At 60.5% G+C, this 228,676-nt stretch carries 205 protein-coding genes and 2 pseudogenes (1 of these 207 running past the window's edge); 100 read left to right on the top strand and 107 right to left on the bottom strand.

The window, feature by feature from the left end:
* Positions 1-2,809 carry the 5' portion of a PAS domain-containing protein gene (locus tag K0B93_RS10765; protein WP_219867208.1) on the bottom strand. The gene continues 20 nt to the left of window position 1, outside the view, so 2,809 of the gene's 2,829 nt are visible here — the first part of the coding sequence; it begins with the start codon at positions 2,807-2,809; the stop codon falls past the left edge of the window.
* Between the two features lie 7 nt (positions 2,810-2,816).
* The gene (locus K0B93_RS10760) at positions 2,817-4,592 is read right to left on the bottom strand and encodes an ATP-binding protein (protein ID WP_219867207.1); all 1,776 of its coding nucleotides are present in this window, start codon (positions 4,590-4,592) and stop codon (positions 2,817-2,819) included.
* A gap of 95 nt (positions 4,593-4,687) precedes the next feature.
* On the opposite strand from K0B93_RS10760, the gene K0B93_RS10755 reads away from it, so the two are divergent.
* The 8 genes from K0B93_RS10755 to K0B93_RS10720 all read left to right on the top strand — a co-directional run bounded on the left by K0B93_RS10755 (position 4,688) and on the right by K0B93_RS10720 (position 12,031).
* Complete coding sequence (locus K0B93_RS10755; protein ID WP_219867206.1) at positions 4,688-6,376, top strand: diguanylate cyclase; 1,689 nt, start codon at positions 4,688-4,690, stop codon at positions 6,374-6,376.
* A gap of 3 nt (positions 6,377-6,379) precedes the next feature.
* Positions 6,380-6,547, top strand: a complete 168-nt coding sequence (locus K0B93_RS10750; RefSeq protein WP_219867205.1) for a hypothetical protein — start codon at positions 6,380-6,382, stop codon at positions 6,545-6,547.
* A complete protein-coding gene (locus K0B93_RS10745) occupies positions 6,534-6,962 on the top strand; it encodes a response regulator (RefSeq protein WP_228743349.1) in 429 nt (142 codons plus the stop codon). The genes K0B93_RS10750 and K0B93_RS10745 overlap by 14 nt, the downstream gene beginning before the upstream one ends.
* An 87-nt stretch (positions 6,963-7,049) precedes the next feature.
* A complete protein-coding gene (locus K0B93_RS10740; protein ID WP_219867204.1) occupies positions 7,050-7,370 on the top strand; it encodes a DUF2288 domain-containing protein in 321 nt (106 codons plus the stop codon).
* An 18-nt stretch (positions 7,371-7,388) separates the two neighbouring features.
* The gene (locus tag K0B93_RS10735; RefSeq protein WP_219867203.1) at positions 7,389-7,760 is read left to right on the top strand and encodes a hypothetical protein; all 372 of its coding nucleotides are present in this window, start codon (positions 7,389-7,391) and stop codon (positions 7,758-7,760) included.
* Positions 7,761-7,795: 35 nt separating this feature from the next.
* Complete coding sequence (locus K0B93_RS10730; protein ID WP_219867202.1) at positions 7,796-8,704, top strand: lysine exporter LysO family protein; 909 nt, start codon at positions 7,796-7,798, stop codon at positions 8,702-8,704.
* A gap of 91 nt (positions 8,705-8,795) precedes the next feature.
* Positions 8,796-9,755 carry an ABC transporter substrate-binding protein gene (locus K0B93_RS10725; protein WP_219867201.1) on the top strand — a complete coding sequence of 320 codons (960 nt, stop codon included), beginning with the start codon at positions 8,796-8,798 and terminating at the stop codon, positions 9,753-9,755.
* A 26-nt stretch (positions 9,756-9,781) separates the two neighbouring features.
* Positions 9,782-12,031 carry a diguanylate cyclase domain-containing protein gene (locus tag K0B93_RS10720; RefSeq protein ID WP_219867200.1) on the top strand — a complete coding sequence of 750 codons (2,250 nt, stop codon included), beginning with the start codon at positions 9,782-9,784 and terminating at the stop codon, positions 12,029-12,031.
* Here the strand turns inward: K0B93_RS10720 and K0B93_RS10715 are convergent.
* The 3 genes from K0B93_RS10715 to K0B93_RS10705 form a co-directional block, all read right to left on the bottom strand.
* The gene (locus tag K0B93_RS10715; protein ID WP_219867199.1) at positions 12,001-13,617 is read right to left on the bottom strand and encodes a Na/Pi cotransporter family protein; all 1,617 of its coding nucleotides are present in this window, start codon (positions 13,615-13,617) and stop codon (positions 12,001-12,003) included. The genes K0B93_RS10720 and K0B93_RS10715 overlap by 31 nt on opposite strands.
* 68 nt (positions 13,618-13,685) lie before the next feature.
* Positions 13,686-14,894: an HD-GYP domain-containing protein gene (locus K0B93_RS10710; protein ID WP_219867198.1), complete on the bottom strand. Its 1,209-nt coding sequence runs from the start codon at positions 14,892-14,894 to the stop codon at positions 13,686-13,688.
* Positions 14,894-15,700 carry a TatD family hydrolase gene (locus K0B93_RS10705; protein ID WP_219867197.1) on the bottom strand — a complete coding sequence of 269 codons (807 nt, stop codon included), beginning with the start codon at positions 15,698-15,700 and terminating at the stop codon, positions 14,894-14,896. The genes K0B93_RS10710 and K0B93_RS10705 overlap by 1 nt, the downstream gene beginning before the upstream one ends.
* Before the next feature lie 120 nt (positions 15,701-15,820).
* Between K0B93_RS10705 and K0B93_RS10700 the strand changes: the two genes are divergently transcribed.
* The gene (locus tag K0B93_RS10700; RefSeq protein ID WP_219867196.1) at positions 15,821-16,651 is read left to right on the top strand and encodes a polyphosphate kinase 2 family protein; all 831 of its coding nucleotides are present in this window, start codon (positions 15,821-15,823) and stop codon (positions 16,649-16,651) included.
* A 17-nt stretch (positions 16,652-16,668) separates the two neighbouring features.
* Positions 16,669-17,943: pseudogene (locus K0B93_RS10695) on the top strand (D-amino acid dehydrogenase); the annotation flags it as partial.
* A 12-nt stretch (positions 17,944-17,955) separates the two neighbouring features.
* Here the strand turns inward: K0B93_RS10695 and K0B93_RS10690 are convergent.
* Positions 17,956-18,645, bottom strand: a complete 690-nt coding sequence (locus K0B93_RS10690; RefSeq protein ID WP_219867194.1) for a tRNA/rRNA methyltransferase — start codon at positions 18,643-18,645, stop codon at positions 17,956-17,958.
* Here K0B93_RS10690 and K0B93_RS10685 point away from each other — a divergent pair.
* A complete protein-coding gene (locus K0B93_RS10685; RefSeq protein ID WP_219867193.1) occupies positions 18,644-19,918 on the top strand; it encodes a methyltransferase in 1,275 nt (424 codons plus the stop codon). The two genes, K0B93_RS10690 and K0B93_RS10685, sit on opposite strands and share 2 nt — an antisense overlap.
* Here K0B93_RS10685 and K0B93_RS10680 read toward each other — a convergent pair.
* The 3 genes from K0B93_RS10680 to K0B93_RS10670 all read right to left on the bottom strand — a co-directional run bounded on the left by K0B93_RS10680 (position 19,875) and on the right by K0B93_RS10670 (position 24,107).
* Complete coding sequence (locus tag K0B93_RS10680; protein WP_219867192.1) at positions 19,875-20,366, bottom strand: hypothetical protein; 492 nt, start codon at positions 20,364-20,366, stop codon at positions 19,875-19,877. The two genes, K0B93_RS10685 and K0B93_RS10680, sit on opposite strands and share 44 nt — an antisense overlap.
* Positions 20,367-20,434: 68 nt before the next feature.
* On the bottom strand, positions 20,435-21,625 hold the full coding sequence (locus K0B93_RS10675) for an OmpA family protein (RefSeq protein WP_219867191.1): 1,191 nt from the start codon (positions 21,623-21,625) through the stop codon (positions 20,435-20,437).
* A gap of 151 nt (positions 21,626-21,776) precedes the next feature.
* Positions 21,777-24,107 carry an ATP-dependent helicase gene (locus tag K0B93_RS10670; protein WP_219868092.1) on the bottom strand — a complete coding sequence of 777 codons (2,331 nt, stop codon included), beginning with the start codon at positions 24,105-24,107 and terminating at the stop codon, positions 21,777-21,779.
* Positions 24,108-24,180: 73 nt separating this feature from the next.
* Here K0B93_RS10670 and K0B93_RS10665 point away from each other — a divergent pair, with 73 nt between their 5' ends.
* From K0B93_RS10665 to K0B93_RS10655, 3 genes are all read left to right on the top strand, one after another.
* Positions 24,181-24,558, top strand: coding sequence for a DUF2237 family protein (locus K0B93_RS10665; protein ID WP_219867190.1), 378 nt, complete (start codon positions 24,181-24,183; stop codon positions 24,556-24,558).
* Positions 24,558-26,711, top strand: a complete 2,154-nt coding sequence (locus K0B93_RS10660) for a tRNA(Met) cytidine acetyltransferase TmcA (protein WP_219867189.1) — start codon at positions 24,558-24,560, stop codon at positions 26,709-26,711. Before K0B93_RS10665 ends, K0B93_RS10660 begins: the two co-directional genes overlap by 1 nt.
* A gap of 71 nt (positions 26,712-26,782) precedes the next feature.
* Entirely contained in the window at positions 26,783-27,478 is a 696-nt protein-coding gene (locus K0B93_RS10655; RefSeq protein ID WP_219867188.1) for an ankyrin repeat domain-containing protein, read from the top strand.
* Between the two features lie 3 nt (positions 27,479-27,481).
* On the opposite strand, the gene K0B93_RS10650 is transcribed toward K0B93_RS10655, so the two are convergent.
* Complete coding sequence (locus K0B93_RS10650) at positions 27,482-28,585, bottom strand: enoyl-CoA hydratase/isomerase family protein (RefSeq protein WP_219867187.1); 1,104 nt, start codon at positions 28,583-28,585, stop codon at positions 27,482-27,484.
* 220 nt (positions 28,586-28,805) lie between these two features.
* Here K0B93_RS10650 and K0B93_RS10645 point away from each other — a divergent pair, with 220 nt between their 5' ends.
* Positions 28,806-29,141, top strand: a complete 336-nt coding sequence (locus K0B93_RS10645) for a c-type cytochrome (RefSeq protein ID WP_219867186.1) — start codon at positions 28,806-28,808, stop codon at positions 29,139-29,141.
* 31 nt (positions 29,142-29,172) lie between these two features.
* Here the strand turns inward: K0B93_RS10645 and ppnN are convergent, their stop codons facing one another.
* Positions 29,173-30,555 (bottom strand): nucleotide 5'-monophosphate nucleosidase PpnN, encoded by a 1,383-nt coding sequence (ppnN, locus tag K0B93_RS10640; RefSeq protein WP_228743348.1) that lies wholly within the window; start codon positions 30,553-30,555, stop codon positions 29,173-29,175.
* A 149-nt stretch (positions 30,556-30,704) separates the two neighbouring features.
* Between ppnN and thiI the strand changes: the two genes are divergently transcribed.
* Entirely contained in the window at positions 30,705-32,159 is a 1,455-nt protein-coding gene (thiI, locus tag K0B93_RS10635; protein WP_219867185.1) for a tRNA uracil 4-sulfurtransferase ThiI, read from the top strand.
* Between the two features lie 4 nt (positions 32,160-32,163).
* On the opposite strand, the gene K0B93_RS10630 is transcribed toward thiI, so the two are convergent.
* Entirely contained in the window at positions 32,164-33,177 is a 1,014-nt protein-coding gene (locus K0B93_RS10630; protein ID WP_219867184.1) for a histone deacetylase family protein, read from the bottom strand.
* Between the two features lie 175 nt (positions 33,178-33,352).
* On the opposite strand from K0B93_RS10630, the gene K0B93_RS10625 reads away from it, so the two are divergent.
* Both K0B93_RS10625 and uvrD read left to right on the top strand, forming a co-directional pair.
* On the top strand, positions 33,353-34,804 hold the full coding sequence (locus K0B93_RS10625; RefSeq protein WP_219867183.1) for an NAD-dependent succinate-semialdehyde dehydrogenase: 1,452 nt from the start codon (positions 33,353-33,355) through the stop codon (positions 34,802-34,804).
* 211 nt (positions 34,805-35,015) lie between these two features.
* Positions 35,016-37,181, top strand: coding sequence for a DNA helicase II (gene uvrD / locus K0B93_RS10620; RefSeq protein WP_219867182.1), 2,166 nt, complete (start codon positions 35,016-35,018; stop codon positions 37,179-37,181).
* Positions 37,182-37,213: 32 nt separating this feature from the next.
* Here uvrD and K0B93_RS10615 read toward each other — a convergent pair whose 3' ends face one another.
* Positions 37,214-38,011, bottom strand: coding sequence for an undecaprenyl-diphosphate phosphatase (locus K0B93_RS10615; protein ID WP_219867181.1), 798 nt, complete (start codon positions 38,009-38,011; stop codon positions 37,214-37,216).
* A 112-nt stretch (positions 38,012-38,123) separates the two neighbouring features.
* Positions 38,124-38,750: a hypothetical protein gene (locus tag K0B93_RS10610; protein WP_219867180.1), complete on the bottom strand. Its 627-nt coding sequence runs from the start codon at positions 38,748-38,750 to the stop codon at positions 38,124-38,126.
* 177 nt (positions 38,751-38,927) lie between these two features.
* Here K0B93_RS10610 and K0B93_RS10605 point away from each other — a divergent pair, with 177 nt between their 5' ends.
* Entirely contained in the window at positions 38,928-40,112 is a 1,185-nt protein-coding gene (locus K0B93_RS10605; protein WP_219867179.1) for an MFS transporter, read from the top strand.
* Positions 40,113-40,151: 39 nt separating this feature from the next.
* Here K0B93_RS10605 and K0B93_RS10600 read toward each other — a convergent pair whose 3' ends face one another.
* A complete protein-coding gene (locus K0B93_RS10600; protein WP_219867178.1) occupies positions 40,152-40,556 on the bottom strand; it encodes an acyl-CoA thioesterase in 405 nt (134 codons plus the stop codon).
* A 194-nt stretch (positions 40,557-40,750) separates the two neighbouring features.
* Between K0B93_RS10600 and K0B93_RS10595 the strand changes: the two genes are divergently transcribed.
* The 5 genes from K0B93_RS10595 to phoU all read left to right on the top strand — a co-directional run bounded on the left by K0B93_RS10595 (position 40,751) and on the right by phoU (position 46,246).
* Entirely contained in the window at positions 40,751-41,794 is a 1,044-nt protein-coding gene (locus tag K0B93_RS10595; protein WP_219867177.1) for a substrate-binding domain-containing protein, read from the top strand.
* Between the two features lie 141 nt (positions 41,795-41,935).
* Entirely contained in the window at positions 41,936-43,324 is a 1,389-nt protein-coding gene (gene pstC, locus K0B93_RS10590) for a phosphate ABC transporter permease subunit PstC (protein WP_219867176.1), read from the top strand.
* Positions 43,317-44,591: a phosphate ABC transporter permease PstA gene (pstA, locus tag K0B93_RS10585; RefSeq protein ID WP_219867175.1), complete on the top strand. Its 1,275-nt coding sequence runs from the start codon at positions 43,317-43,319 to the stop codon at positions 44,589-44,591. Before pstC ends, pstA begins: the two co-directional genes overlap by 8 nt.
* 11 nt (positions 44,592-44,602) lie before the next feature.
* Positions 44,603-45,490 carry a phosphate ABC transporter ATP-binding protein PstB gene (pstB, locus tag K0B93_RS10580; protein ID WP_219867174.1) on the top strand — a complete coding sequence of 296 codons (888 nt, stop codon included), beginning with the start codon at positions 44,603-44,605 and terminating at the stop codon, positions 45,488-45,490.
* Positions 45,491-45,523: 33 nt separating this feature from the next.
* On the top strand, positions 45,524-46,246 hold the full coding sequence (gene phoU / locus K0B93_RS10575; RefSeq protein WP_219867173.1) for a phosphate signaling complex protein PhoU: 723 nt from the start codon (positions 45,524-45,526) through the stop codon (positions 46,244-46,246).
* Positions 46,247-46,271: 25 nt separating this feature from the next.
* On the opposite strand, the gene K0B93_RS10570 is transcribed toward phoU, so the two are convergent.
* The 5 genes from K0B93_RS10570 to mnmH form a co-directional block, all read right to left on the bottom strand.
* Positions 46,272-46,637, bottom strand: coding sequence for a histidine triad nucleotide-binding protein (locus K0B93_RS10570; RefSeq protein ID WP_219867172.1), 366 nt, complete (start codon positions 46,635-46,637; stop codon positions 46,272-46,274).
* A gap of 48 nt (positions 46,638-46,685) precedes the next feature.
* Positions 46,686-47,981, bottom strand: a complete 1,296-nt coding sequence (locus K0B93_RS10565; RefSeq protein ID WP_219867171.1) for an FAD-dependent monooxygenase — start codon at positions 47,979-47,981, stop codon at positions 46,686-46,688.
* An 82-nt stretch (positions 47,982-48,063) separates the two neighbouring features.
* Positions 48,064-48,618 (bottom strand): aminoacyl-tRNA deacylase, encoded by a 555-nt coding sequence (locus tag K0B93_RS10560; RefSeq protein ID WP_219867170.1) that lies wholly within the window; start codon positions 48,616-48,618, stop codon positions 48,064-48,066.
* Between the two features lie 169 nt (positions 48,619-48,787).
* Entirely contained in the window at positions 48,788-49,621 is an 834-nt protein-coding gene (locus K0B93_RS10555; protein ID WP_219867169.1) for a mechanosensitive ion channel family protein, read from the bottom strand.
* A gap of 137 nt (positions 49,622-49,758) precedes the next feature.
* The gene (mnmH, locus tag K0B93_RS10550; protein WP_219867168.1) at positions 49,759-50,862 is read right to left on the bottom strand and encodes a tRNA 2-selenouridine(34) synthase MnmH; all 1,104 of its coding nucleotides are present in this window, start codon (positions 50,860-50,862) and stop codon (positions 49,759-49,761) included.
* Positions 50,863-51,000: 138 nt separating this feature from the next.
* Between mnmH and K0B93_RS10545 the strand changes: the two genes are divergently transcribed.
* Positions 51,001-51,657: a class I SAM-dependent methyltransferase gene (locus K0B93_RS10545; protein WP_219867167.1), complete on the top strand. Its 657-nt coding sequence runs from the start codon at positions 51,001-51,003 to the stop codon at positions 51,655-51,657.
* Between the two features lie 449 nt (positions 51,658-52,106).
* Here K0B93_RS10545 and K0B93_RS10540 read toward each other — a convergent pair whose 3' ends face one another.
* Complete coding sequence (locus K0B93_RS10540; protein ID WP_219867166.1) at positions 52,107-52,490, bottom strand: VanZ family protein; 384 nt, start codon at positions 52,488-52,490, stop codon at positions 52,107-52,109.
* A 97-nt stretch (positions 52,491-52,587) separates the two neighbouring features.
* Here K0B93_RS10540 and cysZ point away from each other — a divergent pair, with 97 nt between their 5' ends.
* From cysZ to K0B93_RS10510, 6 genes are all read left to right on the top strand, one after another.
* Positions 52,588-53,337 (top strand): sulfate transporter CysZ, encoded by a 750-nt coding sequence (cysZ, locus tag K0B93_RS10535; RefSeq protein WP_219867165.1) that lies wholly within the window; start codon positions 52,588-52,590, stop codon positions 53,335-53,337.
* A 17-nt stretch (positions 53,338-53,354) separates the two neighbouring features.
* Positions 53,355-56,216 (top strand): RNA polymerase-associated protein RapA, encoded by a 2,862-nt coding sequence (gene rapA / locus K0B93_RS10530; protein ID WP_219867164.1) that lies wholly within the window; start codon positions 53,355-53,357, stop codon positions 56,214-56,216.
* A 125-nt stretch (positions 56,217-56,341) separates the two neighbouring features.
* A complete protein-coding gene (locus K0B93_RS10525) occupies positions 56,342-58,792 on the top strand; it encodes an acyl-CoA dehydrogenase (protein WP_228743347.1) in 2,451 nt (816 codons plus the stop codon).
* Positions 58,793-58,952: 160 nt separating this feature from the next.
* Positions 58,953-59,333, top strand: a complete 381-nt coding sequence (gene crcB / locus K0B93_RS10520) for a fluoride efflux transporter CrcB (protein WP_219867163.1) — start codon at positions 58,953-58,955, stop codon at positions 59,331-59,333.
* Positions 59,334-59,592: 259 nt separating this feature from the next.
* Positions 59,593-59,799: a cold-shock protein gene (locus tag K0B93_RS10515; RefSeq protein WP_008172950.1), complete on the top strand. Its 207-nt coding sequence runs from the start codon at positions 59,593-59,595 to the stop codon at positions 59,797-59,799.
* A gap of 157 nt (positions 59,800-59,956) precedes the next feature.
* On the top strand, positions 59,957-60,652 hold the full coding sequence (locus K0B93_RS10510; RefSeq protein ID WP_219867162.1) for a lysophospholipid acyltransferase family protein: 696 nt from the start codon (positions 59,957-59,959) through the stop codon (positions 60,650-60,652).
* Between the two features lie 28 nt (positions 60,653-60,680).
* On the opposite strand, the gene K0B93_RS10505 is transcribed toward K0B93_RS10510, so the two are convergent.
* Entirely contained in the window at positions 60,681-61,484 is an 804-nt protein-coding gene (locus tag K0B93_RS10505; RefSeq protein ID WP_219867161.1) for a dienelactone hydrolase family protein, read from the bottom strand.
* A gap of 118 nt (positions 61,485-61,602) precedes the next feature.
* On the opposite strand from K0B93_RS10505, the gene ald reads away from it, so the two are divergent.
* The 3 genes from ald to K0B93_RS10490 all read left to right on the top strand — a co-directional run bounded on the left by ald (position 61,603) and on the right by K0B93_RS10490 (position 64,124).
* Positions 61,603-62,721 (top strand): alanine dehydrogenase, encoded by a 1,119-nt coding sequence (ald, locus tag K0B93_RS10500; protein ID WP_219867160.1) that lies wholly within the window; start codon positions 61,603-61,605, stop codon positions 62,719-62,721.
* A gap of 23 nt (positions 62,722-62,744) precedes the next feature.
* Complete coding sequence (locus K0B93_RS10495) at positions 62,745-63,317, top strand: glutathione S-transferase N-terminal domain-containing protein (RefSeq protein WP_219867159.1); 573 nt, start codon at positions 62,745-62,747, stop codon at positions 63,315-63,317.
* 195 nt (positions 63,318-63,512) lie between these two features.
* Positions 63,513-64,124 (top strand): Yip1 family protein, encoded by a 612-nt coding sequence (locus tag K0B93_RS10490; protein WP_219867158.1) that lies wholly within the window; start codon positions 63,513-63,515, stop codon positions 64,122-64,124.
* A 78-nt stretch (positions 64,125-64,202) separates the two neighbouring features.
* Here the strand turns inward: K0B93_RS10490 and K0B93_RS10485 are convergent, their stop codons facing one another.
* Positions 64,203-66,623, bottom strand: coding sequence for a xylulose 5-phosphate 3-epimerase (locus K0B93_RS10485; protein ID WP_219867157.1), 2,421 nt, complete (start codon positions 66,621-66,623; stop codon positions 64,203-64,205).
* A gap of 232 nt (positions 66,624-66,855) precedes the next feature.
* On the opposite strand from K0B93_RS10485, the gene ilvD reads away from it, so the two are divergent.
* Complete coding sequence (gene ilvD / locus K0B93_RS10480; RefSeq protein ID WP_219867156.1) at positions 66,856-68,532, top strand: dihydroxy-acid dehydratase; 1,677 nt, start codon at positions 66,856-66,858, stop codon at positions 68,530-68,532.
* Here the strand turns inward: ilvD and K0B93_RS10475 are convergent.
* A complete protein-coding gene (locus K0B93_RS10475; RefSeq protein ID WP_219867155.1) occupies positions 68,492-71,137 on the bottom strand; it encodes an EAL domain-containing protein in 2,646 nt (881 codons plus the stop codon). The genes ilvD and K0B93_RS10475 overlap by 41 nt on opposite strands.
* A gap of 271 nt (positions 71,138-71,408) precedes the next feature.
* Here K0B93_RS10475 and pbpG point away from each other — a divergent pair, with 271 nt between their 5' ends.
* Positions 71,409-72,356, top strand: coding sequence for a D-alanyl-D-alanine endopeptidase (gene pbpG, locus K0B93_RS10470; protein WP_219867154.1), 948 nt, complete (start codon positions 71,409-71,411; stop codon positions 72,354-72,356).
* 22 nt (positions 72,357-72,378) lie between these two features.
* A complete protein-coding gene (locus tag K0B93_RS10465; protein WP_219867153.1) occupies positions 72,379-72,858 on the top strand; it encodes an asparaginase domain-containing protein in 480 nt (159 codons plus the stop codon).
* Here K0B93_RS10465 and K0B93_RS10460 read toward each other — a convergent pair.
* Genes K0B93_RS10460 through K0B93_RS10450 form a run of 3 tightly spaced genes read right to left on the bottom strand, consistent with a single transcriptional unit; the run spans position 72,830 to position 75,834 of the window.
* Complete coding sequence (locus K0B93_RS10460; protein ID WP_219867152.1) at positions 72,830-73,561, bottom strand: pseudouridine synthase; 732 nt, start codon at positions 73,559-73,561, stop codon at positions 72,830-72,832. The two genes, K0B93_RS10465 and K0B93_RS10460, sit on opposite strands and share 29 nt — an antisense overlap.
* An 8-nt stretch (positions 73,562-73,569) precedes the next feature.
* Entirely contained in the window at positions 73,570-74,598 is a 1,029-nt protein-coding gene (locus tag K0B93_RS10455; protein WP_219867151.1) for a metal-dependent hydrolase, read from the bottom strand.
* 6 nt (positions 74,599-74,604) lie between these two features.
* On the bottom strand, positions 74,605-75,834 hold the full coding sequence (locus K0B93_RS10450) for a lytic murein transglycosylase (protein ID WP_416383207.1): 1,230 nt from the start codon (positions 75,832-75,834) through the stop codon (positions 74,605-74,607).
* Between the two features lie 312 nt (positions 75,835-76,146).
* Here K0B93_RS10450 and K0B93_RS10445 point away from each other — a divergent pair.
* Positions 76,147-76,377, top strand: a pseudogene (locus K0B93_RS10445) (response regulator); the annotation flags it as partial.
* A 10-nt stretch (positions 76,378-76,387) separates the two neighbouring features.
* Here the strand turns inward: K0B93_RS10445 and phoR are convergent.
* The 5 genes from phoR to K0B93_RS10420 all read right to left on the bottom strand — a co-directional run bounded on the left by phoR (position 76,388) and on the right by K0B93_RS10420 (position 80,611).
* Positions 76,388-77,704, bottom strand: coding sequence for a phosphate regulon sensor histidine kinase PhoR (gene phoR / locus K0B93_RS10440; protein WP_219867149.1), 1,317 nt, complete (start codon positions 77,702-77,704; stop codon positions 76,388-76,390).
* Positions 77,705-77,756: 52 nt separating this feature from the next.
* A complete protein-coding gene (gene phoB / locus K0B93_RS10435; RefSeq protein WP_219867148.1) occupies positions 77,757-78,449 on the bottom strand; it encodes a phosphate regulon transcriptional regulator PhoB in 693 nt (230 codons plus the stop codon).
* Between the two features lie 75 nt (positions 78,450-78,524).
* Positions 78,525-79,412 (bottom strand): 4-hydroxybenzoate octaprenyltransferase, encoded by an 888-nt coding sequence (gene ubiA, locus K0B93_RS10430; protein WP_219867147.1) that lies wholly within the window; start codon positions 79,410-79,412, stop codon positions 78,525-78,527.
* Positions 79,413-79,491: 79 nt separating this feature from the next.
* Positions 79,492-80,073, bottom strand: a complete 582-nt coding sequence (locus tag K0B93_RS10425; RefSeq protein WP_219867146.1) for a chorismate--pyruvate lyase family protein — start codon at positions 80,071-80,073, stop codon at positions 79,492-79,494.
* Positions 80,054-80,611 carry a hypoxanthine-guanine phosphoribosyltransferase gene (locus tag K0B93_RS10420; RefSeq protein ID WP_219867145.1) on the bottom strand — a complete coding sequence of 186 codons (558 nt, stop codon included), beginning with the start codon at positions 80,609-80,611 and terminating at the stop codon, positions 80,054-80,056. The genes K0B93_RS10425 and K0B93_RS10420 overlap by 20 nt, the downstream gene beginning before the upstream one ends.
* 284 nt (positions 80,612-80,895) lie before the next feature.
* Here K0B93_RS10420 and K0B93_RS10415 point away from each other — a divergent pair, with 284 nt between their 5' ends.
* From K0B93_RS10415 to K0B93_RS10405, 3 genes are all read left to right on the top strand, one after another.
* Positions 80,896-81,063, top strand: coding sequence for a rubredoxin (locus tag K0B93_RS10415; protein ID WP_008173532.1), 168 nt, complete (start codon positions 80,896-80,898; stop codon positions 81,061-81,063).
* Positions 81,064-81,081: 18 nt separating this feature from the next.
* Positions 81,082-82,236, top strand: a complete 1,155-nt coding sequence (locus K0B93_RS10410) for an NAD(P)/FAD-dependent oxidoreductase (RefSeq protein ID WP_219867144.1) — start codon at positions 81,082-81,084, stop codon at positions 82,234-82,236.
* 137 nt (positions 82,237-82,373) lie between these two features.
* On the top strand, positions 82,374-83,228 hold the full coding sequence (locus tag K0B93_RS10405; RefSeq protein ID WP_219867143.1) for an acyl-CoA thioesterase: 855 nt from the start codon (positions 82,374-82,376) through the stop codon (positions 83,226-83,228).
* A gap of 7 nt (positions 83,229-83,235) precedes the next feature.
* Here the strand turns inward: K0B93_RS10405 and K0B93_RS10400 are convergent, their stop codons facing one another.
* The 3 genes from K0B93_RS10400 to K0B93_RS10390 all read right to left on the bottom strand — a co-directional run bounded on the left by K0B93_RS10400 (position 83,236) and on the right by K0B93_RS10390 (position 87,523).
* Positions 83,236-85,800, bottom strand: coding sequence for an EAL domain-containing protein (locus tag K0B93_RS10400; protein ID WP_219867142.1), 2,565 nt, complete (start codon positions 85,798-85,800; stop codon positions 83,236-83,238).
* 90 nt (positions 85,801-85,890) lie between these two features.
* Positions 85,891-86,337 (bottom strand): flavodoxin, encoded by a 447-nt coding sequence (locus K0B93_RS10395; protein WP_219867141.1) that lies wholly within the window; start codon positions 86,335-86,337, stop codon positions 85,891-85,893.
* Positions 86,338-86,425: 88 nt separating this feature from the next.
* Complete coding sequence (locus K0B93_RS10390) at positions 86,426-87,523, bottom strand: GGDEF domain-containing protein (protein WP_219867140.1); 1,098 nt, start codon at positions 87,521-87,523, stop codon at positions 86,426-86,428.
* A 208-nt stretch (positions 87,524-87,731) separates the two neighbouring features.
* Here K0B93_RS10390 and K0B93_RS10385 point away from each other — a divergent pair, with 208 nt between their 5' ends.
* Both K0B93_RS10385 and K0B93_RS10380 read left to right on the top strand, forming a co-directional pair.
* A complete protein-coding gene (locus tag K0B93_RS10385; protein WP_219867139.1) occupies positions 87,732-89,291 on the top strand; it encodes an inorganic phosphate transporter in 1,560 nt (519 codons plus the stop codon).
* Between the two features lie 99 nt (positions 89,292-89,390).
* Positions 89,391-89,657 carry a hypothetical protein gene (locus K0B93_RS10380; RefSeq protein ID WP_219867138.1) on the top strand — a complete coding sequence of 89 codons (267 nt, stop codon included), beginning with the start codon at positions 89,391-89,393 and terminating at the stop codon, positions 89,655-89,657.
* 148 nt (positions 89,658-89,805) lie between these two features.
* Here K0B93_RS10380 and panP read toward each other — a convergent pair whose 3' ends face one another.
* The 4 genes from panP to K0B93_RS10360 all read right to left on the bottom strand — a co-directional run bounded on the left by panP (position 89,806) and on the right by K0B93_RS10360 (position 94,377).
* Entirely contained in the window at positions 89,806-91,482 is a 1,677-nt protein-coding gene (panP, locus tag K0B93_RS10375; protein WP_219867137.1) for a pyridoxal-dependent aspartate 1-decarboxylase PanP, read from the bottom strand.
* Positions 91,483-91,674: 192 nt separating this feature from the next.
* Complete coding sequence (locus tag K0B93_RS10370) at positions 91,675-92,013, bottom strand: DUF503 domain-containing protein (protein ID WP_219867136.1); 339 nt, start codon at positions 92,011-92,013, stop codon at positions 91,675-91,677.
* 28 nt (positions 92,014-92,041) lie between these two features.
* A complete protein-coding gene (locus K0B93_RS10365) occupies positions 92,042-93,742 on the bottom strand; it encodes an isovaleryl-CoA dehydrogenase (protein WP_219867135.1) in 1,701 nt (566 codons plus the stop codon).
* A gap of 2 nt (positions 93,743-93,744) precedes the next feature.
* A complete protein-coding gene (locus K0B93_RS10360; RefSeq protein WP_219867134.1) occupies positions 93,745-94,377 on the bottom strand; it encodes a TetR/AcrR family transcriptional regulator in 633 nt (210 codons plus the stop codon).
* A gap of 275 nt (positions 94,378-94,652) precedes the next feature.
* On the opposite strand from K0B93_RS10360, the gene K0B93_RS10355 reads away from it, so the two are divergent.
* From K0B93_RS10355 to K0B93_RS10335, 5 genes are all read left to right on the top strand, one after another.
* Positions 94,653-94,874, top strand: coding sequence for a hypothetical protein (locus K0B93_RS10355; RefSeq protein ID WP_219867133.1), 222 nt, complete (start codon positions 94,653-94,655; stop codon positions 94,872-94,874).
* Positions 94,875-95,032: 158 nt separating this feature from the next.
* Complete coding sequence (locus K0B93_RS10350; RefSeq protein WP_228743346.1) at positions 95,033-96,058, top strand: lipase secretion chaperone; 1,026 nt, start codon at positions 95,033-95,035, stop codon at positions 96,056-96,058.
* A gap of 137 nt (positions 96,059-96,195) precedes the next feature.
* Positions 96,196-97,212: a porphobilinogen synthase gene (hemB, locus tag K0B93_RS10345; RefSeq protein WP_219867132.1), complete on the top strand. Its 1,017-nt coding sequence runs from the start codon at positions 96,196-96,198 to the stop codon at positions 97,210-97,212.
* 68 nt (positions 97,213-97,280) lie between these two features.
* Entirely contained in the window at positions 97,281-99,422 is a 2,142-nt protein-coding gene (gene ppk1 / locus K0B93_RS10340; protein WP_219867131.1) for a polyphosphate kinase 1, read from the top strand.
* A gap of 14 nt (positions 99,423-99,436) precedes the next feature.
* Positions 99,437-100,726 carry a DUF945 family protein gene (locus K0B93_RS10335; RefSeq protein ID WP_219867130.1) on the top strand — a complete coding sequence of 430 codons (1,290 nt, stop codon included), beginning with the start codon at positions 99,437-99,439 and terminating at the stop codon, positions 100,724-100,726.
* Positions 100,727-100,774: 48 nt separating this feature from the next.
* Here the strand turns inward: K0B93_RS10335 and K0B93_RS10330 are convergent, their stop codons facing one another.
* The 5 genes from K0B93_RS10330 to K0B93_RS10310 all read right to left on the bottom strand — a co-directional run bounded on the left by K0B93_RS10330 (position 100,775) and on the right by K0B93_RS10310 (position 105,349).
* A complete protein-coding gene (locus K0B93_RS10330; RefSeq protein WP_219867129.1) occupies positions 100,775-101,023 on the bottom strand; it encodes a YfhL family 4Fe-4S dicluster ferredoxin in 249 nt (82 codons plus the stop codon).
* Positions 101,024-101,033: 10 nt separating this feature from the next.
* A complete protein-coding gene (gene coaD / locus K0B93_RS10325) occupies positions 101,034-101,516 on the bottom strand; it encodes a pantetheine-phosphate adenylyltransferase (RefSeq protein ID WP_219867128.1) in 483 nt (160 codons plus the stop codon).
* A 65-nt stretch (positions 101,517-101,581) separates the two neighbouring features.
* On the bottom strand, positions 101,582-103,174 hold the full coding sequence (locus tag K0B93_RS10320) for a GMC family oxidoreductase (RefSeq protein ID WP_219867127.1): 1,593 nt from the start codon (positions 103,172-103,174) through the stop codon (positions 101,582-101,584).
* 26 nt (positions 103,175-103,200) lie between these two features.
* A complete protein-coding gene (locus K0B93_RS10315; RefSeq protein ID WP_219867126.1) occupies positions 103,201-103,839 on the bottom strand; it encodes a hypothetical protein in 639 nt (212 codons plus the stop codon).
* Positions 103,840-103,903: 64 nt separating this feature from the next.
* Positions 103,904-105,349 carry a coniferyl aldehyde dehydrogenase gene (locus tag K0B93_RS10310; RefSeq protein WP_219867125.1) on the bottom strand — a complete coding sequence of 482 codons (1,446 nt, stop codon included), beginning with the start codon at positions 105,347-105,349 and terminating at the stop codon, positions 103,904-103,906.
* 182 nt (positions 105,350-105,531) lie between these two features.
* On the opposite strand from K0B93_RS10310, the gene K0B93_RS10305 reads away from it, so the two are divergent.
* Complete coding sequence (locus tag K0B93_RS10305) at positions 105,532-106,206, top strand: TetR/AcrR family transcriptional regulator (RefSeq protein ID WP_219867124.1); 675 nt, start codon at positions 105,532-105,534, stop codon at positions 106,204-106,206.
* A 197-nt stretch (positions 106,207-106,403) separates the two neighbouring features.
* Here the strand turns inward: K0B93_RS10305 and yihA are convergent, their stop codons facing one another.
* Complete coding sequence (gene yihA / locus K0B93_RS10300) at positions 106,404-107,045, bottom strand: ribosome biogenesis GTP-binding protein YihA/YsxC (protein WP_219867123.1); 642 nt, start codon at positions 107,043-107,045, stop codon at positions 106,404-106,406.
* A gap of 174 nt (positions 107,046-107,219) precedes the next feature.
* Here yihA and K0B93_RS10295 point away from each other — a divergent pair, with 174 nt between their 5' ends.
* The 3 genes from K0B93_RS10295 (at position 107,220) to K0B93_RS10285 (ending at position 109,553) form a co-directional block, all read left to right on the top strand.
* Positions 107,220-107,828 (top strand): c-type cytochrome, encoded by a 609-nt coding sequence (locus K0B93_RS10295; protein WP_219867122.1) that lies wholly within the window; start codon positions 107,220-107,222, stop codon positions 107,826-107,828.
* Between the two features lie 165 nt (positions 107,829-107,993).
* A complete protein-coding gene (locus K0B93_RS10290; protein ID WP_219867121.1) occupies positions 107,994-108,632 on the top strand; it encodes a thiol:disulfide interchange protein DsbA/DsbL in 639 nt (212 codons plus the stop codon).
* A gap of 60 nt (positions 108,633-108,692) precedes the next feature.
* Complete coding sequence (locus K0B93_RS10285) at positions 108,693-109,553, top strand: endonuclease/exonuclease/phosphatase family protein (RefSeq protein ID WP_219867120.1); 861 nt, start codon at positions 108,693-108,695, stop codon at positions 109,551-109,553.
* A 68-nt stretch (positions 109,554-109,621) separates the two neighbouring features.
* Here the strand turns inward: K0B93_RS10285 and rpmG are convergent, their stop codons facing one another.
* The 3 genes from rpmG to radC form a co-directional block, all read right to left on the bottom strand.
* The gene (gene rpmG, locus K0B93_RS10280; protein ID WP_008173465.1) at positions 109,622-109,777 is read right to left on the bottom strand and encodes a 50S ribosomal protein L33; all 156 of its coding nucleotides are present in this window, start codon (positions 109,775-109,777) and stop codon (positions 109,622-109,624) included.
* Positions 109,778-109,788: 11 nt separating this feature from the next.
* The gene (gene rpmB, locus K0B93_RS10275; RefSeq protein WP_008173462.1) at positions 109,789-110,025 is read right to left on the bottom strand and encodes a 50S ribosomal protein L28; all 237 of its coding nucleotides are present in this window, start codon (positions 110,023-110,025) and stop codon (positions 109,789-109,791) included.
* Positions 110,026-110,241: 216 nt separating this feature from the next.
* Positions 110,242-110,916, bottom strand: coding sequence for a RadC family protein (gene radC / locus K0B93_RS10270; RefSeq protein ID WP_219867119.1), 675 nt, complete (start codon positions 110,914-110,916; stop codon positions 110,242-110,244).
* 188 nt (positions 110,917-111,104) lie between these two features.
* Between radC and coaBC the strand changes: the two genes are divergently transcribed.
* The 7 genes from coaBC to argA all read left to right on the top strand — a co-directional run bounded on the left by coaBC (position 111,105) and on the right by argA (position 120,276).
* The gene (coaBC, locus tag K0B93_RS10265) at positions 111,105-112,307 is read left to right on the top strand and encodes a bifunctional phosphopantothenoylcysteine decarboxylase/phosphopantothenate--cysteine ligase CoaBC (protein WP_219867118.1); all 1,203 of its coding nucleotides are present in this window, start codon (positions 111,105-111,107) and stop codon (positions 112,305-112,307) included.
* A gap of 39 nt (positions 112,308-112,346) precedes the next feature.
* Positions 112,347-112,808, top strand: a complete 462-nt coding sequence (gene dut / locus K0B93_RS10260) for a dUTP diphosphatase (protein ID WP_219867117.1) — start codon at positions 112,347-112,349, stop codon at positions 112,806-112,808.
* An 80-nt stretch (positions 112,809-112,888) separates the two neighbouring features.
* A complete protein-coding gene (locus K0B93_RS19415; RefSeq protein WP_324124674.1) occupies positions 112,889-115,525 on the top strand; it encodes a phosphomannomutase/phosphoglucomutase in 2,637 nt (878 codons plus the stop codon).
* Between the two features lie 44 nt (positions 115,526-115,569).
* Positions 115,570-116,466, top strand: a complete 897-nt coding sequence (gene argB, locus K0B93_RS10250) for an acetylglutamate kinase (RefSeq protein ID WP_219867116.1) — start codon at positions 115,570-115,572, stop codon at positions 116,464-116,466.
* A 24-nt stretch (positions 116,467-116,490) separates the two neighbouring features.
* Entirely contained in the window at positions 116,491-117,738 is a 1,248-nt protein-coding gene (locus tag K0B93_RS10245; RefSeq protein WP_219867115.1) for an acetylornithine deacetylase, read from the top strand.
* 29 nt (positions 117,739-117,767) lie between these two features.
* A complete protein-coding gene (gene argE, locus K0B93_RS10240) occupies positions 117,768-118,937 on the top strand; it encodes an acetylornithine deacetylase (RefSeq protein WP_219867114.1) in 1,170 nt (389 codons plus the stop codon).
* Between the two features lie 31 nt (positions 118,938-118,968).
* Positions 118,969-120,276 (top strand): amino-acid N-acetyltransferase, encoded by a 1,308-nt coding sequence (argA, locus tag K0B93_RS10235; protein ID WP_219867113.1) that lies wholly within the window; start codon positions 118,969-118,971, stop codon positions 120,274-120,276.
* On the opposite strand, the gene K0B93_RS10230 is transcribed toward argA, so the two are convergent.
* On the bottom strand, positions 120,250-121,320 hold the full coding sequence (locus tag K0B93_RS10230) for an aminopeptidase (protein ID WP_219867112.1): 1,071 nt from the start codon (positions 121,318-121,320) through the stop codon (positions 120,250-120,252). The two genes, argA and K0B93_RS10230, sit on opposite strands and share 27 nt — an antisense overlap.
* Positions 121,321-121,492: 172 nt before the next feature.
* On the opposite strand from K0B93_RS10230, the gene K0B93_RS10225 reads away from it, so the two are divergent.
* Entirely contained in the window at positions 121,493-125,251 is a 3,759-nt protein-coding gene (locus K0B93_RS10225; RefSeq protein WP_219867111.1) for a DUF1631 family protein, read from the top strand.
* Between the two features lie 18 nt (positions 125,252-125,269).
* Complete coding sequence (locus tag K0B93_RS10220; RefSeq protein WP_219867110.1) at positions 125,270-126,136, top strand: phosphoribulokinase; 867 nt, start codon at positions 125,270-125,272, stop codon at positions 126,134-126,136.
* A gap of 6 nt (positions 126,137-126,142) precedes the next feature.
* Here the strand turns inward: K0B93_RS10220 and K0B93_RS10215 are convergent, their stop codons facing one another.
* From K0B93_RS10215 to K0B93_RS10200, 4 genes are all read right to left on the bottom strand, one after another.
* The gene (locus tag K0B93_RS10215) at positions 126,143-126,988 is read right to left on the bottom strand and encodes a pirin family protein (protein WP_219867109.1); all 846 of its coding nucleotides are present in this window, start codon (positions 126,986-126,988) and stop codon (positions 126,143-126,145) included.
* 35 nt (positions 126,989-127,023) lie between these two features.
* Positions 127,024-127,626 carry an FMN-dependent NADH-azoreductase gene (locus K0B93_RS10210; protein WP_219867108.1) on the bottom strand — a complete coding sequence of 201 codons (603 nt, stop codon included), beginning with the start codon at positions 127,624-127,626 and terminating at the stop codon, positions 127,024-127,026.
* A gap of 154 nt (positions 127,627-127,780) precedes the next feature.
* Positions 127,781-128,575, bottom strand: coding sequence for an adenosylmethionine decarboxylase (gene speD, locus K0B93_RS10205; protein WP_219867107.1), 795 nt, complete (start codon positions 128,573-128,575; stop codon positions 127,781-127,783).
* A 260-nt stretch (positions 128,576-128,835) separates the two neighbouring features.
* Positions 128,836-129,258, bottom strand: a complete 423-nt coding sequence (locus K0B93_RS10200; RefSeq protein WP_219867106.1) for an OsmC family protein — start codon at positions 129,256-129,258, stop codon at positions 128,836-128,838.
* 273 nt (positions 129,259-129,531) lie between these two features.
* Here K0B93_RS10200 and crp point away from each other — a divergent pair, with 273 nt between their 5' ends.
* Complete coding sequence (gene crp / locus K0B93_RS10195) at positions 129,532-130,173, top strand: cAMP-activated global transcriptional regulator CRP (RefSeq protein WP_007153756.1); 642 nt, start codon at positions 129,532-129,534, stop codon at positions 130,171-130,173.
* Positions 130,174-130,339: 166 nt separating this feature from the next.
* Here crp and modC read toward each other — a convergent pair whose 3' ends face one another.
* The 6 genes from modC to K0B93_RS10165 all read right to left on the bottom strand — a co-directional run bounded on the left by modC (position 130,340) and on the right by K0B93_RS10165 (position 135,669).
* Entirely contained in the window at positions 130,340-131,422 is a 1,083-nt protein-coding gene (modC, locus tag K0B93_RS10190) for a molybdenum ABC transporter ATP-binding protein (protein WP_219867105.1), read from the bottom strand.
* Positions 131,419-132,096 carry a molybdate ABC transporter permease subunit gene (modB, locus tag K0B93_RS10185; RefSeq protein ID WP_219867104.1) on the bottom strand — a complete coding sequence of 226 codons (678 nt, stop codon included), beginning with the start codon at positions 132,094-132,096 and terminating at the stop codon, positions 131,419-131,421. Before modB ends, modC begins: the two co-directional genes overlap by 4 nt.
* Positions 132,097-132,116: 20 nt before the next feature.
* Positions 132,117-132,884, bottom strand: coding sequence for a molybdate ABC transporter substrate-binding protein (modA, locus tag K0B93_RS10180; protein WP_219867103.1), 768 nt, complete (start codon positions 132,882-132,884; stop codon positions 132,117-132,119).
* A 27-nt stretch (positions 132,885-132,911) separates the two neighbouring features.
* The gene (locus K0B93_RS10175) at positions 132,912-133,865 is read right to left on the bottom strand and encodes an alpha/beta fold hydrolase (protein WP_219867102.1); all 954 of its coding nucleotides are present in this window, start codon (positions 133,863-133,865) and stop codon (positions 132,912-132,914) included.
* On the bottom strand, positions 133,828-134,805 hold the full coding sequence (locus K0B93_RS10170) for a sterol desaturase family protein (protein WP_219867101.1): 978 nt from the start codon (positions 134,803-134,805) through the stop codon (positions 133,828-133,830). The genes K0B93_RS10175 and K0B93_RS10170 overlap by 38 nt, the downstream gene beginning before the upstream one ends.
* A gap of 114 nt (positions 134,806-134,919) precedes the next feature.
* Positions 134,920-135,669 carry a glutathione S-transferase family protein gene (locus K0B93_RS10165; RefSeq protein ID WP_219867100.1) on the bottom strand — a complete coding sequence of 250 codons (750 nt, stop codon included), beginning with the start codon at positions 135,667-135,669 and terminating at the stop codon, positions 134,920-134,922.
* 138 nt (positions 135,670-135,807) lie between these two features.
* On the opposite strand from K0B93_RS10165, the gene K0B93_RS10160 reads away from it, so the two are divergent.
* Positions 135,808-136,782 (top strand): META domain-containing protein, encoded by a 975-nt coding sequence (locus K0B93_RS10160; RefSeq protein WP_228743344.1) that lies wholly within the window; start codon positions 135,808-135,810, stop codon positions 136,780-136,782.
* On the opposite strand, the gene K0B93_RS10155 is transcribed toward K0B93_RS10160, so the two are convergent.
* The 4 genes from K0B93_RS10155 to K0B93_RS10140 form a co-directional block, all read right to left on the bottom strand.
* A complete protein-coding gene (locus tag K0B93_RS10155; protein WP_219867099.1) occupies positions 136,758-137,597 on the bottom strand; it encodes a substrate-binding periplasmic protein in 840 nt (279 codons plus the stop codon). The two genes, K0B93_RS10160 and K0B93_RS10155, sit on opposite strands and share 25 nt — an antisense overlap.
* 75 nt (positions 137,598-137,672) lie before the next feature.
* Entirely contained in the window at positions 137,673-138,731 is a 1,059-nt protein-coding gene (locus K0B93_RS10150) for a quaternary amine ABC transporter ATP-binding protein (RefSeq protein WP_219867098.1), read from the bottom strand.
* A gap of 10 nt (positions 138,732-138,741) precedes the next feature.
* Positions 138,742-139,776 carry an ABC transporter permease gene (locus K0B93_RS10145; protein ID WP_219867097.1) on the bottom strand — a complete coding sequence of 345 codons (1,035 nt, stop codon included), beginning with the start codon at positions 139,774-139,776 and terminating at the stop codon, positions 138,742-138,744.
* A 105-nt stretch (positions 139,777-139,881) separates the two neighbouring features.
* Positions 139,882-140,853 carry an ABC transporter substrate-binding protein gene (locus tag K0B93_RS10140; RefSeq protein ID WP_219867096.1) on the bottom strand — a complete coding sequence of 324 codons (972 nt, stop codon included), beginning with the start codon at positions 140,851-140,853 and terminating at the stop codon, positions 139,882-139,884.
* A 301-nt stretch (positions 140,854-141,154) separates the two neighbouring features.
* On the opposite strand from K0B93_RS10140, the gene K0B93_RS10135 reads away from it, so the two are divergent.
* From K0B93_RS10135 to K0B93_RS10115, 5 genes are all read left to right on the top strand, one after another.
* Complete coding sequence (locus tag K0B93_RS10135; protein ID WP_219867095.1) at positions 141,155-142,255, top strand: M14 family zinc carboxypeptidase; 1,101 nt, start codon at positions 141,155-141,157, stop codon at positions 142,253-142,255.
* 1 nt (position 142,256) lies between these two features.
* On the top strand, positions 142,257-142,991 hold the full coding sequence (locus K0B93_RS10130; RefSeq protein WP_219867094.1) for an alpha/beta fold hydrolase: 735 nt from the start codon (positions 142,257-142,259) through the stop codon (positions 142,989-142,991).
* Between the two features lie 97 nt (positions 142,992-143,088).
* Positions 143,089-143,706: a glutathione S-transferase family protein gene (locus tag K0B93_RS10125; protein WP_219867093.1), complete on the top strand. Its 618-nt coding sequence runs from the start codon at positions 143,089-143,091 to the stop codon at positions 143,704-143,706.
* Positions 143,707-143,742: 36 nt separating this feature from the next.
* Positions 143,743-144,408, top strand: coding sequence for a glutathione S-transferase family protein (locus K0B93_RS10120; RefSeq protein WP_219867092.1), 666 nt, complete (start codon positions 143,743-143,745; stop codon positions 144,406-144,408).
* A gap of 44 nt (positions 144,409-144,452) precedes the next feature.
* The gene (locus K0B93_RS10115; RefSeq protein WP_219867091.1) at positions 144,453-145,067 is read left to right on the top strand and encodes a DUF4202 domain-containing protein; all 615 of its coding nucleotides are present in this window, start codon (positions 144,453-144,455) and stop codon (positions 145,065-145,067) included.
* A 28-nt stretch (positions 145,068-145,095) separates the two neighbouring features.
* On the opposite strand, the gene trpC is transcribed toward K0B93_RS10115, so the two are convergent.
* From trpC to rpe, 6 genes are all read right to left on the bottom strand, one after another.
* Complete coding sequence (trpC, locus tag K0B93_RS10110) at positions 145,096-145,917, bottom strand: indole-3-glycerol phosphate synthase TrpC (RefSeq protein ID WP_219867090.1); 822 nt, start codon at positions 145,915-145,917, stop codon at positions 145,096-145,098.
* A gap of 12 nt (positions 145,918-145,929) precedes the next feature.
* A complete protein-coding gene (gene trpD, locus K0B93_RS10105; RefSeq protein ID WP_219867089.1) occupies positions 145,930-146,958 on the bottom strand; it encodes an anthranilate phosphoribosyltransferase in 1,029 nt (342 codons plus the stop codon).
* A gap of 32 nt (positions 146,959-146,990) precedes the next feature.
* Positions 146,991-147,569, bottom strand: a complete 579-nt coding sequence (locus tag K0B93_RS10100) for an aminodeoxychorismate/anthranilate synthase component II (RefSeq protein ID WP_219867088.1) — start codon at positions 147,567-147,569, stop codon at positions 146,991-146,993.
* Between the two features lie 15 nt (positions 147,570-147,584).
* A complete protein-coding gene (trpE, locus tag K0B93_RS10095; RefSeq protein WP_219867087.1) occupies positions 147,585-149,072 on the bottom strand; it encodes an anthranilate synthase component I in 1,488 nt (495 codons plus the stop codon).
* A 236-nt stretch (positions 149,073-149,308) separates the two neighbouring features.
* Positions 149,309-149,998, bottom strand: a complete 690-nt coding sequence (locus K0B93_RS10090) for a phosphoglycolate phosphatase (protein WP_219867086.1) — start codon at positions 149,996-149,998, stop codon at positions 149,309-149,311.
* Complete coding sequence (rpe, locus tag K0B93_RS10085) at positions 149,995-150,681, bottom strand: ribulose-phosphate 3-epimerase (RefSeq protein WP_219867085.1); 687 nt, start codon at positions 150,679-150,681, stop codon at positions 149,995-149,997. The genes K0B93_RS10090 and rpe overlap by 4 nt, the downstream gene beginning before the upstream one ends.
* 174 nt (positions 150,682-150,855) lie before the next feature.
* On the opposite strand from rpe, the gene K0B93_RS10080 reads away from it, so the two are divergent.
* Positions 150,856-151,725 carry a DUF3530 family protein gene (locus K0B93_RS10080; protein ID WP_219867084.1) on the top strand — a complete coding sequence of 290 codons (870 nt, stop codon included), beginning with the start codon at positions 150,856-150,858 and terminating at the stop codon, positions 151,723-151,725.
* Between the two features lie 9 nt (positions 151,726-151,734).
* Here the strand turns inward: K0B93_RS10080 and K0B93_RS10075 are convergent, their stop codons facing one another.
* From K0B93_RS10075 to K0B93_RS10065, 3 genes are read right to left on the bottom strand one after another with little or no spacing between them, the layout of a single operon-like run.
* Positions 151,735-152,496: a molecular chaperone DjlA gene (locus tag K0B93_RS10075; RefSeq protein WP_219867083.1), complete on the bottom strand. Its 762-nt coding sequence runs from the start codon at positions 152,494-152,496 to the stop codon at positions 151,735-151,737.
* A 4-nt stretch (positions 152,497-152,500) separates the two neighbouring features.
* Complete coding sequence (murU, locus tag K0B93_RS10070; protein ID WP_219867082.1) at positions 152,501-153,181, bottom strand: N-acetylmuramate alpha-1-phosphate uridylyltransferase MurU; 681 nt, start codon at positions 153,179-153,181, stop codon at positions 152,501-152,503.
* Positions 153,178-154,224: an aminoglycoside phosphotransferase family protein gene (locus K0B93_RS10065; protein WP_219867081.1), complete on the bottom strand. Its 1,047-nt coding sequence runs from the start codon at positions 154,222-154,224 to the stop codon at positions 153,178-153,180. The genes murU and K0B93_RS10065 overlap by 4 nt, the downstream gene beginning before the upstream one ends.
* 183 nt (positions 154,225-154,407) lie before the next feature.
* Between K0B93_RS10065 and K0B93_RS10060 the strand changes: the two genes are divergently transcribed.
* The 9 genes from K0B93_RS10060 (at position 154,408) to slmA (ending at position 162,978) form a co-directional block, all read left to right on the top strand.
* A complete protein-coding gene (locus K0B93_RS10060; protein ID WP_416383201.1) occupies positions 154,408-156,780 on the top strand; it encodes an LPS-assembly protein LptD in 2,373 nt (790 codons plus the stop codon).
* Positions 156,781-156,841: 61 nt separating this feature from the next.
* On the top strand, positions 156,842-158,185 hold the full coding sequence (locus tag K0B93_RS10055; protein ID WP_219867080.1) for a peptidylprolyl isomerase: 1,344 nt from the start codon (positions 156,842-156,844) through the stop codon (positions 158,183-158,185).
* Positions 158,182-159,192 (top strand): 4-hydroxythreonine-4-phosphate dehydrogenase PdxA, encoded by a 1,011-nt coding sequence (pdxA, locus tag K0B93_RS10050; RefSeq protein WP_219867079.1) that lies wholly within the window; start codon positions 158,182-158,184, stop codon positions 159,190-159,192. Before K0B93_RS10055 ends, pdxA begins: the two co-directional genes overlap by 4 nt.
* Entirely contained in the window at positions 159,189-160,022 is an 834-nt protein-coding gene (rsmA, locus tag K0B93_RS10045; protein ID WP_219867078.1) for a 16S rRNA (adenine(1518)-N(6)/adenine(1519)-N(6))-dimethyltransferase RsmA, read from the top strand. Before pdxA ends, rsmA begins: the two co-directional genes overlap by 4 nt.
* The gene (locus tag K0B93_RS10040; RefSeq protein WP_219867077.1) at positions 160,015-160,815 is read left to right on the top strand and encodes a symmetrical bis(5'-nucleosyl)-tetraphosphatase; all 801 of its coding nucleotides are present in this window, start codon (positions 160,015-160,017) and stop codon (positions 160,813-160,815) included. The genes rsmA and K0B93_RS10040 overlap by 8 nt, the downstream gene beginning before the upstream one ends.
* Positions 160,816-160,843: 28 nt before the next feature.
* Positions 160,844-161,242, top strand: a complete 399-nt coding sequence (locus K0B93_RS10035; protein ID WP_219868085.1) for a DUF423 domain-containing protein — start codon at positions 160,844-160,846, stop codon at positions 161,240-161,242.
* 8 nt (positions 161,243-161,250) lie between these two features.
* On the top strand, positions 161,251-161,451 hold the full coding sequence (thiS, locus tag K0B93_RS10030; RefSeq protein ID WP_219867076.1) for a sulfur carrier protein ThiS: 201 nt from the start codon (positions 161,251-161,253) through the stop codon (positions 161,449-161,451).
* A 39-nt stretch (positions 161,452-161,490) separates the two neighbouring features.
* Complete coding sequence (locus K0B93_RS10025; protein WP_219867075.1) at positions 161,491-162,300, top strand: thiazole synthase; 810 nt, start codon at positions 161,491-161,493, stop codon at positions 162,298-162,300.
* Positions 162,301-162,390: 90 nt separating this feature from the next.
* Entirely contained in the window at positions 162,391-162,978 is a 588-nt protein-coding gene (gene slmA / locus K0B93_RS10020; protein WP_219867074.1) for a nucleoid occlusion factor SlmA, read from the top strand.
* 4 nt (positions 162,979-162,982) lie between these two features.
* Here the strand turns inward: slmA and K0B93_RS10015 are convergent, their stop codons facing one another.
* The 4 genes from K0B93_RS10015 to K0B93_RS10000 all read right to left on the bottom strand — a co-directional run bounded on the left by K0B93_RS10015 (position 162,983) and on the right by K0B93_RS10000 (position 167,416).
* The gene (locus K0B93_RS10015) at positions 162,983-163,807 is read right to left on the bottom strand and encodes an inositol monophosphatase family protein (RefSeq protein WP_219867073.1); all 825 of its coding nucleotides are present in this window, start codon (positions 163,805-163,807) and stop codon (positions 162,983-162,985) included.
* 53 nt (positions 163,808-163,860) lie between these two features.
* Entirely contained in the window at positions 163,861-165,156 is a 1,296-nt protein-coding gene (locus K0B93_RS10010; RefSeq protein WP_219867072.1) for a pyridoxal phosphate-dependent aminotransferase, read from the bottom strand.
* 103 nt (positions 165,157-165,259) lie between these two features.
* A complete protein-coding gene (locus K0B93_RS10005; protein ID WP_219867071.1) occupies positions 165,260-166,003 on the bottom strand; it encodes a substrate-binding periplasmic protein in 744 nt (247 codons plus the stop codon).
* 75 nt (positions 166,004-166,078) lie between these two features.
* Positions 166,079-167,416 carry a substrate-binding domain-containing protein gene (locus K0B93_RS10000; protein ID WP_228743343.1) on the bottom strand — a complete coding sequence of 446 codons (1,338 nt, stop codon included), beginning with the start codon at positions 167,414-167,416 and terminating at the stop codon, positions 166,079-166,081.
* Positions 167,417-167,621: 205 nt separating this feature from the next.
* On the opposite strand from K0B93_RS10000, the gene K0B93_RS09995 reads away from it, so the two are divergent.
* Positions 167,622-168,284 carry a response regulator transcription factor gene (locus K0B93_RS09995; RefSeq protein WP_219867070.1) on the top strand — a complete coding sequence of 221 codons (663 nt, stop codon included), beginning with the start codon at positions 167,622-167,624 and terminating at the stop codon, positions 168,282-168,284.
* Here K0B93_RS09995 and K0B93_RS09990 read toward each other — a convergent pair.
* The 6 genes from K0B93_RS09990 to K0B93_RS09965 all read right to left on the bottom strand — a co-directional run bounded on the left by K0B93_RS09990 (position 168,253) and on the right by K0B93_RS09965 (position 176,481).
* Positions 168,253-169,665 (bottom strand): sensor histidine kinase, encoded by a 1,413-nt coding sequence (locus tag K0B93_RS09990; protein WP_219867069.1) that lies wholly within the window; start codon positions 169,663-169,665, stop codon positions 168,253-168,255. The genes K0B93_RS09995 and K0B93_RS09990 overlap by 32 nt on opposite strands.
* Positions 169,666-169,739: 74 nt before the next feature.
* Positions 169,740-170,858 (bottom strand): lipase secretion chaperone, encoded by a 1,119-nt coding sequence (locus tag K0B93_RS09985; protein ID WP_219867068.1) that lies wholly within the window; start codon positions 170,856-170,858, stop codon positions 169,740-169,742.
* A 7-nt stretch (positions 170,859-170,865) separates the two neighbouring features.
* Positions 170,866-171,792 (bottom strand): esterase/lipase family protein, encoded by a 927-nt coding sequence (locus tag K0B93_RS09980; RefSeq protein ID WP_219867067.1) that lies wholly within the window; start codon positions 171,790-171,792, stop codon positions 170,866-170,868.
* A 117-nt stretch (positions 171,793-171,909) separates the two neighbouring features.
* On the bottom strand, positions 171,910-172,224 hold the full coding sequence (locus tag K0B93_RS09975; protein WP_219867066.1) for a DUF3301 domain-containing protein: 315 nt from the start codon (positions 172,222-172,224) through the stop codon (positions 171,910-171,912).
* A 115-nt stretch (positions 172,225-172,339) separates the two neighbouring features.
* Entirely contained in the window at positions 172,340-175,378 is a 3,039-nt protein-coding gene (locus tag K0B93_RS09970) for an efflux RND transporter permease subunit (RefSeq protein ID WP_219867065.1), read from the bottom strand.
* Positions 175,378-176,481, bottom strand: coding sequence for an efflux RND transporter periplasmic adaptor subunit (locus tag K0B93_RS09965; RefSeq protein ID WP_219867064.1), 1,104 nt, complete (start codon positions 176,479-176,481; stop codon positions 175,378-175,380). Before K0B93_RS09965 ends, K0B93_RS09970 begins: the two co-directional genes overlap by 1 nt.
* Positions 176,482-176,700: 219 nt before the next feature.
* On the opposite strand from K0B93_RS09965, the gene K0B93_RS09960 reads away from it, so the two are divergent.
* Positions 176,701-177,195 (top strand): DnaJ domain-containing protein, encoded by a 495-nt coding sequence (locus K0B93_RS09960; protein WP_219867063.1) that lies wholly within the window; start codon positions 176,701-176,703, stop codon positions 177,193-177,195.
* A gap of 3 nt (positions 177,196-177,198) precedes the next feature.
* Here K0B93_RS09960 and K0B93_RS09955 read toward each other — a convergent pair whose 3' ends face one another.
* Positions 177,199-178,011 (bottom strand): secretin N-terminal domain-containing protein, encoded by an 813-nt coding sequence (locus tag K0B93_RS09955; RefSeq protein ID WP_228743342.1) that lies wholly within the window; start codon positions 178,009-178,011, stop codon positions 177,199-177,201.
* A 355-nt stretch (positions 178,012-178,366) separates the two neighbouring features.
* Here K0B93_RS09955 and K0B93_RS09950 point away from each other — a divergent pair, with 355 nt between their 5' ends.
* Positions 178,367-179,440: a 3-deoxy-7-phosphoheptulonate synthase gene (locus K0B93_RS09950; protein ID WP_416383200.1), complete on the top strand. Its 1,074-nt coding sequence runs from the start codon at positions 178,367-178,369 to the stop codon at positions 179,438-179,440.
* On the opposite strand, the gene K0B93_RS09945 is transcribed toward K0B93_RS09950, so the two are convergent.
* Positions 179,385-180,056: a LysE family translocator gene (locus tag K0B93_RS09945; RefSeq protein WP_219867062.1), complete on the bottom strand. Its 672-nt coding sequence runs from the start codon at positions 180,054-180,056 to the stop codon at positions 179,385-179,387. The genes K0B93_RS09950 and K0B93_RS09945 overlap by 56 nt on opposite strands.
* 181 nt (positions 180,057-180,237) lie before the next feature.
* Here K0B93_RS09945 and K0B93_RS09940 point away from each other — a divergent pair, with 181 nt between their 5' ends.
* A complete protein-coding gene (locus K0B93_RS09940) occupies positions 180,238-181,692 on the top strand; it encodes a dihydrolipoyl dehydrogenase (protein ID WP_219867061.1) in 1,455 nt (484 codons plus the stop codon).
* 223 nt (positions 181,693-181,915) lie between these two features.
* Positions 181,916-182,389, top strand: a complete 474-nt coding sequence (locus K0B93_RS09935) for a Dps family protein (RefSeq protein WP_219867060.1) — start codon at positions 181,916-181,918, stop codon at positions 182,387-182,389.
* A gap of 78 nt (positions 182,390-182,467) precedes the next feature.
* On the opposite strand, the gene K0B93_RS09930 is transcribed toward K0B93_RS09935, so the two are convergent.
* The 7 genes from K0B93_RS09930 to K0B93_RS09900 all read right to left on the bottom strand — a co-directional run bounded on the left by K0B93_RS09930 (position 182,468) and on the right by K0B93_RS09900 (position 189,945).
* Entirely contained in the window at positions 182,468-183,628 is a 1,161-nt protein-coding gene (locus K0B93_RS09930) for an NAD(P)/FAD-dependent oxidoreductase (RefSeq protein WP_219867059.1), read from the bottom strand.
* Positions 183,628-184,941, bottom strand: a complete 1,314-nt coding sequence (locus K0B93_RS09925; RefSeq protein ID WP_219867058.1) for an SAM-dependent methyltransferase — start codon at positions 184,939-184,941, stop codon at positions 183,628-183,630. The genes K0B93_RS09930 and K0B93_RS09925 overlap by 1 nt, the downstream gene beginning before the upstream one ends.
* Positions 184,942-185,171: 230 nt before the next feature.
* On the bottom strand, positions 185,172-186,467 hold the full coding sequence (locus tag K0B93_RS09920) for a TRAP transporter large permease (RefSeq protein ID WP_219867057.1): 1,296 nt from the start codon (positions 186,465-186,467) through the stop codon (positions 185,172-185,174).
* Complete coding sequence (locus K0B93_RS09915) at positions 186,464-187,009, bottom strand: TRAP transporter small permease subunit (protein WP_219867056.1); 546 nt, start codon at positions 187,007-187,009, stop codon at positions 186,464-186,466. The genes K0B93_RS09920 and K0B93_RS09915 overlap by 4 nt, the downstream gene beginning before the upstream one ends.
* 101 nt (positions 187,010-187,110) lie before the next feature.
* Positions 187,111-188,187 (bottom strand): TRAP transporter substrate-binding protein, encoded by a 1,077-nt coding sequence (locus K0B93_RS09910; RefSeq protein ID WP_219867055.1) that lies wholly within the window; start codon positions 188,185-188,187, stop codon positions 187,111-187,113.
* A 143-nt stretch (positions 188,188-188,330) separates the two neighbouring features.
* Entirely contained in the window at positions 188,331-188,789 is a 459-nt protein-coding gene (locus K0B93_RS09905; RefSeq protein ID WP_219867054.1) for an ATPase, read from the bottom strand.
* Positions 188,790-188,844: 55 nt separating this feature from the next.
* Positions 188,845-189,945, bottom strand: a complete 1,101-nt coding sequence (locus K0B93_RS09900; RefSeq protein ID WP_219867053.1) for an acyltransferase family protein — start codon at positions 189,943-189,945, stop codon at positions 188,845-188,847.
* A gap of 151 nt (positions 189,946-190,096) precedes the next feature.
* On the opposite strand from K0B93_RS09900, the gene K0B93_RS09895 reads away from it, so the two are divergent.
* Positions 190,097-191,164: a beta-N-acetylglucosaminidase domain-containing protein gene (locus K0B93_RS09895; RefSeq protein WP_219867052.1), complete on the top strand. Its 1,068-nt coding sequence runs from the start codon at positions 190,097-190,099 to the stop codon at positions 191,162-191,164.
* 9 nt (positions 191,165-191,173) lie between these two features.
* On the opposite strand, the gene K0B93_RS09890 is transcribed toward K0B93_RS09895, so the two are convergent.
* Complete coding sequence (locus tag K0B93_RS09890) at positions 191,174-191,884, bottom strand: SIMPL domain-containing protein (protein WP_219867051.1); 711 nt, start codon at positions 191,882-191,884, stop codon at positions 191,174-191,176.
* A gap of 104 nt (positions 191,885-191,988) precedes the next feature.
* On the opposite strand from K0B93_RS09890, the gene K0B93_RS09885 reads away from it, so the two are divergent.
* The gene (locus K0B93_RS09885; protein WP_324124628.1) at positions 191,989-192,516 is read left to right on the top strand and encodes a macro domain-containing protein; all 528 of its coding nucleotides are present in this window, start codon (positions 191,989-191,991) and stop codon (positions 192,514-192,516) included.
* On the opposite strand, the gene K0B93_RS09880 is transcribed toward K0B93_RS09885, so the two are convergent.
* Entirely contained in the window at positions 192,485-193,465 is a 981-nt protein-coding gene (locus tag K0B93_RS09880; protein WP_228743340.1) for a ChaN family lipoprotein, read from the bottom strand. The two genes, K0B93_RS09885 and K0B93_RS09880, sit on opposite strands and share 32 nt — an antisense overlap.
* Positions 193,466-193,595: 130 nt before the next feature.
* Here K0B93_RS09880 and dauA point away from each other — a divergent pair, with 130 nt between their 5' ends.
* The 3 genes from dauA to K0B93_RS09865 all read left to right on the top strand — a co-directional run bounded on the left by dauA (position 193,596) and on the right by K0B93_RS09865 (position 199,177).
* Entirely contained in the window at positions 193,596-195,320 is a 1,725-nt protein-coding gene (dauA, locus tag K0B93_RS09875) for a C4-dicarboxylic acid transporter DauA (protein WP_219867049.1), read from the top strand.
* A gap of 77 nt (positions 195,321-195,397) precedes the next feature.
* Positions 195,398-197,347 (top strand): CASTOR/POLLUX-related putative ion channel, encoded by a 1,950-nt coding sequence (locus K0B93_RS09870; RefSeq protein ID WP_219868080.1) that lies wholly within the window; start codon positions 195,398-195,400, stop codon positions 197,345-197,347.
* Between the two features lie 237 nt (positions 197,348-197,584).
* Entirely contained in the window at positions 197,585-199,177 is a 1,593-nt protein-coding gene (locus K0B93_RS09865) for an isocitrate lyase (protein ID WP_219867048.1), read from the top strand.
* Positions 199,178-199,266: 89 nt separating this feature from the next.
* Here the strand turns inward: K0B93_RS09865 and K0B93_RS09860 are convergent, their stop codons facing one another.
* Together K0B93_RS09860 and K0B93_RS09855 are read right to left on the bottom strand one after the other, a co-directional pair.
* On the bottom strand, positions 199,267-200,349 hold the full coding sequence (locus tag K0B93_RS09860) for a M48 family metallopeptidase (protein ID WP_228743339.1): 1,083 nt from the start codon (positions 200,347-200,349) through the stop codon (positions 199,267-199,269).
* A complete protein-coding gene (locus tag K0B93_RS09855) occupies positions 200,327-201,640 on the bottom strand; it encodes a YjgN family protein (protein WP_219867046.1) in 1,314 nt (437 codons plus the stop codon). The genes K0B93_RS09860 and K0B93_RS09855 overlap by 23 nt, the downstream gene beginning before the upstream one ends.
* 510 nt (positions 201,641-202,150) lie before the next feature.
* Between K0B93_RS09855 and K0B93_RS09850 the strand changes: the two genes are divergently transcribed.
* Complete coding sequence (locus K0B93_RS09850; RefSeq protein WP_219867045.1) at positions 202,151-202,606, top strand: hypothetical protein; 456 nt, start codon at positions 202,151-202,153, stop codon at positions 202,604-202,606.
* An 8-nt stretch (positions 202,607-202,614) separates the two neighbouring features.
* Here the strand turns inward: K0B93_RS09850 and K0B93_RS09845 are convergent, their stop codons facing one another.
* Positions 202,615-204,012, bottom strand: a complete 1,398-nt coding sequence (locus tag K0B93_RS09845; RefSeq protein WP_219867044.1) for a sigma-54-dependent transcriptional regulator — start codon at positions 204,010-204,012, stop codon at positions 202,615-202,617.
* 311 nt (positions 204,013-204,323) lie between these two features.
* Here K0B93_RS09845 and senA point away from each other — a divergent pair, with 311 nt between their 5' ends.
* The gene (gene senA / locus K0B93_RS09840; RefSeq protein ID WP_228743338.1) at positions 204,324-205,691 is read left to right on the top strand and encodes a selenoneine synthase SenA; all 1,368 of its coding nucleotides are present in this window, start codon (positions 204,324-204,326) and stop codon (positions 205,689-205,691) included.
* Between the two features lie 13 nt (positions 205,692-205,704).
* On the opposite strand, the gene K0B93_RS09835 is transcribed toward senA, so the two are convergent.
* Positions 205,705-207,258: a cation:proton antiporter family protein gene (locus K0B93_RS09835; protein WP_219867043.1), complete on the bottom strand. Its 1,554-nt coding sequence runs from the start codon at positions 207,256-207,258 to the stop codon at positions 205,705-205,707.
* A gap of 113 nt (positions 207,259-207,371) precedes the next feature.
* Positions 207,372-208,307, bottom strand: coding sequence for an alpha/beta fold hydrolase (locus K0B93_RS09830; RefSeq protein WP_219867042.1), 936 nt, complete (start codon positions 208,305-208,307; stop codon positions 207,372-207,374).
* Between the two features lie 194 nt (positions 208,308-208,501).
* Here K0B93_RS09830 and K0B93_RS09825 point away from each other — a divergent pair, with 194 nt between their 5' ends.
* The 10 genes from K0B93_RS09825 (at position 208,502) to K0B93_RS09780 (ending at position 219,549) form a co-directional block, all read left to right on the top strand.
* A complete protein-coding gene (locus K0B93_RS09825) occupies positions 208,502-210,205 on the top strand; it encodes a sensor histidine kinase (protein ID WP_219867041.1) in 1,704 nt (567 codons plus the stop codon).
* Between the two features lie 24 nt (positions 210,206-210,229).
* Positions 210,230-211,585 (top strand): sigma-54-dependent transcriptional regulator, encoded by a 1,356-nt coding sequence (locus K0B93_RS09820; RefSeq protein WP_219867040.1) that lies wholly within the window; start codon positions 210,230-210,232, stop codon positions 211,583-211,585.
* A gap of 214 nt (positions 211,586-211,799) precedes the next feature.
* On the top strand, positions 211,800-213,170 hold the full coding sequence (locus K0B93_RS09815; RefSeq protein WP_219867039.1) for an ABC transporter substrate-binding protein: 1,371 nt from the start codon (positions 211,800-211,802) through the stop codon (positions 213,168-213,170).
* 86 nt (positions 213,171-213,256) lie between these two features.
* Positions 213,257-214,576, top strand: a complete 1,320-nt coding sequence (locus tag K0B93_RS09810; protein ID WP_219867038.1) for an ABC transporter substrate-binding protein — start codon at positions 213,257-213,259, stop codon at positions 214,574-214,576.
* A 63-nt stretch (positions 214,577-214,639) separates the two neighbouring features.
* Positions 214,640-215,539 carry a branched-chain amino acid ABC transporter permease gene (locus K0B93_RS09805; RefSeq protein ID WP_219867037.1) on the top strand — a complete coding sequence of 300 codons (900 nt, stop codon included), beginning with the start codon at positions 214,640-214,642 and terminating at the stop codon, positions 215,537-215,539.
* Positions 215,539-216,483 carry a branched-chain amino acid ABC transporter permease gene (locus K0B93_RS09800; protein ID WP_219867036.1) on the top strand — a complete coding sequence of 315 codons (945 nt, stop codon included), beginning with the start codon at positions 215,539-215,541 and terminating at the stop codon, positions 216,481-216,483. Before K0B93_RS09805 ends, K0B93_RS09800 begins: the two co-directional genes overlap by 1 nt.
* The gene (locus K0B93_RS09795; protein ID WP_219867035.1) at positions 216,480-217,253 is read left to right on the top strand and encodes an ABC transporter ATP-binding protein; all 774 of its coding nucleotides are present in this window, start codon (positions 216,480-216,482) and stop codon (positions 217,251-217,253) included. Before K0B93_RS09800 ends, K0B93_RS09795 begins: the two co-directional genes overlap by 4 nt.
* A gap of 1 nt (position 217,254) precedes the next feature.
* Positions 217,255-217,929, top strand: coding sequence for an ABC transporter ATP-binding protein (locus tag K0B93_RS09790; RefSeq protein ID WP_219867034.1), 675 nt, complete (start codon positions 217,255-217,257; stop codon positions 217,927-217,929).
* A 33-nt stretch (positions 217,930-217,962) separates the two neighbouring features.
* Positions 217,963-219,093, top strand: a complete 1,131-nt coding sequence (locus K0B93_RS09785; protein ID WP_219867033.1) for a zinc-dependent alcohol dehydrogenase family protein — start codon at positions 217,963-217,965, stop codon at positions 219,091-219,093.
* An 84-nt stretch (positions 219,094-219,177) separates the two neighbouring features.
* The gene (locus tag K0B93_RS09780) at positions 219,178-219,549 is read left to right on the top strand and encodes an acyl-CoA thioesterase (protein ID WP_219868078.1); all 372 of its coding nucleotides are present in this window, start codon (positions 219,178-219,180) and stop codon (positions 219,547-219,549) included.
* 55 nt (positions 219,550-219,604) lie between these two features.
* On the opposite strand, the gene purD is transcribed toward K0B93_RS09780, so the two are convergent.
* From purD to aroQ, 9 genes are all read right to left on the bottom strand, one after another.
* Positions 219,605-220,888 (bottom strand): phosphoribosylamine--glycine ligase, encoded by a 1,284-nt coding sequence (gene purD, locus K0B93_RS09775; RefSeq protein WP_219867032.1) that lies wholly within the window; start codon positions 220,886-220,888, stop codon positions 219,605-219,607.
* Between the two features lie 27 nt (positions 220,889-220,915).
* Complete coding sequence (gene purH / locus K0B93_RS09770) at positions 220,916-222,496, bottom strand: bifunctional phosphoribosylaminoimidazolecarboxamide formyltransferase/IMP cyclohydrolase (protein WP_219867031.1); 1,581 nt, start codon at positions 222,494-222,496, stop codon at positions 220,916-220,918.
* Positions 222,497-222,580: 84 nt separating this feature from the next.
* A complete protein-coding gene (gene fis, locus K0B93_RS09765) occupies positions 222,581-222,898 on the bottom strand; it encodes a DNA-binding transcriptional regulator Fis (RefSeq protein WP_219867030.1) in 318 nt (105 codons plus the stop codon).
* On the bottom strand, positions 222,895-223,893 hold the full coding sequence (gene dusB / locus K0B93_RS09760) for a tRNA dihydrouridine synthase DusB (RefSeq protein WP_219867029.1): 999 nt from the start codon (positions 223,891-223,893) through the stop codon (positions 222,895-222,897). The genes fis and dusB overlap by 4 nt, the downstream gene beginning before the upstream one ends.
* A gap of 225 nt (positions 223,894-224,118) precedes the next feature.
* On the bottom strand, positions 224,119-225,381 hold the full coding sequence (locus tag K0B93_RS09755) for a DUF3426 domain-containing protein (protein ID WP_219867028.1): 1,263 nt from the start codon (positions 225,379-225,381) through the stop codon (positions 224,119-224,121).
* A gap of 61 nt (positions 225,382-225,442) precedes the next feature.
* The gene (gene prmA / locus K0B93_RS09750; protein WP_219867027.1) at positions 225,443-226,339 is read right to left on the bottom strand and encodes a 50S ribosomal protein L11 methyltransferase; all 897 of its coding nucleotides are present in this window, start codon (positions 226,337-226,339) and stop codon (positions 225,443-225,445) included.
* A gap of 29 nt (positions 226,340-226,368) precedes the next feature.
* A complete protein-coding gene (accC, locus tag K0B93_RS09745) occupies positions 226,369-227,715 on the bottom strand; it encodes an acetyl-CoA carboxylase biotin carboxylase subunit (RefSeq protein WP_219867026.1) in 1,347 nt (448 codons plus the stop codon).
* Positions 227,716-227,733: 18 nt separating this feature from the next.
* On the bottom strand, positions 227,734-228,195 hold the full coding sequence (gene accB, locus K0B93_RS09740; RefSeq protein ID WP_219867025.1) for an acetyl-CoA carboxylase biotin carboxyl carrier protein: 462 nt from the start codon (positions 228,193-228,195) through the stop codon (positions 227,734-227,736).
* Between the two features lie 27 nt (positions 228,196-228,222).
* Complete coding sequence (gene aroQ, locus K0B93_RS09735) at positions 228,223-228,663, bottom strand: type II 3-dehydroquinate dehydratase (protein WP_218635672.1); 441 nt, start codon at positions 228,661-228,663, stop codon at positions 228,223-228,225.
* Positions 228,664-228,676: the final 13 nt, after the last annotated feature.

Here is a 228,676-nt window from a genome sequence, read left to right as displayed (position 1 = left end):
GCCAGAAGCTTGCGCCCCGACCCTCGGTCGACTCGAAACCAACCCCGCCGCCCATCTGGGTCATGATCTCCCGTGTGATCGCCAGGCCGAGACCGGTGCCGCCCCTGCCTCGGGTGTTCGAACTGTCGGCCTGGGCAAATTTCTGGAAAATCCGGTGCCGGAAATTGTTCGGTATGCCCGGCCCCTGGTCCGAAACCTGAATGCGGAACTCCCCCCGGTCCAATCGGGTTCCCACGATCACTTCGCTGTGTGCCGGGGAAAACTTGATGGCGTTGGACAGCAGATTGGCCAGGGCCTGGTCAAGGCGGTGGCTGTCAACGGGGAGTTCCTGGTCCGGATGATGGTCGTCAAAGCGGACGGTGATGACCCGGTCAACGGCATAGGTGCGCATGCGATCAATGCAGTCCTCAATCAGGGGACTGACGGTTTGACGTTGCAGGCGAATTTTCATTTTGCCGGAGACCAGTTTTTCCATGTCCAGCAGATCGTCAATCAGTTGCTTCAGCTGGTCGCTGTTACGGGCCGCGATGGCGATCATTCGATCCACCTGTTCCGGCAACGCTCCCAATGCGCCACCGGCAATGAGACCCAGGGAGCCGGCAATGGACGTCAGCGGTGTCCGCAACTCATGGCTGACGGTGGAAATGAACTCGTTCTTCATCTGTTCCACCTTCTTGCGTTCGGATATGTCCTCAATCAGCGACCAGACCAGCGTACGACCCGATGCGTTGGTAATCAGGAGGCCCTGGATAACCGCGGGATAGGTGGAGTTATCCTTGCGCACGATGTCCTGTTCAAAAGGACCGAAACGGCCGGATTCCTCAAGTTCCGATAAGGCGCGACCGCGTAATCCGGTGAATTCGCCCTCGGGCAACAGTTGCTGGAAATCGAGCACCATGAACTCTTCCCGGGTGTAGCCCGTGGGCTCAAGCAAGGCCTGATTCACATCCAGGAAACTGACCTGATGGAAGTCGTTCAGGGCAATGCCGATGGGCGATAACTCGAACAGTCGCCGCAGTTCGTCCTCACTCTCTTGCAGGGCGAGCTGGATTCGTTTTTTGTCATCAATATCAGCAATGTAGCCGTGCCACATAATGCTCTTGTCTGCCAGGAGTTCCGGAGTTGCACGGCCCTCGACCCAGCGCCACTCACCGTCGCCACGGCGCGTACGGTATTGCTGCTGCCACACGGAAAGCTGCTGGGCCGATGCGGTGATACTGGCGCCAACGGTTGCAAGATCGTCCGGGTGTATGCGGGAGAAGACCGGCGATGCATCGTCAGAAACCTCCTCACTCTCGACGCCGTAGATTTCCCGTATGCCCGGTCCTGAAAACGGAAACGCCGACGAGCCGTCTGGCCACAGCCGGTACTGGTAAAGCATGCCCGGCGTCTGCTCTACCAGTTTGGTCAGGGTCTGAACGCTGATACGCCGTTCGAGGACGCCGGCCACCCAGCGTGCCAGCAGGGTGACAAACGTGACTTCCGTTTCGGAGAATCCCTGTTCTCGAGGCTCCGGCGAGGAAAAGTTGAGCGTGCCGAACAGTCGGTCATGGAGGTAGATGGGCGCGGCGACGTAGCTTTCGAGACCGAACAGCTCGTAACAGGGATGATCCCGGTAAGGCGAGCGTGCCATGTGCTCAATAGCCAGGCTGTCGTCCTGCTCCACCATGATCGAGCAGTAGGTATCGGGAAGCGAAAAACTGAGCCCTTCCTCAAGCCCGGCGTCCTCCGGCGCATTGAACCACAGAACGGTGTAAACGCTGCTGGTGATCTCGCTGACAATGGCAAGGGGCATGTCCAGGTACTCGGCTCCGAGACGCAACGCCTTGCGGATGCGTGCGTCGTCGTCCGTTTCCGGGTCCAGTGCAAGGTCGTTCAGAATGCTCAGGGCGGTGTTCTGCTGCTGCATCTTCTGCAGATTGGCCATCTCCGCGGAGACATCTGCATGGGTGCCGTACATTCGCAAGGGTTGGCCATCTTCGGTCCATTCGAAGACCCGGCCCCGATCATGAACCCACACCCAGTGCCCATTCTTGTGCTGCATCCGGCAGCGGCAGTCGTATTCGTCGAGGTCGCCAGCGAAATGGGCCATCAACAGTCGCTCTGATTCCCGTAAGTCCTCGGGATGGGCAAGGTTGAGCCAGGTCTGGATGCTGACCGGTTCCAGTTCCTCGAGCCGATATCCGCAGATTTGAGCCCAGCGTTCATTAAAGACAGTTTCGCCCGTCTGGATGTTCCATTCCCAGGTTCCGACCCGGGTGCCATCAATCACCGCCCGGGCCCGCCGCTCGCTCTGCTTGAGATTCTGGTAGAACTCCGAGGCAGCCTGCAGATTGATTTCCCGCTCGACACAATCGGCAAGCTCCCGAAGCAGGATGCGGTCGTCTCCGGAAAGGCGGCGTGGAGCTTGATCGATGATGCACAGCGTACCCAAGCGGAAGCCGTCGGCGCTGTGCAGGGGCGCGCCCGCGTAGAAGCGAATATGAGGGACCTTGGTGACCAGCGGATTGTCGTGGAAACGCTCGTCGTTGAGGGCATCTTCAATGACCAGAAGGTCCGAATGCAGGATCGCGTGGCCACAGAACGAAATGTCACGAGGCGTCTGGGGAACGTCCAGGCCCTGGCAGGATTTGAACCATTGCCGGTTACGGTCAACCAGGGTGACCAGCGCAATGGGAACACCGAAGATCCTGCGGGCCATGCGAGTGAGGCGATCAAACCGTTCCTCGGGGCTGGTGTCCAGTAACCCGGAACGGACCAGGGCGGCCTGTCGCCCCAGTTCGTTGGATGTGAATTCCGGCGCTTTCATGGTGTTTTCAGGCCTTTTGTGCGGCAGTGGGGAGCTCTATCCAGAAACTGGCCCCCTGATCGTAGTAGTACCCGATTCGGCCGTGCATCAGTGCGATCAGTTCCCGGCAGATGGCCAGCCCAAGCCCGGTGCCGGTGTTTGATCTGGTGCTTCCGGCTTCCGCCTGGGAAAAACGCTCGAACAGGCGTTCTACGAAACTCTCCGGCACGCCGTCACCATTGTCCTGAACAACGATGCGCAGTGACTGGTCGCCGCCCGGTTGAACCCGGATTTTCACATTGCCACGGGCGGGTGAGAACTTGATGGCATTGCTGACGAAGTTGTCGAGGATCTGGCGTAAGCGGTGAGGATCGGCGACGACGGTATGTCCGGGGTCGCACTCGGCTGTCAGAGTCACCTGGTGGTCGTTTGCCATGGCCTGATTGCCCGACACTGCTGCTTCGATAATCGGGGTTAACGGTTCCTGCCCCAGGGTGACGGCCATCTGGCCCGCAGACAGTTTGCTGAAGTCCAGCAAATCCGAAATCAGAAGTTGCAGTCGCTCACCGTTTCGAAGCGCCAACGTGTTCATCTGTTGGGCCCGTTCAGGCAGGTCTCCGGCGGCACCCGACTGGATCAGTCGCAGCGCACCATTAATCGAGGTCAGGGGCGTGCGCAGTTCGTGGCTCACGTTGGAGACAAAGTGCTCCTTCATCTGAGCAATGGAATCCCGTTCATCCATCAGGCGATTGAACGCCAGGGCGAGGTTCCGGACTTCACCCGGGCCGACGGGGTCCAGCCGGGCTGCCTCCGACGTATTCCGGACCATGTTCTCGATCTTGCGGGTCATGCGATCCAGAGGGGTGGTGGCTGACCGGCTGAGCAGATAGCTGACCACAGCAATCATCATCGCGATGCCCAGGCTGATCCCCAAAAATCGGCCGAACGAGGCCTCCGCCGGTGCTGTGGCCCAGTCGAAGGGGACCGCACGAACAAACTGCCAGCCAAGTTTCTGCAGATGACTGGTGGCGTATATCAGGACCTCGCCATCTGGCCCCTGGGTCTGGCCAAAGCTGATGCCGGACAACGCGGCATCGATCAGAGGGTTTGTGCCGGGGGGCGGCAAGGACTGGATACCTTTTTCGGGTGTCGGTCCACCTTCAATGTAGAGAAAGTTGTTGGTATCGATGACCTTGAATCTGGCGTCGTCGTTGGAAATTTCGCTCAGCATTTCCGCAGGAATGATGCTGGTTTCGCCCAGATTGATGGTGCCGCCAAGGAACCCGAGAAGGTCGCCGTCGTCGGTTTCAATGGGGGCGACGAAGGAAATCAGCGGGACGCCGGTTGTGCGGCCCATGATGGGCCGGCTGATGACCGGTTGCCGGGTTTCTATAGCCTCTTTGATATGTTGCCGGTCGGCATAATTCGTTCCGATTCGGCCGGGCACAGAGATCGTCTCTGCAATGGCCGTGGCCTTGTCATCGAACACCAGGATGCCGTCCGGGAACAGGGACTGCAGCAGTCGCTGTCTCTCAAGTTGTTCGCCAATGTCCTCAAGGCTGTGCAACCGGTCGCCATGGCTCAGCATACTGGCGGATTCCGCCAGAACATCCAGTTTCAACTGCAACCGCTGGTCAACTTCTGCTGAAATCCGGCGGGTTTCATACAGCTGCTGTTCGGTCAGGATGGTCTCAAAATCATCAACCAGGGCACTGTAGGCAATCAGCAGCACGGACCCGACAGTCGCAATGGTTCCGACGAGAATAATCAGGGCAATACGGGTGCCCAGTGAAAATGAGCGCAAACCGACTTCCTTCTGGTACTTTGCTGGAATTACTGCTTTGATGTCTCTCGGAGTCTGGCACATTCGAATAGTGGAGCAGATTACACTGAAGAGCCATGTCTGAAGAGAAAAAATCTGAAGTTGCAAGGAAGCTGGAACTTCTGAAGCTGCGGTTCAAGGAAAAAGCAACGACAGAGATTGGTCTCCTGCAGGGAGCCGTGGAACGCTTTCGTGCAGGTGATTATTGCGCCAGTGACATCACTTCGGTCTACCATTCCCTCCATCGACTATCCGGGTCCGCGGGCACCTTTGGATTTGCAGCCCTTGGTGAGGAAGCCCGATCGCTGGAAAGGCTGGTAAAGCCGCTGGCCGATACCGATGATGGTCTGCCGGAGCGGGGCCTGACAACGGCGCAGGTCCGTGAGGTCGTCAATGAGGCCTTCGTATCCCGGGTTGCGAATCTGGCAAGCCTTGTGTCCCAGGAGCAGGGGGCGCCCAAGCCCCATGACCCTTCCTCCCCGCTTATCTTCGGCAATAAAACAGAAGATTCGGTCGTGCTTATCGTGGACCCGGAGCCGGATTCGGCCCGTGACCTGACCTGCGGACTGGAGCACTACGGTTTCCTGGTCAACGTCTTTTCCTCGATCGAGAGCGCGCTGGCAAACGGGGCGGCGGGCGTTTCCGCCCTGGTCGTCAGGGATGAACTTGTGATCCGCGAGAGTGGGATCCTCGATGCGTTGGCGGTCAAACCCCCGATCATCTGTATTGGCGCCGAGGATTCCTTTACCGGGCGGTATGCGCTGGCAGAGCGCGGTGTCGACGGCTTTGTCTGTGAGCCAGTGGATATCCCGGTGCTGGCGGACTACATGGAACGGCTCATTACAGAACGCGATGAGGGCCGGTCCGGCCGAGTCATGATCGTGGATGATGACCCTGAATTGCTGGAACATTATGGACTGGTACTGGAGAACGGCGGGATGGAAGTCCGACGGGTGAACAATCCGGCCCAGATTCTGAGTGTCCTGTCGGAGTTCAGGCCCGACATCATGCTGATGGATGTGCAAATGGGGCAGTTCAGTGGCCTCAACCTGGCCCGGATGCTTCGATTCGATCCGGAATGGCTGGGTCTCCCGATCATTTATCTTTCCTCCGAGGAAGACCGGGAATTCCAGGTTGAGGCCCTGTCCCAGGGCGGTGATGATTTTCTTACCAAGCCGGTATCCGATAGGTTCCTGCTGCGAGCCGTTGCAGTGCGCTGTTACCGCGCGAGGCAACGGGACAAATTGGCCTCAAGGGACAGTCTGACCGGGCTGCTCAAGCATTCGTTGGCCAAATCGGAAATCCACAAGGAGCATGCCCGGTGCACGCGCCTGGGGCAGACGTCTGTCGTCGCAATGCTCGACCTCGATCACTTCAAACAGGTCAATGACCGGTATGGGCACCGAACCGGTGACCTGGTCATCAAGGGGCTGGCAAACCTGCTGCGGCACAGGCTCAGGAAGTCGGACATGATTGGCCGATACGGCGGCGAGGAATTCGTGGTCGCGCTGCCGGACTGTTCTGTCGAAGACGCTCAACGAGTCCTTCAGTCCGTGTGCGACCACATGTCCGGGATCGTATTCAGTGGCGGTGGCCGGGAATTTTCCGTGACTCTGAGCGTCGGGATGGCGCCGCTCGGAGATTTCCGGACCAGTGATGACGCCCTGGAAGCTGCGGATCAGGCCCTTTACCGGCGCAAGCAGAGCGGTCGCAACGGCGTCACAGTCAGTGGTGACGAACCGGAAACGGTCGGGACGGTCAGCTGATTTATGGATGCTCTGGTCGTTGAAGATGACGATCTGATGGCACTGAATCAGGCGCTGGTGACCAGTGAAGCGGCGCCGGCCAAAGAACGCAGCAAGCTGCTGCGACAACTCGGACTGGAAGACTGGCAGTCAACAGGGGACGACGAGGGACAGGACTATGCAGGAGGATGAGATGGCGGGTGCAGGTATCGAGCTTGAGAAAATCATGCTGGTTGAGGACGAGGAAGACATCCGCGCGGTGGCGGAACTGGCGCTCGAAGCCGTTGGTGGGTTTACCCTGAAAACCTGTGCCTCCGGCCAAAGCGCACTGGCGACCATTGCGGCGTTCCAGCCACAACTGATTGTGCTGGATGTGATGATGCCCGGCATGGATGGTCCGACCACCCTGAACGCGATCCGCCAGCAGCCGGGATTTGCCCGGACCCCCGCCGTTTTCATGACCGCAAAGGTGCAGCCCGATGAGGTCAGTGGTTATCTCTCCCAGGGCGCTGCCGCAGTGATTCCCAAGCCTTTCGATCCAATGGCATTGTCGGACCGGATTCGCGAGATATGGGACAGCCTGGCCCCGGATACCCACCCCGATTGACTTCATCTGGCGGCTCGCACTGGTGTCGCGGCCGGCGATTCGGTTACCCTGTGGGAATGAATCCCTGGCATCACCGAGGCCCCTGTCATGTCGTCTGAACCCTCCCAGAATGAGCTGAAAGCCAAGCTGAATCTGGAAACTTCCCGCATTCACTGGCACGACCTGCAAACCTATTTTGCCCGGGGGCAGGTGGTTCGGGTTGCGCCGGAACTCGACCTGCTGGAGGTGGCGACCGAGCTGGCAGCCGACAACAAATCCCGGTTCCAGCAATGGATGTCCGATGGCAAGGTGGGGGATATCCCTCCGGACCTGGCCCAAGCCTGGTACGACAACAACACCGAGCTGTGGGCGGTGGTGATTGCCCCGTGGGTACTGGTTCAGGATCGGTCTGGCCATGTCCTGCACTGACTTCACCGTTATTTCCGTATGAAACTGCACTATTTCCACGGTCGTAGCCCCCTGAAGGCACTGGTGATGGTTCGGCGCGAACACCGTCTCGAACTGTTTATCAAGCCGGTCGGTGAAGGGGCCTGGGCCCTGGTTGCCCTGACCGGCCCCGACCGTGGGCAGCCGGAGCGTCAGCATTGCCAGGGCCCCTGGCGGACCTTGGCGCGGGCCGAGTCGGTCCTGCGCAGTACCGCCGGGGCCTTGATGGGAAACGGCTATGAGCCGTGCCCGTCGGATTATGTGGTGTGGTCGGTGACTGCCCAGCGCCTGGCCCGTAATATACGCACTGACCAGGGTGCCGGCGCTGCCCGGACGACACTGGATCCCGACCAGTTCGAACCCATTGCCTGACTGAAAATCCCTTCTTTACCCTGCTTGAGGACACCATGCTGACCGGTGCATTGCTGATTCTTGCTCCCCTGTTCCTGGGGTTTGCCCTGCCATTGACGAGCCGTCGTGCGATGACAGTGATTCACTACCTGGTGGAGACGCTGGTTTATTTTATCCTGGGTCTGCTGGGCGTGGGTTTAGGACAGATGGAGGGTCTTGCCACTCAGTTGGGCGGCATGGCGGTTCAGGTATTGGTGCTGGTGGTTGTCCTGTTCGTAGCTAACATGGCCGGGCTCTGGCTGTTTCATCGCTGGCAGCCAATGACACCGGTCCATGGCACCGAAGGCGAGGGCCCCGGGTACCGTCGACTCTTCATGGCGGGGCTCAAGCCTTTGTTGGCGGTGACAGTCGGACTGCTGGCCGGATTCTTCCTGTTGCCCAGGTTGCCGTTGATCGAGGACGTCGCCACCTGGTCTCTGATGCTACTGTTATTCCTGATCGGGCTACAGCTCCGGAATGCTGGCCTCTCACTGCGAAAGTTGCTGATGAACCGTCAGGGCCTGGGCATTGCCCTTGCACTGACCCTCAGTTCTCTGGTGGCAGGCGCCCTGCTGATCCCGGTGCTGGCATTGCCCTGGCATGATGTGCTGGCACTGGCTTCCGGGTTTGGCTGGTACTCACTGTCCGGGATTGTGGTCGGAGAGGCGTTGGGACCAGCCTGGGGCGGGGTCGCCTTCCTGAATGACGTGCTGCGGGAGATCATTGCGCTGGCCATCATTCCCCTGCTGATTTCGACCCGTCCGGCCATGGCCATCGGTTACGGCGGTGCCACGGCGATGGATTTTACCCTGCCTGTGATACGCAGCAGCGGCGGCCTGGCGTGTGTGCCCGTGGCGATTGCGTCGGGCTTCCTGTTGTCGTTTCTGTCACCGGTCCTGATGGGTATTTTCCTGTCCCTGGGCTAATTTGGCGCTCTGCAGGACCGGTAAGGGTTTTACCCGTAACTCCCACACAGTAAGATTAAAAGAAGTTAACTTCTTCTCCGTGGAATGACCCATGCACCGTCGCCACTTTCTAGGATTTTCCGTTGCCGCCGTCATGGCGGCAACGGGCATTTCCGGATGTGGCCGATCGCAGCCGCTCCGAATGGGTATTCATCCATGGATTGGCTATGAACCCCTGTATCTGGCCGAGGAGTTTGGCTGGCTGTCCGAGTCGGTAACCCTGTTCAAGGGTGAGGCTGCGGCGGATTCTATGGCCGGCCTGCTCTCCGGAGCGCTTGATGGCGCCGCCCTTACCCTGGATGAGATGCTTAGGGTGAAGGACCAGGGCGGTGATCCGGTGGTTGTCGGAGTGACGGATGTTTCCGCCGGTGCCGATGCGCTGATCGTGCAGCCGTCCATCAGGGAACTGCCTGAACTCAAGGGGAAACGGGTTGCAGCCGAACTTGCCGGTGTCTCCGGGATCCTGTTGATCAAGATCCTGGAACGGGCAGGGCTGAGCCGTGACGATATCGTTCAGGTCGATCTTCCGGTCAATGAGCATGTCGATGCCTGGCGGCGAGGACAAGTGGATGCTTCCGTGTGCTATGAACCTGTTGCCTCGATTCTCCAACGTCAGGGTGGCGTCCGGTTGTTTGACAGTGGCGATCTGCCAGAGACCATTTTCGATGTGCTGGTGGTGAACCGCGAAACAGCCGAGAACAACCCCAGGGCGGTCCGGGATCTTCTGAACGCGCATTTTGCCGGGCTGCGGCACCTGGTCCGCAACCTGCACGATTCGGTTTACCGCGTCGCCAGTCGTCAGAACACCTCACCGGCGGCAATCAGACAGGCGCTCGCGACCGTGATGCTGCCTGACCTGGCCGCGAACCAGCGGTATATGGCGTCGACCGGTCGGATTGAATATATTGCGCGTAGCCTGGGTCATATCATGACGAGCGAGGGCATGATCAGCCGGATGCCCGATTCGCGACGACTTTGTGATCCATCCTTCCTGCCCCGGAGTGTCATTTGAGGGCTCTGATTCTGGGTGTGTCACTTATGCTTCTGCAGGTCGCGGTTCTGCTGCCACCAGCAGCCTGGGCGACCGGCCCGACGCTGACATTCGGTGTGTTTGCCTCGCGGCCCGAGGCCATTCTGAGAGACCGGTATGAACCTCTGACCGGATACCTGTCGGAGGCTATCGGAAAACCCGTTGAGCTGAAACTGCTGAACCAGCGCCAGATAAATCGTGCACTGGCGTCCAACCGGCTGGATTTCATCGTAACCAATCCGAGTCATTTTCTGATGATTCGCAGTGAGCGCAGCCTGACAGGCGTGCTCGCCACCGTGATGCGAACCTGGCAGGGTACGTCCACGACGAGCCTCGGCGGTGTCATCATCACCAGTGCCCGCCGCACGGATATCAATAGCCTGACGGATATCCGGGGCAAAAGTATTGCCACGCCGGGTGAGCACTTCCTGGGTGGGTACCAGGCCCAGGTGCTGGAGCTGATGGAGGTCGGGCTGGATGTCCGTCGCGAAAACCGGATCAAGCTGGTCGATAGTCACGACCGGGTGATTCGTGCGGTCCTGGCGGGCGATGCCGATGTCGGCTTTGTCCGCTCCGGACTGCTGGAAGAACTGACCGTAAGCCAGCCAGCCCTGATGGACCAGTTGCAGGTGGTGAACGAGCAGCAGCTCACGGGATTTCCGTTCCGGGTATCCACCCGCCTGTATCCGGAATGGCCCCTGGTCGCGCTCCCCCATGTTGACAGCCGGATTATCCGCCGGACCGCCTCCGCCCTCTTTGCCCTGGAGGAGAATGCCCCGGTTGCCCGAGCGGCGGGTATTGCAGGTTTCTCGCCACCGGCGGATTACCAGTCAGTGGAATATCTGGCCCGTGAGCTTCGCATTGCGCCCTACGATCAGGTGCCCGAACTCACCTGGATCGATGCCCTGCACCAGTACCGGATCTGGGTGTTCACGGTCCTGATCCTGGTGATGCTGCTGGTTACCAGCACACTCTGGCTGGCCAAACGGACGCGCCAGCTGTCTGTCGAGCAGGGACGGCTGCGTCGGCTCATCGTAAGTTGGCCTCAACCCATGCTGATGATCCAGGACGGGCTGTTTGTGGATACCAACCGGTCCGCGGTGGAGTTGTTCGGGTATGCTTCCCGACAATCGCTGCTGGGCAAGGACATCGCCAGCTTCTCTCCCGAACTGCAGCCGGATGGCACATTATCCCGCCAGAAAATGAAGGTGCTTGTCACCCGGGTCAGCGAAGGCGAGGTGAGCCAGGGCGAATGGGTATTTCAGCGGGCCGACGGGACCCGTGTCTGGGTCGATATGACCATCGCCCCCGCCCACGACTCGGTTGAGAGGAAACCCTTGCTGCTATGCTCGCTGTACGACATTACCGGGCGTAAACAGGCAGAGCAAAAACAGCGGCTTGCGGCCAGTGTCTTTGATTACGCCCGGGAAGCCATTTTCATCACCGATCGCCACGGCATGGTGGTGGACGTGAACGATGCCTTCGTTTCGATCACCCGAAGCCCGCGCAGTTACGCCATAGGCGCGTCGCCGCCACTGCCCATCGATGAAGGCAGCAGCGTGTTCCAGAGTGCCCGAGCCCAGGGGTTCTGGCACGGTGAGTTCACCGCTAAGCGGGGAGACGGTGAACCCATGGCACTGGCGGTGACGATCAGTTCCGTTCGCGACGAAAATGGAAATATCACCCATTTTGTCGGTATTTTCAGTGACGTTACGCGCCTGAAAGAGCAGGAGCAAAAGTTGCTGACCCTGGCCCATTACGATGCCCTGACCGGCCTGCCGAACCGTGTGCTGTTTGCCGACCGGCTGCAACAGGCCATGGCCCAGGCCCGGCGGCAGGACTACCGGTTGGCGGTCGTCTACATTGATCTGGACGAGTTCAAGCCCATCAATGACGCCTTTGGCCACCAGGCCGGTGACAGGTTGTTGGTGCAGGTCGCCGAACGGATGCGTCTGGCCTTGCGCGAGGAAGATACACTGGCACGCCTGGGGGGCGACGAGTTCGCTGCGCTTGTCATCAACATGAGTGACGAAGGCAACCTTGAAGGCTTGCTGTCCCGGATACTGAGCGCAGTATCTGAACCGGTCTGGGTGTCCGGCCACCGTGTGGAGGTGTCCGCCAGTATCGGCTACACCTTGTTCCCCCAGTACCCTGATCTTGATGGCGACCAGTTACTTCGCCAGGCGGATCAGGCCATGTATCGTGCCAAGCAGAGGGGTAAAAACCGTTACTGCCGTTTTGTTCCGGACAGTTTCTGATCCGAGCTTGTTACGGTTTCCGTCGTCGGTGCCCAATTCAGGGACTTGCTCCATTGATCGGATAACCGGCGTACCGTGCTGAGGTTGTCCAGTGACTGCTCCCCGAGGCTGGTGGCCAGTTCCCGCCGGACGATCATTTCCAGCAGGGCCGATTTCAGCTCGTGGTAGGTCTGCTCCGCTTCGTTGACTCGGCCGGGCGATGGTTCATCCGCTGCAATCAAACCCCGGAGTTCTTCCAGATACCGCTCCAGTACCGGTTGCAGGGGCGCGAACTCCGGTTGGTCGCAGGCATCGCGCAGATGCAGCAGCCTTGGCGCCAGTGTGGTCGCCTCCGCCAGGTAGCGGCAGGTCCGGATGCTACGGGTGAGGGCGTCGACGTTGCTGGGATGCAGCTTTTCGGCGCGGAGTCTGGAAATGTACTCGTTGATGGCCGTGTTCAGGCTGAGCACGGCCTCGGATTTCGGTTGGATCTGCGCGGGTTTTAATGCCTCCCGGTCGATGCAGACCCGAAGCAGGCCGCGGGTCAGTTCGATCAGCCGCCTCATTTCCTGGTCAACAGCACCCATCGCCAGCTCCGGCGTCGATATCAGGGTGTCATCCAGATAACGGGGTTTGGCATTGTCCTCCTCTTTGCTCCGGAACAGGCGGCCCAGAAATCGGGCTAATCGCGCCGCGAACGGCAGCATGATGAGGGCGCCCAGAACGTTGAACAGCGTGTGAAACAGCGCCAGCAGAACCGCCGGATGAGCATCGTGCTCGAACCACCGGGCCAGGGCGACAACCAGCCACAGCATCGCAGGCAGGATGATCACCGCGATGCCGGCGGTAACCAGATTGAAGATGACGTGTCCGAGCGCAAGCCGCCGCGCACTGGCTGTGGCACCGAGGGCTGCAATGGCAGCGGTGGACGTGGTGCCGAGATTTGCGCCAATAACCGCCGCCGCAGCGTGCTCAAGCATCAGAAGCTGGCCCGCGGCAGCGCTCAGAATGATGGCAAGGGCAGCGCTCGACGATTGCGTCAGTAGTGTGGTCAGAAAGCCGATCAGCACGAACACCGGCAGTCCGTAGCCCTGGCCAGAGATGTCTGCGCCATGGAAGCCGTTGGTCAGCCCCCCGAGGGACTCTTTCAGCAGCGACAGCGCCAGGAAAAACAGCGCAAAGCCGGCGAGGGCCTGGCCCACGGCCTTGATGCGGTGCGCTGTTCCCAGCAGCCGAAGTGCCATGCCAATGGCGAGCAACGGCATGGCGAAGGCTTCGATGTTGATACCAAAGCCCACCAGACTGACCAGCCAGCCGGTTATCGTGGTGCCAACGTTGGCGCCGAAGACCACCCCCAGCGACTGCCCAAGGTTGAGCAGGCCGGCGTTGACGAAACCGATGGTGGCAACGGTGACAGCGCTGGACGATTGAACCAGACCGGTAATCAGTACGCCGGTGGCAAACCCCTTCAGCGGCGTCTTGGTCCAGGTCCCGAGCAGGTGGCGCAGCTGATGCCCTGCGGCCTGTTTCAGGCCATCCGTCATCATCTCCATGGCCAGCAGGAAAAGCGCCAGTCCGCCGAGAATCTCGAATATGGATGCGGTCATCGAGGTGTCGTGCTTTCCAATGGGAGGATTCTGGAAGCTTAGCAGACGAGAGGGTGGGCTCTACCGACTCAGATCAGGAACTTGCGGACATCAATCCGGTAATCATCCGGATCCACGGACTGGAGGATATGGTCCTGGGTGCCGGGTTTGGCCAGATCAATGGTGTCTACGGTAATCGGAATCCGGAACCTGGTGTGGTACATCACTCGCACCACCGGCAGGCGCTGATCGTGTTCATTGGCTTCCACCACCACGCCCAGACGGCCGCTGGCCAGAAGCACCAGGGCCCCAACCGGGTACAGGCCGATGCAGCGGATAAACTCCATGACCAGGGAAGGATCCAGGTGGTCGCCACTCCATTCCAGCAGCTTCTTCAGGCCCTGGGTTGGGGTCATGCCCTTGTGATAGACCCGGTCGGAGGTGATGGCATCATAGACGTCCGTGATCGCGACCATCCGGCCATAGATCGATATTTCCTCGCCCCTGAGGCCGTCCGGATAGCCGGTACCGTCCAGACGTTCGTGGTGCTGGGCGGCGGTAATTACGGACAGTTCGCCGATACCTTCCGTGGTTGCCAGGATATCCCGGGAATGTCGGGCGTGCAGCTTCATGACCTCGAACTCTTCCGCGGACAGGCGCCCGGGTTTGTTCAGGATTTCATCCGGTGTCAGGATCTTGCCCAGATCGTGGAGCAGGGCGCCAACGACGGTCTGGTGCAGCGTATCGGCGGGTAACGACCGGTAGTTGCCGAACAGCGACATCAGGACACTCAGATTGACGGAGTGCTCCAGCAGGTAGTTGTCCTTTTCCCGAATGCGTCCGAGACAGCTGAGCGCATTGGCGTTGCGCAGTACCGAGTACTGCAACTCGTCGGCGAGTTTGTGGATCGGGGCAATGTCGATGGCGCCGCCGATCTTCACGTTGTTCATGAAGTTGCCCACCAGCCCCTGGGCCTGGCGGTGAATCTTCTGGGCGATGACCAGCTCTTCGGCCACAGGCACCTGCGGTCGGAGCCCGGGGGATTGTTCCCCCGCGCTCTGCAGAGCGGCCTCATTGCGCCGATCCACCTCGGCGGCGGTTTCGGCATCCTGGGTGTCCAGTCCTTTCGAGGCATCGATGTAGACGAACGCGACCCCCATCTGGCGGATTTTCTCGATGGTTTCCTCTTTCTTGATGACGCCCCGCTTGCGCTGGCTGTTGTGAGGAATCCAGTCGTTGTTGAGGTCGGCGATGTACATGCCGACCTTCAGGGCCGAAATGGGAATGCGCTTGATCATTAACCGGGGAAGAACGTCCGCAGGCTATTCTGGTAGGTTTTGCGCAAGACCTCGTCCAGCGCCAGCCCCTTCACCTCGGCAATCTTTTCCGCCACGAACGGCAGGTAGAACGGGGCATTTTCGCGACCGCGATAGGGCACCGGTGTGAGAAAGGGGGCGTCAGTTTCCAGCAGGATCTGTTCAATGGGCGCCATCCGCACGATGTCGCGTACGTTTTCCGCCTTGTTAAACGTGGTGATGCCGTTGAAACCCAGGCACCAGCCCTGGTCCAGTGCGTATCTGGCCAGTCCCGGTCCCGAGGTGAAACTATGAATCACGCCCCGGCGGGTCAGGGTGTCCTCGAACTCCCGGAGAATCGCGATGGTGTCGTCGTCCGCCTCGCGGCTGTGGATGACCACCGGCTGGTCATGGTCGCAGGCGATCTGAAGCTGGCGGCGGAAAACCTCCCGCTGCACGTCCCGGTCAGCGTTGTCGTAGAAGTAATCCAGCCCGATCTCGCCCACCGCGACAATTTTGTTGTCGCTGGCGTGGGCCCGAATCTCCGCCTCGGCGGCGTCGGAATAGCTTTCCGCGTCGTGGGGATGGATCCCCTGGGTGCCGTAGACCCACGGTGCCACCTGGCTGAGCTCGCGGACCCGGGCCAGATTGTCCGGGGACACGGCAATGGTGATCACCTTCTCGATGTTGACACGCTGGCTCTGATCCAGGGTCTCCTCCAGAGGGCGGTCCTTGAGGTAGTCCAGATGGCAGTGGGTTTCGATAATGGGATGATCGAAAACGGGAATCTCGCGACGTTTTTTGCTCATTGCCGTGCGTTCAACTCCATCGCAGTCTCGGTGAGACTGCTATCCTGAGAATTTGGTTGGCCCAAGTTTACCAGCTTGTACGATTGTTGACGCCCATTACAGCGATAGGGAGTTCCCGGCATGCGTGTTTCCAAGTTTGCAAAGAGCTGGTTTTACGACCCTGACAGACCCCGGTTCCATGACTACCCGTATCTGCTGGAGGATGACGACACGCTACTGGCACTGGAATCCAGCCTGGAGGAGATCGGGGAATACCAGCGCCGGCTGTGGGCCAACCGGAACCGGGCACTGCTGGTGGTGATTCACGGTCCGGACACCAGTGGTAAGGACAGCCTGATCCGTACACTTGCCACCTACGCAGACCCGGCAGGCTTTCATGCCTGGTCGTTCAGTCGTCCTCAAGGGGCGGAAACCCGCCATGATTTCCTGTGGCGCGTGGTGCCATTCCTGCCCGGGTTTGGCGAGATGGTTGCCTTTAACCGAAGTCATCATGAGGCGGTAATCAGTGAACGGATCTGGCCGGTTCATGCCCCCGAAAGTTATAACTGGCATAACCGGTACCACGCCATCCGGAACTTCGAATCGAATCTGGTGGAGGAGGGCACCACGGTCGTCAAAATCTGGCTGAACCTGTCGGAAGACGAGCATCGCCGTCGGCTGCTGCAGCGACTGGACAAACCCCGCAAGCGTTGGAAATTCGACCGGTCCGATATTGATGGCTGGGAAAAACGCGATCAGTATGAGGCCTTTGCTGAAGAAGCCATGGCCCAGACCCATTCCCGGGAGGCGCCCTGGTTTGTGGTGCCGGGCGATCGGAAGCCCCAGGCCCGGACGATTGTCGCGGCTATCCTGGCGGAACAGTTGCAGCGGCTGGCTCCGGACTACCCGAGCGAGGACAGGGAAGTACTGGATGAGTACCGTCGACTGCTGGCCAGCAAGGGCGTGAAGTAAACCGACACAGGGAGGCGCAGATGCGCATAGTTGTAGTGGGCGGGGGCGTTGTGGGGGTAACCACGGCGTACGAACTGAATCGCCGCGGTCATCAGGTAACGGTGCTGGAACGGCACGAGGTGGCGGGCAACGAGACTAGCAAGGGCAACGCCGCCCAGCGTTCGTACGGGGCGGTATATCCCTGGGCAGACCCTGGCATGGTGTTCAAGGCCGTACCCTGGCTGCTGAAACAGGACGGCCCGTTGAAAATGCGGATGCCGCCTTCCGTCGAGGCCGTCAGATTCCTGTTTGCCACCCTGCGCTATGCCTGGTCGCCGGGCCTGTTCGGACTGAACCGCCGCGCCATGCTGCGCCTGGCTATGCACAGTCGCGAGCGGTTTCTGGCCCTGGAAAAGGAGCTCGACCTGGCTTTTGACGGCGACCACCGGGGTCTGCTGCACCTTGCCAGCACTCCGGAAGCCCTCGCCGGCTACCGTAACGTTCACACGCTGTTGAATGAACTGGGAATCCCGTCGCGTCTGCTGACGCCGGAACAGGTGCGCGAGGCCGAACCGGGGATGGTCGGCCCGGGACCGCTTTACGGCGCGTTGAGCTATGACAACGATGGCACTGGCGATTGCCATCTGTTCTCACAGGCCCTGGCGAAGGCCTGTGAAGCCAAGGGCGTCCGGTTCCGCTATCGGGTGGAGGCGGAAAACCTGGTTGGCGACGACCACAACGTGGAGGCCATTGCCATCACGACCGCGGGGGGCGAGCGGGAGCTCGTCCACGCCGACGCCTTTGTGATCAGTGCCGGTTGCTGGTCCGATCACCTGATCCGCCCCCTGGGCCTGACCCTGCCATTATACCCGGTCAAGGGGTACAGCATCACGGTGCCATTAAGCGATCCCGACCGGGCTCCGGTGTCAACGGTTCATGACGACAACTACAAGGTGGTTTCCACTCGTCTGGGCAATCGTCTGCGGGCGACCGGTTTCGTGGAACTTGCTGACTTCAATCGCGATATTCCCGAGGCGCGCCTGGCGACGATCCGAAAGTCGGTCACCTCCCGCTTTCCCGGTTGTGCCGAACTGGAGGCGGCGGAAACCTGGACCGGCTTTCGCCCGATGACGCCTGACGGCCCTGCCATCATTGGTCGGGGCCCGAGGGATAACCTGTTCCTCAATACCGGACACGGCACCTTCGGCTGGACCCTGTCCGCCGGCAGTGCCGACGTGATTGCCCAGTTGGTGGACGGCGAGCCCCCGGCGGTGTGCCTGGACGCCTTCCGGCCCGGCCGCTTCAGCGAATAGCCAGCCGCAACGTCAGTCCCGTTTCAGGCGTCGTTCGATGTTGCCACACAGGGTATGAACGAACCCGATGTCGCGCTCCTGCAGCAGCGGCAGCCGTTGGAAAACCCACTGGGACAGCTTGCCCCCGGCAGGGGCATCCAGGGTTGGCAACAGTTGTTCGAGCCGGCTGCGGAGGGCGCCGAGGCGCCCGGGGTCTGAATTCACAGGGTCGGCGGCGGCTGTGGACAGCCCGGACAGCTCCCATGCATACAGCATCACGGACTGGGCGAGGTTCAGGGAAGGGTAGGAAACTTTCATGGGAATGCCGGTCAGCAGATCGCACAGAGCCAGTTCCTCATTGGCCAGCCCGCGGTCTTCGCGGCCGAAGACCAGCGCCGCGTTGGCCACTGATTCGCCTTTGCCTGCCAGCACAACATCGCGCAGGTCTGAGGGCGCGAGCCAGTCCTGTCGATGGTGTCGCGGTTTGGCCGAGGTGCCCATCAGCAGGTCTACGGAGTTTCTAACCGAGGCCAGATCAGGGAAAATGCGCGCGTTATCGAGGATGTGATCGCTGCCATGGGCGAGCCAGTGCGCTTCAGGCCGGGTATGCAGATCGGAATTGACCAGCCACAGCTCGCCGAACCCCATGGTACAAAGGGCACGAGCGGCAGCGCCGACATTTTCAGGAACCTTGGGTTCAACGAGTACAAAGGCCAGTTGCATGACGATACCTCCGGCCGCGAGTTTACACGACCCCGCCGAATCTTTTTACAGCCGTTGGCAAGCCCTGAATGACTGGCTTGTCCGCCACCGCCCCCTTTGGCAGCAGGCGCCCTTCACGGAGCCGGTTCCCGAGTGGACCTTGCAGCATCCCGAACTGGCGGCCCGGGTCGCTGGGCTCGACGACGAGCGGTGCCGGGTGCTGGATGACGATCCCGCGAGGCTGGCGGGCCTGCTGTGTGACGCTTTGCCATCATTGGCCGCCTACCCGGATCTTGTCAGCCTGCCGGACCTCTCGCCGCCGGGCGGGAGGGTGCACCGGGCAACCCTGCCGGAGGTGAGGGCAGTCGACATGCCCGGGCGAAAGCGACTGCAGTCCGGGGCGTTCGCGGCGGCGCTCGAACCCCTTCGCGAACCGGTCATGGACTGGTGTTGTGGCAAGGGCCATCTGTCGCGAACCCTGGCGGCGGTCTGTCCGGAACCGGTCCGGGGCTATGAATGGAACGCGGAACTGGTGCGCGACGGCAACCGGTTGGCCGCACAGTTCGATGATGCGGTTGCGGTGCAGTGTCAGGACGTGATGGCGCCGGATTTTGTCTTTCCGACCGATGCTCACGGGGTCGCCCTACACGCGTGTGGTGACCTGCACCGGCAACTGATCCGGCGGGCCAGTGAGGTTCGCCTGCCCCGCCTGAGTTTTTCCCCCTGCTGCTACCACCTGACGGACGCCAGCCCTTATCGCCTGTTGTCCGCTCGTGCCAGGCGCCATGATGCTGCCCTGCAGTTGTCCCGGAACGAGATTCGTCTGGCCGTGCAGGAAACCGTGACCGCGCCGGCCCGGGTTCAGGAGCAGACCCGGAAGGTGAGCCAGTGGCGCCTGGGCTTCGACGCGCTCCAGCGTCAGCTCAGGAGCTGTGATGAGTATCTGCCGGTGCCTTCGCATCCGTCCCGTCTGATCCAGGAGGGGTTTGAGGCTTTCTGCCAGTGGGCGGCCCGGAAGAAAGGCCTGGTGTTACCGGCCACGACCGATTTTGAACACTGGTCCCGTGTTGGCGACCGGCGGTACAGTCAGGTTCGGCGTCACGAACTGGTACGGCACCTGTTCCGGCGACCGCTGGAACTCTGGATGGTGCTGGATTATGCGATTTTCCTGGAAGAACAGGGTTACCGGGTCAGGCTCGGAGCCTTCTGCGACCGGACACTGACCCCGCGCAACCTGTTGCTGGATGCGGTCAGGGTTTCCGGTACTCCACCCGTTGTACGCAGCCGTCCTTGAAGTACACATAGGTCAGTTCATAGAGCGCCCCGTAATAGCGGGTTTGATAGATCCAGACTTCCTGCGGGCTGGTGTAGGTTTCCGGTGGGTTGCCAAAGGCCCGGCGCACGTGGTCCCGGGTCATGCCCCGAACAATTTCCTCCCGGACGATATGGCGCCTCAGGTCGGTGGAATTGATGAAGCGGCAGGCTGTTGGTGCTTCGCGGGTCGTTTCGTCGTCGCTCCCGTCTGCCTCCTCAGCCCTCGGAGCGTCGGGCGCGGGCGGGGGCAGGTTGCTGTCCAGACGGCCGCCGATGCGGTTGTCCGGAATGGTGATCGCTTCCCCGTTGCCCTCGCAGGGCTCATCCGTATACATCACTCCGTTGGCGGTGTCACACCGGAACACCCCGGCAAGCGGGTGGTTGAGGTTGCACAACAGGAGAGCCAACGCGGAAACGGCTCTGATCATGGGGCCTCCGAGAAAAAAGGCGCCCATGTGGGCGCCTTGACTGCATCAGTCGGCCAGTACCGACGATTTCACCGTTCGACCTGAATCAGCGCCTCAACCCGACGGTTGGCGGCGCGGCCCTCGGCGGTATCGTTGCGGGCAATCGGCCTCTCCTCCCCATACCCGGAAGCTTTCACCCGACTCGGATCGACACCGAGGGAGTCGACCAGGCGCGCGGCCACGGCCTCGGCCCGACGCTGGGACAGGAACTGGTTGTAGTCCGCATCGCCAACGCTGTCGGTATGGCCGGCAACCTCCACAAAGGTTCTTGGGTTTTCCTCGAGGAAGTCCGCGACGCGTCGGAGGTCCTCATCGTAGGCCTTATTGATCACCGAACTGTTGTTGGCGAACTGGACGTCCACTTCAAAGGTCTGGATGACTTCGGTGACCCCTTCGCAGCCCCGCTCGTCGACGGTGGCACCCGGAGTTGTGCTCGGACACTGATCGACACCGTCAATGACGCCATCGTTGTCGCTGTCCGGCTCGCAACCTCGGCTATCCACTTCGGCACCGAGTGTGGAGTCCGGGCAGGCATCCCGTGCGTCGGCGACGCCATCCCGGTCGCCGTCCGGCTCACACCCTGTGCTGTCGACGGTGGCGCCGGCCGGGGTGCCCGGGCACTCGTCTGACTCGTCGGGAACACCGTCGTTGTCGGAATCCGCAGGTGCTGCGACCGAGCGATAGAACGCGAAGCTCAGACCCAGGGACACCTGGGTGTCAAAGGTACTCTCGTCAATACCGTGGAACTCGCGCAGGTCGGCTCGCAGGGAGAAGGAATCGGTGAAGTTGTAGCGAATACCGGTACCCACGTTAACCCGGGTTTCGTCGTGATTGCTGCCAGACGTCAGAGGGGCGCTGGCATCCTCACCGAAATCGGCGTGACCGCCACCGAAAGACACGTAAGGGTTCACGGCCTCGGTCGGATTGGCAAAATAGTAGATGATGTCCATGCGAATTTCATCAAAATCGGATTCGCCGGGGGCGCCTTTGCGATCCACATTGGCGCGGGAGTACACAGGCTCCACCGCCCAGCGGTCCGTAAATCGGTACTCCAGGCCACCGCCATAGGTATCGGCTTCACTCAGGTCGCGTTTGTCGTCGAAATACTGGTACGCCGCGAAAGGATTGATGTAGACGGTGTCCTTCCGTTCGGCGGCAACCGCCGGGAATACCAGGGTAGATGCGATGGCAGCCATCGCGCACGAACGCAAAAAATTCATGCGGAACCTCCTGTTCATCATTCGTTTTTGAGAGTGCGTCAACGGGAAACTGCGGGAATACCCGGTGTCTATCGGCCGAGGGGCTGGGCAATAAAAATATAGACACGAACGACGTTTACAGCAATGTTACGCGCCGGGAATCGGTTTGGTTTCAGTCGTTTTGGGCCAGAGGGGTGAAATACAGGTGCGCGCTCTTTTTGCTGAAGTTCAGGGTGTCGCCATTGTCGAACCGGACCTCGAAGGAGCCCTCGTCTTCGGCCACGACCTGTCCCGCGCCGAAAATGGCGTGACTCAGGCGCTTGTGGTGCCAGAGTGCCTCTGTGGTATCGGACACGGTGGCCATGGTCCCTTCCAGCACAATGCCTTCGCGTTCGGCGTAGCGCCGGCCGACCGGCGTAATGGGCGCCTCCAGTGCCAGCGACTGCCCCGGTTCCTCGATGCGCTCGTCCAGCCAGGTGCCCAGTTCGCTGGACAGGTTGAAACTGCATTCACCGACAAAACGGCTGGGCCCCTGGTCACCGTCCAGGTGCGGCTGGGAACTGGCCGGGCGACTGATCAGATGGAGTTGCTGGCGGGTGCGGGTCATGGCCACGTACAACAGGCGCCGTTCGCTCTCGAGAAAGGCGCGGGCATCATCATGGGGCCGGGGGCTGTAGGGGAGATATTTTTCCTGCAGGCCGGGGATGATCACCCGGGGCCACTCGAGCCCCTTGGTGCGATGGATGGTCGACAGCAGCACGCCGCCCTGCCGTTTTTCCCCTGCCTGCTGCTTGAGGGTTTTCAGGTGGTCAACGGCGCCGTGGGCGTCGACATCCAGGCTTTTCAGGTACTGCCGGAAGCCCTGGATGGTGTCGATGCGTTCCTCGGCACTCTCGTGGGTCAGGGCCAGGCTCCGGATGCCCTCATGCAGGTCGGTGTGCTCGGCGTACACGCTGATCAGCCCGGCGACCGGGCCCTTGTAACCGCGCAGCTGGCCCAGGACTTCGCCCAATTTGCGCAGTTTACGGCCGGCCATGGGCGACAGGGCGTCAAAATCCATCGCCAGCAGCCGCTCGTGCCAGTCGCCGGAGAAGCCCGCCAGGAAACGGGCCAGTTGCTCCAGTTCCGGCTCCTTCATACCCACATGAGGAAAGCGCAGCAGCTGGCGCGCCACTTCCAGCCTGTCTTCGTCCGGCAGGTTGGCCAAGCGGCCTGTAACCACCATCAGCAGCGAGACGATCGCCTGGACTTCGCGGCTGAACAGCGCACCCTTGCCGGCATCGATGCGATAGGGGATTTGCCGGGCCAGCAGTTTTAGTTCGATCGGCACGCTCTGGCTCCAGACCCGGAACAGGATGGCTGTGCCGGCCAGTGCTGTTCCGGAGCCTTGCTGCAAAATCTGGACGATGGTGTCGCTGTCATTATCGACCCGATGCAGGACGACCTCCGTGGCCGGTGTCGACGGGTGCGAATGGCACAGCACGTCCTTGCGCCCGGTGTTGTGGCAGATCAGGTGATTGGCCAGCAGAGCAACCCGATGGCCATAGCGGAAGGTGTAGCTGAGGGTCTGCTCCAGCGGGCTCTCGAACTCGTCGCTGAAGCGTTTGAGGATGAACTCGGGCTTGGCGCCCCGGAATTCGTAGATGGTCTGGTCCGGATCGCCCACCACGGTTACCCGGGCCCGGTCGCCGGCCACGTACCTCAGCAGCAGGTGCTGGATCTCGTTGGTGTCCTGGTACTCGTCCACCAGGATCAGATCCATCTTGTTGCCCACCAGCCGCTGCAGGGGCTGGTTCTGGTGAATCGCCATCACTGGCTCGTAGAGCATGTCGGCGTAACTGATCCGGCCCTGGCCCTTGCGCCACTGTTCAAAGCTGTGGAACAGGTCGATCAGGTAGCGGTGTTTGTCGGTGTAACCCAGTTCCTCGAAGACGATCTCCGCTGGCGACAGGGTGGTCTTGACCAGATCGATGAAGCCGGTGGCCGTCTCCACGAAATCCTTTTTGTTGCGCCGGATCTCGTCCGCCAGATCCTCCGGCGCCAACCGCCGGGTCAGCTGCCAGGCCTGAAAGCTGATCTCCTGCTCGGTCAGGATTTTGTCGGAAAATCCCGGCAGGTAGCCTTCCCGCACGAACCGTTTGTACAGCCGCAGGCCCATGGCGTGATAGGTCCGAATTTCCGGCAGTGCCAGCCCGCTCTGGTGGCAGACCTCCTGAAGCTTGCGCTCGAAATCCACCCGGGCGCTGCGGTTGAACATCAGCACCAGCATACGATCGGGGTCGTGCCCCTGTAGCAGCAGGTAGCGGATCCGCCAGGCCAGGGTGGAGGTCTTGCCACTGCCGGCCACGGCGGTGATCACCGAGTGTTCGTAACCGGCGGTGATGATGGCCCGCTGCTCATCGGTAAGAAAATCCGGCAGATCGAGGGGGGGAGACTGTTGGGGTTTGGTTGGCATAGCGCGTATTGTACTGGCCAACTGGCAGTGCGGGTACCGGTCCCGCATAATCGAAACCAGAAATTCAGAGCCATTTGACCAACTCAATGGCGGCTCAGCTCCGGAGTAAGAGGATGAACCTATGCAGATATCGGACCCCGTAAACGTACTGGGCGAACACCTGGAGACTTGTGGTACCGATCCAAAAACCGGGTTTTACCGCGATGGTTGCTGCAATACCGGTCCCGATGACCTCGGCTTCCACACCGTGTGCACGGTGGTCACCGACGAGTTTCTCGAATTCTCGAAAAGTCGCGGCAACGATCTGAGCACCCCGAGGCCGGATTTCGGATTCCCGGGCCTGAAAGCCGGCGACAGCTGGTGCCTGTGTGCGGCGCGCTGGCAAGAAGCTCTGGCTGCGGGGTCGGCCCCGAGGGTTCGCTTGCGGGCAACCCACCAGGCGACGCTGGAGATGTGTGACCTGAACGACCTCAAACGCCATTCGGTAGATCTCAGTTAATGCCACCGGGTCTGCTCGGGGGAGGGGAGCCTGATGCCTGGCGGCGGCTCCAGCGCCGGCTTCAGCAGCGAGGGGAGCGGCGCCTGGTGCTGCTCGAAGGCGAACGTTCAAAGGCTCTCCGCTGGTTGAAGGCATTGTTGCCGGCGCTGGCTCTGGAGCCCGGTGTCTGGACCGGACCCGAGGCAGAGAGCCCGAGTGGAACCCTGGCATCCCTGGCACCGAGGCACGCCCGGCAGTGGCTGGGCCGGGAACTGTCGGTGGTGGTCTGGGATGGCTGGCAGGGTAACCCGCCCGACAGCTTTGCCGCACTGTCAGGGACCCTGCAGGCGGGCGGCCTGCTGTTCTGGCTGATGCCGCCAATGGAGCAGTGGTCAGATTTTGAGGATCCGGATTACGCCAGGACCGGCCTGGACCAGTTGCCCCGGCATCCTTTTGCAGCCCGCATGGCGAACATCCTCGCGACCGAACCGTCGCTCATCCGCATCGACCTCGGCAGCACCGTGCCCACGTCGTTGCCGGATCTTGCGGAGCGGGACGCCGGATTCGTCGTCCAGACCACCGGCGATCAGCAGGAACTGATCGAACGGTTGGTGCAGTTCGGTCTGGGCCGACGGCGCCGCCCCGTTGTCGTTACCGCGGATCGTGGCCGGGGTAAGTCTGCGGCGCTGGGATTGGCGGCGGCCGAGTTGCTGCAGCGAGGCCGGCGACAGGTTCTGGTGTCGGCCCCCTCCCGCGACAACGTTGAGGCCCTGTTTCGTCACGCCCGGGAAGCGCTGGGCGATGACCTCCTCAAGGCCTCGGAATCCTCCCTGCAGACCCGCGCGGGCGGTTGCCTGCGGTTCGTCGCGATCCGGGAGCTTCTGGCGGAGCGACCCGAGGCTGAAGTGGTGCTGGTGGACGAGGCGGCGGCGATCCCGGCCCCGTTGCTCAAGCAGGTGCTGTTGGGCTGGCCCAGAGTCGGTTTCTCCTCTACCGTTCACGGCTATGAGGGCGCCGGACGGGGCTTCGCCATCCGCTTCCGGCAGATCCTGAATCGCGAGACACCGCATTGGCAATCGATCACGCTGGCTGCGCCGGTTCGCTGGTCCGCCAGCGATCCCCTCGAACCCCTGGTGTCGCGACTGTTCCTTCTGGCCGCGGAGAACCGGGAACCGGTCTCCGAACGCGTCAGTCCCGGTGACGTGACCATCGAGCCTTTTGATCCCGTTGACGCAACCGATTCCGAGTTGTCGGACGCGTTCGGCCTGCTGGTGGACGCCCACTACCGAACAACGCCTGCGGACCTCAGGCAGTGGATGGACGCGCCGTCGGCCAGGAGCTGGCGGGCGCGGACAGGTAACATCACCGTTGGCATACTCTGGGGGGCCGTGGAGGGCGGCTTGTCACCGGATTTGGCCGAGCAGGTGACCCTGGGGCAACGCCGCATCCGGGGACACCTGCTGCCGCAGTCGCTGGCCAGTCACAGCGGTTTTCCGGAAGCCGCATCCCAGGGTTGCTTGCGCGTGGTCCGGATTGCCGTATCGGATTCGGTCAGGCGACATGGCATCGGTCGCCTGCTGGTGGCAAAGGCGAGGGAGGCTGCCAGCCAAGAGGGTCTGGACACGCTGGGTACCAGCTTCGGCGGCAGTCCGGAACTGCTTGCCTTCTGGCGCTCCTGTGCATTGAGGGTGGTGCGCCTGGGCCTGAATCAGGAGGCCACCAGCGGCGAATACCCCCTGCAGATGCTATCTGGTATCAGCAAGGCGGGAGAACGCCTGGTGAGTCAGCTCAGCGAACGCCAGGCGGACCATTGGCTGGCGCTGTTGCCGCTGGCCTGGCCGGCCCTGGAACCTGGCCTGCTGGCCGACATAGGCGCGGGTCTGCCGGCAACCGAACGGCTCGACGACCAGGACCGGCGGGATCTGCACAGCTTTGGTCATGGCCATCGCGGGTTCCTGCTCAGTCTGCCGGTGCTCCGGAAAACGAGCATGGTTCGCCACGTCGGAGCCTGGTTACGGACACAGGAGGATCTCGCGCTCTGGGTCGGCGCCGTCATGCAGCAGCGGGACTGGCCGGCTCTGCAGGCGGATGGTCTGTGTCTCGGGCAGCGCGAGGGAGAGGATCGGCTGCGCGCGCTGATCCGTCAACTTCTGCAAAAGGGGCCAGAGTTGTGACTCGCTCGATTTAATTCTCATTCCCCGCTGCCCAGAATAGGCCAAACATCATCTGATCGAGATCGTCTGTTATGGCCAAGGGAACCGGCTCCTCCCGTTATCTGTTGTTTGTCCTGATTGTGCTACTGCCCTGGTTGTCCGGGTGCGCGTCCCGTTCAGAACCGTCCAACCTGGAGCACGAAACCGCCACCGGGGCAGCTACGCCCATGATTGAGGCGGCAGGGCAGGGAGACCTGGATCGGGTGATGGCGCTTTCGGAGGCAGGGGAATCGCTCAACACCCTGACCGAAAAGGGCTCTCCACTGATGGCCGCGGTGGCCGCCGGCGAGGACCGTGTGGCCTGGTTCCTGTTGTCTGAAGGCGCGTCTCCGGACCTGGCCAACGCCGATGGTGAGACACCGCTGATGGTGGCATCGGCTCAAGGCAGTCGCCGTCTGGTCCAATTGCTGTTGTCGGCGGGTGCGCGGGTGAATGCCCGGGATGCCGACGGCTACTCGCCGGTTATCCGGGCTGCCGAACAGGGTCACCTGTCGGTGGTCAAGGTGCTGCTGGCCGCCGGTGCCAACGTGAATGTCAGTCAGGGCGGCGAATCGCTGCTGATGAAGATTGTCGGTGGTGGCGATCTGCTGACGGCGGAGATGCTGCTGGCCGCCGGTGCTGACGTGAATTATCGCACCGCCGATGGGCGCACCGCACTGGACATGGCCCGGGCCAACAACAACCGCGATCTGGAGATGCTGCTGGTCCAGGCCGGCGCCGAGCTCTAGGGCTCAGCCGAGCTGCATGGGATCGCTTTCATCATCCCATTCGGGCTGGAAGTGGGCCTGAACCACGTCCGCTGGCACCTCAGCGACACTGTTGAACGACCAGGTCGGTCTCTGGTCCTTGTCCACCAGCCGGGCCCGGACGCCCTCCGGCAGGTCCGGACGGCGGGTACACTCCATGGCCATGGCCAGCTCCATGCGGAACACATCCTTGAGTGACATCTGCTGGGCCTTTTGCAGCTGGGTCCAGACCAGCCACGCCGATACCGGGCAGCCGCCCCTGAGGTTGCTCATGCAGGCATTCCACCATTCGCTGTCGATCTCGGCGGAGAGCAGTTGATCGACAATTTCTGGCAGCTCATCCCCGGCACTGAGCCGGGCGATGTCCTGTTCGTGCTGTTCGAGGTTACTGCGCTCAAGGGAGCGATAGTCGGGGGCGTGCATCTGGTTGAGCAGCCGGAACAGGCGGTTGTCGTCCGCCGCCGGCTCGCCTGTCCATCGCTGGTCCTGCAGCTGCCCGAGCAGGGGCTCCCGGTCCTCCGGCAGTAACACCATGTCGGCCAGGCCGATGCGAATGGTGTCGGTGATGTTCAGCCGGGCTCCGGTCAGACCCATGAACAGGCCAATTCGTCCGGGCAGACGGTTCAGGAACCAGCTGGCGCCCACATCCGGAAACAGCCCGATGGAGATTTCCGGCATCGCGACGGTAACGTCCGGCGTTGCCATGCGGTAACGGCAAGCCGTGAGCAGCCCCAGGCCGCCGCCCATCACGACCCCGTGGGCGATACCGACCACGGGCTTGGGGAAACGGTGGAGGCTGTAGTCCAGCCGGTACTCCCGGGTGAAGAAGCGAGCGGCGGTGTCGTGTTCCGCCTCGTCCTTGATGGCGCTGTAGAGGTCGCGAATATTGCCGCCGGCACAGAAGGCCCGTTCGCCCTTGCCCTGAAGCACAACAAGACAGATGCGGTCATCCACGGCCCAGCGGTCCAGAGTGATCTGCAGTTCATCGATCATGGGCTCCGTAAGCGCGTTGAGCGTGCCCGGGGCATTCAGGGTAAGCAGGCCGATGTGGCCCTCCAGGCATTCAATTTCCTGAACCTCTATGGACATTGAGGGGGTCTCCGATCGTTAAAAATAATCTGGGCCACGTCACTCTCCGTACTGTCTTGTCAAAGCGCGGTTATGAAAAGAGGACCAATGTCGAACAAAGCCATTGATATAAGGCATTTGGCTACGGCAGGCTCTTTGGTATATAAAGTCAGACAGTTTACAGTCCGGTGCGGACTGCCAGTAGGCAAACACCAAAAACGATGATAAGAGGGTAAAGACAATGACACTGAAACACTACGCCGTTGCGGGAATTCTTGCGTTCAGCACCGCCATTCCGACCGTCGCTTCTGCTGCCGACGTCGAAGCGGGTAAGGCAAAAGCGGCTGTTTGCGCCGCGTGCCATGGCCAGAACGGCCTGGCCCAGATCCCGACCTATCCGAATCTGGCGGGTCAGAACGAGCAATACCTGGTCTCCGCGATCAAGGCCTACAAAAACAAGCAGCGCACTGGCGGCCAGGCGGCCATCATGCAGGGCCAGGCCGCGGCGCTGAGCGATACCGATATCGCCAATCTGGCAGCCTATTTTGCCAGCCTGCCGGCTGACGGCGGCAAATAAGCGATTCGTTTTGGTTCGTCAGTGAGGCGGCTCAGGCCGCCCCGCTGACGATGCGATAGCTGGGCCGGTAAGCCGACGAGCCGGGCAACTTCATCCGGTTCTGGGCGACGAACTGTGCCAGCATCGCTTCCAACGGTTTGATTAGCGTCGGGTCTCCGGCGATCTCAAACGGTCCCTTCGACTGCACCTGGCGAATGCCATCCTCCTTTACATTTCCCGCGACTATACCACTGAACGCCTTGCGCAGATTGGCCGCAAGCAGGTGCACCGGCTGGTCACGATGCAGTTCCAGCGCCCGCATGTTGTCGTGGTTCGGATGGAACGGAAGCTGGAACACCGGATCAATTTTCAGCATCCAGTTGAAGTAGTAAGCGTCCTGCATCGCCCGGCGGAACGTTTCCACTTCCTTCATCCCCTTCTTCATGGTCTGTGCCACTCGGACCGGGTCGTCGATGATGATTTCGTACTTGCTCGCCGCCTCGTCCCCCAGGGCGTTTCGGATGAACTTGTCGATCATCTCGAAATACTCGGCATTTTCCTTTTCCCCGGTAAAGACCACAGGGAAGGGCAGGTCAGCGTTGTCCGGGTGCAGCAGAATGCCCAGCAGGTAGAGTATCTCCTCCGCAGTCCCAACGCCGCCGGGAAACACGATGACGCCATGACCACAGCGAATAAAGGCTTCCAGCCGCTTTTCGATATCCGGCATGATGACCAGTTCGTTGACGATCGGGTTTGGCGCCTCGGCACCGATGATGCCTGGTTCGGTGATCCCGATATAGCGCCCGTTTTTCACTCGCTGTTTGGCATGGGCGATGGTTGCACCTTTCATCGGGCCCTTCATGGCGCCGGGGCCGCAGCCGGTGATGATGCTCAGGGAACGCAGGCCAAGCTGGTGCCCGACTTCCTTGCTGTACTGGTATTCGTCCTGGCTGATGGAATGGCCGCCCCAGCACACCACCAGATCCGGCTGCCGACCGGGCTCAAGCACCCGGGCATTGCGCAGCACGTGGAACACCAGGTTGGTGAGATCTTCCGGATCGTCACGACGAAAGCCAGCGGCGCTCTGGGGAATGGAATGGGAGTAGATAATATCCCGCAGCACGGAGAACAGGTGCTCCCGGATGCCGCGCAGCATCTCCCCGTCCACGAACGCGTGTGCGGGTGCGTTGATCAGTTCCAGTTTCAGTCCCCGGGGTTGCGGTACCAGCCGGACATCGAAATCGGCATGGCACTCCATCAGCGCTTTACAGTCGTCGGTCTCGACACCGGTGTTGAGGACCGCCAGGGCACATTGGCGAAAAAGCCGGTACAGGCCGCCCTGGCTTCGGTCCTTGAGTCGGCTTACCTCATGGTTGGAGAGGATTTCGAGACTGCCCTCCGGTGACACCAGGGCATTGATGGTGGGTTCTTGCATGAACGAAAAAACTCCTGAATGGTTCCGGCAACGAGGGCCGGTGACGGCACCCGGGCCGGTGTTTCGGCTATGCCTGATTTTGAGGCATGGCCCTAAAAAGGTAGACTAAGTGCTTTCCGCGTTCTACGCCACTCGACAATACTCCGATTATGAAACTACTTATTCGTCCGGCTCCCGAAGTCGCCATCAAGAGCAAACCCGTCCGCCGCCAGCAAATGCGCCATCTGCGGCAGAATATCCGTAAGCTGCTGGCCAGGCTGGATCACGACATTGTCGTGGAAGGTAGCTGGGACCGGGTGGATGTGGCCGTTCCGGAAGGCCGTGGGCTCTCTGGGGCTGTTGTCGAGGAGTTGCTGCGCATTCCCGGTATTTCCACCATCCAGGAAATCGGTGTATTTCCGTTTACCGGTCTGGATGACGTTGCGGAGAAAGCCGTGGACGCCTTTGCGGCCCGACTGGCCGATAAAACCTTCGCCGTTCGCGCCCGCCGCCATGGCGAACATGGCTTCCGGTCGATTGATCTCGAGCGCACCGTGGGAGCGGCCCTGATGCAGGCTTCCAGTGCCACCGGCGTGAACCTCAAGTTCCCCGATGTTGAGGTGCGAATTGAAGTCCGGGACGACCAGTTTCACATTGCCCACCGCAAACATCGCGGGCTGGGCGGCTACCCGTTGGGCAGCGTCGAGAACGTGATGACGCTGATTTCCGGAGGGTACGATTCGTCGGTGGCGGCCTACCTTATGATGCGCCGCGGGCTCCGGAATCATTTCCTGTTCTTCAATCTTGGCGGAACCGCGCACGAGGTTGGCGTTCGCCAGGTGGTGCATTACCTGTGGGATCGCTACGGCGCTTCCCATAACGCCAAGTTTATTTCGGTGCCTTTCGATGGCGTCGTCGCCGAAATCATGCGCTCGGTCAACCACCGTCACTGGGGTGTGGTGCTGAAGCGCCAGATGCTCAGGGCCGGCGCGGAAATCGCCAAGAAAAACAACGCCGTGGGCCTGGTCACCGGCGACGCGGTGGCACAGGTGTCCAGCCAGACCCTGAGCAACCTTAATGTAGTGGATCGGGCCAGTGACGAAGTGGTTTTGCGCCCGCTCATTTCCATGGACAAGGAAACCATCATCAACATTGCCCGGGAGATCGGTACCGAATCCTATGCCCGTAACATGCCCGAGTACTGTGGCGTGATCTCCCAGAAACCAGCCACGCGCGCGAAATTGCATCGGGTCGAAGCGGACGAGGCCGAGATGGACCCGTCGGTGCTGGCCGGCGCGGTGGAAGCCCGCGAGGAAACCGCGATCAGCCGTTTGCTGGAAACGACCCGCACCCCCGAGGAGGTGGAGCTGGTTCAGACGCCGGGGGTGGATGATGTGATTATCGATGTCCGTCACCCCAGCGAGGGTGAACAGTCACCGCTGAGGCTGACCAACAACGAGGTGGTGCAGATCCCGTTCTACGAACTGAATCAGCAGATTGGCGAACTGCCGGGGGACCGGCAGTATCTGCTGTATTGCGATCGTGGGTCGATGAGCCGGATGCACGCCGGTCATCTCAAGGCAGAAGGGCACGACAACATCAAGGTATACGCGCCCGCTTCCTGATCGGTCAGCCGGCCAGACCTTTGAAAAACTGCTGGACGTTCTCGCTCAGGGTGTCCAGATCATACCCGCCCTCCTGGACCACCAGCGTTGGCAAGCCGAGTTGGCTAATGTGGGAGCTGAGCCGGCAGAATCCTTCCGACGTCACCGAAACCTTGGCCTGGGGATCGTTCTTGTAGATGTCGAAACCCAGGGCCAGGATCAGCGCATCGGGCTGGTACAGCTTGATGGCCGCCATTGATTCGTCCAGTTTCTCGAAGAAATCGTCTTCCGAGGCACCATGGGGCATCGGCATGTTGATGTTGTAGCCAAAGCCTTCGCCTTCGCCCCGCTCATTCTCGAAACCGGTGACCACCGGGTAGAAGTTGGTCGGGTCGCCGTGGATCGAAACGTACAGCACGTCACTGCGGTCGTAGAAAATCTCCTGGATGCCCTGGCCGTGATGCATGTCGGTATCCAGGATCGCAATGCGCGGAAACCGGCTCTTCATGTGTTCAGCGGCGATGGCGGCGTTATTCAGGTAACAGAAACCGCCAGCGGCGTCTTTCCGGGCGTGGTGGCCGGGTGGCCGGCACACCGCGTAGGACGTGCGATCACCGGCGATCAGGGCATCCGCCGCACCAAGGGCGCTTTGCGCGGACCAGTAGGCGGCGTGCCAGGTATTTTCACCAATCGGACAGCTGCCATCGGCCTGATAACGGGCAGCCTCGGCCAGGATCCCGGTCAGGTGGTTGGGTGAGCGCACGAAGATATTGGAAATCACCTCGTCGCCCCAGTCATCCATCTTCACCCAGCGCCGGTGAGCCGACTCCAGAAAGCGGAGGTAGCCCAGATCATGAACCTTCGCTATGGCCGCTGCGCCCTGGTCGGAGGGCTGCAAAACCGGTACACCCATCTCTCTCAGGCCTTCCAGCATCTGACCGGTACGGTCCGGGACCTCTTGCGGCTGTCGCATCTGCCCACGGGTAAAGTAGGTCCTGGGAAGATGCTGGTCCTGAGCTGGATGGAAAAACGCTTTCATTATCCGACCTCCGTGGTTTCCGATTCTCCGAGTATAGGCACAGTCGGAGGGTGATCAAAAGCCTGGCTGTCGACTTTACAGCCAGTGGATCAGCATCCACTATGGAAGACATATCCAACCGACGCAACCGTGTCCCTCCGGGGGCATATCGACACTAAGAGATAGAGGAGCCGTGATGATCGAGTCACCACTGCTGGAAAAGATGACTGGCTACATTGGCGGTCGCTGGACTGACAATGCACAGGGTAAAACCTTCGACGTCTACAACCCGGCAACGGGCAAGGTGATCGCCCAGGCGCCCTCAATGACCGAGGATGAGGTAAAGGCGGCGGTTGCCGCCGGTAAATCCGCGCTTCGGCTCACCAGTCCCTACTCCATTGAGACCCGCAGGAAGTGGCTGGAAGATATTCGCGACGCGCTCAAGGCCAACAAGGAGGAGGTCGGTCGTATCCTCTGCATGGAACACGGCAAGCCGCTCCAGGAGGCCCAGGGCGAGGTCGATTACGCCGCCGGTTTCTTCGATTACTGCTCCAAGCACATCCAGGCGCTGGATGCGCACACGATTCCGGAGAAGCCGAAGGACTGCACCTGGACCGTCCACTATCGGCCGATCGGCGTTGCCGGTCTCATTACGCCCTGGAACTTTCCGATCGGCATGATCGCCAAGAAGCTGTCGGCCGCATTGGCTGCCGGCTGCCCGTCGGTTATCAAACCGGCCAGTGAAACACCGCTGACCATGATTGCCCTGTTCAGCCTGATGGACAAGCACACGGACATGCCCGACGGCATGGTCAACCTGGTGATGGGTAAGGCCAGCGTGATCGGCAAGGTGCTGTGCGAAAGCCCGGATGTACCCATGCTGAGTTTCACCGGTTCCACCGAAGTGGGCCGAAAGCTGATCCTCGATACGGCCGAGCAGGTCAAGAAGCTGGCCCTGGAACTGGGCGGCAACGCGCCCTTCATTGTCTTTGACGATGCCGATCTGGACGCCGCGGCGGATAACCTTATTGCCAACAAATTCCGGGGTGGCGGCCAGACCTGTGTCTGTGCCAACCGGATTTTCGTGCATGAGAAAGTCGCCGATGTCTTCGGCCAGAAGCTTGCCGAACGAGTGAACAGAATGACGGTGGGTGACGGCATCAACGGCGACGTGGATCTCGGTCCGCTGATCAATCAGGCCGGGTTCGATAAGGTCAAACGTCACCTCGAGGACGCGCTGGAAAAAGGTGCCGGACTCGTGGCCGGCAAAAAGCCGGAGGACCTCGGTGACAACCTGTTCTTCCCGCCCACCGTGATCACCGACGTCGACCGGGACATGTGCTGCTACCGGGAGGAAACCTTTGGCCCGCTGGTGCCGATGGCGCTGTTCCGGACTGAAGAGGAAGTCATCGAGGCCGGGAATGACACCGAATTCGGCCTGGCATCCTACGTCTTTACCGGCGATGCTGAGCGGGCCCAACGTGTTGCTGCTGGCTTGCGATTCGGTCATTGCGGCTGGAACACCGGCACCGGGCCCACGCCCGAAGCGCCGTTTGGCGGCATGAAAGCCTCCGGCATCGGCCGCGAGGGCGGTCTGGAAGGCCTGTTTGAGTTTGTTGAGGCCCAGACGGTGCCCAGAGGCTTTTAAGAGAAACCGGAAACCGACAGCCCTCGATTTTAGGGGTGTCACACGGGGGGCGATCCCCTTCAGGACACGCACAGTCCTGAAGGGGATCATCCTCCGCGCTTTTTCTAACTTTTGCTGACGGCTTTTCCGATATCCCTTCCGCGCGGAAATCCCTTTTTTCTCCTGTTATACTTCCACTCCTGTTTATTTAACCAGTAGCGAACGATTCCCTATGGATGTCTCCCACATTATCGATCCTCTCAACGATGCCCAGCGCGAGGCCGTCACCGCCCAGAACGATCACCTGCTGGTGCTGGCGGGTGCCGGCAGTGGCAAGACGCGGGTGCTGGTGCATCGGATTGCGTGGTTGATGACGGTCGACCGGGTGCCACCTACGGGTATCCTGGCGGTAACCTTCACCAACAAGGCCGCCAAGGAAATGCGTTACCGGATCGAGCAGATGATGAACATTCCGGCCCGCGGGCTGTGGTTCGGCACCTTTCACGGTATTGCCCACCGCCTGTTGCGCTCGCACTGGCAGGATGCCGGCCTGCCGGAGAATTTTCAGGTGCTGGACAGCGACGACCAGCTTCGGCTGATCAAGCGGGTGATGCGGGAAAATCAGATTGACGAGAGCAAGTGGCCGCCCAAGCAGGCCCAGTGGTTTATCAACAGTCAGAAAGACGAGGGACTTCGCGCCGACCACATCCAGGAAAACCCGGGTGACCATTTCACCTCGATCATGCTGAAGATCTATCGCCAGTACGAGAAGCTCTGTCAGCAGGGTGGGCTGGTGGATTTCGGCGAATTGCTGCTGCGTTCCCACGAACTCTGGCTACACCGGCCCGAGCTGCTGGCTCATTATCAGCAGCGGTTCCAGCACATTCTGGTGGACGAGTTTCAGGACACCAACACGATCCAGTACGCCTGGCTGCAGGTACTGGCCAGCAATCGCGTGCCGTTGACCGTTGTGGGTGATGACGATCAGTCTATTTACGGCTGGCGCGGCGCCAAGATCGAGAACATACAGCAGTACCAGCGGGACTTTCCCAATGCCCGGCTGGTGCGGTTGGAACAGAATTATCGCTCCACCCAGATGATCCTGAAGGCGGCCAACGCTGTTATTGCCAATAACCAGGGGCGTCTGGGCAAGGAACTCTGGACCGACGGGCCGGACGGTGAGCCCATCAGCCTGTACGCCGCGTTCAACGAACAGGACGAGGCGAACTACATCGCCGACAGCATCTCGGCCTGGGTTCAGGACGGCAACCTGCGCAGTGAGTCCGCGATTCTTTACCGATCCAACGCCCAGTCGCGGGTGCTCGAGGAAGCGCTGATGCGCCAGGGTATTCCGTATCGGGTCTACGGAGGATTGCGGTTCTATGACCGGCAGGAGATCCGCAACGCCCTGGCGTACCTGAGGCTGGTCCAGTACCGCCGGGACGACGCCGCGTTTGAGCGGGTGGTGAACGTGCCGCCCCGGGGTATCGGCGCCAAGAGCCTGGCGGAGCTGCGGGAATACGCCACCGAGCAGAGTATCTCGCTCTGGGAGTCGGCCGAGCGTCTGCTGGAAGCCGGTCAGGTAAAGGGCCGGGCCAAGACCGGCCTGCAGTCGTTCATTGCCATCATCGAGGGGCTATCGGAGATGGTGGGCGACGCCTCGCTCCATGGCCTGATGAAACAGACCATCGAAGCCAGTGGTCTGAAGGATTACCACGCCAGTGAGAAAGGCGAGAAAGGCCAGGCCCGGGTCGAGAACCTCGAGGAACTGGTGAACGCGCTGTCCGATTTCGAGGTGGAAGAGGGTGTCGACCCGTTGGCCGAATTCATCGCCCAGGCCGCGCTGGATGCCGGCGAGTCCCAGGCCGAGGCCCACGAGGACAGCGTGCAGCTGATGACCCTGCACTCCGCCAAGGGGCTGGAATTCCCCCTGGTCTTCCTGGCCGGCGTGGAAGAGGGCTTGTTTCCACACGGCATGTCGCTGGAGGAGCCGGGCCGGATGGAAGAAGAGCGCCGGTTGGCCTACGTGGGCATCACCCGGGCAATGAAGAAGCTTGTGCTTACTTACGCCGAATCCCGCCGTTTGTATGGCCAGGAGAAGTTTAACGCCCTGTCGCGGTTTGTCCGGGAAATTCCCGGTGACTGCCTGCAGGAAGTGCGGTTACGCAATACGGTGACGCGTCCGGCGATGGTCGCCCGGCCTAACGAGAGCATGTTCAGCCAGGACTCGGCTCAGCAATCCGGGTTCAGTCTCGGGCAGCGGGTGCGGCATCCCAAGTTTGGCGAGGGCATCGTGATGAACTCTGAGGGGACCGGCCACCATACCCGGGTGCAGGTGAACTTCGACGACGGTGCCAAGTGGCTGGTACTCGCGTATGCGCCGTTGGACGCTTGCTAGTCTCCGCTGCCTCAAACCCTGTGCCGGCCCGATTACATCAGAACTGCGTAGATCACACCGGCCAGAACAATCCGATAGACCACATAGGGCCACATGCCCACGGTGTTCAGCCATTTCAGGAAGAAATGGATGGCGGTGATGGCCATGATAAACGAGGTGATGCCGCCCAGCAGGAAACCGCTCCAATCGACGATGACATCGGATGTCGCCACCTCCAGCAATTTTACCGCAGAGGCCAGCACGATGATGGGAATGGCCAGCAGGAAGGAAAACCGGGAGGCGGTTTCGCGGGTCATGCCCAGGAACAGGCCGGCGGTGATGGTGACGCCGGAGCGGGACGTGCCCGGTACCAGCGCCATGGCCTGGGCAATGCCGACCAGCGCCGCATCCTTCCAGTTCAGTTGGTCCAGGGTACGCTGGCGTTTCGGGAGCCAGTCGGCGATGCCGAGCAAGATGCCGAATGCCAGGGTGGTCGCGAAGATCACTTCCACCGCCCGCAGCTCGTTGTCGATCAGATCCAGCAAGGCCAGCCCTGCCAGTCCCGCCGGAATCGTGCCGATCACCAGATACAGGGCCAACGCGCCCTGGCCGACAATCCTGCGCCGGGCCATGGAAAATAGGCCGTCCCGGGCAATGCTGAAGACATCGTGCCGGAAGTAGAGCACCACGGCCAGCAGGGTGCCCAGATGCACAGACAGATCAAACCCCACACCCTGATCGGTCCAGCCAAAGAAGGCCGGGGTCAGAATCAGGTGGGCGGAGCTGGAAATGGGCAGGAACTCGGTCAGCCCCTGAAGAAGGCCAAGGAAAAGGGCCTGGAAAAAGTCCATTGCGTAGATTCCGTTAAATTCAATGGGTCAGAAACGTGGGCGCGATAGTAGCAGGGTGGCGATAGGCTGAACAGATGACGCGGTTAGTGCCGGTCGTGGGCAGGAGTCGGCGTCAGAAACGAATGACCAACCCGGCGCCAGCTTCCACCTGCAAGTAGCCGCTACTGTCGAACCTGAGCTCGCATCCGCCGGAGCAGAACGCTGAGCCCCCCGAGTTTAGTGCGGTGTAAATACCGCGAAGATCCAGCCTCAGGCGAAGCTGTTCGGTCAGGAAAAACTGGTACCCACCACCGAGGGACAGCGCTGCCCGGTGGTGGGTTTCGTACCCGGAATCTTCCGGTTCGAGGCGGGTAACGCCCAGCACGCCGGAGACAAATCCGCCGTGGCTTTTGCCAGCCGGGAAATAAAGCCCACCGAACTGGAGCTGGTAAATTGTCAGGTCGATTGACGCGACGCCTGAGGCGAACAGGCCGTTGTCCAGCCTGGCCGAGGTGCTCTGCCGGCTGAAATACAGTTCACCCTGTTTGCCGGGTTCCGCCAGATCAAAATTGAGCGCCAGACCCTGGCTTACGGAATCCCGGAAGTCGATCTGATCCTCGGTGCTGGCACCGGCGGTCTGGATATTCACCGAACTGCTCATGCGAAACCCTGCGAACGGCGACAGGCCAATGTCAGCAACCACGGGTGGCGCAGTCAGGGTCAGGGCGAACAGGGCAGTTGTGAGAATGTGGCGATTCATACATGCATCCCCATCCCGGGCTTGGGTCGCTGGTGGTTGGAGGGATTCCGTGCAACGATATTACCATTGCAGATTCCGCGAGCCTTGCCAACGGTTTACCAGACACCAAAGTAGCATGGTCGAAGCAGGTCTCCCGAGGCTAGGCTTGCCCCATCGCTCGTTTAAAAGATAACAACAATGATCGACCTGCTAAGACGTTACCCCTTGCCTGTCATTGTGCTGGCTCAGCTCTTCGGCACGTCGCTCTGGTTCAGTATCAATGGCGTCTGGCTGTCGCTATCGGCGGAGTTGGGGCTGACGGAAACCGACTTGGGCCGGCTGACACTGGCGGTTCAGGCGGGTTTCATCGCCGGTACCCTGACCATCGCAGTGACTGGCCTGGCTGACCGGTTCGGCGCCAGCCGGATATTTGCGTTGTCGAGCTTGCTGGGCGCGCTGGTCAACGGCGGGTTTATTTTCGCCGCAGGTATGCCGCCGCTTGATTTCCTCCTTCGATTCGCTACCGGCCTGTGTCTGGCTGGCATCTACCCCCTGGGCATGAAAATGGTGATTGCCTGGACCCCGAAATACGCCGGTGCGGCGCTGGCCTGGCTGGTAGGCATGCTCACCCTGGGCACGGCCCTGCCGCATCTGATGCGGGGTGCCACCTTCGGAATGCCCTGGGAGTGGCCGCTTTTGGCGGCATCTTTGCTGGCTCTAGTGGGGGGCACCATGGTGTTTATGCTGGGTGACGGGCCGCACCTGCCCAAAAGCAGTGGCGCATTGCCTCTGAGCCAGGGCCTGGCGGCGCTGCGCATACCCAGATTCCGGGCGGTCGCCGGTGGCTATTTTGGCCATATGTGGGAACTCTACGCATTCTGGACACTCACGCCCTTGTTGATTGGTCGCGAACTGGCCCGAATGGGGGTGGGCGCTAGTCTGATTCCCTGGTTTGCGTTTGCTGTGATCGGAATTGGCGCGGCCGGTTGTATTGGTGGTGGTAGACTCAGCCGCACCAAAGGCAGTGAATGGGTAGCCTGGCGTGCTCTCATGCTGTCCGGGGGTGTCTGCTTGCTGTACCCGTGGCTGAGCGGGCTGTCGCCGGCAGTTCTGATGACACTTCTGTTTATATGGGGGGTTGCGGTGATTGCCGATTCGCCGCAGTTTTCTGCACTGGCCGCTGCCACGGCACCGCGGGAATCCGTGGGGTCGTCTCTTGCGGTTATGAACGCGGTCGGATTTGGCTTGACCTTGCCGGCCATCTGGCTGACCAGTGGCCTGTGGGCCCAGCTTGGCGTCTGGGTCGTGCTGTTGCTGGTGCCCGGGCCGGTGTTTGGTTTGTGGTCCCTGGCCCGGGCGCGTCCGTCTTCGACCGGTTCGTAAGCAGCCGGTCTGTGGATTCCGGCGCTGCACCGCCTGAGTTCACCGGGTTTGTTCGGGAACCTCCCGGATACGCCCGTGTTCATCAATGGCCACGTACACGAACAGGCCTTCGGTCACCTTGCGCGGGTTTTTCGCGGTCCGGTCCAGCGTCCATACCTCGACACTGATCTTCATGGAACTGCGGCCAATGTCCACCAGCTCGCAGTAACAGCCGACCTGGGAGCCGACGCGCAGGGGTGACAGAAATTCCATCCGATCCATGGCGACCGTGGCATTGCGTCCCAGTGAAATCCGTCCGGCCATGGTGGCGGCCGCTATGTCCATCTGCTTGACCAGCCAGCCGGCGAAAACATCGCCATTGGGGTTGGTGTCGGAGGGAAGGGGAACGACCTGGAGCGTCAGCTCGCCCCGGGGGGTCGGTTTATCATCGTCTAGTGCCGTCATGGAGCCTGCCTTGTTCGAAAGTCTGGAATTGTTTTATCCCGCATGTTAACGGGCTTTGGCGTTGCTGCAAGCAGATTTACCCTATGACGGCTATATTTCAGAAGCTGTAACAAAGTTGTCACAGAGTCCGATTACTCTGCACTCATCGGTAAAACAGATCCACATAAAGTCCAACCGATTAATGGAGACTCAACGTGATTAAACTGAACAAAGCACTCGCAACTGTTGCACTGGCCGGCTCCGTCGCCGCCATGTCTGTACCGGCCATGGCCCGCGATACCATCAGCATCGTGGGCTCCTCCACCGTTTACCCGTTTGCAACCGTGGTGGCCGAACGCTTCGGCACCAAAACCGATTACAACACCCCGAAGCTCGAATCCACGGGTTCCGGCGGTGGTATGAAGCTGTTCTGTCAGGGAATCGGCACCCAGCACCCGGACATCACCAATGCTTCCCGTCGGATGAAGGCCTCTGAATACGAGCTGTGTCAGAAGAATGGCGTAACCGACATCACAGAATTCCGTATCGGTTCTGACGGCATTGTGATTGCCAGTTCCAAGGACGCTGAGAACCTGGACATCACTCTCAAGCAGCTGTTCCTGGCGCTGGGTTCCAAGGTGCCCGTCGATGGCGAATGGGTAGCCAACCCGAACAAGAACTGGAGCGATGTTGATTCCAGCCTGCCGAACAAGCCGATCCTCGTAATGGGGCCACCGCCGACCTCCGGCACCCGTGATTCCTTCAACGAGCTGGCCCTGGCCGCCGGTTGTGACGAGCTGCCGGAAGCGGCAAGCCTGGGCGAAGACGAGCACGGTGCAATCTGCGAAAGCGTGCGTGAAGACGGCGCCTTCATCGAAGCGGGCGAGAACGACAACCTTATCGTTCAGAAGCTGATCGGTGACAAGGATATGTACGGTGTGTTCGGTTACAGCTTCCTGGAAGAAAACTCGGATCGCCTGCAGGCCGCAACCCTGAATGGCATGGTTCCGACCGCCGAAGGCATCGCCGCGGATCAGTACCCGGTGGCACGTTCCCTGTTCTTCTATGTGAAGAAGGCACACGTTGGCGTGATTCCCGGGATCCAGGAGTACGTGGACGAGTTCACCAGCAACGCAGCCATGGGCCAGAACGGCTACCTGAAGAACGTTGGTCTGATCGTGCCGCCGCGCGAGCAGCTGATGAACCTGATGGACAAGGCTGAGAACATGCCGAACCTGGCTCTGGAAGAGCTGAAGTAACCCGAAGGAATCGGGACAAACAAGGGTGCGGGCCCTCACTGGGCCCGCACCCTTTCGCACGTTCAGGAGTCCCATCCGGTGCCATGGAATGTTTGAATCTGTAAACTGGGCGCCTACTTGAAGTCGTAGACAGGATTATTCATGCAACCGGCTAATTTGTTTTTGCTCACCCTAGTGCTCGCCGTATTGGCTTACGGCTTTGGGTATGCACGGTCCCGGTCCCTGGCCATGCCGCTGGGGGGCATCCGTCACCTCAAGTCCCTGCCATTCTACTACGGCGCCCGAGCGGCTCTGTGGAGCGGCATCCCGGCGCTCCTCGTGCTGGGGCTTTGGGCTGCCTTCCAGGGCAAGGTTATCCAGCTCATCGTGGTCGGGGGATTGCCTCCGGAGCTCGTACCCAACACTGAAGGACAGGCCAGCCTGTTGCTCAGTAAAATCAGTAATGTGGCCAGCGGTGCGTTACCGGTGGGATTCGTTGAAGCGCCTATCGCCGAAGCGGCCGAGCGTCTGCAGGCCCTTCGGGCCCAGAGTCGAATGTTGATGTCTGTGCTGGTGGTCGCCGTGGCCGTCCTTGCGGGCTTTCTCGGCTGGTTGCGGATACGGCCCCGGCTGAATGCCCGGTCACAGGTCGAGTCCATTCTGAAATGGCTGTTCTTCGCCTGTGCCGCCCTCGCCATCCTGACCACCGTCGGCATTATCTTCTCGGTCGCTTTCGAGACCGTCCGATTCTTTGGGAAGGTGCCGTTTACCGAATTTATCTTCGGTTCCCAGTGGAGTCCCCAGACAGCACTGCGCGCGGATCAGGTCGCTGCCGAGGGCGCCTTCGGTATGATCCCGCTGTTCACCGGTACCCTGCTGATCTCGGCCATTGCCATGATCGTGGCGGTGCCGGTCGGGCTGCTCTCCGCCATCTATCTGTCGGAGTACGCCAACCGGAAAGTGCGTGGGGTGGTAAAGCCATTGCTGGAAATGCTGGCCGGGATCCCGACCGTGGTTTACGGCTTCTTTGCGGCGCTGACCGTGGCGCCGTTCATCAGCGATGTGGCTGACTCACTGGGCATTAATGCCTCGTCGCAAAGTGCCCTGGCCGCCGGCGGTGTCATGGGCATCATGATCATTCCGTTTGTGTCCTCCCTTTCGGACGACGTGATCAACGCGGTTCCGCAGTCACTTCGCGATGGCTCGCTCGCCCTTGGGGCCACCCAGTCGGAGACCATGAAGAAGGTCATCTTCCCGGCTGCGTTGCCGGGCATCATGGGCGGCGTTCTGCTGGCGGTCTCCCGCGCGATCGGCGAAACCATGATTGTGGTCATGGCGGCCGGCCTGGCGGCGAATCTGACCGCCAACCCGCTGGAGACGGTCACCACCGTTACCGTGCAGATCGTGACCCTGTTGACCGGGGATCAGGAGTTTGACAGCGCCAAGACCCTGGCAGCCTTTGCCCTGGGCGCCATGCTCTTCCTGTCCACCCTGTTGCTCAACGTAATTGCCCTGAAAATTGTGCGTAAATATCGGGAACAGTATGACTGATCAACCTTCACAGGCGGAGCTTGTCCGCCAGTCGCTCAAACGCCGGTATCGCAAGGAGCGCCGCTTCCGGGCCTACGGGATCCTGGCCATTGCCATCGCGCTGTCAGCGTTGGTGATCCTGTTTGCCGATATCATCGGTAAGGGCTACACCGGGTTCATGAAGACGTCCATCACCATGGAGGTGAATCTGGACGGGGAGATGATGTATCTGGACGATCCCACCGACAAACGCCAGCTCAAGATGGCGGACTTTGTCGAGCCGTTGGTCCAGGCCCTGATTCGGGAAATCCCGGGGGCCACCGAGGAAGATCGTGACGAGATCCGTGGCCTGATCAATCCCTATGCGTCGGTCACTTTGCGTGACGCCCTGAAGGAAAACCCGGACTGGCTGAACACCACCCGGACGATGACCTTCCTGTCCCACACCGATGTGGATGTGTACGTGAAGCATGCCGGCGATGCCGGATACTCGATCAAGCTGGATGAACAGCAGAAAGCCTGGGTGGATGAATTGCTTGAACGGGGCGTGATTGAAACTTCGTTCAACGATGTGTTCTTTAGCGGTGGCGATTCCCGGGATCCCTCGAAAGCGGGGATCCTCGGTGCCATTGTTGGCTCGCTGTTGACGATGTTCGTCACCCTGATCCTGTCGTTCCCGATTGGCGTGGCGGCTGCGATCTATCTGGAGGAGTTTGCGCCCCAGAACAAGTTCACCGATTTCATTGAAGTGAACATCAACAACCTGGCAGCGGTGCCGTCGATTATCTTCGGTCTGCTGGGCCTGGCGGTTTTCATCAACCTGTTCGGCATGCCGCGCTCGGTGCCGGTCGTCGGTGGTCTGGTACTGACCCTGATGACCCTGCCGACCATCATCATTTCCAGCCGGGCCGCCATCAAGAGTGTGCCGCCGTCGATCCGGGAAGCGGCCGAGGGTATTGGCGCGTCCAAGATGCAGGTGGTGCTGCACCATGTGCTGCCCCTGGCCATGCCGGGCATGCTGACCGGTTCGATCATCGGTATGGCCCAGGCCCTGGGTGAGACTGCGCCGCTGCTGCTGATCGGTATGGTGGCGTTCATCGTCGATGTGCCGGATGGCTTCTTTGATTCGGCGACCGTGCTGCCGGTACAGGTCTTCCTGTGGGCGGGCAGCCCCGAGCTGGCCTTTATCGAACGTGCGTCAGCCGCCATTATGGTGCTGCTGGCCTTCCTGATCAGTATGAATGCATTGGCCATCTGGATGCGTAAACGCCTCGAGCGCCGGTGGTAAGGAGAATCAAGATGAATACCATGAATTCAAGCATTACCAGTGAAGCGTCCCCGCAGGATGAGGCGACCGTGCCGGTTCCGGAGAGTAAACCGACCGATACCGTTATCGAGGAAGGCAAGACTGTCGGCAAACCGTATTCCGACGACGCCAAGTTCAAGCTCCGTGACGTCGAGGTGTTCTACGGCGAGAGCCGGGCGATCAAGAAGATCAGTCTGGACATTGCCCGAAACGAGGTGATTGCCTTCATCGGTCCCTCCGGCTGCGGCAAGTCCACGTTTCTGCGCTGCCTGAACCGGATGAACGACAGCATCGACATCTGCCGGGTGAAGGGCTCCCTGCAGCTGGACGACCAGGACATCTACGACTCCAAGCGGGACGTGGTGGAGCTGCGTGCCCGGGTGGGTATGGTGTTCCAGAAGCCCAACCCGTTCCCGAAGTCGATCTACGACAACGTGGCCTACGGTCCGCGCATCCACGGCCTCGCCAACCGCAAGTCCGATCTGGATGAGATCGTCGAGAACAGCCTTCGCAAGGCCGGCTTGTGGGAAGAGGTGAAAGATCGCCTGGACGCCACAGCCACCGGCATGTCCGGTGGCCAGCAGCAGCGCCTGTGCATCGCCCGCGCCATTGCCGTGAGCCCGGAAGTGGTGCTGATGGATGAGCCCTGTTCAGCGCTGGACCCGATCGCCACCGCCAAGGTGGAAGAGCTGATTGCCGAGCTGTCCGAGAGCTATACCATCGTGATCGTGACCCACTCGATGCAGCAGGCGGCTCGGGTATCCCACCGCACGGCTTACTTCCACCTCGGGCACCTGGTGGAAGTCAACGAAACCAACAAAGTATTCACCTCGCCGGAACACGAATTGACCGAATCCTACATTACCGGTCGTTTCGGCTGATTCCGTTGCCGGGGAACATTGGAGAAGCAGAGTATGCCTACAAAGAAGGACGATGTTTACGGGGATCATATTTCCCACAAGTTCAATGATGAACTGATGGATCTCAAGACCGAGTTCCTGAAAATGGGCGGGATGGTTGAGGCCCAGGTAGAAAACGCGATCCAGGCGCTCATGGACGGTGATGGTCACCTGGCGGAGGAAACCCGGGCCAAGGACAAGCGCGTCGACCAGATGGAAATGGATATCGACGAGGAAGCGACACTGATCATCGCCCGTCGTCAGCCGACTGCGCGGGATCTGCGTCTGGTGATTTCCGTGATAAAAATGGTTGCCGACCTGGAGCGGGTGGGCGATGAGGCCAAGAAAATTGCCAAGCTGGCCATCAAGCTGGCGGAAGAGGGCCAGGCGCCGAGAGGCTACGTGGAGGTGCGACACATCGGTACCCACGTGTTGAGCATGCTGCACGATGCCCTCGACGCCTTTGCCCGGCTGGATTCCGAGCAGGCGCTGCGCATCATGAAGGAAGACAAACGGGTGGATGAGGAGTATCAGGCAGCCGCCCGAACCCTGCTCACCTTCATGATGGAAGATACCCGGAACATTTCACGGTGCATGTCCGTGATGTGGGTTCTGCGCGCCCTGGAGCGGGTCGGTGATCACGCCTGCAACATTGCCGAGAACGTGATCTTCATGGTGAAGGGTGAGGATGTGCGCCACACACCCGTTGAAGAAGCCGAACGCGTGGTGGGGCGCTAGACCCCACTCCGACAGGCCTGAATGCTCAGGCCTGTTTCATCCGGTCGGTGTACGGCGGCCAGCCGAAAGGCTTGCCGGCCAGCAGGTGCAGATGGATGTGAAACACCGTCTGCCCCGCATTTTCTCCGCAGTTCATCACGGTGCGATAGCCATCCTCGGCAAAGCCCATTTCCTTCGCCAGCTTGCTTGCCACCCAATACAGATGCCCGACCAGCTCCCGGTCGCCTTCCTCAATCTCGTTGATGCTGGCAATCTCTTTTTTCGGAATGACCAGCAGGTGCACCGGTGCCTGGGGATTGATGTCGCGAAACGCCAGGCTGACCTCGTCTTCGTAGACGATGTCCGCGGGGATTTCCCGGTTAATGATCTTGGTGAATATGGTTTCTGACATGGTGGCTCCTGGTTCGTGGTCGAAAAGTGTTGTTGTGTCCGGGCCCTGTTACAACTGCCTGAGTCCGGGAATCCGGTCGGTTAGCCGTGAGAGAACCGCGGGCAACTGGTCATCAATGCCCATGGCGTAGCGGGCCACCTGGTTTCGGGCGAAGGGCAAAGCCCGGGCGGCGCCCAGTCCGAGATTACGCAACAGGTGCAGCGGCGGCGTGCGGTTACTGAACAGATGATAGAACAGGTCCATGGTCATCATCATGCGCCGGTTGGCTGGGCGACGCTGATGTTCGTACTGGCTCAGCCACTGGGGATCGGCCAGATCGACGTTGGCGCGTCTGGCTTCCTTGAGCATGGCTTGCAGGCATTGGGCATCCTGAAACCCCAGATTGACACCCTGTCCGGCGAGCGGGTTGATGGTGTGGGCCGAGTCGCCGGCCAGAACCACGCGACCTGAAAAATAGTGCTTGGCATGCTGGCGGGCGATGGGGAAGCTGGCTCGTGCCTCGATGTGCGTGAGCTGGGGTAACTCGGACGGAAAGGCTTGCTGGATTTCCTGCATCAGCGCTTCGTCGGACAGACCCTTGAGTCGGGCCAGTTCGTCGGGGGCGTCATACCACACCAGCGACGCCCAGCTTTCGCCCGGATGGGCGGCCCCGGCGCCGTGCAGAGGCAGGAATGCCCGCGGACCGGTGGGATAGAATCCCTGCCAGGTAATGTCTTCCACCGGTCCCTGGTACCGCACCGAAATAACCATGGCTTGCTGATCGTACTGGTTGCGGTTGACGCCGATTCCGGCCATGTCGCGGACTCTGGATTGCGCCCCATCGGCACCGATTACCAGTTGCGCGTTCAGGGTGCGGCCATCGTCCAGGGTGACGGTGATCGAGTCGGGCTGCGGTTCCAGCGTGGCGACGCCGTATCCGGCGAGCACGCGAACGCTAGGCTCGGCGTCGGCGGTCTGCCAGAGCGCCTGTTGCGTCACCGAGTTTTCAGCAATGTGGCCCAGATGGGACGTTTTCAGGCTCGCGGCATCGAACTCCACTTCGGTCAGTGTCCGGGGGAGCAGGTGCGATAGCGGGTGGCGGGTTTCGTCCCAGACCGAGAGACGCTGATACGGAGTGGCGCGCATCGCCAGAATCGGGTGCCAGGCCCCCAGGCCTTGCAGGTACCGCTCGCTACCGGCGCTGAGGGCGGACACGCGGATGTCCGGAGCCGAGTCCGGATCGAAGGCTGGTGCGGGCGAACGGTCAACCACGGCCACCTTGAAGCCATCCTGGCCCAGGCCCGTGGCGAGGGCGGCACCAACCATGCCGGCGCCGATCACAACAATATCAAATGCTTGTGTCATATCGGGTTCCTGTCTGATGCCCACAGTTTACGCGATGGCGCAGATCAGACAAGCGACCCGGGTCAAGTGAAGCCGTACCAATTCAGTAACCGGCCGCGCCGGAAACCCTCGCTTTGGCGTCGTCTGGCTGACGTCGCCCTTTCGCCAGCCAGGCGGGTTTTTGCGCGCCCGGCTTGGTGAACCCCTGATTCAGCACCATGGGCTGCACCAGGGTCAGGAAATCGGCCGTCTTCATGTGCACCGATTCGGTGTGGCTGCCGGCTGCGAAGGCCAGTTCTGGCTGTTCGGTCAGCACCTCGCTGCAGTAGACGGACATACCGAACAGGTTGCCAAACGGGGGCATGGCGCCCACCTCACAGTCCGGGAAACGGTCCTGAAATTCCTGTTCATCGGCGAGGTCAATAAAGTCGGTGTCAAGAATCCGGGAAAGCCTGTCCCAGCGGATACGCCAGGTCGCCGGCATGACCAGCATCGCCATTTTGCCGTCCAGTTCGATGATTACGGTTTTGACGACCCGGTCGCCGGCAATCTTTACGTGGTGGGCCAGTTCCTGGGCGGTGAAGGCAGGCGGGTGTGAGAGGCACATGTATTCCACAGCGGCCTCGTCGAGAAACTCTTTCAACTGCTGTACCGGCATAGTGACAACCTCCTACCAGTAATGACAGCGTTCCGGAGCCGCTCGTTGTTGGTGTGCTTGGCTCCGACGGCCGGCGAGGTCCGTTGGCCCCGCCTTTAACCGTCAGCTTAGTCGACGTTACGCAGTTTGCGAGTAACCGGTTGTATCAATGCGAAACCGTTCGCGCCGATCACTCGGTTTGATACAGATGCACATCACGCTGCGGGAACGGAATCGTGATGCCCTCGGCGTCAAAGGCTTTCTTCACCTTCTCCTGCATCTCCCAGTAGTAGGGCCACAGGTCGTCGGTGGGCACCCATACCCGGAACATCAGGTTGACGGAACTGTCCCCCAGACCGGCGACGCAGATGCGTGGCGCGGGATCCACCAGGCTGCGTTCGTCCTCTTCCATCAACCGTTTCAGGATTGCCTTGGCCTTATCGATGTCGTCGCCGTAACCGATACCGAAGGTCATGTCGCAACGGCGCTTGTCGTAGATGCTGACGTTGACCAGCGTGGCATTGGACAGGCTGCCGTTGGGGATCACGATTCGACGGTTGTCGAACGTGTTGACGATGGTATAGAGGATGCTGATTTCATCCACTGCACCGAGGAAGCCCTGCGCTTCGATGGTGTCGCCAACCTTGAACGGTTTGAAGATCAGGATCAGTACGCCACCCGCGAAGTTGGACAGGCTGCCCTGCAGGGCAAAACCGATGGCCAGGCCTGCGGCACCAATGATCGCTATGAAGGATGTGGTGGCAATGCCCACCATGGAAGCGACGGAAATGAGCAGCAGGATCTTGAGTACAACGCCAATCAGGCCGCACAGGAACTTGTTCAGGGTGGGGTCTTTCTTGCCAAGCTTGGCGTCGAGAACCCCGACAAGGCGATTGATCAGCCAAAGGCCAACGATCAATGTGATGATGGCCAACAAGACTTTCGGGGCGTAGGCCATGGTCAGCGAAATAGCCTGGTCCAGAAGTTCTGAAGCGTTCCCTTCAGCTCCAAAAAGATCTTCCATTAGAGGGACTCCTTGCTCGTTAGTTGTTTGATCAGTGTGGTGTTTCTAACCCGAGGGTGAACATCGGTTTGTACGCGATGGTTATAGCAGACAAAAGAGTCGCGCGAATGATTCAGGCGCACCTCATCAGAGGTGATCTACGCAGTCGTGGTCTGTTTGGTCCAGTCCCGGATCACATCGGGGCCCCCTCGGACAAGGATCCTGCCCTCTTTCTGACCGAGCTGATAGTCGTACATCGGATCGTAATAGTCCTCCAGCAACGCCTGGATCCAGGCATCGTGGCCACTGAGGTCCTCTTGGCGTTCCTGACGTTCCAGCGCCGCTTCCATCAGACTTCTCAACTGCTTGTGGCGTTCCCCGCCCAGACGTTTACGGATGCGGTCGAGGGCGCTCAACAGATAATCCCGGAAATTGAGCCAGCCGGCTTCCTCACCATCCCGCCGCGTATAGTCGGCACACATGCCTTCAACATAGTCTTCCCGGATAATTGCAATGCGTTGCGCCAGCGGCTGCTCCAGCACCATCAGTGGGGCCGAGGCCATGCGTTCCCGGAGACTTTCCGGCAGGGCACACCGCCCGACCAGTCGGCTTTCATCCTCCAGATACACCGGCCCGCCCTTGTGGTGATGGGCCTTCAGCATGGCAACCGCCAGCCGGTTCTCGAAATCGATCTGTGATGGCTGGGGGCTGACCTGACGGCCAAAGCTGGAACCCCGGTGGTTGGCTAACCCTTCCAGATCCACCGGATTGGGCAACTGCTGCAGAACCCGGGTTTTACCGGTACCGGTCCGGCCGCTGAGAATCCGGAACTCGCTGTTCTTGATCCGGTCCTCGAGACTGTCGATCAGGAAACGCCGGAGCGCCTTGTACCCCCCCTTGACCAGCGGGTAGTCGATGCCGGACTCCCTGATCCATTGCTGGGTAAGGCGGGAGCGAAGACCGCCACGGAAACAGAACAGGTAGCCGTTGGGGTGTTGTGCGACGAACCGCTTCCAGGCCTCGATCCGCCGGGCCTTGATGTCGCCTGAAACCAGCTGGTGCCCCAGTTCGATGGCCCGATCCTGGCCTTGTTCCTTGTAACAGATACCCACCCGGTGCCGCTCGTCATCATTCATCAGCGGGGCGTTCTCTGCGCTCGGGAAGCTCCCTTTGTCGAATTCCACAGGCGCCCGTACATCCATCAGCGGGACGTCGTTGAGGAACAGTGCCAAGTAGTCGTCGGTGTCGGGTCTGGTTGCCATTTCAGCGAATAACCGGTCAGTAAAAGTAAGGCGGCAGTATAGCCGAATTGACGTTTTTCTGCGCGTCGGGCGCTGTTTTGGCGGGGTGAGGCCGCTACAATGTCTGCCTTCCGGAAACCGGTCCATTGAGGAGATCTGATGTCGACCAACCGTCTAGACCAGAATCTGCGCAGTACCCTGAGTCGGGGCCGGGTCGCGGTTTCACGGCCGGCCGGCTGCCCGCAAATTGCCCTCCATCTGTTTGACCCGTCCGTGCTTGAGGGGCCACTGAGCCACGACGAAGCCCAGTCGGTGGTGGCGGAGCCAGCCTACTGGTCATTCTGCTGGGCCAGCGGTCAGGTCCTGGCGAGCTGGATTCTGGCCAACCCCCGTTGGGTGATGAACAAGCGAGTACTGGATTTTGGCTCAGGCTCGGGGGTGGTCGCCGTTGCCGCCGCCCTGGCGGGTGCCCGGGAGGTCATTGCCTGCGACATAGACCCTGCCGCACTGGATGCCGTGTCGGCCAATGCGGCCCTGAACGGCGTATCGTTAACTTTGTGTGACGACTGGGATGTACGCCCGGCGGGCATTGACGTCGTCACGGCGGCGGACGTCCTCTACGATCCGGAAAATCGGCCACTGCTGAAAGTGTTCCGTGAGTCGGCATCAAGGGTGCTGCTGGCGGATTCGCGAGTTCGGGAATTGGGTGATCCGGTTTACGACCTGCAGACGGTCATTGAGGCAAGAACCTGGCCTGACCTCCACGAATTCGAGGAGTTCAACCGGGTGCGGATCTACGTCGCGGCGGATATGTAACTGCTGACTGCATAAAAGAAAAGGGCAACCACTGGGGTTGCCCTTGTCGAAACAGGTCGGCGCGTCCTTGCGCATGGGGCAACAGCCTTGTTGCGAGTCCCTGAGCCGCTCCTTGGTGCCGGCATCCTAGCCGGCGTTCCGAATAATTATCCTTTAAGCGAGGCGTCCCTGTGTCCTTGCCTCTCCCTGCATTCCATGCCGGGGTGCGTCCGGTGCGTCGTCCTTTTCCCTGTCATCCTTGATGTAAACACTATAGCAACTGGCGCTTTACAATCGTGTGAACGGATTCCGTCGATGGGTGCGGATTTTCCCCGTCTCAACGGGGTTTCTATTCCGTAACAGTGTGTTAGCGGCCATCCAGTTTGAGTTGCACAATGTTACGTACGCAACATAGCTGCAAGATCTCACGCCCTTGTAGGAAATCTCTCACATGAAGTTGGGCGAATTTCTCAAATCTCTGCCTTCCGCAGGCTGCGGAGTCCCGGCCAGGGCATCATTCCGATGACAATGCCCGCGCCGTCGGCAGCCAGGTCGGCCATCGAGAAGTCCCGGTAGGGAAGGGTGGCCTGGATGGCTTCAATGGCAAAGCCGAAGGCGAGCAACAGCGGGAGATACCACAACGCTCTGACTTCGGGCCAGGACAGCCGGGTGAGGAGGGTCAGCTCCAGGAAGGCAATCAGGTGGTTGAGCTTGTCGTTTGGTGAGGACGGCACCGGGTAGGGGGTACTGGTGGTTGCCAGGAATACAATGGCCAGCACGGAAATCAACAGGGCAATGCGCCAAAGCGGACGACAGTGCAGGAAGCGCAAAACGCAGTTTTTCAGTAGTGCCATGGGGGAATTTCCCTAGGAGGCCTCGGGCTGTGGGAATGATTCCAACATGATATGCTTTGCGCCCCGTCAATGTCATTGAAACGGAGGGCCGGCCGGAATGCTCAAGGGTAACTTTTTTCGTGGACTGGGCTACCTTGGGGAGGGCTTCCGTCTGATTCGGCAACCCGGCCTGCGGTTGTTCGTGGTAATCCCCCTGGTCATCAACATTCTGTTGTTCGGGCTTCTTTTCTATTTCCTTGCCGAGCTGTTCGCCGGGCTGATTGCCGCAGCCATGGGCTGGTTGCCGGATTGGGCCTGGCTGCAGGCGCTGGACTGGCTGTTCTGGATTCTCTATGGCGCGGTGATCCTGCTGATGCTCGCCTACGGTTTCGTGATTGTGGCCAACCTCATTGGCTCGCCCTTCTACGGTTACCTGTCGGAATTGACCGAAAAACACCTCACCGGTCAGGAAGTGAGCACGGAAGATAGCTGGAGTGCGATTATCAAGGATATCCCCCGGGCACTCTGGCGCGAGGTTCAGAAGATTCTCTATTACCTGCCCCGGGCCATCGGCCTGTTCGTGATTGGCCTGATTCCGGTGGTCAACCTGGTGGCGGCCGTGCTCTGGTTCCTGTTCAACAGCTGGATGATGGCCCTGCAGTATGTCGATTACCCCGCGGACAACCACAAGGTCAGTTTCAAATCCCTGCGTGGTTTGTTGGGTGACACCCGGCTTTCGGCATTCGGATTTGGCTTGCCGGTTGCGCTGGCAGCCATGGTCCCTGTTCTCAATCTTGTGGTTGTGCCCGCGGCGGTCTGCGGTGCCACGGCTTATTGGGTGCGTGAGAACGGCGCCACCCGAAATTAATTCTGTCTGGAGGTTACTTGGATAAATCGGAATTTGTCATTGGTCAGCGCTGGGTCAGCCACAGCGATACCGCACTGGGCCTGGGCATTGTCACGGACATCTCCGGTCGTCGCGTTACGCTGGGCTTTCCCGCGGCCGATGAAGAGCGCACCTACGCCATAGACAATGCGCCGCTTTCCCGGATCATTTACCAGTTGGGTGAGGAGATCCAGACCTTTGACGGAGCGCACTACGTGGTCCGTGCGGTGGAGGACAAGGGTGGTGTGCTGATGTACCACGCCGACGATGGCGAGGACATTCACCAGATTTCCGAAGTCAAACTCAGCGGCTCAGTGAACTTTTCTGCCCCGCACCAGCGCCTGTTCGCGGGTCAGTTTGACCGCAATGGTGCTTTTCGTCTGCGGGTGGCCACCCTGCAGCACCTGGACCGGTTACGGGCGTCCCCGGTCGGTGGCTTGATCGGTGCGCGCACCCAGCATTTGCCACATCAGATCTACATCGCCCATGAGGTTGCCAAGCGGCACGCGCCCCGGGTTCTGCTGGCCGATGAGGTGGGCCTTGGCAAAACCATTGAGGCGGGCCTGATCCTGCATTACCAGCTGCACACGGGTCGGGCCCGGCGTGCCCTGATTGTGGTGCCGGATTCCCTGATTCACCAGTGGCTGGTGGAGATGCTTCGTCGCTTCAATCTGCGGTTTTCCATCATTGACCAGGGGCGCTACGACGCCCTGAAAGAGGAAGAGAATGATGTGGATTCGCTGGTGAACCACATCTTTGGGGACGACGACGCGGTCAATCCATTTGAAACCGAACAGTTGGTGCTCTGTAGCCTGGATTTCCTGGCCAGCAGCGAACAGGCGCAGCAGGATGCCCTGGCAGCGGGCTGGGATTTGATGGTGGTGGATGAAGCCCACCATCTGGCCTGGAGCCCCGAAGCGGTCAGCACTGAATATCGGGTTGTTGAGGAATTGTCGGCAGCAAGTCGGGGGCTGCTCCTGCTGACGGCGACACCGGAACAGGTTGGAGTGGCCAGCCATTTCGCCCGCCTGAGGCTTCTGGATCCTGCGCGTTTTCACGACCTGGAAACCTTCCGCAAGGAGGAGCAGCAGTACGAAGCGATCAACGAGGTGGTGCGACGGCTGGAGAGCAACGATGCCGGCATCAGTAGCGATGATCGCAAGGCCCTCAAGGCCTGGCTCGGTGATGAACTGGATGAGCTGCTGACGGGGGAGGACCCGCATCAGGCCATTATTGATGCGTTACTGGATCGCCATGGCACCGGTCGGGTGCTATTCCGTAACACCCGGGCCGCCATTCAGGGCTTTCCTGAACGACGGCCGATGCCGGATGCGTTGCCCTGTCCGGCCATATACGAGGGCCATGCCTGGGGGCTGGCCGGGCTTTCGCCGGAACAATCGGTGGCGGAAGAGCAGTGGCTGGCAGATGATCCACGTGTTGCCTGGCTTGAGAAGAAGCTGGCCAGCTTGCGCCCGGCCAAGGTCGTGGTCATCTGCGCCCAGGCGCAAACCGCCATGGCGCTCGAGCATTACTTGCAGTTGCGGGCCGGTATTCGCAGCGCGGCCTTTCACGAACACCTCAGTCTGGTGGAGCGGGACCGGGCAGCCGCCTATTTTGCCGACAGCGAGCAGGGCGCCCAGGCGCTGATCTGTTCAGAGATTGGCAGTGAGGGCCGCAACTTCCAGTTTTCCCATCACCTGGTGCTGTTTGACCTGCCGGCCAATCCGGATCTGCTGGAGCAGAGAATCGGGCGCCTGGATCGTATTGGCCAGACCGAGACCATCGATATTCACATCCCCTACCTGCAGGGAACCGCCCAGGAAGTGCAGTACCGGTGGTTCCAGGATGGCCTGAATGCCTTCGCCGAGAGCTGTGCAGTGGGGGTTGCCGTTCAGGACAAGGTACAGGATCAGTGGCAGCGGGCCATCGAGGGTGACACCGGGGTCGTCGACAACCTGGTTGCCCACTCCGCCGAAGAGGCCGCACGCCTCAGGACCCTGCTTCAGAATGGCCGCGATGCCCTGATTGAACTCAATTCCTGCCGCCGCGACGTGGCTGATCGGTTGATTGACGGTATCGAGGCTGAGGAAGGTTCTGCCCAGGTGCGGGATTACATGATCGAGGCCTTTGATATTCTGGGTGTGGATGTGGAAGACCACAGCGATCACTCGGATGTGTTGCGTCCCGGCGAGCACTATCATGCCGGCCATGTGGCAGAGTTACCGGAAGACGGCGTTACCGTGACCTGGAGTCGGCAGCAGGCCCTGGAGCGCGAGGACCTGTCCTTCATGAGCTGGGAACATCCGATGGTGACCGGGGTGATGGACTCCGTAACCAGTTCCGGCCTGGGCAAGGCGGCCCTGGCCAGCCTCTCGGTCAAGGCGCTGCCACCGGGGACACTGCTGATGGAAGCGCTGTTCACCGTGCACTGTCCGGCGCCGGAGTCGCTGCAGTTGACCCGTTACCTGCCAGTATCCCCGTTGCGCCTGCTGGTGGACGTGAATGGCAAGGAGTTGTCGGCGGCATTGCCCCATGACCGGCTGAACGAATTGTGCTCCAACATCCGGCGCAAGACCGCTCAGGCAATCGTGCCCCAGATACGACCCCAGGTGGAAACCATGGTGGATCATGTTGAACGCCTGTCGGAACCTCACCTGGAGCCGTTAAAAGAGCAGGCACTGGCTCGGGTCGATGCCAGCTTTGGCCCCGAAATCCGCCGATTGGAGGCTCTCCAGGTCGTGAATCCGGCCATCCGCAACGAAGAAATCGATTTTTTCCGGAATCAGCTGGATGCGGCGAGGGACGCCATTGGGCGGGCCAGTCTCGCGCTCGAAGGGATCCGGGTTATCGTAACCGCGTAAGTCCGTATGTGACCGGCATTACTGACTCCGTGGCGACCGCTGTTATGCTTTCATCTGATGCGGTAATGTGGGCGTACCTACTTTAGTCTAATAATTTCCCGAACCATGGATGACTGAGAGAACCTATGATGACTTTTCTTCTGTTTGTTGTGGCGCTGGCCGGTCTCTTGATCGTGATGCGTCGTGAATCCGGTGCCATGCCGGCGATTGGCGTGATGGCAGTGGTCGGTCTTGTGTCCCTGATCTTTGCCTCCGGATGGCTCGCCCTGATTCTGTTTGTCGGTGCCGGTGTCACCGCCGCCGCGGGCTTGCCCGGTTTCCGTCAGAGCTGGCTGACACCGAAGATTTTCGCCACCTTCAAGAAGGTGGCGCCCAAGGTTTCCGATACGGAAAAGGTTGCCCTTGAGGCCGGCACCGTCGGCTGGGACGGCGAGCTGTTCACCGGCCAGCCGGACTGGCACAACCTGCTGATCAACCGCTACACCGGCCTGACTGAGGAAGAGCAGGCGTTTGTGGACAACCAGTGCACCCAGGCCATCGCCATGTGCAACGCCTGGGATCTCGCCGTCGAGCGCGCAGACCTGCCCAAGGAACTCTGGGATTTCCTGAAGAAAGAAGGTTTCTTCGGTATGATCATCCCGAAGGAATACGGTGGTCTCGAGTTTTCCGCCAAGGCCCAGACCGCGGTGCTGCAGAAACTGGCCGCCAACGAGATGCTGATGGTCTCGGTCGGGGTGCCCAATTCCCTCGGTCCGGGCGAGCTGCTGGTCAAATACGGTACCGAGGAACAGAAGAAGCATTACCTGCCCCGTCTGGCCGACGGCCGCGAAATTCCCTGTTTCGGCCTGACCGGTCCACGGGCCGGCTCAGACGCCACCTCGCTCCCGGATACCGGCATCGTCTGCAAGCGCAAGATTGATGGTAAGGAAGTGGTGGGCATTGAGCTCAACTTCGAGAAGCGCTGGATCACGCTGGCGCCGATTGCCACCGTGGTCGGCCTGGCCTTCCGTATGTTCGACCCCGACGGCCTGCTGGGGGACGAGAAAGACTACGGCATCACCTGCGCCCTGATCCCCCGTGACACCAAGGGTATGGAAATCGGTCGTCGCCATTGTCCGATTGGCACGCCGTTCCTGAACGGGCCGATCAAGGGCAAGAACGTGTTCATTCCGCTGGACTACATCATCGGTGGTCAGGAGATGGCCGGCCAGGGCTGGCGTATGCTGGTTGAATGTCTGTCGGTCGGCCGCTGCATCACCCTGCCTTCCGGCGCAGCCGGGGCTGCGGCCTATGCGGCCGGTACGGCCGGTGGCTTTACCCGAGTCCGTCGCCAGTTCAATACCCCGGTCGCGGATATGGAAGGTGTGCAGGAGCCGCTGGCCCGAATCGTGGGCAAGACCTACATTGCCCAGTCGGCCGTGAACCACACCGCCAACATGATCGACCGCGGCGAGAAGCCGGCCGTACCCTCGGCCATTCTCAAATACCACCTGACCGAATTCCAGCGCGGCGTGCTCACTGACGCCATGGACGTCCACGGCGGCAAGACCGTGACCCTCGGCCCCCGCAACTACCTGGGAATAGGCTTCAGCGGTGCTGCAGTGTCCATCACCGTGGAGGGCGCCAACATCATGACCCGCAGCCTGATGATCTTCGGTCAGGGCGCGATCCGCTGCCATCCCTACGTTTTGAAGGAGCTGGCGGCCAAGGACAATGATGACATCCAGGCCTTTGATAAGGCTTTCTTCGGGCACGCTGGCCTGATTTTTGGTAACGCCGCCCGAGCCTTCACCCAGGCGCTGGGTCTTGGCCGTGCCGATGTACCGTTCGACAGCGCCAGCCGCCGGTACGCGCAGGCGGTAGCTCGCTTCAGTGCCGCATTCGGTCTGTGTGCGGACGCCGCCATGACGACGCTGGGCAGTGAGCTGAAAATGCGCGAGCTGATCTCCGCTCGCCTGGGCGATATGTTGTCCAACCTCTACCTGGCCTCCATGGTGTTGAAGAACTGGCACGAAGGCCAGCCGGTGGAAGGTGAGAAAGAAGTGATGGAATACAGCCTGGGCCTATTGCTTTACCGTACTGAAAACGCCCTTGACGAGTTCCTCCAGAATCTGCCGAACCGGGTCGTGGCTATGGCGCTCCGGGGCATCACCATGCCTCTGGGCCGTCGCTGGGATGCGCCTCATGATGACCTGTCCCGCAAGCTGGCCAGGGCCATTTCCACCGACACGCCCATCCGTAACAAGCTGATTTCCGGCGTCTGGACCACCGATGGCGAAGGCACGGTAGAGAACCCGCTGGCGCGATACAATGGTTTGCTGAAGGACTACGACAAGGCCGAGCAGCTGTACCGGAAGGTGACCAAGGCCTACGCCAAGGGCGAGCTGCCCATGACCGCCTTGCATCCGGAGGAGCGCTTCGAGGCGGCCCTGGAAGCGGGGGTTTACACCAAAGAGGAGGCAGACTTCATGCGGCAGTATGAAGCCGTCGTGCTGGAAATGCTCACGGTCGACGACTTTCCGTTTGACGAGTTTGCCAGCAACAAGGATACGGTAATCGATCATAACCCGGCCTGATGGGGCCAACCGTTTCCGACTAAACAAGGGGTGCCGGCGGGCGCCCCTTTTTTGTGCCCGGTTATAAGGCCTTAACTTGATTGCGCTTTAACGGCATACTCGAAGAATGCGTGCCGAATAAGGTACGGGCCAAGTCAGCAGAGGAGGGGAGTCAAACCCGATGTGGCTTTCAGTATTGGCAGTAAGCGCCGGAGCCGTCATTGGCGCCAATCTGAGGTGGGTTCTGGGCCTTTGGTTGAACAGCACCTACCATGCAGTGCCGTACGGGACACTGGTGGCCAACCTGAGTGGTGGCTGGCTCATCGGTCTGCTGATCGGTTACTTCAGTCACGGTAGCACGCTGGCACCGGAGTGGCGCCTGTTTGCCATTACCGGGCTGTGCGGTGCGCTGACCACCTTCTCCACGTTCTCGCTGGAAATGTTCGCTGCTATCCAGGAAGGCAAATGGGCCATGGCGGTCACCGGTATCCTCGCTCACGTTGTGGGGTCATTGATGATGACGGCACTCGGGATTTATACCTTTGGATTGGTTCGTGGCTAGGTCCGGTTTCGGCGCCTATGGGTGGGTAACACTACCTACTTAAATTATTGAAAATCCACTTGGCAATCCTGAAATTCAGGAGTAGAGTTCTGTGGGTAGGAAAGATTCAGTTAAGCATTTCATGAATGAGACGTACCTCCGCAGTTAGTAGTGACCGTCCTGTTTTTGATTCCGCGAGTTCTGTATTTCCGTAAACGCCAGCCTGCATCAAGAAGGTGCGAGGCGGCAGATTAAATGATTGATTTCAGGAAGTTTAAGTATGTCTACTACTACCGGTACTGTTAAGTTCTTCAACGAAGCTAAAGGCTTTGGCTTTATCACTCGTGAAGGCGGCCCGGACGTATTCGTTCACTACAGCGCAATTCAGGGCAGCGGTTTCAAGACCCTGGCAGAAGGCCAGCAGGTTGAGTTCACCGTTACCCAGGGCCAGAAAGGTCCGCAGGCGGAGAACGTTGTTGCTCTTTAATCCCTGAGGGATTAAGCGACAAACGTGAAAAAGGCAGCTTCGGCTGCCTTTTTTCATGCCTGATCCGCTTGCTCGCTTTGTGATTTTCTCCCCGGCGTGTAATCTTTATGCCCCTGTTGCTCGTTTAAATGGTTGTCGAGACGTTCAGGACCCGTTCATGCTCAATACCCTCAAGGCCATCTGGATTCTTTTCTGGGCCTCCCTGCTGACCTTAATCCTGTTTCTGCCCATTGTGGTAGCAGCCCTGCTGGGCAAACGCGGCGATGCCGCTTTTCATGGCACGCAGGTGTACGCCTGGGCCATTCTCAAGCTCTGTGGCATTCGTCTGATCGTCAGGGGCAGGGAGCACATCCAGCCCCGGCAGCGCTACGTGATTCTGAGCAATCACGCCTCCTATTTTGATCCGCCGGCACTGGTTCTGGCGCTGGGGCTGCAGTATCGCTGGGTCATCAAGAAGGAGCTGCGCAAGGTGCCCCTGTTCGGGCTGGCCCTGGAGACCTCGCGCAACCTGTTTATCGACCGCTCCCGTGGCAGTGACGCCCTGGAGAGTATCAAGCGCGGGGTGGGGCAGTTACCGGAAGGCACCGGAATCCTGATTTTCCCCGAAGGCACCCGGTCATGGGACGGCAAACTGCTGCCCTTCAAGAAAGGCGGATTCGTCATTGCCAAAGACGGCCAGTTGCCCATCCTGCCCATCACCATTCGTGGTTCCCATGATCGGCTGCCCAAGGGCCAGGCCGCCTTTTCGCCGGGCGAAATCGAGATCTTGATCCATCCACCGGTTGCCACCGAAGGCCAGTCGGTCGAATCCCTGATGGATGGAGTTCGAGGCACCATCGAGTCCGGCCTGTAGTGAACAGATTCGCGGCCGGACCGGCAAACTAGCGGGCGAAAATTTCCTCATAGAAACGCATGGTGCCCTGCCAGGAGCGCGAAGCCGCTTCCTCGTCGTACCCCACCGGCAAGCCAAAGTTTTCAGCAAACCTGTCTGCCCCCGGATTGGTGAATGAGTGCAGGACGCCCGGGAAGCTAACCAGGGTCAGATCCACACCGGCATCCTGCATTTCCTGAACCAGGCCGGCGACCTGCTCGGATGGAACCATGTCATCCGCTCCGCCGGTGTACACCTGAACCCGCGCTTTGACCATTCCAGGCTGGGCCTTGATCGGGCTGCCAAGGGCACCGTGGAAACTCACCACGCCGCTGAGGTCGACGCCCAGCCGTGCCATGTTCAGTACGACGGCTCCCCCGAAGCAGTAGCCCTGAGCCGCAATGCGGGTGCTGTCCACGCTCTCGTGGTTTTCCAGTAGTGACTTGGCCTTCATGAAGCGGGCCTTGACCTGGTCAATGTCCCGGGTCGCTTCCTGCATGAACTTCTGGGCGGTATCCGGGTGTTCGGCGAGCTTGCCGCTGCCGTACATGTCGAGGGCGAACGCCGTGTAGCCGGAGGCGGCAAGCTTCTCTGCCTGCTCACGGGCAAACTCGTTGTGGCCCCACCACTCATGAACCACAAGTACGCCGGGCCGTTTGCCCTCCAGCTCGTCGTCCCAGGCCATGTAGCCGGTGAACGTTTGATCGTCGATCTGGTATTCCACGGTTTGGGTCTGCATTTCTGCCATCACCTGCGAGGTTGCAAGGGAGAATGAAAGTGCTACGACTGATGTGGCTGTTTGCAATGTAGTCATGATGGGACTGCTCCTTGTAATACACGCTATTGCTTCCGTCGGACAATCACCTTTTTACTACACTTCAGACACAGACACACGAATTGGCGTAACCTTCGCGGAACCGAGGAGATGATCGATGAAGATTGGCGTGCCCAAGGAAATCAAGAATAACGAATACCGGGTGGGGATGACGCCGGCTGCGGTCCATGAACTCTGTGGCCACGGCCACGACGTGTTCGTCGAGACCCAGGCGGGGGCGGCCATTGGGTTTACCGATGAGGATTACCAGAGTGCGGGCGCCCAGATTCTGGCGGATGCCAAGGCGGTTTTCGGGGCGGCGACACTCATCGTCAAGGTCAAGGAGCCTCAGCCGGAAGAGCGAGCCCTGCTGAACCGGGAGCATACCCTGTTTACCTATCTGCACCTGGCGCCGGATCAGGCCCAGACCGACGATCTGGTGGCGTCCGGTGCCATCTGCATTGCCTATGAGACGGTGACTGACCGTAGTGGTCGTCTGCCGTTGCTGGCGCCCATGTCTGAAGTGGCTGGACGTATGTCGATCCAGGCCGGCGCCCACTGTCTGGAGAAATCGGTTGGTGGTCGCGGAGTGCTTCTGGGCGGAGTGCCCGGTGTCAGCCCCGCCCGGGTGACCGTGGTCGGAGGTGGCGTCGTCGGACAGAATGCTGTTGCCATGGCCATCGGCATGGGGGCCCAGGTGACCGTCCTGGATCGCAACATGGATGTCCTGCGCAATCTTGATCACCTGTACGGCAACCGGATCACAACACTGTTTTCCACCGTCCATACCCTCGATCAGGCGATGGTGGAGTCTGACCTGGTGGTCGGCAGCGTTCTCATACCCGGAGCGTCCGCGCCCAAACTGATTACCCGGGATATGATCCGCCGGATGCCCGAGGGCAGTGTGCTGGTGGACGTCGCCATTGATCAGGGCGGGTGTGCGGAAACCTCAAAACCGACCACCCACGATGACCCCACGTATATTGTTGATGGTGTGGTACATTACTGCGTGGCCAATATGCCCGGCGCCGTGGCGCGCACCTCGACGCTGGCTCTGAACAACGTAACGCTGCCCTTCGTGGCGGCCCTGGCCAACAAGGGGCCGATTCGGGCAATGAAGGAAGACCCGCACCTGATGGCCGGACTGAATATAGCCGATGGCAAGGTGACGTACAGGGAGGTGGCAGAAGCCACTGGGCATTCATACACAGACCCGGAATCCCTGCTGGGATCCTGAGCCGTGACACACTCGGAGAAATCATGAAACTGATCGGATCGACCACTTCACCCTACGTTCGGCGCATTCGCATCCTGCTGGATGAAGAACCGTATGAATTCGTTAACCTTAATATCTATGGTGAAGGCCGGGATGAGCTGCGGAAGAACAACCCAACCCTGAAAATTCCGGTACTGGAAGACGACGGCCAGGAAATTTATGACTCACGGATCATTGCCCGCTACGTCAGCGCCAAGCAGGGCCGCGATCCCCTGACGTGGGACCAGCAAAACCAGCTGACCATGATTGATGGTGCCAATGACTCGGCAGTCACCCTGCTGCTTTCGGAAAAGTCCGGCATCGACACCAGCCAGGACCTGATGTTCTACAACCTCCAGCGTGAACGCATCATGACCACGCTGCGCACCCTGGCAGCCATGGTCGATGACGGTCAGTTCGAGGCCTGGAACTACCCGGCTATCTGCCTGTACTGCCTCGTTGACTGGCTGGAGTTTCGCGATCTGGTGGACTGGACCGGCGTCGAGAGCCTGCTGTCATTCCGGGACAGTCACCGGACCAAGCCCTGGGTCGCCGAGACCGATCCTCGCCAGGCCTGAGCATTTGCGGCTGCCTGGTGAGCCCCGGCGGGCGGCCGCAGGCACCGGAGTGCGAAGCGGAACAAATTTTCACCAGATGGCCTTCCCCATTTGTCGTTCTTGACTATAGTTAAGGGCAGGAACGGTCGCTGATCCGACCCGATCAGACGCCCGTACTTGACTGTACTTACAACGACTAATAAAAGGGGGTCATCCATGCTCCTGTCTCATGCCTTCGGTCTCTTCACCCACCCGGATGATGAGTGGGCTTCCATTCGAAAAGAACACGAAACGCCTCGTCGGCTCTACGTCGCCTACGTTGTCATTCTGGCCGCCATCGGTCCGATCTGCGCGTACATTTCGACGGCTTATTTTGGCTGGACGGTCGGTAATGATCGGTTGATCAAACTGACGGAAATCAGTGCCCTGCAACTGAGTGTACTCACATACCTGGCAATGCTGGTGGGGGTTTTCGCGCTCGGTTATGCGGTTAACTGGATGGCCAAGACCTATGGCGCCCGGGAGGAGCACGTGCCGTCCAATGGCATTGCCCTGGCGGCCTATTCTTGCACGCCGCTGTTCCTGGCCGGATTCGCGCTCTTGTATCCGGTGCCCTGGTTCAATGCCGTGGTTTTCCTGATTGCCGCCTGCTATGGGGCTTGGTTGATGTATGACGGGCTGCCCATTGTCATGGGGATCGAGAAAGACCGTGCCGTATTCTACGGCGGCGCTCTGCTCACCGTCGCCCTGGTCATTCTGGTTGCGACCCGGGTCGGTTCCGTCATCATCTGGAACTTCGGCGTCGGTCCGGTCTTCGTCAGCGGATGACCGCCGCCGGCATTGTTCAGAATTAAGGGAGGCAGCAGCCTCCCTTTTTTGTGCCCGGTTTTGGCGTCCGGAAGGCCGTCAGGTGGGCAGGCCCCGGGTGATCACCGAAGGATCCCCCCGCCCCTCGACCGCTGCCAGTTCCGCAGCAGAAAGCCACTCTCCGGGCGGCTGGTCCATCGCCAGTGCGCAGGCGGCCAGCGCGTGCGCCCAGGAACAGTGATTGGCGAACAGCATGCCGGCCTCGTTCAGGGTGCCCCCGCGGTTGATATAACCCAGGACCCGGGAGCGAACCGGATCAGGAAACAGGCTGTGCAGGTGTCCGCGAAAAACCTCCGGACGCATGTGGGTGAGTGCGACCCTGCGATGGATGCGGCGCGGGAACAGCCGTTCGCGCTCAAATTCGGACAGGCAGGTTTCGGCTTCCAGGGTATCCCTGGGCTGACGGAAGCGGCCCGGCTCCTGGAGATAGACGAGGCGGAAGGGTGTGCCGGTCTCCCGCAGCCGTTCACTGGTCCGAATCGCCTCGGATAACTGGTAGGCGCCATTGGCAATCAGAAGGATGGGTTCGCCCTCGGAGGTGTCTTCATCGACCACCAGTGCGCCGTGCCGTGCCAGTGTCTCGGCTTCGCCCGCGTCGAACACGCAGGGGCGCTCCCGCTTCGGAATGACCATGCAGCTGATTCGTCCCCGGTCGGTGTAAACCCCCGGCAAGGCAGCCAGGGTGCTGTTGTAGTCAGCGGGAAACAGAACCCGGGAAACGTCGTTCATTTCACCGAGCAGTGCTTCGCAGAAGGTTGTGTCCTGGTGCGACTGTTCGTTCTTGCCGTTCTCCCAGGTGTGGGAGGTGGCGATAACCGGAAATCCCAGCCAGCGGGCCGGACGCCCGACCTCCCTCTGGTGCCGGGCAAAGATCAGTTCCTGACGGATGGCGCCGAGCATCTTGACGCAGAAGGCCTCGTAACTGGCGACCAGGTTCAGGCCGGCCTTGTTCGCAAGGCACGCGGACACCACCGCTTCCTCGTTGAGGGCGGTGATAATCTGGCCCTGCACCGACTCCTGATCGTTTTCCGGCTGCGTTACCCGGTGTTTCAGGTCCGCCAATACACCACCAAGCCGGTTGCTGGCCATTTCATCCGGGTTGCCGACGCGGGCACGCAGATGGAGGTTTTCCGCAACCAGTGCCCGGAAAAAAGTGTCCACGGCGCTCATCGGTGAAGTCAGGCTGTTGCTCCAGGGAAGACGTGGCAGGGTCGGCTCCGGCGGGTTACGCCGGGCCAGCGGGTGGTCTCGTTCAAGGGCGCGCCCCTGCAGGGAGTGCTCATTAAGCAACGCGGTACTCCGGCTCAGATCGGTCGGATCAACCCACAGTTTGCTGGTATGTTCCAGAAACAGCTCACGGGCCCGGGCATCCATGCGGGGGTTGCCGGGCAACGGCAGGTTGTGGGCCGCGTTGCTGCCGGCCCCGTAAAAGCCGAAGCCCTTCGTGGTTTCGGCGATGCCGTAGGGAATGCGCACCGGGTAGCCGCTTTCCCCCCGGAACGCGCTGTCAGCCTGGTACCGGAGGGATTGTTCCATCTCGAACAGGGCACACACGAACGCTGCCGGATCGCGGCCGTCGAAGCGGTAGGGATCGAAGCTCCGTTCTGCCAGATGCGACTCGAAACGCTCCAGACCCGCCCGGGTCCCGAGTTCGGTCCGCTGCTCGATGCGTCGACCGTTGGCGATCATCACTGGCAGCACGAGCCCACAGTCATCGGCCCGCCACCAGCGAGGGATCCAGTCACTGCCGCGCTGCTCCTCGGCGGCGCCGTCGGAGAGAAACGTCACCAGAGTCTCGCCGGGTAAGGGCATGTGGCCGTACTGAAGTTCGGCAAAACCAAGGTATCCGCCTTCCAGAATGCCGCCGGCGGTGTGGGGGTTGATGTGGCTTCCAAGAGGCGCGCTCATGCTGCCGTCCGGTTTTTGCCGGTAGCTGTAGAAATCGGCGGCCAGCCGTGACAGCCCATCCGGCTTCCGATAGCGTTCCGCCTGTTCCGGGTGCAGGTTGCCGGTCAGCACGTTGAGAGCATCCACGGCGGCCGCACAGTGGCCCTGACCCATCAGCCAGCTGCGGGTCCGGCCGGTCAGATTGTTGAGCGCCAGGTAGGCGGCGTAGGCCGGTACCATGTTCAGTGCGCCGCCGGTGTGGCCTTCCGGGCTGACCTTGAAATCCTGCGGCGCAAGAGGTTGGCCACCGGCGTCGACCCGGTTGGCGTAAGTCATGTGAACCACCAGCCAGAGTCCGGCGCTGGCCAGCCTGTCCAGCGCCGCCAGTTTGCGAAAGACGGTTTCGGTGTCGGGTTGCAACCCGGCCTCGACCAGGCGATTGGCGAGGCTGCAGGCGTGGGCACAGGTGACATCAGTATGCTGGATGACGCCATAACCCTGGCGCCAGATATTGTAGGACTGGGACGCCGGGGTGTCGGCTGCGTCCGACCCGGTTGTGGTTGGCGAGGGCATGGCACGCCTCCATTTCTCCATTGGTAGCACTGATTGTAAAAGGCACCCACTCCTTATCCCTTGATGCAAGTCAGTCGGAACAGCATCTTGTCCAGCGTGGCGGAAGCGGTGCATCGTATCGCCGGACCATTGCTGCCGGGTCGCCACGGGATAATGCTGAATATCGTTGCCCGCCGGCGCCGATTCTGCCAGCCTGAAGACACTACTAAAAAGCGCAACAGGAGAGACAGCGATGGCTCAGGATAAACGGCGCCGTTATTCATCGCCTGTGGTCGACGGCATCGGCAAGTCCGCCAGCCGGGCGATGTTACGGGCGGTTGGCTTCGGTGATGATGACTTCAGGAAACCCCAGGTGGGTATCGCATCCACCTGGAGCAATCTCACCCCCTGCAACATGCACATCAACCGCCTGGCTGAAGAGTCCGCCGTCGGGGCCGATGAGGCGGGCGGCAAGTCACTGATTTTCAACACTATTACCGTTTCTGATGGCATTGCGAATGGCACCGAAGGCATGAAGTATTCGCTGGTGTCCCGGGAGGTCATTGCCGATTCCATTGAAACGGTGGCCGGCTGTGAAGGCTTTGACGGATTGGTGGCCATCGGCGGCTGCGACAAGAACATGCCCGGTTGCTTGATGGGGCTGGCCCGGCTCAATCGCCCGTCGGTGTTTGTCTACGGTGGAACCATCATGCCGGGGGAGAACCACACCGACATCATCTCCGTGTTTGAGGCGGTTGGGGCGCACGCCCGTGGTGACCTGGATCTCATCGAGGTCAAGCAGATTGAGGAAACTGCCATACCCGGGCCGGGTTCCTGCGGCGGCATGTACACTGCCAACACCATGGCCTCGGCGATCGAAGCCATGGGCATGAGCCTGCCGGGAAGCTCGGCACAGAATGCAGTGTCTGAGACCAAGGCCGAGGACTGCCGTGCCGCCGGCGCAGCCGTCCTCAATCTTCTGGAGCGGGAGATCAAGCCCTCGGACATCATGACCCGGGAGGCCTTCGAAAACGCGATCACCGTGGTCATCGCTCTGGGTGGGTCGACCAATGCCGTTCTGCATCTGTTGGCGATGGCCAGCACCGTGGGCGTAGAGCTCGATCTGGAGGATTTCGTCGAGATCGGCAAGCGGGTGCCCGTGCTGGCGGATCTGCGTCCCAGCGGCCATTACATGATGTCGGAACTGGTGGCGATCGGCGGTATCCAGCCGCTGATGAAAATGCTGCTGGAGCGTGGGCTGTTGCATGGCAACTGCATGACTGTGACCGGGCAGACCCTGGCGGAAAATCTTGCCGATGTGGCGCCGTACCCGGAAGGTCAGGACATCATCCACGCCTTCGACAGTCCGATTAAAGCCGACAGTCACCTGCGCATTCTCTACGGGAATCTTGCCCCGACCGGTGCGGTGGCCAAGATCACCGGCAAGGAAGGCACCCACTTTACCGGGCGGGCCCGGGTGTTTCACTCCGAGGAGGAAGCCCAGGAACGGATTCTCGACGGCACGGTCGTGGCCGGCGACGTCCTGGTTATCCGCTACGAAGGGCCCAAAGGTGGGCCGGGCATGCGGGAGATGCTCAGCCCAACCTCTGCGATCATGGGCAAAGGGCTGGGCAGCGATGTTGCGCTGATCACCGATGGTCGCTTCTCTGGAGGTAGCCACGGTTTTGTGGTGGGGCATATTACCCCGGAAGCTGCCGAGGGTGGGCCGATTGCGTTGGTTGAGGACGGCGACACAGTCACCATTGATGCGGTCGGCAACCGGATCGAGCTGGATGTGACCGACCAGGAGCTGGAGCGGCGCCGCCAGAACTGGCGGGAACCGGCACCCCGCTTTGAGCGGGGCGTGTTAGCCAAATACGCCCGCACCGTCAGTTCGGCCTCGAAAGGGGCGGTGACCGATCTGCCGTGAGGGTCCGGGGCTGGGGGGCGAGCCGTTCGGGCCGGGCCCAGTAGTAACCCTGGCCATACAGGCCAGGGAACTGTTGCAGCCAGATGGCAATCGACTCGTCCTCTACGCCTTCGACCACCACATCCAGATCCAGTGCATCGCCCAGTTCCAGAGCCGCCCGGAAAATGCGCTGGCGGGTGGGATGCTGGAGGATGTCCTTGAGGAAACTCCGGTCGATCTTCAGTTCGTCCAGGTCAAAGGTGGCCAGCGTGCCGAGGGAGGAGTGGCCGGTGCCGAAGTCGTCCAGAGCGATCCGGAAACCGGCCTGACTCAGGGTCCGGATCATTGTTCGGGCAGCCGTGGCGTCCACCATCATGGCCGTTTCGGTGATTTCCAGAATCAGGTTCTCTGGTCGGGTGCCATGGTGCCGGGTAATGGCGATGACCTCCTCATGGAAATCCGGATGCGACAAGTCCTTCGCTGACACGTTGACGGCGACGCTAACGTGTTCTCCGTGGCGATCTTTCAGCTGGCCATGGTCCTGGCAGGCCCGGTCCATCACCCAGAGCGTTACCGGGTGAATCATGCCAACCTGTTCTGCCAGGGGAACCCAGTGCGCGGGAGGCACCGGGCCAAACTCCGGATGCTGCCATCGGATCAGAGCTTCCAGTGACTCGGTGCGTTTGTCCCGGATACACACCTTGGGCTGGTATTCCAGCCACATCTCACCGTTTCGCAGGGCTCCTTCCACATCCAGCATTAACACCTGTTGCCGGTACTGCCATTCGGCGATGGCCGGGTCATAAACGGTCAGGGTCTGACGTCGGTCCAGAGCGGCAAAGCCGGCAGACGACAGGGCACTGGCGACGTCGTCACCGTGTTCGGGAGCGTGAGCAATGCCCACGGAGGCGCTCCAGGAAAATGCAAACCGACCTTCCCGGAAATTCTCTTCGAGCCAGTTGGTGAGTTCCCCGAGTATCTCTCCTGTCGCTCCGGATGCCTCATCGCGATGCAGGGCAAAGGCATGGGTGGCGGTGTCTATACTGGCGATGGCGTAACCATTGATCATCACCAGGCGGTCGCCGAGGAGCTGTTTCAGGAAACTGTTGAGGTGCCTGAGGTAGCTTTTAAGCAGTTCTTCGGTAGTTCGGTAACCCAGAGCCTGCTCGATCTCGTTGAACCGCTCCAGCCGGATCAGGCCAAGGGTGTAGGGCTGTTTCCGGCTGTCCAGCGCATCAAGGCTTTCCTCCAGCATGGCCCGGTTGGGTTTGCCGGTGATCCGGTGGGTCTTGAGCAGACGATCATAGTCCTGCTCCACCAGGGTTCTCAGCCGTTGTTCCTGTTGGGCCCGGATATCCGACTTCATGCGCCGTTTGCGTTCTTCGAACATCTGCCGGCCGACAGCGCTGGTCAGGATCAGTGACCCGGCCGCCGCCCCGAGGAAGAAGGCCGAATCCGTCAGGCTGTTGATGGGCACCCAGCCAATGGTGCGCAGGGAGGAAATCAGCGAGCCGGCCAGGATGGCCAGAATGGAGAGGGCGTAGTAGCGGGCATAGACGTGACTGCGGAACTGCCTGAGAACCAGTCCGAGAATCATGGTGCCCCCGGCCATGGCGAGCAGCAGGAACGAGCCCTGACCAAGCAGCGGCAGGCCCAGGGGGATTGCCAGCAGGTGCACGAAGGCCAGGACACTGATGCCAAAAAGAATCCGGACGGCGTTCCGGGGCACCGGCATAAAGTGCGGGGTAAACTGGCACAGCGCAATCAGGCACAGGGGCAGAGTGATGTTCAGGAGTCGGTTCATTTCCGGCAGGTTGGGCCAAAGGTACCAGAGCCCGAAACCTTCCATCACCAGCTGGCTGTAGACCAGGCTGAACATCAGGACGCTGAGCCAGGCGAGCCCCGGGCGTTTCATCTTGACCACGATGCTGAGGTTGAACAGCAGGGCAAAGACCAGCAGGCCGGTGATCGATGCCTTCCAGGCCAGGGTGCCGGCACTTTCGCTGATGACGGTATCCGGTTCCAGTATCGACAGCGGCAGCATGGTTGGACCGGCATTACGGACTTCGAACAGCAGAATGGAGGAGCCTGGTGGCAGGGTTATCGGCCAGACCCATTGTGGGAGCGCAATCGTTCGGTGGTCGAACGGATACAGGTCGCCCATGGCTGGCAGTAACGAGGCCGAGCCGTCTTCGCCGATAACCGCCGGCTGGATGTAATCCAGGGATGGCGCCGAAACCACGGCCCACTTGCGCAGGGGCTGATCACCGGGGTTATTGAGGGTCACCCTGAAGGTGACGGGTACAGAGAAGTAACCCAGGCCGGAGCGATTCTCCGGAATCGGCTGCCAGTTATCGTCTAGCCAGCGTTGCTGGTCGAGGACCTCGGTCAGGGATTTTGTCAGATAATGCGTCTGGGGAGATTCCACGGCTATCGGCGGAGGCCTGGAAGACGTGGCTTCAGGTTTCAGGAGGCCGGTATTCAGAATGGTGGTGGCCAGCAGGCCGTAGCCAAACGCGAGAATCAACAGCAGAAACGGAGACCAGCGCCGAAGAAAGAGGCGGGTGCGACGGGGCTGTTGCACCCTCGCGTCCTTGTCCTCAGTGTGTCCTGCGCTTGAGTCCATGCAATCGAAGTCCCTGTCGCCACCGCGGCGGATTCGCCATCTTGTTACAGTCTAATTACATTTTGAAAAATATTGTAACGCTATGAATTTTCGGCAATTTTAATACATTTTAAGGTATTTTGCATTTCCTGTTTAAAACGAGTGACTTAAAATTGTGACCTGATCGTGTTCCTCGTTGCCTGTTATAGTGGTGTCATTGACGGCTGTAGCCCGGCGGAGACCGCCCCCGAGGTGCAGGAACAAACATGTGTTTAAGACAGGATTGGTTTGAATGAGAGTGCGCGGCTTTGCCCCGATGGTGTTTTTTCTCCTGATTTGTCTGCCGGCTTCAATCGCGGCGCATCAGTCGTCGGAATCGACCAGTCAGGAAGCTCAGGCATCGGGCCCTAACCTTGCTTCCGTCAATGCTGCGGTCGCCGTGATCGACGAAGACTCGCTGGTTTTTGGCAAACACGCCGATCGGCCCGTGCCAATCGCCTCACTCACCAAGGTGATGACGGCACTGGTGGTGCTGGATTCCGGCGAACCGCTAGACGAGTGGCTCACCTTCACCGAGCGCCACACACCGGCGGCGGCCAACGCTTACACCAGGATCCGTGTTGACTCCGAGCTTCGCCGGGGCGAGGCGTTGCGCATCGCCCTGATGTCGTCAGAGAACTTTGCGGCCTACACCCTGGCCCGGAGTCATCCCGGCGGCTTCGACGCCTTTATTGAGGCAATGAACGCCAAGGCCAGGGAATTGGGCATGGACGGAACCCGTTTCGTTGATCCGACCGGTCTGTCCGCCGACAATATCTCGACCGCCGCTGACCTCGTGCAACTCGTGAAGGCCGCTGCAAAGCACCCGGAGATTCGCGAGTATTCGACCACCGGTTACCACCGCGCGCATTTCCGCAACCCCCGCTACAGCCTGTCCTTTGGCAATACCAACGCCCTGGTGCACCGGCAAAGCTGGGGCGTGGAGCTGAGCAAAACCGGCTACCTGAGTGAGGCAGGTCGGTGTCTGGTGATGATCTCCGAGATGAATGGCAAGCAGGTGGTGACCGTGCTGCTGGATTCTCTGGGTACCCGATCCCCCATGGGGGATGCCGGTCGCATCAAGCGCTGGCTGGACACCGGGGCACCGGGGCAGGTCGCCAAGGCAGCCCGGCGATACGAACAGCAGAAAAACGCGGCGTACGCGGCCGCCAAAACCAACACGGTCAGTGCGACGAACTGACACCGAAGGGAAACGACCGGTCATGATCCAGATCTTTACCACGGGTGGCACCATCGACAAGGTGTATTTCGACGCCAATAGCGCATTTGAAGTGGGTGATTCCCTGCTCCCGGAGCTGCTGTCGGAATCGAACATTCATGAGGGCTACCGTTTGCGCGAGTTGATGCGCAAGGACAGTCTGGAGATGAACGACACCGATCGAGCGGCCGTTCTCCAGGCGGCAACCGAGAGTGACTGTGATCGGATTCTGGTAACCCATGGTACGGACACCATGGCCGATACTGCGGCGGTCCTGGCCGCCCTGAAGGACAAGACCATTGTCCTCACTGGCGCCATGCAACCGGCCCGTATGCGGCGATCCGACGCGCTGTTCAATATCGGGTTCGCCTGGGCCGCGGTGCAGCTGTTACCCCCCGGTGTCTATCTCGCCATGAATGGTGAGGTGTTCGAGGCAGGCGCGGTCCGAAAGAACCTTAAGGCCCAGCGCTTCGAGCGGACCTGACTGAAACCTGGCCCACGCTGTCGACTTCCTCCGGCGTCAACATCCGGAACTGACCCGGTTCCAGCCCCGGATCCAGCCTGATGGCACCGATGCGCAGGCGATGAAGAGCGTCCACGTGGTTGCCGACGGCGGCCAGCATGCGTTTGACCTGATGGTACCGGCCCTCGGAAATGGTCAGCTCAATCAACCGTGGTTGCCTGACCCGTACCCGCGCCGGTCGCGTGGGTTGCGGGTCGTTGCGCAGGGCTACGCCCTCCTCCAGGAGCTGGATTGCGGATTCAGAGAGGTCATCGCTCAGGGAGACCAGGTAGGTCTTCGGGCATTCCACCCTGGGTGAGGTAATCCGGTGGGACCACTGGCCATCCGTGGTCAGCAACAACAGCCCGGTGGTGTCGGCATCAAGGCGACCGGCGATGTGAAGGCCAACGGCAAGCTCAGCCGGCAGCAGATCCAGAGCGATCGGGTGTTCGCTGTCCCGGGTGGCGCTCACGACGCCCGCAGGCTTATTCAGCATCAGGTACCGCTCCCCGGGAACGGCGCAGGCCTGTCCATCCAGGGTGACGGTCACATCGGCACGCAGCTTGGTGTTGGCCAGTTTGCACGGCACGCCGTTGACCCGTACGCGCCCGGCGCCGATGGCGCGCTTGGCATCCTTTCGTGATAGCGGTGTGCTGGCGGCAATAAATTGATCCAGTCGTACCATGGCTAACACTAACAGGTTTGCTCGGGCGCTGGTGTCGCCAGGTCGGCCAGGCAGAGCACGGGTGTCTCGCCGGTGAGTCGTGCCCAGAGTATCCCCAGCGCCTTCGGATCAAGCTCCGGTCTTGGGGTGCGGACGCTGCGTACGGGCTGAACGCCGTCGGCACCCTGACGGGCCAGCACGAAGGTAAACGGGTGGGCGCCGGGTATTCCGAGCCGGATATCGGTGGCGGTTATCCGGTCACCGTCGCGGTTGTAGTCGAGCAGGCCCCGGGTGAACCACTCCAGACGCTGCGCCTCGGGGAAATCTGCAACCGCCCGGGCAAGCTCCGGTTCCCGCGCAAAATATTGAAGTTTCAGTGGCGCATCGCCATCGAAAAAGCCGGTCACGATTTCCACATGCTGGCGCTCGGTAAGGGCTGTGGCCCGCCATAACACGGTGTTGAAGGGCATGGGCTGGATCAGCAGTGTCGGGTCATGCAGTCCGGCGCGGGCCAGTGCAGGCCGGATTCGCTCTGTAATGACCTGCTGTGCCGTCAGTGTCCAGCCGAGGTACAGGCTGGACAGCACCAGCCCGGCGACCACCGCCGAACGGGCCGGTGGCCGGATCAGGAAGGCGAGACAGCCCACCAGAAGGGGCAGGGTGTAGAGCGGATCGATGATGAAGATACTGCTTAGCGCCACCGGTGGGCCAAGGGGCCAGAACAGCTGGGTCCCGTAGGTGGTAAAGCAGTCCAGCAGCGGATGGGTGATCAGCACCAGCCCGGTGAGCGTCAGCCAGCGCTGGAAACTCTGCTCGGGTCGCCAGCGCCAGAGCAACCACGCCAGTAGCACTGCGAGGGGCGCCAGCACGAACACCGAATGACTGAACCCCCGGTGCTGAGTGAAATTGCTGACGGCGGAGCCATAGTCAATAACCACGTCCAAATCCGGCAGGGTGCCGAGCATGGCGCCCACGACCAGGGCGGTCCGGCCCAGGGTCTTGCCTGCAACGGCACCGGCTATTGATGCGCCCAGTGCCACTTGGGTGATGGAATCCATGTCGGGTTATCGCTCTACGCTGACCCCCAGTTTCTCCAACACAGTTTCGCCCGGATAGCCATCGGCAACCAGCCCTGAGGATGCCTGGAATTGACGGATGGCGGAGCGGGTTCCCGGCCCCATGATGCCATCCGGCTTGCCGCTGTCGTAGCCGCGTTGATTGAGGGTTTCCTGCAACTCAAGAATGGATGTCCGTGACAGCGATGGCACATCTTCCGGTGGCGGATTCTGCAGCCCGCCGGCTCCGGCGACCCGGTCGGCCAGATGGCCAACCGCGATGGCGTAGAATTCGGACCGGTTCCAGCCCATGATTACGCGGAAGTTGTGGTACGCCAGGAATGCCGGCCCCTCATGGCCGGCCGGCACCACCAGCGAGGCTTTGATCGGTTCGTCGGCCAGGGCGTTGCCAAAGGCGTCGGTGATGCCCAGTTCCCGCCATTTGGAGAGCGGAAGCTTGCGGCCGTCCGCCAGCGCGTAGTCGAAGTTGTCCGGCAGAATGACTTCCCGGCCCCAGCGGTAGTCCGGGTCCCAGCCCATGGACTCCAGAAACTTTCCAGCGGACATCATGGCATCCGGCAAGCTGTTCCACAGATCGCGGCGGCCGTCACCGTCGGCGTCCACGGCGTGTTTCAGGAACACCGTGGGCATGAACTGCACGTGCCCCATGGCGCCCGCCCAGGAGCCCTCCATCTGCTCGGCGGCGATCGCCCCCTCATCAATAATGCGCAGGGCGGCTATCAACTGCTGGGTAAAGAAACTGCTGCGTCTGGCATCGCAGGCCAGTGTGGTGAGTGAACTGGGTACCGACATCTTGCCGAAATAGCTGCCGAAGTTGGTTTCCAGGCCCCAGAAGGCGACGAGGTAAGGTGCAGGTACGCCGGTTTCCGCGGATACACGCTCCAGGAGATCGGCATGTTCTTCCAGCATTTCGCGACCTTTGCCGATGCGATCCTCGTTGACGCGTCGGTTCAGGTAGTCGGCGAAGGTGGTGGTGAATTCTGGCTGGCGCCGGTCCAGTTCAATGACCCGATCCAGGTGCTCGACACTGGCCATTACAGTGCTGGCTGTCTCGCGGCTGACTCCGGCAGCCATGGCGCGGTCCTGCAGGCGCGCCTTGCACTCACTGAAGGCCTCGGTGTTGGCGGTTGATGTGGGTTCCTCGCTCAGCGCTGGCAGGGCGAGGGTGGCCAGGAGGCCGGCGATTGACAGGCGGCTCAGGGCGCCCCGGCTGGGCAGATTCCTTACGAATGTGTTCAGCACACAAAACCTCGGCATGGTAACAATGGTGTGAAAATTCTGAGGCCCATGGTAGCGCGTTTTGGAAGGACAGAAATACCGACTTGGGCCCTTGGTAGTGACAATTGTTTAACCTCCGGGTTCCAGTGTGTCGCATTAGTACGTCTGTTTGTCGTCTTTTTGTAGCGGCAGGGTTTCCGGTCCGGGCCGGGCCGATGTTCCATAGTGAGGCGATAACATCTGGGTCGCGGTTAACGGAAGGTAGTACAGATGCCAATGCTGAAAGCGCTGGTGGCGGACGATGCCAGCTTCGTGAGGGATCTGGCCAAGCGGGACCAGGAGTTTCCGGGCATTCTCGATCAGGCCGTGATTGATATCGAGATCGGTGAGGGGCAGATGGCCCGCCTGAACGGTTTCGTTAACCAGTTGCAGGCGGTCGACAAGCGTCAGGACACGGATTTCGTCAGCGTTACGATCCGCTTTGTGGATGAGGACCCGAAGAAACTTGAGGACCTGTCGCGCTTTATCGCCCGCAACCGTTAACCGGAGAGGGCTATTCCGTACTTTCCGGCACTCGCTCGACCAGCCGCTCCCGGGGGAAGTGACAGATGAATTCGCTGCCCTCGCCAAGGTGGCTGCGGATTTCCAGGTTGCCGTCGTGATTGATCAGGACATGCTTGACGATGGCCAGACCCAGGCCGGTACCGCCGGTATCCTTGTGACGACTGGGGTCGGCCCGGTAGAAGCGCTCGGTCAGGCGGGGAATGTGGATCGGGTCGATGCCAATGCCGGTATCCCGGACGCTCAGGTGGGCTCCTTCCCGGTTGGTGGTCCAGGTGACGGTGATGTGGCCGTGGGGAGGGGTGTATTTCACCGCATTGAAGATGAGGTTGGAAAACGCGCTGCGCAACTGGCTTTCATCGCCCCGTAGCAGCCGATGGTCGGCGACCGTTACGCTGATCTCATGCTGTTTCTCGCCACTCAGCGCCCGGGCATCGTGACAGATCTGGCCCAGCAGCCCTTCCACGTCGGTGAGACTGTCGTTTACCGTCTGCTCCCCGGTTTCAATCTTGGACAGCAGTATCAGGTCGGTGATCAGGGCTTCCATCCGGGATGACTGTGCCGCCATGGTGTTGATCGCCCGTCGCCATTTCGGTGGCAGGTCGTCGGCATTGTCCACCAGGGTTTCCAGGTAGCCGCTGATCACCGTCAGTGGTGTCCGCATCTCGTGGGATACGTTACCGACAAAGTCCCGGCGCATCTGTTCCAGCTGGTAGAGACGGGTCACGTCCTTGGCGACAATCAGGCGATCGTCGTCGCCGAACAGGCTGATCTGGATTTGCAGGTGAATGTGGGGTCTGGCGGGCGAGTGGATTTCCAGCGGCTCCCGGTAGTCACGGGAATCGAAATAGCTTTTGAAGGCCGGGGTCCGAATCAGGTTGTGAATGTACTGGCCCTGGTCGGTGTTGCGCCGGAATCCCAGCAGGTACTCGGCAGAACCGTTCCACCACTCCATCGCACCCTGGTGGTCGGTCATGATGACCCCGTCACGCATGGCGTTGGTCGATTCCTGGACCCGATTGATCTGGGCCCTGAGCCGGTCCCGGGCTCTCAGGTGACTCTGGTGCAGTTTGTGAAGGTTGTCGAAAATGTCGCCCCACAGGCCAACGCTCTGGGGCGCGTCATCTGAGGCGCTGGGATTGGCGAGCCACTGGTACAGGCGTCGGGCCTGAACCAGGGTCCACCACAGGTAAACGATCAGGCCAACGGTCAGTCCGTAGAGTGGCTCACCAAAATACAGGCCGACCACTGTCGAGCCAATGAGGCCGCCAATGATATAGCGGAGGTACCGCGACCAGTTGTGCTGCATCAAACGCTGCCTTGTGTCGTGTGCGGAGTTGATGCCCTGCCGCCGGCGCCGGTCAGGCGGCCCTGGTTGAGAACCGGTACCCCGTTCCCCGAACCGTCTGGATCAGGTGGTCATACCTGTCACCCAGTGCCTTACGCAGCCGGCGAATGTGGACATCAACGGTACGCTCTTCTACGTAAACGTTACCACCCCAGACCTGATCCAGGAGTTGGGATCGAGTATAAACCCGTTCCTGATGCGTCATGAAGAACTGGAGCAGCCGGTATTCCGTCGGCCCCATGTTCAGCGCGCCATCGTTTGTGGTGACTCGGTGGCCAATCGGGTCCAGCGTGAGTCCCTCGACTTCGATCGGGGTGTCGACCCCGGGAGGCGTGGCTCGCCGAAGAACCGCCTTGAGTCGTGCCACCAGCTCTCTTGGGCTGAAGGGCTTGGTAATGTAGTCATCCGCTCCCACCTCAAGCCCCTGGATCTTGTTGTCCTCTTCCACCTTGGCGGTGAGCATGATGATGGGGATGTCGGCGGTCGATTCCTCTTTTTTCAGGCGACGCGCGAGTTCGACGCCGCTGGTTCCCGGGAGCATCCAGTCGAGCAGGACCAGATCCGGTTGTTTGTCGACAATCAGGGCATGGGCTTCCCGGGCATCCGCTGCCTCTAGGTAGTCGTAATCCGCCATTTCGAGGGCCACGGCAATCATTTCCCGGATGGGCGCCTCGTCATCGACGATCAGGACGGTTTTTCCAGACATAAGCTAAACCTGTGTCAGACCTTGATTTGTTGCTGACTCATTACAACGCTCAAGTATTACAAGTATATGACAGGTTCAGGCAATCATCAGATCGATCACCAGCCCCGCAAACACGGCAAACCCGGCCCAGTTATTATTCAGGAACGCCTTGAAACAGCCTTCCCGGGACCGTTGCCGGGCCAGGTACTGCTGGTAGACAAACAGACCGGCCATGCCCGCCAGGCCCAGATAATAGAAAGCCCCCAGTTCAGCCCGTTGACCCACCATCAACAGGACGACGACCACCATGGTCTGAAGCATCGCAATGATGGCGCGGTCGGCATCCCCGAACAGGATGGCGGTGGACTTGATGCCCACTTTGAGGTCATCGTCACGGTCGACCATCGCGTAGAAGGTGTCGTACGCCACCGTCCAGAGCACGTTGGCGGTAAACAGCAGCCAGGTGATCTGGCTGAGTGCGTCTGCCTGTGCCGCCCAGGCCATGGGAATGGCCCAGGAAAATGCTGCCCCCAGGAACAGCTGGGGCAGGTGTGTGTAGCGTTTCATGAAGGGGTAGATGAACGCCAGCAGGGCCCCGCCAAACGACAGGTAGAACGTCAGGGTGTTGGTGAACAGCACCACCATCAGAAAGGAGGCCAGGCACAGGCCGGCAAAGAGTGCAACGGCCTCCCAGGCCTTGATCCGTCCGGCCGTCAGTGGCCGGTCCTGGGTGCGCTTGACGTGGCGGTCCCAGTCGCGGTCAGCAAAGTCATTGATGGCACAGCCGGCCGCGCGCATGAAGAACACGCCCAGTGTGAACACAATGATGTTGCCAATGTCCGGGCTGCCCTCACCGGCGAGCCAGAGTGCCCAGTAGGTCGGCCAGAGCAATAGCAGGCTGCCGATGGGGCGATCGATGCGCAGTAGGCGGGCGTAGTCGGCAAGCCGGTTCTGGACGTGATCGGGCATGGCGTTGAGCAGCATAGGGCAGATCCGTTTGGTGGCGCGGTGAACGGGATGCAGGGATTATAGCCAGCCGGAGGTGACGGATTAAAGGCTGGCGTCAGCGATACAGGCCGGGGAGAAAGTATTCGCCCACCAGCAGGGCCCGGTCATTGTGATGAAACAGCGATCGCCGCGCGACTTCCGGCTGGCCGTCCAGGGACCGATTGCAAAGACCGGTTTCCAGGGGGCCGCGCTGCCAGTCCGGGCTGCTGAACAGGTAGGCGCCAAGGGGCCGGTTGCCGAGATGGCGAAGACGTCGGCCGCGACCCTCCAGGCAGGCAAGCGGAATGATGGTGCGAGCCAGGACCCAGGGTACCCCATCACCACACAGCCGGACCTCGCGAATCCAGGCGCGCTGTCGCGCCGGGATGTTGAGATGACGGGCTTCTTCCAGCGTTGGCACGGCAAACCCTTCCCCCTGGACCTCGACATGGAAGGAGTGCAGGCACTGGTGTTGCAGCGCCCGGGTGAACGAACCCTCCACCTGCAACCAGTAGCGGGCGGGACCGTGAACGTCCGGATTTCGAAGCCCTGCGGCGGCAAGCGAGCTGTACCAGTCGGTCGGCGGAATGGTCAGGCAGCACTCGTCGGCGCGTCCGGCAGGTTGGGTAGTGATAGTGTCAAAGTCCTTTGACGGCATAAATTCCGGGCGCGTTGCGCCAGTAGCCCTTGTAATCCATCCCGAACCCGAACAGGAAGCGGTCTTCCACTTCGAGGCCGGTGAAGTCGGCCTTCAGGCCGGGCTGGGCCTTGCGATCGTGCTGTTTGTCGACGAGAACCGCGGTCAGGACCTCCTTGGCACCGTGGGCCCGGCAGTAGTCCGCTATGGCACACAGGGTCGTACCTTCATCAAGGATGTCGTCAACGATCAGGATGGTACGGCCGTTCATGTCCGCGTCCGGGCGCAGCTTCCATTCAAGGATGCCACCAGTGGTTTCCTGCCGGTAGCGGGTAGCATGCAGGTACTCGGCTTGCACCGGAAACTTCAACTGGGTCAGCAGTTGGCCGGTCAGAATGAGACCGCCGTTCATGACGCAGAAAAGCAGCGGATTGCTGTCCCGAAGGCGGTCGGTGATGTCGTCAGCCAGGTTGCGAATGGCGGCTTGTACCTGCTGTTCGTTGACCAGGCAGTCGGCTTCTTCCATAACCTGGTTCATTTCGGCGACGGTATCGGTCATAACGGTCGGTCCTGTCGTAAAACGGCCGATTATACCGGAGAGGGCAGGTGGAAGGGAGGGGCAGTGCCGTGCCCCGGGATCTGTATTTATGGCTATTGGCAGAAATCTCCGGGGCTATCCGTCGGCACTGGCATTGGTCCGGGACGAGGGGATGGGTATGATGGCTGCCTGACGTGTTCAGCGGCCCGATCTGCCCGGTTCGGGCTCTGTCGCCAAGACAAAACAGTTGCGCGCGCGATTGTAGGACAATTAGTATTGCGCCCAACGGAATCAGGAGAGTGAGCATGAAAAAGTGGCAGTGTGTGGTGTGCGGTCTGATCTACGACGAAGCCGAAGGCTGGCCGGAAGACGGTATCGAGCCGGGCACCAAGTGGGAAGACGTGCCGGAAGACTGGGTCTGTCCGGATTGTGGCGTCGGTAAGGAAGACTTTGAAATGATCGAGATTGGCTGACCCCCTCGGAGCAAAGTTATGACTGAACAGGCCCCCATCGTTATCGTCGGCACCGGGCTGTCGGGTTACTCGCTGGCTCGCGAGATGCGCAAGCTGGACAAGGAAACGCCCATCGTCATGGTGACGGCGGATGACGGCGTGAGTTATTCCAAGCCCATGCTGTCCACCGGGTTTACCAAGGACAAGGATGCGGATGGCCTGGCTCAGGCGGCGCCTGAGCCCATGGCAGAGCAACTGAACCTCCAGCTGCGCACCTTCACAACCGTGACCGGGATTGACACCCAGGCCCATGAGCTGGTGCTTGGCGACGAACGGCTGGCGTACAGCAAACTGGTGCTGGCCTGGGGCGCAGACGTTATTCGGCTCTCGATTGATGGGGATGGCCTGGAGCACGTATTTTCCATCAACGACCTGATGGACTACCGGGCATTTCGCAAGGCTCTGTCAGGTGGTAAGCGGGTCGCCATCATGGGCGCCGGGCTGATTGGCTGTGAGTTTGCCAATGATTTGCGTAACGGCGGTTACGACGTGGACGTGATTGCGCCGTCCGATGTTGTGATGCCGGGCCTGCTGCCGGAGCCGGCCGCCGATGCGGTGCAGCAGGAGCTGGAAAATCTGGGGGTCCGATTCCATCTGGAAACCGTGGTGGATCGCATTGACCGTGACGGCCAGGGGGTAAAGCTCACGCTTGCCAACGGTGAGGCATTGAATGCCGACATAGTGATCTCCGCCGTCGGTCTGCGCCCCCGGACCGAACTGGCCCACGCGGCGGGAATCGAGGCCGGCCGCGGCATAATCGTCAACCGGGCCCTGGAGACCTCCGCTCCGGATGTCTACGCCCTGGGAGATTGTGCCGAGGTCGACGGGCATGTCCTGCTGTACGTCCTGCCGCTGATGGCGTGCGCCCGGGCACTGGCGAAAACCCTGGCCGGGGAACGCACGGAGGTGCGTTACGGCACCATGCCGGTCATGATCAAGACTCCGTGTTGTCCTACCGCGGTCTGTCCACCGTCACCGGATGCCGCAGGGGAGTGGCACGTGGAACGGGACGGTTCCGACGTCAAGGCCCTGTTCCGGAGCCCCGAGGGTGAGATTCTCGGTTTCGCCGTAACGGGACGATTTGCAGTGGAAAAGCAGGCGCTGTCCAAGGAAACGCCGCCCATCCACGGTTGATGCCCAGCCGTTCCATCCGGCCCCCAGAGCCTCTGGGGGCCACGATTTTGTCCCCGGCGGCCATGCTTTTCATTGCGAAATGCGCCGGCTTGGGGTAGAAAACTTCTTCGTGTGCTAACGAATTAACAGGAGCAGGCATGCTTGAAGTAACTAAAAGGCTGGTGGATCTGCTGGATCTTTCTCCCATCGGCGACGACCACTTTCAGGGTGACAGCGAGGATCTCGGCTTCCCCAATGTCTTCGGCGGACAGGTGCTCGGTCAGGCGCTGATGGCTGCCAGCCGCACCGTCGAGAACCGCCTGTGCCATTCCCTGCACGCCTACTTCCTGCGCCCCGGCAACCACAGCATGCCAATCGATTACGAAGTGCAGCGGGTCCGGGATGGAGGCAGCTTTTCCGTTCGCCGGGTAATCGCCCGTCAGGGTGGAAAGGAGATCCTGACCGGCTCCATGTCGTTCCAGGTCGCCGAGCAGGGCTTTGAGCACCAGCTTGATATGCCCGAGGCACCGGATCCGGACACGCTGAAGTCCGAACATGAGTGGGGCAAGCTGATTGCCCCTCACGCTCCGGAGAAAATGCGGGATTCGCTGACCCGCGACCGGCCGATCGAAATCCGCCCGGTGGATCCGGTTAACCCGTTCAAGCCGGAAAAGCGCCCGCCCCACAAACAGAGTTGGTTCCGGGCCCAGGGGCACCTGCCGGACGATCCGGTGCTGCACCGGTGCCTGCTGACCTACGCCTCGGATTTCCAGTTTCTCGGAACGTCACTCAATCCCCACGGCGTGACGTTCATGAGCAAGAACCTGCAGGTGGCAAGCCTTGATCATGCGATCTGGTTTCACCGGGATTTCCGCATGGACGAATGGCTGCTTTACGACAAGGACAGCCCGAGTGCGTGTGCCGGACGCGGATTTAACCGCGGCAATTTCTTCAACCGGGAAGGGGTGCTGGTGGCATCAACGACCCAGGAAGCGTTGATTCGCCAACGCTGAGTCGGCGCTAGCCCAGTTTCTGTTGCTGGCTGTCCGAGTGGCTCAGCCAGTCCAGCATGTCATCGAACGGCAGGGGTGGTGTGAGCAGGAAGCCCTGGATCATGTCGCAGCCCATGCCCCGCAGGAGTCCCGCGGTGGTCTCGTCCTCCACGCCTTCGGCGACCACCTTGTACCCCAGGCTGTGGCACATATCGATGGTGGTCTGGACGATGACCCGGTCTTCGGCCCGGGTGACCAGGTCCGAGATCAGCGAACGGTCAATCTTGATCTCACTGGCCGGCAGTTGCTTGATGTAGGACAGTGACGAGTACCCGGAGCCAAAGTCGTCTATGGACACCGGAATGCCGCTGTCATTGAGCAGTTTCAGGGCGGTCAGGGAGTTGGCGGGGTCCTGCATCATGGACGTTTCCGTGACCTCGAATGTGATGCTGTCCCGGTGCTGCTGAAAGCTGCTCATCAGCCGCTGCACGTGCAGTGGGAAATCGGGCTCCCGAAGGTTGTTGGGGGAGATGTTGACCGACAGGTCCAGGGGCCAGCCGTGCTCGAGCAGCCGGCTGCGCATGGTGAGGGCCTGCTCCAGAACCCAGCGGGTCAGGGGCTTGATCAGGCCGGTCTGCTCTGCCAGCACCACGATTTCATCCGGACGAATCTGGCTCTGTTTTTCGGGCCAGCGGATCAGGGCCTCCAGGCCTACCACCGCACCGGTTGCCAGTGACACCTTGGGCTGCAGATACAGCGCCAGTCGGTTGTCGATCAGGGCCTGGCGCAATTCGGAGACGATGGTCAGCCGGTCGGCGCTGAAGGAGTCCCGGGACGGCTTGTAATAGGCCATGCCCCGCTCCAGCGCCCGCTCAGTGCCTTCGGCGATGACCGCACGACGAATCAGGGTATTGGCATCCATTCCGTGGTCCGGAAAGATCGCCACGCCCAGGCGGGCATCCATGGGCACCTGCATCCCCAGGTAATCAACCGGGTAGCGGATATCCTCCAGGGCGTTGACGACGGACCGTGCCGCGGCTTCGGCGACGTCCGCATCGACCACAAACGCGAAGGTCTGTGGGTCCAGGGAGGCCAGGAAATAGCTGCGTTCGTCGGTCTGTTCGACGGCAATGGCCCCGGGCAGGTCGCGTAAAACGGCGTTGTAGTGCTTCGAGGCCAGTTCAAGAATCTGGTCGCTGTTGCGGTGGCCCAGGGTCTTGGTGACCGAATCCAGGTTGTTCAGATGAATGACGACGATGCCGAACCGCTTTTCCGGACTGCGCATCATCAGATCGTTCAGGGTCATCTCAAAGCCGCTGCGATTGGGCAACCCGGTGAGCGGGTTGTGAAGGGCGTGGTCCATCAGTTTGAGCTCGGCGGACCGGCGGGCGGTCATTGCACGCAACTCGGCTTCCCGCGCTTCCACCTTGTCCTGGCGCTCCTGGAGCATCCGGACGGCCATGGCCATGGCCAGTAACACGGCCTGCAGCGCAGAACCGATCTGCATGGCATAGACCGTGAGAAAACTGTTGGGCAGGAATCCGTACTTGTTGGCCGCGGTAATGGCACTGCCGAGGGTTAATGCGCCCCACGCCAGGGTGTAGTAGGCCGCCTGACGGTTACCCCGAAGCCACTGCTGGGGGCCGAGCAGAGTCAGCAACAGGCTGCTGGGTATGGAGAGTGCAACCACCAGGCGGATTGACGTGCTGTAGTCCAATATGAAGGTGGCCAGCGCCGCCGCTGAGTTTATGGCAATGGCGAGGATAACCGTGCGTTCCAGGGCCGGGCTGGCCCGGTCAAGGTTCAGGAACGAGCGCGAGAACCAGAGCGTGAAGATCAGTGCCATCGGGATGCTCAGCAGCATCGCCCGGTTCTGGATCTCCGGGCTGGTGGGCCAGAGCGCCTGAAAGGTCATGCCATTCAGGGTGCCGATCAGCAGGAGGTAGCCCAGGGTCGAGAGCACATACAGCAGGTAGACCCGCTCCCGTAGAGCCAGGAAAACAAAGAGGTTCAGGAAGATGGCGGTAATCAGGATACCGTAGTAGACCGCGTGTACCTGATCCTCGATAAACGAGCTCTCGAAGAATGACTTGTCATTCCAGAGTGTCAGGGGAACCTGCATAGCTCCGCTGGTCTGGACTTCGAGCAGGATGTCGTAGCGGCCCTCACCGGAACGCTCGAACGGAAACAGAAAGTGCCGGTGAAGGATCGGACGCTGCTTGAACGGGAAGGCATCGCCGGTGGTCACGCTGCGAACGATCTTGCCGTCCTCGACCAGAAAAAACCGGACCCGATCCAGGTGGGCGTAGCTGATTTCCAGGAGATTCAGGGATTGCTGGTCCGGGACCGGAAATCTCAGCCAGAGCGTGTCTTCGATGTAGCCGAAGTTCGGGCTCCGGCCCCGAAGTGACTGCCAGTTTTCGGATTCGAGCAGATTTTCAGGCAGGGCATCCGTGCCGGCCGGGACAGTCAGATAACTGGCATGGGGCACATAGTAACCCTCCGCCCCGTGGGACGGCGAGGCGAACGCAAGCAGCAGAAGCAGCGTCGCAAGTAGTCTTGGCCAGTCAATAAATGTCACGAAGTGTCGCATTCAGTCTCGTTGTAAGCGCGAGTATGGCCGTTCACCGGAAACGGCTCAAGCGTCAGCGACTGCAATTGTGATGCTCTCGCCAGCCGGGGTTCATAGCTGGGTGAGCCACTGCCTCACCCACGGCAGCGCTTCGGCCTCAGGCTCCATGGTTTCCAGGGCATCAATGCGCAAGGTGTCGCCGACTTTGCGGGCAGCGGTCTCGCTGAGGGCTTCTTCCATAAGGTCGCCGGCGCCGCAGAAGGTATCTCCGTAGGAGCTGTCGCCCAGGACAATGACCCCGAAGGGGCGACCCGGTTGCTGGGGCAGCCGGTCGCGAAGATCGACATAAAATGGCAGCAGGTTGGCGGGCACCTCGCCCTGGCCGGTGGTCGATGTGCACACCAGCAGGGCGTCCTCGTTTCCGGTGATGTCCTCCAGAACCGGGTGCTCCAGCACCGTTACCCGATGCCCCTCGGTCTCCAGGCTCTCTTTGATTGCCCGCGCGGTCAACAAGGCACCGCCGTAGACGCTGCCCACCAGAATTCGCATGCTTGTCATTTCTTTTCCTGTCAGTTCGGTATTTCCCCGGGGTTTACGGGGCGGAGTAGGCGTCCGATCATAATCGCAGCAGGTTTACCGCTCAAGATCAGGCCGTTCCGGCAGTGCTCGCATCCCGGCTGCGAACCCTGGGCGCTATGCGGTTCCGGCCGGCTTCCTTGGCATTGTAGAGATGCACATCTACCTGCTTGAGCAACTCGTCGATTGAGCCGGCCTTGGCGATGGAACAGACGCCGGCGCTGATGGTGACCGGCAGGTCGGCACCGCGGAACTGGAACCGGGTGCTGGCCACTTCCGAGCGAAGTCGCTCAGCCAGGGTCAGCGCCTGGAGCAGCGAGGTGTCGGGCAACAGCAGCAGAAACTCCTCGCCACCCCAGCGCGCCGCCACGTCGGTCTGGCGAATGATGGCTTTCATCAGAGTGGAAAATTCCCTCAACACCGCGTCGCCGGCGTCGTGGCCAAAGCGATCGTTGATGGCCTTGAACAGGTCCAGGTCGATCAACGCAATCGAGAAATGATGACCGGAGCGCCGGTACCGGGAAAATTCAGCGCCCAGCCGGTTCTGCATGTCCCGGCGGTTGGACAGACCGGTGAGTTCGTCGGTCTTGGCAGCATGCTCATGGGTTTCTGCCAGTGCCACCAGTTCGTTGCGGGCTTTCAGGCGGCTGGCCTCGAGCACGAAGCAGAGAATGGATTCGAAGGTCAGGGTGGCAAAGAACCGGATCTTAAAGTCGGTACTGTATTCAGTTGAAACCAGGGGCATTCCGGGGAACTGGAAGACAATGACCGCAACCAGGTAACAGAACAGCAGCACAGCGGTTCCGGTCTTGAGGTTGGTCAGATAGAACAGCAACGGTGGGAACACATAGAACCACAGCGGGCCGGTATTGCTCTCGCCACCCGAGGCAATCAGGTAGGTAAACAACAGGCCGACAACCAGGAGCAGGCCACCTTTCTGGGCGGTGCGGTCGCCGGTGTGGGCAAACCAGGCCATGTTGGCGGCGACCACCAGCACAAACGACCAGAGTACCCAAGCGTGGGTGTTGTGGCCCGCATACCACGCCTTGGCGCCGATACCGATCAGGAACGCAATGGCCATTACCGACAACCAGGTGATCAGTCGCGATACCTGGGCGTCCTCGCGCTCGCCGACGGCCCGTTGGCCGGATGAAGTTTGGTCGGTCATGTGAGCCTTAACTGGAGTTATTATAGTTTTGACGCTTTTTCCCGGAATTATGGGGCAGTTCCCGTAAAGAATGCATCCTTTGGCTACTCATTGTGTGATCTGGGTGAGCTATACCCCCGTTTATTTCAATTTGATGTCAAAAAATTTATAGTTGCGGCGCGTAACTGTCGCAGTTTCCCCATTCAGACCAAACGAGACCCAATCTGTTATGGCCCGTTCAACCGGATTTCTGGATACTCTTCTCACCAGCCCTTCCACGGAACGATACAGGGTCGGATTCAGCCTGCTGTTTCTACTCGGCATATGGCTGACCGTTGGTTCTTTCAGCCAGGGAATGCCTAACAGCATGCTGTTAATGGCGGCTGCCGTTATCGGTGGCTACATGGCAATCAACATCGGCGCCAACGACGTTGCCAATAACGTGGGGCCTGCAGTTGGCTCCGGGGCGCTGACCCTTGGGGGTGCAATCGTTATCGCCGCCATCTTCGAGGCCAGCGGCGCCCTGATTGCCGGTGGCGAAGTGGTGTCGACCATCAAGGGCGGCATCATCGACCCGACGTCCCTGGCTGACAGTCAGGCCTTCGTCTGGCTGATGACCGCTGCGCTCCTGGCCGGGGCGCTGTGGCTCAATCTGGCGACCTGGATGGGGGCGCCGGTCTCGACCACGCACTCCATTGTTGGCGGCGTCCTGGGTGCAGGCATTGCCGCCGGCGGCTGGGGCATCGCAGATTGGGCGGTAATGAGCAAGATCGCCGCCAGCTGGGTCATCTCACCGGTTCTCGGGGGCGCGCTGGCCGCGCTGTTCCTGTTCGCGATCAAGAAAACGGTGCTGTATCGCAAGGATGTCGTTCCTGCGGCGCGCACCTTTGTGCCCCTGCTGGTGGCCATTATGGCGTGGGCCTTCGGGACCTACCTGATGATCAAGGGCGTCAAGAAGGTCGTGAAGGTCGACTTCCTGGAGGCGTCACTGATTGGTCTGGTGGCGGCAGCCCTGGCCTATGTGCTGGTCCGCACCATGGTGAATCGCCGGGCGGCCACCATGGAAAACAGCGCCGTGGGCGTAAGCTCACTGTTTACCTGGCCCCTGATCTTTGCCGCTGCCCTGCTGAGCTTTGCGCACGGTGCTAACGACGTTGCCAACGCGATTGGCCCGCTGGCGGCGATCAACGATGCCCTGGCCTCGGGTGGGGTGGTAACGGCAGCCAGTATCCCGCTGTGGGTGATGCTGGTCGGCGCGCTGGGTATCGCCGTCGGCCTGATGCTGTTCGGTCCGCGCCTGATCAAGACCGTGGGCAGCGAAATCACCGAACTGGACAAGACCCGCGCGTTCTGTGTCGCCCTGTCGGCGGCACTGACGGTGATTCTGGCTTCTCAGCTCGGTCTGCCGGTCAGTTCCACCCACATCGCGCTTGGCGGGGTATTCGGCGTCGGTTTCCTGCGCGAGTATCTGAAGTCCAACTACGCGACCCAGCTGCACAAGATCATGGAACATCATGATCCGGAGGAGCAGGAGCGCCTGAAACCCTTCCTGGATGATTTCCGCAATGCCTCGGTCGAGGAAATGGAAAAGCTGCTGAAGCAGGCCAAGAAGAATAAGCAGGTACCGCTGGTGAAATCCGAGCGCAAGCGTCTGAAAAAGATCTATCGGGAAGAAATGGTCAAGCGTTCACATCTGATGAAGATTGCGGCGGCCTGGATCATCACCGTGCCGGCCTCGGCCATCATGGCGGCGATCCTGTTCTTCACCCTGCGCGGGTTGCTGATCTGATCGACCGGGCTGGTTGCAGCCCGTCAGTTTGGTCATACTATTTGAAGGTAAGGGGCGAGCACGCCCCTCTGGCATCCATATTTGTCCGTGGAGTGAAGTATGAGTTCATCTGTAGAGAGCCGGCAGGCCAAGACCATTGATGAGCTGCGAGTGTTCATCAAGAAAGTGCTGAGTGAGCCGACCATCGCCGTCAAGTCCATGGAGATTGCCCGCAAGCATCGCAATGAGCCGAATGCGAACGAGATCATTGCCCGGGAGATCAGCGCCAATACCACGATCCGGATCCCTGAGAGCTGGAGCGATGCGGATCACATGTTCCTGGAGATCATTCACGAAGTGCTGGATGACGAAGAGGCGCTTTACTGAAGTCAGCCTTGATCCTCAGTGAGGGAGGCGGATAACCGACCACAACCGTGCGGAGCCATGGATGACGGAGCCGAGCGCACAGGGATGTGTTCACAGCGTGTTGTGGTCAGTTACCCGACTTCTTTGCGGTTTCCGCGCCAGTGAGGCCTCAGGCCTGTCTGGCACCAAGTTGGCCCTGTTTCAGCACTGCATCGGCCATCTGATGCAGAATGCTCATCTCGTCCTGAATCCCCTCATCCGTCGACAGTTCCCGCTGTTCAGCCAGAATATCCGTCAGAATCTCCCGCGTGGTCAGCGGGTTCGCCAGCACCACCCGGAACACGATGCACGGGAAGTGATAGTAGCGTGATGGTTCCAGTCGGGTTCGTGAGACAAACGCCTTGCCCCGCTCCCGCTGGGTTTTCTGGATAAACTTGGTGATGCGGTTAAGGCAGGTGTTGAGCTTCTCCGCCTGCAGTGGGTCCGCCATTGCCAGGGCCTTCTGGACATTTTCCGGGCAGTAGCGGTAGGTGAGGATGTTCAGCTCCGGTCGGGTGACCAGTTCAAAGTCCGGTTCGTCCTCTATCATCCCGGCAAACGTCTTGGCCTTGTCGATGCCCTGATCGATCAGAATCTCGTAGCCTTCCCGCGCCAGGATCTTCAGGCCGGAATGGATCAGCATCGACATGCCTGGGCGTGAACCCTCCAGGGTGGTGCTGCCCAGGTCCCGGGAACCCTTCCGGATGATGTACTGGGCATGGTGTTCTACGGCGCTGGCCAGGCTCGGGTCCTTGAAGACCACCAGACCGACGCCCATGGGCACGTAAAGCTGTTTGTGGGCATCGAAGGTGACTGAGTCGGCCTTCTCAATGCCCCGGAGCAAGTGCTTGTGGGTTCGTGAGAACAGGGTTGGGCCTCCCCAGGCCGCATCCACATGGAAATGGGCGCCGAATTCCCGGGCGATGTCCGCCATTCCGTCGAGCGGATCGACGTTGCCGGTCTCGGTGGTGCCTGCTACCCCACAGATGGCCATGACCTTGATCTTCTGGCGCTGAAGTTCCAGGCATTTGTCGCGCAGAGCGTCGGTCTGGATGCGGTTTTCATCGTCTGTATCCACCGGCACCAGCGACTCCCGGCCCAGGCCCAGCACATCGGCGGCCTTGCGCAGTGAGTAGTGGCCCCGGCGGGATACCACGATTGCCGCTCCTTCATAGCCGTAGTATTTCAGGGCCCGGAACAGACCTTCCTGATGCAGACCACGGAAGTTGCCTTCGGCCGGGAAGGCACGGTTGCGGGCCACCCAGAGTGCTGTCAGGTTGGCAATGGTGCCGCCGGAGCACATGGCGCCCAGGGCATAGCGGGGGTTGTGCATCCACTTGCGATAGAAAGCGCCGTCCTCTTCGTACACCAGGCGGTGAATCATGCCGAGGACCTGACGTTCCATGGGTGTGAACGCCTTGGAAGTCTCGGTTTTCACCAGATTCTGGTTCAGCGCAATCATGATCTTGGACAGCGGCAGCATGAAATACGGCAGCGCTGAGGTCATGTGGCCAATGAAGGCCGGGGAGGCGGTATGAACGGAATTGGCCACCAGTTTATCGAGCAGGAACTGGGCCTGCTCGGATACGAACACGGGTTTTTCGGGGATCGCGTAGTCGGAGAAATTCTTCTCTACTTCCGATAGGTCCCGTTCAACCGCAACGATATGCTCCTGCAGGAAGCCTGCAAGATTTCTGGAGATGTTCTGGTCGATCCGGCTCAGCGTGGATTCCGGGGCCTCGGGCACCGTGAACACGCGATACATGGCCTCAACCGAGGCCTGGGCGGATTTTTTCTTTCCGGTCATAGGTACCACACGTAATCAGTGGTCATCCGCAGGGCCGGTTCCGGATGCCCGACGGATATTGCCGAAGTGTTGATCCGGCGTTGGTAACTCGCCGCCTGTAGCAGGCAGGCGCACTGGCATCCCTGAGGGGGCGTAGTATACGGCGTGAGAAGACGTTACGCCACAAGGCCCCGTTCCAGTGCGCGCGGCAGGTCAGAGAATTTCCCGGTGGATATCCAGTATGGCAGCATCCACCCGTTCCTCGATGGCTTTTTCAACCTGGTCGAGGCGCTGGGTAATCTGCTGGGACGAGGTGCCGAGTGCCGCAATGGTCCAGGTTGCACAGTCCAGAGCGTCCTGGTCCGCGGTTTCGGACACCGCCAGATCCGGCTCTCTGCCCCAGACCGCGCGCAGGGCTGTAAATACCTTGCGTTTGGCCTTGAGATCTTCGCAGCCGTACAGCTGGAAGTGCAGGGTGAGGACGCCCACGTGGGGCGTGATCACCGGTTGCGGGCCAGGCTGGCTCAGCAGTTTTCGGAGGGCTTCAGACATAGTGATCCGTGCTCAGAATGGGATCGGACTAGCCTACTACAGGTGTTGCACGTTTGATAATGGCGGCGGCGTCCGTCCCTGAGGGCAGGTTGCCGTAGTTGAGCCCGCCGCCGGCTTCCAGGCGGGTGGCGCAAAAGGCATCGGCGACCGCCGGGTCCGAATGCTGCAACAGCAGGGCGGCCTGCAGCGCCAGGGCCATGCGATCGACCAGATTGCGGGCCCGGTACTGGAAGTCGCTGATGTCGGCAAAGTCGTTCTGCAACTGGGCCAGGAACCGGTCAAAACGGGCGTCGGCTCCCCGCGCCAGGGCCGCTTCGCGGAAGAAGGCGTCCAGCGTGTCCGGTTCTTTCTGCAGGGCGCGCAGGGTGTCCAGGCACTGGATATTGCCACTGCCTTCCCAGATCGCATTGACCGGAGACTCCCGGAACAGCCGGGGCATGATGCAGTCCTCCATCACGCCGCTGCCACCAATGCACTCCATGGCTTCGTAGGCGTGATTCGGAGACCGCTTGCAGATCCAGTATTTGCCCACCGGGGTCGCCAGGCGAGCCAGCAGGCGTTCGTGTTCCTGACCTTGACTGTCCAGCGCCCGGCCAATGCGCATGGTGTAGGCCAGCGCCGCTTCGCTTTCGAGGGCCAGATCGGCCAGTACATTCTGCATCAGGGGCTGATCGATCAGGCGATTGCCGAAAGCGCTGCGATGGCGGCAGTGGTGAGTGGCCTGGGCCACGGCCTGGCGCATGCCGGCGGAACTGCCGATCATGCAGTCAAAGCGGGTCATGGCCACCATCTCGATGATCGTGGGTACGCCCCGGCCCTCTTCGCCGACCATCCAGCCCAGGGCGCCTCGCAACTCGGCCTCGCTGGAGGCGTTGGCCACATTGCCCATCTTGTTCTTGAGGCGTTGAATCTGCCACGGGTTCTTGCTGCCATCCGGCCGCCAGCGGGGCATGAGAAAGCAGGACAGGCCGCCGCGGGACTGCGCCAGCACCAGGAAAGCGTCGCACATCGGGGCCGAGACAAACCATTTGTGGCCGACCAGTTCGTAGGCCTGGCCCGGACCCTCAAGACCTACCGGGTAGGCTTTGGTGCTATTGGCGCGAACGTCACTGCCGCCCTGTTTCTCGGTCATCGCCATACCGATGGTCACCGAGGCTTTCTGGCCGTCGGGAAGGTTGCGGGGGTCGTAGCTGTTGGCGAGGATCCTCTGTTCCCAGTCCCGGGCAAGGTTCGGCTGTTTCCGGATTGAGGGTATGGCAGCGAACGTCATTGTGATCGGGCAACAGTGGGCCGCTTCCACCTGGGAATGCATGTAGTACTTGGCGGCCCGGGCAACGTGCGCTCCCGTGCCCGGATGGGTCCAGGGGCTGCTGTGCAGGCCATGCTCCATGGCGATAGCCATCAGCTCATGATAGGCCGGATGGAAATCCACCTCGTCGATGCGATGCCCGAACCGATCATGGGTGTTGAACACCGGCTTGTTGTTGTTGGCACGGAACCCAAGATCGATAGTGTTCGCGGCACCCGCCAGAGCGCCAAACCGTTTCAGGTCATCCTCGGCCCAGCTGGCCCCTTCCCGAGTGGCCGCTTCCTGCAGGGCCATGTCCTGCTCGAAGAGGTTGTAGTCCTCAAGTGCTGGCGGTTGGTTCACCACGTCGTGGGTGCTGGCCAGATACCGGTCTTCGGTATTGCCGGTCTGACTCTCGGGATGGGGCTGCCGTGCGTTCATGGCTATCTCCTGGTGCCGGTCAACCCCTGCATGCAGAAGCGAATAATGGTGTTGACCAGCATATCGTTGTTGTCAGTTGTAGCCGCGGGCTTCGTTCCGGCCTGGGTTGGAGACAGCGGGCCGACAAGACTCTCCGCGATTGCGCCCACAAGGCAGGTACTGCTCTGGCAGGCGTCCTGGTCCGGAATGCATCCTTCTTCGATGCCGTCTCGGATCGCTGTTTCGAATAGGCTTGCGTAAGCCTTCCGGTATTTCAGCCGTTCCTCTTCAACCTTGGGGTCCACTGGCTCGGCAATCAGTGACCACGCCATCGTCGGCCCTCTCAGCGCCCGTTCGGCGAACTGCCGCAATGCCTTTTCCAGACGCACATCGGCCTCGTCGCTGGTTGCCAATGCCTCGGCGACCTTGTCCACTTCACGCTGGGTCGCCAGGCGGAATACTTCTGCGAACAGGTCTTCCCTGGAGTCAAAGTGCCGATAAATAGTGCCGGTTGCTACGCCGGCGAGGCCTGCGATCCGGGTGATCCGGGCACTCCGGAAACCGCCCCTGGCGACGCATTCATAAGTGCAGTCGATGATGCGCTGCCGTGCCTCGGCCTTGCGTTGGCGCATTTTCTCCGTTTCACGATAAGCCATACCGGCTCCCTACAAGTAGTGAATCATTATTCATTCTTTTAGTCAATCTGTCAGGGTTCTGATATTGGTCCATTTTGTCACATAAAATCAGCGTGTTATTTTTGGTTACAAAAAGTTACAAAAAAGGCATTGTTCAGAAATAGCGCAGTCACAAAAACCGGATTATAAAGACGCCAAGACGATGCCCCCGTTGGCAGTTCGTCGAGACTGAGTGTAGTCGCCCTGAGTGGGCTGCCGGCACTCGACCATCTGTTTTCGTTGATGGAGAAAATATCATGAGTGAATTCGACGAAAGCAATCTGGAGTCGTCCGGAAACTGGGGCGGCGACAGTGACGACAGCCATACCATTGCAGGCCGTGCGCGGGTTCGTGCCCAGTTGCAGGCAGACATCGAAGCCTACCTGAGCCAGGGAGGGAAAATTCAGGAGGTTGATACGTACTTCCGATCTGATTCCCCCCGCAAGGTGGACGTGGGTTTCAATAACCGCTCCCTGTGATTCCTTGTCAGGACAGGCCGGGATAATCCTTCCCGGTCCTGTTTTTGACGTCGTTCTCGGTACGCCTGGTCGACCTGGTTTATGCTCGTGCAATCCCATCGTGTCCGGAGTTAATCCGGTGCGGTAGCCAATTCCCGGGAACACGGACAGCCCTGACCATGAATGCCTTCGCCCGCCCTCCGGTTCTCGTACCGCTGGTCCTGATCGGTCTGACCGCAATCGTTTGGCTATGGCCCGGGACGATGGGCGGGGAAACCCAGGGCGTCATAACACCGCAGGAACCCTCATCATTGATCCCGGGTAAGGCGCCGTCGGTGCAAGAATCCACGCCCCCCTCGCAACTGGTGGGTCGGCCCCGGGATGTGCCGGTGCCGGAGCAAATGCCCGCCTCCCTGGCCGGCACCTCCGTTCCGGGCGGATGGGCGCGGGTGGATGCCTTCGGTGGGCTTATCCCGACGTTGGCTCTGCGGCAGATGTTCGAATACTACCTGTCTGCGCTCGGGGAGGAGTCCCTTTCGCAGCTGGTTGCCCGAATCGAACAAACCCTGTCGGTTCTGGAAGAGCCGGCTCGAAGCCAGGCCCTGGAAACCCTGGGCGCCTACCTTGACTACAAGCTGGCGGTTTCCGACCTTGAAGCCGGCTACGGGGACGGATTGGATGCCCTGGAAATGCAGCGGCGGATGGCAGAAATCCATGCCCTGCGACGGACCTGGCTGGACAGTGCGACGGCGGAGGCGTTTTTTGCCCAGGATGAAGCGATAGATCGTTTCCAGGTCGAAAAACTTCGCATAGCCCGGGATCCGGAACTGACCCCTCAGCAAAGGCAGGCGGCTCTGGAAGACGCCGAGGCATCGTTACCGGAGTCCCTGCGCCGGGCGCGGAGAGATACCCGACGCTTTGCCGACTACGAACGGGCGCGCCAGGAGCTGGCGGACGATCCGGTGGCCCTTCGGGCGTGGCGGCAAGAGGCATTTGGTGCCGAAACCGCGGCACGGCTGGAGACGCTGGAGCAGGAACAGGCGGACTGGACCCGGCGCTGGCAGGCCTACTCGACGGAGCGGGAGAGGCTGATGGCATCCGGGTTGGCAGGCCCCGAGTTGCAGGTCGCCCTTGATCGCCTGCGAAACCAGCGCTTCGATGAACGGGAGCGCATTCGAGCCCAGGCGCTGGATTCGATTCGGTAACCCGATTGTCACGCGTCGTTCCTATCCTGATGCGGGAGTCTGCAACTGCTGGCCGAGGCCGTGTATGATGGGCGCAGAGCGTCATTCCGGCGTTGTCGTCAGCCATTGAGTTCCCGTCATCAATCAGGAGGTTATTCGTGCCGAGTCCCACCCCCCGTGCGTTTCCCGCCACCCGCTTACGTCGCAACCGCGCGAGTGATTTTTCCCGGCGCCTCGTGAGGGAGAACCAGTTGGCTCCCGACAACCTGATTTACCCTGTGTTTGTCCTTGAAGGCGAGGGCCAGCGGGAGTCGGTGCCGTCAATGCCCGGCGTTGAGCGGTTGAGCGTGGACCTGTTGGTGGAGCAGGCAGCGGAGTTGGTGGAACTGGGCATCCCGGCAATCGCTCTGTTCCCGGTGGTGGCCGCCGAAAAAAAGAATCTGTCCGGCTCTGGCGCCTGGGATTCGGACGGCCTGGCCCAGCGCGCGGTTCGCGCCCTGAAACAGGCCTTCCCGGAACTGGGTGTGATAACCGATGTGGCACTGGATCCGTTCACCACCCACGGGCAGGACGGAATCATCGACAATGACGGGTACGTAATGAACGACGTCACCGTGGAGGCGCTGGTTAACCAAGCGCTTTCCCACGCCGACGCCGGCGCAGATGTGGTCGCTCCCTCGGACATGATGGACGGCCGTGTCGCCGCCATCCGGGAGGCGCTGGAAGCCGCCGGGCATGTTAATACCCGGATTCTGGCCTATTCTGCCAAGTATGCCTCGAGTTATTACGGGCCGTTCCGGGATGCGGTCGGCTCTGCGGGCAATCTTGGCAAGGGCAACAAGTCGACTTACCAGATGGATCCTGCCAATGCCGACGAGGCAATACACGAAGTGGCCATGGACCTGGCAGAAGGGGCCGACATGGTGATGATCAAGCCCGGTATGCCCTACCTCGATATCGTGCACCGGGTGAAGTCCGAGCTGCAGGTGCCCACGTTCGTCTATCAGGTCAGTGGCGAATACGCCATGCACATGGCGGCGGCAGAGAACGGCTGGCTTGATGGTGATGCCGTGATGATGGAGAGCCTGATGGCAATGCGCCGGGCCGGCGCCGATGGCATTCTGACCTATTTCGCCGTACGCGCGGCGCGGCTGATGCGCGAGCAGCGACGCTGAATCGGCAAACGATACGACAGCATGGCCGGCGCGAGGCCGGTGGTGCATCCAACTGGAATTGAGGGATTATGACGACGGAAACGGCGAAGCAACCCAAGTCGGACAGTGGCCAGGGCGCGCCCGAAGCTATGGATGTGCCTGCGGTCGACGACGGCATCAACCTGGATGCCAGCGAGAATTACTTCAACCGGGAAATCAGCCAGCTGCAGTTCAATTACCGGGTTCTCAAGCAGGCTCTGGACACCACCCACCCTCTGATCAACCGTCTGATCTTCTGCTGTATTTTCAGCAGCAACATGGACGAGTTCTTCGAGATCCGTGTTGCCGGTCTGCGCCAGCAGATGAAATATGGCCGGGAGACCGTGGGTATGGACGGCATGATGCCCGAGCAGGTGCTGTCGGAAATCAGCCGGGTGGCCCACGACCATATCCACGAACAGTACGACATCCTGAATAACGTCCTGATCCCGGAAATGGAACGCGAGAATATCCATTTCGTCCGCCGCCGGGAGTGGACACCGGCTCAGGCCGAATGGGTGCGTAACTACTTCGAGGAGGAAATCCTTCCGGTGGTCAGTCCGATCGGACTGGATCCGTCCCATCCGTTCCCGCGCCTGGTCAACAAGAGCCTCAACTTCATTGTCGAGCTTGATGGCAAGGACGCTTTTGGCCGTGAGACCGGCATGGCCATTGTGCCGGCGCCAAGGTCTTTGCCGCGCCTCGTGCGTTTGCCCGACGACGTGTGTAACGGAGGTGAGAATCTGGTGTTCCTGTCGTCGATGATTCACGCCCACGCCGACGAGCTGTTCCCGGGTATGGAGGTGAAGGGCTGTTACCAGTTCCGCCTGACCCGCAACGCCGACCTGGAGCTGGAAGACGACCTGGAAGACCTGGCGTCGGCCCTGCGGGGTGAGTTGCTCAGTCGCAGGTTTGGTGACGGGGTCCGGTTGGAGGTGGCGGATAACTGTCCCGAGGAGCTGATGCAGTTCCTGCTGACCGAGTTCGGGCTGACGGAACGCGATCTCTATCAGGTGCACGGACCGGTGAACCTGACCCGACTGATGGCCGTCAGTGGTCTGGTGGATCGGCCCGACCTGACCTACTCCGGGTTCTCCCCCTCGATTCCGAAGCTGATCCGCAGCAAGGACTCGATGTTCGACAGTATCCGCAAGCAGCCGATTCTGCTGCTCCACCCCTTTGAGAACTTCAGTCCGGTGGTGGACCTGTTGCGCCAGGCGGCCAAGGATCCCCAGGTACTGGCGATTCGCCAGACCCTGTATCGCACCGGCGCCGATTCCGAGATTGTCGAGGCGCTGGCCGATGCGGCCCGGCGTGGCAAGGAGGTGACTGCCGTTATCGAATTGCGGGCCCGTTTCAGCGAAGCGGAAAACCTCGAGCTGGCCAGTCGTCTTCAGGAGGCTGGAGTGATCGTGGTGTATGGCGTGGTCGGTTACAAAACCCATGCCAAGATGATTCTTATCGTCCGTCGTGAGGAGGGCCGGTTACGCCGTTACGTACACTTGGGTACCGGTAACTACCACGCTGGCAATGCCCGCCTGTATACCGACTACAGCTTCATGACCTGCGATGAGTCCATCGGCGATGACGTCAACAAACTGTTCCAGCAGTTAACCGGCATGGGCAAGGCCCTGAAGATCAAGAAGCTGTTTCACGCGCCGTTTACCCTGCATACCCGCCTGCTCAGCCTGATCGATCGCGAGGCGAGCTTTGGTGACAAGGGGCGGATTATCATCAAGTTCAACGCGCTGACCGAACCGGAGATGATCAAGGCACTGTACCGGGCGTCCCAGGCAGGCGTGAAGATTGATCTGATCATCCGCGGCATCTGCTGCCTCCGGCCCGAGGTACCGGGGCTGTCCGAAAACATTCGGGTGCGATCCATCGTGGGTCGATTCCTGGAGCATACCCGGGTGTATTATTTTGGCAATAACCGGCGGCCTGATGTCTACTGTTCCAGTGCCGATGGCATGGAGCGAAACCTGCTCAGCCGGGTGGAAACCGCTTTCCCCATTGAAGACCCGGCGCTGGTGGCGCGCGTCCGCGAGGACCTCGACACGTACCTGGCGGATAATTGCCAGTCCTGGGTGCTGCAATCGGATGGCAGCTATATTCAGAATCAGCCTGCCGAGGGCGAGGAGCGACTGGCGTCGCAACTGGTGTTGCTTGAGCGGCTGACCAGCAAACCCTGAGACGGAGAGATTTCTTGCAGAAAAAATGGATGATTGCCGGCGCTTCGGTGCTGGTCGTGGCCGGGGCCATGCCCTGGATCGTCGGGTTTGTCACCGAGCAGCAGTGGCAGCAGGCGACCGAGGAAGTCAATCGCTCCCAGCCGTTTGTGCGGATGGAAACCGGAAACTACCGTCGCGGTGTGCTGGGCTCGGAGCTGACCGGATCGTTGGTGCTCCAGAACCCGGATACTGGGGAATCCCACCATCTCGATTACAAGGCCAGCGTGAGTCATGGGGTCACCGGCAGCCTGCTGGACTTCCAGCCGGTGGGTGGTTGGTCGCCAGAGGGCACGGACTGGTTCCCGGATACCGAACCGCGCCTGACGCTTGAAACCCGTCTCTGGGGAACCGCAACGGTGGAGTTGGAAGCGCCCACGATGACCATGACCAATGAGGTCACCGGCGAGTCGCTGAACACCAGCGGTGGCCTGGCCCGCGTTGAAATCAGCGAGGCCGGGTCCCGGGCTGAGGCGCTGATGGTGTGGCCGGCCGTGAGTCTGTCCGGCCCGGAAGTCGACATCCGAATTGCCGACATCCATCTGGAGCAGAGCATGGAGCATCTGGTTGGTGATGTCTGGACCGGGGCCGGCGAATTGGATATCGGATCCATGGTGGTGACCCCGAAGACCGAGGCGCCCGTTAACTTCCGGGATTTCAGCCTGACGTCTGCCACCGAGGCGAATGCCGACGAGACCCGGATCGATTCGACGGTCACGATCGAGCTGGAAGAGATCGTACGAGCCGATCGGGGCTACGGTCCTCATCGCATCGAGTTTGCCCTCAAAGACCTGGATGTGGCGAGCTGGAGCTCCCTGACCGGCGGGATGTCCGACCTGCAGGCCATGGTCGTGGCGGCGGGCCCGAACGGTGGACCGGAGCCGGAGCGGCAGATGGCGGCCATGGAGCAGGTAAACCAGGCATTGCGGGATCTGGCGGCGTCCGGCTTCTCGCTGGGCTTCCCCGAACTGAGTCTGTCGACGCCTGAAGGCACGGTGACCGGCCACGCCATGATTGGTCACCCTGAGCTGAGCGCCGACGAACGGGCGGGGATGCTGATGGTGATGCAAAGACTGACTGGTGACATGAGTCTGAACGTGCCGACGGTGCTGGTGGAGAAATACCCGGAGGTGCGTCTGCAGCTTGCGCCGTTGATCAAGCAGGGTCTGCTGATCGAGGATGGCGACCAGTTGGTTATGCAGGCGGTCATGAAGGACCTGATGGTGGACGTGAACGGCAGGGAAATTCCGCTGCCGCCGCTGCTCTGAGCCATCGGTGGCGCCTGAAAAAAAGCCCCTTGCGGGGCTTTTTTCGTTTCAGTTCCCGGTGAGCTTCCGGTACTTGTCCATCAGTTGCGCCTCGGATTCCCGATGGGCCGGATCCAGGGGAATACAGTCCACCGGGCACACCAGCTGGCACTGGGGTTCATCGAAGTGGCCGACGCACTCCGTGCACTTGTTCGGATCGATGACGTAGATTTCGTCTCCCGGCGAGATCGCCTCGTTCGGGCATTCCGGCTCACAGACGTCGCAATTGATGCATTCGTCGGTAATGATCAGGGCCATCTGTGTTACCTCAGGCTGATTCAAACTTCTTTTTCATGGCCGCCTCGACGGCGGGATCGACGAATTCCGAGACATCACCGCCCAGGGAGGCAATTTCCCGAATGAGGGTCGAAGAGATGTAGGACAGATGGTTGGCCGGGGTCAGGAACACACTTTCCACTTCCGGTGCCAGACGACGGTTCATGTCCGCCAGCTGAAATTCATACTCGAAGTCAGAAACCGCACGCAGCCCCCGCAGGATTACCGTGGCGCCCTGCTCACGGACAAAATCGGCCAACAGGTTGCTGAAACCCGTGACACTGACATTCGGAAGGTGGTCAGTTGCCTGACGCACCAGTTCGCAACGTTCTTCCAGGTTCAGAAGCGGTTGTTTCTTGGGGTTGTAGGCAACCGCTACAACAATCTCATCGAACATGCGGCCGGCACGCTCTATCAGATCGGTGTGGCCATTGGTGATGGGGTCGAAGGTGCCCGGGTAGATAACTTTCGGCATGCACAGCTCCTTTTTCAGAAGTGCCTAGAATACCAGTTTGCCGACCATCCCAAAACGGCTGGCGGTTACCCCGCGAGTTTACCTGCCAGCCGGGTACTGTTCCTGGCGGCCAGGGCATAGACCGACAATTGCGGATTGGCACCGATGCTGGTCGGAAAGATCGAGGCATCGTGCACGCTGAGGTTGCTCACATGGTGGTGCTCGCCGAAGCCGTTGACCACCGACTCCTGCGGTTTTGCGCCCATGCCGCAGCCGCCCATCTGGTGAGCGGTGAAGAGTCTGGTCCGGTGCGGTGCCATGGCAATGGTCTCGATGGCGGCCTTGGCGTCAGCCCAGCTGCTGTACCAGTCAGAATCCAGGTGCACGGGCCGGACCCGCTTGGCGCCAGCGGCAAACTGGATTTCGGCCATGGTCAGGTAAGCCTGCCGCAGCCCTTTCCATAGATAATCGGAAATCGGATAGTCCAGAACCGGGCTGCCGTCGTCCCGGAGCGACACCGTGCCGCCGGGACTCTCCGGATGAAATCCGTCCCGGACCAGGGCGATGACCGATTGGGTCCGGGTCAGGTCAGCCATGGCATCGATCTGGGGCCGCCCGTGGCCGGGAATGACGCCGGCGGACAACGCAGGGTGCAACGGTGGCACTTCCAGCTTGAAGCCGGCGGGGCCATCCACCCCGTGTTTGAAATTGAATTCGTCGGAATAGATGGACTGCGGAGCCCCATAGAATGGGTCAACCTTCTCGGGCATCTGGGCCATGGTGGCGTTGACGGGGTGCAGGAACGAGCGCTTGCCAACCCGATCATGGGGGTCGGGAACATCGGAGCGCAGCAACAACCCCGGTGAGCCAATGGCGCTGGCGGCCACGACAAAATGGCGGGCTTTCAGGGTCACCGTTACGCCTGACGGGGTAACGCTGTCGGCATTCATGGCCGAGGCCTGCAGGTGGTCGATGCGGTCCTGATTCATCACCAGCCGATCGGCCCGAAGGCCGTGGAACAGTCGGGCCTGGTGATCCAGCGCACCGGGCACGGTGGTCATCAGCGCTCCCTGCTTGGCGTTGGTGGGGCAGCCGACCCCGCAATAGCCCAGGTTCCAGCAGCCCTTCACGTTTCTTGGGATAATCTGCCACTGGTAGCCCAGTTTCTCACAGCCCTGCCGCAGGATGTCGTTGTTGACGTTGGGGTCCATGTGCCAGGGGGCCATGGAGTGCCGTTCTTCACGACCGTCAAACCAGGGGGCCATGGCGTCCGGAGTCAAATGATCCAGGCCGAATTGGCGGGACCAGTAGGTCAGGGTCTGCTCCGGAGTGCGAAAGCTGGAGGTCCAGTTGACGGTGGTGGAACCTCCGACACAGCGGCCCTGAAGGATGGCAATGGCACCGTCGCGGGTCACCCGACTCATGCCCTCCTGATACAGGTTGGCGTAGGAGGTGAGTTCGTCCATCTTGAAGTCTTTCCGGTAATACAGCCGGCCCTCTTCCACCAGAATCACCGACAGCCCACTCTTGGCCAGGATCTCGGCGGTGGTGCCGCCACCGGCACCGGTCCCGACCACCACCACATCGGCTTCGTGGGTCTGGTTTTTAACCAGAGTGGCGCCATCGGTGACGTTCCAGCCGGCCTCAAGGCCCCGGGCAATGCGATCGGTTAACGACATGGTTGGCTCCGTAATTCGGTGGTGAATCAGGCGTTTTTGATATGGGGCAGGGCGTCGACGGCCCACTGGGGCGGTCCAGGGTAGCCGGATAGATGCCAGTGATCCTGGTGGCCGTAGAAGGCGACATTGCTGATCTTGGTCAGGGCGATGTAGCCGTTATTGAACAGGCCAATGCCGCTGGTACGCCAGCGTTCAAGAAATGCATCGGCCTCGGCGGTGGTTACATTGGGCCAACTTGACCAGACCCGGGCCGCGGTGACGCGGGTAACACCGAAATTGAGCAGGTCAAACAGGCGGCGCAACTCACGCTGGTTGGCGGGCCCGAATTTGTAAATCCCCGCGTCAATGCGTTCGATGGTTGAGGTCATGGCGACGCGGCGGGCCCGCGGCTCTTCCGTCAGGGCAGGCCCGATCATGGCAGGCAACAGGGCTTCGAACAGCTGGATGTCGTCCCGGGTCAGAAACCGGAATTGGTAGCCTGCGCCGGTGCGGGCGCCGACGTCGTCCTGAGAACCGGCGGGCGCCGTGGCGCATCCGCCAAGACCTGCCGCGACACTCGCGGTGCCAAGTAACAGGGTGCCGCCCACGCCGGTTTTAAGGAAGCTTCGGCGGTCGAGATGGGCAAGGTCGTGGGCGGGCGATCGGGCTTGCGGCTGATCGTTCATGGATCCTGTTCTCTTATTATTTTTGGAGCGGGTGGGAGCCCTGAACGGACTCCCACGTTGGGCGTTAGCGGATAAAGAACTTGTATACCATCTTGTGGCCGGCAGTGCCGTGCGGTGCGTACACAAATTTGCCGCTGTTGAATTTCTGTTTGGAGAAGATGGCCCGGTGGTGGGAGAAGGTCAGGAAACCTTCCTTGCCGTGGTAATGGCCCATGCCCGAGTCACCGATGCCGCCGAACGGCAGATCATCCTGGGCGACGTGCATGAGCGCATCATTGATGCACATGCCACCGGAGTGGGTGTTTTCCACCACGTGCGTCTGCTCATCCTTGTCGTAGCCAAAGAAATACAGGGCCAGGGGCCGCGGGCGATCATTGACGTAATGCAGGGCCTCGTCCAAGCCGTTGTAGCTCACGATTGGCAGTAACGGACCAAAGATCTCGTCCTGCATCACTTTCATGTCCGGCGTGGTATTGAGGATCAGCGTCAAGGGGATTTTCCGGGTGCCGTCACCAAGGTTTTCCCGGGCCGGATTGATCTCGATAACCTCGGCGCCCTTGGCGCGGGCATCCTCAAGGTAGCCCTGCAGGCGGTCGTACTGGCGCTCATTGATGATGGCGGTGAAATCGTCGTTATCCCGCAGGCTCGGGTACATTTCCGAAAACCGGGTGCGGAATTCGTCCACAAAGGCCTGTACCCGGTCGGCGGGACACAGGACATAGTCCGGTGCCACGCAGGTCTGACCCGCATTGAACGCCTTGCCGAAGGCAATGCGCTGGGCGGCATCCTCCATGGGAACGTCCGGAGAGACAATGGCCGGTGATTTGCCGCCCAGCTCCAGGGTCACCGGCGTGAGGTTCTCGGCCGCCGCCCGCATCACCAGCTTGCCGACGGAGGTAGAGCCGGTGAACAGCAGATGGTCGAAGGGCCGGGACGAGAAATCGGCGGCGACATCGGCTTCACCGGTAATCACCGAGATCAGATCCTCCGGGAACGACGCCTCGATGATCTCCTTGAACAGGGCCGCGGTATGGGGAGTGAACTCGGACATCTTGATCATGGTCCGGTTGCCGGCGGCAAGGGAGGCGACCAGGGGGCCAACGGCCAGGTACAACGGGTAGTTCCAGGGCACGATGACACCGACCACGCCCTTGGGCTGGTAGTGAACCTTGTTGCTGGCCGGCTGGAACAGCACCGACACATGGCGTTTCGAGGGCTTCATCCAGCCACTCAGGTTTTTCAGGGTGTAGTTGATGCCCTGGATCGAGGGCATCACCTCGGCGATCAGGGATTCGTCCCGCGAGCGGCAGCTGAAGTCTCGGTCAATGGCTTCCAGCAGGCGATCCTGGTTGGTCAGCAAGGCTCGCTTCAGGCGTTTGAGGTTTTCCTGGCGCTCGGTCTGTGAGGGCATGGGGTTGTTGCGGAACGCTTTTTTCTGATCCTCGAAAACCCGATGGGTGTGCTGGATCTGCTTCTTGCTTTCAGTAAGCTGGACGACAGTGGCTCCCATGGCGTACTCCCCAATAATGACGCCGCTGCGATCGCGCGGCCGTCTGTTGTTGTGTGGTGGCGAAAAAATGCTCAATTTGCGCTTGGGGGTATTATTAGAGTATATACTCTAGGGAGTCAAGCAGGGGGCGATGGCCTATCAGGCCATCCGTGAGCGATATAACAACAACCGCCGACATGTTTATGAAAACCAGAGACAAGATACTGCTTTCCAGCCTCGAGCTGTTCAACGAGCGGGGCGAACGCAACGTCACCACCAACCATATAGCGGCGCACCTGGCGATCTCTCCGGGCAATCTGTATTACCACTTCCGCAACAAGTCGGACATCATTTACGAGATCTTCCTCGAGTACGAGAAGCTGGTGGATTACTACCTGGATATTCCGGAAGACCGGGCCATGACCCTGGATGATATGACGTTCTACCTGGAGTCGGTTTTTGATGGTCTCTGGAGTTATCGGTTCTTCCATCGGGATCTGGAGTATCTCCTGGACAGCGATTCCCGGTTGCGTAAGGACTATCGGGAGTTCACCAACCGCTGCCTGAGTGCCATCAGCCGGATTTTCGAGAAGTTGTCGGAGGCCGGTATCATCGAGGAGCAGCCCGACAATCTGCGGGCGGCGATGTCACTGAATGTCTGGCTGGTAATCACCAACTGGATGGCGTTCCTGAAAACTGCCCACGCCGAGGAAACCTATGCCGCCCTGACCCTGACGGAACTCAAGCAGGGAATCTATCAGGTGCTGACCCTCGAGATTCCCTACCTCACGCCGGCCTATCGTGATCGGGTGATGGCGTTGCGCGAGAACTATCGACCGTCCCTGCCCGAGCGCAGGCTCGAGGGCGTTCCGGTATGAGGTGTAAGTAGAAATCGAAAGTCTGGTTAAAAAATAATCGGGATTGGAACTTTTGCGCGAAATCCCCGTCACAGATTGTGACGTGGGAAATCCGGACATTTCTTGCGTCTCCTGAGTGAGTTCTCAGGTTTTAGCACGTCGCAAACCCTGACGTTTTACCGGTCTGTCGTTTGGCAGACCGGTTTTTTCTTTTTGGCTCAGGGTTCTTCGTCCGCCTCCGGTGCTTCCAGCCAGTCGATCAGTGCCTCACGGCAGTCATCTACGCCCCGTTTCGATGTTGCCGAGAACATGATCAGGTGCTGTACGCAGGAAAACGCCTTGAGCTTGTTCGCGATGCCGATCATGGCGGTTTTCGCCTGCCCGAATTTCAGCTTGTCGGCCTTGGTGGCAAGAATCATCAGCGGAAGGTTGTTATGTTCACACCATTCCACCATCATTTGATCGAAGTCCGTGAGCGGGTGGCGGATGTCCATCACCAGAACCAGGCCGCGCAGGCAGCGCCGATCGTTCAGGTAATGGCCGAGGTGCTTTTGCCAATCGTCCTTCATGTCCCGTGAGACTTTGGCATAGCCGTAGCCGGGGAGATCGACCAGGCGGCAGCCTTCCCTGTTCAGGGTGAAAAAATTGATCAGGCGGGTGCGGCCCGGGGTTTTACTGGTGCGGGCCAGTTTGCCGTTGGCGGTGATGGCATTGAGTGCGCTGGACTTGCCGGCATTGGAGCGCCCGGCAAAGGCCACTTCAGCGCCGAAGTCCGGCGGACACTCATCCAGCCGGGAGGCGCTGATCAAGAAGCGGGCACTGTTAAAAGATAGGGATTTTTGAGTCAGATCAGGGTCCACAGCGGTCGGCTTTCCTTTGGATTTCAGTTATCAGGGATTAATGTATAATGCTACACCAATTCCGGGCGGCGCGCTGAGCGCGACCGCTGTCAGCCCCGGTTTTGAGCCTGACTGATCAGTGCCTGCCGGCTGCACAACGAAGAATACCTTTAAGATGAGAGAAGCGGAGCGAGCATGAAAAAACTGATCGCAGGAGTTGTTCTCGGTGTTAGCCTCACAGCGATGGCTCACGGGGCAGGAGATCCTCAAGCGGGCGAACAGAGCGCGGCGGTATGTGCCAGTTGTCACGGCCAGGGTGGCCAGAAACCCATTATGGGGGCGTACCCGAAGCTGTCAGGGTTGGGCGAAAACTACTTGCACGACCAGCTGGTTGCCATCCAGTCGGGTGATCGCGTTATCGCAGAAATGACCGGATTGCTGGACGGCAAGTCGGATCAGGAGCTGCAGGATCTGGCGGCTTACTTTGACAGTCAGGAGATGATTGTCAGCCAGGCCAATCCGGATCTGATCGAACAGGGCGCCGCCCTGTACCGCGGCGGTAATATGGCCTCGGGCGTTCCGGCCTGTGCCGGTTGTCACAGCCCGCAGGGCAAGGGCAATGAGCCCGGCGGCTATCCGCGCCTGGGCGGCCAGAACGCCGAGTACGTGACCAAGCAACTGAAGGCCTACCGCAGCGGCGATCGGGCGACCGGTTCCAACGCTGCGATCATGATGGACGTGGCCGCAAGGCTGACCGACGCAGAGATCGAGGCCGTGGCCAACTACGTGTCCGGCCTGCACTGATTGCCTGACCGTCGCCTGGCCTGAAACCGGAAAACCCCGCCTGATGCGGGGTTTTTTGTTGCTTACGGCTCTGTAACCTGCGGTTTTCACTCGCCTGTGGAACTTTTCAGGTTGCCTGGGTCATAATTCCTCACACTTACGAATCCCTAAGATCGGAGATGCCTAATGATAAGAACACTCGGAACGGCGGCTTTCCTGGCTGCAGTGTTTGCTTTCGGTGCACCTGTCAGTGCAGAAACCTGGGAGGAAGGAACGCACTATCAGAAGTTGGACACACCGGTGCGCACAGACAGTGATGGCAAGATCGAGGTGGCCGAGGTGTTCTGGTATGGATGCCCCCACTGCTACAACTTCAAGCCGGTGGTCGAAGCCTGGGAACAGGATCTGCCCGCTGACGTGGACTTCGAAATGCTGCCGGCCGCCCTGGGGCGTTCCTGGGAGCCCCACGCCCGCGCTTACTATGCCCTCGAGGCCATGGGTGAACTCGACAAGGTTCACGATGCCCTGTTCGATGCCCTGGCCGGCGAACGGCGTCCGTTGAATACCCCGGAGGCGCTGGCGGACTTTGTGGCCGGATACGGTGTGGACGCGCAAGCGTTCCTCAAGAACTACGAGAGTTTCGGCGTGAATGCCCGAATGCAACAGGCTCAGGCCAAGATCCGCGGCGCGCGAATCACCGGTGTTCCGACTATGCTGGTAAATGGTAAGTACAAGGTGAGTGCGTCCATGGCTGGCAGCCATGAAGCGGCACTGGAAGTGGTCGACTATCTGGTGGCCCGGGAGCGTGAAGCTGGCGCGGAATAATCCGGCGTGCCCGCGGCTTCCGGGTTGCGGGCTTTCCAGATGCATAGTGGGGCTGGGGTAATGTACAAGCGAATCCGCAAGCAACTGAACGGGAATAACAAGGCGGTCCATAAGCCTCGCGGCAGTTGCTCAGGAGTTGACCATGTGCCCGAGTTTGAAGCCCACCGCCATATCCGGTTGCTGACCTTCAATATACAGGTGGGCATCAACACGTCGTCCTATCAACATTACCTGACCCGAAGTTGGCAGCACATCCTCCCGCATCGCAAGCGGATCCAGACTCTGGACCGGATTGCCCACCTGATCAGTAATTACGACGTCGTCGCGCTGCAGGAATGCGATGGCGGTAGTCTGCGCAGTAACTATATCAACCAGGTTCAGTACTTGGCGGAAGCCTCAGGCATCCCGTATTGGTATCAGCAACTGAACCGTAATCTGGGGCAGATTGCCCAGCACAGTAACGGTCTGTTGAGTCGCTTCCGGCCCCTGGACGTCACCGAGCACAAGTTGCCCGGGCTCATCCCCGGACGGGGCGCAATCATCGCCCGTTACGGTTCCGCGGAGGATCCCCTGGTGCTGGTGCTCATGCACCTGTCCCTCAGCAAGACCGCGCAGCAGCGCCAGCTTGGCTACATTCGCGAGCAGATTGCCGACTACCGCCACGTGGTCTTGATGGGGGATATGAACAATCACGCGGAAGAACTGCTGACTCAGACGCCGTTGAAGGATACGGACCTGGTGCCGTTGCCGGATTCGGCGCACAGCTTCCCAAGCTGGCGACCGGAGAAGGCGCTTGATCACATTCTGGTGAGTCCGTCGCTGGAGATCCGCCGCTCCGAGGTGGTCAGTTACCCGGTCTCGGATCATTTGCCGATCGCCATGGACGTGGCCTTGCCCAAGGGCTATCTGGAAACCTTTTAACTCGCCGGGTAGTCAGGCACAAAAAAACCCGGCGCCTGGCCGGGTTTTTCTGGATGCCGGATCAATGATTACTTGATCTTGGCTTCCTTGTACGCAACGTGCTTGCGGACAACCGGATCGTACTTTTTGATCTCGATTTTTTCCGGAGTGTTACGCTTGTTCTTTTTGGTCGTGTAGAAGTGACCAGTGCCTGCGGATGATACCAGCTTGATTTTCTCGCGCATGATGCGGCTCCTTAAAATTTCTCGCCGCGGGCACGAAGGTCTGCCAGCACAGCGTCAATGCCTTTTTTGTCGATGATGCGCATACCCTTGGTGGAAACGCGCAGCTTCACGAAACGCTTCTCGGACTCAACCCAGAAACGGTGGTTCTGCAGATTCGGCAGAAAACGACGACGAGTGTGGTTCATCGCGTGGGAAACGTTGTTACCGGATACCGGACGCTTACCGGTAACCTGACAAACTCTGGACATACTTGCCTCCGACCTGAGCAATGGTCTCAATAATACGAATTCGTTTTTAATGCGTCTCTGGTTGCTGAGGAGCGCTTGCGCCCCTGTTCGAGCCTCTAAACTGAAGGCTGCTCGCCAGACGCCGCCAGAAAGGGACGCTTTTATACCAGAACTCGCCCCCCAACGCAAAAAATTGTTGGGAAATTGGCCAGTTTTCCGGAGGCCACGTTCCGGCAGTCACATCAATCCCCGTTCAGCGAGCGATATTACCTCACCGTGGCCAACAACCATATGGTCAAGAACCCTGATATCGACCAAATCAAGCGCTTCCTTGAGTCTTCGGGTCAGCGCGATGTCGGCCTGGCTGGGTTCGGCCACCCCGGACGGGTGATTGTGGGCGAAGATCACCGCGGCCGCGTTATCGTCCAGTGCTTGGCGGACCACCTCGCGCGGATAGACGGCGGCACCGTCGATGGTACCGCGAAACAATTCCCGGTACTGGATGATCCGGTGCCGGTTATCAAGGAACAGGCCCGCAAACACTTCGTGAGGGTAAGTGGCAAGACGGCTGGTCAGAAAACGCCGGGTGTCTTCCGGTGAGCGCAGCGGGTCGCCCTGGCGTAGCGGTTCGTCCATCACGCGCCTTGCCATTTCCATGGCGGCCTGGACCTGTGCGTACTTGGCGGTTCCAAGCCCTTTCACACCGCAGAACTGAGTACGTGAGGCTGTGATCAAGCCGCGCAGACTGCCGAACTCGGAGATCAGGGCGCGGGCCATCGTCATCACCGGGGTGCCGGCTGTGCCGGTGCGGAGAAAGATCGCCAGTAACTCGGCATCGGAAAGTGATGGAGCGCCGTGAGTGAGCAGGCGTTCCCGGGGACGTTCGTCCATGGGCCAGGCGGGATTGGGCATGGTTGCTTCCTTGCAGATCGGGTGGTGTCGTGGCGGGCGCGTCCGGCGCCGGGATGTAAGTCTCAGGGTTACAAAGGTTACTTGAAAAAGTAACAATCGGTAAACGTCAGGATGGGTAAGCAGGCTGCCTGTAATGGCAGAGCGTGCTATCTTATAAGCCTTTATTTTTACGAGGATACGGAGCCCGTATGGCTGCCAAACGAATTCTGCTCGGCATCACCGGTGGCATTGCCGCTTATAAAAGTGCAGAACTGGTTCGTCTGTTGAAAAAGGCCGGTCATAGCGTGCGGGTGGTGATGACCCGGGGCGCGGAGGCCTTTGTGACGCCACTGACGTTCCAGGCGCTCAGCGGCGAGCCGGTGCGCACCTCCTTGCTGGATCCGGAGGCCGAAGCGGGTATGGGGCACATTGAGCTGGCGAAATGGGCCGATCAGGTGGTCATTGCGCCGGCCTCCGCCGATTTCATTGCCCGCCTTGCCCAGGGCATGGCCGATGATCTTCTCACAACCCTGTGCTGTGCCACCGAGGCGCCGATTGCCGTGGCCCCGGCGATGAATCAGGCGATGTGGGGCAATCACCGCACCCGGCGGAACATCCGGCTGCTGCAGGAGGACCCTCAGATCACTCTGTGGGGGCCGGATCAGGGCGAGCAGGCCTGTGGTGATACCGGCCCGGGCAGAATGCTGGAGCCCCTGGTGCTGGCCGGACTCATAAACAGCGACGGGCGCGATGGTCCACTGGCGGGAAAGCGGGTGGTGATCACCGCCGGCCCGACCCGCGAGCCGATCGACCCGGTGCGTTACATCAGCAATCACAGTTCTGGCCGGATGGGCTACGCCCTGGCTGCAGCGGCCCGGGATGCCGGCGCTGCGGTGGTGCTGGTCAGCGGGCCGGTGACAATTCCGGTACCGCCGGGTATTCAGGTTCGCAACGTGGTCACGGCCGAGGACATGTTGCGTGAATCCTCTGCCGCCGTTGATGAGGGTTGCGACGTGTTTATCGCCAGTGCGGCGGTGGCTGACTATCGCCCGGAAACCTGTGCCGGCGACAAGATCAAGAAGTCCAGTGACCAGATGGTGTTGCCCCTGGTGCGCAACCCCGACACGCTGGCGACGATTGCCGCGCGGACGGACGCGCCTTTCGCCGTTGGTTTTGCCGCGGAAACGACCGATGTGGCCCGGTACGCGCGAGATAAAATGCAGCGTAAGAAGCTCCGAATGATCGTGGCCAATGACGTGTCGGTCCCGGGACTGGGTTTCAACAGCGAAAATAATGCGGTCACCGTATTCTGGCCGGAAGGCCAGACATCGATCGGGCCGGAAAGCAAGCAACAGATCGCCGATCGCCTGGTGGCGTTGATCGGTGAGCATCTCAACAGGGCGGCGGACTGACCGATGTTCGCGGCCCGCCTATGCGATAAAGGATGATTCATGACCAGAAAAAAACTGCAGGTGCGGGTCCTTGATGACCGCATCGGACAACAGATTGCGTTTCCGGAATACGCCACCGATGGCTCTGCCGGTCTGGATCTCCGGGCCTGCCTGGACGAGCCACTGACCCTGGAGCCGGGCCAGACGCAACTGATCCGGACCGGACTGTCCATTCACATTGGCGATCCTGGTCTGGCGGCCATGATTCTTCCGCGCAGCGGCCTGGGCCATAAACACGGCATCGTCCTTGGAAACCTGGTCGGGCTCATCGACTCGGATTATCAGGGCGAACTGATGGTGTCCTGCTGGAATCGAGGGCAAACCACCTTCACCGTGGAGGTCGGAGAACGCATCGCCCAGCTGGTGCTGGTGCCGGTTGTGCAGGCTGACCTCGAAGTGGTCTCCGAGTTTGATAGCAGCGACCGTGGCGAAGGCGGTTTTGGTTCAACGGGCACCCACTGAGCCGGCTCTGGCCGAGACGACGGCTATACTTTGCAAAAAATCCTTGTCCAGGATGAAAAAATACAACTGCAGGATGGACTATGAAGCTGGGTAAGAAGAAGACGTCCGACGCGTCCGGTGATGAAAAGCCAACGAAAAAGAAGGCCGCGAAAACTGGCAGGAAAAAGGCGTTGGGCGGGTCAGGGCTCAAGCGCCTCGATTCTGTTGCGACGACCCAGGCTCTGGTTGTCATCCTCGCCGGCGTTGTTGCGGCGGCCCTGATCCACTTCTTCGCCGTTCAGCCTGCGGCAACGGAACGGTTCGCAGCCCAGAAAGCCGTGGAAGCCGATGCGGCGGCGCTGCGGCTGAACCAGTATCTGGAACTGATGCAGGCCAGTGTCAATGGTCTCGCCACCCGGCCGGATGTTCTTGCCGCGTTGACCGGACCCGGTGGCAATGCTGAAGCCGAAGCGAGCCTGGCCGCGGCCCTGCCCGGTATTCAGGCCGTGCATCTGTTCCCCTACGGTGACATACCCCGGACCGCCAGCAACGAAGGCTTGCTGGGGTTCGCCGGACTGGAACTGGCCCGACGGGCGGAAACCGGCAAGCCGCTTCATCCGGATGCCTTTCCCCGCGACAACCGCTGGTTGCTCCAGATGGCCACGCCGGTCCGAAATCTGGCCAATAACGCGGTGGTCGGCAGCCTGCTGGTGATTTTTGAGGCTACCCGACTGCAACCTCTGCTGACGGTCGTCAATTCAGACCTCGGCGGTCAGCTGGCACTCACCCAGAGTGTGGGCGGTGCGGCTCGGACTGTGGTCAGTCAGGGCAGTGCCTCGGGCCCAGCGGAAACCCGGTCGCTGAACAATCCGGACTGGTCGGTGGCCTACACACCGGCGAGGGGCGCGACTGCGCCGGTGGACCTGGTGATGGTGGCCGCGCTGGTGGGGGGGCCTGTACTGGTTGCGGCTATTCTGGTCTGGCTTCTGCTCGGCGGCGCCCAACGCGGGCTCCGGCAGGACATTGCTGCCCTGATCCAGTGGGCGCACAAGGTGTTCGGGGGCGAACGGGTTAAGTTGCCTGCCTTCAAGTGGGACATGGTGGCGTCCACCGGCGAGGTCCTGTTCCGGTTGTCTCAGCTCGTCGACCGGCGCATTGTCAAAGCGGTGGAAGCGGCCCGGCCGAAGAAGACAGCCGGCCAGAAACCGGCGAAGGCACCGGCGGACGAGCCGTTATTTCAGGACAAGGACATGCCGGATATCGACATGTTGGATGGGGACGAAGATGTTCTCGGTTTTGGCAGTGGCGACGACACCGTGTTTGGCTCCAATGCGCCGGAGGTGGAAGAAACTGCGGGGCCGGCCTTGGAGCTTTCACCGGATATTTTCCGGGCTTACGACATCCGGGGCATTGTCGGTGACACCCTGACGGCCGACGGTGTTCAGGTGATCGGCCGGGCCATCGGTTCGGAAGCCAGCGAGCGCGGAATCAATGCCATCTGCGTCGGTTACGATGGCCGCCATTCCAGTACCGAGCTTGCGGATGCCCTGGCACGCGGGATCATGGCAAGCGGCTGCGACGTGATCCACGTCGGGGCGGTGCCGACTCCGGTGCTCTACTTCGCCACCCACGAGCTCCAGACCGGCTCCGGCGTAATGGTTACCGGCAGCCACAATCCCGCCAATTACAATGGCCTGAAGATCATGCTCGGTGGCGAAACCCTGTCGGGTGAAGCGATTCAGAAACTGTATCAGCGTATCCGGACGGGGAATTTCGCCAGTGGTCAGGGTGGCCAGTCCACTGAGGACGTCCGCCGGGCCTATCTCGACCGGATCGTCGGTGACATCGCCGTGGCTGCTCCGCTCAAGGTGGTGGTGGATGCCGGCAACGGCATCGCCGGTGAGTTGGCGCCGATGCTGGTAGAGGAGCTGGGGTGTGAGGTGACCCCGCTCTATTGTGAGGTGGACGGTGATTTCCCGAATCATCATCCTGATCCGGGCAAACCGGCCAACCTGGCGGACCTGATTGCCCGGGTGAAGCAGGAAGGGGCGGACATTGGCCTGGCTTTCGACGGCGACGGCGACCGTCTCGGCGTGGTCACCAACTCCGGCAAGATCATCTGGCCGGACCGCCTGCTCATGCTGTTCGCCCGGGACGTGGTGTCCCGCAACCCCGGGGCCGATGTGCTTTACGACGTCAAGTGCAGCCGGCGCCTCGCCGGTGTGATCTCGGAGGCGGGTGGTCGTCCGATCATGTGGAAAACCGGCCATTCCCTGATGAAGGCCAAGATGAAGGAGACCGGTGCCCTGCTGGCCGGAGAGATGAGCGGTCACATCTTCTTCGGTGAACGCTGGTACGGTTTCGATGACGGTCTGTACTCGGCGGCCCGCTTACTGGAGATCTTGGGCATTGAAGACCGGCACAGCGATGAGGTGTTCGAGGATTTCCCGGAAGATATCAGCACGCCGGAGCTGAATGTCGAGGTGACCGAAAGCAGCAAATTCGCGATCATTGAACGTCTTGGTCAGGAAGGCGACTTCGGCGACGGAAACATCAGTACCATAGACGGTATCCGTGTCGATTACGCCGACGGCTGGGGGTTGTGCCGGGCCTCCAACACGACACCGGTACTGGTTCTGCGATTTGAAGCGGAAACCGAACAGGGTCTGGAGCGGATCAAGGGGATTTTCCGGGAGCAGCTGCACAAGGCGGCCCCGGACGTCACAGCGGATTTCTGAACGCTGCCCAGACAACGTTTAACTAAGGATCAATAGGCAACAAGATGGCGTTGGATCGTGATACAGCAATGCAAGTGGCGTCGGTTCTGAGTCGGGGCCTGCCGTATATTCAACGGTTTACCGGAAAAACCGTGGTGATCAAGTACGGCGGTAACGCCATGGAGAATGAGGAACTGAAAAGCAGCTTTGCCCGGGATGTGGTGCTGATGAAGCTGGTCGGAATCAACCCCATCGTTGTCCACGGCGGCGGGCCCCAGATTGGTGAACTGCTGGAGCGCCTGAATATCAAGTCCCGCTTCGTGAATGGCATGCGGGTCACCGATGCTGAAACCATGGATGTCGTGGAGATGGTCCTCGGTGGCCAGGTCAACAAGGAAATTGTGTCGCTGATCAACGCCCAGGGAGGCACTGCCGTGGGTCTGACCGGAAAGGACGCCAACCTGATCCGCGCCCGGAAACTGGAGGTGGTCGACCGTTCTCCCGAACTGGAACGTCCGGAAATCATTGATATCGGGCACGTGGGCGAGGTCGCCAGCGTCAACGTCGATGTCATCGACATGCTCACCCGCAGTAACGTGATCCCGGTGATCGCGCCGATCGGGGTTGGCCCGGACGGTGCCTCCTACAACATCAATGCCGACCTGGTTGCCGGCAAGGTTGCCGAGGCGATGAAGGCGGAGAAGCTGATCCTCCTGACTAACGTGTCCGGACTGAAGAGCAAGGAAGACAAGGTGTTGACCGGCCTGACCGCTCAACAGGTCAATGACCTGATTGAAGACGGCACCATTCATGGTGGCATGTTGCCAAAAATCCGCTGCGCCCTGAACGCGGTCGAGAACGGCGTTCGAACCTCACACATCATCGACGGCCGTGTTGCCCACGCGTGTCTGCTGGAAATCTTCACCGACGAGGGTGTCGGTACCCTGATTTCCCGCAACTGATGCCATTGCCTTAGGAGTCTTGGGATGAAGCGCCTGTTCACGTTGCTGGTCCTTGTGGGCCTGGTTGGTTTTGTGGCCTTCAAGGGCGCGGTCTGGTGGTTGGCAGATCAGCGCCTGGCTGAGATGCGAACCGCACTGGAATCCTACGGGGTGCTTGAGCGGGGAACCATGAGCTCGGGGGTGGACGGGCGCCTGGTGCTTTCCGGCAGCAGCTGGCAGGACTTCCGCCTGACCCGTGCCCTGGAGATCGGTCGGGTGGAGCTGGATGCGGGCTCACCGGTCGATCTCCTCATGGCGCTGGCGGATCCCGCGTCGTTATCCGGGAGCTGGTCGTTGCAGGCCGAAGGGATCGGTCTCGTGCTTGAGGCGACCATGTTCCGCAACTGGGTAACCGCCGAGGGTGAGAACAGCGCCGGTGAGCCGGCCCTGTTCGTCCTGTCCTGTGCGCCGGATCCCCGTCAGCGACTGGGCAGCGGGGATCTCATGCGCATGGGCATTACCGGTCTGGGGGGCGAGTTCCTGCTCCAGCAGCGCGCCAGAGGGCTGTCTATAGAGTTGAATACGGCGGGTACCGGCAGTGTGGAGCTGGACTGGCCCGGTGCCCGGATCAACCTTCTTGATCTCGAAAGTCTGCCAGAGAGCAGCGCCGAGCCGATGACGGTCACGCTTCGCGACGGTGGCCTGATGCGACGGGTCGCGGCCTATTGCGCCCGTGAAGCCGGCCTTGAGCCGCCGGAATGGGCCGGTCGGGTGCTGGCGGCGTTCCGCGAGGGCCTGCAAGCCCGGGGATTGGTCGCCAGTGATCAGTTGCTGGCGCTGTACCGCCAGTGGTTGCTTGAAGGCGGCGAGTTGACGGCAACGCTGGATCCGGCGGCTGAGACCATGGGCATTCCGGTCTACCCGGCCAATGGCGGGGATGACGGCACCGACTGGCAGGTGGCCTACAATGGCGCCAGGGTACCGGATGTGTTTCTCCGTGAAGCGCCCTTGATTGCCGAGGCGCCGGCTGACGAGGGAGCCGGGGCGGCCGCCTCGGAAGAGAATCCCGATGTGGAAGGGTGGTATGCTGGCTCCATCAAGACCGCCGGGCAGTGGATTGATCGCAGGGTCCGGGTGACGCTTTCCAACAACAACGTGGTGGAGGGGCGTCTGGTCAGTGTCAGCGACCGTGAGCTGGAAGTTGCCCGGGTGGTCGCCGGAGGAGAAGTGGCCTACCCGATGCTGGTTCGCGCTATCACGGACCTCGAGGTCTGGCGCCGCGGCCGCAAGTAACGACCCTTAAACGGGTCTGAGGAACACCTATGTCTCAGTCTGCAGTCAATACCGCGTCGGTGCCCGGCATTAAGGACATGCTGGCGCGCCTCATATCCCTGCCGTCCATCAGCAGCGCTTCCGCCAACTGGGATCACAGTAACGAGCCGGTGGTCCGGACACTGGCCGAGTGGCTGGAGCCGCTCGGCTTTGCCGTCGAGATCCTGGAAGTGCCGGGTATGCCGGGCAAGTTCAATCTGATCGCGACCCTCGGGAGCGGGCCGGGTGGCCTCGTACTCTCCGGCCACACCGACACTGTGCCGTACGATGACAAGCGCTGGCAGAGTGACCCCTTTACCCTGACCGAACGGGACGACCGCTGGTACGGCCTGGGCACCTGTGACATGAAGGGGTTTTTCGCACTGGCCATTGAGGCCGCCCGGGAGTACGCCGGAATGACCTTGAAGGAGCCGCTGATCATTCTGGCGACCGCCGACGAGGAGAGTTCCATGAACGGCGCCCGGGCGCTTGCCGAGGCTGGCAAGCCCAAGGCCCGCTATGCGGTGATTGGTGAGCCCACCAGCCTGAAACCGGTGCGCATGCACAAGGGCATCATGATGGAGCGCCTGAAGTTCGAAGGCCAGTCCGGCCATTCCTCGAACCCGGCTCTGGGCCGCAATGCCCTCGAAGGCATGCATGAGGCCCTGACCGAGTTACTGGCCCTGCGCAGCCAATGGCAGCAGCAGTACCACAACCCGAACTTTGAAGTTCAGGTGCCAACGCTGAACCTGGGGTGCATCCACGGAGGAGATAATCCCAACCGTATCTGTGCCCAGTGTGAGCTGCACTTTGACCTCCGGCCCTTGCCGGGCATGGACATGGAGGCCCTGAGGCAGGCGATCCTGAACCGGGTTCAGCCGGTTGCCGAACGCCGCGAGCTGGGGATGGTTTTCGAGCCCCTGTTCGACGGCGTGCCTCCCTTTGAAACACCGGCCGATGCGGCCTTGGTGAAGGCCTGTGAAAAACTGACCGGACACACTGCCCATGCCGTGGCGTTCGCAACCGAGGCACCCTGGCTGCAGAAGCTGGCGCTGGAGACGCTGGTTTTGGGGCCGGGATCCATCGACCAGGCTCACCAGCCCGATGAGTTTCTGGAACTGTCCCAGCTGGAGCCGACAGTCCGGATCCTGAAGGGGCTGATCAGACAATTCTGTCTTTAGACTGCCTGTAACGACTGATTTGGAGAGCGGGTTGAAATCGAACGACTGGCTGCACGGGTTCCGCCACTCATCGCCCTACATCAATGCCCACCGGGGTCGGACGGTGGTGTTGACCATTCCGGGTGATGCCATTGAGCACGGCAATTTCATCAACATCATCCATGACATCGTATTGCTGAGCAGTCTGGGTGTGAAACTGGTGGTGGCCTTCGGCGCCCGTCCCCAGATCCAGGCCCGACTTGACGGCGCTGGCGTGGAGTCGACCTTCGCACGGGGGCTGCGGATTACGCCTGAGCAGCACTTGCCCATGGTGATGGAGGCCATCGGCGGCCTCCGGGCCTATCTGGAGAGCCAGCTGTCCATGGGGTTGGTGAATTCGCCCATGCACAACGCCCGGATCCGGGTCAGCAGTGGCAACTACGTTGCAGCCCGACCGGTTGGCGTGCTCGACGGTATTGATTTCGGCCATACCGGCAAAGTCAGGCGGATCGACGTGGCGGGCATTGAAAAACTTCTGGAACTGGGGAACATCGTGCTGCTGCTGCCGCTGGGCTATTCCCCCACCGGCGATGTTTTCAACCTGTCCTACGAAGATGTGGGCAGTCAGGTCGCGGCCGCATTGCAGGCCGAAAAGCTGATCGTCTTCATCGACGATCAGGGCCTGCTCGAGGAAGACGGTTCCCTGATCCGCGAACTTTCGGCACGGCAGGCATCGGAACGCCTCGCCGCCGGCGCCGTGACCGGTCATGATGCGTCGCTGTTGCGGGCGGCCTGTGATGCCTGTGTCAAAGGTGTTCGCCGGGCCCATATCATCAGCTATGTTGATGACGGCGCACTGCTGGAGGAAATGTTCACCCGGGATGGCTCAGGAACCCTGGTCAGCGGAGACAACTACGAGCAGATCCGGCAGGCCCGGGTTGAGGATATCGGCGGTATCCTGGAGCTGATTCAGCCGCTGGAGGAGCAGGGCATTCTGGTCCGCCGGTCCCGGGAAATGCTGGAGACCGAGATCGACCGGTTTGTGGTGGCTGAACGGGACGGCACGATCGTCGGTTGCGCCGCCCTGTACAGCTACCCTGAGGAAGAGAGCGGAGAGCTGTCCTGTTTTGCCGTGGATCCATCCTACCGCCGGGCGGGCCGGGGTGATGAGATTCTGGCCATGGTTGAAAAACTGGCGAGGACGCAGGGCCTCCGTAAACTGTTCGTGCTGACTACCCAAACCGAGCACTGGTTTCGGGAGCGGGGTTTTCAGACATCCACCGTGCAATCCCTGCCGGGACCCAAGCTGGCCTCCTACAACACCCAGCGCAACTCAAAAGTCTTCTACAAACCGCTCTGACAGCGCGGACAGTCGACGTGAGCGCTCGGTTTCCGGGCGCTTGGACAGCGCTTCCACCGCCCGATAGAACGCCTCGAAGTCATGGTTCTGGTCTCTGAGCAACTGACGAAACCCCGGGACATGCTGATTGTATTGCCTGAACAGCGCGAGGTTGGCGTTGTTCAGGCTGGTCGGGTTTTCGCCGAACGGACCGGGCTGGGTCCATTGACTGGATAATTCCAGATAGTCCTGAAGCAGCTGTGCCAGCAACTCGGCTTTTTGTTCGCGCAGGGTCTCCACCGGAAGACGGTCCCGCTGTTGGTAAAGTGACTCCAGTCGTGTGGTGGTCGTTTCCACCAGCGCCAGGGTCTGGTTGCGCTGCTGCAAGCGCTCGAATGCCCGCTGGAACGAGTCGGGATTGCCCTGACGATCAGACCACAGCTTCAGACCCTCGAGTTCGACGGCAGTCGCAAAGCTTTCGTTAAAGGCGGTGTCGTCACCGATGTAAACGACCCGGTGTGCCAGTTCGTGGAACATCAGGGCGACCATCCGGTCGTCGGACATACGGGTAAAGCCGGAATGCAGCGGGTCGTCGAACCAGCCCAGGGTCGAATAGGCCGTCACCCCGCCGATGAAGGTATCGTAGCCGGTTTCCCTGAAGTCGGCCTGTTCTGCCACCGCGTCGTCGAGCTCGAAATAGCCCCGGTAGGCCTGGCATCCAAGCACCGGATAACACCAGCGGTGGGGCTCCAGGGAGAACTCGGGCACCGCCACCAGATTAACCACCACCCATGGACGGTCCAGGGCAACGTAGTCGGTGAAAGCGTCGCCCACCGGCAAGCTAAGGGCATCGCGGGCAAACCGCCGGGCCTGCTGGCTGGTGGTCAGTTTCTGTTTCAGGTCATCGGGTGTGGTGCCGCGGGCAATGAGCCCGTCCACCGAATCCCCGTTCATCATCAGGGACAGGTGACCGCTCACCGCCTGGCTGTAGTAGCCAATGGTCGTACAACCGGTAACGCCGGTCACCAGTAGCAAAAGAAGATATATCTGACTAAGCTGTTTCATGGGTCAGGATATTATAGTGGCATGGGTTACCTGCGGGGGACCAAGCCGATATATTACAGACATGGTTCCCATAGTTGCAGGTGGCATTTGCCACTGAGTCCAGGGATGAAGGCCTGATTCGGTGGCGGCGAGCGCCGGCGAGTGATGGCCATTGCGAATGATCAGGTAGTTCATGGATCCGAGAGAACGTCGTAGTAGTCCCCGTAAACCCATCAAGCTGGCGGCCCAAATTGATCTGGGGAATGGCGAAACCTGGCCCTGTCAGATAGCGGATTTTTGCCCGGAAGGGCTGTTCGTTCGCTATTCGGGCGATACCTCCCGCAAGCTTGATCGGGCGTTGATGTCCGGCAACCCGCCGGAATTGGTCGTGCGTTTCCGGGGTCTCGACGGTCTTCGCCGACACGAGCTGCACGTCAGTATCGTCCGGCGAATCGATGGTGCCATGGGCGTCAACTTCACCCGCTCGAACCCCGCCGCCGTCGATGCCATGCTGCAGCAGTGCGGCAGCTCCCGCAACCAGGACCGAGCCTCGCTCAGAGCCCCCAGTGATCGCGTCCAATATGTCCTGCACCAGTCGGCCAAGGCGGTCATCCAGTTCATTGAACCGCTAATGGACAACTGTTTCGTGCAAATGGTGGCCGGACTCAAGGAGGCGGCCCAGAAAGCTACGAATGACCAGCAGGCTAACGAGTTCATGGATGCCTCCGGGCAACTGCAGGCCCGGCAGCGAGTGATTTGGCACCAGATGGCCCGGACCCTGGAGTCGCCCTTGAAGCCTGCGCCGAAGGGCTTTCCCGGTTCCGAGCTATCCGTGGTGGACAAGGGTGAGTTCGAAGACTGGCTGACCATCCGGGTGATGGTGACCAAGGCCGACACCCAGTATCGCGGCGACCTGCTTCAACTCAAGCTGCGCCTGGACAAGCTGGGCATTGCCAATGCCACTGGCCATCACAATCCGCTCGGGCCCTCGCTGGTCTGTGAGTCGTTCCACGCCGGGCTGAGTCAGCTGAAAGCGACCCGGGAGGTGGAGAAGGTCTGCCTGAAGGTGTTTGAGCAAATCGTGTTGCAGCAACTGGGACCCCTGTATGAGGAGCTCAACAATATCCTGATCCGACAGGGTGTGTTGCCGGACCTCGACCTGAGCAAGTACCTGAGCGACCAAGCCGCCACCCGGCCGGAGTCCAAGCCCGCCGAGGCCCCGGCGCCGAAACCGGAGCAGAAGCAGAAGGTGCAGGTCCCGGAGCAGTCCCGGCCGAAGAAACCGACACCCGGCTCCATCCGCCCCAAGGCCTCCCGCGCCGGCGGCGAGTTCCGCGGCTACGCCCAGGCGGCGCAGACCGCCTTTGCCACAGTCCGCAATCTGCTTAATACCCTGAGCGCCAGCCGGGTTGCCCAGGGCGATGCCGAACCAGTGGCCTTTCCGCCGAATGCCCGGCCACTTTCGACCGGGGAGCTGCACCGGGAGCTGCAGCAGTTGCAGGTGCAGGCCGCCGCTCCCGATGCCGACACGGTGACACTCAAGGAACGGGTGGTGGAAAAGGTGCGGGCCAGTGGCGACAACAGGCTTGATGAGGAGCAGCAGGGCACACTGGATGTGGTCGACCGGTTTTTCCGGTCGGTGGTCGAGAGCCCGAAACTGAGCGAGTACGCCCAGGAACGCATGCGCCAGCTGGAAGTGCCGGTACTCAAGGTGGTGATGCGGGATCCCGCGTTTTTCGACGACCAGGACAGCCCGGTCCGGGGCGTGATGAACCGGTTGGCACAACTCGGTGTGAAAGGTGGCCGGATCAATCCGGTCGTGCAGCGCAGGGTGGATGAGCTGATCCAGCGTATCGCCACGGATTTCGAACAGGATACGGGGGTGTTCGAGCAGACCATGCAGGAGCTCGATGCCCTCATTGATCGCCAGAACCTGGTCTATAGGCGCAATGTCGAACGGGTGACGGCGGCCGCCGAAGGCGCGCAGAAGGTGGCCGAGTCAAAACAGGCCGTTGCCGATGTGCTGAACGAGAAACTGGCCGGTCGCAAGGTCCCCAAGGCCGTCCTCAGCCTACTGGACGGCGGCTGGCGCGACCTGCTTTCACTGACCTGGATCCGTCAGGGGCCGGACAGCCAGCTCTGGCAGGACTATCTGTCGGTTATCGATTCGCTGCTGGCCTTTGCCGTCGACCCCCGCAGCACCATCAACCTCCCGGAGCTGTTGCGGGTGATCCAGGACGGGCTGGCGTCAATCTCCAGCAACCACATGCCGTCGTCCCAGATTCGGGATGAATTGAAGCAGTTTCTGGTGCGCAGCCCCGACAAAGTCCCCGACCTGGTGGAGGTGCCACCGGTACAGCCCGATAAGAAAGACACAAAGGTATTGTCAGAGCGTGAGCAGCGCAGCCTGCAGCGCTGGGTCAACCGGGCTCAGCAGTTACGCACCGGTGACTGGCTCCGGGATCAGGAAAAGCCCGACGAGCCCCAATACATTCGTCTGGTGTGGATTGCCCGGGGATTCAGTCGCTTCGTGTTTGTGAATCACCAGGGCATGCGCGTGGTCGAGTTGGAACTGGACGCGCTGGCCCGCCAGATGCGCAAGGGCATTATCGTTCCGGACAATCAGTATGAGCGGCCCCTGGTGGATGAAAGCATCGACCGGATGGTGCGCAAGGTCTACGACCAGCTGTCCTGGGCTTCCACCCACGACGAGCTGACGGGGTTGCTGGGGCGCCGCGAGTTCGAGCGCATGCTGGATCAGCAACTGGCCCGGCGGGAAGACGAGCGGACGCTGGTCCGGCTGGACCTGCGCCGGTTCCGTTTGCTCAATGATACCGCCGGCTATCAGGCGGGCGACGCGACCCTGAAAATGGTGGCGGATCTCCTGGGGCGGGCCGTGGAAGATGGTATGCCCCTGGCACGCCTGGCGGGCAATGAGTTCGCCCTTCTGGTGCCCGCTGAAAACGCCTTGCAGATGGCTCGTGACCTGGTCAGCTCGATCGAAGCCGCAGAGTTCAGCTTTGATGGCCGTACCTACCGTTTGTCGGCGAGTGCGGGTGTGGTTCCGGAGTTGCCTGCACTGGCCAGCGCCGAGCGCTGGCTGAGGGCGTCGGAGCAGGCGCTGGCGGCAGCCAAGCAAGGAGGGCACGGCAAGGTTGCGGAATATTCGCTGGATGCCGGCGATCAGGCCCGTCAGGAGCAGATCGCCGCCAAGGTGGCGGGTCTGAGTGATCTCAACGAGGAGCGTATGCTGTTGCGCTGCCAGAAGATCATACCCCTGCATGCCCAGGCGTCGATGTCGCCCCAGTACGAAGTACTGATCAGCATGTACGACGATGCCGGCACCCTGATTACCGGCCGCGATTTCGTGCGCATGGCGGAACGGTATGACCGCATGCAGGCGGTGGATCGCTGGGTGGTCGGGCACATGCTGGACTGGTTGCAGGCGAAAGCCCCGGATCCCCGGCACATGGGAGGGATTTGCATCAACCTGTCCGGCTACTCCCTCAATGACCAGTCGTTGCTGGAGTTCATTTACGAGAAACTGAGCCAGAAGGACGCGCCCATCGAGCGGCTCTGGTTCGAGCTCACCGAGGCGTCAGCCATCAACGATGTCGAGGCGGTGGCGGATTTCATGCTGGAGATGAAGGAGCTGGGGTGCCGCTTCTGCCTGGGCAATTTCGGCAGTGGCCCGAGTTCGTTCCAGTTCATGCGCTCGCTGCCGGTGGACCTGATCAAGATCGACAGCACCTTTACCGGCCAGCTCAACTCGAGTGAGACCGATCGGGCGATGGTGCAGTCGATGGTTGAAATGGCGCATTACATGAAGCGGGAAGTTATTGCCTCCCAGGTTGAATCCCGTGACATTCTGGATATGCTGGCACAGCTGGGCGTCGATTACGCTCAGGGCTTCGTCGTCGAGAAACCCCGTCTGCTCGACAGTCTCATCTGATTTCCGGACCCAATCTGTATGTCCAAGCGCCACCCGATTATTGCTGTTACCGGTTCTTCCGGTGCCGGAACCACCACAACCGGCCAGATCTTCAATCGCATGTTTGCCAGCGAGGGACTGAGTGCGGCGATGGTCAGTGGCGACAGCTTTCACCGGTATAACCGGGAGCAGATGGCCCGGCTCGCCGCCAAGGGCCAGTTTGGCGAGCGCAACCACTTCGCGCTGGCGGCCAATCACATCGACAAACTCGAAGCCCTGTTTTATGACTACGCCCACACCGGCAATGGCCGGTATCGTCAGTATGTGCACGATGAAGACCGGGAGCTGATGGCCGCCGGTCACAAGCCGGGCACGTTCACTCCCTGGGGGCCGCTGCCCGCCGACACCGATCTGTTGTTCTACGAGGGGTTGCACGGAGGCGTGGTCAGCGATGCCTACAACATCGCCCAGTACGTGGACCTGTTGATTGGCGTGGTGCCGATTGTGAACCTGGAGTGGATCCAGAAGATTCGCCGGGACACCAACAAGCGGGGCTATAGCCAGGAAGCGGTGGTGGAGACCATCATCAACCGGATGGACGACTACGTTCACGACATCGTGCCGCAGTTTTCCCAGACCCACATCAACTTCCAGCGGATTCCGCTGGTGGACACCTCCAATCCCTTTGTCGTGCGGGATGTGCCGACCGAGGACGAAAGCATGCTGGTGATCCGGTTCCGGGATCCGTCCGAGGTGGATTTTCCGTACCTGCTGCAGGTCATCGCCAACAGCAGCCTGTCCCGTCACGACACCCTGGTGATACCGGGAACAAAAATGGCGCTGGCCATGGATCTGCTGGTGCGACCCATGGTTCAGCGCCTGATGGCCCGTAAGCCCTTCGCCTGAGGCTCGTCAGGCCGTCAGTCGGCCGTCCCGGAAGTCCTGCAGCGCCTGTTCGATCTCCTCGCGCGTGTTCATCACAAACGGGCCATACTGCACTACCGGCTCACCGATGGGCTTACCGGCAATCAGCAGCAGCCTGGCGCCGTGTGTGCCCCCGGCGATGGAAATCCGGTCACCGTCCCCGAGCACACTGGCTGCGTTGCGTTGCAGGCTCTCACTGCCCAGGCTGGCCTCGCCGTCGTAAAGGTACAGCAGGCCGTTGTGGGTTGCCGGCACCGGCAGGGTTACACGGGCGTTGCTATCCAGGTGAATGTCCGCGTAGACCGGCTGGGTGCTTCGCCCTGTCACGGCACCGTGCCGGGTGGCACCTCCAATCTCCATCGTTCCGGCAATGAGTTTCAGTCGGCCACCGTCAAAGTCAATGTCGGGAATGTCCTCGGGCTGGATGTCACGGTAGCCGGCTTCGATCATCTTTTCCGACGCCGGCAGGTTCAGCCAGAGCTGGAAGCCGCGCATCACGCCTTCCTCCTGCTGAGGCATTTCCGAGTGGATGATGCCGCGCCCGGCGGTCATCCATTGCACGCCGCCATTGCGCAAATCGCCTCGGTTGCCCAGATGGTCCTCGTGCAGCATGTGACCCTCGATCATGTAGGTCACCGTTTCGAAGCCGCGGTGCGGGTGCGACGGAAACCCGGCAATGTAATCCGCGGCCTCCGCAGATCCGAATTCGTCCAGCATCAGGAAGGGATCCAGACGCAACGAGGGCTGTTGGCCCAGTGAGCGCTTGATCCGAACCCCGGCGCCATCGGATGTCTCGGCGCCCGGTATGATCTGCCTGAGAGTGCGTTCAGTCATGACTGACCTCCTCCGATTATGGAATAGTTGCCGGTTCAGGCGGTCAGGGTCTCGATAGCCCGACTGGCCTGGTTCAGGGCCGTCTTTTTCTGGTCATCACCCATGTTCAGACCTTCAGCGTAAACAAAGTGCAGATCCTTCAGGCCAAGAAAACCGAGGAACGAACGCAGGTAAGGCGTCTGCGAGTCATTCGGCGTGCCGGCATAGATGCCACCGCGGGCTGCCAGGATATAAACCGGGCGATCCTCAAGCAGACCAACCGGGCCATTCTCAGTGTAGCGGAAGGTAACGCCGGCACGGGCAATGTGATCAAAATAGGCCTTCAGGACGGACGGAATGCCGAAGTTGTACATGGGCACCCCCATGACCACCACGTCGGCCTGGTTGAGCTCATTGATCAGTGAATCTGAATAATTGACCACCCGCTGCTGGTTGTCGCTGCGGTCGTCCTGTCCGGTCAGGAATGCGCCGAACCGGGAGGCATCCAGATGCGGAACCGGCTCTTGGGCCAGATCGCGATGGGTGGTGCGGATCTCGCCATGGGTCTGTTTCAGCTGTTGCAGAGTATGCTCTACCAGCTGGGAGGACTGACCGTCCTGGCCGAAGATGCTTGCGGTGATGACAAGTACGTTTTTCATGTTCAATCCCTCCGAGGGTGATCCGAATGGTATGGAGGTATTGAACTGCGTCGGGGGCAAAGATGAAATCGGAGAATCTTGGAAGGTTTGTTCAGAAATTTTGACGATTGGACCGCGCGCCCTTGAGGGCGCGCCCGGCCCGGTATGAGGCGCGTTATTCCACGTTCCGGGAGTAAAAGATCTCCAGCATTTCCCGGCGCAGCCGGTCTTCGATGGATTGCGCTTCTCCTGGCTCAAGATCGCTGGCGTTAACGCCGAACACGTAGTTATCGAGCTTGAAGTTCTTGAGCATCATCTTGGTGTGGAACAGGTTTTCCTGGTACACGTTGACATCAATCATCTGGTAGGCGTTCTGGGTGTCTTCCGTCAGATAATTCTGGATCGAGTTGATGTCATGGTCGATGTAGTGCTTGGTGCCATCAACGTCGCGGGTAAAGCCGCGAACCCGGTAATCCACGGTGACCACGTCAGAGTCGAAGCTGTGGATCAGGTAGTTCAGCACCTTGAGCGGGGAAATCAGGCCGCAGGTGGACACGTCGATGTCGGCCCGAAAGGTGCTCACGCCATCGTGGGGGTGACTCTCCGGGTAGGTGTGCACCGTCACGTGGCTCTTGTCCAGGTGGGCGACAATGGCGTCCGGCAGCGGACCGGGCGATTCTTCGTTATCCGGTTCTTCCCCGTTGGTCAGCTCGTGCTCGGCAATCAGCATGGTAACCGAGGCGCCATGGGGCTCATAGTCCTGACGGGCTATGTTGAGCACATTGGCGCCGATGATCTTGACGACGTCGGTCAGGATCTGGGTCAGCCGTTCAGCGTTGTACATCTCGTCGATGTAATCTATGTACGCCGCGCGCTGTTCTTCGGTCTGCGCATAACAGATATCGTAGATGTTAAAGCTCAAGGATTTGGTCAGGTTGTTGAAACCGTGCAGCTGGAGTTTGGTTTCCATGCTCAGCCCCTCCGTAGAATGGAGATGAATGACTGCAGAAATGCTTTAGTGCGTTCTGCCGAGGCCGCCACCGACTACTGACCCGGTTGTATACCTTTTGCGCAGACCGGCGGAGAGGGTGCGTATTATGCACACCGCGAGTGACGTTGAATAGTCTTGGTGCATCATTTTAGCATCCGTGATTGCCGATGCATCCGGACCGGTGCGCAATGCCCGCGGCCGGTCCTCTGGCAGCCGGTCAGGGGGATTCCCGAACCGGGTTATTCGGCCTCGCGGATTTCATGACTGTGAGTGATTTCAACACCGGCCTGCTCGAGCATGATCGAAGCGGAACAGTACTTTTCAGCGGACAGGCTGACGGCGCGTTTTACCAGGTTTTCCTTCAGGCCGTGCCCGGTGACGACGAAGTGCAGGTGGATCTTCGTGAAGACAGCGGGGACGGCGTCAGCGCGCTCGGCGTCGAGCTCGGCGTGACAGGCCGTCACATCCTGCCGGCTTTTCTGCAGAATGCTCATGACGTCAAAGGACGAGCACCCTCCGAGGCCCATCAGCAGCATTTCCATCGGGCGCGGGCCGAGGTTTTCGCCGCCATGATCAGGCGGACCATCCAGCTGAACACTGTGGCCGCTGCCACTGGTGACTTTGAAGCTGGCATTTCCGGTCCAGTCAACGCTTGCTTTCATTGCGGGTACTCTCCGTTCCATCAGGCTGGTGTGCCGGTCGGCCCGGCAGTCAAAGTTGGTATAGTTGGCCGGATGCTAGCATAGTCCCAGGTTCGGGGCAGCCGGGTAGAAATTGACCGAATACAACTTGTGGACGGTTTCCGGTTGCCCAAATCAGGCCTTCTTGTTATAAGTTGCGCTGTTTTTGAATAAAAATGAACGAACCCGCAGGGAAAGCCGGGTGCATAACAAACATCGGGACCCGCCAGTTTTTGAGGAGGCACGACTCGCATTATGGCCACTATCGTCAAGCCGGTTGAGCAGAAAACCAAACATCTCGACTATTTCCTTTCGCAGTGCCACCGCCGCCGTTACCCAGCCAAGAGCACGATTATCTATGCGGGTGACAAGAGCGACTCCCTGTTTTACATCGTCAAGGGTTCCGTGACAGTCATCATCGAGGACGATGACGGCCGGGAAATGATCATGGCCTACCTCAATGCCGGTGACTTTTTTGGCGAAATGGGTCTGTTCGACAACATGGATTCGCGCAGTGCCTGGGTGAAGGCCAAGACCGAGTGCGAAGTGGCGGAGATCTCCTACACCAAGTTCCGGGAAATCGCCCAGCAGGATCCCCGGGTGCTGTACTTCATTGGCGAACAGATGGCGTCACGCCTGCGTCAGACCACGCGTAAGGTCGGCGATCTGGCGTTCCTGGATGTGACCGGTCGGGTGGCGCGCACGCTGCTGGACCTGTGTAAGGAACCGGACGCCATGACCCATCCGGACGGCATGCAGATCAAGATCACCCGTCAGGAGATTGGTCGCATCGTGGGGTGTTCCCGGGAAATGGTGGGCCGGGTCCTGAAGACCCTGGAAGATCAGGGACTGGTGCGGGTCAAGGGCAAAACCATGGTGGTTTACGGTACCCGCTGATCGGCGAGTGCATGCCCTGTAAGGCCGGGTTCCGTTCTGGGTTGCCCGGCCAGCGACCGACCTCCCGAGTGGTAGCTGACAAGCTCCCGCACCGCGTCAGCTTCCCCTCCCTTGCACCAACTGATCGAACAGCTCACCGCCCCCATAATTGTCCCGGTCCGGCGCGTCAGTCGACGATGGCCACGGACTTGACCTGCATCCAGACGCTCTGACCGGTTTCAAGTTTGAGGGTGTGCACGGCCCGGCTGGTCAGGCGGGCCAGGAAAGGTGTTTGACCGGCCAGAAGCCGAATCATGGTGGTGCCCGGAGTCAATTCCGAGGCAACCTCGTCAATGACCGCCGGAACGAGATTCTGGATGCTCTGCTCGGTCTGTTCGGCAAGCGCCAGGCTGATATCCCGCGCCAACACCTGAAGCCGAATGGCCTGGCCAATAACCAGGTTGTCTTCGGCCCGGAGCCACAGGCGTCCACCCGGGAAGTCGGCGCGGCACAGGTGCCATTGCTCGTCCCGGGCCCCGATGTGGGCATCGATAATGACCCCGGCGTCCTGTTCCAGGCCAAACGGCTGGTCGGTTCGCGCCAGTGTTTCCTGCAAAGGGCCCTGGGCAATGATCCGGCCCCGGTCCATCATCACGATGTGGTCCGCAAGCCGCGCCACTTCGGCGGTGGAATGGGAAACGTAGAGGATGGGGATGGCCAGTTTGTCCCTCAGGGCTTCGAGGTAGGGCATGATGTCCTGTTTGCTGGGTCGGTCCAGCGCCGACAGAGGTTCGTCCATCAGCAGCAGCTCAGGGCTGGTCAGAAGCGCGCGGGCAATGGCCACCCGCTGGCGTTCGCCGCCGGACAGGCCCTCCGGCATCCGGTCCAGCAGGTGTGACAGCCCCAGCCACTCGGTCGCCTCCTCAAAGCTGATCCGTCGCTGCGCCGCGGGTATGCGCCGGTAACCGTATCCAAGGTTGCGACGTACGTTGAGGTGTGGGAACAGGGACGTATCCTGGAATACGTAAGCCAGCGGGCGTTGGTGAACCGGGCGCAAGCCAGTCCGGCTTTGCCATTGATCACCGTTGACAATCACGCTGCCGTCGGCGGGCTGTAGGCCCGCAATACAGCGCAAAAGCGTGGTTTTGCCGCACCCCGAGTGTCCAAAAAGTGCGGTAAGGCCGGTCCCGGGCAGGTCCAGGTCGACTTCCAGCTCGAAGCCTTCCAGCCGGCACTGCAATTGCACCTGAATGCCTTTGCCAGACGTCATTTCACCACTCCCGGCTGCAACCGCCCGTTCAGGGAATACAACGCCACCAGAACCACGAAGGAGAAGGCAACCATGCCAGCGGCGAGCCAATGGGCCTGGGTGTATTCCAGGGCTTCGACATGATCGTAGATGGCGACAGAGAGTACCTTGGTCTCCCCCGGAATATTACCGCCAATCATCAGCACCACGCCGAACTCGCCGATGGTGTGGGCAAACGTGAGCACGCCGGCCGTCAGGAATCCCGGCCTGGCCAGGGGAAGCGCCACCGAGAAAAAGCGGTCCATGGGTGAAGCCCGGAGTGTTCCGGCAACATCCAGCAGTTGCTGGTTGACCGCCTGGAAGGCGTTCTGGAGCGGCTGCACGGTAAATGGCAGGGAATAGATCATGGACGCAACAACCAGACCCTCGAAGGTGAAAGGCAGGAGCCCCAGCCCAAGCTCCCCGGTCAGCTTGCCTACGATGCCCTCCGGTCCCATCAGGATCAGCAGGTAAAACCCGAGGACCGTGGGGGGCAACACCAGAGGCAGCGCGACAATGGCGGCAACCGGCTGTCTCGCCCAGTGACGGCTTCGGGCCAGCCACCAGGCAATGGGGGTCCCGGCCACCAGGAGAAGCAGGGTGGTCAGGCTGGCCAGTTTCAGTGTGAGCCACACAGGCTCCCAATATGTGTCCATGTTGTTGACCGGGTTACTGCTCAGTTGCGGGTGTCATAGCCATAGCGTTCGATGATGCTCCGGGCTGTCTCGCTGCGGAGGAATTCGAGCCACTGACGTGCAGCGGGATTCCGCTCGCCGCGGGTCAGAAGGATAGCCTGTTGATTGATGGGGGAATAGTAGGCCGACGGGATCCGCCACAGCGAACCTTCATTTTCGTTCCATGCGCGGATCTGGGAGAGCGCGACGAAGCCCGCCTGGGCGTTGGCGGTGGCAACAAACTGGAAAGTCTGGGCAATGGAGTCGCCACGAACCAGGCGTTGTTGCAAGGGCGCCCAGAGGTCGAGCCTGATCAGCACTTCCCTGGCTGCCATCCCGTAGGGCGCGGTTTTGGGATTGGCGATGGCCAGGCGGGTAAAGTCTTTCGATGCCAGCCAGGTTTCCGGCGCCTCAAGCAGGCCGGATTGAGGGCTCCACAACACCAGTTGGCCCCGGGCATAGGTAAACCGGGTTCCCTTCACACCGAGGCCGTTGTCCTCAAGCAGTTCCGGGCGGCGGCGATCGGCCGCCATGAAAACGTCGAACGGTGCACCGTGGCGGATCTGGGCATAAAGCTTGCCGGTGGAACCGTAACTAGCGGATGCCTGCCGGCCAGTGGCTTCGGCGAATGCCGCAATCAGTTCATTGCCGGTATCGGTGAAGTTCGCGGCAACCGCCAGGCGCACGTCCGCGCCCCGGGCTGTGCCGCACAGGGCCAGCCACAGGGCCAGCCCGGCGATGACGGCAAATCGTTGGTTCTGGCCTGGCACTCGCCAACTCCCCGGTCGTGAGGTGGATCAAATGGGTTCCGGCAGGGTGTCTCCGGCTGACGCCTTATCATGCCGGTCAGGCACCGGGCGACACAAGGACAGAATGTAGTCGCGGACCTCTTCTGCATTGATTTCATTCAGCATCTCATGGCGGCCGCGATCGAACAGGCGGAGGGTTACCCGGTGAATGCCCTCATTGCGGATGGCCTGGAAGTGACGGGTGATGCCCTTGCCCATTTCCCCGACCGGGTCGTCGGTGCCGGCAAAGAGGTGCACCGGGAGGTCCTTGCGCCAGTTCGCCGGTGAAATCGCCAGCATGCCCCGGATGAAGTCGGACCAGAGGCCGGCAGTGCACTCGAAACCGCACAGTGGGTCGGCAACGTAGGCGTCGACCTGGGCGGCGTCACGACTGAGCCAGTCGCTGCTTGTGCGGTTGGGGCGGAACTGGCGGTTGAACTTGCCAAAGGTCATCCTGGCAATGCTTGGGCTGCGATGGCGGGCGCCGAATGCCTTGCGGATCAGCGCAATTACCAGGGCGGAAACCAGCAGGTGCGGCCGATGGATGCGGTTGGTGGCGCTCAGGATCAGGGCATCCAGGGCCTCGCCGTGTTGTTGCGCGCAGCTCTGGGCAATAAAGGACCCCATGCTGTGGCCCAGAAGTGTAAGCGGCAGGCCGGGAAAGAGCTCACGGGTATGCCGCAGCACCCGATATAGGTCGTCGGTGACCTTGTCCCAGCCATCGCGGTCGCCGTAGTGGCCGCGCCGGGACTCAGGACAGGCTGGACCGTGCCCGCGGTGGTCGTAGGTCACCACGGCCACCTGCCGGGCGCCCAGCCAGCGGGCGAAATCCGTATAGCGGCCGGCGTGTTCGGCCATGCCGTGGGCGATCACCAGGACCGAGGCTGGATGCTCGGGCCGGAAAACGGTGCCGGTGATCAGGTGGTCATCCCGACTGGTCAGTGTTAACGGGTGTTCTTGCATGTGGGGTCCCTGCGTCTGACGATGCCGGACGTTCCCACTCCGGCGGATTCCAAAGGTGTTTGAGTCGAGACAATAAGCTGCCTGGCCGTGCCATGTCGCGGAACAGGTCCACGTATTCGTGGGTCCAGAGTACGAACAGGTTATTGGACGTTACCGGACGGGTGATGCCGTAGGCGGGTGGGTCCTTGGCATCCTCATCCACAAAGGAGCCGAACAGCCGATCCCAGATGATCAGGGTGCCGCCGTAGTTGCGGTCGATGTAGCCCGGATTGCGGCCGTGGTGCACCCGATGATGGCTGGGTGTGTTGAAGACCAGCTCGATCCAGCCGGGCAGACGACCCACCAGGGTGGTGTGGATGAAGAACTGATAGACCAGGGACAAAGCATAGGCAATCCCGATCCAGACCGGATTGAAACCCAGGAGGGCCATGGGCAGGTAAAACACCCACATGCCGTTGAAGATGTTGGTGGCGTTCTGGCGCATGGCGGTGGAAAAGTTCATTCGCTCCGAGGAGTGATGGACCACGTGGGCGGCCCAGAACCAGCGCATGCGGTGGCTGGCGCGGTGCATCCAGTAAAAGCAGAAATCGACTCCCAGAAAGGTGAGGACCCCGGTCAGCCAGGTCAGCTCCAGTTCGAAGACACGATAGTGGTAACACAGGGCATAGGCGGGAAAGGCGATAATCCCGGCGAACAGCAGCTCCGTGGTTTGGTAGCCCGCACCCAGGGCAAAGTTCCTCACCGCTTCCCGGGCGTCCATCAGCGCGGGATTGTGCCGGATTTTCAGGTACTCCCAGAGCGCAACCCCAATAAATACCGGGGTGGCAAAAACAAAAATCAGCTGCCGTTCGTCCAGAGCCAGCCAGGGCGACACCGCCTCCCACAGCGGGCGCAGCCCGCTCTCGTCGAGCACCGCGAGCAACATGTCAGTCAAAGCCATAGCGAGTCAGCCAGCGTTGTTATTATTCAGCGTCTATTCTGGCATGAATGCGGGCGCTGGCCGTTGTCGGTTTCCGACACAACGGCTGGCGATTTACGACAACACCAACGGTGATCAGTCGGGTTTCCGGTGGTTTTCGTAAACCCTGGACAGTACGTCGATCTGGGGCTGCCACTGATCCAGCCAGGCCTTGATATCCCGGGGGATTTTTCCGGGCTTTGGCCAAGGCACCGGGTATTCGGCAGGCTGGAACATGGGCGCAAAGATCGCGGCTGCGGTCAGGTCGGCGCGGGAAAACGCGTCGCCGGCGAGGTAGGGGCGTGTGCCATAGGCGTCCGTCAGATCCTTCAGCAGCTCTTCCATCACCAGGCGTGACTTTTCTGAGGTTTTCTCGTTGATCTTCATCCACTTGCGCATGATCTCATCGACCCGGCTGAAGGTCAGGCTCAGCAAAAACCGATTGTAGAAGGGGGTGCCTGCCGCCAGCATGGGGACCACCACTTTCGGCCGCTGCAGGAAATGGTGGTAGGAGTAACAGCGAACCGCCGGGCCGGCTTCTTCATCCAGCCGCTTTTCCCAGGCCAGCGCCTGCGCCCGGACCTCCGGATCTGCTGGCGTCAACGGCCGCTCCGGGAAGGTCTGGTCCAGGTAGTCTATGATCGCGGCTGATCCCTGCACGATATGTCCGTCATGGTCCAGCACCGGCACCGATGTGTCCTTGCCGCCAGTGAGCTTCCGGATGGTTTTTATGTGCTGGCCGGGAAGCAGGGTGGCGGTCTCGTAATTGAGGCCTTTGTAATCCAGTGCCCAGCGGATTTTTTCGCAGTAGTGGGAAATGGCGAACTGGTAGAGCTTGAGAGCCATGATGTATCTCCTTGTTTGAGCCCCTAGCATAATCAGGAAGTGGCCGGATAAGAAGCCTGAATGCCGGGGCTCGATGGCCTAAAGGACGCCGGGGTTTTACACTGTCGCCCTGGGTTTGAGTAACCAAGGAAACTGACCATGTCCCCCATGCGAATTCTGGCCGTGCCCGTTGCGGTTGCCGGCCTTGTGTTGTCTGCCTGTTCCACAACCCTGGGGCCGGAACGCCCGGCGGTTGGCAGCTATGCCTGTGGCCAACTCGATATCCAGGTCTCCGCCGACCCGGATAGCCGGCTGTTGAGCGTCGATTACTTGGATAAACGGCTGCAGCTCGAGCCCGCCGAGTCTGCCTCTGGCGCGTTATATCAGGCTCCGGGGGACGACAGCACCCGGTTCTGGAGCAAGGGCGAACGGGCCATGCTCACCATCAGTGGCCAGAACTATCCCGAATGCCTGAAGCCCGGAGCGCTGGAGCGGCCATTCATCGCCCTGGGCAACGAGCCTTTCTGGCGTGCCAAGGTGCAGGGCGGCATGCTGGAGGTGACCCGTCCCCACGAGCAAGACGCGACCATGAGCATCCTTGTGGACTTGAAAAGCGAAGACCGCGATGGTCGGAGATTTATCGGTGAAGACGACGGCGTACGGGCCACCCTGAAGGTGGCCACGCAGTTGTGTCAGGACACCATGTCCGGTGTCCAGTTTCCCTATCAGGCCCGACTGACGATCAACGGTGACGTTTTCGAGGGCTGTGGCGGCGATCCTCTGCGCCTGTTCCAGGGCGCAGAATGGGTGGTGGATGATCTGACGGGCAAGGGAATAATTGACCGTTCACGCATGTCCCTGCAGTTCCGGGAGGACAACCGGGTTTCCGGAAGGGCGTCCTGCAATCGCTTTACCGGCCGCTACGAGTTTACTGGCGAGGGCAGCCTGACGTTCAGCCAACTGGCGACCACACGTATGGCCTGTGCGCCGGCGCTGATGAATCAGGAAGACCGTTTTCTTGACGTGATGGGGCGGGTGTCCCGGGGCCGGATCGGGCAGCACGGAGAGCTGTTGTTGTCGACGCCGGAAGGAGAAACGATCAAGGCCTTTCAGTCTGACCACGACAGCCCATAGCGGGCCAGGATCTCCTGGAGTCGCCCGGACTGCCGAAGGTTGCGGACACCCTCGCTTAGCAGGGCGGCCAGGTCTGGCGACTCGGGATTGGCCGGGGAAAAGGCAATGTAGGCCCGCATCTCCTGAAGCTGTACGACCTGACGCAGGGCGGGCGGGTTCTCCATGTGTGCCAGGGTCCACTGCATCACCTGCAAGTCCTCGGGCAGCACATCGGTACGTTCCTGTCCCAGCAGTTCGATGGCCCGGTCCAGGGGGGACGGACCGGAAATGATCCACACTCGCTCAGGGTTACCTTTGTTGGTCTCGATGTAGCCGTCGAGTTCCGGTGAGTAGGAGTAGCCGTTGATGGCGATCAGTTTAAGCTGTTTCAGGGAATCGATGTTCTGGTAGGACCAGTCACTGTCGGCGTGGGCGAACAGGACCGTTCTGGCATGGCCGATGGCCTCATCTGGAAACACGAAACTCGGCGCATCGCTGACGAAAGCCCCAACAACAGCGTCGACATAACCCTCTTTGGCCTGGGCCAGTGCCCGGGCCCAGCTCATGTTGACGTACCTGACCTTGAGCCGCGCAGGCGCGAACGCCTCCCTTGCGATCTCGACCATGTAGCCTTCGCGTTCGGAACCGGCCTCGCAGTTGTGCGGGCACCACGGGTCCGCTGCAATGGTTATCGTACGCCACTGGTCGGATTTGTGACCTTCAGGAAAAACGGCGGCCTCGGAAAATTCGGTTTCCGGCACCACGGAGGGAGGGTCTTCCGACGGCGAACACGCCGCCAGAAAGACAAGGGAACTCAGGAGTAACGCTCTCAGCATGGTGGTATGGTCTGCCGTCAGTACGACTTAACCTGAATAATACGCCCTAGCTGGAGCTTTGTAACCAAAGAGGCCCTAGTTGGCCCTGTTGTCCCTTTCCGCCGAGGCCGCCGTCGGCACCAGTGCCCTGGTCAGATCCTTCATGGTCAGCGTGCCCACCTGCTCACCTTCCCGCACGACGCGGAAGGTCAGCGACGTGTCACCCTGGGACCGGGACAGTACCGTCTCGAGATTGTCCTTTTCGGAGATATCGCCGGCGTACTCGATATTGCCCTGTTCCGGTTCGGTCATGATCGAGCGTACCCGAAGGACCCGGGCACGATTGATATCGCTTATGAAATCAATGATGTACGGATCGTTCGGGTTGAGCAGGATTTCCTGGGGGTCGCCCTGCTGGATTACCTCGCCGTCCTTGAGTATGACGAGGTGGTCGGCCAGCTTCAGGGCCTCGTCCAGATCGTGGGTAATGAAAACGATGGTTTTCTTAAGCTCTTCCTGCAACTCCAGCAGCAGGTCCTGCATGTCGGAGCGGATCAGCGGATCGAGCGCCGAGAAGGCTTCGTCCATCAGCATGACGGGGGAGTTGGACACCAGTGCGCGGGCAATGCCCACCCGCTGCTGCATGCCCCCGGACAGCTCGTGGGGGTACTGGTTTTCATTGCCTTCCAGTCCCACCCGGGCCAGCCATTTGCGGGCCTCGCCCTCGAAGTCAGAGGTGCTGTAGCCACGCACGTCCATGGTCATGCCCGCGTTCTCCAGCACTGTTTTGTGCGGCAGCAGGGCGAATTTCTGGAACACCATCGACATCCGCTCCCGACGAAGCTTGCGCAGGTCGGCTTCGTCGTAGCTGAGCACGTTTTCACCGTCGAACAGGATCTGGCCTGCCGTCGGCTCAATCAACCGGTTCAGGTGTCGGATCAGCGTGGATTTGCCAGAACCGGACAGTCCCATGATGACAGTGATCTCGCCATCGCGTATATCGACATTGATGTCGCGCAGGCCGAGTACGTGATTCTGCTTTTCCAGCAGTTCGGCCTTGCCCATGCCACGCTGGACGTATTCGAGTCCGACTTCTGGATTCGGGCCGAAGATCTTGTACAGATTCTTGATGGAAATCTTGATATCTCTTGCCACGTTTCTGTCCTCACTGCTTTTGGGCGGCATTGATGCGTGCCAGAGAAGCCTTGGTAACCCGGTCCAGGATAACGGCCAGGATGACGATGCCGAGACCGGCGACAAGACCAACGCCCAGTTCCAGATTTCGGATGCCCCTCAGAACGAGAACGCCAAGCCCCGGAGCCGAGACCAGCGAGGCAATGACGACCATGGCCAGGCTCATCATGATGGTCTGGTTGACGCCCGCCATGATGTTGGGCAGCGCCAGCGGAATCTGGACCTTGAACAGCTTCTGCTTGGGCGTCATCCCGAAAGCGTCGGCGGCCTCAATCACATCCTTGTCCACCAGCCGGATCCCCAGGTTGGTCAAGCGGATCACCGGGACGATCGCGTACAGGATGATGGCAATGCCATAGAGCTTGGACTCGGTCACGCTGAACAGGAAGATCAGCGGGATCAGGTACACGAACGGCGGCAGGGTCTGCAGCATGTCCAGGATGGGAATGGTCAGTCGCTGCATCATGTTGCTACGGGACATCGCTATGCCTATGGGAACCCCTAACAGGACACACAGGAAGGCACACACGAAGATGATGGCGAGGGTCTGCATGGCGTATTCGTAGTAATCAATGAACGCCAGCGTAACGAAACTGATGGCGACGAAAGACACCAGCTTCCAGGATTTGCTGACCACGAATACCACCGCCAACAGGATCGGAATTACGATCCACCAGGGGGTAGACAGCATGGCGTAAAGCGTGCTGTCCAGTGCCCAGCTCAAGGGCTGGGTAATCGGGTCAAGGACGACGCTGAGGCTGTCCTTGATCGAGAGAAAGCCTTCCTCAAGTCCCTTGGTCAGTTCCCGGGACTGGGGGAAGGCCGGGCATGCTTTGTTGAGAGCGTCCATCGAAGGGAACGGCAACTCCCAGATGGAGGTTTCGGTGGTCTCTTCGCCTTTTGTTTTCGACAGCAGCTGAGCCATGGACATCGGGGCGTCACTCTTGCCCCCGGAACACCAGTCATCCAGACCGAGTGATGAAAAAACAAAGTCGTAAGTAGCCATGATGTGTCAGGTTCCTGCGCGCATTTCCGCCAGGTGAACGGACGTTGGGTTTATGGAGGAGGTAAGCAGACGGGGCCACTGGGGCCCCGTCTCAACGGGAGCTGATTAGTTGCTCAGGATCGCCGCGAGTTTTTCACGCGCGGAATCGTTGAGCCAGTCTTTCCAGGTATTTGAGTTGTTGCTCAGGAAGTAGACGGCGGCCTCTTCTGCGGAGGCGTTGTTGTCGCTCTTCCAGGCCAGCACCTGGCTCATGACATCGGTTTCGAAGGTCATTTCGCTGAGCATCTCGGCTACTTCAGGCTCCTGATCCCGGAAGGCCGTGGTGACGGAGGTCAGCACGGGGGCGGCCGGGAAATCGGAGATCTTCGGATTGTCGTTGTCCTGATTCTGGTTGGCCGAGTGAGCGGCTTCATCGTATTCACCGAGATCCACGCGGGTCATGTCGAACTTGCCGAGTGGCACGGTTGGGCCCCAGTAGTAGCCGAACCAGGGCTCTTTGCTGCCGACTGCAGAGGCCATGGACGATGCCAGGGTTTCACCAGAGCCATGGTTGAAGACCTCAATACCGGACGCTTCCAGATCCAGGGCCTTGATCAGGTTGTCGTTAACGATCCGGCAGCCCCAGCCGTCCGGACAGTTATTGAACCGGGATTCCACCAGCTCCGGGTTGGCCATAATACCTTCGATGGTCTTCAGCTCGGGATGGGCTTCGACCAGATAGGTCGGAATCCACCAGCCTTCAACGCCGCCCGGGGTCAGAACCTTGCCCAGACGCTCGATCTTGCCTTCTTCTTCCAGGCGCGTGTAGGCCTCGCCGGCGGAATTCAACCACAGCTCGGTCACGATATCGGGTTCGCCGTTCTCGGCAACAGAGGTAACGGCTGGAACGGTGTCGGACGGCACGACGCTGACGTCACAGCCGTAGCCCTGTTCCATGATGAACTTGGCAACATTGGTCACAACAGAGGCGGACGCCCAGTTCATCTCGGTAATTGAGACTTCACCACATTCGTTCGCCTGGGCGAGCCCCGGCGCGACGGCAGCGCACAGTAAAATAGCGGAAGTAATCTTACGCATAGTCACTTCTCCTTTTCAGGTCGGTGATTCATTTGGTCGTTCGTGGGGGACAGATTCAAAACTACGAGGTCGCGACCATTACAGATCGGATTGGGATTGTTCTTTGTGGTATCGCTGGTATCAATCAAACCGTCGGATCTCGAACAACTGGCCTTTTTAGGATAAGGATCCTGAGAAGAGTTACAAGTCTGTTAGCTAAATGCGTCTATTTTGTCGGCGTATTTGCGGGGTGTCGGCCGGGACCTGTCAACCAACTGTAGCATTGAGGCAGTAGGCTCCAACCGTTTAAGAGGAGCACGCCATGACCGAATTGCGGACACTGACACCTCACGCTGCCATTCCGTCGGAGCAGGCCACTCGGGACGGACGTCAGCGCCGACTGCTGCGAACCTTCCTGCCGGAAATGGTCCAATTGGAACGTCTGCTGGCGGAGGCGCCGCGGACCGTCACCACCGATGTTGTTGAACGAATCTCCGTGGCAGAACTGTCCTTGCCGATCTATCGGGTGGACCTCGGCAGTGAGCGGCCCGACGCGCCCGCCATCCTGCTGGTCGGTGGCGTACATGGCCTCGAGCGGATTGGCAGTCAGGTGGTCATGGCGTGGCTGGCTTCGGTGCTGGCGCGATTGCGCTGGGACGAGCGGTTTCGGCAGTTGCTCCAGACTGTTCGGCTTACCATTCTGCCCATCCTCAATCCCGGTGGGATGTTCCTGAACCAGCGCAGCAATCCCAATGGCGTCGACCTGATGCGCAATGCGCCAATTGTCGCCCAGGAACGCAGTGCCTTCATGCTGGGCGGTCAGCGGATTTCGAGTAAGCTCCCCTGGTACATCGGTGATCCGGAGCAGGGTATGGAGCCGGAGAACCGGGCGCTGGAAGCGGTCATCAGCAAACTGATCCCGGGACGCCCGTTCAGCGTCGCCCTGGACTGCCATTCCGGTTTCGGCTGGAAGGACCAGATCTGGTTTCCCTACGCCTACCGGCGCCGCCCCATGCGCCGCATTGCGTCGGTCATGGCGTTGAAACTGATCTGGGAGCAGACCTACCCCAACCACGATTATCGGTTCGAGCCCCAGTCCCGTCATTACCTGACCCACGGCGATCTCTGGGACTATTTCTACAAACAGGTCAACCGTAACAGCGCGGGTGTTTTCCTGCCCCTGACCCTGGAAATGGGGTCCTGGCGCTGGATTCGAAAGCGGCCTCGGCAGTTGCTCAGGCTGGACGGTTTCTTCAATCCCCTCGTGCCCCACCGACACAAGCGGGTCTTGCGCAGCCATCTAACCTGGATGGACTTTCTGCTGAGCGCGGCAGCCAGCCACGAAAGCTGGTTGCCGGCCCGGGAAGAGGAGTCCATGCTTAGAGAGGCAGCCATCATGCACTGGTATCGGGATTCTCAATAACATGGACTGGATTCTGTTGCGGGGTTTGACCCGGGAACAGGGCCACTGGGGTGACTTTCCCCGGCGCCTGCAAGCGGCGTTTCCGGATCAGCGTTTCCATGCCGTGGACCTACCCGGCACCGGTGTGCATTTTCGCGAATCCAGCCCGGACACCATCACCGGTATTCGGGAAGCGGTGCGTCGACAGGTTCGTCATATTCCCAAGCCCTTCAGCATCCTGGCCCTCTCCATGGGGGGAATGGTGGCACTGGACTGGGCACAACATGCACCGGAGGGGGAAATCCAGAACCTGGTGCTGATCAATACCAGTTCAGGCTTCAGCCCGTTCTGGCATCGCCTGCGTCCCGGGATTTGGCCGCGCCTGCTGCGTCTGCTTACCCGGCGGGAGCTGTTCTACCGGGAGCGCGATCTCCTGCGGTTGACCTCCAACCGGCAGGTGCCTCTGGAACTGGTCAAGCAGTGGTACCGGATACAGCGACAGCGACCGGTCAGCACCCGAAATGCGATCCGACAACTGACTGCCGCTGCCAGCTATCGCCCGGGTCGAAAGCGCCCGCTGCCGGATGCCCTGCTATTGGCCAGTCTCGGCGACCGACTGGTCCACTGGAAGTGCAGTTCGGTGCTTGAGCAACGCTGGCAGTGGACCCTGAGGGTGCACCATGACGCCGGCCATGACCTGGTCATCGACGAGCCCGATTGGATTCTGCGGCAGCTGGAGGCGTGGCTGGTCCGTTAACGTTGGTTGCTTGACGCAACTCTTTGTTCGGGGCAGGCTCTCGGTTTGTCTTTCAGTTGTATAAACCTGTCACCTGTTCGGAACGGAGCCAACAATAATGAAGATCTTCGAGACCAAAACCGCCCCCAATCCCCGCCGGGTCCGCATGTTCATGGCCGAAAAAGGGCTGCTGGATCAGGCCGAATTCGTCCAGATCGATCTTGAGAAGGGCGAGAACCTGACGCCGGAATACACCGCCCGAAACCCGATGAGGAAGGTGCCGGTGATGGAGCTGGACGACGGTACCTGCATTGCCGAAACCATGGCCATCTGCCGCTACTTCGAGGAAAGCTACCCGGACACCCCGAGCCTGCTCGGTGAGACGCCCCTGGAAAAGGCCCAGCTGGAACAGTGGCTACGCTGGATCGAGCTGTTCTTCTTCATGCCCACCGGCATGTGTTTCCAGCACACCAGCGGCTACTTCAAGGACCGGATGAATCCGATCAAGGAGTGGGGTGAGGAGTGCGGCCAGCAGGTTGAGAAGTTTATGGACTTTCTCGACAAGCACCTGGAGGGCAAGGAGTATATCTGCTGCGACCGCTTCACTGCCGCGGATATCAACGCCTTCACCACGGTTGCCTTTGCCCGGGTCGTGAACATCCGGATCAAGCCGGAGCAGACCAATCTGCAGGCCTGGTATGATCGCATCAAGGCCCGCCCCTCGGCCCAGGTTTAACAAAATACCGTTGCCCATTACCGGCAGGAGAATGCCTTGATAGATCTCTATACCGCACCAACCCCGAACGGCCATAAGGTTTCTGTGTTGCTCGAAGAGCTGGGGGTCGAGTACAACCTGATCCCCGTCGATCTGTCCAAGGGAGAGCAGAAAACGCCGGAGTTTCTGGCGATGAATCCCAACGGCCGGATTCCGGTGATCGTGGACCGGGACAACGACGATTTTGTCGTGTTCGAGTCCGGCGCCATTATGATCTACCTGGCCGAAAAGTATGACCGGTTTTACCCCCGTGACCCCAAGGTTCGGTCCCGGGCCCTGCAGTGGCTGATGTTCCAGATGGGGGGCGTGGGGCCGATGATGGGGCAGGCCAACGTGTTCTACCGGTATTTCCCGGAAAAAATCCAGCCGGCCATCGACCGTTACCAGCACGAGTGCCGCCGGCTGTTCGAGGTTCTGGATCGTCGCCTGGCGGAGTCACGTTATTTGGCCGGCGACGAGATCACCATTGCCGATTTCGCCAACTGGGCCTGGGTGCGTACCTACAATTGGTCGGGGGTGTCCGTGGACGGCCTGGATCACCTGAAGCGCTGGGTCGATGAGCTTTATGAGCGCCCAGGCTGCGCGGCCGGCATTCGGAAACCGGAGCGGCCGGACAATACCGACGATTTGGTCAAAAGTGCCCAGACCATGGTGACCCGGTAAGGCCGGTGGTACCCTGAGCCCTCTTTGACTGACAGGAGTTAGGCATGACCGCCTCAGCACCATTGACCTGTGCACTGGAGACTATTGATCGCGCCAATCGCGCCGATCCGAACCGGGAAACCGTCGATGGCGAATCACTGCCGAGGGAGTTTGCCTACAGTCTGCACATGACCCGCTGGCTGTTTGCACTTGAGGCGGCCCCCTCCGAACGTATGCAGATTGCCTGCCGGGCCCAGCACATTGAACGCTGGACCATGCCCCGGAGTGGCTATCCGGAAGGCCGGAAAGCCTATTACCAGTGGCGCCAGGCCTGCGGGCGGATGCACGGGCAGCGGGCGGCCGAGATCATGGCCGGGTGCGGCTACGATCCGTCCGAATGCGAGAAGGTGGAAACCATCCTCACCAAGCGCGAGCTGCGCCACGATGCCGACACCCAGCTGCTCGAGGATGTTGCCTGCATGGTTTTCCTAGAGCGGTATTTCGCGGAGTTCTTCGAGCAGAAAGCGGATTACGATCGCGAGAAATGGCTGAGAATCGTACGTCGGACCTGGGGCAAGATGTCACCACGGGCCCACGAAGCTGCGCTCAAGCTGGCGGAGGGCATGCCGGCGCACTTGCTGGAATTGCTGCAGGAGGCCCTGGCGGAACCGGAGAGTTGATTGGAGCATGCAAGTCAGCTTGAGAGAGTTAGTCCCCGGGGAAGAACAGCTCCTGTAACTTCTGGCCGGGCTCATCGGCGCGCATGAACGACTCGCCCACCAGGAAGCCGTAAATGCCCCGGGACGTCATGGTATCCACGTCACTCCGGGTCATGATGCCGCTTTCGGTGACCGTCAGTCGGCCTGTCCCGATACGCTGATGCAGGTCGAACGTGGTGTCGAGTGACACGTCGAAGGTGTGCAGATTGCGGTTGTTGATGCCGACCAGAGGGGTCGTCAGGGTCAGCGCGTCGTCCATCTCCTCGCCGTTATGCACCTCCACCAGGACATCCAGCCCGATCTCGTGGGCGATGCCTTCCATTTCCTGCATCTGGTCTTTGGTCAGGCAGGCGGCGATCAGCAGAATGCAGTCGGCGCCGATGGCCCGGCTCTCATAGACCTGATACGGGTCGACCATGAAATCCTTGCGAATAACCGGCAGGCTGCAGGCGTTTCGGGCGGCGATGAGGTAGGTTTCGCTGCCCTGGAAAAAGTCCCTGTCGGTCAGCACGCTCAGGCAGGCGGCCCCACCTTTTGCGTAACTCTCGGCGATGATGGCCGGCTCGAACGGATCCCGGAGAATGCCCTTGCTCGGGGACGCTTTCTTGATTTCGGCAATGACCGCCGGTTGCTGCCGTTCGATGCGCTGGCGCATGGCGGCGGCAAACCCTCGGGCCGGTGGCTGGTCGCCAGCCCTGGCCTTGAGTTCGGCCAGCGGTGCGCCGGGCCGGCGTTCGGCAATTTCTTCCCATTTCCGTTCAACAATCTTGCGCAGGATGGTGGGAGTTCGGTCGTTGTGTCGGTCAGTCATTGTCGGTGTCGCTCAGAAGCACTGGGAAAAGTCGGCCAGCTCGGACATCTTGCCGGCTGCCAGACCGGAGCCGATGGCGTCCAGGGCCAGTTCGACGCCGGCTTTCGGCGTGTCCGCCAGCCCGGCCACGTAGATGGCCGCTCCTGCATTCAGGGCGATCAGGTCGCGGGCCTTTTCCGCCATCTCGTCGTGGCCACGCCCGAAGGCGGCGCGGATCAGCTTCAGGGAATCCTCTGAGGATTCCACGGCCAGGCCGACGAGGGACTGGCTCTTCACGCCCAGATCCTCGGGTGTGATGTCGTATTCGGTGATCTCGCCATTCTTCAGTTCCGCGACATGGGTGGCGCTGGCGAGGCTGATCTCATCCAGGCCATCCTTCGAGCAGACCACCATGATGTGCTCGGAACCCAGGCGTTGGAGGACTTCCGCCACGGGGCGGCATAGCTCCCGGGTGAATACGCCCAGCAACTGACGCTTGACGCCGGCCGGGTTGGTCATTGGCCCGAGGATGTTGAAGATGGTGCGGCAACCGAGCTCCTTGCGCGGACCGATGGCATGCTTCATCGCGCCGTGATGGGCCGGGGCGAACATGAAACCGACACCGATCTGCTCGATGCAGCGGGCAACTTGCTCCGGTGTCATGTTGAGGTTGATGCCGGCCTTCTCGATCAGGTCGGCGCTGCCGCTCTTGGAGGACACGCCGCGGTTGCCATGCTTGGCCACGTAGCCACCCGCCGCGGCAACCACAAAAGCTGAAGCAGAGGACACGTTAAACAGGTTGGCGCCGTCGCCACCGGTGCCAACAATGTCCACCAGCGGCTCGGCCTTGACCGTCACGCCGGTGGCCAGCTCGCGCATGACCTCGGTGGCCCCGGTGATCTCGTCGATGGTTTCACTCTTGAGTCGCAGACCCATGAGGAAAGCCCCGATCTGCGCGTCGGTGGCCTCGCCATTCATCACGATGCGCATGACCTGTTTCATCTCTTCCCGGGACAGGTCCAGGTTGGAGGCAATCCGGTTCAGAGCTTCTTTCATGTCCATGTTATGCGGCCTCTCGATTGTTATTGGCTGATTCAGCTTCGCAGGAAGTTGCGCAGCAGTTCGTGCCCCTGTTCGGTCATAATAGACTCGGGATGGAACTGCACACCTTCGATGGGCAGGGTCTTGTGGCGAACCCCCATGATTTCTTCCACCGAACCGTCGTCGTTGCGGGTCCAGGCAGTGACTTCCAGGCACTCCGGCAGGGTGGTCTGGTCAATGACCAGGCTGTGGTAGCGGGTGGCCTGGAGTGGATTGTTCAGGCCCCGGAAAACACCCGTATCCCGATGGTAAACCGGAGACACCTTGCCGTGCATCACGCGCCCGGCGCGGATCACGTCGCCGCCGTAGACCTGACCGATGGCCTGATGGCCCAGGCAGATGCCAAGGATCGGCAGTTTGCCGGCAAAGTGTCGAATGGCCGCCATGGAAATGCCCGCCTCGTTGGGCGTGCACGGGCCCGGTGATATCACCAGCCGTTCCGGCTTCAGGGCCTCGATTTCTTCCACGGTGATCTCGTCGTTCCGATAGACCTGGACGTCGGCACCCAGTTCTGCCAGATACTGCACCACGTTGTAGGTGAAGGAATCGTAGTTATCGATCATCAGCAACATAATCTTTCCTCCGCCTCAGTGGTCGAAATCGTTGTAGGTCATGGCCACCGCGCGAAAGATTGCGCGACCCTTGTTCATGGTTTCCTTCCACTCGAGGCGGGGCACCGAATCCGCCACCACACCGGCGCCAGCCTGGATGTGCAGCGTCTTGTCCTTGATCACCGCGGTCCGGATGGCGATCGCCGTGTCCATGTTGCCGTTGAAGGAGAGGTAGCCGACCGCGCCGCCATAGACGCCGCGTTTGACCGGCTCCAGCTCGTCAATGATTTCCATGGCGCGGATCTTGGGCGCGCCGCTGAGGGTGCCGGCGGGCAGAGTGGCGCGAAGCACGTCCAGGCAACTGGTGTCGGGGTTCAGGCGCCCGGTGACGTTGGAGACGATGTGCATCACGTGGGAATAGCGCTCCACGATCATCTTGTCTGTCAGCCGGACGGTGCCGGTTTCCGAGACCCGGCCGGCATCGTTGCGGCCAAGGTCGATCAGCATGAGGTGCTCGGCGATTTCCTTCGGATCGGCCAGCAGCTCGGTTTCCAGGGCCTTGTCCTCGGCATCGGTGGCGCCCCGCTTGCGGGTACCGGCAATCGGACGCACGGTTACTTCCTGGTCTTCCACCCGGGCCAGGATTTCCGGCGAGGAGCCGACGATGTGGAATTCGTCCAGATCCAGGAAATACATGTAGGGCGAGGGGTTGAGCACTCGCAGTGACCGGTACAGGTTCAGCGGCGGCGCCTCGAAGGGGATCGACATGCGCTGGGAGATAACGGTCTGCATGACGTCGCCGTCCAGCACGTATTCCTTGATCTTGCCGACCGCGGCCTCGAACTTGTCCTGGCTGAAGCCGGAAACAAAATCGCTTTCGTCCACAGCCTTGCCACGGAGGTGCTCGGGGGTACGAGGCGCGTCGGCCGTCTTCCGGTGCAGTTGATTTTCCAGCTCATCAATCCGGGCCTGGGCGTTGTCGTATGCGCCCTCGTCCGCTGGATCCACGTGCACGATCAGGTGCAGCTTGCCCCGGAGGTTGTCGAAGACGACGATCTCGTCCGAGACCATCAGCAGAATGTCCGGTGTGCCAATCTTGTCGGGCGGGCAGCTCTCACGCAGGCGCTTCTCGATGTAGCGCACGGTGTCGTAGCCGAAGTAGCCCACAAGGCCGCCGTTGAATCGTGGCAACTCTTCCAGGTCCGGCGCGTTGAACCGGGCCTGATACTGCTCCACGAATGCCAGCGGGTCGTCGACCTCGGTCGTTTCCACCAGTTTGCCGCCGCGGCTCACCTCGACCCGGTGATCGAAGACTTTCATTACTTCATGGCTGGGCAGGCCGATGATGGAGTAGCGTCCCCATTTCTCGCCGCCCTGGACGGACTCGAAGAGGTAGGAATAGGGACCGCTGGCCAGTTTCAGATAGGTACTCAGAGGTGTGTCCAGATCCGCGAGTACCTCGCGGTAGACGGGAATACGGTTAAAGCCGGCTTGGGCGAGCTCGGAGAATTGCTCGGGTGTCATGTTTCGTTCCTGAAGTCTGATCTGCTTTCGGGTGGCACGGATTCACAACCGGGCCAGCCAGATGGGTGCGGCCGGGCGGTTAAACGCCAGTCAGCCGCCGGGCCTTTTCAGCCGGTGCGCCATCGCCACCATCGTGTCGCGCGGGTGCTGAGGACGCCCCGCGTTGCAGTCAGATTCAGTCCCTGCACGGCAGGAATCTCCCGAATTGGAATGATCAACGTAACGTCCTTGTGAGATTACAAAAGCTCGTCCAGTGAATCAACAACCGCGTCGGCGCCGAGGGCATCAACCGGCCGGCCAAAATTGTACCCGTAACGGACCGCCACGCAGGGCATGCCGGCTGCCAGAGCCGCATCGATGTCGGCGGCGGAGTCGCCGACCATTACCGTCGTGCCCCGGGTGCCGCCAAGGGCTTCCATGGCATGCAGCAACGGTGTGGGGTTGGGTTTCTTAACACTCAGGGTGTCCCCGCCGATGCTGATGTCGAACCAGTGTCCCAGCCCCATCTGCTTCAGCAGCGGTTCGACAAACTGCTCCGGTTTGTTGGTCACCACGCCGAGCTTGCAGCCGTGTTGCTTCAGGTGCCGAAGGCAGGCTTCTACCCCTGAGTACACCACCGAGTGCCGGCCATTGATCTGACCGTAGGCGTGATAAAAAATTGCCAGGGCGTCCTTGAACAGGACGTCGTCTTTCGGTCGAACCGGTTCCCAGTCGCTCTGGCCAGCCAACGCACGACGCACCAGGATGCTGGCGCCGTTGCCCACCCAGTCACGGACGCGGTCAAGGCCCGCCGGTGACCGTCCAAGGTGTTCCAGCATCTGGTCCACGGCGGCTGCGAGGTCCGGGGCGCTGTCGACCAGAGTGCCGTCCAGGTCAAACAGGGCAACACCGGGCCAGCGGGGGCTGAACAGTCCCGTCAGACTCATTGGCCAAGCACCTTGCGCGCCTGCTCAAGTTCTTCGCGCATGGCATCGATGGTGGTCTTGTAATCGTCGGTATTGAAAATGGCGGAGCCGGCGACAAACGTATCTGCGCCCGCCTCGGCAATCTCCCGGATGTTTTCGGTTTTCACGCCACCGTCGATTTCCAGGCGAATGTTGAAGTTGCTGGCGTCGATGCGCCTGCGGGCCTCCCGCAGCTTGTCCAGGGTGCCCGGAATGAACTTCTGACCACCGAAGCCCGGGTTGACCGACATCATCAGCACCATGTCGAGCTTGTCCATGACATGGTCCATGTAGTGCAGCGGGGTGGCCGGGTTGAAGACCAGTCCGGCCTTGCAGCCGCCGTCGCGGATCAGTTGCAGGGAGCGGTCGATGTGATTGCTGGCTTCGGGGTGGAAGGTAATGTAGCTGGCTCCGGCATCGATGAACATGCGGATCAGGTCGTCCACCGGCGACACCATCAGGTGGACATCAATCGGCGCGGTCACGCCGTGCTTGCGCAGGGCTTCACAGACCATCGGGCCAATGGTCAGGTTCGGCACGTAGTGATTGTCCATCACGTCGAAATGAACAACGTCCGCACCGGCGGCCAGTACATTATCGACTTCTTCCCCCAGGCGGGCAAAGTCGGCCGACAGGATGGATGGGGCAATCAGGTATGGGTTCATGATGGCTCTCTCAATTACTTTGCGCGCAAAAACGCTGATAATGGCGTGGCCTGCGGTCTCTGCCGCCCGTGAAAAACGAGTGCTAGTCTAACAGTTCGGAACGTTTTTTTCGCAGTCAAAGAGTCAGGATCTGTGCTTAGAATCGGTAGTGGTGTCCTAAAACAGTTGCTTTCTATGCTCCCGATCGTGCTATGGCTCGCGGGTACCCTGGTCATGGCCGACGAGGATTCGCCAGCGGCGCCTGCCCCGGACCGGTCCGGGTTCACCACCGGGCTGGGCGAAATGGAGCTGAGCCAGAGCTTTCCGGGTGCAGCGATCTGGCTCGAGCTGGAGGACGGTGATCGGGCGCTGGGCTTGTTCTATCCGGAGCGGGAGCCGCCGGCCGAGGGTGCGCTGGTCCTTCTGGCCGATGTGGGGGGCAATGCCGCTTCCGGGCTCGTCGGCGGGTTGCGTGCGCAACTCATCAAGCGCGGTTGGGCGGTGTTGGCCGTTGGGCTGCCGGCGCCCTCCCTGAAGCTGCAAAAAGCGATGGAAGCGAGTCCCGACGACGGAGAACCGGCGTCAGACGATGACGGCGACGCGTCAGCGGTGATGATTGACGTGATGGCGTCTCCGGACGGGGAGTCGCCGGAGCAGAGGTACCGACGCCGCGTGCAGCAGAGCCTGGAAGCCGCGGTCGACATCCTAGCGAGCCGGGGCTATGACCGGCCAGTTCTGCTGGGGGTTGGTCGTGCCAGCGGTCACCTGGTGGCCGTACAGCAGTCACTGCCGAATCCCGGGCGGATGATCTGGGTGGCGCCGGCGTTCTACCCCCGGGATGCGGCTACGCTCACGGAGGATCTGGCGGTCGGTGGCCCGGGTATTCTGGAACTCTATGCTTCGCGTCGTGGTTCCGACGATGAGGTCCCGCGGCGCTGGACGGACCTGCGCCGGGCTGGCGTCGGTGCCTATGAGCGCCAACCCGTCAGCCTGCAGCAGCCACCGTCGGCGCAGGATGCGCCGGCCGTCGCAGGTCGGATCGATGCCTGGCTCAGATCCCGGTAGCTGCCGGGCTCACCGCGGGGGCCTGTGGCGCCGCTTGACCAGCTCCCACGCCTGCTGATAGCTCAACAGGCGTTCCTTGGCCAGAGCCTCCTCCTCGGTGCTGACCTGTTGCTGGGCCAGCTTGTCCGGGTGGCAGCCGGAAACTCTTTTCTTGTATGCCCGCTTGATGATGTCCAGGGAATCCCGGCGGGTCACCCCAAGCAGTTCGCAGGCCTGCTCGTAACTGACCGGTCTGGCCAGGTTCTCGGCGTGACGGATCCAGACCTTGCTGGCGTAGCTGTCAAAAATGTCATCGCTGATGATGACCGGAAGTCCGATCTGGTCGATTGCATCTTCGCAGCGGTAGCGGCGAGGCTTGGTCGGGCGCCCTTTCAATTGCGTGGCATGGCACAGGCAGATCGCCACCGTCAGGGCTGGCCCCGGCCAGATCCGATGGGTGAGGCGCAGCGACAGGCCCTTTAACGAGGGTAGCTGTTCCGCGGACTTTCCCTGCTGGAACCAGTTGATGGCTCGGCGGCGTTGCCGTTGGGAAAGTTTGAGCGCCTTGATCAGCGCCTCGGCGTAGCGGATGTCAGCTTCACTGACCCGGCCCTCGGCCTTGGCGATGTACCCGAGGAAGAAGAACAGCGGCGCGCGGCACCAGTTGGGAAGCTGGGCCCGGTCCAGCAGTGTCGCGGTCTGGTGTCCGCAGGCGGACAGCTCGTGAAGCAGGCTGGCGAACTCTGCCTCAACCCGGCTGGGTAGCGCCGGCTGTCGCGTGCTTTCGGCCATGGCGTCAGAGCTCCCTGCCCAGCAGTGTCTGGTCCAGTTCCCGAAGCCGGTCCGGGGTGCCAACATCAACCCACTTCCCGGGGTGCTCAACGCCCCGGACCCGTCCCCGACGCATCGCCTGGCGCAATACCGGGCCGAGCTTTCCGGACTGATCGTCCAGCCCCTGGAACAGGCGGCGATGCAGCAGGCTGATGCCGGTGAAGGTTAGCTTGTTGGCTCCGTCTTCCGTCACGGTGCCATCGGCCTGCAGATGGAAGTCGCCGTGCGGATGGTGAGGCGGATTGCGGGTCAGTACCAGCAGGGCATCTGCCTGTGCCGGTGGCGTCAGGCCGGACAGGTCGAAATCACTCCAGATATCGCCGTTGATGACGAGGAACCAGTCGGAGCCGTTCTCGGTCAGCATCGGCAGCGCGCGGACAATTCCGCCCGCGGTTTCCAGGGGCTCGCCTTCCCGGGAATAGATCAGCGACAGGCCAAAACGGTCGCCCGAGCCGAGAGTGGCCTCAATCTGCTCGCCCAGCCAGGCGTGGTTGATCACCACCGAGCGAAATCCGGCCCGGCGCAGGTGGTCGAGATGATGCTCGATCAGGGGCTTGCCGCCAGCTTCCAGCAGTGGCTTGGGCGTGGTCAGGGTCAGAGGCCGCATGCGTTCGCCCTTGCCGGCGGCCAGGATCATCGCCTTCACTGGGATTTTCGCTCCTGCCCCGGCGCAGTCCCGATCCGACTTTCAATTTCCGGCATGACCACGTCAGCCAGCCACTCGTGGAAACAGCGTAGGGCCGGCTGTCGGGCGCTGGCCGTGATGAGGTAGTTGACCGTTCGGGGAATGTCGTCCAGATAGCCGTGTTTGCCATCCCGAATGGCGAGCCGGGCGAAAATGCCCGCTGCCTTCAGGTGCCGCTGCATGCCCATCAGCTCAAACCACTGGCGAAAGGTTTCCCGGTCCGCCCGGTGCAGGCCGGCCGCGGCGCTGCGTTCACGGAAGAATTCGAGCCAGTCGCAGAGTGTCTGTTCCGGCCAGCTGATGTAACAGTCCTTCAGCAGCGATACCGCATCGTAGGTGACCGGCCCGGAGACCGCATCCTGAAAGTCGATCACGCCGGGGCGGTTGGTGCCCGGACGCACCAGCAGATTTCGGGAGTGATAGTCCCGATGCACGGTCACTTCCGGTTGCGCCAGGGCGCTTTCCCTGAGGAAGGCGAAGGTCGTCTCCAGCAAGGCGCGTTCACTGTTACCCAGTGCCATGCCAAGGTGTTGTTCCAGCAACCAGTCCGGAAACAGCGCCATTTCCCGGTCCAGCAGGGCTGCGTCGTAGGCCGGTAGCTGATAGTCCTCCGGTGCTGCCAGCTGCTGGATGCCGACCAGTTCGGTCAATGCGCCCCGATAGAGCGAATCCGCCGTGGTGTCATTGAGTTGCCCCAACATCAGGTTGTCACCGAAATCTTCCAGCAACAGGAAACCCTGTTCCAGATCGGCTTGCAGGATGTCGGGAACGTTAATGCCGTGGCGGTGCCAGTGACGGGCAATGGCCAGGAAGGGTACGCAGTCCTCGTGTTCGGGCGGCGCATCCATCACGATCAGCGGGGTCGGCGGGCCGGCGTCGCTGGTCTGCCAAACCCGGAAATACCGGCGAAAGCTGGCATCGCCGGAGACCGGCTCGGCCACGGCCTGTTCCAGGCCGGTGAACTGTCTGACCCAGTTGGTCAGCAACTGCAGACGGGGATCCATGGTACGGACGGCTATCCTGAAAAAATGGGTGATCGCTGACAGCGAAAGTTAGCAGAGGAGTATAAAGAGGGTAAAACGGTTTTGCAGTGGAGTTTCCGTTAACAACCCTCAAGGGCACGTGTAAACTAGGCGCCTGTTATCCACCCCGGTCCAACCATTCACCAGCAACAGGAACCTGTCACTGTGCCGATTTCCGATTGCCATCTGCAGATGCCTGCGTTCCGGATAGGCGGGTGTGCGGTGGCCGTGTTCATCGGATTGGCTTCGGCTCAGGCGAGCGCCGAGTCGGTTCCGACGGCAGCGGAGATTGATTGGCGGCCGAGGGCGCAGTTGCCGGAATCGGCGCGCGCGCAGTTGCCGGTGTTCTGTGAGGGCGGCTATCTGCCATCCGGCTCTGGCCAGGGTGTTGGCAGTGTGGTCAGCGGTGGTGACGGGCAGCAGGCGCCAGTGGAGGCCAGCGGCCTGAATGCCCGCTACGAGATTGACCGCGTCCTGTACCTTGAGGGCCAAGTTCGGGTCAGGCAGGGCGCGTTCGAGGTAAGCGGTTCCGAGGCGCGCTACAACCAGGCCGAAAGCCGGGTGTCGGTACAGGGACCACTGGTCAGCCGGGGGAAAGGCTTCCTGCTGACGGGCGAGAATGCCCAGTACAATGTTGACTCCGGGCGCTTTGACATCAACACCGCGACTTTCCTGATTCATGGCCCGGAAATGCGGGGCAATGCCGGCAGCCTGACCCGGTTGGCGGACAATCAGGTGGAGATCCGCGACGGCATGTTAACCACTTGTGGCCCCGGGCAGAATGACTGGGCGATTGTGGCTTCAGACATTCACCTGGATCAGGTCGAGGGATTTGGCACCGCCAAGCACGTGCGCCTTGAGGTCCTTGATGTGCCGGTTTTTTACTGGCCGTGGGCAAGCTTCCCGATCGACGACCAGCGCAAGACAGGTTTTCTCTACCCGCAGTTCGGTTCCTCGAGTGCCGGCAGCGGTGCCTTTGTCTCGGTGCCCTACTACCTGAACCTGGCGCCTCACTACGATGCCACGCTGACGCCCCAGTACATCCATGGCCGGGGCCTGTTCAACGAGGTGGAGGGGCGTTACCTCAGCCCGCTGGGTCAGACCGTCCTTCAGGTGGGGTACATCGGCGATGACTCCGCCTACAAGGAGGAAAATCCGGGTGAAAGCGGCGAGCGTTGGGCTCTGGACGCCTCCACGCTGGCCCGGTTCGGTGGCGGTTGGACCGGCTACGGTGACTACTCCGTGGTCAGTGACGAGGATTACCTGAGCGACCTGAACCGCAGCCTGGAGATTAACCAGGCGACCCACCTGCAGCGCCGCGGTGGTTTCCGTTACCGGGATCGCCATCAGTATTTCGAGACCTACCTCAACGATTACCAGACGATCAGCGATCGCATTGCCGACGTCAATAAACCCTACGCCCAGCTTCCGGAAGTTCTGTATGGCACCACCCGTCAGCACGGCTGGCTGGAAACCGGCCTGGAAAGTCAGTACACCGTGTTTTACCGGGATAACGACAACCTGACCGGACTGGATCGGGCCAATGGCCAGCGACTGCGGGCGATACCGGAGCTGGCGGTACCGATGCGAACACTCTGGGGGTTCAGCCGGCCGTCGGTCAGTGTGGATTACACCCGTTACGAGCTGGATGACTACACCCTGGGTAACGGCAGCTTCGACCGGACCGTGCCTGTGGCCGAGTGGGACAACGGGTTGTATTTCGATCGTCAGTCCAGTCTCTTTGATGTGCCTTACAACCAGACGCTCGAGCCGAGGCTCTATTATGCCTGGGCTGACGCCGATGCGGATCAGAACGACATTCCGGATTTCGATACCGACATCCAGACCTTCCGTTTTGACCAGCTGTTCCAGCCCGACCGATTCACCGGCGGTGACCGGGTGGGCGATGCCAACCAGTTGACCGTGGCTCTGACCAGCCGTTTTAATGACCTGCTCACCGGGGCGGAGCGGGCCCGGTTCAGTATCGGCCAGGTCCAGTACTTCCAGGATCGGGAGGTCACCCTGTTTGGCACCGGGGCAGGGACCCGGAGTCGTTCGCCGCTGGCCGGAGAGGTGGTCCTGAATCCCCTCGACTCGTTGGAAATCCGCTCCTCCGGGCTCTGGGATCCCGAGTCGGGGGAAACTGAGGAGGGCCGCAGTCAGTTGGTGTTTCACTCCGAGGACTATCGGTACCTCGCCAGCCTTGGCCATACTTACAGCAAGGATGAAATCGAACAGTCGGATGTCGCTGCAGTTTTCCCGGTCAGTGATCGTGTTAGCCTGATCGGTCGCTGGGTTTATGATTCCCGGCTGGATCGAACGGTGGGATCACTGGCGGGCCTGGAGTACAACAACTGTTGCTGGAGTGTCCAGGCCGTGCATCAGAATTACCTGACCGATGACCGCGAGCTTGAGAGTCGGATATTGTTCCAGGTTCAGCTCAAGGGGCTGGGCGGAAGTGGTGGCTCATCCACCCGGATCGCCGAGGCCATTTACGGATTTGATGAGCGGGAACGTCGCCGGTTCGGAACTCCCTGAGCCAGATGATGACTAAGCCCGGATATCGTGCCCGCAGCTCACTTACTACCAAGAGGTGTTTATGAAGGCGACCCTTCGCCACGCTGTAAAGACTTTGCTGTTGATGGCAGCCGTCACCCTGTCACTGACGGTGCAGGCGGAGCGCAAATTGCTCGACCAGGTGGTTGCGATCGTCGACGACGACGTCATCCTGCAGACCGAACTCGACGCCCGAATCAATACCATCACTGGCCGCCTGAGTGCCCAGGGTACCGGCCTGCCGCCCAGGGCCATTCTTGAGGACCGGGTTCTGGAACAGTTGATTACCGAATCCATCCAGCTTCAGATGGCTGAGAAAATGGGCATGCGTATCAGCGACAACGAGCTGAACGAGACCATGGATAACATCGCCGAGCGCAATGGCATGACCATGGCCCAGTTCGAGCAGCAGCTGGCGTCCGAGGGTGTCAGTTTCCGCCAGGCGCGGGAACAGATCCGTAATGAAATGCTGACCAGCCGGGTTCAGCAGCGGCAGGTGGGCAACCGGGTCCGGGTGACCGACCGTGAGGTCGAAAATTACCTGCAGGCCGTTGAGGCCCGCGGCGGTGATACCGCCGAATATCGCCTCGCCTACATCTTCATTGAGGTCGAGGATCCGACCAGCGAGGCGTCGGTTGCTGTGGCCCGCGAGCAGGCGGAAAGCCTGCGGCAGGAGATTGTCGACGGCCGCGATTTCCGGGAAGTGGCGGTGGCGGAATCCGATGCCAGCAACGCTCTGGAAGGCGGTGACATGGGGTGGCGTACGGAAAGCCAGTTACCCTCCCTGGTAGCGCCGGTGGTGCCGCAACTTGCCGTTGATGAACCTTCCCCGGTGCTTGAAAACAACAGCGGTTTCCACCTGGTGATGGTGATGGACAAGCGCGGTGGCGGACAGAAACAGGTCATCCAGCAGCACCGGGTACGGCACATCCTGATTCGCCCATCGGAGGCATTGACGGATGCACAGGCCGAGGCCAGAATCCGCGACATTTACCAGCAGCTTCAGGAAGGCGCAGACTTCGCCGAGCTTGCCCGGGAATTTTCGGATGACCCGGTCTCGGGTTCCGATGGCGGCAATCTCGGCTGGGTCAGCCGGGGTCAGATGGTTCCGGCGTTCGAGCAGGCCATGCTGGAAGCGAATCTCGGTGAACTCCGGGGACCGTTCCGCTCGCAATTCGGCTGGCACATCCTGCAGGTGGAGGAGCGTCGCCAAAAGGATATCAGCGGGGACGTCAAAAATGCCGAAGCCCGTCAGGCCATCTACCGTCGCAAGTTCGAGACCGAGTTACAGAACTGGCTGCGGGAGATCCGGGACGAGGCCTTTATCGAATTCAAGGGGGAGTACGCCCGTGACGACACCGGTACGGAAGCGAACGGCGAGTCATGAGTGCTCCGGCGATCCTTGCGCTGACGGCCGGTGAACCGGCGGGCATTGGCCCGGAACTTTGCCTGCAACTGGCAGAGGAAGGCCGGGAGGCCGGCATCGTGGTGATAGCCAGCAAAGCCCTGCTGGCCGCTCGTGCGCAACTGCTCGGACGTGAGGTGACACTGCACGACTGGCAGCCGGGCCAGACCCCGGTCACGGCTCCGGGGCATCTGTCGGTGTTCGAGGTCGGGGGCTGTGCCAGTTCCGATGCCGGCGTGCTTGACCCGGCTAACAGCGCCTATGTCCTCGATACGCTTCGAACGGCTGCCGAGGGGTGTCTGCGGGGCGACTTTGACGGCATGGTGACCGCCCCGGTGCACAAGGGCGTAATCAATGACGCCGGGATGGCATTCAGCGGCCATACCGAGTTTCTGCAGGAGCTCTGTGGCGTCGAACGGGTGGTCATGATGCTCGCCACGGAGGCTTTGCGAGTGGCGCTGGTAACCACCCACTTACCGCTGAAGGAGGTTGCCGCGGCCATCACGCCGGAGCGACTGGGTCAGGTTACCCGAATTCTCAACGCTGATCTGAAGGCGTTCTTCGGGATTGAGCACCCCCGCATTCTCGTGGCGGGCCTGAATCCCCATGCCGGGGAGGGTGGCCATCTCGGCCGGGAGGAGATCGAGATTATCGAGCCGACTCTGGAGCAGCTCAGGAGTGAGGGAATCCATCTGACCGGCCCCCTTCCGGCCGATACCCTGTTTACCCCGCACTGGCTGGACAACGCCGACGCGGTGCTGGCCATGTACCATGATCAGGGCCTGCCGGTGCTCAAATACCAAGGCTTCGGCCGCGCAGTCAATATTACCCTGGGGTTGCCTATTGTTCGCACCTCCGTTGACCACGGCACCGCCCTGGACCTCGCCGGCAGCGGCCGGGCCGATGCCGGTAGCCTGCAAACGGCTATCCGGGTTGGCGCGCACATGGCCCGCTGTCGGAAAGCCGCTAACCAAGAGACACGCTCGTGAGTAACAAACCCGGCCACCAGGCCAGAAAGCGATTTGGCCAGAATTTCCTGCACGATCCCGGCGTGATCGAGCGGATCGTTCGCGCCATCAATCCCAAACCCGATGATGCCATCGTCGAGATCGGGCCGGGTCTCGGAGCGATTACCGAAGAAATCCTCGCGGTGAATCCCAGGCTCCAGGTGGTGGAACTGGACCGTGACCTGATTCCGGTGCTGCGCACCAAGTTTTTCAATTACCCGGAATTCCGGATCCACGAGGCGGATGCGCTGAAGTTCGACTTCAGCCAGCTGGTTGAGGGAGGTAACCGACTGCGCATCATCGGCAACCTGCCGTACAACATTTCCACGCCTTTGATCTTCCATCTGCTTGGGCAGTCGGGCGTGGTAAAGGACATGCATTTCATGCTGCAGAAGGAAGTGGTCCAGCGTCTGGCGGCGGTTCCGGGTGACAACAATTATGGCCGGCTGGGGATCATGGCCCAGTATTTCTGCAAGGTTCAGCCGTTGTTCGAAGTGGGGCCGGGCGCGTTCCGGCCGGCACCGAAAGTGGACTCCGCCATCGTGCGGCTTGTGCCCCATGATACCCTGCCACACCCGGCCAAGGATCTGGGAACCCTGCAGGCCGTGGTCCGGACCGCGTTCAATGCGCGTCGAAAGACGCTTCGCAAGGCGCTGGGCGGGATGATTTCCGTTGAGCAGTTGCACAGTCTGGGGATCAACGACGGCCTGCGTCCGGAAAACCTCAGCCTTGCCGATTACGTATTGATAGCAGACCTGTTGGCTGACGAGAAAGCCGATGGGCGCGATTCCCATGAGGTAAGTAATGACTGACTACGCCATTGGCGATATTCAGGGCTGTTACGACCGGTTGCGGGATGTCCTGGCGCGGGTCTCGTTTTCACCTTCCCGGGACCGTTTGTGGGTCGCAGGAGACCTGATCAATCGTGGACCCTCCTCGCTGGAAACCCTGCGTTACATTGAGAGTCTGGGCAGTTCCGCGGTGGTGGTCCTGGGCAATCACGACCTGCACCTGCTGGCGGTCGCATTGGGTGGTCACCCGCCGCGCCGGAAAGACACCCTGGCGGATATCCTGGAAGCGCCGGATCATGATCGGTTGGTTGCCTGGTTGAGACAGCAGAACCTGTGCGTCCGGGACAGGACCCGAAATCTGGTCATGGTCCATGCCGGTGTGCCCCACATCTGGAGTGCCGGGCAGGCAGAAGCCTATGCCCGGGAAGTGGAGGCTATCATTCGCGGTGACGATGCCGGCGAGTACTTTACCCACATGTATGGCAACGAGCCGCACTGCTGGGACGAAAATCTCCGTGGTATGGACCGCTGGCGGGTGATCACCAACTACTTTACCCGCATGCGGTTCATCGCCCAGGATGGCACGCTGGAACTGGCCACCAAGGAAGCGGCGGCCAGCGCTCCGAACGGTTACAAACCCTGGTTTGAGTACCCCCGGGAGGACGATGTCCGGGTGGTGTTTGGACACTGGGCGGCGCTTGAGGGCCAGACCGGCAGCAACCAGTTTATTGGCCTCGATACGGGCTGTGTCTGGGGCGGTTTGCTGACCATGATGAATCTGGACACCGGGGAAAAGATCCACTGTGACTGCTGAGCGCGTAGATCCGGGGTGCCAGGGTGTCATGCGCCTGCCTCTGGTTGTCGGCGCCTGCTGCGCCCTGGTTGGGGTGATGGCCGGTGCCTTTGGCGCCCATGGCCTGCGTGGTATCGTCAGTGAACGTGGGCTGGAGGTGTTTCAGACCGCCGTGACCTACCAGATGTACCACGCCATTGCTCTGGTGATGTTGTCGGTACTGTCGGTGGCCGGGTTGAACCGCAGGCTGCTGTCTGTGGCGGCCGGGTTTTTCCTTGCGGGCATACTGTTGTTCAGTGGCAGTCTTTATACGCTGGTGCTGACGGATATTCGCTGGATCGGTCCTGTCACACCCCTCGGTGGTGTGTGTTTCATGGTTGCCTGGACGTTGCTGGCGGTGGCCGGGTTGCGCCGCCCAGGGTCGGGGCAGGGTAAGGAACAGAGGTAAGAAGGCCTATGCAAGTTGAGGTGAATGGCGATGCGATGGAGCTGCCGGTCGGCGCTACCGTCCTGACCCTGGTCGAGAGTATGGCCCTGGCGGGAAAACGCCTGGCTGTAGAGGTTAATGAGGACATTGTCCCTCGGAGCCAGCACGGGGAATTCGTTCTCAGTGAGGGTGATCGGGTGGAGGTGGTCCACGCGATTGGTGGTGGCTGATCGTTTATTCCATGACAATTTAACAACCGCAGGAAGGTTATGAGCGAGACTCCCGAGATTCTGCTTCCCGAAGACAAACCCCTGGAAATTGCGGGCCGGATTTACCAATCGCGCTTGCTGGTGGGCACCGGGAAGTACCGAGACCTGATGGAAACCGGCCATGCCATCGAGGCCAGCGGTGCCGAGATCGTGACTGTGGCCGTGCGCCGGACCAATCTGGGGCAAAACCCCGACGAGCCCAACCTTCTGGATGTCATTTCTCCGGAACACTACACGATCCTGCCCAACACCGCCGGTTGCTACACCGCCAAAGACGCGGTCCGCACCTGCAAGCTGGCCCGGGAGCTCCTGGACGGACACGACCTCGTGAAGCTGGAGGTGCTTGGGGAGGAGAAAACCCTTTACCCGAACATGACCGAAACCCTGGACGCGGCGGAGACGCTGATCAAGGACGGCTTCAAGGTGATGGTCTATTGTTCCGACGACCCGCTGCTGGCGGAACGTCTGGAAGACATGGGCTGTGTTGCCATCATGCCCCTGGGCGCTCCCATCGGCTCCGGCCTGGGCATCCAGAACCGCTATAACATCCGGCTGATTGTCGAAAATGCGAAGGTCCCCGTGCTGGTGGACGCCGGCGTGGGCACCGCCTCCGACGCCACCATTGCCATGGAGCTGGGGTGCGACGGTGTGTTGATGAATACCGCCATTGCCCAGGCAAAGGATCCGATCAAGATGGCCAACGCCATGCGTCTGGCGATTGAGGCTGGCCGTGAAGCCTACCTGGCCGGTCGCATGCCCAAGAAGCTGTATGCCAGTGCATCGTCGCCCATTGATGGCACCTTTTTCTGATCTGGGGCACAATCCCCATTACAAATAAACGAGGGCTGGCGCCAAATGACCGGCCCCGATAACGACAAAACAGAGCGCTGCAGTCCTGTCATGACCGATCAGAAACCGAGTCGCCGTGAGGCGATCCTTCACGCCCTCGTGGAGCTCCTGGAAACAGACCCGGGGGCCCGCATTACCACTGCGGGCCTCGCCAAATCCGTCGGCGTCACCGAGGCCGCCCTCTATCGCCACTTCCCCAGCAAGCGCAAAATGTTCGAGGCTCTCATCGAGTTTGCCGAGGAGGCGGTGTTCTCCCGCTGCCAGGTGATCCTGCAGGAGCAGGAGGATGTCCGGGTGCGCCTGCAGCAGTTGGTGCATCTGGTGCTGGTGTTTGCTGAGCGCAATTCCGGCCTGTGCTGTGTGCTGACGGGGGACGCCCTGATGGGTGAGAACGAGGCCCTGCGCAAGCGGGCGTCCCAGTTCTTCGAGCGCCTGGAAACCCAGGTGCGTCAGGCACTCAAGGAAGGGGAAATCCGCCAGGGCCTTCGCCCTCGTACCAGCGCCGCCCGTGGCGCCGATTTCGTGCTGGTGTTCGTTGAAGGCCGGGTCCAGCGTTTCGTTCGGTCTTCCTTTGCCCGACTACCGTCGGCCGACTTTGAAGAGAGCTGGTCCCTGGTGGCTGAGGGTGTTTGGGCCTGAACGGTCAATCGTAGCCCGAGGCTTTCCGGAGAATCTCACGAACCGGTGCCCAGATTGCCGGTGCCGAAATCAGAATGTCGCGACCGTAGAGGTCGGCGGGGTAGCCTTCCGGTACGCTCCCGAAGTGCCCGGCGGTAGCGCCGGCTTCCAGGGCAATCAGGCGCCCGGCAGCAAAGTCCCAAGGACTGACGTTTTCGTAGTAGATATCGAGGCGGCCACAGGCAACCCAACAGATGTCGAGGGCGGCGGAGCCAATTCGCCTCAGGTCCCGGCACTGGCGGATCATGGCGTCGAGCCTTGCCACCAGGGGTTCCAGGTGGTCCTTGGTGTACGGGAATCCCGTGGCGAACAGGGCATCCCGCGGTGCCTGGGCGTCGCTGTGCCGTATCGCCTTGCCGTTGAGGGTTGCCCCTTCGCCCTCAGTGCCCCGAAAGGTTTCGTCGGAAAATGGGGCGTGGACAATGCCAGCGCGCACCCGGCCTTGCTCAGCATAGGCTATGGAGACTGCAACCTGTGGGTGACCGTAGGCATAATTGACGGTGCCATCGATGGGATCCACGATCCATAACGGAGTATCCAGTTGCTCGGCCTGACTCAGGTCCGGCATGGTTTCTTCGGACAAGATGCGGTGGTCGGGGAAGCGCTCGCGGATCGCACCGGTAATAAACTTGTCGGCCATCACATCGGCGTGGGTGACAAGTTCCGATTGCGCCTTGTAATCCGTCCGCAGGGTGTTTTCATCCCGCTCCCGCCGGATCAGCTCACCGGCCTCCCGGGCCAGTTGTTCGGCAAAGTCGGTAATCGTCTGGAGAGAAACGGTATCGGACACGGCGCCCCCATGGCTATCTCGGAGAATGAGGGCGCCAGTTTAACACGTCGCGATCAGAGGCTGCTGAGCCAGGCTTCCATCTTGTCCATGGCCTTGACCAGACGGGGGCAGGCCTGCTCGACGAACCCATCCCCCAGATCGTGATCGGCGTAGTCGCCGCCCGCCAGCTTCAGGGCCTCGGCACCGTCGAAGTCGACAAACGCGAGGCGAGCGCCCAGATGATCCGGTACGAAGCCGAAGTCGCTGGCGGGCAGAATGGCCACCCCGGTGTTTTCAAGCAGGGACGTACAGAACGCCTGGCTGGTCTTGATGTCCCGTTTCGAAAGCCGGTCGCGGAAGGCCGAGAAATCCGGGAACAGGTAGAACGCCCCTTCGGGTTTCTGGGCCACGGCACCCATGTCGGTCAGGCGCCGGTGGACATACTCGCCGATGACCTTGAGCACCCGGCGGGACTGCACCAGGTATTCATCGATGTCGTCGCCGCCATTGAACGCCGAGATCGCCGCGTACTGGATCGGGGCGCTGGTGGAGGTGAAGGTTTCACTGGCGATGATGGCCATGGCATCCAGCAATGGCCGCAGCTCGGTTGGAAAGATGAACGTGCCAAGACGCCAGCCGCCGGCACCGGCCCACTTGCTCAGGCCCGTGCTGATGATGGTCCCCTCCGGGTAGTAGCGGGCAATGGACTTGTGCTTGCCCTCGAAGTGGACCTCGCCGTAAATCTCGTCCGACAGCAGGATCAGTTTGTACTTGCGGGCGACATTGGCAATCGCCAGCAACTGATCGTCGGTGTAGGTGCAGCCTGTCGGGTTGGACGGGTAGTTCATAATCAGGATGCGCGGCCGGGAGGGATCGTCCCGGCAGATGATGTCCAGTTCCTCGGCGGTAAGCTGCCAGTTGTTTTCGGCGTGGGTGGGCAGCCAGTGCACCGACCGGCCGATGATCCGCGCTTGCGGTGCGTAGGACACCCAGCTCGGGCGCGGAATCAGCAGGTCACCGTAGTACGCCAGCTGCAGAAGGAACAACAGCTCCTTTGAGCCGGGGCCGATGAGCACGTCTTCCCAGGTGAAACGCATGCGTTCGCTGCGATTGATGTACCCGGCGATGCTTTCACGCAACCCCTTCAGGCCCTTGACCGGCAGGTAGTCCTTCTCGTGGGCATGCGCCTTCAACGCCTCAACCACACGGTCAGGCACCGGAAACGGAGACTGTCCAAGTCCCAGTTTAATGATGTCCTTGCCGTCGGCCTTGAGCTGGTTGCTCAGCTCATTGATGCGCAGGGTGGATGAGGGTTGGATGCCTCGAACGTTCAGGTTTATCGCGTAGCGGTGATCGGATTGTATGTCCATTGGCCCAGTCTGTGGTTTGGAAATGACACCGCCAGTATAGGAAACCCAAACATACCTGTGACCGTAGGCAGGATAGGTGATTGCCGAATTCGGGGGTGGGACTTTAGTTGGAATTGCCCAAATCGAGTTGGTTCAGCATCCGGTTGAAGTCCGACCGGAGTTGTTCGGCATCCGGTCTTTGCCGGGAAAACGCCGCCCGGAAATAACGTTCCTCGCCAACCGTTCCGGGGATAGCGGTGACGCGGGAGAGTTCCGGATAACGCGCCCGGTATTTTTGAATCAGATAGTTGCAGGCGGTTTCCTCACAGATAAAAAGATCCACCCGGTCCAGCGCAACCATGCGCAGGCCCGCCAGATCGGGCTGTTCCTGGCTCATAGTCATCACCCGGGCCAGGTCTTTAGCAAGCCAGTCCATAAACTCCTGATTGTAACTGTACGATGCGGATACGCCCAGGCGCAGGCCGGCCAGGTCGTTGTAGGTGGTCCAGGAGATATCCGCACCTTTACGGGCGTAGAAGACGTCCCGGGCAGTGCTGATCGGATCGGTGAACAGGTAGTAGCGCTCGCGTTGCGGCGACGCGGTCAGCGAGAACAGCAGGTCGGCGTCGCCGTTTCGGACCATCAGTTCGGCGCGGGCCCAGGGCAGCAGCCTGATTCTCGGCACAAAGCCCATTCGTTCGACAACGGTCCGGACGGTCTCGACGTCCTGACCCCGAACGGTACCGTTCTCGACATACTCGAATGGAGGATACTGAGTGGTAACCACGTCCAGGACCGGGGCGGTATCCGACAACACCGGCATGGTTGCCCACACTATCAGAATGCTGACAAAGCCCCGGATCAGCATAGGTTTGGTCTCCGCTCGCGTTTCTGCATCCCCTTGACCTGAAGTCTAGCCGACTTACCGGGTATTTTCGGGCGCTCAGCGGGAACGTACCCAGACCTCCACCCGGCCATTGCGTTGCTGGCCGCTGTCACCGCCGGCCATACCAACAGGCATGTAATGTCCGTAGCCGGTGTAGGCGATATCACCGACGCCAAGGTCCGAGAGCGCCTTGCGTACCGACAGGGCGCGAAGTTCGGAAATCATCTGGGCGCGCAGTTCGTTGCTCTGCTGGTCCGCGAAGCCGATCAGCATTATGTCGTCGGGGCTGCGGTTGTTCCGGCTCATAAAATCGGAAACGCGTTTGAGGTCCCGTCGGGCTTTATTGTCCAGCCCGGTTCGGCCTTCGGAAAACCGGAAGTTGACGGTCAGCCGCTGATAATTCTCGGTCAGTCGCCGGAAGGTTTGCGGGGTGCTGTTGTCCAGTTCCGGTTTGACGGCGATCGGGTTCTGGGAAATGAAGCCGGACCGGGACACAATCGCCTGACCCTCTTCTCCCAATACGAAGTCAATGAAACTTGCCGCCAGGGGCGTCGTTGCCTTCCCGGGCGTATACATGAACAGGCGCCGGGCAAGCGGGTAATCCTCGCTGGCGACCGTTAACTGATTGGGTTTGAGCGCCGGCGCGTCGCCATCGGAGATCGCGAGTACCTTGCTGTCACGAACCGAGGCCAGCCCGGCAAAGCCGATGCCCGACGGATCACGGCTGACATCGTTAGAGAGCCGGTCGTTGGATTCGTACCGACGGGCGGACGAGGCCAGGGTATAGGCCTTGCCCAGCACCAGCGTCCTGAACGTGTCCCAGGTGCCGGACCTATCATCCCGGGCGTACAGGTGGATGGTCTGGTTGTCGCCCCCCAGCTCGGACCAGTTACGGATCTCCCCGGCAAAGATCCTGCCCAGGGTTTCGATACTGAGCTGGCTTACCGGATTGGACGGGTGCACCAGCACCGCCAGGCCGTCGATGGCAATCACGTGCTCGCTGTCGAGGTCGTTCAGGTTTGCCCGCCCGGCCATCTCCGCCACTTCCTGAGCTTTGGCGGGCCGGGACGACGCCCAGATATTGGCCGTGCCATTGTTGAGCGCCCTGAACCCGGTGCTTGAGCCGTGGGCGGCAACCAGGGCGCGGACCGTGGCGCCGGCGTGCTTGCCCGTCAGTACTTTTTCGTTGTCCTTGCCGTTGCTGCGGACACGCACCGGGCCGGTGCCCTGGCGAGCGAGGAACCCTTCCACCAGCATGGGGGCCAGGGTGGCTCCGATGGTGTTGGACCCGTGAATCTCCATGTCTTCTGCGTGGGCCTGGGGTAACCACAGGGTGAGCGCAAGAAACCACACCCAAATGCGGTGCCGCGCCATGGGAAGATGGCTTTGTTTCATCCTAAAACCTCGTGACAACAGTTAGTTAGCGTTGCCCGAAGAATGCGACAGAAATGTGACAGTCATGTTTCAGTTGCCGTTGGCAGGCCCGGGCGCGAAGGGATCTTTTCGCCAAAACTGTTAAGCAGGCCGCGGTGCCGCAGCGTATTGTGACTTATAGTTGGTGCTCCGCAGTAACAAAAAAACACAAAATGCGGGGTCAATCATGAGCCACCTTTCCGCCCAAGCCAGTGGCGGTGACCGCGTCCGCCCCGATCCGGGATCGCCGCTGCGCCGGGTTTTAATTGTTGATGACCACCCCCTGTTTTCCCAGGGGCTGGCAGGCTTGATGACACAGGCTTCGCTGGCCACATCGGTCGATCTGGCCGATTCCGTTGACCAGGCAGCGGCCCTGCTGGCAGGCCCGAACGATGTCGATCTCGTGTTGCTGGACGTTTCACTGCAGGGCGAAACCGGGCTGATGCTGTTACCGCGAATCATTGCCCGGGAGCCGCCGGTTCCGGTGGTGGTCATTTCCAGCTCGGAAGACGAAACAACCGTTCGGGCAGCCCGCGCAGCGGGCGCGCGGGGATTCCTGCCGAAATCAGCCGGACGAACCGCACTGGTCAGTATGTTCCGGGCCATCAGCCGGGGGGCCGAGTACTTTCCGGGGCGGCCTCAGCCGGCGGCCCAGGTCCAGGCACTGACACCCCGGCAGATGGAAGTTCTGTCACTGCTGGCGCAGGGCTTTCCCAACAAACGGATCTGCCAGAGCCTCAATCTCACCGAACACACGGTCAAGACCCATCTGAAGGCAATCTTTGCCCATCTCGGGGTCCACAATCGCACCGAGTGCGTCAGTCAGGCCCGCCAGATGGGCTGGCTGTAACCGGCGTATCAGCGTGAGGCGGGTCGCAGACTGCAAGGGCGGGGGCATCCGCGGCCAGCCTGACATCAATCCAGAAGGTGCTGCCAGCGCCGGGTTCCGACGTGACCCCGCAGGACCCTCCGATCATCCCGGTCAGCTCTCTGACAATGGCGAGCCCAAGTCCCAGCCCGGCCGGATTGTCCCGACCCTGAGCACCACGGACAAACGGCTGGAAAACCGAGTCCTGAAGCTGCTTGTCGAGACCCGTGCCGTTATCGTTGATGCTGACTCGGACGATGGCGCCCCGGGGCGCGACGGTAATGCGCACTTCGTTGCCACCGCTGTGGTCGATGGCGTTGAACACCAGGTTCTGCAGCGCCCTCAGCAGGAGCTCCGGGTCTGCCATGACCTGAAGCCGCGGTTCCGGGGTGGCCCGGCAAAGCCGGATGTCGTGCAGGGTTGCATGATCAACCGTGAGGTCAACGAGCTGGTCCAGCAGGGCGTTCAGGTCCATGACGTCGTTCTGGGGCTGGATCATCCCCTCGTTGATGCGTGAAATATCCAGCACGGTGCCCAGCAGGCGCTGAAAGTGACTGACCGTGCCCTGCAGGCGGCGGACCAGGCTGAGGTGCTCCGGGGCCAGCCGCGCTGCCGACAGGTTTTCCAGGGTCAGGCCAATGATGTTCAGGGGCTGGCGAAGGTCGTGACTGGCCACGGTGATGAGATGACTTTTGCGTTCGCTCTCTTCGGCCGCGCTCTGGTGCAGAAAATTGACCAGTTGCTGGTCGAGGAAGTGGGCCCGGTGCCGGTATTCACTGAGCCAGGCCCCCATCATCCCGATGGTATTCGCCGTGAGGACGAAAAACAGGTTGACCATGACCGCGCCCGGCGGCAGTCCGACTGATAACTCCACAATCAGATAGGTGACGATAATGATTGCCGAGGCGATGGATGCGGCGAAAAAGGGCAGGCCCATGGCAAAGTAACCGAACATCAGCATGAGCAGCATTCCCTCGTAGGGCAGGGGGAAGTCCCGGAGTCGAGCGTTGGCGATGATGGCCACCACACTCAGGCCGCCAATCAGATAGGCGAGGGCGTACAGACGCTCGAAACCGAGGTCCCCCGGTTGTTGGCAATACGACAGCCACCACACCAGGGTGATGACGGGGCAGGTGACCCACAGCCGGATGGCTGTGGTGGTCTTCGCCAGTTCCGGTGGCAGCATGACCAGGTCCAGCAGCACAAAGATACCGAAGATCAGCAGCCCGGCTGCGGAAACCAGGCGGGCGCGCTCCCGCACCGCTGCGGCCCTGAGCTGGCGATAACCGGGTTCAAGATCGGGGCTGAATCGCAGGCGCCGAAAACCGGCCGATTGCTGCAATCTGATTGTCTGCGTATCCATCAAGCCCACCTGCCGTTACGGAGCACTATGCAGTGTAATGCTCCGTATCCGGAGAAGACGGGAGTGGGCGCACATTATGGCTGATTGCTGCCCAGCATCTTCAGTCGAGCCCAGGTGTGTTTTTTGTTGTCCGGAAAGTACTGGTCCAGGAGTCGGGCCTGCTGGGCGGCCTCGTCGGCGTCGGCCAGTCCGGATTCCTTCAGCTGGGCCAGGGCTTCACTGTATTGCCGGTACCGGGCATCGAAGTCTTCGCGCTCCCGCAGGTAGGCCGTGACATCGGCCGCTGCATCCGGAGCCATGCCCAGATCCATCAGCTGTTGTCCGGCGTTCTCGGGGGAATCCGCCGTTTTCATGGTCTCCATCCGCTGACGGTTCTCCTCGTTGGTCTCCAGAAGCCGGCGTTCGGTTTGCAGCAGGGGTTCCGGAAGCTGGTTGCGATGCCAGTCGATCAGCGCCGTTTTGGCGCCATCCGTCAGGTCCGTCCGGCGGGCGATATCCAGCGTGGCCAGAGTGTACTCTCCGTACGCCTCTTCCATGCCAAAGAAGGCCCGGTGGGCGTCAGGACTGAACACAGTCTGTCGGAGTTGCTGGAGATCCGTGAACGCCTTTTCGAGCATTTGCTGTTGGTACGCCGGGTCGTTCTGGCGCGCCGGATCCAGCGGGGCGGCCTGCAACGCCAGAGCTTGCTGCTTGTAGTCGAGATACTGGTCCAGGAGGGCCATGGCCTGCCTGGCGGCCTCGTGCGGGAGATGACCGAAAGCCAGTGCCCGGATGCGCTCCAGGGCGATCTCCGGCGACACCTCTCCAACGGTACTCAGGAAATAGTCGAAGAAATCCCGGGTACCGAGATCAACAATCAATCGGCCGTTGGCGTCGGCCTTCAGGGCACCGTCGATATCGGTGCCTTCCAGGGAGCGGGCAAAGGGGGCGGACCCCAGCGTCTCCGGTGTGCGGGCGGCGATCGGGGCGGCGGCTGAGGTGTCAGGACCGGTGCCCGTGGGGGCCTTGGTGCCAGCCTGAGGTTGCAGGCTGAGTTCAGGGACGACGGTCTGAGCGTCGGGGGCATCGCGGTCGCCAGTGCCCGCCCGGGTGGTTTCACCGGGCGGGTACAGCCACATCGCACCGCCGGCCACGATGGCCGACAGCGCGATGGGGGCGAGCCATCGACGTTGCAGGAACTGACGATGTCTCATCTGGACCTCACAGACCGCGATTTTTCAGGCGGTTAGCCTGCGAACGGTAAAGGGATACCGGGTTGGTCCAGAGGGAACGGGCGCCGAACAGGTGATTGATGGCATCCACATGGTTCATGACGTAGTGGGTCCCGATCACGTTGCCCATTTTTGTGGAGCAGACACCCACGAGGCCATCGTTGGGCTCGCTGCCGAACGCCAGCGAGGTGATGCCCAGGAACGGATCGGAAACATCGAGAATGTTGGTCCAGACGGCGCGGCCGGTCCAGGAAAAGAACTTGATGCGGTTGCCGTTGATCCAGACGTTCTCATCGGTGCCCGAGCAGGAGGAGCGGTTGACCCCTTTCCAGCCGAGGGCATCGTTCAGTTCCGTGGTGCCCCGCGTGGTCAGGGTTTCCAGCGCAGCCACACCATCCTGGGGGTTGCTCGAGCCGGACAGAGCGTTCACCAGGTCGCCCAGGGCGTTGGCGATGGTCTGCGCTCCGCCTTCGACGTAACTGCCCGGCGGGAGGATGCCGCGGACGACATCGGCCACTTTCGAGCCCTTGTTGACGCCATCAATCGAGGTGATGGAGGCGATCTTGTGGGGAATGAGTGACGCCGTGACCCGGGACGTCGGTGCGCCCTGGCTGTGGGCCATGAGATTGACCTTGGAATGACCGAGGCCGTTGACGTAGTTGGCCAGTTGCTGGCCCCGCTGTTCACTGCTGTTGACGAAGGAAACGCTGGCGGAATAAACCCGTGCGCCGCTGCGTTCCAGGTTCCAGGGGATGGTGTGGAAGTAGTTGACCAGACCACCGATGGTGTTGAATCCGGTGACACCGTGAACCAGAACAATCGGGTAGCGGGTCTGGGTATAACTGGCGTGGCTAAGGAACGAGGCTGACAGCATGACAAGCCCCAGCGCGATGGCTGCGGTAGTTCGAATACGCATGATTGAATCCTGTTGTTTTTGTAAGCGGCCGCTTCCATGGCGGCCTTGGGTCATTAATGCGTTGTCGATTATTCGCGCGAATGCGCGGGCGCGGAATCGCCCATTTGGGGGAGGTGATCAGGAGAATCGGTGGGGTTCCAGTTCCATGTGCAGAATGCGCTGGCCAAGCATGATCACGCGGCCGGTGTAGCGCTCCTCGCCGGTGGAGGTGAAGTCAAACAGAAATCGGCGCCAGACCCGCACCCGCCCCTCGGGGTCGCGCTTGAACCAGATGCCGCGAAGATAGACGGCATCGTCCAACAGCATGACGTCCATGCTCTTGCAGTAGCGGCGGGCCGCCTGGAGCACGAAGTCCTTGATGGCCTTGGCGCGCCACCAGTACCAGATGGCGAAGGCGGCTAGAAATAGCCAGAAGAGGGTTCCCAGAGTCACGGTTTGGCGATCTTTTTCGTTGAATAGCAAAATGGAGTGACAGACTACCCTAATCGGCTGGCTTGGGAAATTGTGCCCGGCCTGCCCCTGGGTGGCCGGGCGATTTGCGGGCCGGTCAGTGACCGGCTTTATTGTGATCGCGCGCCAGCAGGATGTAGAACGCCGGCAGCACGAAGATGGTGAACAGGGTGCCGATGCCGAGACCTGCGCTGATGGTCAGGCCGATGGCGAAACGGCTCTCCGCGCCCGGCCCGATGGCAATCAGCAATGGCACCATGGCGAAGATCAGCGCCAGTGAGGTCATGATGATCGGGCGCAGGCGGATGGCCGCCGCCTCGATGACCGCCTTGACCTTGTCCAGGCCCCGTTCCACCTGCAGCTGATTGGCAAATTCGACGATCAGGATGCCGTTCTTGGAGACCACGCCGATCAGGGTGATCAGCCCGACCTGGGTGTAGATGTTCATGCTGGCAAAGCCGAGTACGATAAACGCCATCGCACCGGCTACCGACATGGGCACGGACACCAGGATAATGAACGGGTCACGCCAGCTCTCGAATTGCGCAGCCAGTACCAGGTAGATCACCAGCAATGACAGGAAGAAGGTGACTACCAGGGCGCTGCCCTGGGTCGCAAGCTGCCGGCTCTGGCCAGTGTAGTCGTAGCTGAAGCCCTGCGGGAACACCTCGTCAGCGGTCTTTTCCATGTAATCCATGGCCGCACCGGCCGCCACACCCGGCATCACCACGCCCTGGAGGGTCAGCGAGTTCTGCTGATTGAACTGGGTCCGGTTGGACGGCTCAACAGTGCGGCTGAAGCTGACCACACTTTCGAGCGGAACCAGTTCACCGGTATCGGCGCGGATGTAGTAATCGTTCAGCGCTTGAGCGTCCAGGCGGAATTGCTGGTCCACCTGGGGAATCACCTGGTAGGAGCGGCCTTCCATGCTGAACCGGTTGATATAGCCCCCGCCCAGCATACTGGAGAGGGCCTGGCCGACGTCCTGCATGGACAGGCCAAGGTCGGCAACCCGGTCCCGGTCCACGTTGATCCGGGTGATGGGCCGGTCAAAGTTGATCGATTTCTGCAGGAACATGAAGTTGCCGCTGCCCATGGCCTTGCCCCGCAAGTCGTCGGCGACCTGGTCCAGCTGCTCATAGCTGTTGCCGGTGGTGATCACGAACTGGAACGGCAGGCCGCCACCGGAACCCGGCAACGACGGCCGCGGGAACACCGCCGTCTGCAGCCCGGTGACCTTCTTGAGCTCGGCATCCAGCTGGGGCTGGACTTCGAACTGGGTAATCTCCCGCTGGCTCCAGGGCGCCAGTTTGAAACCGCCGAACACCGCATTCGGCCCGGTAAAGCCGATGATCATGAAGTCTTCGTTGTACCCGGGCAGGTTCGACATCCGGTTCTGGATTTCGTCGCCGTGCTCCTGCAGGTAGTCGAGGGTGGCGGTCTCGGGCCCGAGGCCCTGATAGAACAGGATGCCCTGATCCTCGGTCGGCGCCAACTCGTTCTGGCTCATCATGGCCATGAAGTAAATGGAACCCAGCACCACAACCGCAAAGAAGATGACCACGGACTTGGTTTCCATCAGCGAGCTGAGAGCCTTCTTGTAGCCGTTGGACAGACCGTTGAAGCTGCGTTCCACCAGCGCCTCGAACCGGCCGGGGTTGCCATGGGGCTTCAGTACCAGGCCCGACAGCATGGGGGAGAGGGTGAGCGCCACGACACCGGAAATCACCACTGCACCGGCCAGGGTGAAGGCAAACTCGGTGAACAGCGAGCCGACCAGGCCGCCCATGAAGCCAATCGGCGCATACACGGCCACCAGTGTGGTGGTCATGGCAATGATTGGCACCGCCATTTCCCTTGCGCCCTTGATGGCGGCGTCAAACCGGGACTCGCCCCGTTCGATATGGCGGTGCACGTTTTCGACCACGATGATGGCGTCGTCGACCACCAGGCCGATGGCCAGGACCATGGACAGGAGGGTCAGGAGGTTCAGGGAAAAACCGAACATCAACATGATGAAGGCGCCGCCGACCAGCGACAGGGGAACCGCCACGGACGGCACGATGGACGCCCGGATTGAGCCCAGGCACAGGAACACCACCACCAGTACAATGACCAGCGCTTCGAGCAGGGTCTTGATGACCTCGTTGATGGAATCCTCAATGAAGTCCGAGGCGTCATAGGCCAGCCGGACATTCAGGCCGGAGGGCAGCTGGCTTTCGATGTCCGGGAGGGAGTCTTTCACCAGGCCGGCCACGGTCAGCGGGTTGGCGCCCGGTGCCAGTTCAATGGCCACGTAGGTCGCCGGGTCGCCCTTGTAGAGCGCAAGCTGGTTGTAGGACTCCGAACCCAGCTCCACCCGGGCGATGTCCTGAAGCCGGATCTGGGTGCTACCAGACTGTTTCACCACCAGATTGCGGAACTGATCCGGATCGGCGACATCGGTGTCGCTGGTCATGCTGATCTCGGTGTACTGACCCTTGGTGTTGCCCACAGCCGCCTGGTAATTGTTGGCACGCAGCTTGGCAACGACTTCCGGGGGAGTCATGTCGACTGCCGCCAGCCGCTCCGGATCCAGCCAGACCCGGAGTGCGAATTTGCGGCCAATCAGCTCGGCCTTGCCGACACCCGGAAGTGCCTGCAGCTTGGGCTGAACCACCCGGGTGAGGTAATCGGAGATCTGGGGCACACCGATTTCGCTGCTGTAAAAAGCAATGTACATCAACGCGGTGGAATCGCCGGTCGTGGAGGTGATGACCGGGTCCTGGGCCTCTGCCGGCAGCACGTTGCGCTGACTGGCTACCTTGGCCTGAATCTCTGCCAGTGCGGCATTGGCGTCGTAGTTGAGTACCATCTTGGCTTCGATGGTGGAAGTTCCCTGGGAGCTGGTGGAGGTCAGGTAATCGATACCACTGGCCTCAGCAATGGCCTGCTGAAGCGGTGTGGTGATGAACCCCTTGATCAGGTCAGAGCTGGCGCCCGGATAAGCGGTGGTCACGGTGACCGTGGTGCTTTCGAGCTCGGGGTACTGACGGATCTCCATCTCCATCGCAGCCCGGGCGCCGAGCAGCAGGATCAGAAGGCTCACCACCGTGGCCAATACCGGACGGTGGATAAAAATATCGGTAAATCGCATTATTCAGACGCCTCCTGCGATTCACCTGACTCGTCCTGAATCTCGACCGGCTGACCGGCCCGCAGGCGCAGCAAGCCCTTCGATACCACGGTCTCGCCTTCGCCGAGTCCGGCCAGAATGGCGACCCGGGTGTCGCGGGTTTCGCCGGTGTCGACGGTGCGGCGGGTGACAACCTGGGTACCCTCGTCGTTTTTGCCCACGACAAAGACAAAGTCACCGTAAGTGTTGTAGGAGACCGCAGTGCGGGGCACTGTCACCACTTCGTTGTCCCTGGGCTGGCTGGTCATCACCGCCGCAAACATGCCGGGCCGAAGCAGGTTCTCCTTGTTGTCGAGGGTGGCCCGGATTCGTACGGTGCGGGTTTCCGGGTTGACGGAGGTGTTGATCGCGCTGACCGTGCCTTCGAAAATCTGGTCCGGTACCGCAGCCACAGTCGCCCGCACCGGATAGCCGGTTGCCACGTTAGGCAGGTTCTTTTCCGACAGGGTATAGTCGACGTAGATCGGATCCAGCATGTTGATCTCGACAATGGGCGTGCCCGTGGCAATGTACTCACCCTGGTCGACCATCCGGATGCCCAGCCGGCCGTCAAACGGTGCGCGGATGATCTTTTTGCTCAGTTGGGCTTCGGCTTCGTTCACCCGGGCGCGGGCGGCGTCGAAGTTGGCCTTGGCTTCATCGTACTGGGACTGGGAGACGGCGCGTTTGGGCAGGAGGTTGGAGACCCGCTTGAACTCCTGTTCGGCGAGTTGGGCTTCCGCCCGACGGGTCCGGAGTGCCGCTTCATCAATCGCGGAATCGATGCGAATAAGCACGTCACCTTTTTTGACGGTGTCGCCGGACTCGAAATTGACGGTCTCAACGACGCCGGGTACTTCGTTGGCAACCTCAATCCCGTTGACCGCTTCGATACTGCCAACGGCCTTGATCGCTGGTGTCCAGAGTTCTTTTTGGGCCTGGACCGCGGAGATCTGTGCGGGCGGACGCGGCTGCCCCATCTTTTCTTGCATCTGGCCAAACTGGTAAAACTTGTAGCCAAAAATGCCGCCAAGGACGACGCCGAGGAAGATGATAACGATCACGAAGCGGGAGGCAGTACGCATAGTTCGGGTCCTGGGAATCGGGCTTTATATGTAAGTCATAAAACATAGCATCCTATAAAAGTCCGGTAGGTGTTGTCACCGGTTTGTCAGTATTTCTGCGTAGCCTATTCAGACAGTTGCGCCAATTTGGCGCCATTGGACTGACCGTGAAGGGGATGCTGGTATTGTCGGTCAGGTAAGTGACAGAATTACGAACGGACTCTAGTGAAGGATCAGCGCATGCAGTGGATTCTCGGCCTCGCTCTGGCGGCTGCCGTCTTTGTCATTCTGAAACAGTGGGGCGCCCTGACGCCCGAGAAGCAGAAATCGGCAATCTGGAAGATTGTTCTGGTGGCGGGCGGAGCGCTGCTGGTATTCATGGTTTTGACGGGGCGCGTGCACGTGTTGACCGCGGCTGTGGCTGCGCTGCTCCCGCTGTTGCGAAAACTGCCGGCGGCGTTGAAGTATATTCCCCAGTTTCGCCAGAATTTCCGGACCGGTGCCGGTGCCGAAGCGGATGAGGGCCAACATCGCAGAGCGGCATCCCATGGCAATATGTCCAAGCAGGAAGCCTGTGAGGTGCTTGGGGTGCAGGCGGGATGCAGTGACGAGGACATTATCGTCGCCCATCGGCGGCTGATCCAGAAACTGCATCCTGACCGGGGTGGCAACGATTACCTTGCCGCCAAGATCAACGAGGCCAAGAGTGTCCTGCTGAGTCGCTCTCGGGCCTGACGCTCAGGGCAGGATATCAACCTTCACCTCAAAGCTGCGATTTTCTCCCCGACTGCTGCTGACACTGTAGGTAATGCCGGACCGCTGGCTGCTCGCCTGTGTCGAGGTGCCGCCCAATGACACCCATTGCCCGGGTTCTACCCTGCGAACGGTGACCAACGCCTCGGTTTCGTACCCGGGCAGCGACGCCGGGTCCTCTTCGAATGAAACAATATTCAATTCAATGGCGCGGTCGGAAATGACCTGTGGGCTCACCAGGAAACCGCTCCGGGTCTCGACCTGTTCGAGAATGGCTGCGGGATTCCGTCCGCCCTGAATAACGATTGGAAGCGTGCTGATCTGGCCCGAGGTCACATGGGCCGAGTGTCCATCCTGCACCACCAGGCTGCGCTGACGGGCATTGTTGGTGCTGGTAACCTTGCGCTCGACGTTTACGTTGACCCGGTCCTCCGAGCCCGAGATGCTGGCACCAGATCGCTTGCCGCCGATGTCTTCCCGGGACCGAACCGTGATACGCAGCTGCACGGCGGCCACATCCAGGGTGCCGATCAGCATGCCAATTTCGTCGAGCAATTGCGCCTCCCCGCGAACTACCACCTGTTGTCCCCGTGCAACCACCGTCAGCGCCGAGTCTTTATAGAGTGCACGGATCTGGCTGGCGACATCGTCGGCAGGCCGGTTATGAAGCTCGTAGACCCGGGCCCCGGATTGCGCCAGGGCGCCCGCCGAAAGCAGGCAAAGGGACAGAAGCAGCACCAACGCCGCAGCCAGGGTGCCGGCGCGGTATTGGAGGTAGGAGGACGTTTGTTGTGTCATTTCTGCTCCTGACCCTGCCATCGAACTTCAAAAAGTCGGGGCAATGGGGTTGCCAAGGTGAAAACCGGGGGTATATATTGAAAAGCATGAAGACGACACACGCGACCTGTCAATTGAATGTTCTGCAAGCTTTCGGTGAAAAACCGATAGCGGCAGTCGCTACTGTGTTTTCTTGGTGGTTTGGTTATGGCTTTTATTTTAGCCAGAGCCCGGGCCGCCCGTAAGATCTTCATCGACCGAACAACGAGGAAGGCAGCCCGGCAGAAACCCAGGCTGCCACCGGACTCAAAAAGCCCCGACTGGTAGCCCAGCCGGGGCTTTTTCGATTCTGATACAGGGAAACAGGAACAGTGATATGAACATGCCGCCCAGCACTGACGCTCTAGAGGCCACTGATGCAATGAGCGAGGCCGCGCCCGATGCCGCACCAGAGCCTCGCCAGGAAGTGGCTTTGCCCACTCCCGCCGCCCTGCGCCAGCATCTTCCGGTTGATCTCTCGCTGGCCAGACAGATTGCCGGCAAGCGCGAGGCGATCCGCAAGGTCCTGCGGGGGGAGGATGACCGGACCCTGATCGTAATGGGGCCTTGTTCCATTCACGATGAAGTGGCGGCGTTGGAATACGGTGAAAAACTCAAAGCCCTGTCGGATGCGGTGAGCGACCGGTTCCTCATTGTGATGCGAGCGTACCTCGAGAAACCACGAACCACCGTAGGCTGGAAAGGTCTGCTCTACGATCCCGAGCGGACCGGATCCGGCGATCTGAATGCCGGGCTGGTGCGCTCCCGCCGGTTGCTGCTGAACCTCTCCGAGATGGGCCTGCCGCTGGCGACCGAGGCGCTCAGCCCCTTTGCAATGGACTACCTGGGTGATCTGGTTAGCTGGACGGCCATCGGCGCCCGCACCACCGAATCCCAGATTCACCGGGAGCTGGTCAGCGGACTGCCCATGCCGGTCGGCTTCAAAAACGGAACCGATGGGAGCATCGGGGTGGCGGCGAATGCCATGAAGTCCGCCGCCCACCCCCATCACCACATGGGGGTTTCCAACACCGGTGCGCCGGTAATGATTACTACCGCGGGCAATCCCGATACCCATCTGGTGCTGCGCGGCGGTCGGGGCGTGACCAATTACGATGCGGACAGCATTGCGGCGGCGATCCGGTCCCTGTCGGATGCCGGGCTGTCGTCCGCGATCATGGTCGATTGCAGTCACGACAACGCCTGCAAGCAGGCTGAGCGTCAGTTGGACATTGCCCGGCAGGTGATGGCCCAGCGCAAAGCCGGCAATGCCCATGTACGGGGTCTGATGCTGGAAAGTTTCCTGGAGCCCGGCCGACAAAATGACGGTGACGACCTGGTTTACGGTTGCTCCATCACCGATCCGTGCCTGGGGTGGGACCAGACGGAGGCTCTGATCCGCTCACTGTAGAAAGCAGGAGCTGACCGGCCAACAGCAGCAGAACGCCGCCCATCATGCGGTCGAGCCAGTGTCCGAACCGATTGAAGCCGCGGCGGACCCGGGGCAGGGTAAAAAACACGGCCACCAGAGCAAACCACAGCGCCGTGGCGGCGGCCATGTAGAGACCGTAACCGGCCTGCAGCGCAATGGGCGTGCCCGGATTGATCACGACGGAAAATAGTGACACGAAGAACAGCGTGGCCTTGGGATTCAGCGCGTTGGTCAGGAAGCCGAGGCGCAGGGCCGCAATCCTCGACTGTGCCGCTCCGGGGCCAGCGTCGACGTAGATGCCATTGGCGCGGGACCGCAGGCACTGCACCGCAATCCAGGTCAGGTACAGGGCGCCGACCACTTTCAGGATGTTGAACAGCCATACAGACTGTTGAATGATCAGGCCTATGCCCAGCAACGAGTAGGCCACATGCAACAGAATGCCCAGGCCGATGCCGACGGCGGTGAGAAGGGCGTTTTTCCGGCTCTGGCTGAGTGCCTGCCTGAGCATCACCGCAAAATCCGGCCCCGGGCTGGCGACTGCCAACAGGTGCACGAGGGCCACGGTCAGGAATTCCGGCCAATAGCTTTGCACGTCATTGTTCCCCTGATCTTCTGGTTCTTGAAGCCACAGCTTAAGCCAATTCATCGGTGATTTCTCGTGCGCGCAACCGCAATCGGTCAGCCGCGGGCAGTCGATACTTCTATACTGTTGAATGGTTATAGACCCACCTCTGCCCGCCACGCTGGATGGGCGGCTGCAAGGAGATGTCAGAATGGAAAAGCGAGAAGTCGACGTTGCCATCATCGGAGTGGGTACCGCCGGCATGGTGGCGTACCAGCGAGTTCGGAAAGTCACCGATCGGGTCCTGCTGATCGAAGCAAACCGTTACGGAACCACCTGCGCGAGGGTCGGGTGCATGCCGAGCAAGCTGCTGATCGCGGCCGCCGATAATGCCAATCAGATGGCCAAGGCACCTTTATTTGGTGTTTCAGCCGGCAGTATCCGGATTGATGGCAGGGCGGTCATGAAACGGGTCCGTCAGGAGCGGGACCGCTTCGTCGCCTCGGTAGTGGACTCGGTCGACAAATTTCCTGACGCCCATCGCCTGTTCGGGCACGCCCGGTTCGCCGGTCCGCACCGGTTGATGGTCGAGGTTGGCAATGGTGAAGAGCAGGAAGTTCGGGCGGGGCGCATAATCATTGCCACTGGGTCCCGGCCGAATATCCCGGGTTTTCTGAAAGAGGCCAAGGACCGGTTGGTGGTCAACGACGATCTGTTCGAATGGCAGGATCTGCCGGAATCCGTGGCCGTATTCGGCCCCGGCGTCATCGGTCTTGAACTTGGTCAGGCACTAGGTCGTCTCGGAGTCCGGGTCAGGATGTTCGGGGTCGGTGGTGCCATAGGGTCCATCCAGGACGAATCGATCCGGCAGTACGCGCTGGAAGCCTTCAACCGGGAGTTTCCGCTCGATCCGGACGCCGATGTCCGGAAGGTTGAGTGCACCGGCGAGGGTGTCAGGATAAGCTTCCGCGACCCGGACCGGGGTGCCGTGACTGAAACCTTTGAGTACCTGCTGGCTGCAACGGGCCGGCGCCCCAATGTCGATGGGTTGGACCTCCAGAATGCCGACATCGAACTGGACGACCAGGGCATGCCCCTGTTCGATCCCCATACCCTCCGGTGCGGAGACAGCCACATCTTCATTGCCGGCGATGCCAACAATGCCCTGCCGTTGTTGCACGAAGCCGCAGATGAGGGACGCATTGCCGGTGACAACGCCGCCACCTACCCGGACGTTCGGGCCGGTCTGCGGCGGACGCCGCTGTCGGTGGTATTCACCGATCCCCAGATTGCCTCGATCGGCCTGACCATTGATCAGGTGGATGAGCGGTGTCGGGGGTGCTTCGCGGTCGGCGAGGTCTCGTTCGAGGATCAGGGCAGGAGCCGGGTCATCGGCAAGAATGTGGGCCTATTGAGGGTCTATGGCGAGCACGGCACGGGGTTGTTGATGGGAGCCGAGATGTTCGGCCCTGCCGCCGAGCACATTGCCCATTTACTGGCCTGGTCGGTGCAGCGCCGGCTGACGGTCAGTGAGATCCTCGAAATGCCGTTCTACCATCCCGTGATCGAAGAAGGCCTGCGCACCGCCTTGAAACAGCTGAATCGCAACCTCAGTATTGGCCCTGAGCCGGCTGAAGGCTGCACCGAGTGTGGGCCGGGCGTCTAGCGGCCCAAAGGCTTTCATGGAAGAAATGGGCGACGCTAAAGGCCACGGTAAAGTGGGTGAGTGCGAACGTCAGGGTCTTTGATAATCATCAGCTATGCGAATCGTAAAATAGATAGTGATACCGTGAGGCTATCGATGGGATTGGCGAACTCCACTTCCTGTATCCGGATGGCCCTTTTACAGTGGACACCATAGTAATCAACCACCGTTAAGGAGGCTCACGATGGGCAAGAACTTTATTGGCCTGGACACGGAAAAGACCGAACAGCTGGCAGGTTCACTGAACGACCTGCTCTCCAACTACCAGATTTTCTACATGAACGTGCGCGGTTACCACTGGAACATCAAAGGTGACAACTTTTTCGAGTTACATGTGAAATTCGAGGAACTGTATGACGACCTTCTGCTCAAGATCGATGAGATTGCAGAGCGCGTGCTGACGCTCGGGCATCGGCCGGCACACGCCTACAGCACTTACATCGAGAAGTCGGAAGTGCCCGAGCGCAAGGACGTGTCTGATGGCCGGGAGGCGATGGAAAACATCGTCGACAGCTTCGCCAAGTTGATTGGCAAGCAGCGCAAACTGCTAAGCCTTGCCGGCGATGCCGAGGACGAGGGCACGGTCGCCCTGATGAGCGATTACATATCCCAGCAGGAGAAAACCGTCTGGATGTATCGCAGTTACCTCGGCCACTAAGTCCGACACAACTGCAGAAGGGGCGCCGGTATGGCGCCCTTTTTGTGGGGTTTCCGAACTCGAGCCACGCCCTGCGGACTAGACCGCCGAGGTCATTGAGCCGGTAGCGGAGTCGTCGAAGCGCACGTCCAGTGGCGGTACCTGTTGGTGCAGGAACCACTTCTCCGTGACCACCTTCCGCGTAAACCATTGCGAGCGCATCAGTGTGCTGGCCAAAGGCATCTTGACCCAGTCCGGTACCTGCCAGCCCTGGTCCATATCGGTGGCGCGGTTGCCAAAGCGTTCGGCAATGGCATCGCCGTAGACCTGCAGCGACGATGCGGAGTAGTCCGCGGCGTGAAGTATGACGTCGGCCGCCATCAGCGCCGACTCAACCGCAGGCCGTATACCCTCGCCACTCTGGGTGTATGCCAGTCCAGCGGAGTCGCCAATCAGCAGGACGCCATCGTCTACCAGTGGCCGCTCGGCGTGGGCGTACAACAAATAGGCATGGCCTTTGAACCGCCCCGGCAGGTCTTCTGGAATGCGCCCTGAGTCTTTCATGTCCTGAACAAAACTTTCCAAATGCTCGGTCAGCTTGTGATTGTCCTCGCGCCCGAGTCCGATGTTCAGATAGTTGCCCTTCCTGAACACCCAGGCGTAGCCCTTGAGGTCCCGACAGAACCAGAGCTCCGGCGTGTCACCCCGGGCTTGGCACGCCTGGGCCTGCTCCGGTGTCATCTCGAACTCCACTTCCTTGGCGGCCACCACAGTCTCGTGGCTTCCGGGGCCCTCGCCCAGTAACCGCGCAACCGGGCAGAAGTGGCCACCGGCTCCAACTACCAGGGGGGCTTCCCAGGTATTGTTGATCTGCCAGTTACCAGCGTTGCGGACAATGCTTTTGACCGGCGTGGACAGAATTTTCCGTACCGTCACCCGATCGAGCAGGTAGTCGTCAAATTCACAGCGACGAATGCCGTAGCTGACCACCTCGCCGTGGTCGTTCTCCACGGCGGGCTGCCCCATCATGCCGATGCGAAAGCGCCGAATCGGCTGCAGCGTTCGACCCCGGCGATAGTCTTCCTTATCAATGTGCAGGGTTTCCATCACCGCCGGTGTCACCCAGCCGGCGCAGGTCTTGTCCCTCGGGAAATCCTGTTTGTCGATGACCAGAATACGCTTGCCGCTGTCCTGCAGGCTGTGGGCAAGAGTCGAGCCGGCCGGCCCGGCACCGACAATTATCAGATCGTAGTATTCCATCAGACGTTCTCCGGCGCTGCGGGACGGGTGTAAAGGTCCTTCCGGTTCTGCGGCAGGTCATTATTCGTGCCGTGGGTGAACACAACCTGAAACAGCTGCAGGGAGCCGGCGCGGAATGCGGCAATGGAGCCGGCCAGGTACATCCGCCAGGCACGGGTAAAGTGCTCATCGTACATTTCCGATACGGTGTCCTGATTCTCGTTGAACCGCTCCATCCAGTGCGTCAGGGTCTGGGCATAGTGCAGACGGAGGTTTTCGACATCCAGGACCGAGAAGTCACCCTGTTCACAGATCTCTATGAATTCACCGATGCTCGGTGGATAGGCGCCAGGGAAAATCCGTTTCTCGATCCATGCATTCATCAGCATGGGGCGATTCCGGCCGATGCTGTGAAGCAGCGCCATCCCGCCTGGCTTGAGGCTGCGCTTGATCAGCTCGGCCAGTGCCGGGTAATTTTCCTTGCCCACGTGTTCCAGCATTCCGATTGAGACGAAGGCGTCGTACTGGCCCTCGATATTCCGGTAGTCGTCCTCCACGTAATCAATCAGGTGATCCAGCTCCTGCCGACGGGCTTCTGCGCGGGCATAGGCAAGCTGTTCCCGGGAAATGTTGTAGGAGTGCACCTTCACCCCATAATGGCGGGCCATGTAGCGGGCCAGTCCGCCCCAGCCACAGCCGGCTTCCACCACCGTCATGCCGGGCTTCAGCCGCAGCTTGCGACAGACGTGCTCCAGCTTGGCAAGTTGGGCCTGTTCCAGGGTCAGATCCGGTTGCTCATAATAGGCGCAGGTGTACTGCATTTCAGCGCGATCCAGCCACAGCTGGTAGAACTCGTTGCCAAGATCGTAGTGGTGGTGGATGTTTTCCCTGGCTTCCGAGATGCCCGTGGATCTCGGATTGTGGTTGCGCCAGAGTGCATCGAGCCATCTTGGCCATTTCTGGCGGGCCGCGTGGACCGACCGGTACAGGGTTTCCATCAGATCCGGCAGTTCGCCTTCCACCTCCAGGCGACCGGCGCTGTAAAGGTCGCCGAACGCGAGATTGGGGTTGGCCACCAGCGTGTACAGGGCCTTCGGATCAGTCAGACGCAGGACAAACCGGGCCTCCTGTCCCTCGGGTTCGATCACATCGCCGTTCCACAACCGGAACCGGAGGGGCGGTGAGCCTGCCATACGCATCAGTTTGGCGACGAGCCAGCGTTCGTAATGGTGCGGTTGCCGATCGGTCTGGGTTTCTTCCAGTGGCAGGGTCAGCACGTGTGCCTTGTGTTCGGGATCTGTGCGCTCGGTTTTTTGGGCAGTGCTCTGAGTCATGGGTCCTTCTCTCCCTTCCTGTCTACTCTCAACATCACTGTCACGGATGACGACTTTTCCTAAGGGCTTGTCCCGACTACCGATCTGAGAATCGCCGGTGCTGTTCTCAGTATAGGAAACGTTCAGAGTTTGTCAGGTTCGGGGGAAATTCCGGGGGGAACCGCGCAAAGAAGGCCGGTTTTTCACGAAGAGGGAGAAAAAACCGGGCTCAGGGGCCCGGTTTTCGGAGGTCAGTAAGTGGCGCTCATCCCGAACCACTCGGGGAAGATCACAATCATCGCCAGTACCAGTATCTGGATCAGGATGAATGGGATGATGCCGCGGTATATATCGATGGTTTTCACCTCCGGCGGCGCCACCCCTTTCAGGTAGAACAGCGAGAACCCGAAGGGGGGGGTCAGGAAGCTGGTCTGCAGGTTCATGGCGATCAGGATGGCGAACCACAGCATGTTGATGCCCATGGCTTCGGCTACCGGCGCCAGGATTGGCACGATGATGAAGGAAATCTCCACGAAGTCGATGAAGAAGCCCAGGATCAGGATGACCAGCATCGACAGAATGATGAAGCCCCACTCGTTGCCCGGCAGGGCATGTAGCCAGTCCTCCAGCAGGTAGTCGCCACCGGTGTAACTGAACACCATGGAGAAGGCGGTCGCACCGATCAGGATGGCAAACACCATGGCGGTGACCTTCACGGTGTCCTTGGAGCTGTCCCAGATCATCTGGAACGAGAACTGCCGATAGATGATGGCCAGAACAACGGCGCCGACGCCGCCAAGCGCGGAGGACTCGGTCGGGGTGGCAATACCGCTGAAGATGGAGCCCAGCACTACAATGATCAATGTCAGCGGCGGAACGATCGCCAGCAGTGCGGACACGACCTCCTGTTTGCGGGAGCGGGTCGGGTCGGCCGGCATGGCGGGTGCGGTCTCCGGTTTCAGGCGGGTCATGATCAGGATGTAGATGATATAAAGGCTAACCAATACCACGCCCGGCCACACCGCGGCCTTGAACAGGTCGCCCACGGGCAGACCGATGACATCACCAAGGATGATCAGGATGATTGACGGAGGCACGATCTGGCCCAGGGTACCGGACGCGCAGATGGTGCCGGTGCTCAGGCGCTTGTCATACTTGTGCGCCAGCATGACCGGCAGAGAGATCAGGCCCATGGCCACCACACTGGCCCCCACCACACCGGTGGACGCGGCAAGCAGGGCGCCCACCAGAATGGTGGAGATGGCAAGCCCGCCGGGCAAGCCGCCAAAGAGGCGCCCCATGGAGGTGAGCAGCTGCTCAGCCAGCCGGGTGCGCTGCAGGACAACCCCCATGAAAATGAACAGGGGCACCGCCATCAGCACGGTATTCTGCATCACACTCATGATGCGGAACGGCATGAATGCGAACAAATCCATGCCTTCGGAGTAGATGCCGAAAAACAGCGCGACACCGCCGAAGGTGAACGCCACCGGAAAACCCAGCATCAGCATCAGCATCGCGACGCCGAACATAATCATACCGATCATGCCAGACCTCCTGCGCTGTGCTCGCTTGAGTAGCTTTTCTCGCCCGACAGGACGCGGATAGCGTAAGTGATCATGCCAATGCCGCTGGTTGCGATAAAGAACGCGGTGATGGGGATGATCGACTTGATGAGATAGCGATGGGGCAGGCCGCCGGGATCGCCGCTGCCTTCACCCATGTTGTAGGAATCCAGCGCGAAACTGTAGCCGTAGGTCCCGATCAGGTAGGCAAACGGGATGACAAAGATCACAGCGCCCACCATATTGACCCAGGCTTTCGCCGTGTTGTTCCAGTTGGTGTAGAAGACGTCGACCCGAACATGACCGTCCGTGCGCAATGCGTAAGGGATACCAAATAGAAAGACGATGGAATATAGATGCCATTCCATTTCCTGCATGCCAATCGATACTTCGTTGAATGCGTAGCGGGAAACCACGTCGTAAAATACGTTGGCTGCCATCAGTATCATTGCGATACAGGCGATCCAGCCACAGAGGTTGGACAACCGGGTCAGGCCCTCGTCCAGTTTGATAATCCACCGCATTGATAATCCTCCGCCAAGCGGGTTGGCGCTTTTTCAGCTGCTATAAACGACAAAACCGGGACCCCTCAGAGAGCGATCCCGGCTCAGTACTGGCCGTTATCTTACTCGACTTCGGCCATTGTGTTGAGGTAAGCGCGCTCGGAAATGTCCGTGTAAGCGCGGCTCATCTCCAGGTAGTCTTCCTGAGACTCAACGATCTTGCTGGCGAGTTCATCACCTGCAGCGGCTTCGTTCAGAAGCTTCTGGTTGGCCTCATACATGGCATGGAAAACTTCCTTCGGGAAAGTCTTGATCTGCACGTCCGGATGCTCTTGCTTGATGCTGGCCCAGGCCTTGGCGTTTTCGTGCTGGGATTCGATCAGCATGTCATAGGCCGCGGTACGCATGGAGATGCGCAGGATTTCCTGCAGGTCGGCGGGCAGTTTTTCCCAGACCTTCTTGTTGACCAGGAACTGCAGCTCGGTCGCCGGCTCGTGCCAGCCGGTGTAGTAGTAGTCAGCAATCTGCTGGAAACCCAGACGCAGATCCAGAGCCGGACCTACCCACTCAGCCGCATCGATGGTGTTACGCTCAAGCGCGGTGTACAGCTCGCCCGGGGCGATGTTGGTGGGGCTGACACCGACCTCGGCGAAAACCTCGCCAGCGAAGCCGGGAATCCGCATCTTCAGGCCCTGAAGGTCGTCGACCGACTTGATTTCCTTGCGGAACCAGCCGCCCATCTGGATGCCGGTGTTGCCGCCCGGGAAGGACATCAGGTTGTGCGGTTCATACACTTCCTGCATCAGGTCCATGCCGTCGCCGTAGTAGAACCAGGCGTATTGCTCCAGTGCCGTCATGCCGAAGGGCATGCTGGTAAAGAACAGGGTGTTCGGTACCTTGCCTTTCCAGTAGTAAGAGGCGGAGTGGCCCATGTCGTACTGGCCGGCTTTGACCATGTCGAACACACCGAACGGTGCCTTGTGCTTGTTGGCGGAATCGATGCGGATGCGCAGGCGGCCATCGGACATCTTCTCGGCCATGGCCGCCATGTTCTTGGTGGCGTCACCAAAGATCGGGAAATTTGGGCCCCAGGTTTCTGCGAGACGGAGAGTAAACGTTTCCTGTGCGAATGCCTGTGAGGCGGCAAAGGTAGTTGCCACAGCCAGCACAGCCGCGGAAAGAACAGAACGGATCTTCATTGCTCTTCTATCCTCTTATCATTTTTGTATTTAGAGCGCCTTCCTTTGGGAAGGGACAACTCTTAACGGTAGTTCAAGTTAACAATTATCGTTAGGAAACGGAATGAAAAACCCGGTCACTACGACGTAGGTCGTAGGGCCTGCTAAACATCATCCATCCGGCCTATCTGGCGCGCGAGCCGCATCGCCTCATGTTCTTCGAGCGCCTTGAGATCTTCCAGCAAGGTTTTGGCCTCGGGTATCTCCGCCTTGCCGATCAGAGCGTCGTAAAGGTCCATGACCTGGTCGTGGAAATCAAATATTTCCCGTTCGATGCCGTCAAAATCCAGATCTGCATAGTGGGTATCGCAAGTGCGATGGGATTTGATCGGCTTGTGACTGGCATAGTCGTACAGTCGGGTTTTCATCGCCTTGGCGTCCGCCTGTTTTTCAAACTCGGCGACGGCCTGCTCCAGCTTGGCTTCGTGGCTGCTGACGTAATCGAGCAGCGCACTGGCCCTCTCATTGGTATTCAGGGCGGCCGATTCGTGCAGGCACTCGGCCAGGTAGGCGTGAAGCTGGCGGGTCCAGTCGATGAGATCCTCGAAGGTTTTGATTTCCATGGCAAACTCCTTGGGCCGGGTTTGTCGTTTCCTGATGATTTGTCTTTCAGTCTAGTCAAGAATCTGCCGGGTCGCGTCGGGGTGACAGCGGCACGGTGCCGTTAAACCGGGAGGGCGAAACCGGCAGGTAAACCGCTTCGGCCTTGCGTCGCCACGTCCGGAATCTGGCGAGTGACGGCTTTTCCACCGAATAGTGGATGGCGCTGGCCAGGGCCAGAGCAGTTGTCAGTGCCAGTATCACGCCCAGCCAGCCGGGCAGGCCGGCCTCGTAGCTCCAGCCGATCACCCCGTAGCCGATGTTCTGGTGCACCAGGTAGAGGCTGTAGGACAGGCTGCCCAGCCAGAGCATAGGGCGATTCGACAGCCAGTTCATGCGCCCGGCCACCGCCAGGGCGAACACCGCAAAGCAACCCAGCACGAACAGGCTGTAAGGCAGTTTATAGGCAACCAGGCCGTGGCCGATACTCAGGGCCAGAAGGGTGTTGTCGAACGCCGATCCGCCTCCGTAGCGGTGCCGACGGTAAATCAGCATGCCGGCGACGAACAGGGGCGCATACTTGACAAACAACAGGTCCTTGACGAGAAACTCCAGCTCCGGTGGTATCTGTTTCCACCACAACGCCCCGGCATAGGAGACAATCACCCAGGCGGCCAGCGCGAGCCGGAGGTGCTGCCAACGGCGCAAGCCAAAGAACAGGAGCGCCATCCAGCTGTAGAAGGTGACTTCCACCACCAGGCTCCAGTAGGCGCCATCGACGTGGGCCTTGCCGAAGTATTCGTGCAGCAGGGTGGTGTTCAGAAGGGCAACTTCGAGTGGGACCGCCCGGCTCTCGGGACCGAGCCAATGCACGGACAAAAAGGTAAGGACAATGGCGGCCCAGAGTGCAGGCAGCAAACGGAAGGCGCGGGCCAGCCCGAACCAGCTGGCTTTGCTGGTGCGCTCCAGGGTCATGAAGATCACAAAGCCGCTCAGAATAAAGAACAGGTGGACTCCATAACGGCCGAAGAGCAGAGTGGCTGTGGCGGCCTCGGGCAGTTCAAACCCGTGGCCATAGAGCTTGTCGTAGTATGGCAGGTAATGAAACAGCACCACGGCCAGAGCGGCGAGGCCGCGCAGGGCATCAAGGCTGGCTAGTCGGCTGGGTGATGAGGCCATGAATCGCTTCCCGTTGGATGAAGCTATAATAGCCTGCTTTGCCGGGCGGCAATACGGTTTGGAACTACCATTTGCTTGCGGCGCCTATACGATGTGTTAATAGATGCCGGGCCGGGACTCCGGCTCCGGGACAACGCAAGGAGTTGCTGTCATGACTACCCCACTCGGCGTGATTGAAGGCTTTTACGGCCCCCTGTGGAACTGGCAGGAGCGCCGTCAGCTGGTACGCTCACTGGCTCCCCACGGCTACAGGTTCTATCTGTATGCGCCCAAGGCCGATGCCTTCCTACGGCGTCGCTGGCAGGAACCGCATCCGCCGGCACTTGCGGCCGAGTTGGCCGAGTTCGGTCGTTTTTGCCGGTCCGAAGGAGTGCGATTCGGCATCGGCTTGAGCCCGTTCGAAATCTTCAACAACTTTAACGAACAGGCCCGGGAAGCCCTGGCGGCCAAACTTAGCTGGCTGGACCGCATCGGCATCGATGAGCTGGCGATCCTGTTTGACGACATGCGCTCCGGCGCGCCAGATCTGGCCCAGACCCAGGCCGATATCGTGCACTGGGTCCGGGAGCGAACCTCGGCTGGCCAGATCAGCATCTGCCCCAGCTACTATTCGGACGATCCGGTGCTGGACCGGGTCTTCGGAGAGCGGCCGTCCGATTACCTGGTGACCCTGGGGCGCAAGCTCGATCATTCTGTGAATATTTTCTGGACCGGGGAGGAGGTCTGCTCGAGGGAGATCTCGCCGGGACATCTGAAGCGGATCGGGAATTTGCTGGGGCGCAAACCGGTGTTGTGGGACAACTACCCAGTAAATGATGGCGATCGGATGTCCCAGCACCTGCATCTGCGTGGCTTTACCGGGAGACCGGCGGCGAATGCGGCCCACCTTACCGGCCACGGAATCAATCCGGCGTTGCAACCGACACTGACGGCCATTCCGGCCATCACACTGGCTGAATCCTACCGGCTGGGGCCCGAGTACCAGTACGGTCAGGCCTTTCGTCACGCAGCCCGTGAAATGCTGGGGCGGGAGCTGGCGGAGCAGATCCACACCGACCTGCTGGTGTTGCAGGATGGGGGGCTGGGTCGAATCGGGGATGAAAAGCGCCAAAGTCTGTTGCGAACCTACGACGCTTTCGACCATCCGGCGGCCAATGAAATCCTGCGCTGGCTGATGGGGGAATTCCAAGTTACCGATGAGATGGTGGCCACCCAGTAGGCCGGACCCTCACTGGAGGTAGTATTCGACCGTGGAAACCACCCGAACCGTCTTGACCGGCTGCTGTCCTTCCATGACGCCCGGGGCCTGATCCCGGGCGAGAATCTGGAACACACCCTGATTGGCCCGGCGCAATCCCCCCAGTTCAGCATCGGCGTCCTTGGCAAACTGTGCCGCCGCTTCCCGTGCTGAGGCTGTGGCCTCGGCGATCATGTCCGGTTTGATGTCATTCAGGCCGTTGAACAGGTAGGTGGGGCCGGCCGGGCCAAAGTCTGACGACAGCACCACCCCGGAATCCACCAGCTCGCTCACGCCTTGGGCTGCGCGCTGGATTTTTGCGATCTCGTTGGCGCGCACCATCAATGTCTGATTGATGATGAACTTATGCTCGCCGTTGTTGCCCTGGTAAGGGTTGGCCCGGGTATCGGTGACATCCAGGCGCTGGAGTTCGACCTTGGTTTCCTCGATGGCCTGGAGCTTCAGGAACGCCATGATGGCTTCCCGGCTCTTTCGGGCAAGGTCCTGAGCCTCGGCCAAGGTGTTGCCGGTGGCGACAAAGCGAATTGGCCATAGGGCCAGGTCCGCGTCCACTTCCCGCTCGGCCACGCCTTTCACGGTGACGTAACGGTCACCGGTGCGCAGATCGGTCAGCCCGTCGGCAATCAGTGATGCGGACAGGATGATGCTGATGCCGATGATGAGGGCGACGAGAACTTTCATGGCGGTTTCCTTGTGTTGCGAGACCCAGCGGCCGGGGAGTGCTGCTATCCTTGAATCAGGGTCAAGGTTAGCGCCTTGTGACAGAGGCGAAAAGGGGGGTGGCCGTGGTAAAGGTTGAACTTGTGCAGGGCAACATAGCGTCGCAGCCGGACATGGATGCCGTGGTCAATGCAGCCAACGCCCGCTTGCTGCCGGGCAGTGGCGTTGCCGGTGCCATTCACAGTGCTGCCGGCCCGGGGCTTGCTGAGGAATGCCAGGCACTGGCCCCGATCTCGCCTGGTCAGGCCGTGATCAGCTCCGGGCACAGGCTGCCAAACCGGTATGTTATCCACTGCCTGGGTCCAGTGTACGGTGTGGACGAGCCGTCTGATCAGCTTCTGGGAGATTGTTATCGCAACGCACTCATGCTTGCAGAACAGCACCAACTGCGCTCGGTGGCGTTTCCTGCAATCTCCACGGGCGTGTTTGGCTATCCGGTGGACAAGGCGGCCGTGGTCGCCTTCGAGGCAATCGCCCGGTTGGCGCCCACGCTCAATTCCGTCCGGCTTATCCGTCTTGTGCTGTTCAGTGATTCGGACCACAGGGTGTTCCGGACGGCGCTCAGTCGCAGCGGGTTGAGCCCGACTGGCTGAAGCGGGCGGTCATGGCTGCCCGTTCGCGTTCAGGATCGCGAAACTCCACCGGCAGCGGCTGAATAAAATACAGGAAGTCACCGCGTTGGCGGTATTCCTCGACCGCCGGAGTCGTCTGATTGTCGGGCCAGAACACGGGGGAGATTACGGCAACGGAGAGTTCCGGTGCGCGCTGCTCCAGCACCGCGACAGTACCCAGTCGTTCTTCGCTGTGGAAAGTGCCGGTGACATGGAGAATCTGATGGTCCGGAAAGGCTTCACGAGCCTCCAGGATGCTCACGGCCATGGTGTTGTCCCGCAGGAGCTGGGCCCGGTAGGTATTCTGCATGCGTTTGCTCATGGTCGGATCGCCGGCCCCGTGGCTGCCGGCAATGGCCGCCACAAATTTCGCCTGGTAGGCGGGCGTGTCGATAAAGGGATCCCGGGGTAACCGGCTGCGACGTTCCTCGGCCAGGGTGTCGAGGTAGCCCGCCCCTTTGCGCCCGACACAGCGCACGATGTCGGCCGGCGCATTGGCGGCGATCACGGGAATGGCCCGAGTTCGCGCAAATTCCACCAGTGGCCGGTAAGACGCCCGGTAGTTATCCCAGGCGGCGGTGTCTTCAATCAGCTCGGTTTCGCCAATCTGCCCGCTCAGGTAGCCGTCCAGTTCCGCTTGGTGGTCCAGTTCGAACTGCTCCATGGTCAGCACCTGATCCGGACGCTGACGGTAAAGTGCGGCCTGAAGCCGAGACTGGAGAAGATGCGAGCCGTGATGACCATGATATTCGCCCACCACAACGACATCGGCTGCAGATACCTGTCGGGCCAGCGCTGCCACATCCAGAACCCGGCCGGTCGTGGCCTCAACGATGCGGGTGTCGTACTGGGTGTCAGGTGGTTCCAGTGTTGTCGTCATGGTCGAGCAACCACCAAGGCTGAGTAGTGCGATCAATAACAGGGTGGGCATTTGTAAATTCATGCCAGCAGTATACGAAAAGTCCGAGCGTTTGGTTGTGGATTGTGCCCAGCCCGGCCGATCTCGTAACCTCACCCGCAATATAGGGTAGAATCCCGGGTTTATCCCAGGCGATCCGCTCATGTCCCACCGCGCTCATCTGTTCTCCCTTCGTTTTGCCCATGCGTTTCGCGAGGCCTGCCTGGACGAACGGTACAGCGGCCGGAGATTGCTGAGGGATGTGCTGGCGGGCCTGACCGTCGGCATCATCGCAATCCCCCTGGCCATGGCCCTGGCGATCGCCAGCGGCGTTGCACCGCAGTATGGCCTTTACACCGCGATTGTCGCGGGTTGTGTCATTGCCCTGACCGGTGGCAGTCGCTTCAGCATTTCCGGACCCACCGCCGCCTTTGTGGTGATCCTGTATCCCGTTGCTCAGCAATACGGCCTGGGTGGCCTGTTGCTGGCCACGCTGATGTCGGGGGTCCTGCTGATCATCATGGCCCTGATGCGACTGGGTCGGTTCATTGAATACATCCCGGAGTCAGTGACCCTCGGATTTACCGGTGGCATTGCCGTGGTTATTGCCACCCTTCAGGTGCCCGATTTTTTTGGTTTGCCACTGGCCGGCCTGCCGGAACCCTACTGGGACAAGCTGTCGGCATTGGCGCAGGCGCTGCCGGCGCTGGATGCCATGAGTACGCTGGTTGCCGGCACCACGCTGGCGGTGATGCTGCTCTGGCCCCGCCTGAACACGCCGATCCCGGCGCACCTTCCGGCGGTGGTGGTTGGTAGCCTGCTGGCGCTCTTGCTCAACGCCGGGGGTGCATCCATCGACACGATCGGTTCCCGGTTCAGTTTCCTGTTGCCGGACGGCTCGGTCGGTGCGGGTATCCCGCCGGTTCTGCCGGAACTGGCCTGGCCCTGGCAGCGACCGGATGCCGGGGGGGAGCCGCTTGGCCTCTCCTGGTCGATGGTCCGGGAGCTGCTGCCATCCGCATTTGCCATAGCGATGCTGGGAGCCATCGAATCCTTGTTGTGCGCGGTGGTGCTTGATGGCATGACGGGCCGGCGCCACAGTGCCAACAGCGAACTCATGGGGCAGGGCATCGGCAACCTGGTCACTCCGTTCTTCGGTGGTATTACCGCCACTGCGGCAATCGCCCGCTCGGCAGCAAACTACCGCGCCGGGGCAGAGTCCCCGGTGTCCGCCGTGGTCCACTCCCTGGTGATTCTGCTGGCGCTGATATCCCTGGCCGGTGTTCTGGCCTACCTGCCGATGCCGGCCATGGCGGCACTGCTGGTGATTGTGGCGTGGAACATGAGTGAGGCTCCCAAGGCGGTCCACCTTCTGAAAACGGCGCCCCGCAGCGATATTCTGGTGTTTCTGACCTGTTTTTCGCTGACGGTAATCCTGGATATGGTCATCGCCATAACCACCGGTGTCCTGTTGGCTGCGGTACTGTTCATGCGCGAGATGGCGCAAATGACCCGGGTCACCGATATCACTAACAGCAAGCGGATTGGCGGCGCCGGTCTGCCCGAAGGCTGGCGGGTGTTCAAGATCAACGGGCCGTTGTTCTTTGCCGCTGCAGACCGGGTTTTCGGGGAGCTGGCGTCGCTGTCGCAGGAAGCGAGGGGCTTCATTCTCTACATGGACGGCGTCACGGTCCTGGATGCCGGTGGCCTGTCGGCGATGAACAAACTGATCAGCACCTGTCAGCGTGATGGCACGGAAGTGGTGCTCGCCGATCTGCAGTACCAGCCATTGAGGGCGCTGGCTCGGGCGGGTGTAAAGCCCATTGACGGGGTTAGCCGGTTCTGCCCGTCGCTCGACAAGGCGCTGGCCTCGGTCGGGCGGCGGTGATTTCAGGAAATATTCAGGAAATCAGTTGATTATCGGCTATGCTGGCGGTATCGATACCGCTTTGAGACAGGATGCCCATGCTCCCTTTCCGGATTGTTGACCGAATAAAGTTCGTCGTCGAGCGCCAACTGGTGAAGGGCGCCGGGTTCCAGCTGCTTGTGGTGGCGGCTTTCATCGCGCTGATTTCGCTGATTGGCGGGCTGCTCGTAGTGCCCTTGGGAGCGTCGTTCGAAAACGTGGGATCGGCAATCTGGTGGGCGTTTCTCAGGCTCACCGACCCCGGTTATCTAGGGGACGACGTCGGGACCTGGCAGCGGTTTGTCTCCACCATGCTTACGGTCAGCGGCTACGTGGTGTTCATGGGTACCCTGGTGGCGATTCTGACACGCTGGTTGATTGCCAAGATGGCCGACCTGGAACGGGGACTGACGCCGGTCACCCTGAAAAATCACGTTGTGGTACTGGGCTGGACCAGCCAGACCTTACCGTTGCTGTCCGAGCTACTCGGTTCGTCCGGCCGGATGCGGCGGTTTCTCGAGAAACACGACACCCAGAAACTGAACCTGGTGGTGTTGTCGGAGGACGCTTCCGCACAACAGGTGCATGAATTACGCAGTGAGCCGGGCATTGGTCGCCGGGCGCGGCAGGTCATCCTGCGCTCCGGATCCGCTATCCAGCCCGATGCCCTGCACCGGGTCGCCTGTCTGGATGCGGCCGCGGTGATTGTGCCCAGCGCCACCCACGAGGCGGGCAGTCTGGTGACGTCGGACGTTGAAACCGTGAAGGCACTGCTGTCGATTGCGGCCCAGGCCCGACATTTTCACTCCCCCCTTCCGTTTGTGGTCGCGGAAATCCAGGACGTTCGCAAGCACGCGGTTATTGAGCGCGCGTACCCCGGTGCTGTCGAGGTGGTTGCCGGGGACGCCACCATCAGCCGGTTGATGGTGCAGAACATCCTGCACCCCGGTCTGTCCGAGATCTACAACGAGCTGCTCACGGCGGGCGCCGATAACGAAATCTACGTCCGGGGCGGAGAGTCGGTGGCGGGCCTGTCCCTGGGTGAGCTGGCGGCGGCTCGGCCGGGCGTCATTGTCCTCGGGTTGCTGCGACGGCGCGGCACCGACTGGGACGTTCGGCTCGTCGCCCCCTCGGATACCCGTATCGACGCCGAGGACCGGGTCATCATGATGGCCCGGGATTATTCGGAAACCGATCCGAACCCGAAATTGCCCGCCCTGCCGGTTGTCAGCCTCAAGGAGGCCCGACCGAGTGGTCGGGTTGAGACAGTCAGGGACCAACGTGTCCTGGTGTTGGGCTGGAATCGCCGGGTGCCCAGCCTGGTGGCCGAGTTTGCCAGCTACGGAAATCTGGACTTCCAGGTGGACCTGGTCTCGGTCGTCCCTGCCCGGGAGCGTGAGCAGGCAATCCTCCGTTATGTGGGGGAATTTCCCCGGGTTCGCTGTCACCATCTTGAGGCGGATTATATGGTCGAAGGCGAGCTCCGGCGTCTGATGCCTTCAGGCTACGACACCGTGATCCTGCTCAGCAGTGACCGTCTCGCATCGGGTGAGGAGGCCGATGCCCGGGCCATGGTCGGCTATCTGCAACTGGAGGAGATCCTGGCCGAAAGCCCAAAGCGGCCGCAGCTGATCATGGAATTGAGCGACCCGGATAACCGGCATCTGTTGTATGACCATCAGGGTGAAATGCTGATCAGCCCGATGATTCTCAGTCACGTGTTGGCCCAGGTTGCTTTGCGACGGGAACTGAGGGTGGTGCTGGATGAGTTGTTCACGGTGGGCGGTGCCGAAATCCAGTTCCGGGATCCCGATAATTACCCGTTACCGGCCAGCGTCGACTTCCAGTTACTTGAAAAGATTCTCGCCAATGAGGGCGAGATCGCTCTGGGCGTGTTTCGGTCCCGTCCCGATGACAAGGGGCGCCATCTGATGCTTAACCCCCCGCGCAAGCAATACCTCGATATTCAGTCCGGCGACCGGCTGGTGGTTCTCTGTAACACCCTCTAGATACCCTGCCAATGTGCTCGTGGTCCGGTTCAGGCGGGTGTCTGCCGGGTGCTTACCAGTATTCATGCAAAAAATGCTGAAAATAGATTATATAAATTTCAATTATAAATTTTAAAGCACTAAAGTAACCCTCAATGTCAGCGCCATGCTCAAAAAATAAGCAGGCTGTTGGCTTCGGACGTTGCTGTAAGCTTCTCCGCACCTACTTAGAAAACCAACGTAGAAAGGATTGAGACCATGCCCTACGCACAAGACGTTGACCAGATTGCTTCCCTGTTGAAGCAGCACCCGACCTGGAACGCCATCAACCCGAAGCACGCCGCTCGCATGCGCGCTCAGAACAAGTTCAAGACTGGCCTGGACATCGCCAAGTACACCGCCAAGATCATGCGCGAAGACATGGCGAACTATGACAATGACACCTCCCAGTACACCCAGTCCCTGGGCTGCTGGCACGGTTTCATTGGCCAGCAGAAGATGCTGTCCATCAAGAAGCACTTCGGTACCACCAAGCGTCGTTACCTGTACCTGTCTGGCTGGATGGTTGCTGCCCTGCGTTCCGAGTTCGGACCGCTGCCTGACCAGTCCATGCACGAGAAGACCGCCGTTTCCGGTCTGATCGAAGAGCTGTACACCTTCCTGCGTCAGGCCGATGCCTGGGAACTGAACCACCTCTTCCGTGCCCTGGAAGAAGCCGAGAACGCCGGCGACAACGCCAAGGCTGAAGAACTGATCAAGCAGATCGACAACCACGAAACTCACGTTGTGCCCATCATTGCGGATATCGACGCTGGTTTCGGTAACGCCGAAGCAACTTACCTGCTGGCCAAGCAGATGATCGAAGCCGGTGCCTGCTGCATCCAGATCGAAAACCAGGTTTCCGACGAGAAGCAGTGTGGTCACCAGGACGGCAAGGTAACCGTGCCGCACGCTGACTTCCTGTCCAAGATCAACGCGGTTCGTCTGGCGTTTCTCGAGCTGGGTGTGGACGACGGTGTGATCGTTGCCCGTACCGACTCCCTGGGCGCAGGCCTTACTCAGAAGATCGCCGTGACCAACGAGCCGGGCGATCTGGGCGACCAGTACAACAGCTTCATCGACGGTGAAGTGATCGAGAAGGCAGAAGACATCAACAACGGCGACGTTGTGATCAAGCAGAAGGGCCAGCTGGTTCGCCCGAAGCGTCTGGCTTCCGGCCTGTTCCAGTTCAAGCCTGGCACTGGCGAAGACCGCGTGGTTCTGGACTGCATCACCAGCCTGCAGAATGGTGCTGATCTGCTGTGGATCGAGACCGAGAAGCCGCACGTTGGCCAGATCGCTGCCATGGTTAACCGCATCAAGGAAGTGGTACCCGACGCCAAGCTGGTTTACAACAACAGCCCGTCCTTCAACTGGACCCTGAACTTCCGTCAGCAGGTATTCGACGCCTGGAAGGAAGAAGGCAAGGACGTATCTGCCTACGATCGCGCCAAGCTGATGAGCGAAGAGTACGACAACACCGAGCTGGGTCAGCTGGCCGACGAGTGGTGCCGTAACTTCCAGCGTGATGGTTCACGCGAAGCAGGTATCTTCCACCACCTGATCACTCTGCCGACTTACCACACCGCGGCACTGTCTACCGACAACCTGGCCAAGGGTTACTTCGGTGACGAAGGCATGCTGGCCTATGTTGCCGGTGTACAGCGTAAGGAAATCCGTCAGGGTATCGCCACCGTTAAGCACCAGGACATGGCTGGTTCCAACATCGGTGACGACCACAAGGAATTCTTCGCGGGCGAAGCGGCCCTGAAGGCCGGTGGTAAAGACAACACCATGAACCAGTTCGGCTAATCGAACGGTCTGGTTGTCGCTCCCGGGCTTGCCCGGGAGGCACGAAAAAGCCCCGCCAATGGCGGGGCTTTTTTATGGTTGATCGGCTGTCACCGGGACGCTGCGTCGCGAAAGCGCTGGATGCGCTCCTCGGTAACCGGGTGGCTCGACAACAGGTCGCCAAGCCGGCTCCAGCGACTGTTCGCTTCCCGTTCCTCGTCCCCTTCGCCCTGACCGGTATCCTCCAGCGCCGCCAGTCGACTCATGATGTTGGCAAAGTGCCGTGGATCCAGATCATGCCGTTGCAGGGTTTCCAGTGCGTATTGGTCCGCCTGCCGCTCCATCGTGCGTGAGTAGGACAGGCTCATCAGCACAGCCGGCACCATCACGGTGGTGTCCGAAAAGGCCGACAGGTCGCCGGTCATCATCACGATCAGCCAGAAGGTCAGCGACGACTGGACCATGCCCTGCATGCCATGACGATGCTCTACGTGGCCAATTTCGTGAGCGAGGATGGCCACCAGTTCGTCGTTGGTTTCCGCCAGTTCGACCAGCTCATCGGTGAAGATCAGGGTCCCGTCCGGCAGTGCCAGGGCATTGGCCCCGATGGCCGGAGCCGAGCGGAACAGGACCTTCAATTCCTGCCCGCCGACCGGCGCCAGAAAAGGCTCGAAGTGGCGTTGCAGCGCTTGCTGGCGGGCCTCGGACAGTTCGGAGGGTTCGAGCCAGGTGCCATCCAGGGAAGTCAGCGTCGACTCGCCCACCTGTTCGGCAATGCGGTCGGGCAGGGCATGGGCGACGGCTTTGGCCGTCCAGGGGACGCCATAGACGAAGGCAAACGCCGTGACCGCAATCGTGGCCACCACCGCCGTCAGGATCAGCCCAAGATGGTTTTCCAGGCGATGCAGCAGGCGCGCCATCCGGCCCGATGACTTGCCCCGGCCGAGCTGATCCACGCGATCGTTATCGGTGGTTTCGAAAACGCCGTCATCCGGCAGGTAGAGGTATCGCGGGGTGTTGCCCACCCGGGGCGAGATGTTCAGATCCTGCAGGGACAGGTGCTGTTTGAGGGATGCGGTGACCAGAATCAGCTCGCCACCGACAGAACGCAGCAGGGCGTCCTGTCGGTGGGAGTTGTCGCCGGAATAGAACTGTCCTTCAATGGCCAGATCAGATGGCGGCGAATTCGACATCAAACGCATCTCCCAGTTCCTGACCCAGGGCGCTGGCGCGGTTCTGCTCAGCTGCGACAAAGTGGTCCAGATCCCCGGAAATCAGCATGGTTGTGCAGGCGGCGCGGTAGCGCGCCATGCGAACTTTGGCCCAGGGCGTGAACAGGCCGAGGGTAAGCACGACGAGCAGGCTGTTGCTCAGATAGATCCAGACCATCTGTGCTGGCCCCAGTTCAGACTCGAAGCGGTGTTCGGCCAGTTCGGTGGAGTTCAGGAACAGGTTGGCCACACCGGCCATGAAAAAGCCGAAGATCGTCAGGTAGCCCACACCGCCGATGATGGCGGCCAGGACCGGAATGCCCGCCCGGGCACTCAGGTAGGCGCCGGCACCGAAACCGAGTGCCAGCAACAGGGCCTTGCCGAACAGCAGGTAGTACGCCTTGGTGGTGGCGGCCAGGTCAAAGCTGGTGGTGCCGTAGCGGCTGCCGTTGGCGACAAACTGGTGGGTTTTCTTGAGTACCAGTGGCGTCAGCAACAATAGGCAGAGCAGGTTCAGAAGGGGCCACACGAAGGCGACCATAAAGGCCTGGCCGTAGGTACCCTGGAAGTCGAACCGGATGTTGCGGTAGGCGCTGTTGATGGCGTTGAAGCGCAGTGAACGAATCATGATCCAGGGCACGAGGAACACAAACGCCACGGCGAAAGCGATGGCTGCCTCCACGAACAGTTCTGACAGGGCCACATAGGCGACCAGAACCGCGAGCGCAATCAGCCGGCCCTTGAGGATGGTGATCGGGCTGGCAAGGTACTGGAAGCTGGCGCCGTCCAGCCGTGTGTTGCCATAGAAATACTGGTTGTTGCGAACCGTTGCCCAGGCGGAATAGATGCCCAGGGTCACGATGGTGAGCAAAATGTTGACGATCCAGATGCCGAAGTACTCGCCGCCCCGCCCAGTGAACTCTAGGGGAGCGCGTCTGCGGTCGCCGGCGTCTTCGAAAGTGGTGCTGACCGGCGGCGTTCCCGCCGGCGCCTTTGCAGCAGGCGCTGGTTTTGCCGGGGCCGGGGCGGCTCTGTTCTGCGACGAAATCCGGACGTCGGCGCCGGCCGCGGTCAGGCGCTGGTGGTAAATCACCGCCTCTTCATGGTTCAGGTCGGACTTGATTGCCGGTGCCTCGGTGGTTGGTGAGAACAGACGCTCAATGCGTTCTTCCGTGGCGTTGAAAAGATCCTTCAGGTTGGCCTTCACCTGGGGTTCGTCAAATCCGTCCAGGACCTGACCGGCAAACACAATCTGATAAAGCTCTGTCGACATATGCCTTCCTTACTGTATGGCTTAACGATACGGAGCCAGGCCCCGTCTGTGCGTCCGTGCTGTGGCAGAACGGTAACATGCATGACATTACCAGAATTTCATAACCGGTGTGTGAGCCAGCCGACATTTAGGCTACACATTTGTGACGGAATCTGGACACCTGCATTCTAGATTTTTAACACCGGGATAAATTCCTATCTGCATGAATTGCGCGATGAAATCTTCCCATGTCCCTGAAAACAGAAGAAAGACCGTTTCAACCCTGAAACAGGTGTCGAGCTTTCAGATTCTCTGTGGTAGCGGCTGACTTTCTAAAAAATGATCTTAGATCAATCTTTTTCCGGGGGTGAGGGAAAAACTGGCGCGGGAATCGCTTTGGCCCTCCGGCGGGTCTGGACCCTGCTGTCTCCGATAGTCGTCGGATTGGGAATGGATCCCATGGAAGCCAACAACATCAAATCAAAGGAATTGACGCCATGACTATTAACCAACGCCTGCTGGCGACTGCCATTGCACTTGGCCTGGGACTGTCCGGAGCGTATCGACGGGGGTTCCTTCAAAGGCCTGGCGTTCCCTGAGATCCTCGTTGACGCTCAGCCAGGGCACCCGGACATCGGCTTCAAACCGGCTGGTGAAGCCGTATTTGAAGGTCAGGGCGCCAACGAAGATGTCGCGCTGGATCTCGGAGATATTGATCAGGCCCACAAGCAGGGCCGGAATCACGGTGTAGCCCTCGATGGCGACCCGGGTGGCGTTGCTGTGGGCGTGGGAAAACGCCGGTTCAATGGTCAGTCGCCCCGGCCGGGTGACGATTCCGCGGTCGGAGGTGATGGAGGCAATGTCGGTGTCCTGCTCTTTCTTCGCTTCAGCTTCTTCGGGGGATGCCGGGACGTCGTCGGCAGAGTCCGTTTACGCAATCCCCGTTGCGGGCATCAGGCAGGCGCTGGCGAACAGCGGAAAGAGTAGCGGTTTTCTCATGGTGGATCTCCCTTGTGGTGTGAGCCCTGTCGGTGATGACCCGACTGGGGACTGGCGTTGTATTTGTCCATAAGCCGGTAAAACGAAACTCTCGAAATCTTGAGGATGCGCGCTGCGGCGGAGACGTTGTGATGGGCCAGGGCAAGGCTGCAGGACAGGGCCTGACGGTCCGCCCGGGCCCGGAATTCCTCCAGGGTCAGGTTGGACGTGGCGGGCATGTCGGTTTCGGGGCCGACGGGTTCGAGTCCCAGATCGGCGGGCTCGATCAGCTCTCGGTCGCACAGGAGCAATCCCTGCCGCAGTCGATTCTGCAGTTCCCTGAAGTTTCCGGGCCACGAGTGATTGACCAGGCGCTGGATAGCCGTTTCGCTGAGCCGTTTCCGTTCGCCGCCACGATTGGAGGCCTCAAGGAGCGCCTCCGCCAGCGCGGGAATGTCCTCGCGACGGTCTTTGAGCGTCGGCAGTTTTACCTCCAGTCCGCCAAGCCGGTAATAGACGTCACTGCGAAACTTTCCGGATTCGACCAGCTCGGTCAGCGGCTGGCTGGATGTGGTTATGATCCGGCTGTCAATTGGGATGGGTTCGCTGCCACCAATGCGCTCAATCTGCCCCTCCTGCAGAAAGCGCAGGATGGCGGATTGCTGTTCCAGATTGAGTTCATCAATGGATGACAGGATCAGGGAGCCTCCATTCGCCAGTTCCAGCCGGCCCGGATGGGCACTTAGAGCATGGGTGAAGGCCCCTTTCTCGTAGCCGAACAGCTCACTCTGGGTCAGCGAATCGGGCAGGGCGGCACAGTTAACCGTTACCAGAGGCCCGGAAGCCCGCGTCGAGTGTTCGTGAATGAAATGGGCGGCGGCGTCCTTGCCGGTGCCACTTTCGCCGGTAATCAGAACCGGCTCCGGGGTCACCGAGAAGCGCCGGAGCAACCCGCGAACCTGGCGAATGGCCAGCGAGGTGCCTTCCAGGACCAGGGATTGATAATCGTCCCGGGGCAGGCCGACGGCGGGTTCGCGAATGGTTGCCATGCCCCAGAGGTGGCCCAGCACGGTATCAAGCCGTTCGTGATTGACCGGCAGCGTATGGAAATCGGAGCAGTACCGGGTAATCAGCTGTGCGGTCCGGGTACCGGTGATTGGGCGATGGGGCACAATGCCCACCCAGTAACTGAGACTGAGGGCCTCCAGCCATTGATCCAGCCAGGGCAGATCGTCGGGTGGGATGCGAGTGAGATCCAGAACGCCCACCTTGGAGCCGTCCGGGGGCGACAGTTGAATGGGAACCGGATTCTCCGGGTTGAAATCGATGAGATTCCATCGGGAACCCAGCGCTCTGCGCACGGTGGTATTGGTGTGTGCCGCTGACAACCAGACGAGCGGTCGCTTTTCCATCATGGCAAACCTCCATGAGAGTGATGCCTGGGAAAACGGGACTGCCAGTTGTGTAGGGACAACCTGTAAGCCGGCACGATGAGTTGCCCGGTCACGGCCCTGTGACCCGTCACACGAGCCAGAAAGAAGGTCTGGCGGTTCAATCCGGCATACAGGATACATGCCAGATTTCCTAACAGTCACTCATTCAAATGGTTGCGAGATCCGGAAATGAGGCGCCGCGTAAAACTGTAAAAGTAGTCGACAGTTGGCCGGTCACCCGACCCGGAATCCATCTGTTATGCTGAGGTAAAAACCGGAAGATGAAATGACCTATGGGCGATATGAAATCGATTGATGCGGCTCAGGCCGCGCGGGACGACCTGTTGCTTGAGCTTGAGCGCACCCGGCAACGGACCCGGGCGCTTATCACCTCCCTGCCGGAGGAAAAGCTGGCTGTGCCCTACCACCCGGGTGTAAACCCGCCGCTGTGGGAAATGGGTCACGCCGCGTTTTTCTATGAGGTGTTTGTGTTCAATCTCCTGGATGGTACGCCGAGTTTTGATCCGGCCATGGACGATCTCTGGGATTCGTTCCACGTCGAGCACCGGGACCGTTGGAACCGAGACCTGTTTCCCGGGCGGCAGGACACCCTGGGCTATTTCGACACCATCTATGGCCGCGTCGCCGAACGCATCCGGAGCCGGCCGCTGGACGACCGGACACTCTATCTGAACCGGTACGCCATTTTTCATCAGAATATGCACATTGAATCCCTGATCTGGTGCCGGCAAACCGTGGGTTACCCGCAACCGCCGGGCGCGGTAAAGCGTCGTCCGGCCCCGGGTCAGCCGGTCGCCGGTGACGCGGTGATCCCGGCCGGTCGCTGGATGATCGGCATGCCCGGGGATTCTGCGGCCTACGCAACCACGGATTTCGCCTTCGATAACGAGAAACCGAGATTCGAGATCGAGCTGGATTCGTTTGCCATTTCCCGCCAGCCGGTATCGAATGCGGAATTCCGGGCGTTCGTCGACGACGGTGGCTACCAGAAGCCGGAACTCTGGTCGTTCGGCGGCCGGAAGTGGCTCGAGACCGAGGTGGACGTTGCCCTGGTGCATGGCAGCCAGGAGTTCATGCCGCGGGTGCCGAAGCATCCCCTGTACTGGCGCTGGCATGAGCATCAGTGGCAGGAGCGCCTGTTTGACCGCTGGCAGCCGCTGACACCCGATGCTCCGGTCACCCACGTCAGTTTCTGGGAGGCTGAAGCCTTCTGTAACTGGGCCGGCCGCAGGTTGCCAACCGAGTTCGAATGGGAAGTGGCCGCTCTGGGTAACCGGGTCGACCAGCTCTTCCAGCGTTTTCCCTGGGGTAACCGGGAGCCTGATGAAACCCGGGCAGACCTGGATGGCCGGTGCCTGGGCCAGAATCCGGTTTACGATTACCCGGAATCAGACAGTCCTTTTGGCTGTCGGCAGATGATTGGTGGGGTCTGGGAGTGGACCAGCAGTCAATTCTTCCCCTATGACGGCTTCCGGATCGACATGTACCCGTTTATGTCGACCCTGCAGTTCGGCGATCACAAGGTTACCCGGGGGGGCAGTTGCGCCACGTCTTCCTGCCTGATTCGCGGCACCTATCGCCAGGCGTATCTGCCGCAGCGGAATGACGTGTTTACCGGATTCCGGACCTGTGCACGGTAGGGCCCCTGGCGCCTCATTCGGAATGGTCGCTGGCCCGGCTGATGATGTGGCTCGCGAGAGCAACACCGGTCTCGTTCATGGTCAGGTAGGCCTCATTGGCGCCTGCCTCCCGGATCTGGTGAGCCTCGTCGTCGTACATGGTGTGGGCAACGATATACCCCCGGAAGCCCAGCTTTCTCAGCATGCGCGCGGCAATGAGTTTGCCCTCGATGTCGCCCAGGGCAAGAATGACCGAGTGCACCTCGGGCATGTGCAGGCCGTTCCAGAATGAGGCATCCTCGGCGTCGGCGAACACGACGTTGCGGCCTTCCTTCTGGTGTTTGCTGGCCTTGGCCGGATCAGAATCCAGGCCCATCAATTCCGGTTCCTGTCTTGATACCCAGTCATAGGCCGCAGTGCCCGTTCGCCCCATGCCCATGATCAGGACCCGGGTATTGCCTAGGGACAGGGGCTGTTCGTCCGGGTGGTGTTTCTGGGTTTCGAAGTCGCTCAGTCCGGATCCGAAACGCTCGTAGATGACGTGGGCGAAGCGGTTCAACGGCGCGGAAATGACAAACGAGATCGCGACCGAAATAGCCAGTGGCACCAGCCATTCCGGCAGAGCAACACTGGCGACAATCAGGCCGAACTCGCTGTAGTTGGTCAGTGCCAGCGCACTCAGGAAACTGCTTCTTGCCCGCAGACGAAAGGCCAGCAACAGAAAGAAGAACAGAATGCCCTTCAGGGGCAGAACCAGTGCCGCAACCAGCGCAAAGGCGAGGGCCTGGCTGTCCGGCAGCCCGCCAATGCCAATCTGCAGGAAGAATCCCACCAGGAACATCTCTTTCACGCTCCACAGGGACTTGGACAGCTCCTGGGAGCGGGGGTGGTTCGACAACATGGCACCGAACACCAGGGCGCCAAGCTCCGCGCTCAGGCCAACGGATTCAAAGCCATAGCCGCCCAGCACCAACGCCACCAGGAGGCCGAGCAGAATCAGCAGTTCGTCATGTCCGCTGGCGTCAAGCAGACGGTACAGCAGCGGGCGCAGCAGCGGCAGGCCGAAAACGATCAGGGCCCACTGTGAGGGGGTCTGGCCGGCGGCAAGGCTCATCACCGCCAGGGCAATCAGGTCCTGCATGATCAGGATGCCGATGGCAACGCGGCCGTGGAAGGCGCGAAGTTCGCGTTTGGATTCCAGTACCTTGGCCGCCAGAACGGTGGAGGAAAACGACAGGGCAATGGCCAGCATAAAGGCGGTTTGCCATTGCAGGTCCATCAGCAGGTACAGGCCGGGGGTGAAGACCGCGCAGGTGATGCCAAAATGCAGCAGGCTGCCGCCAATCACTTCCCGGCTGACAATGGACCTGAGTTTCAGTTTCAGGCCAACGGTGAACAGGAGCAGCAGGACCCCGAGGTGGGCAATGTGCGTCAGTGCGTCGGTGGCTTCGATGGTCAGGCCGGACACGTCGGACAGGCCGCTGAGCAGGAAGCCTGCGGCCAGATAGCCCACCAGTGGCGGCAATCCGGCACCCTTGACCAGCAGGCCAAGTGCAAAGGCGAACGAAATCCAGAGAGCTTCAGGCATGCGACATTTCTTTCATCCAACACTGGGCAATGCCTGCAAGGCTATCCTGTTTTACCGGCCCGGTGTAGTCGATGAACGTGGAATCTGCTGAATTTATTCGAAATCTTGGCGGTTCAATGCGCCGACTCAAGGAATGAGCGAAAGAGTTCGGCGGAGCGTTCCGGTGCCTCAATCATCGGAGCGTGGCCAATATCGTCCAGCAGCTGGAGGCGGGCATCGGGAATGGCTGCCACGAACAGCTCGCCGTTGCGGTAATTGATGACCCGGTCTTCCTTGCCCCAGACCACCAGCACCGGATCCCGGATCAGTGCGAGGCGGGCACGAAACGCCGATTCATAGCCGCTATCTCGGATGGCGTCGAAAATCACCTCGTTGACTGGCCGGTTGGCAATCGCCTTTTCTTCCATGACATCCAGGATCGGCCAGGGAACGAAGGGTTTCTGCTCCAGCGCAAAGTCCATCAGTCGCTCCAGATCGCCGGGCTTCGAGGGAATCAGCGGGTTATCGCCCTCCATGACCAAGTCCACCAGCTCGCTTTCATACTCAAAAATGCCGGCCGGATCGAACAGGACTGCGGTCTTGATGCGGCCTGGGTAACTAGCGGCGTAGAGCGCCGTAATGGCCCCGCCCATGGAATTCCCCATCATGTGCGTATTGCCGATGGACAGCGCCTGCAAAATCTCAGCCAGACGCTCGGTCTGTTCCTCCAGGGAATAGCCAAGATCAAGTGGCTTGCTGCTGTCGCCATGGCCGGGCAGGTCGATTGCGTATACGTTGAACTCGTCGGTCAGTTCCCGTGCCAGCCGGGTCCAGTTGTCCTTGTTGGCGGCAAAGCCGTGGATAAGTACGATGGTTTCTCCGTCCACCGGTTCCGCGTTGCTCAGGTAAGCGATTGTCATGTCATCCACCTGAATACTGGACGCCTCAAGCCCGGCTCCGGAGCGCTCCCAACTGATGGCGTTGTCGTACAGACTGTGGCGGGAACAGGCACTGAGCAACAGAGTGCTGATCAGCAACGCGATCATGGGAAAAATGGGTCGGGCTGTCATTGGGCAGGCTCCTTGCGGAAGGGTTTTAAACGTCCGTTTACGGAAGCGCTTACACTACCCCAAAAAAAGACCCGGTCAAGGACGGGGTCGAGGGATTACAGCGTCCTGTTGAGGACCCTTGTGGGTGTTTGTGAAATCTTTCAAAGCATCTACTCTATTTAGCGTTTGCCAATAACAATCATCATGAGGTTGTCATGAAGCCCAGATTCAGTCTGGTTGGCCGTTATTCGTTCATTTCCCTCACCCTGATGATTGGCTCTGTCGCAGTGCTCAGTGCGCTCTATACAGCAGTTTCGGACTCTGTTAATGAACGGCTCGCAGGCGAGCGTCTTGAAGCTCAGGTTGCCGGTAACGCTAACCGGCTGACCAATTTCATTGAAAATCGCGTTTATCAACTGGAAACGTTGTCTACTCACCCTTCCATGCCTTTGTATCTGGCTTACAGTGAGGCGGTTCCCGAAGGTGTGAGAGAGCTGGTGCGGGTAGAGGCCGACTCGCCGGATCTGTATGGCATCCTGTTTTTTGATAGTGGCAATAACCTGCTGGAAGTGGTTCCGGGCCAGGCTGCCTCCGGAAGCCCCTATTGGAACCGTGAAGGCTGGACCCTGGCGGGGCTGCCAGTCATTGATTTTGGTATCAGTGAAATCATAGGGCCATCGTTACCGGGCAGCGGCGGCCCGGCCTGGTTGCTCATACGCCAGCCCCTGCGAGCCGGAGCTGAGCAGGCTGTGCAGGGCGCGATTGCCCTGCATGTGAGGCTGGCATCCCTGACGGAACTGATGCGCACGGAAAACCTGGCCGGAGTGTTGCGGCCGTACTTGCGCACCCCCGACGGCGAGCTGCTGGATGCCACGGGTAACCTCCAGGCAACGGTGCCGAAAGGCCTTCGTACCGGCCCGGAAGTGTTGCCCGGGTGGCGCATTGATTATGTGGTTTCTGCAGGTGAGATTCTGAGCCCGTTGCGCAACGCCCAACTGGGACTTTACGCCCTGGCCGGTGTGCTGGCACTGGGAACCGTTATTCTGTTCTGGGCGCTTGCCAGGAGCCTGCGCCGCCGGGTCGCCCGGTTGACGGAAGGGGCGGAAGCCTTTGCCTCCGGCGACCTGCACTTTCGCTTGCAGGCCCCCAAAAATGACAACGACGAAATCGACGTCCTGGCCCACGCCTTCAACGCAATGGCAGACCGGCTGCAGGAGATGATACAGCGCACCGTTCAAGCTGAAAAAATGGCCGTGCTGGGTGAGTTTGCGACTGGTGTTGCTCATGAGGTTCGTAACCCGTTGGCCACAATAAAGTTGACGGTTCAGGCATTGGAGAGGCGCGAGCCTGATAAACAGCGCAGGGAGTTGCTGATTTCGGTTGAGGATGAAATTGACCGCCTTAATCGTGTCGTCGGGGATCTTCTGGATTACGGCCGGCCGGTACCGGGTGAGGCCCAGCAGGTGGAGATTCGCAGAGTTTTCCGCCATGCCAGGGTACTTACTTCCGGGCTGGCGGACAGTCGTCAGGTGACCGTCAGTGCCACTGGCGATTCAAGCCTTACCATTCATGCCAGTCCGGACCAGACCATTCAATGCCTCGTCAATCTTGTGGCCAATGCAATTCAGGCCTGTGAACCAGGTGGGATCGTGCACCTGAGAGCCTATCGCAATGGTAACTGTCTGACCGTGGAAATAACCGATAACGGTAGTGGCATGTCTGGGGAAACCCTCAGCCGCGTAGCAGAACCATTCTTCACAACACGCTCCGACGGTACTGGGCTTGGCCTCAGCATAAGCCGTCAGCTTATCGAGTTAAACAGAGGAGAGATGGATATTCGCAGCATGCCCGGCCAGGGAACAACGGTGTTAGTCACCTTACCTGCCGGCAAGAGTGGTAACCTGACAACAGACCAATAAAAAAGCGAGACCCTGCAAACCATTATGCGCTTGAACATTCTGATCGTTGATGATGAAAAGAGTTTTGTACGGTCTTTGACCTTTGCGCTTCAGGAAGCCGGGTATAGCGCCGTTTGTGCTCATACCGGTGAGGATGCCTTGTCAATGCTTGAGCGGGGTCTCCCCGACCTGATGCTGCTGGATTTGCGGCTGCCAGGTATGAGTGGCATGGACGTTCTGAATGAAACCGCCCGTCTTTACCCGGATTTGCCGATAGTGATGATTTCGGCTCATGGTGATACGCGGGCGGCGGTGCAGGCAGTAAAAGCCGGCGCCACAGATTACCTGACTAAGCCATTTGCCCTGGATGAACTGCTTCATCTGGTTGATTCAGTCGCTGAGCGGACCCAGATGCGCGATGAGTTGGCCTACCACCGCAGCAGGGCTGCTTCGTCCTCCGGGCTGATGGGCGACAGCAACGCCATGCAGGAACTCTGGCAGAAGGTCCAACGGATATCGGCGAGCAGCGCTGGCCGGATTCTGTTACTGGGCGAGTCTGGCACCGGGAAGGCGCTGGTGGCACGGGCCATTCACGAACATAGCCCCCGAGCCACCGAAGCCTTTGTGGAGATCAACTGCGCGGCTCTGCCTGAGCAGCTAATTGAGGCGGAACTTTTCGGTGCTGAAAAAGGCGCCTATACGGGTGCTCACCAGAAGCGACCCGGTCTGGTGGCTCTGGCGCATAATGGCACGCTGTTTCTGGATGAGATTGGAGAGTTACCGCTCTCCCTGCAGGCCAAGTTCCTGCATTTCCTGGAAAACGGCGACTATAGACCCGTGGGGGGTGGCGCCAATGCTACCGCGGATGTCCGGGTGATAGCTGCGACCAATCGGTCGCTGGAAGCGGAGGTCCGCAACGGGCACTTCAGGGAGGACCTGTATTTCCGGCTGAACGTCATTGAGCTTACCATTCCACCCTTGCGGGATCGGGAGGATGATGTCAGTAAATTGCTGGAAATGTTCATTGAATCCCAGGCCCGGGAAGAGGGTTGCCGGCCCATCACCATGCTGCAGGAAACACTGGCCTGCCTGAGTGCCTACAGCTGGCCGGGCAACGTACGGGAGCTGCGTAACCTGGTGGAGCGGCTAACCATTCTCTATCCGGGGCATTTGATCCGCCCCCATCAACTGCCAGGCGAATTCCTGGCCACAAACCCTGCGCCATCGGTAGATCAGGATCAGGCTGGTGCGTCCTTCGACCAGCATTTGCAGCAGACCGAGCGCAAGCTGTTGCTGGATGCCCTCGAGAAAACCGGCGGTCGCAAAGGAAAAGCCGCCGAGAATTTGGGGTTGTCCCGGCACGCGTTCAAACGCCGTTTGCAGAGATTGAGGTTGGGCTAGCGAGCGGGTTCCGCTCATTACCTTAGCCGCCAATGAGCGGATACCGCTCATGATTCCGTATATGTATCGCGCAGCGGCTAACTGGGGGACCTCTCAGGCCCGCTCTCAGCCTTTCTTTGGTGCATTGGCCCCGGTTTTGCTCACCATCCTGATAACTGGCTTACAAAAATAATTCAGAACCACACGCCGGACACGACCGGCTCGGGAGGCTGACTTGCCGGGACCGAACACCCGCCTGTATCAGGCAGTGCCGACCCTGTTGCCTTGCTTCTGGCTGTACCCGCGGCCGTGGCGCACCTGGTTTGCAGCGATGGTGCTGCTGGTCAGTGGAGCGCCTCTCGCCGATACAGTGGCCCAGCCTTCGGCTCCGCCAGTGGGCAGGGTCGAGCTGGGAGCAGAAGAACGTCACGCCGACGCCACGGTTGCCTGCATGTATCCGATGACGGGCCGTTCAGCCAGTTTTGGCCGTGACAGCATCGTTGCCATCCAGCTCGCTCTTGAAGAGCTATCCTCCGACCCCGACGCTCCCCGTTTGCGGGTGATTGTGGACGATTCCCGCTCCAAAGCATCCTTCGCAGTGCGGATGGCCGAAGATTTCATTCAGCACGACAACGCAAACATTCTTTGCGGCATGGTCAGTTCCGGAGTGGGTATGGCCGTCAGCCGAATGGCGAAACAGCGCAAGGTCATTATGGTGGGCACCGATCACGCGTCTTCACGAGCTTCCCTTGAGGAAGGTCATCGCTACTATTTCCGGGTGTCGAGTGACACCTGGTATTCACACGCAGCCGGTGCCCGCTACCTGGCAGAATTGCAAGAGAGGAACGGCTGGCAGAAACTCGCCTTCCTGGGACCTGATTACGAATATGGTCGCGTTGCCTGGCGCGATCTCAGGCAAGCCATGAATCAGGTCGGTACCACATACGAGGAAACCGGCTCCTACTGGCCAAAACTGTATGAGCCCGACTACTCGCTTTACATCCAGTCACTGTTGGAGTCCCCGCCGGATGTACTGGTGGTCTCTCTCTGGGGTGGTGATTTTATTGCTTTCCTGGAGCAGGCCCGTACCACGCAATTGTTCAGCCGCATGCGTGTGGCCAATTTTGATGCCGGCGGAGATTACGAAACGCTGGTAAGCCTGAAGGATGATCCTCCTCAAGGACTCATTCTGTCTGCACGTCATCACGTGAACTGGCCGGATACGGAGCGAAACCGCCGGTTCGTTACCCGCTTTCACGAGTTATCCGGCCGTTACCCGAGCTATTCCGCCCAGGGCGCCTACGCTGGCATGTTGGCCATAGCCCGGGCGATCCGTATTGCCGGCGATGTGACCGATACCGACGCCATGATCGAGGCGCTGGAAGGGCTGGAAATACCCCTGCCTAAAGATCCCGAGGGCTACGTTTCCTACATCGATCCGGATACCCACCAGATAGTTCAGGCCCAGGCCATCGGAACGCCCGTGGCCAATGATCAATACCCTCCTGCCCGCGTCATGTTGGGCAACTGGGTTGTCTACGATGCTGAATCCCTGAAACCGTCCCCCGCTTTGGTGAAAAAGCGACGCGGTGAACCCGGTGGCTGACCGTGATTGGTCACTACTGAAACCAATGAAGGCAAAACAAAGCACAACCTGAAGTACGACAGAAAACAACAATCAAGGAGAACAAAATGAAAAATTCCAATCAACGGCCCATCTGGCAAAAAACGCTTCTGGGTACCGCAACGTCCGTGGCCATGGCATCGGTCGGTGTCATGGGTATGGCAGCAACCGCCAGTGCCGAGGAATCCTTCAAAGTGGGGTTCGTGACCTTCCTTTCTGGTGGTGCCTCGGGGCCATTTGGGGTGCCTGCTGCCCAAGGGGCGGAGATCGTGATCAAGGCGATCAACGAAGGCAGCCTGCCAGCGCCTTATAACACCAAAGGCGTTAATGGCCTGACACTCGAATCTGTCGTCGTCGATGAAGCGGGTGGTCCTACCAAGCAGGTTGAAGAGTACCGGAATCTGGTTCAGCGCCAGGACGTCGATGCAGTGATCGGTTATATCTCCTCCGGCGACTGCCTGGCGATCGGGCCGGTGGCCGAAGAGATGAAGATGTTCACCATCGCCTTCGACTGCGGTACCTCCCGTCTGTTCCAGGAGATTGAAGATCCCCAGTACATGTTCCGTACCGGTCTCGACGCAGTCGCGGATAACGTGGGGGCGGCACGGTATCTGGCGGAAACCCGTCCGGACGCTGTCCGCATTGCCGGTATTCAGCAGAACTACGCCTGGGGACAGGATTCCTGGCAGGATTTTACCTTGGCCATGGCGCAACTGATGCCGGAGGCTGAAATCGTCAATAACCAGACGCCACAGCTTTTCCAGGGCAGCTACAGTACTGAGATTTCAGCACTCCAGACCGAGCGTCCAGACATTGTTCACTCGTCCATGTGGGGCGGAGATATGGAGTCCTTCACCGCTCAGGCAAACGTGCGTGGCCTGCTGTCGCAAGCGACAGCGATTCTTACCACCGGTGAATCCGGCTTGCACCGTTTTGACGGCCAGGCACCCAATGGCACGATTCTGGGTGGTCGCGGGCCCTTCGGCGGCTTCATGCCGGAAAATGACCTGAGCGAATGGTTTACCCAGACTTATGTTGCTGAGCATGGAACACCTCCAAGCTATCCGGCCTCCAAGGCCGCTCAAGCCGTCCTGGCTCTGAAGTTCGCCGCCGATAGTTCTGGCGCCGAGGGTGTGCCCAGTTCTGAGCAACTGGCCGCAGCACTCAAAGGTGCCGAGTTCGAATCCGTAAGCGGTACTGTGCGCATGGCCCTGGCGGGTGGTCATCAGGCCCTGCAGCCAATGTCCTACGGTGAATACCATTTTGAGAATGGTGAGGCTGAACTGCGCAATGTCCGGTCCTACTCCGGCGAGTGTGTGTCTGCTCCGGATGGCTACAACGCCCAGCAATGGATCAAGGAAGGCTTCCCGGGAGTCGACTGTAACTGATCCACTGATCAACCACCGGCCGCTGAAAGGCGGCCGGTGGTCCGATATTAGGAGTACACACCGATGCTAACGGTCTGGGCAATATTGATCGACGGTTTCATCTACGCGTCCTGGTTGTTTCTGGTGGCGGCCGGTTTGACCGTCATCTACGGCGTTATGAGAATTCTGAACATGGCCCACGGAAGCCTCTACGCCCTGGGGGCCTATGCCGCCGCGTCGGCGCTGGGGTGGTATTACTCCGGGGGCGGAGAGAATCTGGTTATGGCATTTGCCATTATCGCAGCCTCCGCGATATTGATCGGCGCGCTAACCGGGCTGGCCATTGAGCGAGGCATACTGAGGCTCATGTATGGTCGCGATGAGATCCTGATGCTGCTGATTACGTTTGCCGTATTGTTGATTCTCGAAGACGTAATGAAGCTGATCTGGGGCACGACCCCTTACTTTGCGTACCAACCATACGCCGCTCTCGGCCGGATCAACATTGATGTACTGACCGTATCCCGTTACGACCTGCTGGTGCTGGTGGTCTCGGTGGTTATTGGCGTGGGCTTGTGGTTCTGGCTTGAGCGCACAAAGATCGGCAAGATCCTGCGTTCCATCATTCACGACCGGGAAGTATCCGAAGCCATGGGCGTTAACGTGCGCCGCATGTTCACTATCACCTTCATGATCGGGGCAACTCTGGGCGCCCTCGCCGGCGGTATTACAGCTCCCATTATCTCCGTGGTACCGGGACTCGGGATTGAGGTCATTGTACTGGCCTTTGCAGTCGTGGTAACCGGCGGCCTGGGAAGCATCACCGGCGCGGCCGTGGGCGCTGTCATCGTCGGTCTTGCGCGAGCGACGTCTATCCACACCATGCCCGAACTGGAACTGTTCATCATTTATGCCGTGATGGCTGGAGTGTTGATCTTCCGACCCCATGGCCTGTTTGGCCAGGTGATTGCGAGGAAAATCTGATGATCCTGGAAAAAAGCGAAATATCCCTGATAGGTGCCGCCGTCGCCATTGCCCTGGCGTCACTGGTGGTTCCGAACTGGCTTGTTTTTACCGCCACCCTGGCTATTTCCACTGCTCTGGTGGTGATGGGGGTGGTAATGCTTATGCGGGCGGGCCTGGTGTCGTTTGGTCAGGGGCTGTTCTATTGCCTTGGCGGCTACGCTGTGGGTCTGGGTGGCCGTTATCTGGGCATAACGGATGCTCTGCTGTTGATTGTTCTTGGTGTCGCGGTGACGGTTGGCGTTGCCATGATTCTGGGGCTGCTTGTCACGCGCTACCGGGAAATATTCTTCGCTATGTTGTCCCTGGCGTTCTCGATGATTCTGTACGGGCTTCTGGTCAAAAGCCATGGGCTGGGAAGCACAGACGGCTTCGGTGTTGTGGACTGGACTATCCTGGGCTTCTCCCCGGGTTCAGGTGAGAGCAGTTCAAGGACCGCCCTGCTGCTGGCGCTCGGGTTAGCGCTGGGCATTGCCCTGTTTCTCAATCGTTATTTCCGCTCCAGTCTCGGCCTGGCCTGCGAGGCAATCCGGGAAAATGAAGTGCGGGTTGAGTACATGGGGGTATCGCGCAAGCAGGTGCTCTATATCAACTATGTGATAGCGGCTGCGGTCGGCTCCATTGGCGGTTCCATGACTGCGCTGGCCGCTGGCCATGTCGACCCCACCATGGCCTACTGGACCATTTCCGGTGAGTTCGTGTTCATCGCTATCCTCGGCGGTACAGGACATGTGGCGGCCCCCTTTATCGCCGCGTTGATCTTCACCCTGGTAAGAACCTATGCCATTGAACTGGCGCCCAATGCCTGGCAAATGATCCTGGGTATCGTGCTACTGCTGATCATTCTCTTCCTGCCCAAAGGCATCTGGAGCCTGTTTACCCGCAAGAAAGGGGTGGCCTCATGACCGAGATTCTCAAAACCGTCGGTTTGTCCCGGTATTTTGGTGCGGTGACAGCCGCTGAAGACATCAATGTAACCATCACCGAAGGGGAGATTGTCGGGGTCATTGGGGCGAACGGCGCCGGGAAGACCACCTTCATCAACATGGTGACCGGTTACCTGCCTCCGTCCAGCGGCACCATTGAGTTCGGGGGCAAACCCATCAAGGGCCTCGGGCCACGCAAGTTGATGAGAAAGGGATTGACCCGTTCCTTCCAGATTCCGCAATTGTTTCTGGAGCTTCCGGTGATCGACAACCTGGCGATCGCCCTGGCGGCTGCTGACCATCAACAGTTCCAGATGATTCGGCCGGTGCACACGAAAGATCGGCTGGAAGCGGCTGAAGAAATTCTGGCCCAGATGAACATCGCCCAGTACCGTAATGAAATGGTTACCGCCATGCCTCAGGGGGCACGCAAGCTGCTGGACATTGCCATTGCCATGCTGGGGAGTCCCCGGATGTTGCTGCTTGATGAGCCCACCAGCGGTGTCAGCGTGGAAGAGAAATACACCTTGATGGACACGGTGATGGAGGCGGTTCGCCAGCGGGGCCTGACGGTATTGTTCGTTGAGCATGACATGGAAATTGTTCAGCGATACGTTACGCGGGTATTGGCCTTTGCCAGTGGTATTGTGATCAAGGACGGCCCGGTGGACGAAGTGCTGGCGGATGAGAAGGTCCAGGAACTGGTGACCGGCAAGCCGAAGACGGCTAAAACCGAAGGAGGCGCCTGAAATGAGCCTTGAAATTGCTAATCTCGACGTTTCCATTGAGGGTATCAGTATTCTGCGGGACATTAACCTGAGCATTCCGCAGGGCCAGATGGCAGGTCTGATCGGCCATAACGGCGCCGGCAAGACCACGCTGATTCGCACCATTATGGGTCTTTTGCCTGCGACCCGGGGATCCATTACCTTCAAGGGCCAGGACATCAGCAAACTGCCGTCCCACCGACGGGCCAATCTGCGCATCAGTTACATGCCGGAGGACCGCAGGTTGATACCGGACCTGACTGTGTCGGAGAACATGCTCATGCCGGCGTGGGCCAATAACATCAAGGATGGTGAAGAACGCCTGAAATGGGTCTATTCGCTGATGCCTGAAATTGCCGACTTCGGTGAGCGAAAGGCCCTGCAGTTGTCCGGCGGCCAGCAGAAACTGGTGGCCTTGGGCCGGGCGCTGATTCCGGGCCGGGAACTGATTCTGCTGGATGAGCCGTTTGAAGGCGTCGCACCGGTCCTGGCCAGGCGTTTGTCCGAGGTCATTGCCGACCTGCGCGCAGAGGGCCTGACGGTACTGATCGCGGAATCCGACGATAGCCACTCCGCTGATCTGGTGGACGCCACCTGGCGCATTGAGCGCGGATCCGTATCCGCTGGCCGAAAGGATCCGTCTGCGTCGTTGGCCTGACCATAGAACAGAAACCGACTGAGGAAATACGCCATGAAAATTCGAGCCGCAGTTTTGCAAGCCATCGGGGCGGAGCGCCCGTATCAGGATACAAAGCCCCTGATGATCGAAGAGCTGGAACTGTCTCCGCCCGGTGACAATGAAGTGTTGGTCCAGATCAAGGCAGCCGGCCTGTGCCATTCGGATCTTTCTGTTATTGATGGAAACCGTCCGCGGCCTGTGCCCATGGCACTGGGCCACGAAGCGGCCGGTATCGTCAAGGCAGTGGGCAACGGTGTCCGCGATCTGAAGGAAGGCGACCATGTGGTTGCGGTATTTGTACCCAGTTGCGGTCACTGTGCACCCTGTGCAGAAGGCCGCCCGGCGCTGTGTGAGCCGGCGGCAAAAACCAACAACGCCGGAACCCTGGTCAGCGGTGAGCACCGGTTGCATCGGGCGGACGGCACCCCGGTGAACCACCACCTGGGGGTATCCGCCTTTGCCGACCACTCGGTGGTGTCGCGGGATTCGCTGGTCAAGGTAGACGCCGATCTGCCCCTGCACCACGCAGCATTGTTTGGTTGCGCGGTGCTGACGGGTGTGGGCGCTGCGATTAACTCGGCAGATATCAGTGCGGGCCAGACTGTCGCTGTGATCGGCCTTGGCGGTGTCGGGCTGAACAGTGTGCTGGGGGCTCTGGTTGCGGGCGCGGGTGAGGTGATTGCCATAGATCTGGACGACAGTAAACTGGCACTGGCCAAAGAACTCGGTGCCACCCACGCCTTTAACTCCGGTGAAGAGGGTTGTGTTGACAGGATCAAGGCACTGACCAACGGCGGTGTTGACTGTGCTATTGAAATGGCGGGGTCTGAAAAAGCCCTGGAATTCGCCTACCAGATCACTCGCCGTGGTGGAACCACCGTCACCGGCGGCCTGGCCCATCCCGAAAAGAAAGTGTCCATCCAGCAGGTCAGCCTGGTGGCAGAGGAGCGTACCCTCAAGGGGAGTTATGTGGGCAGCTGTGTACCGGTTCGGGACCTTGCCCGTTATGTCACCCTGTTTCGCCAGGGCAAGCTGCCGGTGGACAAATTGCTCAGTGATACCCTGACGCTGGATGAGATTAATGACGGATTCGAGAAACTGGCTTCCGGTAAGGCCGTTCGTCAGGTTGTGCTGTTTGATTAGGCCATAACGCAATAAAACTGGTAAACGGAGAAATCCTTGGAACGAGACGAGTTTGGTGTTTTTTACCCTATCACCACCCGGTGGATGGATAACGATATTTACGGGCATGTGAACAACGTGACCTACTACTCCTACTTTGACACCACCATCAACCGGTACCTGATCGAGGTTGGCGGGCTGGATATCAATAATGCACCGGTGGTTGGCTACGTGGTCAACTCCAACTGTCAGTTCAAAAAACCGGTGGCGTATCCGGACTCACTGGAGGCCGGGCTCAGGGTGATCAGGATCGGCAACAGCTCGGTGACCTACGAGCTGGGTCTGTTCAGGAACGGCGATGTGGACCCGGCTGCGCTTGGCCAGGTCGTCCACGTGTTCGTTGACCGGGAAAAGAATCACGCTGTTGCGATTCCGGGCAGTATTCGTGGGGCGCTTGAGCGCATCCTGGTTTGCTAATGCGTCCCCAGGATATCAACCACCAAAAAGCCCGGCGAGACCGGGCTTTTTGGTGTTATTTTTCCCGGGCAATGGCCCGATAACCAATATCCTTGCGGAAGTAGACGCCCTTCCACTGGATCTTTGCAGCAACCTTGTAGGCGCGCTGCTGCGCTTCGGTGACGGACTGTCCAAGGGCTGTGGCGCAGAGCACGCGGCCGCCGTTGGTAAGAACCTGCTCACCGTTGAGTCGCGTTCCCGCGTGGAATACTTTCTCACCGTCGGTTTCTGTCTCAGGCAGCCCCGATATGACATCCCCTTTTTTGTAGCTGCCGGGATAGCCACCCGCTGCCAGCACAATGCCTACGGCCGGGCGCTCGTCCCAGTCCGAGCTGCACTGATCGAGTTTGCCGTCGATAGCAGCCTGGCACAGTTCAACCAGGTCAGATTGCATGCGCAGCATGATCGGCTGGGTTTCCGGGTCGCCAAAGCGGCAATTGAACTCGATGACCTTGGGCGCTCCCTCACCGTCGATCATCAGGCCGGCATAGAGAAAGCCCTTGTAGGGATGCCCTTCGGCGGCCATGCCACGCACGGTCGGATAGATCACTTCGTCCATGATGCGCTGGTGCACGTCCGGGGTAACCACCGGGGCCGGGGAGTAAGCCCCCATGCCGCCGGTGTTCGGGCCGGTATCGCCATCGCCGACCCGCTTGTGATCCTGGGAGGTGGCCATCGGCAGTACGTGCTCGCCGTCGACCATGACAATGAAACTGGCTTCCTCGCCGTCCAGGAACTCTTCCACCACCACGCGGCTGCCGGCATCGCCGAAGGCATTGCCGGCCAGCATGTCGCGGATCGCGTCTTCAGCCTCGAACAGGGTCATGGCGACAATCACGCCTTTGCCTGCGGCCAGGCCGTCAGCTTTGACCACGATGGGCGCACCCTGTTCGCGGACATAGGCCAGGGCTTCATCGACGTCGGTGAAGTTGGCGTAGGCGGCGGTGGGTATTTTCTGCCGCGCCAGGAAATCCTTGGTAAAGGCCTTGGAGCCTTCCAGTTGGGCGGCACCGGCACTGGGACCGAAGACCCGCAGACCACGTTCTTCGAAACGGTCAACGATACCGGCAACCAGCGGTGCCTCCGGTCCGACAATGGTCAGACCGACGTTGTTGGCGGCGGCAAAGTTGGCGAGCCCGTCGAGGTCCATAACGTCGATGTTGACGTTTTCCAGGCCCGGCTCACGGGCGGTCCCTGCGTTGCCCGGCGCGACAAACACGCGGTCTGTCGCCGGGGATTGGGCCGCTTTCCAGGCCAGGGCATGCTCGCGGCCACCGTTGCCGATCACAAGAATGTTCATAGTGAGAATCCTTTAGCTGGTCCGGAATCAGTGGCGGAAGTGGCGCATGCCGGTGAACACCATGGCGATGCCATGCTCGTTGGCCGCATCGATCACTTCCTGGTCGCGCATGGAGCCGCCGGGCTGGATCACAGCGGTGATGCCCGCCTTGGCGGCGGCATCGATGCCGTCCCGGAACGGGAAGAAGGCGTCTGAGGCCATCACCGAGCCTTTCACTTCCAGGTTTTCGTCGGCCGCCTTGATGCCGGCAATCTTGGCACTGTAAACCCGGCTCATCTGGCCAGCGCCAACGCCAATAGTGCGACCGGCCCTGGCGTACACAATGGCATTGGATTTGACGTACTTGGCCACCTCCCAGGCGAACAGCAGGTCGTTGAGTTCCTCTTCCGAGGGCTGGCGATCGGTGACCACCTTGACGTCGGACATGGCCACCATGCCCAGATCCCGGTCCTGCACCAGGAGACCGCCGGTAACCCGTTTGTAGTCCATGGTCTGGGCGCGCTCACTGTCAAACTCGCCGCAGGCCAGCAGGCGCACGTTTTTCTTGGCAGAGACCAGCTCGACCGCCTCCGGGGCGATGGTCGGGGCAATGATGACTTCCACGAACTGGCGATCGATGATCGCCTTGGCGGTCTCCGCGTCGAGCTCCCGGTTAAAGGCGATGATGCCGCCAAAGGCCGAAGTCGGGTCCGTGGCGAAGGCCAGTTCGTAGGCCTGGTGGATGTCTGCACCAATCGCAACGCCGCAGGGGTTGGCGTGTTTCACGATGACGCAGGCGGGATCCGCAAACGGCTTCACACACTCGAGGGCGGCATCGGTATCGGCCACGTTGTTGTAGGAGAGTTCCTTGCCCTGAAGCTGCTTGGCGGTCGCTACGCAGGCTTCCCTGGGATTGCGCTCGGCGTAGAAAGCGGCCCGCTGGTGCGGGTTTTCACCATAGCGCATGTCCTGGACCTTCACGAACTGGGCATTGAAGGTTCGGGGGAAGTCGGCATTGTCGTTGTCCGGGGTACGACCACCCAGGTAGTTGGCGATGGCACCGTCGTAACCGGCGGTATGCTCGAACGCCTTTACGGCCAGATCAAAGCGGGTGCGGTAGCTGAGCTCACCGTCGTTGTCGTTGAGTTCCTTCAGGACCCGGGCGTAGTCCGCCGCATTAACCACGATGGCGACGTCGTTGTGGTTCTTCGCCGCTGCGCGCACCATGGTCGGGCCACCAATATCGATATTTTCGATCGCCGTGGGCAGGTCGCAGTCAGGGTTGGCGACGGTCTCCTCGAACGGGTAGAGGTTGACCACCACCATGTCGATCGGATTGATGCCGTGCTCGCCCATGATGGCATCGTCGGTGCCTCGCCGGCCCAAAATGCCGCCATGGATTTTCGGGTGCAGGGTCTTGACCCGACCGTCCATCATTTCCGGGAAGCCGGTGTAGTCGGATACTTCAGTGACCGGAATGTTGTTTTCCTTCAGGAGACGGAAGGTGCCTCCGGTGGAAAGCAGTTCGATACCTCGGTCGGTGAGGGCCCGGCCAAAGTCGACGATGCCGGTCTTGTCACTCACGCTGATCAGCGCGCGACGGATGGGGGAGTTAGCCTGGTTTGCCATGAGTCACTTTCTTCGCTGGAGATGAACGAATAAGGGCCTCGCGAATGGTTTCCGGGAGGCCCTCATCAAGTCAGGGTGTCTGGATTATAGCAGACCGTATTGCTTCAGCTTCTTACGCAGGGTGCCGCGATTCAGTCCAAGCATGGTCGAGGCCTTGGTCTGGTTGTTGCGGGTATATTTCATCACCTGCTCCAGCAGCGGTGCCTCCACCTCGGACAGTACCAGCTGGTACACCTCGGTGACCGGCGCGCCATCAAGCTGCGCAAAGTAGTTTTTCAGGGCAACCTCGACGCTGTCACGCAGGGTGACGCTGTTGCCATTGCCATTCACCGTCTGAAGCTGGTGAATATCCTCGCTGGCCGGGGTGCTTAGATTCTCGTTTGCCAAAGTCTCAGCGGTCATGCTGCGAATACCTCTCCATTTCGTAAGCCTGCAAAGTACTGTTGAATACTGTCTGTCTGCTCCAGCGCATCGTCGATCGCGTTGAAGCGTTTACGGAACTGTTTGCTCTGGTCGTGGGACTGCAGGTACCAGCCCACGTGTTTTCTGGCAATACGCACGCCCATCTTTTCGCCGTAGAAGCTGTGTAGGGCGGCCAGGTGCTCGATCAGGATCTGTTCCACGTCATCCAGCGGCGGTTCCGGCAGATGCCTTCCGGTCTCCAGGTAGTGGAGGATTTCCCGGAATATCCACGGCCGTCCCTGGGCACCCCGACCGATCAGCAGGCCATCGGCGCCCGTGTGTTTGAGTACCTGCTGAGCCTTCTCTGGCGAGCTGATGTCGCCATTGGCGAACACCGGGATCTGAGCCCGGGATTTGACGTCGGCGATGGTGTCGTACTCGGCATCGCCATTGTACTTGTCCGCCCGGGTACGACCGTGGATGGCCAGCGCCTGGATACCGGCGTCTTCGGCCATCCGGGCAATGACTGCTGCGTTACGGTTGTCCGAATCCCAGCCGGTACGCATTTTCAGCGTTACCGGGATATCGACGGCGCTCACCACCGCGTTCAGAATCTCGCGGACCAGACCCTCATCCTTCATCAGGGCCGATCCCGCCGCCTTGTTGCACACCTTCTTGGCCGGACACCCCATATTGATGTCGATGATCTGGGCGCCGAATTCGGCATTCTGTCGGGCGGCGTCGGCCAGCATCTCGGGATCACCGCCCGCAATCTGTACCGAACGGGGTTCCGGTTCACCTTCGTGATTCAGGCGGGTCCGGGATTTTCGCGTATGCCAGAGCTTGCTGTCCGCTATGACCATTTCCGATACCGCGAGGCCGGCTCCCATCCTGCGGCACAGTAGCCGGAAGGGGCGGTCCGTTACGCCGGCCATGGGCGCAACAATAAGCGGGTTGGGCAAGGTGTACGGCCCGATTTTTGCCGTTGGCAGCATGATCTGAGTCCGTGTCACAGCGGGTGAAGCAAGAGACGGTACCGATCGATTGTTCAATAAGTAATCGATTCAGTGTCCGAAGGGCGCTAATGATACCGTCGGGGGCGGCGTGATTGAAGGGGCTTGATCACGAAAAAACTGATTATTTTTCGTGCTTTCTGGTTGACTTTTGTTCTGTTTGGTGGCCGCCGGCGTTCACTGTCGAGTAAATGCTCGCTTACCATTTCAGGGCGAGTAGGGGCGGAAATTGAGGTTGTAGTTCACCGCATCTTTGCCGGGGTCACGGATATCGATAGCGATCCGGACCGGCGTATCCTTGGGCATCATATCGAGATCCTGTCCGTCTCCGGCCAGGTATTCGTCCGGGGTGAAGATGCTCTGGGCGATCACGTCCCCGTTCAGGTTGGAAAAAGTCAGGGCGATGGCCGGGAAAGGTTGTTCGAACGCGGCCCGGTTGATGATGACGGCATCCACCACCAGCTGGCTCCGGTTTTCCGGGTCTGTCCGGACCACCAGTTTGCGGCTCTGGATAGCGTCCACATTGACCAGTGGCTCCAGTTCGCAGCCAGCCAGCTCGCAGCCTTTTTCATAGAACGGCCGCAGTTCCGGGATGGCGGCCAGTCGGTCGAACTGGTACCAGGTAACCTGGGCAACCAGTACGCCGATCAGAGTGAGCACGACCAGGGTCCAGACAAATGTGCGGAGCTTGCCGGTGCCGCCACCCCGGACGGATACTGGTTCCCGACGAAGGTCGTCGAACGGGATGGTGGCCGCCATGGGTTCGCCGAGCCGTTCGTTCCGGCTGTCTGCCTCGAACAGAGGCTCGGTGCCAAAGTCGTCGTGGAAGTCGTCGCCTTGCGGCCCCGTCTTGGCAGGTCTGAGGGGTTCGTCGAAGTCGGGAACCATCTCCGGTTCGGGAGCCGGTCTGGAAAAAGGCTCTGGCGACCGGGTGGAGGGCCGGGACGTCGGCTCCGGGCGGGGTTCTGGCCTTCTCGGAACTTCTTCCTTCCGGGACGCTGGTGACGGTTTGTCGGTATCCTCGAGAATGGCCTCAGCCCAGCTCTCGTCGATATCGTTGTTTGGCGAATCGTCGTCGGCGTCGTGAAAGTCCGATTTGCTCTGGCCATCTGCAGTGCGGAAACTGTCGCTGAGCTCATCATCGGAAAACGTCATCTTGCTGCCCGCATACGGGCCTTCGGCCGCATCTTCCTCGGGGTTGTCAGCAAAGACGAAATCTTCTTCGGAGGCGAAGGAACTGGCCGTGGCCGGAGTGGTAGTACCTGCACTCGCGTCCGGCGCCCTGGACGCCGGTTTTGGGGGCGTTTGGGCCCGACTGGTGCGCGGGAGCACCTGGTGATCGATAGCGTTGAACACCGCCATGCAGTTGCCGCAGCGAACCTTGCCCTTGGCAATGCCAAGCTGTTCGTCCGTTACCCGAAAACGGGTCTCGCATTTGGGGCATTGGGTCTGCAGGCTGCTCTGGGTCATGCGTCGTTCCTGAAAGCGACTAGGCTACGAGTGCGGAGTTTAGTCGTTAAGGCCTTGTTCGTCATCCACCGTGGCGTCGTCCTGTGAGGCGGATCCATTCTTCGCGCTGTTCGGGTTCGTCCATCACGAACCAGGGCTCGTAGGCGGCCATGACCTCACGGGCCTGGTGCGACAGGATGCCCGACAGCACCAGGTCTCCACCGGGTTTGGTCCGGGCGGCGAGGTGTGGTGCCAGGCCAATCAGTGGCTGTGCCAGGATGTTGGCCAGCATCACGTCGGCCTTGGTGTCCGGCTCATTGTCCGGCAGATAGAGGTCGAGGCGGCTGTCGTCGACGCCGTTGCGGCGGGCATTTTCGCGGCTGGCTTCCAGTGCCTGCGGATCCGTGTCGACACCGACCACATGATCGGCGCCAAGCAGCAGGGCGGCCAGGCCTAGGATTCCCGAACCGCAGCCATAGTCGGTCACCTGCCGGTTACGGACATCGTGTCCGTCCAGCCACTCCAGGCACAGCGCTGTGGTCGGGTGAGTGCCGGTGCCAAAGGCCAGGCCCGGATCCAGCATCAGATTGGCAGCGTCCGGGTCCGGCGCGTCGTGCCAGCTCGGTACGATCCAGAGACGTTCGCCGAATTTCAGAGGGTGGAAATCGTCCATCCAGGCCCGTTCCCAGTCCTTGTCCTCGACCAGGGTGACCTCGATGTCGGCCAGGGTCTGCTGGGTCGCCTGATGCCAGGCGTCCCGGACGTCCGAGCACAGTTGGTCGATGTCCCGGTCGGACTGGAACAGGCCGGTAACGGTGGTCTGGCTCCACAAGGGGGTTGTCCCCGGATCCGGTTCGTAAAGCGGCTGGTCGGCGGCATCTTCCATGGAAACGGCATCGGCGCCCATTTCCATGAGCAGATCCTCGAGCTGATCCGCGTTGTCCGGATCAGCCGGGATCTGAAGTTGTATCCAGGGCATAGGCGTTCCTGCAGCGGTGATGCAGGACGTTAGTCCCGCATCAGTTTTTCAAGGTAATGAATGGTGAAGTCTACCTGTTTGAAGCCACCATCGCGTACCAGTTTAGCGTGCAGGGGTTGATTCGTCTTGATGCCCTCGACCACCAGCTCGTCCAGAGCGTTTTTCATGCGCCGGCGGGCGATTTCCCGATCGTCGCCCCAGGTGATCAGCTTGGCCACCAGGGAATCGTAGAACGGCGGCACCGTGTAACCACTGTAAAGATGAGAGTCGACACGGACGCCGTTGCCACCCGGGGCGTGGAAATGCTTCACCTTGCCCGGGCTGGGCGCGAAGGTCTTGGGGTCCTCCGCGTTGATCCGGCACTCAATGGCATGACCGGAGATGCGGATGTCCTCCTGGCTGTACTGCAGGGGCAGGCCGCTGGCGATGCGCAGCTGCTCGCGCACGATGTCCACGCCCGTGACCATTTCGGACACCGGGTGTTCCACCTGCACGCGCGTGTTCATTTCGATGAAGTAGAACTCACCATCCTGGTACAGGAACTCGAAGGTGCCAGCGCCCACGTAGCCGATTTCCTTGCAGGCATCGACGCAGGCCTTGAGCGTGCGGGCCCTTGCTTCGGGGTTCACGTTCGGAGCCGGAGCCTCCTCGATGACTTTCTGGTTCCGCCGCTGCATGGAGCAGTCGCGATCGCCCAGATGGATGCAGTTGCCATGCATGTCTGCGAGTACCTGAACTTCCACGTGACGCGGTCGCTCCAGGAATTTTTCCAGGTACACGGTCGGGTCGCCGAATGAATTCCGGGCTTCACTCTGGGTAATCTGGACGCCCTTCAGCAGTGCCGCTTCGGAATGCACCACCTGCATGCCGCGACCACCGCCACCAGAGGCGGCCTTGATCATCACCGGGTAACCGATCTCGCGGGCAATTCGCAGGGTACGCTCATCGTCATCGGTCAGCGGGCCATCCGAGCCGGGCACGGTCGGAACGCCAGCCTTGATCATGGCGTTGATGGCCGAAACCTTGTTGCCCATCAGGCGAATGGTTTCGGCCCGGGGCCCGATGAAGTGAAAACCACTTTTCTCGACTTGCTCGGCGAAGTCGGCGTTCTCGGCGAGAAAGCCGTAGCCGGGGTGGATGCCGACGGAATCCGTCACCTCAGCGGCGCTGATGATGGTCGGAATGTTAAGGTAGCTGTCCAGCGCGTTATTGGGACCGATGCAGACGGATTCGTCTGCCAGTCGTACGTGCATCAGGTCGCGGTCGACCTGGGAATGCACTGCCACTGTTTTGATGCCCAGCTCTTTACAGGCGCGCAAGATCCGGAGGGCAATTTCACCCCGGTTCGCGATCAGAACTTTTTCTAACATGGCCATGAGTAGCAATCACCGAGTTCAGGAAATGACGATCAGAGGCTGATCAAACTCCACCGGCTGGCCGTTCTCGACCAGAATTTCAGTGACGGTGCCGCTCTTGTCGGCTTCGATCTGGTTCATCATCTTCATCGCTTCCACGATGCAGACAACGTCACCAGCTTTCACTGACTGACCCACCTCCACGAATGCCTTGGCAGTCGGAGACGGCGAACGGTAGAAGGTGCCGACCATCGGGGACTTCAAGGAATGACCGCTTGGCGCGGCCGGTGCTGACTCTTCCTTTGCCGGTGCAGAGTGGGCTTCCTGGGCCGGCGCAGACTGCGGCGCCGGAGCCGGGTAGTGACTCACGTACTGGGTACCGGCGACCTGTTCGCGGCGCCGGGAAATGCGCACCGAGTCATCACCTTCATGAATCTCCAGCTCCTCGACATCGGATTCCTCGAGCAGCTCGATAAGTTTCTTGATCTTGCGAATATCCATAGTTAATCCAGTCCCGTTATGTCTGGTCTATCGGTGAATGCGTTGCAGGGCCGCCCGGAGAGCGAGGTCGTACCCCTGGCTACCCAGCCCACAGATAACGCCTTCGGCGATATCGGAAAAATAAGAATGATGGCGGAAGGGTTCCCGCGCATGGACATTGGAAAGATGCACCTCGATGAAGGGGATGCCGGATGCCAGCACGGCATCCCGGAGGGCAATGCTGGTGTGCGTGAAGGCTGCCGGATTGATGATAAGGTAATCCACGCCCTCCGCCCTGGCCTCATGAACCCGCTCGATCAGCTCGTACTCGGCGTTGGACTGTAGGTGCAGGAGGTGGTGCCCCTTTTCCGCCGCTGTCTGCCGGAGCCGATCATCAATGTCGGCCAGTGTCTCGTACCCGTAGACCTCAGGCTCGCGCGTTCCGAGCATGTTCAGGTTCGGGCCATGGAGCACGAGAATTGTCGACATGGTTCAGTCTGCC

Source organism: Marinobacter sp. F4218, from assembly GCF_019443085.1.
GTDB classification, from domain to species: Bacteria; Pseudomonadota; Gammaproteobacteria; order Pseudomonadales; family Oleiphilaceae; genus Marinobacter; species Marinobacter albus.
The sequence above is the reverse complement of the archived record's forward strand: the minus strand, read 5'-3'. Positions and strand labels throughout refer to the sequence as shown.

Bases quoted from the DNA above. Each gene is read 5' to 3' on its own strand.
- K0B93_RS10755 (WP_219867206.1), top strand. From the start codon at position 4,688: ATGTCTGAAGAGAAAAAATCTGAAGTTGCAAGGAAGCTGGAACTTCTG.
- K0B93_RS10750 (WP_219867205.1), top strand. From the start codon at position 6,380: ATGGATGCTCTGGTCGTTGAAGATGACGATCTGATGGCACTGAATCAG.
- K0B93_RS10745 (WP_228743349.1), top strand. From the start codon at position 6,534: ATGCAGGAGGATGAGATGGCGGGTGCAGGTATCGAGCTTGAGAAAATC.
- K0B93_RS10740 (WP_219867204.1), top strand. From the start codon at position 7,050: ATGTCGTCTGAACCCTCCCAGAATGAGCTGAAAGCCAAGCTGAATCTG.
- K0B93_RS10735 (WP_219867203.1), top strand. From the start codon at position 7,389: ATGAAACTGCACTATTTCCACGGTCGTAGCCCCCTGAAGGCACTGGTG.
- K0B93_RS10730 (WP_219867202.1), top strand. From the start codon at position 7,796: ATGCTGACCGGTGCATTGCTGATTCTTGCTCCCCTGTTCCTGGGGTTT.
- K0B93_RS10725 (WP_219867201.1), top strand. From the start codon at position 8,796: ATGCACCGTCGCCACTTTCTAGGATTTTCCGTTGCCGCCGTCATGGCG.
- K0B93_RS10720 (WP_219867200.1), top strand. From the start codon at position 9,782: ATGCTTCTGCAGGTCGCGGTTCTGCTGCCACCAGCAGCCTGGGCGACC.
- K0B93_RS10715 (WP_219867199.1), bottom strand. From the start codon at position 13,617: ATGACCGCATCCATATTCGAGATTCTCGGCGGACTGGCGCTTTTCCTG.
- K0B93_RS10710 (WP_219867198.1), bottom strand. From the start codon at position 14,894: ATGATCAAGCGCATTCCCATTTCGGCCCTGAAGGTCGGCATGTACATC.
- K0B93_RS10705 (WP_219867197.1), bottom strand. From the start codon at position 15,700: ATGAGCAAAAAACGTCGCGAGATTCCCGTTTTCGATCATCCCATTATC.
- K0B93_RS10700 (WP_219867196.1), top strand. From the start codon at position 15,821: ATGCGTGTTTCCAAGTTTGCAAAGAGCTGGTTTTACGACCCTGACAGA.
- K0B93_RS10685 (WP_219867193.1), top strand. From the start codon at position 18,644: ATGACGATACCTCCGGCCGCGAGTTTACACGACCCCGCCGAATCTTTT.
- K0B93_RS10690 (WP_219867194.1), bottom strand. From the start codon at position 18,645: ATGCAACTGGCCTTTGTACTCGTTGAACCCAAGGTTCCTGAAAATGTC.
- K0B93_RS10680 (WP_219867192.1), bottom strand. From the start codon at position 20,366: ATGATCAGAGCCGTTTCCGCGTTGGCTCTCCTGTTGTGCAACCTCAAC.
- K0B93_RS10675 (WP_219867191.1), bottom strand. From the start codon at position 21,625: ATGAATTTTTTGCGTTCGTGCGCGATGGCTGCCATCGCATCTACCCTG.
- K0B93_RS10670 (WP_219868092.1), bottom strand. From the start codon at position 24,107: ATGCGGGACCGGTACCCGCACTGCCAGTTGGCCAGTACAATACGCGCT.
- K0B93_RS10665 (WP_219867190.1), top strand. From the start codon at position 24,181: ATGCAGATATCGGACCCCGTAAACGTACTGGGCGAACACCTGGAGACT.
- K0B93_RS10660 (WP_219867189.1), top strand. From the start codon at position 24,558: ATGCCACCGGGTCTGCTCGGGGGAGGGGAGCCTGATGCCTGGCGGCGG.
- K0B93_RS10655 (WP_219867188.1), top strand. From the start codon at position 26,783: ATGGCCAAGGGAACCGGCTCCTCCCGTTATCTGTTGTTTGTCCTGATT.
- K0B93_RS10650 (WP_219867187.1), bottom strand. From the start codon at position 28,585: ATGTCCATAGAGGTTCAGGAAATTGAATGCCTGGAGGGCCACATCGGC.
- K0B93_RS10645 (WP_219867186.1), top strand. From the start codon at position 28,806: ATGACACTGAAACACTACGCCGTTGCGGGAATTCTTGCGTTCAGCACC.
- ppnN (WP_228743348.1), bottom strand. From the start codon at position 30,555: ATGCAAGAACCCACCATCAATGCCCTGGTGTCACCGGAGGGCAGTCTC.
- thiI (WP_219867185.1), top strand. From the start codon at position 30,705: ATGAAACTACTTATTCGTCCGGCTCCCGAAGTCGCCATCAAGAGCAAA.
- K0B93_RS10630 (WP_219867184.1), bottom strand. From the start codon at position 33,177: ATGAAAGCGTTTTTCCATCCAGCTCAGGACCAGCATCTTCCCAGGACC.
- K0B93_RS10625 (WP_219867183.1), top strand. From the start codon at position 33,353: ATGATCGAGTCACCACTGCTGGAAAAGATGACTGGCTACATTGGCGGT.
- uvrD (WP_219867182.1), top strand. From the start codon at position 35,016: ATGGATGTCTCCCACATTATCGATCCTCTCAACGATGCCCAGCGCGAG.
- K0B93_RS10615 (WP_219867181.1), bottom strand. From the start codon at position 38,011: ATGGACTTTTTCCAGGCCCTTTTCCTTGGCCTTCTTCAGGGGCTGACC.
- K0B93_RS10610 (WP_219867180.1), bottom strand. From the start codon at position 38,750: ATGAATCGCCACATTCTCACAACTGCCCTGTTCGCCCTGACCCTGACT.
- K0B93_RS10605 (WP_219867179.1), top strand. From the start codon at position 38,928: ATGATCGACCTGCTAAGACGTTACCCCTTGCCTGTCATTGTGCTGGCT.
- K0B93_RS10600 (WP_219867178.1), bottom strand. From the start codon at position 40,556: ATGACGGCACTAGACGATGATAAACCGACCCCCCGGGGCGAGCTGACG.
- pstC (WP_219867176.1), top strand. From the start codon at position 41,936: ATGCAACCGGCTAATTTGTTTTTGCTCACCCTAGTGCTCGCCGTATTG.
- pstA (WP_219867175.1), top strand. From the start codon at position 43,317: ATGACTGATCAACCTTCACAGGCGGAGCTTGTCCGCCAGTCGCTCAAA.
- pstB (WP_219867174.1), top strand. From the start codon at position 44,603: ATGAATACCATGAATTCAAGCATTACCAGTGAAGCGTCCCCGCAGGAT.
- phoU (WP_219867173.1), top strand. From the start codon at position 45,524: ATGCCTACAAAGAAGGACGATGTTTACGGGGATCATATTTCCCACAAG.
- K0B93_RS10570 (WP_219867172.1), bottom strand. From the start codon at position 46,637: ATGTCAGAAACCATATTCACCAAGATCATTAACCGGGAAATCCCCGCG.
- K0B93_RS10565 (WP_219867171.1), bottom strand. From the start codon at position 47,981: ATGACACAAGCATTTGATATTGTTGTGATCGGCGCCGGCATGGTTGGT.
- K0B93_RS10560 (WP_219867170.1), bottom strand. From the start codon at position 48,618: ATGCCGGTACAGCAGTTGAAAGAGTTTCTCGACGAGGCCGCTGTGGAA.
- K0B93_RS10555 (WP_219867169.1), bottom strand. From the start codon at position 49,621: ATGGAAGATCTTTTTGGAGCTGAAGGGAACGCTTCAGAACTTCTGGAC.
- mnmH (WP_219867168.1), bottom strand. From the start codon at position 50,862: ATGGCAACCAGACCCGACACCGACGACTACTTGGCACTGTTCCTCAAC.
- K0B93_RS10545 (WP_219867167.1), top strand. From the start codon at position 51,001: ATGTCGACCAACCGTCTAGACCAGAATCTGCGCAGTACCCTGAGTCGG.
- K0B93_RS10540 (WP_219867166.1), bottom strand. From the start codon at position 52,490: ATGGCACTACTGAAAAACTGCGTTTTGCGCTTCCTGCACTGTCGTCCG.
- cysZ (WP_219867165.1), top strand. From the start codon at position 52,588: ATGCTCAAGGGTAACTTTTTTCGTGGACTGGGCTACCTTGGGGAGGGC.
- K0B93_RS10525 (WP_228743347.1), top strand. From the start codon at position 56,342: ATGATGACTTTTCTTCTGTTTGTTGTGGCGCTGGCCGGTCTCTTGATC.
- crcB (WP_219867163.1), top strand. From the start codon at position 58,953: ATGTGGCTTTCAGTATTGGCAGTAAGCGCCGGAGCCGTCATTGGCGCC.
- K0B93_RS10515 (WP_008172950.1), top strand. From the start codon at position 59,593: ATGTCTACTACTACCGGTACTGTTAAGTTCTTCAACGAAGCTAAAGGC.
- K0B93_RS10510 (WP_219867162.1), top strand. From the start codon at position 59,957: ATGCTCAATACCCTCAAGGCCATCTGGATTCTTTTCTGGGCCTCCCTG.
- K0B93_RS10505 (WP_219867161.1), bottom strand. From the start codon at position 61,484: ATGACTACATTGCAAACAGCCACATCAGTCGTAGCACTTTCATTCTCC.
- ald (WP_219867160.1), top strand. From the start codon at position 61,603: ATGAAGATTGGCGTGCCCAAGGAAATCAAGAATAACGAATACCGGGTG.
- K0B93_RS10495 (WP_219867159.1), top strand. From the start codon at position 62,745: ATGAAACTGATCGGATCGACCACTTCACCCTACGTTCGGCGCATTCGC.
- K0B93_RS10490 (WP_219867158.1), top strand. From the start codon at position 63,513: ATGCTCCTGTCTCATGCCTTCGGTCTCTTCACCCACCCGGATGATGAG.
- K0B93_RS10485 (WP_219867157.1), bottom strand. From the start codon at position 66,623: ATGCCCTCGCCAACCACAACCGGGTCGGACGCAGCCGACACCCCGGCG.
- ilvD (WP_219867156.1), top strand. From the start codon at position 66,856: ATGGCTCAGGATAAACGGCGCCGTTATTCATCGCCTGTGGTCGACGGC.
- K0B93_RS10475 (WP_219867155.1), bottom strand. From the start codon at position 71,137: ATGGACTCAAGCGCAGGACACACTGAGGACAAGGACGCGAGGGTGCAA.
- pbpG (WP_219867154.1), top strand. From the start codon at position 71,409: ATGAGAGTGCGCGGCTTTGCCCCGATGGTGTTTTTTCTCCTGATTTGT.
- K0B93_RS10465 (WP_219867153.1), top strand. From the start codon at position 72,379: ATGATCCAGATCTTTACCACGGGTGGCACCATCGACAAGGTGTATTTC.
- K0B93_RS10460 (WP_219867152.1), bottom strand. From the start codon at position 73,561: ATGGTACGACTGGATCAATTTATTGCCGCCAGCACACCGCTATCACGA.
- K0B93_RS10455 (WP_219867151.1), bottom strand. From the start codon at position 74,598: ATGGATTCCATCACCCAAGTGGCACTGGGCGCATCAATAGCCGGTGCC.
- phoR (WP_219867149.1), bottom strand. From the start codon at position 77,704: ATGCAGCACAACTGGTCGCGGTACCTCCGCTATATCATTGGCGGCCTC.
- phoB (WP_219867148.1), bottom strand. From the start codon at position 78,449: ATGTCTGGAAAAACCGTCCTGATCGTCGATGACGAGGCGCCCATCCGG.
- ubiA (WP_219867147.1), bottom strand. From the start codon at position 79,412: ATGCTGCTCAACGCCATGCCCGATCACGTCCAGAACCGGCTTGCCGAC.
- K0B93_RS10425 (WP_219867146.1), bottom strand. From the start codon at position 80,073: ATGCCGTCAAAGGACTTTGACACTATCACTACCCAACCTGCCGGACGC.
- K0B93_RS10420 (WP_219867145.1), bottom strand. From the start codon at position 80,611: ATGACCGATACCGTCGCCGAAATGAACCAGGTTATGGAAGAAGCCGAC.
- K0B93_RS10415 (WP_008173532.1), top strand. From the start codon at position 80,896: ATGAAAAAGTGGCAGTGTGTGGTGTGCGGTCTGATCTACGACGAAGCC.
- K0B93_RS10410 (WP_219867144.1), top strand. From the start codon at position 81,082: ATGACTGAACAGGCCCCCATCGTTATCGTCGGCACCGGGCTGTCGGGT.
- K0B93_RS10405 (WP_219867143.1), top strand. From the start codon at position 82,374: ATGCTTGAAGTAACTAAAAGGCTGGTGGATCTGCTGGATCTTTCTCCC.
- K0B93_RS10400 (WP_219867142.1), bottom strand. From the start codon at position 85,800: ATGCGACACTTCGTGACATTTATTGACTGGCCAAGACTACTTGCGACG.
- K0B93_RS10395 (WP_219867141.1), bottom strand. From the start codon at position 86,337: ATGACAAGCATGCGAATTCTGGTGGGCAGCGTCTACGGCGGTGCCTTG.
- K0B93_RS10390 (WP_219867140.1), bottom strand. From the start codon at position 87,523: ATGACCGACCAAACTTCATCCGGCCAACGGGCCGTCGGCGAGCGCGAG.
- K0B93_RS10385 (WP_219867139.1), top strand. From the start codon at position 87,732: ATGGCCCGTTCAACCGGATTTCTGGATACTCTTCTCACCAGCCCTTCC.
- K0B93_RS10380 (WP_219867138.1), top strand. From the start codon at position 89,391: ATGAGTTCATCTGTAGAGAGCCGGCAGGCCAAGACCATTGATGAGCTG.
- panP (WP_219867137.1), bottom strand. From the start codon at position 91,482: ATGACCGGAAAGAAAAAATCCGCCCAGGCCTCGGTTGAGGCCATGTAT.
- K0B93_RS10370 (WP_219867136.1), bottom strand. From the start codon at position 92,013: ATGTCTGAAGCCCTCCGAAAACTGCTGAGCCAGCCTGGCCCGCAACCG.
- K0B93_RS10365 (WP_219867135.1), bottom strand. From the start codon at position 93,742: ATGAACGCACGGCAGCCCCATCCCGAGAGTCAGACCGGCAATACCGAA.
- K0B93_RS10360 (WP_219867134.1), bottom strand. From the start codon at position 94,377: ATGGCTTATCGTGAAACGGAGAAAATGCGCCAACGCAAGGCCGAGGCA.
- K0B93_RS10355 (WP_219867133.1), top strand. From the start codon at position 94,653: ATGAGTGAATTCGACGAAAGCAATCTGGAGTCGTCCGGAAACTGGGGC.
- K0B93_RS10350 (WP_228743346.1), top strand. From the start codon at position 95,033: ATGAATGCCTTCGCCCGCCCTCCGGTTCTCGTACCGCTGGTCCTGATC.
- ppk1 (WP_219867131.1), top strand. From the start codon at position 97,281: ATGACGACGGAAACGGCGAAGCAACCCAAGTCGGACAGTGGCCAGGGC.
- K0B93_RS10330 (WP_219867129.1), bottom strand. From the start codon at position 101,023: ATGGCCCTGATCATTACCGACGAATGCATCAATTGCGACGTCTGTGAG.
- coaD (WP_219867128.1), bottom strand. From the start codon at position 101,516: ATGCCGAAAGTTATCTACCCGGGCACCTTCGACCCCATCACCAATGGC.
- K0B93_RS10320 (WP_219867127.1), bottom strand. From the start codon at position 103,174: ATGTCGTTAACCGATCGCATTGCCCGGGGCCTTGAGGCCGGCTGGAAC.
- K0B93_RS10315 (WP_219867126.1), bottom strand. From the start codon at position 103,839: ATGAACGATCAGCCGCAAGCCCGATCGCCCGCCCACGACCTTGCCCAT.
- K0B93_RS10310 (WP_219867125.1), bottom strand. From the start codon at position 105,349: ATGGGAGCCACTGTCGTCCAGCTTACTGAAAGCAAGAAGCAGATCCAG.
- K0B93_RS10305 (WP_219867124.1), top strand. From the start codon at position 105,532: ATGAAAACCAGAGACAAGATACTGCTTTCCAGCCTCGAGCTGTTCAAC.
- K0B93_RS10295 (WP_219867122.1), top strand. From the start codon at position 107,220: ATGAAAAAACTGATCGCAGGAGTTGTTCTCGGTGTTAGCCTCACAGCG.
- K0B93_RS10290 (WP_219867121.1), top strand. From the start codon at position 107,994: ATGATAAGAACACTCGGAACGGCGGCTTTCCTGGCTGCAGTGTTTGCT.
- K0B93_RS10285 (WP_219867120.1), top strand. From the start codon at position 108,693: ATGTACAAGCGAATCCGCAAGCAACTGAACGGGAATAACAAGGCGGTC.
- rpmG (WP_008173465.1), bottom strand. From the start codon at position 109,777: ATGCGCGAGAAAATCAAGCTGGTATCATCCGCAGGCACTGGTCACTTC.
- rpmB (WP_008173462.1), bottom strand. From the start codon at position 110,025: ATGTCCAGAGTTTGTCAGGTTACCGGTAAGCGTCCGGTATCCGGTAAC.
- radC (WP_219867119.1), bottom strand. From the start codon at position 110,916: ATGCCCAATCCCGCCTGGCCCATGGACGAACGTCCCCGGGAACGCCTG.
- coaBC (WP_219867118.1), top strand. From the start codon at position 111,105: ATGGCTGCCAAACGAATTCTGCTCGGCATCACCGGTGGCATTGCCGCT.
- dut (WP_219867117.1), top strand. From the start codon at position 112,347: ATGACCAGAAAAAAACTGCAGGTGCGGGTCCTTGATGACCGCATCGGA.
- K0B93_RS19415 (WP_324124674.1), top strand. From the start codon at position 112,889: ATGAAGCTGGGTAAGAAGAAGACGTCCGACGCGTCCGGTGATGAAAAG.
- argB (WP_219867116.1), top strand. From the start codon at position 115,570: ATGGCGTTGGATCGTGATACAGCAATGCAAGTGGCGTCGGTTCTGAGT.
- K0B93_RS10245 (WP_219867115.1), top strand. From the start codon at position 116,491: ATGAAGCGCCTGTTCACGTTGCTGGTCCTTGTGGGCCTGGTTGGTTTT.
- argE (WP_219867114.1), top strand. From the start codon at position 117,768: ATGTCTCAGTCTGCAGTCAATACCGCGTCGGTGCCCGGCATTAAGGAC.
- K0B93_RS10230 (WP_219867112.1), bottom strand. From the start codon at position 121,320: ATGAAACAGCTTAGTCAGATATATCTTCTTTTGCTACTGGTGACCGGC.
- K0B93_RS10225 (WP_219867111.1), top strand. From the start codon at position 121,493: ATGGATCCGAGAGAACGTCGTAGTAGTCCCCGTAAACCCATCAAGCTG.
- K0B93_RS10220 (WP_219867110.1), top strand. From the start codon at position 125,270: ATGTCCAAGCGCCACCCGATTATTGCTGTTACCGGTTCTTCCGGTGCC.
- K0B93_RS10215 (WP_219867109.1), bottom strand. From the start codon at position 126,988: ATGACTGAACGCACTCTCAGGCAGATCATACCGGGCGCCGAGACATCC.
- K0B93_RS10210 (WP_219867108.1), bottom strand. From the start codon at position 127,626: ATGAAAAACGTACTTGTCATCACCGCAAGCATCTTCGGCCAGGACGGT.
- speD (WP_219867107.1), bottom strand. From the start codon at position 128,575: ATGGAAACCAAACTCCAGCTGCACGGTTTCAACAACCTGACCAAATCC.
- K0B93_RS10200 (WP_219867106.1), bottom strand. From the start codon at position 129,258: ATGAAAGCAAGCGTTGACTGGACCGGAAATGCCAGCTTCAAAGTCACC.
- crp (WP_007153756.1), top strand. From the start codon at position 129,532: ATGGCCACTATCGTCAAGCCGGTTGAGCAGAAAACCAAACATCTCGAC.
- modC (WP_219867105.1), bottom strand. From the start codon at position 131,422: ATGACGTCTGGCAAAGGCATTCAGGTGCAATTGCAGTGCCGGCTGGAA.
- modB (WP_219867104.1), bottom strand. From the start codon at position 132,096: ATGGACACATATTGGGAGCCTGTGTGGCTCACACTGAAACTGGCCAGC.
- K0B93_RS10175 (WP_219867102.1), bottom strand. From the start codon at position 133,865: ATGCAAGAACACCCGTTAACACTGACCAGTCGGGATGACCACCTGATC.
- K0B93_RS10170 (WP_219867101.1), bottom strand. From the start codon at position 134,805: ATGGCTTTGACTGACATGTTGCTCGCGGTGCTCGACGAGAGCGGGCTG.
- K0B93_RS10165 (WP_219867100.1), bottom strand. From the start codon at position 135,669: ATGGCTCTCAAGCTCTACCAGTTCGCCATTTCCCACTACTGCGAAAAA.
- K0B93_RS10160 (WP_228743344.1), top strand. From the start codon at position 135,808: ATGTCCCCCATGCGAATTCTGGCCGTGCCCGTTGCGGTTGCCGGCCTT.
- K0B93_RS10155 (WP_219867099.1), bottom strand. From the start codon at position 137,597: ATGCTGAGAGCGTTACTCCTGAGTTCCCTTGTCTTTCTGGCGGCGTGT.
- K0B93_RS10145 (WP_219867097.1), bottom strand. From the start codon at position 139,776: ATGGCTACTTACGACTTTGTTTTTTCATCACTCGGTCTGGATGACTGG.
- K0B93_RS10140 (WP_219867096.1), bottom strand. From the start codon at position 140,853: ATGCGTAAGATTACTTCCGCTATTTTACTGTGCGCTGCCGTCGCGCCG.
- K0B93_RS10135 (WP_219867095.1), top strand. From the start codon at position 141,155: ATGACCGAATTGCGGACACTGACACCTCACGCTGCCATTCCGTCGGAG.
- K0B93_RS10130 (WP_219867094.1), top strand. From the start codon at position 142,257: ATGGACTGGATTCTGTTGCGGGGTTTGACCCGGGAACAGGGCCACTGG.
- K0B93_RS10125 (WP_219867093.1), top strand. From the start codon at position 143,089: ATGAAGATCTTCGAGACCAAAACCGCCCCCAATCCCCGCCGGGTCCGC.
- K0B93_RS10115 (WP_219867091.1), top strand. From the start codon at position 144,453: ATGACCGCCTCAGCACCATTGACCTGTGCACTGGAGACTATTGATCGC.
- trpC (WP_219867090.1), bottom strand. From the start codon at position 145,917: ATGACTGACCGACACAACGACCGAACTCCCACCATCCTGCGCAAGATT.
- trpD (WP_219867089.1), bottom strand. From the start codon at position 146,958: ATGGACATGAAAGAAGCTCTGAACCGGATTGCCTCCAACCTGGACCTG.
- K0B93_RS10100 (WP_219867088.1), bottom strand. From the start codon at position 147,569: ATGTTGCTGATGATCGATAACTACGATTCCTTCACCTACAACGTGGTG.
- trpE (WP_219867087.1), bottom strand. From the start codon at position 149,072: ATGACACCCGAGCAATTCTCCGAGCTCGCCCAAGCCGGCTTTAACCGT.
- K0B93_RS10090 (WP_219867086.1), bottom strand. From the start codon at position 149,998: ATGAGTCTGACGGGACTGTTCAGCCCCCGCTGGCCCGGTGTTGCCCTG.
- rpe (WP_219867085.1), bottom strand. From the start codon at position 150,681: ATGAACCCATACCTGATTGCCCCATCCATCCTGTCGGCCGACTTTGCC.
- K0B93_RS10080 (WP_219867084.1), top strand. From the start codon at position 150,856: ATGCTCCCGATCGTGCTATGGCTCGCGGGTACCCTGGTCATGGCCGAC.
- K0B93_RS10075 (WP_219867083.1), bottom strand. From the start codon at position 152,496: ATGGCCGAAAGCACGCGACAGCCGGCGCTACCCAGCCGGGTTGAGGCA.
- K0B93_RS10065 (WP_219867081.1), bottom strand. From the start codon at position 154,224: ATGGATCCCCGTCTGCAGTTGCTGACCAACTGGGTCAGACAGTTCACC.
- K0B93_RS10055 (WP_219867080.1), top strand. From the start codon at position 156,842: ATGAAGGCGACCCTTCGCCACGCTGTAAAGACTTTGCTGTTGATGGCA.
- pdxA (WP_219867079.1), top strand. From the start codon at position 158,182: ATGAGTGCTCCGGCGATCCTTGCGCTGACGGCCGGTGAACCGGCGGGC.
- K0B93_RS10040 (WP_219867077.1), top strand. From the start codon at position 160,015: ATGACTGACTACGCCATTGGCGATATTCAGGGCTGTTACGACCGGTTG.
- K0B93_RS10035 (WP_219868085.1), top strand. From the start codon at position 160,844: ATGCGCCTGCCTCTGGTTGTCGGCGCCTGCTGCGCCCTGGTTGGGGTG.
- thiS (WP_219867076.1), top strand. From the start codon at position 161,251: ATGCAAGTTGAGGTGAATGGCGATGCGATGGAGCTGCCGGTCGGCGCT.
- K0B93_RS10025 (WP_219867075.1), top strand. From the start codon at position 161,491: ATGAGCGAGACTCCCGAGATTCTGCTTCCCGAAGACAAACCCCTGGAA.
- slmA (WP_219867074.1), top strand. From the start codon at position 162,391: ATGACCGATCAGAAACCGAGTCGCCGTGAGGCGATCCTTCACGCCCTC.
- K0B93_RS10010 (WP_219867072.1), bottom strand. From the start codon at position 165,156: ATGGACATACAATCCGATCACCGCTACGCGATAAACCTGAACGTTCGA.
- K0B93_RS10005 (WP_219867071.1), bottom strand. From the start codon at position 166,003: ATGCTGATCCGGGGCTTTGTCAGCATTCTGATAGTGTGGGCAACCATG.
- K0B93_RS10000 (WP_228743343.1), bottom strand. From the start codon at position 167,416: ATGAAACAAAGCCATCTTCCCATGGCGCGGCACCGCATTTGGGTGTGG.
- K0B93_RS09995 (WP_219867070.1), top strand. From the start codon at position 167,622: ATGAGCCACCTTTCCGCCCAAGCCAGTGGCGGTGACCGCGTCCGCCCC.
- K0B93_RS09990 (WP_219867069.1), bottom strand. From the start codon at position 169,665: ATGGATACGCAGACAATCAGATTGCAGCAATCGGCCGGTTTTCGGCGC.
- K0B93_RS09985 (WP_219867068.1), bottom strand. From the start codon at position 170,858: ATGAGACATCGTCAGTTCCTGCAACGTCGATGGCTCGCCCCCATCGCG.
- K0B93_RS09980 (WP_219867067.1), bottom strand. From the start codon at position 171,792: ATGCGTATTCGAACTACCGCAGCCATCGCGCTGGGGCTTGTCATGCTG.
- K0B93_RS09970 (WP_219867065.1), bottom strand. From the start codon at position 175,378: ATGCGATTTACCGATATTTTTATCCACCGTCCGGTATTGGCCACGGTG.
- K0B93_RS09965 (WP_219867064.1), bottom strand. From the start codon at position 176,481: ATGCGTACTGCCTCCCGCTTCGTGATCGTTATCATCTTCCTCGGCGTC.
- K0B93_RS09960 (WP_219867063.1), top strand. From the start codon at position 176,701: ATGCAGTGGATTCTCGGCCTCGCTCTGGCGGCTGCCGTCTTTGTCATT.
- K0B93_RS09955 (WP_228743342.1), bottom strand. From the start codon at position 178,011: ATGACACAACAAACGTCCTCCTACCTCCAATACCGCGCCGGCACCCTG.
- K0B93_RS09950 (WP_416383200.1), top strand. From the start codon at position 178,367: ATGAACATGCCGCCCAGCACTGACGCTCTAGAGGCCACTGATGCAATG.
- K0B93_RS09940 (WP_219867061.1), top strand. From the start codon at position 180,238: ATGGAAAAGCGAGAAGTCGACGTTGCCATCATCGGAGTGGGTACCGCC.
- K0B93_RS09935 (WP_219867060.1), top strand. From the start codon at position 181,916: ATGGGCAAGAACTTTATTGGCCTGGACACGGAAAAGACCGAACAGCTG.
- K0B93_RS09930 (WP_219867059.1), bottom strand. From the start codon at position 183,628: ATGGAATACTACGATCTGATAATTGTCGGTGCCGGGCCGGCCGGCTCG.
- K0B93_RS09925 (WP_219867058.1), bottom strand. From the start codon at position 184,941: ATGACTCAGAGCACTGCCCAAAAAACCGAGCGCACAGATCCCGAACAC.
- K0B93_RS09920 (WP_219867057.1), bottom strand. From the start codon at position 186,467: ATGATCGGTATGATTATGTTCGGCGTCGCGATGCTGATGCTGATGCTG.
- K0B93_RS09915 (WP_219867056.1), bottom strand. From the start codon at position 187,009: ATGCGGTGGATTATCAAACTGGACGAGGGCCTGACCCGGTTGTCCAAC.
- K0B93_RS09910 (WP_219867055.1), bottom strand. From the start codon at position 188,187: ATGAAGATCCGTTCTGTTCTTTCCGCGGCTGTGCTGGCTGTGGCAACT.
- K0B93_RS09905 (WP_219867054.1), bottom strand. From the start codon at position 188,789: ATGGAAATCAAAACCTTCGAGGATCTCATCGACTGGACCCGCCAGCTT.
- K0B93_RS09900 (WP_219867053.1), bottom strand. From the start codon at position 189,945: ATGGCCTCATCACCCAGCCGACTAGCCAGCCTTGATGCCCTGCGCGGC.
- K0B93_RS09895 (WP_219867052.1), top strand. From the start codon at position 190,097: ATGACTACCCCACTCGGCGTGATTGAAGGCTTTTACGGCCCCCTGTGG.
- K0B93_RS09890 (WP_219867051.1), bottom strand. From the start codon at position 191,884: ATGAAAGTTCTCGTCGCCCTCATCATCGGCATCAGCATCATCCTGTCC.
- K0B93_RS09880 (WP_228743340.1), bottom strand. From the start codon at position 193,465: ATGCCCACCCTGTTATTGATCGCACTACTCAGCCTTGGTGGTTGCTCG.
- dauA (WP_219867049.1), top strand. From the start codon at position 193,596: ATGTCCCACCGCGCTCATCTGTTCTCCCTTCGTTTTGCCCATGCGTTT.
- K0B93_RS09870 (WP_219868080.1), top strand. From the start codon at position 195,398: ATGCTCCCTTTCCGGATTGTTGACCGAATAAAGTTCGTCGTCGAGCGC.
- K0B93_RS09865 (WP_219867048.1), top strand. From the start codon at position 197,585: ATGCCCTACGCACAAGACGTTGACCAGATTGCTTCCCTGTTGAAGCAG.
- K0B93_RS09860 (WP_228743339.1), bottom strand. From the start codon at position 200,349: ATGTCGAATTCGCCGCCATCTGATCTGGCCATTGAAGGACAGTTCTAT.
- K0B93_RS09855 (WP_219867046.1), bottom strand. From the start codon at position 201,640: ATGTCGACAGAGCTTTATCAGATTGTGTTTGCCGGTCAGGTCCTGGAC.
- K0B93_RS09845 (WP_219867044.1), bottom strand. From the start codon at position 204,012: ATGATGGAAAAGCGACCGCTCGTCTGGTTGTCAGCGGCACACACCAAT.
- senA (WP_228743338.1), top strand. From the start codon at position 204,324: ATGGGCGATATGAAATCGATTGATGCGGCTCAGGCCGCGCGGGACGAC.
- K0B93_RS09835 (WP_219867043.1), bottom strand. From the start codon at position 207,258: ATGCCTGAAGCTCTCTGGATTTCGTTCGCCTTTGCACTTGGCCTGCTG.
- K0B93_RS09830 (WP_219867042.1), bottom strand. From the start codon at position 208,307: ATGACAGCCCGACCCATTTTTCCCATGATCGCGTTGCTGATCAGCACT.
- K0B93_RS09825 (WP_219867041.1), top strand. From the start codon at position 208,502: ATGAAGCCCAGATTCAGTCTGGTTGGCCGTTATTCGTTCATTTCCCTC.
- K0B93_RS09820 (WP_219867040.1), top strand. From the start codon at position 210,230: ATGCGCTTGAACATTCTGATCGTTGATGATGAAAAGAGTTTTGTACGG.
- K0B93_RS09810 (WP_219867038.1), top strand. From the start codon at position 213,257: ATGAAAAATTCCAATCAACGGCCCATCTGGCAAAAAACGCTTCTGGGT.
- K0B93_RS09805 (WP_219867037.1), top strand. From the start codon at position 214,640: ATGCTAACGGTCTGGGCAATATTGATCGACGGTTTCATCTACGCGTCC.
- K0B93_RS09800 (WP_219867036.1), top strand. From the start codon at position 215,539: ATGATCCTGGAAAAAAGCGAAATATCCCTGATAGGTGCCGCCGTCGCC.
- K0B93_RS09795 (WP_219867035.1), top strand. From the start codon at position 216,480: ATGACCGAGATTCTCAAAACCGTCGGTTTGTCCCGGTATTTTGGTGCG.
- K0B93_RS09790 (WP_219867034.1), top strand. From the start codon at position 217,255: ATGAGCCTTGAAATTGCTAATCTCGACGTTTCCATTGAGGGTATCAGT.
- K0B93_RS09785 (WP_219867033.1), top strand. From the start codon at position 217,963: ATGAAAATTCGAGCCGCAGTTTTGCAAGCCATCGGGGCGGAGCGCCCG.
- K0B93_RS09780 (WP_219868078.1), top strand. From the start codon at position 219,178: ATGGATAACGATATTTACGGGCATGTGAACAACGTGACCTACTACTCC.
- purD (WP_219867032.1), bottom strand. From the start codon at position 220,888: ATGAACATTCTTGTGATCGGCAACGGTGGCCGCGAGCATGCCCTGGCC.
- purH (WP_219867031.1), bottom strand. From the start codon at position 222,496: ATGGCAAACCAGGCTAACTCCCCCATCCGTCGCGCGCTGATCAGCGTG.
- fis (WP_219867030.1), bottom strand. From the start codon at position 222,898: ATGACCGCTGAGACTTTGGCAAACGAGAATCTAAGCACCCCGGCCAGC.
- dusB (WP_219867029.1), bottom strand. From the start codon at position 223,893: ATGCTGCCAACGGCAAAAATCGGGCCGTACACCTTGCCCAACCCGCTT.
- K0B93_RS09755 (WP_219867028.1), bottom strand. From the start codon at position 225,381: ATGACCCAGAGCAGCCTGCAGACCCAATGCCCCAAATGCGAGACCCGT.
- prmA (WP_219867027.1), bottom strand. From the start codon at position 226,339: ATGCCCTGGATACAACTTCAGATCCCGGCTGATCCGGACAACGCGGAT.
- accC (WP_219867026.1), bottom strand. From the start codon at position 227,715: ATGGCCATGTTAGAAAAAGTTCTGATCGCGAACCGGGGTGAAATTGCC.
- accB (WP_219867025.1), bottom strand. From the start codon at position 228,195: ATGGATATTCGCAAGATCAAGAAACTTATCGAGCTGCTCGAGGAATCC.
- aroQ (WP_218635672.1), bottom strand. From the start codon at position 228,663: ATGTCGACAATTCTCGTGCTCCATGGCCCGAACCTGAACATGCTCGGA.